This window comes from Commensalibacter sp. B14384M2, assembly GCF_016101865.1.
Taxonomy (GTDB): domain Bacteria; phylum Pseudomonadota; class Alphaproteobacteria; order Acetobacterales; family Acetobacteraceae; genus Commensalibacter; species Commensalibacter melissae.
The window spans coordinates 1-230,686 of sequence record NZ_JACFPS010000001.1 but is presented as its reverse complement, the minus strand read 5'-3'; the positions used below and the strand labels follow the sequence as shown (position 1 = coordinate 230,686).

The window sequence follows — 230,686 nt, the reverse complement described above, 5'->3', positions numbered from 1 at the left end:
AACAGGTGAATATATCGCGTCAATTGGAATCATCCCAATCGGAGCATCCTCCTGACGATTAGTAGAGGCAGGAACATAACCTTTACCCATTTCAACGGTAAATTCCATACCCAACTTTATTCCATCATCAAGTGTGCAAATCACAAGATCAGGATTCATGATTTCAATATCATGATCTGTCTGAATCTGTCCAGCTGTAACTTGGCCCGGACCTACCGCGGACAAAATCATCCGTTTTGGACCATCACTATGCATACGTATGGCCAGTTGCTTAACATTCAGGACAATATCCGTGACATCTTCCCGCACACCATTAACTGATGAAAATTCGTGAAGAACGCCATCAATACGAATAGCTGTAACAGCAGCCCCTTGAAGAGAAGATAAAAGTACTCGCCGAAGCGCATTACCGAGCGTCATGCCGAAGCCACGTTCAAGCGGCTCCGCCACCACGGTCGCCACATTTTGTGACGCCGAGCCCGGTTCGACTTCCAGCTTCTCCGGCTTAATAAGAGATTGCCAGTTTTTCTGGAGGACCAAGGTGGTGGCCTTTCAATTCAAATTATTACCAAAAAAGTAACAAAATCTTAACCTCGAAGTCAGCTTTTGTTACTTGAATATTATTTCCATTCATTATTGATTGAAAATAATATACGAACGATTAAACGCGACGACGTTTACGTGGACGACATCCGTTATGTGGCACTGGTGTGGTATCCCGGATTGAAGTAACCGTAAAACCTACCGCCTGTAAAGCACGCAGTGCGCTTTCACGTCCAGATCCCGGGCCAGACACTTCAATTTCAAGAGTTTCCATACCATGTTCACGAGCTTTACGTCCTGCATCCTCAGCAGCAACCTGTGCTGCATAAGGTGTAGATTTGCGTGAACCTTTAAATCCCTGAGCACCCGCTGAAGACCATGAAATTGCATTTCCTTGAACATCAGAGATAGTGATCATCGTATTATTAAACGTAGACAAAACATGCGCTACGCCAGAAGTAATGTTTTTGCGTTCTTTTTTTCTGAGACGCGGTGTGGCGGGTTTCGCCATGGCTTTTATTATCCTGTCCGTTTAGTTATAAAAAATTAAAACAAACCAAGGGTTAACGTGTTACTTTTTTCTTGCCAGCAATAGCAACCGCCTTACCCTTACGTGTACGAGCATTTGTGTGAGTTCTCTGGCCTCTTACAGGCAAACCACGACGATGACGCAATCCACGGTAACATCCCAAGTCCATCAAACGCTTGATATTCATTGAGATTTCACGACGAAGATCACCCTCAACCTGATACTCGCTATCAATTAACTCACGGATTTTCAGAACCTCATCGTCTGAAAGTTCGTTCACCCTACGTTCGTCAGGAATTGACAATTTATTACAAATTTCCTGCGCTTTTGTCGGCCCAATGCCGTATATATAACGCAGACCAATGGTTACCCGCTTATTCGTCGGGATGTTTACGCCGGCAATACGCGCCACGCCCAATACTCCTTAATTAGCCTTAATAATTTAGGTCTATTCTTAACAGCTAGCCACTAAAAAAGCAACAGTTACGAGATCAATAACTGTTTCATTAATAACTAACGTGTTTGAAATACTTTTAAAAGCATCAATATAACTTTCATACTAACAGAGTCAATATAGTATGATAATTTTTTCACAAAAATATAAGCTTACATTTTATTTTTTTTTAAAATTAAATCAATATCTTTTGTCACCTCATCCATATTTTTCATACCATCAATGGGATACAAACATTTTTTTTCTTTATAATATGGCAATAAGGGAGCGGTCTGTTCGCGATAGACTTTTAAACGTTCCAGAACAGTATCTTTATTATCATCAGCTCTTGAAACAAATTCCGTTGAACCGCATGCATCACAGACTCCGTCTTTTTTTGGTTTTTTAGAAAGTTTATTATAACTGGCACCACATTTTGCACAACTAAACCGGTTGGAAATTCGCTCTGCAAGTATTTCCTCATCCACTTTTAATAGTAATACAGCATCAAGCTTCAGATGTTCAGAAACAAACATTTTATCCAACGCTTTTGCTTGATCCACATTGCGAGGGAAACCATCAAGAATGAAACCGTTTTTACAATCATCCTTTTTAATTCTTTTTGCAATCATTTCAACCATCAGATCATCAGGAAACAATAACCCCTTATCCATAATATCCTTGGCTTTTTTCCCGATTTCTGACCCTGACCTCACCTCAGCCCTTAGCATATCTCCTGTGGAGATTTGCGCGATATGATATTTTTCTGACAAACGTTGAGCCTGCGTCCCTTTACCTGCCCCTGGTGGGCCCAAAAATATTAGCTTCACCGTTTTTTTCCTTTTCCAAACCTGGATTTGCGTAATAGACCCTGATATTGGTGCGCAACCAAATGGGATTGAACCTGCGTTACCGTATCTATTGTCACGGAAACTATGATTATCAAACTGGTTCCACCAAAATAGAAGGGAACATTGTAATGATTGATTAAAAATTGTGGCAATAAACAGACAACAACAAGATATAGCGCTCCAATTGTTGTTAATCGTGTCAGGATATTATCAAAATAGGTTGCTGTATTTGCACCTGGACGAATACCGGGAATAAATCCACCCTGTTTTCGTAAATTATCTGCCGTTTCTTTGGGATTAAAGGATACAGCCGCATAAAAATATGAGAAGAAAATAATCATGGCAGCATAAAAGAGCATATATAAAATATGACCCTGACCGAATTCCTGTCCTAGATATGCCAACCATCCAGGTGTCGATTCATTTGATAGAAATCCAGCTATTGTTACAGGTATCAATAAAACTGAAGACGCAAAAATAGGCGGTATGACCCCAGCGGTATTAACTTTTAATGGCATATGTGTTGAATCACCACCATACATGCGTTGCCCAACCTGCCGTTTGGGATATTGTATGACAACTCTTCTTTGCGCCTGTTCCATAAACACGATAAAGGCGATTGTAACCGCTGCCAATACAAGAAATGTAACGACAAAAAATGGAGACAAAGCGCCAGTGTAACCCAGTTGAAATAAACTTGCCAAAGCCGTTGGTAAATTGGCGACAATACCGGCAAAAATAATCAATGATATTCCATTACCGACCCCGCGTGCCGTGATTTGTTCCCCTAACCACATCAAAAACATTGTTCCACCAACCAGCGTGATGACGCAGGTTAACAGAAAAAGCATCCCCGGATTGGTAACGGCAGAACCTGCGGGACTTTTCATACTTTCCAATCCAATGGCAATTCCATAAGCCTGGAATAAAGCAATGAAAACCGTCAGGTAACGTGTATATTGATTAAGCTTTTTACGTCCTTGCTCCCCTTCCTTTTTCAAGGCTTCAAGAGATGGCATCGCAGATGACATCAACTGAATGATAATAGATGCACTAATATAGGGCATGATGTTCAGGGCAAAAATGGTCATGCGACCCAAGGCGCCACCACTGAACATGTCAAACATACCAAGAATACCGCCCTGGTGTTTAGCCAGCAATTGTGCCATTACCGTAGCATCCACTCCCGGAACCGGGATATAGGTACCTAGACGGTAAATAATTAACGCACCCAATGTAAACCAAATACGCTTTTTTAATTCAGTTGCTTTAGAAAACGCACTGACATTAATATTCGCCGCTAGTTGTTCGGCCATAGAGGCCATAATTTTTATCCTTTCAAAAAAAACAGCGTCACCGTAACGAAACGGGACGCTGTAATTTTACCTTAAAATTAGAATGTAACATAATGTTTTGATCTAAAAATTGATCAAACTTAAATTATATTACCTCTTCATTTCCTAGGCATCTGCAGAAACATCCCCAGATGACGATAAAAGTTTTAGAGAACCACCAGCTTTTTTAACCGCTTCAACAGCTGCCGCTGATGCTCTTGACACTTCCAAGTTGATGGCCTGATTTAGATTTCCATTAGCAAGCAAACAGACGCCAGAGTATTTTTTTCCCTTAAATAAACCGGCTTCACGCAATGCTTTTTCATCGATTAAAGATGATGCATTCAATTTGCCCTGCTCAATAGCGGATGAAAGGGTCCGAAGATTAATTTCCACATAATTTTTGCGAAAAATATTCTTGAACCCTCTTTTTGGCATACGACGGTAAAGTGGAAGCTGTCCACCTTCAAAGCCATTGATTGCCACACCTGAACGTGCCAACTGACCTTTCACGCCTTTACCTGATGTTTTGCCTTTACCAGAACCAATACCTCGTCCAAGACGTTTTTTACGGTATCTCGCTCCGGCATTATCACGAAGTTCATTTAGATTCATTTATCCCTCCACCTTAACGAGGTGGCGAATCTTATTGATCATTCCCTGGACAGCTGGTGTATTTTCCAACTCACGGGTTGCACCAACACGATTCAAGCCAAGACCAGTCAATGTTTGCTTTTGATCTTTCTTACGACCAATTGCAGATGCTATCTGAGTTACTTTTACCGTATTACTAGCCATTTACAGCCTCCGCATTTTGAGACGCATGACCAGAATCACGGCGACCAAGAATTTCAGACACCTTCTTTCCACGTCTTGCTGCAACAACTCTTGGACTTGCACATCTACGCAATGCATCAAAAGTTGCTTTTACCATATTATGTGGATTACGTGAACCTGTTGATTTCGCAACAACATCATTAATTCCAAGGCTTTCAAAAACCGCACGCATTGGACCGCCAGCAATAATACCAGTTCCCGAATCGGCAGATCTTAACACGACCTTACCGGCGCCATAAAAACCTTGCACATCATGATGCAATGTTCTGCCTTCTTTCATGGGAACACGTATCATTGATTTTTTAGCCTGCTCAGTTGCCTTGCGGATTGCTTCAGGCACCTCTCTGGCTTTACCTGCACCATATCCTACACGTCCACGCTGATCACCAACGACGACCAATGCAGCAAAGGCAAAGCGTCGACCACCTTTTACAACTTTAGCAACACGATTAATCGATACCAATTTGTCGATCAAATCTTCATTTTCACGTTCACGTCCACCGCGACCGCCTTCTTTCACTTCACGTGCCATTCGCGACTCCTCTTAGAACGAGAGCCCGCCCTCACGGGCAGCCTCAGCAAGCGCTTTTACACGCCCATGATAAATATAGGAGCCACGATCAAATACGACCTGTTCCAATCCTGCTGCCTTTGCACGCTCAGCAATCAACTTGCCTACGACACGAGCAGCATTAATATCAGCTCCAGTTTTAATTTGTTCTTTAGCCGCTGCATCCAAAGTTGAAGCAGCAACTAAAGTCTTACCAGCCATATCGTCAATAACTTGAGCATAAATATTTTTGCTTGAACGGAAAACCGAAAGACGTGGACGCCCGTTTCCTTTCTGACGAAGCTGATAACGCAACCGTCTGCGACGGCGCGTTTGTAATTCACGTTGCATACCCATTATTTTTTCTTGCCTTCTTTGCGACGTATAATCTCATCTTCATAACGAACACCTTTACCTTTATAAGGTTCAGGTTTTCTAAAATTACGTATATCCAGTGCGATTTGACCAACACGTTGTTTATCATTACCTTCAACAACGATTGCCGTTGGACGTGGCGTTGTAATTTTAATATCAGATGGAATTGGATAAACAACATCGTGTGAATAACCAAGATTCATAACAAGATTTGAACCTTGAACAGCGGCACGAAACCCAGTTCCCGTGATTTCCAGGGCCTTGGTATAACCTTCGGAAACACCTTTGACCATATTCGCAATTAATGCTCTGGTAGTGCCCCACATTGTTCTTGCGGCAACACCATCATCTTTTGGCTTAACAGTAACCTGATTATCTTCAATAACAGTTTCAATATGTTCAGATACAGGCAGAGACAATTCGCCTCTTTTACCTTTGACAACAATTTTACCGTCTTTCAGAGAAACTTGTACCCCTTGCGGAATCTGCACGGGATTTTTGCCTACACGTGACATTGATCCCTCCTCTTAGAATACACGACAGAGCACTTCACCACCAACATTGGCGGCACGTGCTTCAATATCAGATAAAACACCCTGAGGTGTTGACAAAATGGATACCCCAAGGCCACCATAAACACGTGGTAATTCTTTAATTTTAGAATAAACGCGACGACCTGGTTTAGATACTCTCTGAATTTCTTTAATAACAGGAGCACCTTCAGAATACTTCAATTCAATGCGAAGCTGGCTTATTCCCTTGCGAAGCTCTTCTTTCTTATATCCGCGAATATAACCTTCACGCTTTAATGCTTCCAAAACATTAACTCTCAAATTAGAAGCGGGAACCACACAAAATGAATGACGAGCTGATTGTGCATTACGTATACGGGTGAGCATATCACCCAATGGATCAGATAATGACATCTATATATCCCTTACCAGCTTGATTTAACCATACCAGGGATTTGCCCGGTAGATGCCAATTCACGCAATGCGATACGGCAAAGTTCAAATTTACGGTAATTCCCACGAGAGCGACCAGTTAGTTTACAACGCAAACGCACTCTTACTCGTGAACCATTACGAGGAAGTTTAGCCAATTTTAAAGATGCATCAAAACGATCTTCAACTGGTAAACTTCTATCCATTACAATATTTTTTAACGCAATACGTTTTGCTTTATCACGTGCGGACATACGTGCACGCTTCGCATTACGATAAATGGCTGAAGTTTTTGCCATGTTTAATTTTACCCTCCGGAACCTGTCGACTATATCGACCGTTTTCCAAAAAAAACAAATTTGCAAGGTAATGTATCACCTTGCAGCGAAAGAACAATTTCCTATCCAATAAATGGAAGGGAAAATGCTTTTAACAAAGCCTTGGCTTCATCATTGGTCTTGGCTGTGGTTACAAACACAATATCCATACCACGTACTTCGTCTACTTTATCGTAAACGATTTCAGGAAATACAATCTGTTCTTTCAAACCCATTGCAAAATTTCCACGACCATCAAATCCTTTGTTTGCTGGCAATCCTCTAAAATCTCGAACACGCGGCAAAGCGATTGTAACCAAACGATCCAGAAATTCATACATACGGTTTTTACGTAATGTAACTTTACATCCAATGGGTAAACCAGCACGAATTTTAAATCCAGCAATCGCTTTCTTAGTAAGTGTTTTAACGGCTTTTTGACCGGCAATCAAGGTCATTTCTTCCGTGGCAGCATCCAGTTTCTTTTGATCGCCCGCTGCTTCTCCAACACCCATGTTTAAAACAATTTTTTCAAGACGCGGAATCTGCATCTCGTTTTTGTAATTGAATTGTTCACGTAACTTTTTACGCAATTCATTTTTGTAAAGCGCGTAAAGGCGTGCTTCAGAGCGAACTTGACTATTTTCTGACATATCCACCTCTCTTAACCTTCGATCACTTCACCGGTGGCTTTGGCAACACGAACCTTACGACCGTCTTCCAAAACTCTAAATCCAACACGAGTAGGTTTCCCTGATTTTGGATCTACCAATTTAAGATTTGACAAGTGAATAGCCTTTTCACGCTCAACAATGCCACCAGCATCACCCATGCGGGTTGGTTTCTTATGATGTTTGGCAACCGCCACACCACGAACCACTGCCTTATTTTCAACAGGAGAAATTGACAGGACTTCACCATGCACACCTTTCTGAGGCCCTGTAATAACGATTACTTGATCGCCTTTTTTAATACGTGCAGCCATTATAAAACCTCCGGAGCTAAGGAGATAATTTTCATGAATTGACGTGCACGCAACTCCCTTACTACCGGGCCGAAAATACGTGTGCCAATTGGCTCGTTTTGTTTATTTATCAATACAGCAGCATTTTTATCAAAACGTATTGAGGTTCCATCAGGACGACGAACAGGATAGCTTGTTCTGACAATCACAGCTTGATGGACATCACCTTTTTTTACTTTGCCACGAGGAATAGCCTCTTTGACAGAAACGACGATCACGTCGCCGACCGAAGCGGTTTTCCGCTTTGAACCGCCCAGTACCTTAATGCACTGCACCTCTCTTGCACCTGAATTATCAGCCACAGTTAGGTTGGTCTCGGGATGGATCATAGTTAAGCCTCCCTTAAGCTTCTATGCTGGATACTTGCTCAGCCGCACCAAGAGGTGCACCGTTGCGAGAAATCACAGTCCATGTTTTCCTTTTTGAAATCGGAGGAGATTCAATGATACGAACCATATCTCCAATTTGACACTCATTTAATTCATCATGCGCCGCATATTTTTTCGAACGACGAATGAATTTTTTATAAAGCGGGTGCATAACGCGACGAACAACCAAAACAGAAACTGTTTTGTCCATTTTATCGCTTGTCACCCGACCGGTTAGAACGCGCCTTGGCATCGCCCATTAACTCCTCAGGACTTGCCGGCAGATGCGGCAGCACCTGCGGCGTTTTTGTTAACTTCAGTCATAATGGTCTTAATCCGTGCAATATCTCGACGGATTACCCCAATTCGACCCACACCCTCATTTTGACCAGTCGCACGTTGGAAACGTAAATTAAACTGTTCACGTCGCAAATCAATTAACAACGTCTTTAATTCGTCCACCGTTTTAGCGCGCAGATCAGCTGGCTTATTTGCCTTTGCCATTCTAGGCCTCTCCTATACGGGTTACAAATTTCGTTTTAATTGGCAGCTTCGCAGCACCGAGCGTTAACGCCTCTTTTGCAATTTCGGGACTTACACCTTCAATCTCAAATAGGATACGACCTGGTTTGATACGAGCAACCCAATATTCAGGAGACCCTTTTCCAGATCCCATACGAACTTCTGCTGGTTTACTAGAGACAGGAAGGTCTGGAAAAACTCTAATCCACACACGTCCCATACGTTTCATCGCACGTGTAATCGCACGACGAGACGCTTCAATTTGACGGGCTGTAATACGTTCTGGCTGCAGTGCTTTCAAACCATAGGTTCCAAAATTAAGCTCTGTCCCACCTTTAGCCATTCCGTGAATACGGCCTTTATGAGCTTTGCGGAATTTAGTCCGCCGCGGAGATAGCATTATTTAAAATCCTCATGCGTTGTAATAGCTTTATTAATAACTATTATGCTCCAATTAATCAATTACCTTTGTGGTGCCTGATCAGCAGCACGGCGATCCTGGGCCAATGGATCATGGGCCATGATTTCGCCCTTAAAGATCCAAACCTTTACACCACATTTCCCATAGGTTGTATGAGCTGCGGCAACACCATAATCAATATCTGCTCTTAAAGTATGCAAGGGAACACGTCCTTCACGATACCATTCGACGCGTGCAATTTCAGCACCGCCAAGACGACCACTGCAATTGATACGAATTCCCTGTGCACCTAAACGCATTGCTGACTGCACTGCTCTTTTCATCGCACGGCGAAACGCCACACGTCTTTCCAGCTGCTGAGCAATATTTTCAGCAACAAGTGTCGCATCAATTTCTGGTTTACGTATTTCAACAATATTCAATGCAACCTCTGCACCGGCCATTGATGTTAATTCTTTACGTAAGCTATCAATATCCTGACCTTTTTTACCAATAACGATTCCGGGGCGCGCCGCATAAATCGTTACACGAGGCTTTTTAGCTGGTCGTTCAATAACAACCCTGGAAACACCCGCACCTGCAAGTTTCTTGCGTAAATGGTCACGAAGTTTGAAATCTTCAAATAATAATTTGGTATAATCATTATCTGCATACCAACGACTATCCCAAGTACGATTGATACCCAAACGCAACCCAATTGGATTAACTTTTTGACCCATATTATGCTGCCTTTCCTTCAGAAGAATCGTTTTCGTCACGCTCAGCAACGACAATTTTCAAATGACTAAAGAATTTCTGAATTTGCGCTGAACGTCCACGACCCCTCGCATGAAAACGACGCATAACCATCGCTTTACCCACCTCTGCCTTGGATACAATCAAACGGTCTACATCAAGTTGATGATTGTTTTCCGCATTTGCAATCGCGCTTTCCAGAATTGTTTTAACTTCTTTAGCAATTCTTCTTTTAGAAAAGGTTAATTTTGCCAAAGCAGTGGATGCAGGTTGATTACGAATCAATCCAGCAACAAGATTTAGTTTTCGTGGACTTACACGAATATTACGTCCAATTGCCTGTGCTTCGGTTTCAGCGAGTGCACGATCATGTTTTGGTTTACTCATATCCTAGCCCCGCTTAACTTTTTTGTCTGCTGCATGACCATTGAATGTACGGGTTGGCGAAAATTCACCGAATTTATGACCCACCATATTTTCACTGACCTGCACTGGTAAAAATTTATGGCCGTTGTAAACACCAAAAACCAAACCAACAAACTGCGGCAAAATGGTGGAACGGCGTGACCAAATTTTGATCACATCGTTACGACCTGAAGCGCGTGCGGTTTCAGCTTTCTTAAGTAAATACCCGTCTACAAACGGGCCTTTCCAGACGGATCTTGCCATCTCTATTTGCCCCTTTTATTTGCCTGTCTTACGGCGACGGATAATCAAGCTGTCCGTACGCTTATTGACTCTTGTTTTATAACCTTTAGTTGGTTTACCCCATGGTGTCACAGGATGACGACCACCAGAAGTACGACCTTCACCACCACCATGAGGATGGTCAACCGGGTTCATGACAACACCACGGTTGTGTGGACGACGGCCTAACCAACGGCTACGTCCCGCCTTACCAAAATGCTGGTTCATGTTATCTGGATTGGATACGGCACCAACTGTTGCCATACATTCACCACGTACCAAACGCAATTCATTCGACTGCAGTTTGATTTGTGCATATCCAGCATCCTTACCAACCAACTGAGCGTAAGTTCCAGCTGAACGAACCAGTTTTCCGCCGGCTCCTTCTTTTAATTCAATATTGTGAATAATGGTTCCTACAGGGATAGCTGCTAAAGGCATTGCATTTCCAGGTTTAACATCTACACGCTGACCTGCGATTACAACATCTCCAACTTTTAATCTTTGAGGTGCCAGAATATAAGATAACTCACCGTCTTCATATTTGATCAACGCGATAAAAGCAGTTCGATTGGGATCATATTCTAACCGTTCAACAGTTGCAGGCATATCATATTTACGTCTTTTAAAATCGACATAACGGTATGACTGTTTATGCCCACCCCCAATAAAACGAGAGGTAATTCGACCATTATTATTACGTCCACCCGTCTTGTTCTTACCTTCGGTAAGCGTCTTGACAGGTTTACCTTTCCAAAGCTCCTTACGGTCAATTAGAACCGTGCCACGGAGACTTGGAGTAACTGGTTTAAAGTGCTTAAGTGCCATTAATTCCTACCTCACACTTATGACAACTTGGTTGTCAAATCAATTGACTGACCTTCAGCAAGTTGAACAAAAGCTTTTTTAACATCAGAACGACGCCCTAACCGACCTCGAAATCTTTTTGTCTTACCTTTTAAAATCAGCGTATTAACACCCAACACTTTCACACCGAACAAAGTTTCAATCGCAACTTTAACCTGAGACTTAGTAGCGTTTAATGCAACTTTAAACGCAATTTGATTTTTTTCAGACAAAAAGGTTGCCTTTTCAGTAATCAAGGGCGCGCGAATAATGTTAAACATCGCTTCACGAGACATTTTTTCCGCCTTTTGGCGAATTGAAAGAATATTCGTCATACCAGGCGCTCCTTTAACCCATCAACTGCTGCGCGCGTAATAGCCAAAATATCATGATTTAAAATGTCATAAACATTTGCACCAATTGTTGGAAGAATATCTACTGAAGCGATATTTCTTACTGCACGTCCAAAATTCTCATCAATATTTGCATCAATAATTAGAGTTGAATTCCAGCCCAACACTTTTAATTTTGCAGCTAATTCAGATGTTTTTGCAGTATTATTGGCTTCGTCAATAACGACCAACTTACCTTCTGCCAATTTCTGTGATAAAGCAGAAATAAGACCAAGACGTCTTACTTTCTTTGGTAAATCATACCCATGATCACGCACTACTGGACCATGAACAATGCCACCGGTACGAAACTGTGGTCCACGTAACGAACCTTGACGCGCATTACCTGTACCTTTTTGCCGATAAGGTTTTTTTGTTGTTCCAGAAATTTCACCACGCCCCTTAATCTTATGATTGCCAGAACGACGTTTGGCAAGCTGCCAATGCACAACTCTTGCCATAATATCTTGACGGGGTTCAATTCCGAAAATTTCATCTGGAAGCGTAATATTGCCAGCACTTCCATTATCGAAGGTTTTGATTTCTACATCCATAGTGTTCAACCTTCCTCAGCAACCGTTGCCAATGCTGCCGGAAATGGTGCATCAGCATGACGAGGCTTTTTGATCGCATCACGCAAGAGAACAAACCCGTTTTTCGCACCAGGGACTGCACCTTTAATCATGATCAAATTTTTCTCTACATCTACAGCAGCAACCTCAAGATTCTGCGTCGTTACACGCTCACTACCTAAATGGCCTGCCATCTTCTTATTCTTAAATGTTTTACCAGGGTCTTGTCTATTCCCTGTGGAACCATGCGAACGATGACTAATTGAAACACCATGAGTTGCTTCCAACCCCTTGAAATTCCAACGTTTCATTCCACCTGCAAATCCCTTACCTTTACTGATCCCAGTTACGTCCACCTTTTGTCCTACAACAAAATGAGCGGCAGTCAATCTTGCCCCCGCCTCAACAACAGCGTCTTCCGTAACACGAAATTCTACAAGTTTTTGTTTTGGTTCAACTTTTACCCGTGCAAAATGACCACGATTAGGCTTGCTAACATTTTTTACCTTAGCTTTACCATACCCCAATTGAAGGGCTGTGTATCCATCACGTTCATTTGTACGAGCATCAACTACTTGTACTTCATCCAAGTACAATACAGTGACTGGCACATGAGTGCCGTCCTCTTTAAATAGTCGGGTCATTCCCAACTTTTTTGCGATCAATCCTGTACGCATCGTCTGGACCTTATAGCTTAATCTCGACATCAACGCCAGCGGCGAGGTCAAGTTTCATGAGAGCGTCCACGGTCTGCGGGTTGGGCTCAACAATATCTAACAAACGCCGGTGCGTTCTGATTTCGAACTGCTCACGACTCTTCTTATCAATATGGGGTGAGCGGTTAACTGTAAACCGCTCAATGTGCGTTGGCAACGGGATTGGTCCCCTTACCTGTGCCCCCGTACGCTTCGCTGTATTTACGATTTCACGAGTGCTATTATCCAACACACGATAATCGTAAGCTTTAAGGCGAATACGGATGTTTTGGCTTTCCATTTATTTCTGCCTACAAAAACGAATCCTTTTCGGATCCAAGAACAACAAGATTCCCAGCTGCAAAAACAGCTGGGAATCCAAACTAATTAGCCGAGACTATTCGGTAATTTTGGAAACTACACCAGCCCCAACAGTACGTCCACCTTCGCGAATAGCGAATCGCAGACCTTCATCCATGGCAATAGGAGCAATCAATTCAACATCCATCGCCGCATTATCACCAGGCATCACCATTTCCACACCTTCTGGAAGATGTACAACACCAGTTACGTCAGTTGTACGGAAATAGAATTGTGGACGGTAATTGGTGAAGAATGGAGTATGACGCCCACCTTCTTCTTTTGTAAGAATATAAGCTTCCGCCTTAAATTTGTTATGTGGCTTAATGGTTCCTGGTTTAGCCAGAACTTGACCACGTTCAACATCTTCACGTTTTGTTCCACGAAGAAGCGCACCGATATTGTCACCCGCTTCACCACGGTCAAGCAACTTGCGGAACATTTCAACACCGGTAACTGTTGTTTTGGTTGTTGGATGAATACCAACAATTTCAACTTCTTCACCAACAGTGATTTCACCACGTTCCACACGTCCGGTGACAACCGTACCACGTCCAGAAATAGAGAAAACATCCTCTATTGGCATTAAGAATGGACGATCAATTGGACGTTCTGGCTGCGGGATATATTCATCAACAGCATTCATCAGGTCAAGAATACGGTTTTTACCCAATTCTGGATCACCATCTTCAAGAGCAACCAAAGCCGATCCTTTGATAATGGGAATATCATCTCCAGGAAATTCATACGAAGAAAGTAATTCACGAATTTCCATTTCAACAAGCTCAAGAAGTTCAGGGTCATCAACTTGATCACATTTATTCATGAATACAACCAATGCTGGAACACCAACCTGACGAGCCAAAAGAATATGTTCACGAGTCTGTGGCATAGGACCGTCAGCAGCTGAAACAACCAGGATAGCACCATCCATCTGTGCCGCACCTGTGATCATGTTTTTAACATAGTCAGCGTGACCAGGACAGTCAACATGAGCGTAGTGACGTTTATCTGTTTCATACTCAACGTGTGCTGTTGAAATGGTAATACCACGGGCACGTTCTTCAGGCGCCTTATCGATCATGTCATAGGCAGTAAAATCCGCACCACCTTTTTCTGCCAAAACTTTTGTTATAGCAGCTGTTAATGTTGTTTTACCATGATCAACGTGACCAATAGTTCCAATGTTACAGTGCGGTTTATTCCGCTCAAATTTAGCCTTTGCCATTGTCTCTCTCCGTTAACTCGGTTTTTACCAAGAAATTCGGTTAAAATAAATTAAGTTCAAACTTATACTTACCAGCGATAATGACTGAATGCTTTATTTGCTTCAGCCATACGATGAGTATCCTCGCGCTTTTTAACAGCCGCTCCACGATTATTGATAGCGTCATGCAATTCGTTTGACAATCTTTCTTGCATAGTATTTTCGCCACGTTTGCGGGAAGCGTCAATTAACCAGCGAATTGCTAATGCCTGACGACGGTCAGCACGAACTTCTACAGGCACCTGGTACGTTGCACCACCTACACGGCGTGAACGAACTTCAACGGCTGGCTTAACATTATCCAAAGCTTCGTGAAACAGGTTTACAGGGTCCGCTGATTCACCGCCACGGGCACGTAGAGATTCCAATGCACCATAAACGATTTTTTCAGCAATAGATTTTTTACCATCATACATCAACGCATTCATGAAACGCGTGATGACCACATCACCAAACTTAGGATCGGGAAGTATCTCACGCTTTACTGCGCGGTGTCGGCGACTCATGCCTTTTAATTCCTCTTATTTTGGACGTTTAGCACCATACAAAGAACGACGTTGACGTCGCTTTGCAATTCCTTGTGTATCCAGAACACCACGTAAAATATGATAACGCACGCCTGGCAAATCCTTAACACGTCCACCACGTATTAAGACCACACTATGTTCTTGCAAGTTATGACCTTCACCAGGAATATAACTCACCACCTCATAACCGTTTGTCAGACGTACCTTTGCAACTTTACGCAATGCTGAGTTTGGCTTTTTAGGTGTTGTTGTATAAACACGAGTACATACCCCTCGTTTTTGCGGGCATCCCTGCAAAGCAGGAACCTTATTGCGCTTGGCAGCAGGTTCGCGGCCTTTAGCGATTAATTGGTTAATGGTCGGCATTCGCCTTTCCCGATCCTTACTATTTCTAGGTCAAGCAACGCAATATTGTTACTCGACGGTCATTACAACAATTAACATTTAATTAAATAAATGCCACTAAAGTTGGCATAAAAATAAAACCATATACCTTATAAACGATGTTTTATCTAATGTGCCATAAATTTATTCAACAGATAACGATGCTTTTTAACAAGACCCTTGTTAAATTGCAAGCTATTTTTAAAACAGCTTAAAATTGAACTAGGTATCCTTGTAAAAAACATTTTATTTTTGCCAAAAGACAAAAATGACCCGTATTTTAACTTATCAAATGGGCATTTCTACCCATTTGATAAAACTGAAAACGAATAAAGTTATATACTTATACCTTATTCAGTGACCTGAGTCACGTCCTTTATTTTATTATTTTCTGATGTAACAGAAGAAAGTTCAACTTCCGCTTCATCATTCATCTTATTTACATCCAGAATTCGTTGTCTATCTCTTGAATAGGCCATGGCACGGAATCTGTTCATGACACTACCCGTTCCTGCAGGAACAAGACGTCCGACGATTACATTCTCCTTTAATCCCATCAAGGTATCAACCTTTCCCGCAGATGCTGCCTCTGTCAATACACGAGTTGTTTCCTGGAAGGAAGCCGCTGAAATAAAGGATTTGGTTTGTAACGCAGCTTTGGTGATACCCTGTAAAACTGGTGAACCCATTGCAGGACGCTCATTGGCGTTCATCCGTTTGATATTTTCTTGTTCAAATTCCAAGCGATCTACAGTTTCACCAATTAAATAAGTCGTATCACCTGGATCCGTCACCTCAATCTTCTGCAGCATTTGACGAACGATCACTTCAATATGTTTATCATTGATCTTCACGCCCTGAAGACGATAAACACTTTGAATTTCATCAATCAGATAATCTGATAAGGCTTCAATTCCAAGAACCTTTAAAATATCATGAGGAACACGAGGCCCATCAACAAGAGGATCGCCCTTACGGACAAAGTCACCTTCCTGTACAGAAATATGTTTTCCCTTAGGAATCAAATATTCTGTTTCTTCACCAGTGTCCTCATTACGTACAACGATCCGACGTTTTGCCTTATAGTCTTTTCCGAATTCAACCACACCATCATTTTCAGCAATAATCGCATGATCTTTCGGACGACGTGCCTCGAAAAGTTCAGCCACCCGTGGAAGACCCCCGGTAATATCACGCGTCTTGGAACCTTCTCTTGGAATACGAGCCAAGACATCACCGGCATTAACCTGCGCCCCATTTTCCACAGAAAGCAGGGAATCTGGAGACAAGAAGTAACGTGCGTCGTTACCGTTCCCCAACTTCATGACTTCCCCATTTGAATCCTTTAACTGCAAGCGTGGTCTCAAATCACGAGATTTACTTGTTTGCTTATAGTCAACAACAACTTTTGAAGAAAGCCCCGTGACTTCATCCATCCGTTCAACCAGTGTAATACCTTCAATCAGATCCTGATACTCAATTGTACCTGATTTTTCAGTAATAATAGGTAGGGTATATGGATCCCATTCTGCCATTTTCTGATGACGCTTGACATTCGATCCATTTTTAGCAAGCAAACGTGCACCATAGGGAATACGATAATGAGCGCGTTCAATTCCATTATCATCCAACAGGATAATTTCACAGTTTCTGGACATGACAATGTCAAATCCCTGACTGTTTTGAACAACATTCAGATTTATAATCTTGACCTTGCCATCGCGGGAGGATTCAACCATAGATTGTTCTGCACCTTTTTGTGCTGCACCGCCAATATGAAATGTACGCATTGTCAACTGAGTCCCGGGCTCACCAATTGACTGAGCAGCAATAACACCGACAGCCTCTCCTATATTAACAGGAGTTCCGCGAGCAAGATCACGACCATAACAATGAGCGCATACGCCAACCTGACTGTCACAGGTTAGAACAGAACGAATCATCACACTTTCAACATTAGCCTTTTCGATCGCCTCAACCTCGGCCTCCTCCAGAAGCGTGTTACGAGGATAAAGAATTTTACCAGTTGCTGGATCCGTTACATCTGCTGCCAATGTACGTCCAAGAATACGTTCTGCTAGTGAAGAAATAACCTCACCACCATCCATTACCGCACGAACAACCAATCCGCGTTCTGTTCCACAATCTGGCTCAACAATAATGCAATCCTGAGCAACGTCAACCAGACGACGAGTAAGATATCCAGAGTTTGCGGTTTTCAGGGCCGTATCAGCCAATCCTTTACGTGCACCATGAGTCGATGTAAAATAATCAAGAACAGAAAGACCTTCCTTGAAATTGGCAATAATAGGTTGTTCAATAATTTCACCTGACGGTTTCGCCATCAGACCACGCATACCGGCCAACTGCTTCATCTGGGCTGGGGACCCACGAGCTCCAGAATGGCTCATCATCCAGACAGAATTGATGGGTTGGCCAGGCTCTACATGTGAAATCTTTTTCATCATCGCTGCCTGAACCTCATCCGTACAACGTGACCAGGCATCAACAACCTTGTTATAACGCTCTCCTGCTGTAATCAAACCGTCCTGATATTGCTGCTCAAACTCCTTAACCTCTTCGGTTGTCTTGGCGACCAGTTCCTTTTTCGCATCAGGAATGATCATATCATCCTTACCAAAGGAAATACCAGCTTTAGCAGCGTAAGAGAATCCTAGTCCCATCATACGATCCGCAAAAATCACACATTCCTTCTGACCACAATGACGATAGACAATATCGATAATATCTGAAATTGTCTTTTTCGTTAATTGTTGATTGATCAATGAAAAATTGATTGCTGGGTGTTTTGGAAGAATCTGTGAAATCAGCATTCTACCTGCAGTTGTCACTACCTTTTGATAAACTAGCTCACCATCCGCATTCTTTGTTTGAAAACGACAACGAATTTTATCGTGAAGCTTCAAGGTTCTGGATGACAATGCATGTTCAATCTCACCGATATTCGCAAAAAGAGGTGCCCCCTTTTTAATAAGATGACCTTCAGAATCATATTCGGATTGATCTGGAGTTAATTTAAATTCAGGAATTTCCAGACTTAAATAATACAGCCCCAATACAATATCCTGAGATGGAACAATAATAGGCTTACCACTAGCAGGACTAAGAATATTATTTGTGGACATCATCAAAACACGTGCTTCGAGCTGCGCTTCCAAACTCAATGGCACATGAACCGCCATCTGATCACCGTCAAAATCTGCATTGAAGGCAGTACATACCAATGGATGCAACTGAATCGCTTTACCCTCAATCAAAACAGGCTCGAAAGCTTGAATACCCAAGCGGTGTAAAGTTGGTGCGCGGTTAAGCATGACAGGATGTTCACGAATAACCTCTTCAATAATATCCCAAACTTCTGGACGTTCTTTCTCAACCATACGCTTAGCTGCCTTAATGGTCGTCGCATGCCCATATTTTTCAAGCTTGGAATATATAAATGGCTTGAACAATTCCAATGCCATTTTTTTAGGCAAACCGCATTGATGCAATTTCAATTCAGGACCAACCACAATCACTGAACGTCCAGAATAATCCACACGTTTACCAAGCAGGTTTTGACGGAAACGTCCCTGTTTTCCTTTAAGCATATCTGCCAAGGATTTTAATGGTCGTTTATTCGCCCCTGTAATTGCCCGTCCTCTACGTCCATTATCAAACAACGCATCAACAGATTCCTGCAACATACGTTTTTCATTACGAATGATAATATCCGGTGCACGCAATTCCATTAACCGTTTCAACCGATTATTACGGTTGATGACACGACGGTACAAATCATTGAGATCTGATGTGGCAAAACGGCCTCCGTCCAATGGGACAAGCGGTCTTAATTCAGGTGGAATGACTGGTACAACACTCATGATCATCCATTCAGGACGACAACCACTTTCTGCAAAAGCTTCCACAAGTTTTAAACGTTTTACAAGTTTCTTACGTTTGACTTCAGAGGTCGTTTCTTTTAATTCGGCGCGTAATTCGACTTTTTCAACATCACAATCGATATTGACCAGAATTTTCTTAATCGCTTCCGCACCAATCCCTATTTCAATACCTTCATGCCCATATTCTTCCATGGCATCAAGATATTGATCCTCAGTCAGCAGGCTAAATTGTTTTAATGGCGATGTCCCGGGTTCTAAAACAACATAATTTTCAAAATACAAAACCCTCTCGAGATCTTTCAAAGTCATATCGATCATTAATCCGATACGACTTGGGAGAGATTTCAAAAACCAAATATGTGCAACCGGGCTTGCAAGCTCAATATGCCCCATACGTTCACGACGCACTTTGGCAAGCGTAACTTCAACACCGCATTTTTCACATACTATGCCACGGAATTTCATCCGTTTATATTTACCACAAAGACATTCATAATCCTTGATCGGACCGAAAATGCGCGCACAAAACAATCCATCCCGTTCTGGTTTAAAAGTACGATAATTGATTGTCTCTGGCTTTTTCACTTCACCATAAGACCAAGACCGTATCTGTTCAGACGAGGCCAATTGAATTTTAATCTGATCAAACGTCATTGCTTGGCCAGTCTGACCAAGAATTTTCATAAGTTCATTCATTCGCCAAAAACCTTTTGGGGGGTTGAGGTATTCATAAACTGAATACCTCATTGATAATATTTAAAAAACCTAACAATCTACTTTATTCAGCACTTTGTTCAAGTTCAACATTTAAGCCAAGGGATTTTAATTCCTTCACTAGCACATTAAAGCTTTCAGGTATACCAGCCTCAAAATCGTCCTGATCTTTAACGATCGCTTCATAAACCTTAGTACGGCCTGAAACGTCATCTGATTTAACCGTAAGCATTTCCTGCAAGGTATAGGCAGCCCCATAAGCCTCCAAGGCCCATACCTCCATTTCCCCGAAACGCTGGCCACCAAATTGGGCTTTACCACCCAATGGTTGTTGCGTCACCAATGAGTAAGGACCAATAGAACGCGCATGGATTTTATCATCAACCAGGTGATGCAACTTAAGCATGTAAATATAACCAACCGTCACTTGGCGCTCAAAAGGATCTCCCGTACGTCCATCAATCAATGTACTTTGCGCCGAAGGATTAAGCCCCGCCTCTTTCAACATGTTTTCGATATCAGGAATGCTTGCTCCATCAAACACTGGAGTCATAATCGAGACACCCTTACGAAGATCATTACAGAAATTAAGCAGTTCAGCCTCTGAAAGATTGGCTATTTTTTCATTAAACGTTTTTTCGCCATAAATCAATCTAAGGCGATCCAAAAGTTCCTGTTTCTTTTCACCAGTCTTCATATACTGATCAACAACTTGGCTGACTTGTCTACCCAGATTTGAACAGGCCCACCCCAAATGGGTTTCAAGGATCTGACCGACATTCATACGGGAAGGCACACCCAACGGATTCAACACGATATCAACAGAGGTTCCATCCTCAAGAAATGGCATGTCCTCAACTGGCACAACACGGGAAACAACACCCTTATTTCCATGACGACCGGCCATTTTATCCCCAGGCTGTAATTTTCTTTTAACGGCAATGAAAACCTTAACCATTTTCATAACACCAGGAGGAAGCTCGTCACCACGCTGGATCTTATCAACCTTGTTGTTGAAACGCGCCTGAATATTGGAAACCTCACGATCAAAGTCACGTTTTATCTGTTCAATATTAGCCATTACATCATCATCGGCAACAATGATATGACGCCATGTTCCACGGGGATGTTCGGCCAACACTTCTTCCGTTAAATCCGTTCCTGATCTAATTCCCTTGAATCCTGCCCCGGCTTTCTGATTGAGAAGATTCTCTTTCAACCTGTTATAGAACGCACGTTCTTGAATGGCCAACTCATCATCACGATCCTTGCTTAACCGTTCAATTTCAGCACGTTCAATTGCCATTGCACGTTCATCTTTATCAATACCGCGACGAGAGAAAACACGAACATCGACAACGGTCCCACTTGTTCCAGGCGGTAATTTCAGGGATGTATCACGAACATCAGAAGCCTTTTCACCAAAAATAGAACGTAAAAGCTTTTCTTCAGGTGTCATCGGGCTTTCACCCTTGGGGGTGATTTTACCCACCAAGATATCACCGGGATTTACTTCAGCACCAATATACACGATACCAGCTTCATCCAGATTGCGCAGCGCTTCCTCCCCGACATTGGGGATATCCCGAGTTATTTCTTCTTGACCCAATTTTGTGTCACGTGCCATCACCTCAAATTCTTCAATATGAATGGAAGTAAACACATCATCCCGCGCAATACGTTCTGAAATCAGTATTGAATCTTCGAAATTGTAACCATTCCATGGCATGAAGGCAACAAGAACGTTCCGGCCAAGCGCCAATTCACCAAGCTCTGTTGAAGGACCATCAGCGATAATATCGCCAGCCTTAATATGATCACCAACATAAACCAATGGACGCTGATTGATACAAGTTGACTGGTTAGAACGCGTGTATTTCCGTAAACGGTAAATATCAACACCTTGCGTTGCACCATTTTCATCCGTTGCACGGACAACAATACGAGCTCCATCAATCTGATCAACAATACCACCACGACGAGCCACAATCGTTGCTCCAGAATCTCTTGCAACTGCGGCTTCCATTCCTGTTCCAACTAATGGCGCATCTGACCGAATTAATGGAACGGCTTGACGCTGCATGTTTGATCCCATCAAGGCACGGTTTGCATCATCGTTTTCAAGGAACGGAATCAGGGCGGCGGCAACAGAAACCAATTGCTTTGGCGAAACATCACAAGCAGTAACCTCTTCTGGTTTTACCAGTTGAAAATCGCCATTTTGTCTTACAGAAACAAGATCTCCTGTCAAATGTCCATGACTGTCCTGTTTGGCATCTGCCTGTGCGACGATAAGCTTTTCCTCTTCCATGGCGGAAAGATATTTCCACCCATCTTGCAACTGACCATCCTTGACCAAACGATAAGGTGTCTCAATAAACCCGTATTTGTTTACTTTTGCATACGTTGCCAAAGAATTGATCAAACCAATATTTGGACCTTCGGGCGTTTCAATCGGACAAATACGTCCATAATGTGTCGGATGAACGTCACGAACTTCAAATCCGGCACGTTCACGGGTCAGCCCGCCCGGTCCCAAAGCGGATAAACGACGTTTATGTGTAACTTCTGACAATGGGTTCGTTTGATCCATAAATTGCGATAACTGTGATGAACCAAAAAATTCACGAACGGCGGCAACAGCCGGTTTTGCATTAATAAGGTCATGCGGCATGACTGTATCAATATCAACAGAGCTCATTCTTTCACGAATGGCACGTTCCATTCTTAACAAACCAAGACGATATTGGTTTTCCATCAATTCACCCACAGAACGTACACGACGATTTCCAAGATTATCGATATCATCGACACTTCCTTGTCCATCTTTTAATTCGCACATGATTTTGATCGTCCGCAAAATATCAATTTTACGAAGTGTACGAATAGTGTCATCCCCTTCCACACCAAGACGCATATTCATTTTTACACGTCCAACAGCAGAAAGATCATAACGATCAGCATCAAAGAATAATCCGTGAAACAACGCCTCTGCCGTTTCAGCCGTTGGAGGTTCACCAGGGCGCATGACACGATAAATATCAACCAGCGCATCATCTCTGGACGTATTTTTATCAACAATCAATGTATTTCTGATCCAGGGACCGACATTATTGTCAATCGCCAGCGTTGGTATTTCTTTTAAACCAAGCTCTTCCAGCGTATCCAGTATAGCTTCGGTAATCTCTACACCAGCCTCGGCATAAATTTCACCGGTTTCTTCATTGACCAGATCATGAGCAAAATAACGTCCAAGCAAATCTTCCCGTTTAACAAGCACGTTTTTCGTTTTTTCAGCAATCTTGCGAATAAGCCTTGCAGTCAACTTGACATTTTCTTCAGCTACAATCTCACCAGTATCCGCATCAACCAAAGGGGACAGTAATTTTAAATTGCGAAAAGCATCCTGCTCAAACGTGCGAGACCAACCATCAGCAACTTTTTTGAAAACTACTGTATTATAAAAATATGAAAGGATTTCATCATCATCCATTCCATGAACAAGAATGGAATCCACATCCCCACCCTCTTTAATTTTCGCCTCTCGCAAAGCAATCGAATTTTCACCCTCAAGAGCATACAAAAAGGTTGTAACAGGAATTTTTCTCTTTCGATCTATTCGGACGTAAATTAAATCTTTACTATCAAATTCAAAATCTAGCCAGGAACCACGATAGGGAATTATTCTTGCCGTAAACAAAAATTTGCCTGATGAATGGGTTTTCCCACCATCATGGTCAAAAAACACCCCTGGACTGCGATGCATTTGAGATACGATTACACGTTCAGTACCATTAATAATAAAGGTGCCATTTTCTGTCATCAAAGGCATATCGCCCATATAGACAGGTTGTTCCTTAATATCACGAATAGAACGAGACCCCGTATCTTCGTCAATATCCCAAACGATCAAACGAAGAACGACTTTTAATGGTGCCGCGTAAGTCAATCCCCGCTGAAGACATTCCTCAACATCATATTTAGGTTCTTCAAATTCATAATTTACAAATTCAAGACGACCATTACCTGCAAAATCGCTGATTGGAAAAATAGATCGAAAAACCTCTTCCAAACCAGTTAATGAACGATTTTCCGGCTTTACATCTCGTTGTAGAAAAGCCTCATAACTTGCCCGTTGCACATCAATTAAATTTGGCATCGGAGCAATTTCAGGAATCCGTCCAAAATTTTTACGAATGCGCTTGCGCCCAGTGAACGATTTGCTTACCGCGTTCATCGTGTATTGTGCCCTATCGCCTGCTTCCGGATAAATTTGTCACACAAACCATCTGGATAATTATAAACTCATGATCCCAATAAGGGATCACACTCTCACTAATCCCTAATATATAAAGGGAATACTATTTTACAATCGTTAAATATTTTTCCTTTTAACGACCAAGCAGGCGGAAACCCCTACTCACGAGCTCCGCCTTACCTTATTTTAAAGTCTAACAGCAGAAAGAAAATTTTCTACCGTTTGCTTCATAGCCTTATTTAATTTCGACTGAAGCGCCTTGTTCTTCAAGGGTCTTTTTAATTTTTTCAGCTTCATCCTTACTTACGCCTTCTTTAAGCGTTTTAGGAGCCCCCTCAACCAAATCCTTAGCTTCTTTCAAACCAAGACCTGTGATGGTGCGCACTTCTTTAATAACATTGATCTTCTTATCACCAGATTTAGCAAGAATTACATCGAATTCAGTTTTTTCTTCAGCTGGAGCAGCACCACCAGCAGCTGGAGCAGCGGCAACAGCAACAGGAGCAGCAGCAGAAACGCCCCATTTTTCTTCCAACATTTTAGAAAGCTCAGCAGCTTCTAATACGGTTAAAGCAGATAATTCATCAACAAGTTTAGCTAGATCAGCCATTTATATTCTTCCTATTCATATACTAATAAGTGATTTGAGATAAGTCCACTGATTATTCAGTAACTTTTTAAAGACTTAAATTTTATTAAGCCGCTTGCACATCACCTTTGTCCGCATAAGCACCAAAAACCCGTGCCAATTGACCAGCAGGAGCTTGTAATACACCAGCAATACGTGTGGCAGGTGTAGAAATAAGCCCAACCAGTTGTGCACGAAGCGCATCCAAGGATGGAAGCTCTGCAAGGGCCTTGACCTGATTCAAATCAAGTAATTGGCCACTTAACGCTCCACCAAGCACAACAAGTTTTTCATTGGTTTTGGCGAACTCGACGGCTACTTTCGCAACAGCAACTGGATCCTCTGCCCAAGCAAGAGCTGTAGGCCCAGTTAGCATTGGCGTAATGCCTTCGAATGGGGTACCTTTTGCGGCGAGGGTGACCAAGCGGTTTTTCCCAACTTTATAAGTTGCCCCAGCAGCACGCATACGACGACGCAAATCCGTAACATCAGCAACCGTTAATCCCGCATTGCGCGTAACAACGACCATTGAAGTGTTTGCGAAAACAGATGCCATGGAAGCAACAAAAGCTTGTTTTTCCGTGCGGTCCAAATCCCGTCTCCATTTTGATCAGTTAAATTTATAACTGTTCAGGTTACCATTTAGATCAATAAAATGAATTTTATTGATCCGGTTCGCCTGTCCTTAACGGAATCACTAGCATATAAATAATTTTTCAATCTATAATACCAGCCCCGTCTTCCATGCGCGGTTCTAAACCTTTAAAATTTTAAATTACGTACGGTCTTGGACAGGTTTGAGACATTTTAAAATGTCTCGACAATATTATCCCCTTATCAAAAAGGGATAATAAAACTTTTTTATTAACCAGCGTTAACGCTAGCAATATCCACTTCAATGCCAGGACCCATTGTTGAAGAAAGATAAATCTTTTTCATATAGGTACCTTTAACCCCTGTTGGGCGTGCTTTTTGCACAGTATCAACAAAAGCTCGGATATTTTCAAGAAGATTTTCAGCACTAAATGATGCCTTACCCACACCAGCATGAATGACACCGCCCTTTTCGGCACGGTATTCAACCTGACCTGATTTTGCAGCTGTTACAGCAGACTTAACATCCATTGTAACCGTTCCCAATTTGGGATTAGGCATCAAACCACGTGGACCAAGAATTTTGCCAAGACGCCCAACCAGCGCCATCATGTCAGGGGTTGCGATACAACGGTCAAAATCAACCTGACCCGCCTGCACTTTTTCCGCAAGATCTTCATCACCAACAATATCTGCGCCAGCCGCTTTAGCCTCTTCGGCTCTTTCACCCCGTGCAAAAACAGCAACACGCAAAGTTTTTCCTGTTCCATGTGGGAGTGACATTAAACCTCGAACCATCTGATCCGCATAACGAGGATCAACACCTAAATTAATGGCAATTTCAACTGTTTCGTCAAATTTAGCCTTCGCATTATCACGAATCAATGCAACAGCATCTTTCAATGCGTAAAGCTTATTTCTTTCAATTGAAGCATAAGCTGCAGCAATACGTTTATTCTTTGCCATCTCTTAAGCCTCCTCAACCTTCAAGCCCATGGAACGTGCAGATCCTATCAACATACGAACGGCACCATCAACGTCATTCGCATTCATATCTTTCATCTTTTGCTCAGCGATTTCACGCAATTGGCTGATTTTTACTGTACCAACAGTTGCACCCTTACCAATAACGGAGGCACCTTTGGAAATTTTTGCAGCTTTCAACAAAAAATAAGTATTGGGGGGTGTTTTCGTGATGAAGCTAAATGTACGATCTGCATAAGCTGTGATCACGACAGGAATAGGCATTCCTGGTTCCAGGCTTTGTGTTGCAGCATTAAACTCTTTACAAAATTGCATAATATTTAAGCCGCGCTGACCTAGGGCAGGCCCAACAGGTGGGGATGGATTCGCCTTTCCAGCTGGAATTTGCAATTTAATGTAGCCAACAATCTTTTTGGCCATATCCGGGTCTCCTTAACATTAATCTACCCAGACCGCGGTTCACACGAAAACCCAAAGAAAAATTCTTTTTTCCTTGTTGCTAAAGTAATCTCCCGCGTTCCGATAAGAGTTGATATTTTTCTTATAGTTTACAAAGTTTGTCAAGATTTTATTTAAAATCCAATAAAATATTATTCTTAAAGATTGAAAAAAAAAATTATTCTTTTAAAAATTACAATTAATCAATAATTAATATAATCTAAAGGTAATCAATTAATGAAACATCTCATGATTTTACGTTGCGGTACAAAATCCATTCACAAATCATGGATACACCTTATACAAAAAATAATGGACATCGCTTTTGTATATTATGATAATGCTGATTTTTCACAAGACAACCCTACTTACACATATAAAGTTGAAGGAACAAAATTAAGTGGGGTTCATGACTTCATCATTAATAACCCAGATATTATTAATCAATATGATTTCTTTTGGCTATTTGAAGACGATTTATATATTTCCTATCAATCAGCAAGAAAAATCGTTAATTTTATTAATAAATATCAACCTGTCTTATCTGCCCCATCTTTAACGTTAGAAAGTTTTTTTACTCACCCTATTACACTGCAACAACAAACATTACTCTTACGAGGAACAGATTTTATTGAATGTATGGCTCCCATAATGAGCAGAAAATTTTTGAAAAACACCTTAGCTCAACTAAAAGAATTCCCACTATGGGGTATTGAAAGATATTGGCAGCATCTATTATGGGAAATGCAAGAGATTGCTTTTATCTACGATCAATGGCCTATAATACATACCAGAGCCCTTGGAACAGGAAGTTTATATCAAACAGCAGAAAAATTGCACATTGATTTTTTGGCGGATGATTCTAAAGCACGCGACCTATATGGGGGAAAATTCAACCACTCCTTACCTACTATACTTTTTGGATTAACCAATCAAAGTGATCCTGAGTTTTTAATTGCTTCTCAATTAAAAAAACATATTAACTTCAATTACTATATATTTGAAGAAATCTTCGAAAACGTAGCGAATCCCATTCATAATGAGCTTCTCCATCAATCAAATCATCGTAATACTTTATTCTCACAATTTCTATCTTTTTCCACGGTTCAAAAGCTTTTATCTATTAGAAATTTTTCACCTGATGAAAGTAATATTATTGTTCGTGAGTGGGCTTATGGCAGTCAAACAGACAATGTTTGTTGGTGTAATAATATGCAATTTGACATGAAAGGCCGTGTTCATAATTATTATCATGAAAACGAATATTATTGGAAAATCATTAATGGAAATTTAAATTTAATTTCCAAAGATCAGAAAATATCCACTATATTTGATCATAAAGAAATAACTCCTGATAATAAGATAAAATTAATAGGAAAATTCAATGGCAATGAACATCAATTACATTATTTAGAAGAAAGACATTAATTTCTTATCTGATGAAATTAATATTGAATCTTTTTATTTTTTGTAGGTAGGTTTTTATCAAATCCTAGATGATTATACTGCAAAACTTTAAAAGATTCTAAATTTTTAATAGGCAAATTCTGTCTACCCCATCCCCCACCTAATGCCACCACCAAATTAACTGAAGCCTGCATTAAGCTAATTTGACTTTGAACTTCAGCCAATTGGGCGGCTAATGCGGCATTCTGGGCTGTAACAACGTCTAGATAAGTGGTTAATCCTCCTGTATATAATGACATTGCCATTCCCTGTGTCCGTAAGGCCGCTTCAGAGGCCTCCTTATTTTGTTCTAATTCCAGCCGCATCTTTTGCGTTAAGGTAAGATTATCCTCAACCTCGCGAAACGCATCCAAAACAGTGGAGCGATATTGATCCCGTGTTTGTCGGTAGACTGACCAGCCCTTTTGTAAACTTGCCCGACGTAATCCCCCCTGAAACAAGGGTAAAGTCCCCTGAATTGCCGCAGACCACATGCTGTTGGCCATATTTGCCAAGCCAAATCCCTTGTCCTGAAAACCACTTGCCGCGTTAATCGTGATATCAGGATAAAATGCAGCTTTTGATATGCCTATATGGCGATTGGCAGCGGCCATCTGTCGCTCAGCACTGGCTATATCAGGTCGACGTTGTAATAGAGATGATGGAAATTCCACTGGTATATTCGGTATATAATCATTTAGATTTGTTTTTACCGATTTTATATGAAAATCTGCGGGGAATTGATTAACCAAAACAGCGATCGCATGTTCGGTCAAATCCCGTCTGGCCTGTATCTCTGTTTGTTGTGCCTTTGTAATTGCCAATTGATTTTCGGCACGTGAAACGTCTATCCCAGCCGAAATGGCACCTGCCTGACGCATACGCGTGATATCAACCGCAGCTTCATAATATTGTATGGATTGGCTTAAAACCTCATTCTGAGCATCATACCCACGTAAAAGCATATAACTGCCTGCCAGATCCCCTTCCAGAGATAGTTTTGCAGATTCATAATCAGCAGCTTTCGCTTGAACCAGGTTTCTTTGCATCCTTATTTCATTTCTAATTTTACCCCATAAGTCTGCTTCCCATAAAACAGAAGCCTGATATTGAATATTTGTTTCTTCAATTGGAGCATGACTGGTTTTACTTCGGAATAACCGGTGATGGGATTGTTTATATCTTCCACCACCAGCTTCAAGATTTAATTGTGGGTACAAATTCGATCTAACCTCTCCAAGAACAGCGCGACTTTGCATATAGGTTTCTGCTGCCGCTTGCAAATCAGGGTTATTTTTTTCCAGATCGCTTTCCAGTTGATTTAACACAGGATCATGGAATATCTCCCACCATGCACCTTTAGGAATCTGATCCTCAGGTTGAGCAATATGAAAAGGGGCTGTTCCATGCCAATTTTCAGGCAGAACATAATGAACAGGTTTGTAATGCGGGGCTAAATCACATCCATTCAGAAAAACAAGACAAGCCATTAACAAATAACCATATGGTATATTGGCTTTATCTGTCTTCTTATTCCACATTGGATTCAGCCGCATTTTTCTTGAACGAATCATTATCATATTTTTTTGTTACAGATTCGCTATTTTGAAAATTATCGTTATATCCTGGTGTGCTATCTACAATTTTAACCTGTTGCCCATTTAATAACCCAGCTGATGGATTATTCACAATCCAATCCGTTTTTTTTATCCCTGCCAATACCTGAATTGATTTACCAAGATTATTTCCTAATTTTACCTTCTGCATCCGAACCCGATGATCATTCCCGACAACGGCAACTTGCATACCCTCACTACGAAAAATCAAAGCCTGTTCTGGAATGATCAAAATATCTGGATCTGCTGGGGTTATAAAATGAACCTGTACAAAAGTTCCGGGCCATAATATATGAGAGGCGTTTTCAACGGTCAATTCAGTTGTCACTGTACGGCTGGCCATATTAAACGCCCTTGCAGATGTCAAAAAATCCGCCTGAAAGGTTTTTCCCGGATATTGAATTGTTGTCAATTCAGCCTTTAACCCTTTTTTCAGGATTGATGCATAATCCTGCGGCACATCTACAAAAATACGGAGTTTATGAATATCAGAAACCGTAAACAACTCGGTTGCCTTACCTTGACGGCTTAAATCTCCATTATTATTCACAAAATCCCCTACATCCGTTAATCGCGATGTAACAACGCCACTAAAGGGGGACCTGATTTTTTTGAATGCCTGTAAAGCCTCATACCGGGCCACTTCATGGCCCGCTGCATCCACTTCAGCCTTTTGAACTTTAGCATTGGCGACCTGAACATCAACTTCCTGCTGAGATACCGCTCTGGTTCCTGACAAGGCCTGCCAACGTCTTGCCGTAACTGCCGCCAATTGGTAGCGTGTCTGGGCAACTTTCAAATTTGCTTTTGCAGCCTCATACTGCGCGTCCAGACCAGGAGTGTCAATTGTTGCCAGTAATTCACCCGCTTTTACAGTCGCACCATAATCCTTGTACCAATGTTGGACATATCCTGATACCTGTGCATAGATTGGCGCCTGATACCATGCCGATACATCTCCAGGCAAAGTAAGACTTCTTATCGCTGGACCTTTTTGTGGCTGGATACATTGAACAATGGGAAATGAATCTTTCCTGGCCTGTTCTGTCAGTTTGACAACATCGTGCTGTCGCTCAACAATTCCAAAAATTGCGTAAATACAAGCGCAAATTCCAATCATTAAAAAAATAGCCTTGTTTTTTTTTGAAAAGTTGGACATCCACTATTCCTTTATCCGGCCATGACGGTTATAAACCAATGCAAACACACATGGAACAAACAACAAGGTTGCAAATGTAGCCAGAGTTAGCCCCCCCATAACGGCTTTACCTAAAGGGGCATTTTGTGTGTTACTGAATGACATCGGTATCATGCCAATTATCATTGCCGAAGCCGTCATTAAAACAGGCCTGATACGACCATATCCGGCCTCAACTGCGGCTTTTACCGCATCTCCATGCTCAGCAAGCCGTTCCCGAGCGAAAGAAACAACAAGAATGGAATTAGCAGTGGCCGTTCCCATGCACATAATTGCCCCTGTCAACGCGGGAACAGACAATGCATTATGACTGATAAACAAACTCCAAGAAATCCCTGCCAGGGCACCCGGCAATGCAGTGATGATAATAAATGGATCTAGCCAGGATTGAAAATTGACAACGATAATCAGATAGACAAACAATATAGATAATGCCAATCCCCCCAGTAATTGCATATAAGCATTATACATTGTTGTAGCCTGCCCCCGAATGGCTATTGTAGAGCCACGGGGTATTGTCGCCTTTTCCCTTTTGATAACTTTTTTGATATCCCTGCTGACAGCCCCCAGATCTCGCCCTTCATTACTGGCATAAATCTCAAATACGGGCATGATATTGTAATGGGATATTTCACCACCTGATCCTGTATGATCAATACGGCTCAAGGATCCCAAAATCTGCGACTTGATTTTCTTTTCCCCTCTTTCGGAACCATTGACAGGAATGGTTTCCAGATCATTCATATTCTGTAAATCAGATTGTGGGGTTTGAATATTCACTAAATGAGACACCCCTGTCTTGATATCCAGCCAATAAGTGGGTGCGACCTGTCCGCTTCCCGATAAGGTTGCAAGAGCATTATTTGCAATATCCGCCTCAGTTAATCCTGTACTAAGAGCAAAATCACGACGGGTATTAATCATCAGGGTTGGTGTAGAAACCGTTTGTTGAACCCTTACATCCGCAATACCAGGAATACGCTTTAATTTTGCGGCAATATGTTTTGCATACTCATAGTTACCTGCCAAGTTTCGACCCACGATCTGCACATTGATCGGGGCAGGTAAACCAAAATTTAAAATTTTGGCGGTGATATCACCCGGCGTGAAGGCAAAGTCTGTTCCTGGAAATTTTTTTCTTAATCCATGTCTGAGAATCTGGCGATATGCTGCAACAGGAGATTCAGAATTCCTCAATGAGATTGTCATGTCACAATCCTGTGACCCTATTGTCGGAGTTGCAACATAAGCCTGGTTGATACTGCTAAAGGGCAAACCACAATTATTGACAATTTCATAAACTTGCCCAGGTAACAAATCACTGATTTCTGAATTGACTAGATAAGAAATTTTACCTGTTTCCTCAATTCTTGAACCCAGAGGAGCACGCATGTGTAAATCTAGTTCACCAGATTTAATTTCTGGAAAGAAATCCTGTCCGACAAAAAATAATAAACCTACAGACAAAAAAGAAAAACTTAAAAAAATTAGGATAAATTTTTTCTTAACAAAAAGAATTTTATGCAAAAAAATCCTATAGTATCTTCTGAATTTCTCAAATCCCTGATCAAAATCATGCTGGAATCGTGCGAAAAAAGTTTCTTTTTTTTTATTGACGCCATGATTTTCCACTTGTCCACGCAACAGATAATAAGCCATGGTGGGAACAAAAGTTCTGGATAAAATAAAGGATGCTATCATTGCAAAAATGATCGCTTCAGCCATGGGCATGAATAACCATCCTCCCACCCCGGTCAGTTGAAACAACGGAAACCAGACGACACAAATACAGAGCGTTGAAACAAAAGTTGGAATCACAATTTGATTGGCCGCATCCACAATTGCATCATACAAGGATTTACCCATTTCAAGATGCGTGTCAATATTCTCAATCATGACGGTGGCATCATCCACCAAAATCCCGACAGCCAGGGCCAGACCTCCCAATGTCATGACATTGATTGTCTGATGCATTGCCTCTAGACCAATCAGGGCGGATAAAATCGCCAAGGGGATGGAGGTTGCTATAATCAGGGTTGATCGCCATGAACCCAGAAACAGAATTACCACAATACTGGTCAGAAATGCAGCCGTGACCATTTCCCTTACAACATCATGAACGGAATCCTTAACAAAAACTGAGGCATCTGATAGAATGCTAACATCAACCCCTGGTGGCAGTGTCTTTTGCACTTGTGGCAATAACCTTTTGATCCCAGCCACTACCTGAAGGGTGGAAATATCCCCTGTTTTCATAACGACCATCAAAATTGCCCTGTGCCCCTTCACCAAGACAAGATTCGTTTGCGGCGGGCCACCTCGATGTACCCAGGCAACATCCCTTAAAAAAACCGTTGCATTGCCGACTTTTTTAATTGGAATATTGTTAAATTCGTCAACAGCTCTGGGACTGGCATTGGTTTGAACCATAAAATCAATGGAACCGACTTTCTGGTCTCCAGCTGGCAAGACAATATTTTGCTTGCCAAGGGCATTACCTACATCCGTTGCCGTTAACCCGTAAGCCAGTAAGCGAGCCTGATTCAAATCAACTTGAACATAATTGGAAACACCTCCATAAGGTGAGGGTAATGCCGCCCCCGCAACAGAAATCAAGGCCGGTCGTATTAGATTAGATGCCATATCATAAAGCTGGGACCCGGTAATAGTTTTGGATGAGACCTTTAACATCATGACAGGGATGGATGAAGCACTGTATTTAATGACCAGGGGGGGCGTCGTACCTTTGGGCATCTGTTTTAAAACAGTTTGGGAAACCGAGGTAATTTGTGTCTGGGCCTCTGCAATATCAGTACCGGGTTGAAAAAAAATCTTCACAATTCCACGCCCATAGTAAGAATTGCTTTCAATATGCTCAATATTATCAACCGTGGATGTCAAGGCCCGTTCATAATAGTAAACAATCCGCCCCGACATATCCTCTGGCATCAAACCTGTATAATTCCAGACAACAGCTACCACTGGAATTTTAATATCAGGAAATATATCCGTTGGTGTCCGGAATATAGCCAACACCCCAAAAACAAGAATTAAAATAGCCAGAACAACAAATGTATATGGACGCTTTAATGCCGTAATTACAATTGCATTCACCTTATTAAGATCCCATCCGTCTTTCTTTAATTAACCATATGATTTGCTCGTTCCTTGATAAAATGCTGTTAAACTATTTTAAAACATACCCATCTCTCGTTAAAATAATCTTATCCATTCTGGTTATTCAGTTTCCTTTTCCCCAATTTTTTCCAGCGATTGAATAAGTTTTTGGGTTTTACGACGGGCATCAGTGACGGAACTGGCCGTATTTTCTATATAACGGGTCAATTTTTCAAAAATCATGTCAATTTTTATCATTTCTTGTCTGGTCTTGCCCAATAAACTTGAAACAAATTCCGTCTTCTCACTCAATGCCAATGAAACATAACCGAGATGAATAGTCCGTAATAAAGGCGGCATTAAGGCGGGGGACATAATTAAAATATGATAAACTCTGCCGATTTCGTCGATAAGACCGGGAATTCGAGCGATTTCCGTATAAAGTCCATCAGTTGGAACATATAAAACAGCGAATTCAACCGTTTTTGGCGGTACAATATATTTTGAAGCGATCTTTTTCGCCTCCTGCTTGACACAACTTTCCAGAGCTTTACGGGCAGCCTGTTCCGCGCCACTATTTCCTTCTTCAATAGCTTGTATTAATCGTTCATAAGCTTCCGTTGGGAATTTAGAATCAATGGCCATTAAAGGTTTATGGGAACCTTGTGCAGGCATATGAACGGCGAATTCGACAATTTCCATGCTGTTATCCTTTAAACGCACATTCCGTTCATAGGTTCCAGTTGGTAAAATATCATCTAATATTGATTGTAGCTGCGCCTCACCCCAGCCGCCACGCGTCTTAACATTTGTAAACAATCGCTTTAAATCGCTCATCTGCGCTGTTACAGAGTTAACCTCACCCATCAATTTTTGAATCTCGGAAAACTGTTCAACCACACGCTGAAAAGATGACTGCATTTGAGTTTCAACAGCCTTGTTCAGTCTTTCCGTTACAGATTGGCGCAACTCTGTTAAATTCTGTGAACTTTGCTCTGTTAAAAGCTGCATCGCCCTTGCCTGATCCAACCGTAACGTGGATTGTTCCTTCATCAAACTTTCGTTCATGACATGCAATCGCTCAGCCAGTTGGTTTTGACCATTCTGTAAACGGTCGAACAATTCCTTCTCAATTTTATCAAGATGCTGCTGCTGACGGTCTTGATCCTGTATTCGTGCGGAAGATTCCTTCTCGATTAAAAATGTTATTCTTTTTAAAATATCCTCCTGCCGATCATTTTTTTTTATTGATTGTTTCAATATAAAAACAGCAGCCAAACCAAAGCCAATCAATACAATAATGAAAATAAAAAAATATTCCGTATAATTACTTATCATTGATCTATCGTCTCAACTTCAATTGTCTATACAATTATTAAAATAGATTTCGTAAAAAGCCCGGAGTTAGCAACATTGAAGGATATGCCTCCATATGAGGGTCTTTGAATTTTCCGTTAATGACAAAGGGAACGGCAATAAACCCCCCCCCTTTTTCTGGAACAAATAATTTTCCCACCCCCGGGACATGACTGAATAGTTTATTCACCGCATAAATCGGCACTATTGTTCCCTGCAAATCCAAAACCGCTTTATCAAGATTGATATCGCCCTTCAAAGTCGCTCCAAGTTCATCATTGAAAACACGACCATTTTTTATTTTCAGAATCCCCTTATTCAAAAAGATATTTCCTTTGAGAGCATCAATATTCAACGCATCCGCCTTTTGCCTTTTGAACCAACCATAAACAGAAAGATTACTGATCCGTTTTAAGGCGGTGGGAACATGATCAACAACAAAAGGCTCGATTTGTATCTTGCCGGTAAACGGGGCCTCAGGATCATTGTCATCAAAATTACCACTCAAAACACAATGCCCTCCTGAAATTCTATTTGATATTCCAACAATATCCAATAAATTGCCAAGATTCTGAGCATCCAGATAAAATTGTCGATTTGAATCCTTGGGAAATAATGACGCAGTTACCAAAGTTGGTTGGCGCATTCCATAAGAAAGACGCATCAACCGTAATCCATTATATTCAATATAGGCTGTCACTTCGCCCAGCTTCTTATTCTTATCATAAAAGATTTTCTTGGCCTGAAGGTTAAAGATCCAACGTCTTCCCTTAAGTCCTTTGTACTTTCCTGTAGCTGCAACAGGAATATTATAATTCTGTGATTTCTTGGAAACGGCATGTTTTTTCCTGGATGATCCCAGATAATCCTGAATAAATGGGGAAAGATCCAATGTATCTGCCTTGACAGAAATACGTACATCACCTTTTAAAGGGTTATGAAACGCTTCATCCGTCATTGGAAAATTAATGGTCGCTTTTCCTTCTGACCGTCCAGTTTTAAAATATTGAATATTTAATTGGGTTGGAATTCTATTTTCGATATTCATATTGGCATGCACCAACAAGTCACTTCCCTGAGCATGCAAGTCTTGAATACCGACCAGTTTGTTGTCATTCAATATTATCGTTCCCGAAGCCTTCGCGGGTTTTGCAATTAGCTTGTGCCAAATCGGGAGTTTCAATTCAGTTCTTGATAGATCCAAATTTAAATTGATTATCGCTTTTTTGTCGTAAAATTTTGAATAGTTTAAATCTAGAAAGGCTTGGCCCCCTATATCCTTAGCCATATCAAAACCTGTTTGTTTCAAGGTCTCTGACGTAATGGTCAAGCCAACTTTTGCTTTTTCAACAAGCGACCCAAGATGTTGATGCGTAAAATTTTGTCTATACTCAATACGCGCAGGAAAATAAGATAAAAGACCATACCCATGTAAATCAAGTTGACGGGCATTCACGTCCACCACTAAATTCCCCTGTCTCAAATCCTGTCCTAACGCTATATCTTTTAGATAGACATTTTTAATCTCATTATGTCCCTGAATATCAATCTGTTCGATTTTCACCTTTTTCTTGAGGGGGATTTCCAAATGTAAATGCGTAGACAAATCCCCGGAAGGATTTTTAAAAGGGACAGGATGACGAGATAGCAAATGCAATCGTTGTTCAGATAATAAAGTTAATAAATCTTGCAACTTACCTTTTATCAAAAGCGTTATAATACCCAAATCCCGATGATTGCTTAATCCTGTAATCCACATATTTCCAGAAGGTATATTCAACTTGCGTAATTTCGAGGTGGTTCCATTTCCTGACCTGACAATTTGATAACCTCCTCGATATTTAATCAATATCCGATCAGGATCTACAAATAACATTTGTGCATTCATTTTCTGTAAAGGTGGGATGGGCCTTAACCAGTGAACCTCCAAATCTGTTGCCTGAGCAATTCCACCCTCCAAGTGAACCAGTCTCAATTGATGCCAGCCCTCATGCCCCGTAAGCCTTGCATGAATTGAAAAATCTCGCGCTTGCCCTCTTGTAATATTGCCCGTAACCCATTCATTGGCTCCTTTGACTATGTGACGAGGCCAATATTCTTTTAATGTTGAAAAGTCTAGGAACGGACTATCCACGGAAAAATCTGCATCAACCACTTTTGGATTTAACAGTGAGGATAATTTCAACGAACCCTTGAAATGAAAAAAAGGCCCGCTTTTAGCATTTTCCAAATTTGACGGAGACCTCAATTGCAGACAAATGTCGGAAAAATCAATCTTTGCAGGATATTTGGCATCTTCACCAAAAAAAGCGCTTATACGAGCATTGAAAAAAGATGGAAAATATTCCATATTTCCAACCCTTACATTCCCCTGAGCAGAATTTATTTTAATATCTGCCATATAAGGTTGCATGAAAGCTTTATTCTGGATAGAAAAACCTATATTCGCCTCAGCTGAAATAGGCATATTAACAGATTGCAAATAACGCAATTCCGGTATCATTTCTGCAATATTAGCGGGATTGACCTGATCGATCTCCATATGCCATTGGAGCTTTCCCGTTTTTTGCAAATTAACAATATCTGATGAAGTTATGGACTGAACAGAGCTTTGACCTTTAATTTGAACCTTATGACCATTAATATCAAAATTGAAATAGACTTTTCCAATAACGGTCAATGTTTTGTCAGCATAAAAAGGATGCACATCAACATCAATCTGTCTTGATTTAATCAAATTATGATCAATGTCATCTTTAAAAGATAAAACGGTTTTCTCAATTTTGACATGATACAAACGATGAAAGTCGATATCCAGCCTGGATTGTCTCGACAAACCCAATCCTGACAAATCCAGATTAACATGATTGTCTTTATATCTTCTTAAATGTAATTGTGCACCTGACAACTTGATATACAAAGGAACAATTTTTTTATGTCGTAATGATGATGTATCCAGCGTTAATTTTGCAAAGTCCAAATGATCCCTTACCTGATTATAGACATCCAGTAACTTTAATCCTTCCAGTTCGAAAGTGACTGGTGTATTAAAGCCTTTCTTTAGAACAGGCCATTTCATAACCAACTTGTCAAACGTCAGTCTTCCAGCAGGTTTATCCTTCTCCATACCTTCTATAACCGTTAAAGGAAGCCAATATCGGGCGATAAAGGTAAGGTTGGCAGGTGCGCTTAATATGAATAATATAAAAGCTGACACCATCACGACCAGCAATACAATTACCGAACAGCCTGCCAGTAAAAATTTACGCAACCAGTTTCGTCTGTGTTTTATTTTTGAATCTTTATGAAATTCTTGCTCTTTCTTTATGGGCATTTTCATCTTAATATTTGTAAACTGAAAAAAACCAAATAACAGAAATCATGTATCATGTCTCACAAAAACCTGTCTTCTATCCCTTGGTTTGATCAGAATTGGCCAAAAGCGGCGGATCAACGTTCAGCAGACCTTTTTTCAAATGCAGTTAAAGAAGCATGGGTTAAAAATAACAAGGATCCAGTATTAATTCAGCAACCCGGTATTGTCCGCCTTATCCATGCCATTGGTGGGAACAGCCCCTTTCTTGCTGATTTGATTATAAAAAACATTCATTTCTTTGAATACCTTATATTAAATGGACCTGATAAGGCCTGCAATAAAGCCTTTACTTGCCTGCAAAATTCATCAATACAAGAATCCAGATCCAGTATCGCCAAAATATTACGGATTACCAAACAAAAAATTGCCATTGCCTGTGCAATTGCAGATATTGGAAATGTATGGACTTTAAAAAAAATAACCCACACGCTCAGTTATCTTGCAGAAATCACCCTTCATTTTGCAATCAATTATCTTTTATTACAAGCACATCAAAATAAAAAAATTACACTTTCCCACCCAGAAAATCCTCAGGAAAACTCAGGATTTATTGTTTTGGGAATGGGCAAACTTGGTGGTAGGGAACTTAATTACTCTTCTGATATTGATCTTATTATTCTTTATGATCCAGACAAATATCCGAATCATCCCGATCTTGCCACACTTTTTATCCGGATCACACGACAACTCGTATCCCTCATGGAGGATCGAGATGAAAATGGATATGTTTTTCGTGTTGATCTGAGATTACGGCCTGATCCCTCTTCTTCCCCACTCGCCGTTTCGTTACCCGCCGCCATTTCATATTATGAAAGCTTGGGACAAACCTGGGAACGAAGTGCCATGAGTAAGGCACGACCTGTCGCGGGAGATCTTGCAGGAGGACATTCTTTCCTGGAGGCTGTTCAACCCTTTATATGGCGCAGGCATCTGGATTTTGCTGTTGTCGAGGACATTTATGCCATGAAAAACAGGATTGATTGTCATAAAAATTCAGGCAAACCCAACCCGCCAATACTCTCTGAAAAAAAATTTGGACAAGATGCCCTGCACTGGTTAATCGGTCAAAATGTGAAATTAGGCTATGGTGGTATTCGTGAAATCAAATTTTTACCCCAAACCTTGCAATTGATCTGGGGAGGACGTTTTCCAAAACTGCGTACACCCCAAACAATCAAAGCCATACAGCAATTGACCAGAAAAGAGTTAATTTCCGATGAATCCGCAACAATCCTAATTAAAACCTACTATTTCCTTCGTAAAGTAGAACACCGCCTGCAAATGCAATCCGATTACCAGACCCATTCCCTTCCCAATACACAACAGGCATTTGATGCATTTTGCATTTTCATGGGATATGAATCAACAGACAAATTTGTTGAAGATTTATTCCCGCTTATGCAAAAGGTCCGACATATATTCGAGGGATTTTTCACGTCTCCGGATAATGAAGAAAATTTTATTCTTGATTTACCTAAAAATGAATTAATCAATTATCTGAATGAAAAAGGTTTCCCCGATGAAGCCGCATCTATTTTACAATCATGGAGCAATAGCGGCCCCCGTACTTTAAGAACCGCACGGGCCAGAATGATTCTAAAAAATATTTTACCTAATATTCTACAGGCTTTTGCAGAACAGAAAAACCCTCTTTTGATCCTACAGCGTTTTGACAGTTTGCTGGCACGACATCATGCGGGGATACAGCTTTTGTCCCTTTTCGAACGTAATCCCATTTTAATCGAAAAATTGGCGTCAATATTGGGTTCATCACAATTCATGGCTGATTATATTACCAATAATCCTGCAGCACTTGATGCGTTAATTCATGTCGATATATTAAAAACAAAAACAAATCTGCTGCAAAAAACGATCCATGAACATCTAAACAGCACCCAGTCTCTGGAAGAAATTCTGCCCATTCTTCATAACATTATTCAAAGCGAGGAATTCAGGCTTTCCGTTTCCTATATGGAAAACCGCCTTTCTCTAAATAAAAGTCAAATCCAGCGTACAAGAATGGCAGATATCATTTTAAACGAACTTCTGGCAAGAGTAATCAAAGATCATGAACAAAAATATGGGATTATTCCGGATGGAGGCATATGCATCATTATCTTGGGGAAAGCCGGATCATGGGAAATGACGGTGGGTTCCGATCTTGATATGATGCTGGTCTATGACCATCCACCTGAAATTGCTGCCAGTGTCGCAGAAACAGGATTGGCCAATAAAGCATTCCGTTCGTTAGCCATCAATCCTTATTATATACGATTAACACAAAGTTTTATCACTGCCTTGACCAATACAAGCTATACAGGTCCATTATATGAAATTGACATGCGTTTACGTCCATCTGGCAGCAAAGGGCCCGTTGCCGTATCCCTGAACTCATTCCAGCGATATCATGAAAAAGAAGCCTGGACATGGGAACGGATGGCTTTAACGCGGGCCAGGGTTATAGGTGGACCTAAAATCTTGCAGGACCGGATCAATAATGCCATTAACAAGGCCTTGGATTTTTCCCCCTCTGGCGTGACCAATAAAATCATTTTACAAGACGCCGTTCACATGCGCAAAAGGCTGGAAAATGATATGCCCCCCACCACACAATGGGATGTCAAATATCTTAAAGGTGGACTTATAGAAGTGGAATTTATTGCTCAAACTCTGCAATTAATCTCGCATAATAATAAAGCAAGACATCCTTGCACAAGAATAGCGTTCAGAAAATTGGCTCAAAATGGCTATCTTTCTATTGAAGAGGCAAGATATTTGATTCAAGCTGATTATTTCTGGCGAAATTTGCAAAGTCTTTTAAGATTATTCTTCGGCAAATATCCTCCCGAACATTTGGAAATGGATGCAACTCCAATCATTATTGAAATCATGACCGAAAAACTTCTGGGAAAGATTTTTCACACAAAAGATTCCTTTTCTCTGATTATGGAGAAAATACATCAAACCAGTGAACAGGTTCGTGATCTCTTTATAAAACTTCTTGGCCCTGTCACCTAATAACTATATTATTAACTTGAAAAAAATATTCAATTTTCATTATATCCATCTAGAAAAGTAAGTTACATGACCCAACTAAACGAAGGTTCCCTGGCACCCAATTTTGATCTTCCCACCCAACTTGAAAGTTCAATTTCCCTGACTGCATTAAAAGGAAAAAAATTTGTTCTTTATTTTTATCCAAAAGCCAATACATCTGGATGCACGAAAGAGGCCTGTGCTTTTGAAGAAAACCTGACCGCATTCAAAAAGCTCGATATCCCTGTTATTGGTGTATCCCGTGATCCAGTTAAAAAACTGAAGGATTTTGCCCAAAAACACAACCTCACCTTTCCATTGGCATCCGACGAAAAAGGTGAAATGACGGAAGCCTATGGCGTTTGGGTAGAAAAATCAATGTATGGTCGAAAATACATGGGTATTGAACGATCGACCTTTTTAATAGATGAAAAGGGTAGAATCCTTAAAATCTGGCATAAAGTCAAAGTTACCAACCATGTAAACGAAATTTTGAAAACTCTCGATGCATCTGATCGATAATCTTCTGTGAACCTTACGGATGTGCCGGTGCCAACATCTTCAGATCAGAAGGTATTTTATACAAACCGGCATCTTGATGTGCGTAAACAACTTTTAAGGCCACAACTAATGGAATGTTATTACGTACAACGCGTAACATAACTCCATCATTTGTATAACATACATCATTAATATTGCCCTCTGTATCTGCCACCTCCCATTCATTACAAAATTGTCCAGCAACCGTGGCCTCACCAACCTTGACATAATCTCCCCCTGCCCTTTTTCCCGCGCCCTGAATAGATGCACCCGGCGCGACAAGTTCGGTTTTTTTCTTTAACTGGGGGTTTAAAACGGTTAATCGCTGCGTGCGATAATCAGTTATCATGTATGTATCAATCCCCTGGGAATCAATTCTTTGTTTCCATTGTTCCACGGACCAGCGCATTCTCTGATGAAATGGAGGTAAACCAGGCATGGGACCAGCGATTGCATAAACCACATCAACATCCCTTTGAGGAGTAATAAAAGGATTTTGGCTGGCATCCACCTTATTCCCATTTTCCGATTTTTTAGCCTGGATAGGTGAAAGAGGCTGAGCGTTGGCATTGGGTGAAACCAAAGTGGGACTTTCCCCCTTTTGCTGGGGAAGTCTAACCTGCTGATATCCTACCGGAACTTGAAATGTGGAGGGAGACAAAGCATCAAATTGCACTGAAAGGGCTTCTGTTTTACCATCAATACCATCAATATCCGTTCCTTCCTGCCGTAATAATATGCCTTCATCAGTTACACAAACATCCGAATGTCCTTTTGTTCCTTGAACTGACCAATGATGACACAAAATACCCAATATACGATCTGTTCCCTTTTTTCTGAAATGTAGACTTTCATCCAAAAAAAGACCACCCTTGCCCGATTTACTTGGTATCACCGTATAAACTCGCGACTTATTGGAAACAACCGTTGCCGTTTGCTTAGCTGAATCAATAAGGGTGAACCCAATATTGTTGGGACCATCAATTCGAAATAGAGTTCCATTTCCAGAAAAATATATCTTGCGTTTTTGGGCCAATGATGAATTTTCCGGCTGCACGGCATAAACAACCGTTACATCTCGTTTCGGCATAAATAAAGGATGCTTTTCTTGGGCATAGGCCGGTAGGGCGGCAAAAAAAGTGGTACCAATAAGAATTGATCCCGTATAACCCTTTTTTTTATAAAAAGAAGAGCATAGCGCCCTAAAATTATACAACATCACTTTATCCTTAATATATTGACTTTACAAATACCGAATTATAGACGGAATCAATTCCGTTTCAATCCCCCTTAAACTAAACTTAATTGATATCTCGTTAACTAAAAATCTATAATGCCTTAATCTTGAATAAACTTTGCACGTCCAATTCTATTGTAATGATTAAATCATGATAACATGAACATGATCTGATCATGTCATTAAAAAAAATTATCGGAATTTATATGATTTTTACAAATATACTCAATTGTTTCCCGAGCTAACATTCCATGTTCACGTTCCAATCGACGTATAACAAAATGTAGTCTTGCCAAAGAACGATAATGATTTAAAAAGGCCATATTTAATGAGGCACCACATAATGCGCTAACAACAGGCATCATCTGCATACTCAGTTTTTGGGAAAGGCTCAATCCATATTGGTAAGAAACGTCAGCCATGAGCAAAATCATCGGACGACCACGCAACATTAATCTGGCTGAAAAAAAACCCAGCTGATTATCTTTATCTATACCCAAATTAGCAAAAGACCGTAATGCAAATACTTCTAGACAGGCGCGTTTAGTATCTTCATTTTGTAGATTCTCCCCTTCCTCTTGCGCAACATGAGCAATTTCACGCATAAGAGCAAGGGTAGTCAGACTGATATCAGGCAACATACCACCCAATCCAGTGAACCCTCCAACTGCACCTGACGTAACAACCATGGCTTTCATTATTCGATCACGCCAGACAGCTTTTGATAAATTTGAATCCGTTTTCTCTGTTTTTCTGTTCAATCCTAAAATGGCAATTTCAAAAGCGCGCTGAATGGAAACATTGGTGAATTTCTCTATTTTTTTCTGTATCCTTGGTGAAAGACTCAGTCCTCTTTCACCTAATTTTATGGCTTGTCCTACAGCTCCTCCCATAATATCGGCCAATCGCAATAACACGCCGCGTCCTGCTTCCAGCTGTTTCAGCGCAACTGTAAGATCCTGAACCTCTTGGTCATTTAAAGAATAAGGAACAATCGTCTGATTATTTTCTGTATTCATTTGTCAATACCTATTCCAATGATGATAAATTGGTTATAATTTGATATCATTAACCATAATCCCTTTTAAGGGAAATAATATGACAAAAAAGTCATCTTTTTTAGAAAAGAAAAAGTTGCCAATTGATTACTTTTAAAAATAGATTATTTTTATATATGTAAGTAAGATTTAAAAATAATGGCATATAACAAAATGAAATCTGTTTCTCATTTTCGAACCGGTCTGATTTTAACCATTTGTTTATTGACAGGCATCATTCCTATGGTTGTTCAGGCTCAAATTTCTGGTGCAGTTTCAAATAATACGAAAAACCAGGCTCCAAATCCATTACCTCCGCCCCCTTCAAGACCTGGCATGTCAGAATATAAACCTGTCAGCTATGATAATTCAATGACAACCACACAGTCAGATTCAATAACTTCTCAAAAAGGTGAGGGATTGCCAGGGTCCACTCCAAGCCAATCGCCTGTCAGACCCTATAACGGTCCTTCAGTCAATATTCCCGGGACAGGAATTCGGGCGTATTTTAACGCACCTGTACAACCTCCCTATAATGCAAGTGCATCCTATGATACATTTGCCGGGCAACCAGGAGGCAATCGCAGTGCAATTTTACAACAAAACAAAGTGCGCTAGCTAGTTAACCTGTTTCTGTTATTTTTTTTCTGGCTGACGTGGCCAACTGATCAACCCGTTCATTTTCAGGACATCCGTTATGTCCTTTTACCCAATGCCATTGAATTTGATGCCTGGCGGCGGCACTTTCCAATCGCTGCCATAAATCAGTATTCGCAACCGGTTTTTTCCGCGCTGTTTTCCAGCCGTTTTTTTTCCAGCCTTCAAACCATTCAGTAATTCCACGGCGGACATATTGACTATCCGTATACAAATCCACATGACAAGAACGGGTCAATGTCTCCAAAGCCACAGCAGCGGCAGTCAGTTCCATACGATTATTTGTCGTTTCCATTTCCCCACCACTTAACTCACGTTCAATTCCCTTGAAGCGTAATAACACTCCCCATCCGCCAGGACCTGGATTGGGACTGCACCCTCCATCTGTCCAGATTTCAACAAAACCTTTTTGAAAATTGCTTCGATCAAAATTCATATGTTTCAACTTTGTTAAGTTGATGATATCTTAGCCTGTATAAATAAGGTTGCGGATCTTTAGGAGTAACCAAAGCTGTTGAAGGCGTATAAACCAGATCATGTAGGCGCGTCAGTAAAAAGCGCAATGCCGCCCCCATTTTAAAAATGGGTAACAACAATCTTTCTTTCTCAGTCAGAATACGAACAGACTGATAACCTGCAACCAAAGCCCTTGCTCGTTTGACAAGATACTCACCCGTTTCTTTAAAACACCATGCATTTAAAGCAATTGCAAGATCATAAGCCAGGAAATCAGTACAGGCAAAATAAAAATCTATAAATCCACTTAGACGATTATCTTGAAAAAAAACATTATCAGGAAATAAATCTGCATGTATCTGACCCACTGGCAAACCCTCTTGTCGGGTAGGCCAGGATTGAATGATTTTTCTTAGAACAGGATCAATTTCCCTTATTAAATCATCATGCCCGTGATTAACCGATTTTTCAAGTAACGCATTCCAGCTGTCCGGCCCCACATGATTTTTTTTATTCCGCTTGAATTCCAGACCAACTTGATGCATCCGAGCCATCGAGACGCCCAAGGCAAAACAGTGTTCCGGCAAAATTTCCGAAACTTCTTTTCCATCCAAAAAAGTAAAAATTGCTGCCGGACGTTCATTCAGCTCAATCAGGCATTCACCCTCTTTTGTTCTGACAGGTAAGGGGCAACGGATATGATGTTGCGCAAAAAACTGCATCAAATCCATATACCATGGAAGTTCTTCTCTTTTTATACGTTTTTCATAAAGGGTAAGAATATATTTCCCCTGGGTGGTATCAAGAAGAAAATTGCTATTCTCGACCCCCTGGGCAATACCCTTTAACCGAACAAGTTGACCGACAGGATAATTTTGAAGACAAGATGATACTTGTTGTTCAGAAACATTTGTATAAACAGCCATGTATTAACTCTATGTTTCTCTATTTTATCCTAGGGGAGCTGGCAGACTGAATGTAACATGTTCCTCTTTGACAATCCGTTCTTCGATATCGAGCGTAAAATGTTTGGACAAGGCTTCAAGTATTTCTTGCACAAGGGATTCAGGTGCAGAGGCTCCTGCCGTGATCCCCAATACATTCACGCCTTCCAGATCTTTCCAATCCATGTTTTCCAGTTTCGGTATCAAAATTGCCCGTGGCGCTCCCGAACGTTCAGCAACCTCACGCAACCGTTGTGAATTGGAAGAGTTTGGGGAACCGATCACGAACATCAAATCACACTCTGCCGCAATTCTTTTTACGGCTTCCTGTCTATTTGTAGTTGCATAACATATATCCTCACGCTTTGGCCCCTCGATCTTGGGAAATCGTTGCCTTAAAATGGCAACAATTTCTGCGGTATCATCCACAGAAAGCGTAGTTTGTGTTATAAATGCCAAACGGTCTGGATTTTCAGGTTGTACAGTACGGGCTTCCTCTGCGTCCTTAATAAGGGTTACCGCACCTGGTGGCAATTGCCCCATCGTTCCAACAACTTCGGGATGACCTGCATGACCAATCATCAAGATATGACGGCTTTCTTCACCGCCATTGGCAAAATGCCGTTCCGCCTCTCTGTGAACCTTGGAAACCAAGGGACATGTAGCATCAAGATATAACAGGTTACGTCTTTGGGCTTCTAGGGGCACAGTTTTGGGAACACCATGCGCTGAAAAAACCACATGTGCATCTGCTGGAACCTCATCCAGTTCCTCCACAAAAATAGCCCCCTTTTTTTCTAAATTTTCAACAACTGTCCGATTATGAACGATTTCGTGACGAACGTATACTGGTGCCCCGTACCGTCGCAAAGCTTCTTCTACAACACGAATAGCTCGATCAACCCCTGCACAAAACCCACGAGGGCCAGCCAATAATACTTTTAACGCACGAGTTTGATTTTCTGAATTCTTTAAATGTTGGTCAGACATAATTTTTCCAAGTTATTAAAAATCTATAAACTTTATATTTGGATTTTATCAGGTAAACAAGCTGTTATTAAACATCAGAACTTAAAATTAATTATAAAGAATATATTTCACATTAAAACAATTTGTTTTATGGTATATATTTTATTATTTATTAACAACCTCTTCTCTATAACTGGCAGGAAAGCGATGATCCTTTCAAGTGTTTTGACAAAAAAGACGATAAAAACACCCCTCGCCTTTTTACCCTTCACATTTTTTCTGTGGGGATGTGCAGAAAAAGTAACATATGATTTTCCTCCTGCCTGTCCCAAAGTTAGTATTCTTCCTGCAGCATCAGATTATTTTGTTTTTGAAAATAATCAGGATAGTCTCCCTCATCTTATAACTAAAGCCAGCATCATAGAAATATCAGGCAATTGCACTGATGATCCAAAGAACGAAAAAAATAAAGAACGAAGAAAGAGAAATTTAAGCTATCAAGACTACATTGATACACAACTGAGTGTGACCCTTCAGATTCAGCGAGGACCAGCAGCCCAGACTCATTCTTTCAAAATCCCATATTTCATTGCAACCATTCATAATGGAAAAGTCGTTGATAAACAGGAAATGATTGCGGAAGTTAGTTTCCCCAATAATATTGATCAAGTGAAGCTTGAATCCAAAAAATTGATGTTCAAAGTTCCCGCCACAACTGCCCGTACCCCTGATGGATATGAACTTGCTGTTGGCTTTCAACTATCTCCAAACCAGCTTGAATATAATCGTCACCATTTTGGATCTGTTCAATATAATTCCTATTAAACTATCCATTATAATTTGCTTAAAAAATCTAATTTAAGCAAATTAACAATTGCATGAAAAATCAGGGGATCATTGTACCTGTATCGATGTACCGTTCATGCCATGACAGGGCTTCCTTAAGCAAAATAGGAGTATGAGCCATATTATTTTTTAGGGACATTTGATAATATTCCCTCAATAGAGGTCTAAAAGTGGGATGCGTACAATTTTCAATAACAAGTTTTGCTCTTTGACGCGGTGACAGTCCCCGTAAATCTGCCAATCCCTGCTCGGTTACAATAACCTGAACATCCTGATAAATATGATCCACATGAGATACCATCGGAACAATTGAGGAAATCTTTCCTCCTTTGGCCAAGGATGGAGTCATGAAAATCGATACATAGGCGTTTCTTGCATAATCCCCAGAACCACCAATTCCATTCATCATTCTTGAACCCATAATATGGGTGGAATTGACATTGCCGAAAATATCCGCTTCGATGGCGCCGTTCATGGAAATGCATCCTAACCGGCGAATAACACCGACATGATTACTGATTTCAGAAGGCCTTAAAATGATTTTGTCACGGAAAAAATCAGTGTTATCGTTAAAATACTCCGCTTTTTCAGGACTTAGAGAAAAGGATGTCGCCGAAGCAACCTTCATTTTCCCAGTTTCAAGCATATTCAACATACCGTCCTGAATCACCTCCGTAAATGCGGTCAGATTGTCAAAATCCCCTTCGCCCAAAGCCTCCATAACCGCATTGGCAACATTGCCAACCCCGGATTGTAACGGAAAAAGTTGAGGCGGCACTTTACCTCTTTTCACTTCATATCTGAAAAATTCCATTAAATGTCCAGCAATCAATTTTGCGTTTTCATCACTGGGACTAAAAGGGGCATTTCGATCTGGAGCGTTCGTTTCCACAACAGCCACCACTTTATTCAGATCAACAGTCATATATGGTTGACCTATACGATCACAAGGGGAGGACAATGGAATAATCTGATGAGGAAAAGAGGTTGAAACCTCCCATGCATCATGCATACCCTCCAGACCTGCACTTTGCCATTGATTGACTTCAAGGATAATTTTTTTTGCACTATTCAACCAAAGCTGATTGTTGGCCAGAGCCGAGGAAGCAACCAACCGACCATCTTCGCAAATACGTACGACCTCGATAATGGCGACATCCATTTCACCCAAAACACCTGTACGATATAAGGGGGCAACCTGTCCCAAATGCATATCAAGATAATCAGTATCCCCACTATTGATCCGTTTACGCATAATTGGATCAGTATTAAACGCGGAACGGTAAGAAACTCCGTTAACCTCCGCCAATGCACCGTCAAGTTCTGGTCCTGTTGACGCTCCAGTTATCAGTTTGACTTTAAATTCCTTACCTAACGCATGAGCTTCCTTAATTCTATTAGCCAAAGCCTGAGGAACTGCCTTCGGATATCCTGACCCCGTAAATCCACTTGTACCTATCAAATCACCCGCATGAATAAATTGCGCGGCCTCTTCAGCCGAGCAGACTTTTCGTTTTAATCCCTGATGTTGAATACGATTATTTTGAGACATGACTAATCCTTTAAAATCTTAACTTAAATAAAACTATATATTTTTTTTTCTTTTAATTAAGATCATAAAGTTCAATTCTTCCAACAAAAAAAAGTGAGATATTCAATAAAAAAAACATTTTTGCAATATATAGATGCAAAGTAAAAAACTTTATGGTTTATACTATAGCGATGTTTGCCACATTATCCACTCGTTTCAAAAATTTCAGAATTATCGGGGATGTCCATGGTGATATTAACGGTTTTCGACATGCTGTTGAAACAGATCACTTCATCATTCAACTGGGGGACTTGGTCGATTACGGACCGGATAGTGGTGCTGTAATGGCGTTAATGTTACAGGTTCAGGATGAAAAAAGAGGAATTTTCTTGATTGGCAATCATGACCGAAAACTGGGATTGTTTCTCAAGGGATTCAGGGTAAGAAAAGATAATATCCTGACCAGAACCCTTGATCAAATCAACCAACATCCTGATAAAAAACTAACCGATAAAATCTTGCAAGCTTTGGAAAAAGCTCCTGCCTGGTTAATTTTTAAGAATTTTATTTTTGTTCATGGCGGATTTCATACCAGAATGCTGGTTGAACCCCCGCCAGCCAATCCATTGACACCGATAAATGCCTTGTTATCCCGCACATTGTATGGGGAAACAACCAATAAAACCCTTGCAAATGGTTATCCGGTCCGCAGACTAAACTGGGTTAATCATATTCCATCAGGTTATACCCTATATTGCGGACATGATTGCAGATCCACGGACGGACGTCCCTGGATCCGCAAAGGATATGCCGGAGGGACAGCCGTTTTTATGGATACTGGAGCGGGTAAAGGCGGTCATTTATCGTGGATCGATATTCCAATTTAATTCAAATTAAAAATTATTATCCAAAATTTATGTAAAAAGGTAGATTGTATGATTAAACAACCACCACTTTCTCCAGAAAAAGCTAAACAAGAATTATTAAAGTTGCGCCAAAGCATTGATAATATTGATAATGCGTTAATTCATATTCTGGCCGAACGATTTTGTTTGACCCAAAAAGTGGGTGAATTGAAAGCAACTTATCAGTTACCCCCTTCTGATCCTCAAAGAGAATCTGAACAAATTGCACGATTGAGAGAAATGGCCAAATCCGCCCATCTGGATCCCAATTTCGCTGAAAAATTTCTTCATTTCATCATTACGGAAGTTATTCAACATCATAAAGCAATTGCCAAACAAAAAATTGATAAGAAAAATTAAATCATCTCTTATTTTTTATTTTTGGTTGTGCATGCAATTCTTTATATTAAGACTCAGCAAAACAATTTTAAATATAATTTATTTAAATGCCAAGCTCTCAGAGACGTGAAAAAACTTCTCTGTGTATTCTGGTATGGTGAAGATTGAGCATTTTTATGCATTAAATTTAAAGACATTGTTAAATCACAATAAGGTTGAATATAGTATGAAACAGTCAGACACGGAAGCTATGTCTTTCTCACCTCCTCAAGATGACGGAACCGTTACCATTACTTTTCAGGGGAAAACAGCTACATTACCAGTTCTATCAGGGGCAAGTGGAAATAGTGTCGTTGATATTCGCAGTTTGACCAAAGAATTGGGTTTATTTACCTTTGATCCTGGATTGGGCAGTACTGCCGCTTGTGAAAGTAAGATCACATTCATTGATGGTGAAAAAGGTATCCTTTTATATCGCGGGTATCCAATCGAACAGCTTGCTGCAAAATCAAGTTTCGCAGAGGTGGCATATCTTCTTTTGTACGGAGAACTTCCATCCAAAGAAGAGCACGAGGATTTTAAAGAACGGTTACTTAATCATTCTCTTCTTCATGAGCAAATTCGAAATTTCTTTAACGGCTATCGTCGCGATGCACATCCAATGGCCATGTTATGTGGAACAGTTGGTGGATTATCAGCTTTCTATCCCGAAGGCATTGACATATCTAACGAAGAAAGTCGTGATCTTTCCGCTGTTCGTCTGATTGCAAAAATGCCCACTCTTGCGGCATGGGCCTACAAATATTCCCGAGGGGAACCTTTTGTCTATCCAAGAGCGGATTATTCATATTCAGAAAATTTTATTAACATGCTGTTTGCCCGTGCGGATAGACCCTATAAGGTCAATCCAATCCTCAGCAATGCATTGGACCGTATTTTGATTTTACATGCTGATCATGAACAAAATGCCTCAACATCCACAGTACGATTGACAGGATCAACAGGATCACATCCGTTTGCCTGTGTTGCCGCAGGTATTGCCGCTCTTTGGGGACCCGCGCATGGTGGTGCAAATGAAGCGGTTTTACAAATGCTTGGAAAAATAGGCTCAAAAGAAAATATCCCTGATTTTATTGCAAAGGTGAAGGATAAAAACAGTAATGTCAGGTTAATGGGATTTGGGCATCGCGTTTACAAAAATTTCGATCCACGGGCAAAAATCATGCAACAGACCTGTTATGAAGTCCTTGAGGAATTGGGTATTAAACACGATCCATTACTGGAACTCGCTATTGAACTAGAAAAATATGCACTGAATGACGATTATTTCGTTCAACGTAAACTTTATCCAAATGTAGATTTCTACTCTGGAATCATTTTCAAGGCAATGGGAATACCCAAATCAATGTTTACCGCGTTTTTTGCTGTTGCACGCACAGTAGGATGGGTAAGTCAATGGAAAGAGGCCTTTAATGATCCATTACGAAGAATTTATCGTCCTCGTCAGCTATATACAGGCCATCAGCGTAGAGACTTAAATAAATAAACTAATTTAGATAAGAAAACTTTTCAGGTAAGGAAATTCAAATAACAATTTCCTTACCTGGTTTTTCCTCTAGTTGCAATCGCATCCAGTGGTTTTGCCATTCTGTTTTTTATCATAAATATGATAGTCAATCCATTCAGACACGAGAAGACGAGCCTCATTTACTGAAGATTCCGGATGATAAATTTGATATAAAAGAACGCAGCTCTGAAAAATTTGCATTTCCCCTACACCAACAGCTTTTAACTCTTGATAGGCAGTAATAACCGATTTTTCACACCGACGATGAATGTGGTCTAATTGAATAGCCATACTTTTTCTACTTAATACCAACGATTTACTTTGACTTTGGTAGTATATCCCAAAATCAGTATCTATTGATAGAAATATATTATTAATTTAGTTTTTATCAATTTTTTTATAAAAAAATTTAATTACTGCACTTTTTTTCTAAAAAGTATATAAGAAAACCTTATTTACCTGCTTTCTCTACTTTACGAATAAGGCAATCACTCTATGTCACAAACTCATACTTCACTTTTTAATAAAAAACAACCACGTTCACCTCGTGTAACTGAATGGGATCGTGACGCCGCTCTTATTACCGCTCGGCTTCTTTTGGAAATCCAGGCTGTAAATTTTCGTCCTGATGATCCGTATCTACTTACCGCCGGTTGGAAATCCCCTGTTTATATTGATTGTCGTAAAATTATTTTTTATCCTCGTGCCCGGGCAAAGATTATTGAATTAGGGGTTGAAAAAATTTATCGTCACGTTGGATATGAATCTTTTGATGCCGTCGTGGGTGGTGAAACAGCTGGAATTCCATTTGCTGCATGGTTCGCAGACCGAATGATGACTCCAATGGCCTATGTCCGCAAAAAACCTAAAGGATTTGGTAAAAATGCACAGATCGAAGGGGATGTACCTGAAAATATGCGTACTCTTTTGGTGGAAGACTTAACTACAGATGGTATTTCCAAGGTTGGGTTTGCCAAAGCTTTACGCAAGGCTGGTGCAATTGTTGATCATGCTTTTGTTGTTTTCTTTTATGGAGTTTTTTCAAGCGCTTATCAGACACTAAATGATATTGGTATCAGTCTGCATTCCCTTTGCACTTGGTGGGATATTTTAGAAGTCAGTTCAGAATACCCAGCCTTTTCAAATGGAGATACCTCAGAAATCAGACGTTTCCTTGAAGATCCTTGCGCATGGTCTGCCAAGCATGGCGGAGTCAGCAATGAACAGGAGGCTCTAGCTTATAAACAATCCCGTTTATAATCTTTTATACCCTATGCCTTATCGTGTTTTAGCATTCGATTCTGGTATTGGAGGTTTAGGCATCGTTCAAAACCTCCAAACACAATTGAAAACAACTGATTTACAGGTTTCAATTGACTATCTTGCCGACAACCTTGTTTTCCCTTATGGTGAGCAAGAAGATAATTTTCTGGTTGAACGAATTATCAATCTTATCGGACAGGCGATTCAGTCAATTAAACCAAACCTTGTTATCATTGCCTGTAATACCGCCAGTACTATTGCACTCGACAGGCTGAGGAAAATATATCCTTTCATTCCATTTGTTGGCTGTGTTCCACCTGTTCGATGGGCCGCCCGTGTGAGTCAAAGCAAAATAATTGGATTATTGGCAACACGTGCAACCATTGCACGACCCTATTTATGTCATTTAAAAGAACAATTTGCCTCGGATTGCAAACTTATCGCTTATGGTTCTCCTGTACTTGCAAAACTGGCAGAGAATTATTTCCGGACAAAGTCTTGCGATATACATCTAATCCAGCAAGAACTTGATAATATGTTTAATCATCCATATTCTGATCAAATGGATGCAATATGTATAGGATGTACCCATTACAGCTTTATTCTTGATCTTTTACGTCAGAACACATCCCCATCCATTCAATGGCTGGATCCCGCATCTGCTGTAGCCAAGCACACTATTGACATTTTACGGCAAGAGAAATTTTCACATACTGATAACAACGTAAATAACTGTTTTTATTCTACTGCACCATTAACTCAGGACAAACCCCTTTTAAGTCAGCTTGCCCTGATGAAATTTACACAAATCAAAACATTTATGTTGCAATAAACCAATTTTAAAAATGTCTATGCACGGTGTAATTAGCAATATTTTTCAAGATAGTATGTAGTTCACTCTCTGGAAAAACATCAAGCGCTGAACTGGCTTTATTTGCAAAAACCATAGCCTCTTTAAGGGTTTCTTCAATTACATTGTACTTTCGAATAAGGGTTAGGGCCTGTTTTAAATCCCCTTTTTCTTGCTTGCCATCCTGTATCACCCGTTGCCAAAATTCCTTTTCCACTGGAGTGGACTTTTCATAGGCAATCAAAATTGGATAGGTTATTTTACCCTCACGGAAATCATCGCCAATCGTTTTACCCAATTCTTCCTGTTTCGCTGAATAATCCAATGCATCATCAACCAGCTGAAAAGCCATTCCCAAATTTGTACCAAAAGATTCCAATGCCAATTCATGCTGTCTTGATTGATTGGCTACAATAGCTCCAACTCGACAAGAAGCCGCAAATAATGCCGCAGTCTTTCCATGAATAACTTCAAAATAGCGTGATATTGAAGTTGACAAATCATTCTGTACGGTCATTTGCAAAATTTCACCTTCAGCAATGGTTGCCGAAGCTTTTGAAATGATTCGCATAACTTCTAAGGAACCATCTTCTGTCATGATCTGAAATGCACGGGAAAAAAGAAAGTCTCCCACCAATACAGACGCTGAATTGCCAAAAACAGCATTTGCACTTTCCGTCCCCCGTCGCAACATACTTTCATCAACCACATCATCATGCAACAGGGTCGCGGTATGAAGGAATTCAATACAGGCAGCCAACCGGACATGACGTGTAATGTGATCTGCAGAATCTTTTTCGTATCCACATAATCGTGCTGAGGCCAAGGTTAGTAAAGGTCTTAAACGCTTTCCTCCTGCCACAATTAGATGTGCTGCCAATTGTGAAACTAACGGTACGGAGCTTTGCATCCGATCCATAATGACATGATTACAAGCTTGCATGTCAACAGCTAAATAATCCACTAATGCTTGTAAAGGTTCTTCTTTCCCCATCAGAACAGGCATTTTACTTTCTACCTTCTGTCTCATTGGCATATGTTGATCCAACCGACCCTATATAAAACTTATAAAAATTTATTCAAGTTGTAAAAATAAAAACAGAATTGATCATTATCATTAACATTTCATTATCGGTTACGCTAGAATACATTTTATTTGTCTAACATATTTATTTGGTTAATGATTTATGCAGTCGCTTTCTTTTACGTCACCTTATATACACCATAAATCAAAAAATACATCCAATGGAACGTTATTAGAAGGAAAGATATTTTATAAACAATTCCAAAAAGGATACAGGACAGCCCTCGAGCCCATATTGATGGCAGCCAGTATTCCAGCCAAAAAAAAACAGATAATTATTGAGGGTGGATGTGGAGCAGGTGCAGGATTGATGTGTCTTGCCTATCGTATTCCCTTGATTACTGGAATAGGTTTTGAGCAACATCCAGAGATGGTTGAACTGGCAAATGAAAATTTTCAACTTAATGCGATGTCCAATCTAAAGGCAATGCAGGTCACATTACCGAAACTTCCAAAACGTCCTTTTACATTTTTACCTAATGGTCAGGAACATGTTGATCATGTCTTCGCCAACCCTCCCTGGCATCAACATAATAGCTGTCCTTCACCAGACCCAGAAAAAAATCTTGCAAAAAAACTTCCCCGAGGCTTGCTTGCTGAATGGATTTATGCTTTAAGCCGTCCATTACGACAAGGAGGAACATTAACTCTGGCCCTTTCAGCCAGCCTGTATAGTGAAGCAAGTGCCCTTATGTATCAATATAAACTGGGATCGGTTATTCTATTTCCTTTATGGCCAAAACTAAACCGACCACCCCGAATTATACTTTTACAAGGACGAATGGGATCGACCGGAGGGAGTCAGATTGCACCAGGCCTGATACTACATAATGACAATGGAGAATTTACCAATGAAACAAATCGAATCTTGCGTCAGGGAAAAAAACTAACCTTGTTATCTTGATATAAGCGTTTATATGGGATGAATCTAAGTCAAGAAGTTTATTTTTATAAAACACTATATATCGATATTAAATTTATTTATATGACTATATATTGATAAAAGAGCATAATTAAATCATAAATCACCCAAGGAGTTAAAACTGTGGAAAAGCAAGATTCAAAACCAGCACAAACACATAATCTGATGACGTATAACCCAGTTTACAAACCCTTTCATTATCCTTGGGCCTATGATGTATGGCTGACCCAACAGAGACTACATTGGTTACCTGAAGAGGTTCCATTGGCAGAAGATGTCAAGGACTGGCATAAAAAATTGACCAAACCCGAACGGAATTTGATCACCCAAATCTTTCGATTCTTTACGCAATCAGATGTCGAGGTAAATAATGCCTATATGAAATATTACAGCCAGGTATTCAAACCTATTGAGGTTCTTATGATGCTGTCAGCATTCTCCAATATCGAGACGATTCATATCGCGGCATATAGTTATCTTCTTGATACTATTGGTATGCCGGAAGTCGAATATTCTGCTTTCCTCAAATATAAGGAAATGAAAGACAAATATGACTACATGCAGAATTTTTCAATTGATAATCCACTCGAAATTGCCAAAACAATGGCGGTTTTCGGAGCATTCACTGAAGGATTACAATTATTCTCATCCTTTGCCATCCTTATGAACTTTCCACGTTTTAATAAATTAAAAGGAATGGGGCAGATTATTTCGTGGTCAGTAAGAGATGAAACATTACATTGCCTATCCATTATCAAGCTTTTCCGTACGTTCATTCAAGAAAATCCCCATTTGTGGACGGAAAACTTTCAACAAGAGCTGATCCATATATGTAAAACTATCGTTGAACATGAATTTGCCTTTATTGACCTAGCTTTCGAAATGGGTTCCGTCGAAGGACTAACCGCACAGGATGTCAAAAATTATATTTGTTTCATTGCCAATCGCCGCTTAACACAGTTAGGTCTGGATACAATTTACGATATTGATAAAAATCCGTTACCCTGGATGGATGAAATGCTCAATGCTGTTGAACATACCAATTTCTTTGAAAATCGTGCCACCGAATATAGCCGAGCCGCCACAGAAGGAACCTGGGAAGAAGCTTTTGAAAGCATGACAGTTTAGGAATTCCCTGTTATTCCTCAGGGTCAAATAGATATTAATCCTGAGGGAATAATATTAAGAATTAAAATTCTTCATATTTTGAGGGATCCTGTCCTTTTAAACGACCATCTGGTTTTGATAATGCATCAATTTTTTGCATATCTTCTGTCGTAATATCAAAATCAAATATGTCAAGATTTTCCTTTTGCCTTTGATCTGATGTTGCTTTTGGAATGGGAACAACACCAAGCTGGACATGCCAGCGCAAAATTAGTTGTCCTACCGACTTATGATAATTTTTGGCAATTTCTTTCAGGATCGGGTGTGTCAACAGATCATTGGCACGGCCCAGTGGACTCCAGGCCTCTGTAACAATTCCCAATTTTTTATCATAGGCACGCTGTTTTGCCTGGGAGAAATATGGATGCAATTCCACTTGGTTAATACTTGGTGTCACCCCTGTTTCCTTAATAATACGATCAAGATGCTCAGGCAGGAAATTTGAAACACCTATGGATTTAATCATCCCTCTTTTTTTCGCCTCGACCAGAGCTTCCCAGGCTTCAAGATATTTTCCTGTTATCGGGTTAGGCCAATGAATCAAATATATATCATAATAATCAAGCTGTGCACGATATAAAGATTCCTCAATCGTTAACAATGCCTGATCATATTGATGACGACGTCCTGGTAATTTGGAAGTGATTCGCAACTGATCACGGGAAATTCCACATTGTCGGACCGCTTCACCAACAGCACCTTCATTTTCATAATTAAAAGCTGAATCCAACAAACGGTAACCATTATGAATGGCACTGATGATAGATTTTACCCCTTCCCTACCGTTAAGTTTGTAAGTGCCAAATCCAACAGCAGGAATATTCGTCCCATCATTTAATTTAATTTGAGGAATAGATGACATTCAATATGTGTCCTTTTTACAAAAAATATTAAAGACAAAATCAATATTTCGATTGATATCATAAATAGATGTCTGTTTAAAAAGCAATATCATCTTGTTTATAAATGAATATCACCTATATCGGCCAAAAATCTTCCTAAATCTTAAAATATTAAGGATATAGAAAGAATAAAATCCGTTTAGATCAGACTTTTGTTTGCCCAGTTAACAAAAAAGACCTTTTCTTCTAAAAAGGCCTTCAAACCAATATTATTGACAAGATAGACATTCTTCATAACTTGTCGAGGTATCAGCCTGTATCTGATCACCTCTATTTAAAATATCCTCTTTAACTGCCAAATTACTAACAGTATCTGCACGCTGGATAGAAAGAGAACGGCAATAATACAGAGATTTCATTCCTTTTTTCCATGCCTGATAATGCATCATATGTAAATCACGCTTGTGAACATTGGCTGGAACAAATAAATTAACTGATTGAGACTGACAGATAAAAGGTGAACGGTCAGCAGCATGTTCAATGATCCAACGTTGATCCAACTCAAATGCTGTTTTGTAAATATCCTTTTCATCCTGAGTCAGAAAATCAAGATGTTGAACACTCCCTTTGTTTAAAGTGATAGAAGACCAGACCGCATCAGTATCCTGGCCTTTTTCCTGCAATACCTTACGTAAATGCCTATTTCTTACGGTAAAGGAGCCTGATAAGGTTTTCTGCAAAAATACATTGGCCGTAATTGGTTCAATACCGGGACTTGCATTTCCCGCAATAATCGAAATGGAAGCCGTTGGCGCAATCGCAATCTTGTTTGAAAAGCGCTCATTAATGCCATAATCGGCGGCATCCGGACAAGGTCCACGCAAATTCGCCAGGGTAACGGATGCCTTGTCCGCTTCCTGACGTATATGCTGAAACATTTTCTTGTTCCATACTTTTGCCATAACGCTTTCAAACGGAATTTTATGAGCTTGAAGAAAAGAATGAAAACCCATTACACCCATACCAACGGAACGTTCACGTGCAGCAGCATATCTTGCACGTTCCATTTCGTCAGGAGCATGATCAATGAAATCCTGCAAAACATTATCAAGAAACAACATGACATCCTGGATAAATTGTGGGTTTCTTGACCATTGATCCCAATATTCAAGATTTAAAGAGGAAAGGCAACAAACAGCCGTCCGTTCCTTTCCTTTATGATCTATTCCTGTAGGTAACGTAATTTCAGCACAAAGATTAGAGGTTTTTACTTCCAGTCCAGCCAGTTTATGATGTTCAGGACGGGCATTATTCACCGTATCGGAAAAGACAATATAAGGCTCACCCTGTTCAATTCGTGTCGTCAGCAGCCTGATCCACAAAGAACGGGCAGAAATTTTCCTAATGACTGACTGATCTTTTGGGGAGACAAGCGCCCATTCCTCATTATTTTCAACTGCACGCATAAAAGCGTCAGAAATTAGAACACCATGATGTAGATTCAAGGCTTTACGATTGGGATCTCCACCCGTTGGTCTGCGTAATTCAATAAATTCCTCAATTTCAGGATGCCAGATAGGCAAATAAACAGCTGCTGAACCCCGTCTCAAAGATCCCTGACTAATTGCCAGGGTCAGGCTGTCCATCACCCTTATGAATGGAATGACACCTGAAGTTTTGCCATTCCGACTAACATTTTCACCAATAGAACGCAAATTTCCCCAATAAGATCCAATTCCCCCGCCACGAGAGGCAAGCCAGACATTTTCATTCCACAGTTCAACAATTCCCTTCAGGCTGTCTTCCGCTTCATTCAAAAAACAGGAAATAGGCAACCCTCTGGCCGTCCCACCATTTGACAGTACTGGAGTGGCCGGCATAAACCAATGCTGAGACATATAGTCATATAAACGCTGGGCATGTTCCGCATCATCCCCGTAGTAGGAAGCCACCCTTGCAAACAGCTCTTGGTAGCTTTCACCCTCAATAAGATAACGGTCATCAAGCGTCGCTTTACCAAAATCTGTCAATAAAGCATCACGAGAATGATCTAATTTAACCTGATAACGCCCATACAACTGTATTTTTCCTGCCAAGGCATCTGTAAAAAGAGAACCATTATCTGTTTTACCTTTTCCAGCATTGGCAACAGGCTTTTTTTCAAGCAGATCAACTGGGGTCACAACCATATCCTCGCAAAACAACAAACCTTTAAGGATTTTACATCCTTACTATACCATTATAAAATTTTAAATGTAATGGTAAATTTCTATATATAGTATATAAAAAAACATACATACCTATATGATGATATAAAATCAACATAACATTAGGCTTGACATGCAAGATTTTGATAAAAACAAAAACTTTAATTTTACAATCGAAAAAGATCAGAAATGATAACAATATGGTATAATATAGGTCAGACTTTATTGGTTTAACAATATATTTAATTTTAAAATTTTTTTTAAATATATTAGCCAGATACCTCTGTATATTTATCGAGTTTAAAAAATAGAATGGCTATACAATTATATTGTCATAAATTCCTTATATAAAAAAACAAGTCTATAACTTGTCAATGCGTAACCTGAACAATAGATAGCACCCCAATTAAACCTATGAAATAATTGAGGTGACACTTTCTCAAGATATTGATTATCTTGCAATCTTATTCCCATTCAATTGTTCCGGGTGGTTTTGATGTAATATCATAAGTTACACGATTAATGCCTTTGACTTCATTAACAATCCGCCCCGCCACTCTGGTAAGGAATTCCATATCAAAAGAATAAACATCGGCAGTCATACCATCCACACTTGTAACAGCCCGCAATGCACAAGCCTGATCATATGTTCGGCTATCCCCCATAACGCCAACCGTACGAATAGGCAACAAAACAGCAAACGCTTGCCAAATTTTGTCATATAACCCAGCCTTGCGAATTTCATCCAAATACACGGCATCAACACGACGCAACAAATCAAGCCGTTCACGCGTAATGTCCCCTAAAATTCGTATGGCAAGACCTGGTCCTGGAAATGGATGACGACCAACAATATTTTCTGGAATACCCAATTCCCGACCCAAATCCCTGACTTCATCCTTGAAAAGTTCACGTAAAGGTTCGACAAGCTTCATATTCATCCGTTCAGGCAATCCACCCACATTATGATGAGACTTAATAGTTACTGATTTTCCCGTGACACTGACGCTTTCAATAACATCCGGATAAAGGGTACCCTGAGCCAGAAAATCAGCCCCACCCAGTTTTTGCGCCTCCTGTTCAAATACCTCGATAAACAAACGGCCAATGGTTTTACGTTTAACCTCTGGATCGGTTACTCCAGTCAATTCTTTCAGAAACAAGTCAGACGCGTCTTTAGCAATCAAATGAATATTAAATTTCTCTTTGAATGTTTTAACAACCTCGTCCGCTTCATTTTGACGCAGCATGCCGTGATCGACAAAAATACAGGTTAGCTGATCTCCAATAGCTTCATGAATCAATACAGCTGCCACTGCGGAATCAACCCCACCTGATAAACCGCAGATGACTTTTTTGTCACCAACCTTTTGACGAATACGTTCAATTTCCAAATTACGAAAACCGGCCATGGTCCAATTACCCTGACACCCGGCAATATTATGCGTGAAATTCTTTAATAATGCGGCACCGTGAGGTGTATGAACAACTTCAGGATGAAACTGAACACCATAATAGTGACGATCCTCATCAGCAATCATGGCATAGGGTGCACCCTCACTAACCCCTACCACCTTGAATCCGGGGGGGATTTTTGTAACTCGATCACCATGACTCATCCATACTTGTTCACGGTTCCCCTTTGACCATACACCCTGACATAACGCACTATCCTCAAGAATTTTAACATACGCACGGCCAAATTCACGGTGGTCACCGGATTCCACCTGTCCACCCAATTGATGACACATTGCCTGTTCACCATAACAAATTCCCAATACGGGAACCTTTAATGTAAAAACTTCATTCGGAATCCTTGGGGCATCCATTTGAGTGACGCTGGAAGGGCCGCCAGATAAAATAATCCCTTTTGGTGCAAATGAACGAATCTTTTCATCATCACTCGTATAAGGCCATATTTCGCAATAAACGCCACTTTCTCTTATTCTGCGTGCAATCAACTGGGTTACCTGACTGCCAAAATCAAGAATAAGAATCTTTTCTTGATGTAAAGATTGTTCCAATTCGCTTACCTGGGTCATTTTTATCAATCACTTCCTCTTTCAGTAAAATACGTTTTCATATCACAAATAGATAAAAAAAATGTAAATTAAACAATTTATCTGAAAAAAAACTATTTCTCCTTTATATAGAAATAAATTCCTTTTCATATTTTTTCACTCTGGAGCATTCCGTGATCAAGTATCGCCTGAAATTAGTCCATCGCAAAATACGGATTATCCCTATTTTTATATTAGTGTTGACTGCTGCCTGCAGTCATTTAGCCGAAGACCACCCCACAGGAATATGGTTAGGCAAAATGGAAACACAACAGGGAATTTGTCCACATGATCGTATGGCCGCCCTGAGAATCGATAAAAAGAAAATATTGTTTTCACCTGATAATGGGGCATTGGTCTTGACAGGTATCTATCACAAAAAGGAACATCCAAGACATCTTGTCGCTATCCTCCACCGTACGGATATGGATCATAAACCCTACGATCTCATTTTTGAAGGGAAAGCCAAGGATAAAAATATAATTGGAACCTATGGAACTCCTGACTGTCGGGCGACAATTACCTTTTATCGTCCACATCATTACGGCTTATCAAACGCTATTGCACATTAAAATCACAAAAAGTTAAAAAAACACTTGCAGAGGGGAAAAAGATCGGTTAAAAGCCTAGGGCAAGACGCACCCGTAGCTCAACTGGATAGAGCACCAGACTACGAATCTGGGGGTTATGGGTTCGATTCCTGTCGGGTGCGCCACTTAAATTAGAGGTCAATTTCATAACTAGATTGAAAACCTGATTAAAAAGTTAAAATAAGCTTTATTAATATTATTTAACTACTCCTTTATACATATTAAATTATACTTTATTTATACGTTTTTTTTTGGTATAAAGATAAAAAAGTAATTTTTTTGATAGATTTCTAAATGCTTTCTAATACGTCTCTTCTTATTATAGAAGATCATCCTGAAATATGCGATCTTATTAAGTTAAGCTTTGCCAATCGAATTCCGACAATTCAACTGGCACATTCTCTTGCTGAAGCTGCTGAACTAATCAAAGAAACTTCATTTACCCTCATGATTGTCGATGTTTATTTACCTGACGGGGATCCATATCCGCTGATTCTTAAAATGTTGCAAAAAAAATGCAGGGTACTTTTGATGAGTGGAAATTTTCAAATCAACCAGCGTATTAATGATTTACCATTTCCACGTATTGAAAAACCATTCAGGATAAAGAATTTAATTAAAAAAGTGGAAGAAACCGTTTCCAACCCTTTATCAGATGAATTGATAGAACTCGCTTCCTAATTGAAATTTTCATTAGGGCAGATAAACGATTTCATGCTGGTTAGCATTTGAATAATTTAACTCTACTTTATAGATATTATAGGTTTCCGCAATTCTCTGTTTGATTCTTCTTACGACAATCCCCTGTTTTTCTGAATTTAAAAAATAAACTGAAGGTGGCATATCTTTGCGACGCTGTGTACGAATTAAATAGCCATTTTTCCCATGGTAATCAGCTAAAGCAAAATATTTCCAGCGTCTATCAACCAGAATAATTGGATGATGCACCTCATAAAATGCCAATTCTGCAGCTATGCCATATTCATCGACAATTATTGGAACTGAATCAGGAATTTGACATGAAACCACTTTAGCTAATTCAGCCCACCCCCCCAATCGTTTTAACATGAGATCATATTTTGCCGGAATTGGAAAATATGCAAAAACCGATTGAATGTAAATCAAACCAACCATTATATTCCCGAGGATACAGGCTGACTTGATAAAACGATGAAAATAAATTGCCGTTATGACAGACAGGACCGGATATAATATTCCCATCCAGTTGGCCTGTACACGATCCCCAAAGGCATGCTGAACAAATACACAAACTGGAATAATAACCCATAACCACAATAAAAAATCATTCTCCGCTTTACTCTCCCAAACAATTTTTGTCAGTTTAATCATGGCCCAACAAAAACAAACAAAAAGAATGGGAGTGGCCAATCCGATCTGGCCGATCATTAATTCAGACAAAAACTGAACCGCACGACTGGGATGCCAATCCGCTGTTCTTCCACCCTGTTTTAAAAAACTGATCCATTGATGTCTTGAATTCCAAATAATCACGGGTAAGAAAATAAGTATCGTTAAAAACAGCCCTCCCCATAATTTCCAGGATTTTAAAGAAGATCGACCCAAAACTGTCAGAATGCACCAAACTCCTAATCCCGCAATCATTAACAACGCAGTATACTTGCTGAGCAATGCGCATCCTGCAGCTATACCAATAACCAGCCACCATCCCAATTTTTGAGTGGCAATTAAACGTCCACATCCCCATATAAAAATACAAATAAAGAAAAGTAATGGAGTATCGGGGGTTATTGTTACACTACCGACGCTAATAGCGAGGGTTGTATTTAATATCACAACCGCAGTAATCGCATTTTTTTCTTTATCATGACTGGTATGACAAAAATCCAAAACACTAAAATATATAAAAACACTTCCTATCAAACCGGCAAAAGGGGCAAGAAAACGGACACCCAGAGCGGTTTTATTACCAATCCAGCATCCCAATTTTATCCACAACGCCACCATTGGTGGATGATCATAAAAACTGTAATCTAAATGATTTGACCATAACCAATAATATGCTTCATCTGGCGAAAGCGGGCTGGCGGCAGCAACCCATAAACGAATAAGTGTCACGATAGATAAACCAAACCAAAACCATAATAAACAAGGTTTTACCGTTAACTTTTTTACCCATTCAAAATCAGCTTTTACAGAACACATATCAATAACCAAAATTCATGAAATCATCTGTTTTACATATTTTAAATTATAATTCGTTATCAAGAATGATTGGATGGCCCAGTATATGAATATTTTAATTTTCGTCAGTTTTTTTGATAAATTCCTCAAAGCAGCAAAATGGATTTATCAGATTGTCATCGTTAAATTTGAATTATCTAGGATATCTTTTTAATTTTTTTTGAAGCAGCATTACAATAAATTGCATCATTATTTTTAAACCAAGTTTACTTTGTCCTGAAAAACGTTTTCGAAACTGAAAGGGAATTTCGATAACACGTATTGTAGAGGGACAGGATAATATCAAATCAAGTAATATTTTAAAACCGGTTCCTGTTAATGTCGGCATAAGATTTAAAAACAGCTTTCTTTTCAATACAAAAAAACCGCTCATTGGATCCTTTAATGGAACAGGTAAAATTTTTTGTGATAATGCAATGCCACGATCCGATAAAAATCTCCTCCAGTAATTTGCCAATCCCTGATTACTGCCACCCGATATATGACGGCTGCCAACTGCAAAATCAAAATTTCTATGAATTACAGCCTCAAGCATATCTGGCAATCGTGTCTCATCATGCTGCATATCTCCATCAATTACCGCTATATAATCAGCAGAAGAGGATAAGACACCATCAATCACTGCAGACGACAAGCCTCTTTTGTTAACTCTAAGTATTCCACGTGCCCTTATATCTTGTCTGGCAAGTTTTCTAATCTCTTCAATTGTACCATCCGGAGAATTATCATCGACATAAATAGCCTCCCATCGCCACCCTACCAAAGCCGTTTCTAAAGCTCTAAAAAGAGGAAGGACATTATTTTTTTCATTATAACACGGAACAATAATACTAACTTCCGCGCCTATCGCTTTTTCTGAAGCGGATAAATATTTCATTTTTCAATAAAAGTTTACATTTGATCATCCAGTATTTATTTGGATATATCTGGATGATCGTATTCCAATGGAACGCCATGTCGATTAAAGCTGGTATGAATAACTTGTAATGTCTGAACCCTGGCAATGTGAGGATGCGTTATCAATTCATGCGTTATTCTATTTTCATCTTCGGTATTTCGCGCAATAAAACGAATTAAGAAATCAACGCCACCACGCACCATATGACATTCCCTTACCTCGGGAATATCCGCCATTTCCTTTTCAAATTCTTTTAATATGGCCTCTTTCTGGCTATCAAGACCAACCAGCACAAATACTGATAGGCACCATCCTACAGATTTCATATCGATATCCGCATGATAACTTTGAATAACCCCCATCGTTTCCAGACGTCTTACCCGCCTTAAGCAGGGGGGAGCAGAAATACCAACTCTTTGTGCCAATTCAATATTTGTTATTCGCCCATCTTTTTGAAGCTCATCTAAAATGAGCCAGTCAATTTTATCAAGATCCGCTGCCTGATTCATAAATCGATTATCCTACCAAAACTTTCACTTTGTATAATTTAACAATTTATTCTTTAAACAATAGTTTCTTATTATACTATAGATGACTTATATATAAAAAATCTTTGTAATAATAGGACGAATAATATGGGTGAGACATTTCTTACGGATTTATTAATTATTGGGGCAGGCCCAGCGGGATACACAGCGGCAATCTATGGAGCCAGGGCAAATCTAAGTCCAACTCTCCTAACTGGATTACAGCCCGGTGGTCAGTTGACCATTACCAATGAAATCGAGAATTTCCCTGGTTTTGCTGATCCCATACAAGGCCCCTGGTTGATGGAACAGATGGCTCAACAAGCCATAAATGTTGGCGCCAAGATTATCAATGACAGCGTAACAAGGTGCTCCCTTCAACATAAACAAAAAGAAAATAATTATTTCATATTTCAAACCGATATGGGAAATACCTACAAAGCAAAAACCGTCATCATTGCTACAGGTGCCCAAGCCCGTTGGCTGGGTCTTGAGGCTGAAAAAAAACTGCAGGGATTTGGTGTTTCCGCCTGTGCAACCTGTGATGGATTTTTTTATCGTGGTAAACAGGTTGCGGTAATTGGTGGAGGAAATACCGCTGTTGAAGAAGCTCTTTATTTAACCCATCATGCAGCTCATGTTTTCCTCATTCATCGTCGCAACAGTTTACGGGCGGAAAAAATCCAACAAACACGCCTCATGAAAAATCCAAAAGTTACGATTATCTGGAATAGCGTTGTAGAGGATATTTTGGCGGAAAATAATCCTCCTTCTGTTACAGGACTTACATTAAAAAATACACTTACAAAAGAAATAAGCCAATTGCCTGTTGATGGTGTTTTTATAGCAATCGGTCACACACCAAATACAGAACTTTTCAAAAATCAAATTGATCTTGATGAGGAAGGCTATATACAAACAACACCGGGAACGACAAAAACATCTGTTCCTGGCATATTTGCCGCTGGAGATGTTCAAGACAAAATCTACCGTCAAGCGATCACCGCAGCAGGCTCAGGATGCATGGCTGCACTTGAAGCTGAACGTTTCCTTTCCGCTTCAGAAGGATGAATATCGAAAAATAGAGGTAAAATATCTGGATTTTCTGAATAGTCGTATCGTATTCATACAATACGATGATACTGATCATCCAGTCTTACAATATCACTTTCATCAAGATAAGAACCAGATTGTACTTCAATGACAATTAAAGGTATATCACCCGCATTTTTCAATCGGTGCACCATTCCCAGAGGAATGTAAACACTTTCGTTTTCATGCAGAAATATAACTTCATCTCCACGGGTTACCTCAGCAATACCGGAAACAATAACCCAATGTTCTGAACGATGATGATGTTTTTGCAGAGAAAGCTGCGCTCCAGTTTTTACAATAAGCTGTTTGACAAGAAACCGTTCTCCATGTGCCAACGTTTCATAATGCCCCCAGGGTCGATAACATTGGTTATGCCGAATAGCCTCCTGTTGTTTTACAGCATTCAATTTTTGAACAATTTTCTTAACATTTTGCGATTTGTTTCGATCAGAAACCAAAACGGCATCTTTTGTCACAATTACAACAACATTATCTATATCATTAACAGCCGCTACCATTTCTTCAGAACGAATATAGCTATTATGCGTGTTTTCTAGGAATACATTCCCTATAACCACATTCCCTGACCGATCCTTCTGGCTTACATTCCATAATCCATTCCAGCTTCCGATGTCTGACCAGACAAGATCGGCAGATACTACGACCATGGCTTTTGTTTTTTCGGCAATGGCATAATCTATTGAAAGATCAGGGACCTTTATGAAATCATCATATAATATACGCTCGAAATATAAATCTGACTGTCTATTGTCAACAGCCTTTTTAACCAAGTATAGTAATGTTGGGGTATAATGTTTCATTTCCTGCAACATCGTTTGTGCAGAAAACATGAACATGCCCGAATTCCATAAATATCCTCCCGTCTCAACCATTAGCTGAGCCTGTCGAATATCAGGTTTTTCAGTAAAAGCCTTTACGGCATAAATATTCTTGATCTTATCAATAACTGTACCTTTCTCAATATATCCATATCCTGTTTCTAAACGTGTAGGTTGAATGCCGAAAGTTACAATTTTCCCGTTTTGTGCAAAAGCGGCTGTCTCTTCTACCAATTTCACCAGTTTTGGAACATCTTGAATATATGCGTCTGCCGCCATTACCCATAAAATTGTCTGAGCATCCAGTTCATTCGCCAACAAACTTGCAGTTGCTATGGCTGGTGCTGAATTTCGTCCAACTGGTTCCAAAACAATACGGGCATTTTCAACACCAATTTCCCTCAATTGCTCTGCAATCAAGAAACGATGATCCTGATTGCAAATAACGATTGGCTCTAAAAAAATATCCCCTTTACCGCGTAAAACCGTGTCTTGAAACATGGATTTTTCAGTAATAAGGGGCCATAACTGTTTAGGGAAACTGGCACGAGACAGGGGCCATAACCGACTACCTGTGCCACCTGACAAAATAACAGGAACAATTTTCATTATGGATGTATCCTGCATTGCTGTTTCCTTATTATAATGTTTTAAAATTTTATTGCCGATTTATCCTTTCCCTTAATTCCTTCCCCGTTTTAAAAAAGGGAACATATTTTTCCTCCACAGTTACAGTTTCCCCTGTCCGAGGATTTCTTCCCGTACGGGCTTTACGATTTTTTACAAAAAAGGCACCAAAACCACGAAGCTCAACCCGATCACCCCTCGCCAGCGTTGTCTCTATTTCATCAAAAACTATTGAAACAATTTCCTCAATATATTTCAACATTAAATTAGGATGTTCAGATGCAATTTCTAATATTAGTTCAGATTTAGTCATTAACTCACTCAAATGTTATTATAGCTTATAATGATTCTTTTATGGGTGCCAAATCGCTAAAATACCACCAAAATTTTCATTTTTCTTATAAAAAATTTGATTGGCAATTGTTTTTAACGAAAAATTCATGATTGATTTGCCGTCAAGCCCAAACCAGTTTTTACTTTTATCTTTTTTTAATGTAACAACTTCAATGTCTGTTGGAAGATGATATGTTTTGACCATCCATTGTTTCGCATCCTCTTCATTACCAATCTGATCGACCAGTCCCAGTCTAACGGCTTGCTGACCACTATAAGGTCGCCCATCCCCCAATTCCTTGACACGGGCAATATCCATATGTCGTCCTTCAGCAACCATATTCGTAAACTGATCATAAAAATTGCCAATCAATCCCTGCAGCATTTTTTGACCGGCTGGAGACAAGGGTTTGACCATTGACGGCTGACCCTTTAAAGGACCTGAAACAAGCTGATCAAATGAAATACCGACCTTCTCTAGCAGCCCAGAAAAATCAGGAGATTCCATAATGACGCCAATTGATCCGGTTAAAGTAGAATTAAATGCAAAAATACGTTTTGCAGGTACTGAAATCATATAGCCTGCTGAAGCTGCCACACCTCCCATTGAAACAACAACAGGTTTGGTTTTTGAGAATTTTACCAGCGCATCATGTAACTGTTCCCCGCCGGTAACCGCCCCACCAGGACTGTTTACATAAAGGATCATTCCCTTAACAGATTTATCCTTTAAAGCAGTATTGATCAGGGTTACCTGTTTGGAAACATCATTTCCAATAACACCCTCAATTTTCAATTTCACCAAATGCGCGTCATGATTACCAAGCCTCTTCGTTATTAATTTGGCAGAACCTGCCATTATCGATAAAACAAACAGACAGACAGCAAATAAACGCCATAAAACCAATTTGCGTTTCATCTTTTGCCGTTCCATTAATAAATCATTATCCACGTAAATTCATTCTCCACTTTTTAATAAAAGCATCAAATCTATCAATCTAAAATTTATAACGATCACGAAGCAAACAGTCAAAACATTATATAAAAATTACTTAATAGGGTTCTATTTTGTCTTAAGAGGCCTCTCTTCTCCCTCTCCTTACACTGCGAATATCACTGATGGTATTTTTACGACCAAGACCGATTTCTCGAGCCAGACTGGAACGACGTTCAGCATAGTTGGGGGCAACCATTGGATAATCAGGAGGCAAATTCCAACGTTCACGGTATTGTTCAGGAGTTAAACCATAGGCACTCTGAATATGCCGTTTCAACATTTTCAATTTTTTACCATCTTCGAGACAAATGATGTAATCCGGAAATACAGACCGTTTTACAGGAACAACAGGCTGTAATTTTTCTGCCTCATGACCATTTTTTTCAATTGAGGAAAGCGTTTGATATACCTGACGAATAAGTTCAGGCAATTGTTCGGCCTCCACTGAATTATTGGATATGTGTGATGACACAATCTTGGATGTCAATTGTAATAATGATATTTTCTTGTCTTCTAATTCCATTTTATTCACCAATAATTTTTTAAATTCTAAAATAAATAAAGTATATCAAATACTTCATGTTAAAATAATTTAATGTTGAATAATACTTAGCATTATTTTTTGAAAATTAAAGAAGATAATTAATAAAATAATGTATAAATGTTAATAGTAACTTACTTATGATCAATAATTATGATATTGCTGTACAATATATTGAATAACACTATTTGCAAAAACAATGAGTAACTTTGGAATTAAAAGAATTTTAATTTTATCTTTGATAACAATATTGTTATGCACAACAAATTGTAAAAATAATACACCTCATAATTCTACTGGTCCCTATATAGGAATCAATAATGGGGTTCAACCATAATAATAAAATCTATAATATTACGAATTATAAATATTTAACCATGATAGCAGGAAAATATCATTTTTGATATTCATTTATTTATTCAAACATGGCGGAGAAAGTGGGATTCGAACCCACGGTACAATAGAATTGCACAACGGTTTTCGAGACCGCCCCATTCGACCGCTCTGGCATCTCTCCACAAACAGAAACAACCATGATTTTTTATAAAACCAACGAATATATAATCTATTCCTTCAAAGAAAACCAGATAAAATATACAAACTTAACGGAATTATGAAAAGAAATTTATTAAACAATTTGTATTTATTTAAATAGCTTATTGACTTTTTACTTTAAAAATCAATATAAACAAGACTTCACAATAAATATATTCCTGTTTTATGGGATATTGATAAAAAGAAACTAAGTTAGATTTTCTAACAAGAGTTTGAAAAATTAAAGGGTTTATTATGTTCGCAATCATCCGCACAGGTGGAAAACAATATCGCGTTACACCTAATATGGTTCTAAAAGTTGAAAAACTGGATACCGAGGCAGGTAATACAGTCACATTCACCGAAGTTTTAAGTGTCGGTAATGAAGGAAACTGCACAATCGGAACACCTGTTGTTGAAGGTGCCAGCGTTAAGGCAACAGTTGTTGCGCAAGATCGTCTTAAAAAAGTCATTATTTTCAAAAAACGTCGCCGTCAAAACAGCCGTCGTAAAAACGGACACCGTCAACCTGTAACAGTTTTACGAATCACTGAAATCAACGCTGCTTAGTTCTAGCCTAAACAGACCATATTGATATTTTTAGAATAGGAGAAAAAAATGGCCCATAAAAAAGCCGGAGGTTCATCCAGAAACGGACGCGATACCATTGGACGTCGTCTTGGCGTTAAGAAATTTGGTGGACAGCATGTTGTTGCTGGAAACATTATCGTTAGACAACGCGGTACAAAAATCAAACCAGGTCAAAATGTCGGTTTAGGTCGTGATCATACCATTTTTGCCCTTATTGATGGAAATGTACGATTTGAAAGCCGTTCAAAAGGTAATGTACATGTTTCTGTGGATGCAATCAGCAACGCTGCAGAATAGATCAAAATATACTTAAACAATTTTAAGTATTGACTATTATACGAAGGGTCGATTCAATAAGAATCGGCCCTTTTATTTTAAAGGTTTTAGAACATGAAATTTCTGGATCAAGCTAAGATCTATGTTAAATCAGGAAATGGAGGCGATGGTGCGGTCGCCTTTAGAAGAGAGAAATATATTGAATTTGGTGGTCCGGACGGAGGCGATGGCGGACGTGGTGGTGATATCATTTTTGAGGCAGTTGACAATTTAAATACTTTGATAGATTTTCGCTATACTCAACATTTCCGTGCCAAAAAGGGTCAAAATGGATCCGGAGCCAATAAAACTGGTGCAAATGCAGAAAATATCTGTATTAAAGTTCCCATAGGCACACAAATATTTGCCGAAGATAAGGAAACCTTGCTTGCAGACCTAAATCAAAAAGGGAAAAAGATAGTTCTTTGTCGGGGGGGAGATGGAGGATTTGGCAATACACGTTTTAAATCCAGCACAAACCGGGCACCCCGTCATGCTGATAAAGGTTGGCCTGGAGAAGAACGTTGGGTCTGGTTGCGATTAAAGCTTATTGCCGATGTAGGATTAGTCGGCTTACCCAACGCAGGAAAATCAACCTTTCTTTCTGTTGCATCTGCTGCCCGGCCAAAAATTGCCGATTATCCGTTTACAACCCTACATCCACAACTGGGAATGGTAAGATTGTCACCAACTGAGGAATTTGTCCTAACAGATATACCCGGTCTCATTGAGGGGGCCCATGAAGGCAATGGATTAGGTGATCGTTTCCTAGGACATGTTGAACGATGCAGTATGCTATTGCACCTTATCGATGCAACAGCTGATGATGTTGTCAACAACTGGAAAATTATTCGCAATGAATTGGAATCCTATCAAACGGAACTTGCCAATAAACGGGAAGTGATTGGACTTAATAAAACTGATCTGCTTACCCCTGAAGAAATTCTGCAAAAACAAAAAGAACTGGAACAAGCAAGTGGACATAAGGTTTTCCTTCTTTCAGGGGCTACTCATAATGGGGTGAAAGAAATTTTATTTTATTTACAGAACTACATAACAAAATATAAACAGGATATAATTTTAAAATCAAAACATTTCAGTCCTATATAATGAAAAATCTACATCTTAACCAAGCCCGCAGAATTGTCATAAAAATTGGCAGCGCCTTATTAATTGACGGAAAAAATGCTTGCGTTCGTCAATCATGGCTAGAAAGCCTGATAGAAGATATAATCCATTTACGTCAGCAAAATTGCCAGATTTTAATTGTATCTTCAGGTGCGATCGCTTTGGCACGTTACAAGTTAAAATTAAATCGATATAAGCTTCGCCTCGATGAAAAACAGGCAGCCGCCGCAATAGGTCAAATCAAACTGGCTCAGACCTGGCATGAGGCTTTCGCTGCCCATAAAATCACAACTGCACAAATTTTATTGACTCTGGATGATACGGAAACGCGGTTACAATATAGCAATGCCCGTTCAGCCATTGAAACACTTTTGAAATTAAACTGCATTCCCATCATTAACGAAAATGATACCGTTGCCACTTCCGAAATTCGTTTTGGAGATAATGACCGGTTGGCAGCAAGAGTTGCAGAAATGGTCAAAGCTGACCGGCTTATCCTTTTCTCGGATATTGACGGGTTATATACCGCAGATCCCAAAACCAATCCATCAGCCAAACATCTTGCCTCAATTCCTGAACTTACTCCACAAATTTACGCCATGGGAGGCAAGGCGCCAACTGGATATTCATCAGGTGGCATGGCAACAAAACTGGCAGCTGCAAAAATAGCCACAACTGCAGGATGTGCCATGGTAATCGCTTATGGAAAACTGCTTCATCCTCTCAAGGCTCTTCAAGAAGGAGCAAGATGTTCATGGTTTCTTCCCAATCGCAAACCTTATCCTGCCCGTAAACGCTGGATTGCTGGAAGCATCTCGATCAAAGGCACTATTTTTATTGATAATGGCGCGGAAAAAGCATTGAAAAACGGAAAATCTTTATTGCCTGCCGGTATTATCAAAGTTGAAGGCCATTTCCAACGGGGAGATATCATTAAAATTGCCAACAAGAATGGAAAAATTGTCGGAAATGGTATTTCTGCTTATGATTCTTCAGAAATCACTCAAATTATAGGTCTTCAAACTGATAAAATTAATTCCCAACTGGGATGGGACGGCCCCAATGAGGTTATCCATCATGATGATATGGTGATTATTCCCCCACTTACAGCGGCGGCCAGCGTAAAATAGGTTCTTTACGTTTTTTTAAATTAATAATCTCCTTTTTTTCATCATGAGAAGAGGGAGGGTCATATAATTCCCCCTCCCCATTTTCTACATAAATTTTCTGAGCCTGCTTATCAAAGTTATTTTCCGGTTTCTTAACCTCTACCTTACCAACATTCTCACCGGATTTATTCAGGGATGACCGCGATACATCACATGAATTCTGATTTGAAATATCAGAAGCTGCAAAACGCTTTTTCAAGGCAGGTAAGGGATAAACATAATTTTCAGGCTCATACAATTTTTTTTCTGAATTTTCTATTTTACCTGCTTTTTCTGTATCATCTCGATGATTGGCAACCACTTGTATTTTAGTTTCCGAACGAGGCCGCAAATCAGCCGTGCGCTTTAACAAAATACGTAATTGGGCCTGAATATCCTCCATTTGTTGACTTAAATAATTTAAACGTCCTTTTAGCCCAAAAACAGCAAAAGGCATAAACAAAAAACAAATTCCAAAAGTAACAGTCAATATTAAGATAACAAACTGCGCCCAAGAAGGGATCCACTCTGGAAAAGTTAAATTCATGATATTATTTCAACAATTTTATTAAATCTATATTCTACTACATACCCAATGCACGACGATAAACATCAAAAAGGGTTTCCTGTTCTTCCACTTCAGCAGGCTCCTGTTTACGTGCCCGAATTATCCTTCTGATTACAGGAACGTCAAATCCCGCCGATTTTGCCTCAGCATAAATATCTTTGATATCATTTGCCAACCCTTTTCGCTCCTCTTCCAAACGCTCGATACGTTCAACAATTGTCCGAAGACGATCAACGGCGATCCCTCCGACTTCGGGTTTATTATCAAATTCATTCATCCACTTTTCCTATTTTGATTTTTTTAAAATATATTTAAAGCTGTTTCTATTCATTACGTAACCCTGCATGCCAGGTCAATCGCCAATAGCCTCAGAATATGAAAATTTTAATCCTTTGAAAATTTAAAGAATATTTTTTCCTGTTTTGAAAACCATGTTACTATCAAAAAAAATATTACAGAGTAGATTTACAAAATATATACGATTCAAAATAATATTCAAAAATTAAACTTTATAGAATGTAGAGAGACCAAATTTATGGAACAGACACAAGCCTATGCGCCTTTTGATATTATCATTTTTGGGGCAACAGGTGACCTAACTGCAAGGAAATTATTACCCGCATTGTATTATCGTTATCTGGACAAACAAATTCCACCCCAAACTCGTATTATCGGTACAGCAAGATCACCTTTGACAGACGATGATTTTAAAAAACGCATTCGTGACGGATTGGTTGAATTTGTTCAAGAATCCTATCAAGACCCAGAAAATATTAGAAATTTTTTAAATCTTATTTCCTACGTCAGCTTAAATGGTGCAGAAGCTGATAGCAACTGGCCAGAACTGCAAGCGAAATTCGAACATAACAAGGCTAATGATATTCGCATTTTTTATTTCGCGACTGCACCAAGATTGTATGGTGATATTTGTGACAATCTTGCATTGAAAAAAATGATCACTCCGACAACCCGTATAATCCTTGAAAAACCCATTGGAACCTCGTTAAAAACTGCCGAAGAGATCAACCAGCGTGTTGGCAAGCATTTCCCTGAAAACAATATCTACCGTATTGATCATTATCTTGGCAAGGAAACTGTTCAGAATGTTATTGCCCTTCGTTTCGCCAATCCAGTTTTTGAACGGCTTTGGAATTCGGATGCCATTGACTACGTCCAGATCACCGCTGCTGAAACCGTAGGGGTGGGTAAACGGGGTGGATATTATGATGGAGCTGGCGCATTAAGGGATATGGTTCAGAACCATCTTTTACAGGTTTTATGTATGGTGGCCATGGATCCTCCCATTTCATTAAATGCCGATGACCTGAGAAATGAAAAGTTAAAAGTCCTTCGTTCTTTAAAACCCATGACGGAACAGGATATCAAGAATAATACTGTTCGCGGCCAATATACATCATGCATTTACAAAAATGAAAAAATACCCGGATATCTTGAGGATCTTGGTAAGGATCAAAGCAATACAGAAACTTTCATTACTTTAAAAGCCGAAATCAATACAGCCCGTTGGGGAGGTGTACCATTTTACCTGAGAACAGGAAAGAGGCTTGCAAAAAAGGTCAGTGAAATCATTATTCAGTTCAAACCCTCTGCCTGGAATCTTTTTGCCACGCCACCAAAAGCGAACCGCCTTGTGATTCGTATTCAACCAGACGAGGGTGTTTCATTATCCCTGCAAATCAAGGATCCACAAAAAACCTATACGAATTTACGCAGCACCTCAATCAATATCGAATTTCCTACAGCCTTTCATATCCGCTACCCCGATTCCTATGAAGGGCTTTTGATGGATGTCGTCAAAGGGGATCCCATTCTTTTCATCCGTCGTGATGAAGTCGAAGCTTCATGGCGCTGGATAGAACCCATTCTTGATGGTTGGGCAAAAAATCTAACCCCATTGACATATTATAAGGCTGGTAGCTGGGGACCACAAGAAGCTCTTGACCTATTAGATCGGGCAAATCATATTTGGCACGAAAATATGACAGAATAGTGATTGTTGATCACCATGATTTTATCAATTCAAGTCATGGTGGTTAAAAAACTGCATTTAAAGATAAAAAACTTAATCCATAAGATGGATAGATGTTAATGAATTTTTACTTATTAATAACTACCTAAAAATTATTTATAGAATGAATTCATGGTTTTTGTTTTTATCTTTTCCATTCTATTTTGATGATCTTTGCAACGACTTCATTTTGAATTAAATTAAAGTCTCAATATTGATTATCCAGTTTCATTTTTTAACTTAATTATATAATCCCATTATTTAATCAATCTGAAAAACTGATGACAAAATCCGATAGACCTGCATTTCCTCCATCAAGAAACTCTTTAAAAAAAAGGATAATACAACGCGTGATTGTTGCGCTACTCTTATCTGGCGGTATTATTTTTTGCCAAGAAATGGGTTGGTTGGATCAATTGACCGATCAGTTTGTAAGACAGAAAATCGACTGGTCTAATAATCAATCTGTAATAAAATATCTAAAACAGACCATCACAGATAAAAATCTAACAGAAATCCCTCTTAGATGCTTAATTCCCGTGATCAACAATGATGATGGATCAACAATTTTAAATGTTGAAATTCATGAAAAACACAATCAGGAATGTCTGAATACAAGAAAGAATTTTCCGACAATTTTTACCTTTCGTGTTAATAGGCGAAATGGTAATATACAAATTGATAAAAATACACCCAATCATTTTTATCCGCTTCATTAAATAATCATTATATCAACTTTCATAATGAATCAATCTTCCTCTCCCCCTACTGTACCACGTCGTAGTTTCCTAACCCTGCTTACCGCAAGTTCAGTAACGGTAGGAGGTGTGGTTTGCACATGGCCTTTTATAAACAGTTTAAACACTCAAAATACCACCATCACTCATAATTACACGGATGTTGATATTTCCTCGCTTAAAGAGGGTCAGCAAATTACCGTTATGTGGCAGGGACATGCCGTATTTATTCTTCATCGTCCAGCCAAAACACTTGCACTTTTACAAGACAAAGAACTTTTGATCCGTTTACGTGATCCAAGCAGTAAAGAGTTGCAACAACCTCCCTATACAAGAAACTGGCACCGATCAATTCAGCCAGAAATTGCGGTTTTGATTGGTGTATGCACGCATCTCGGATGTATTCCGAGCCTTAATTTGGGAAATTCACTTGGCGGATATTATAATTGTGCGTGTCATGGATCTAAATTTGATTTGGCGGGAAGAGTATATAACAATGTTCCAGCACCTTATAACCTTCCCGTTCCCCCCTATAAAATTTTAAAACCCGGAATTCTTCGTATTGGTGAAAACCCAGAAGGGGAAAATTTTAGTTTCACATCCATAATGCAGCTTTAAAATCATTTACCTGTTGGATATTTTATAAAATCATCTTGCTTTTTGCACGAAATAGCGACATCTTAACACCATCAGATAGCCAGATGATCGCTATTTACATGATCTGCATCGTAAATAGAGGAAAGTCCGGGCTCCACGGAAAAACGGTGCCAGTTAACGACTGGCGAGGGCGACCTTAGGGAAAGTGCCGCAGAAAACAAACCGCTTGCCAATTTATTTATAAATGCAAGTAAGGGTGAAAAGGCGTGGTAAAAGCACACCGCATGACTGGCAACAGGAATGGCATGGTAAACCCCACCGGGAGCAAAACCTAATAGAGGTAACAGATTTACAGTTAAATCAGGGTTTTTCCGCCCTGTTACCTGGGTTGGTTGCATGAAATACGGTGCGAATCGTATTCAAGATGAATGATCATCATTTATGTTTCATAAAAACAGAACCCGGCTTACACGCTATCTGATTTTAATTTTATCCATAAATTTCCATCAAGATGCAAAACTATAATTTTTACGGCATTTTAACGATACTTCATATACATCTCAATCATGATTTCATGAAATAAAAGTGATTTCCAACGTAATTATTTGACCTCCCATATTTACCCATGATATCCCAAAGGCTATAATGTAAAACAAAAGCAAAAATCAATATCAATTCAAATTAAATCTGGGATAGCCTGTAATGAATTTGTTCCTTGGATCACATCAAAATCGACTGGATGCCAAAGGAAGAGTATCTATTCCAGCAAATTTCCGTTTAAATTTACGCAAAGAAAAAACCACCAAGGAAGAACTTTCCTTTATTCTTCGCCCCTCTCATACTTTACCCTGTATCGAAGGATGGCCATTTGCCATTTTCAACAAACTGACCGCCGTATTGGATGATGTCAACATTCTTTCAACGGAACATAATGACCTCGCAACCCTTATTTACGCCCAGGCCTGGCCTATTGAAGTTGATCGTGAGGGAAGGATTATCCTTCCTGACATTCTAAAACAACATGCCAACCTGACCAATAAGGTCACTTTTATGGGACTTGGGACAATTTTCCAAATTTGGGAACCTGTAGCCGCACAAAAACATTATGAATCCGTGCTTAAACGAACAAAAATGGTCATTCTGCCACACGCCGCCAAGGCTAAAACTGAGCAAGCGGACCAATAATCATGGCCGACAATTATTTAGCAATTGATATCAATGGTCATTTCCCCGTCATGCTTAACGAAGTAATTGACCTTTTACAACCAAAATCCGAAGCGGTTTATATTGACGCAACCTTTGGTGGAGGTGGGTACAGCAAGGCCATTCTTTCCGCTGCCAATTGCAATGTATGGGGAATTGATCGTGATCCCGATGCCATCAGGCGAGGACAAAAAATTGTAGACGACTATCCCACGCTTCGTCTTTTACAGGGAGATTTTGCTCAACTTGAAACGCTTGCTCATGAAAATAACATCCAATCTCTGGATGGTATTGTTCTTGATCTGGGAGTTTCCTCTTTTCAGTTGGACGAGGCAGAAAGAGGTTTTTCATTCCGGTTTGATGGACCGCTGGATATGAGAATGAGTAAATCTGGAAAAACTGCGGCTGATCTCGTTAACCAGTTGTCCGAAACCGAATTGGCAGATATTCTATGGTATTATGGTGAGGAACGTTTCTCACGTCGTATCGCTCGAGCCATCATTCAGGATAGACTTGAAAAACCTTTTGAAACAACACAACAACTGGCAAACCTGATTAAAAGGGTTGTTCCGTCCAAAAAAAATGAAATTAATCCCGCAACTCGATCTTTTCAGGCGCTAAGAATTGCCGTCAATGATGAATTGACACAAATCAGGCAAGTCTTAACAAGTGCACTCTCCCTTCTTAAACCAGATGGAAAACTGATCGTTGTCTCATTTCATTCCCTGGAAGACCGTATTGTCAAAGAAATCATGAATCAGGCAACTGGCAATATTGCAAGTCCTTCAAGACATCATCCTCAATCCCTACATCAAAAATCCGAACTGATTAAGTTTGAATCCCTAACCCATAAGCCTCTTCGCCCTTCAAAACATGAAACCCTTTTAAATCCCCGTTCACGAAGTGCGAAATTACGAGCCATTAAACGTCTTTCAGGGCAGAAAACAAGGAGTATATCCTGATGATAATCCGTCCATTAACGTTATTTTGCTCAGTACTTGCCGGCCTATCTGGAATGATACTGTACACTCAAAAACATAAAACCACCGTACTGGATCATCAAATCGCCAAAATTGTGCATGATACGGAACGGCTAAAAGCCCGGACAGCAATGTTACGGACAGAATGGACTTTACTTAATCAGCCTGACCGTTTAAAAACTCTGGCCAACAACTTTCTGCCAAAATTGCACCCTTTGGCTCCCACTCAATTTGTACAAATGTCATCCTTGCTCAATGTGCTTCCTCCCATTCAAAAGGAACAGATCGAGGATAAAACACGCAAACAGCTGCTCCTTGCAGTCGCTAATAATCATGGACAAACCTTGAGCAACCCTGATGACAAGCCCGAACCTGCTATTGTTTCAAGTAATACGACCAGACAACATCATGACTCCCCAACAAAACCGAGCACTTCGGATGAAAAAAACCAATCTGCATCCTTCAATTCCCCTTCCAGAAAACCCGAAATCTACACTGTTAAAAAAACGAACAATACAATTGATTCCTCTGATAATATTTCAAACAAAAACATAAAAAAACCTCCTATCAGAACCAAACCCGTTCAAAATGTTAGGGATGATGAAGAAAATCTAGCAACCAATGATTTCCCTGATATCCCACGAATTGATAAAAAAAATATCAAAACAACAGCCTTAATCAAAAAATCCGCTCATAAACCTGCAGTTCGACCTGCATTTTCAATTGCTGACAGTTCCGAGCCGATGTCAATTGTAAAAGAAAAGAATAACAATGGCACTATCGGTAAAAAAGAAATACTCACCGTCGTATCGACCAAAGCAAAACCAAAACATGCGCCGCCGGTAAAAATCGCCCAAAACAGCAAACAAAAACAGCATTATCATTCTGAATCAGCCTTTGGGAACGACGCTGATGATTCCCTACCCGCACCTGTTCCTTTTTCTCAATGAATTCTATAAAGTTAAAATAAATGATAAATTATGGAAAAGGTTCACAAAAGGGTCAACCTTATAGACAATCTTTTGAAAAAAGAAAAAAAAATCAAAAAAAAAAAATTAATACCTATCAAATAGATAAAACCAGACTTCGCTTATTTATCACAGCATGCGGCTTCTGCGTCATTTATGGCGCGGTTATGCTAAAATTAATTTTCGCAACCATCATAACACCTTTGCCCCCTCAAAAACAGCAAATCGCTCCTCAGGTTCCCCCAATTCCAATTAGCGATCCAAAAGGAACCATTGCTGGAGATTTTTCGTTACCTCAAATCCACAGAGCCTCTATTATTGACAGAAATGGACAGATTTTGGCTATTTCTCTCCCCGTGGCACAGTTATATGCAAATCCTATCGAAATTATTGACCCTGACGATGTTGCTCAAAAACTGAAATCTATTCTTCCCAATCTTAATCTTGAAAAAACCACTCAAAGACTCTCGTCTAAAAAACAGTTTGTTTATATAGCTCGCGATATTTCTCCAAAACAGGAAATTGATATCAATAACCTTGGCATTCCAGGAATTTATTTTGAAAGTGGCGAACGCAGACATTATCCACTAGGACGATTGGCAGCCCATATTCTCGGCAGCGTGGATATTGATGATCACGGTATTGCAGGTATTGAGAAATATCTTGACCAGCGCTTGATGAACGATCATTCCTCTTTAAGATTATCCATTGATACACATGTTCAAACCGCGGTACAGGAAGAAGTGGAGGCAGCGATGCAAACTTTTCAGGCAGAAGCTGCATGCGGTATTATCATGGATGTTCATACCGGAGAAATTCTGGCAATGGTGAGTTTACCCGATTATGACGCAAATTTTTTCAATAAAGCCCCCCCAAATCAAAGATTCAATCGCGCCACAAACGGGATGTACGAACCTGGATCAACCTTTAAGCTTCAAAACGCAGCTATGGCTTTGGAGGTTGGCGGTATACATATTTGGGACCGTTTTGCAACAGCACCAGTCAGGGTGGGTCGCTTTACCATTCACGACTTGAAAACAGATCATTTTGCTCCCTATCTTTCCTTACCTGAAGTATTGGCCTATTCCTCAAACCCTGCATCTGCACACATCGCCCTTGATGTTGGGGGAGAAAAACAGCGTGCCTGGTTACAAAGAATGGGTTTTTTAGCACGCGTTCCAATTGAACTACCCGAATCAGGTCGTCCTTTGGTGCCCTCTGCCAGAAATTGGGGAATATCCACCATCATGACTGTCGCCTTTGGTCACGGTATCGCACAATCCCCTTTAGCCATTGTTCGAGGAACCGCGGCAACAGTGAATGACGGTTACCTGATCAGGCCCACTCTATTATCAAGACAGGATGAGACAATGCCTCCGGTAATTATTGATCCAACCTCATCTAGAACTGACATACCTGATGGAGAAAAAGTTATTTCCGATAAAAATTCCCTTATTCTAAGGAAAATACTTCGTTTAGATGTTACACAGGGAACGGGCAAAAACGCAGAGGTTCCAGGTTATTTTGTAGGAGGGAAAACTGGTACCAGTGAAAAAGTGGGAAAAGGTGGGGGTTATTTAAAACATGTCAATGTATCAGCCTTCACTGCTGTTTTTCCGATGAACAATCCCCGATATGCTGTCTATGTCATGCTGGATAGTCCAAAGCCAACCAAATTTACCCATGGTTGGACAACAGCCGGATGGAATGCGGCACCAACTGTATCCAAAATCATTGCACGTATTGGACCCATGCTTGGATTATTTCCAGATATAAAGAATGCCGGAAGGATAGATAATGAGTTATCCATTCCTCTACGTCCTGCAGTTCCTAAAGGAGTAAAAGCTCTCGGTCCAGGAAATGATCCGGGCGATCCTCGCCTTAATCGACAAACAAAATCCGCATTAAAAACAAAATCTAGACACAAAAATATATCATCCTCTTCCCCTTCAGAATAATCAGTTTCATTTTACCATGATTTCACTTGATACATTACGATCCTATATCAATATTCCCGATTATTTCCCCAATCATGAAATAAGGGGAATTGCACTGGATAGCAGGAAAGTGCAAAAAGATTTTCTTTTTGCCGCTTTGCCTGGAAATCAGCTTGATGGACAAGCATTCATTCAACAGGCCATTGAAAATGGAGCCAATACGATTCTCTTGCCCAATGGGTCAAACATGGATTTGCCGAGTCAGTGCGTTCCCATTTACTGTAATAATCCCCGTCAAGTGATAGCAAAAATAACTTCCTTATTTTACCCGAAGTTACCCCATCATAAAATAGCGGTTACAGGTACAAATGGTAAAACAAGCACCGTCGATTTTGCCAGACAGTTATGGGAACTGGAAAATCTGAAATCCGCTTCAATTGGCACTTTGGGCGTTCTCAATAATGCTGGCTATCATTATACAGGACCGGTATTAACCACACCTGACACTATTATTTTACATGAAATTATGCAAAATCTTTCCGAAAAACATGTAACACATGTTGCCATGGAAGCATCTTCACATGGATTGGCTCAATACCGGCTTGACAATATTGAATTAGAAGCGGCAGCTTTTACAAATCTAACCCGGGATCATCTGGATTACCATCACAGTTTTGAAGCATATTTTCAGGCAAAACAAAGATTATTTACAGATATATTACCATCAAATGCCATTGCCGCATTGAACAGTGATATGAATGCATCCGTTCTTGAAACATTATTAAATATAATAAAAAAAAGAAAACAACAATTGAGACTGGTTGGCATCAAAGGAAATTTTTTGCGTCTAAATCATGTTAAACCCTTACCCCATGGTCAGGAAATAACATATAAAACAGCTTCAGGAAACCGTGTTACAACAACCCTCTCTTTACTTGGCCGTTACCAGATAGATAATATTCTACTTTCTATGGCACTTATCGCAAAAGATTCTGAACATCTTGAATCCCTTGTTCCTCTACTTCCAAAACTAAAAGGCGTGAAAGGACGCATGGAACAGGCTGCCATCTTACCAAATGGGGCAACTGTTTATGTTGACTATGCCCATACACCTGATGCATTGACCCATCTTTTACAATCTTTGCGTCCACATGTTCATCATGAGTTATATATTATATTTGGGGCAGGTGGGAACCGAGACAAAGGCAAACGCCCTCTGATGGCTCTTGAGGCGGGGAAATATGCAGACCATGTCATTATTACGGATGATAATCCCCGGCATGAAAATCCCGCACTGATCCGTAATGAAATTAAAAAAGGTTTTCCACGGGCCGTTGAAATCGCTGGCAGAGAAGAGGCCATTGCACAAACAGTTAAAAAACTTCAACCTGGCGATATTTTAGTTATTGCTGGTAAGGGGCATGAACAAGGCCAGATTATCGGGAATACTATCCATCCTTTTGATGATGTAAAAATAGTACAGAAATATATGAGATATTTATGACATTCCTTTGGAACGAAACTGATCTTATCCAGGCCACTGGAGGTACCTTATCCATTCATCAGGCCATACATGGAACGGGTGTCTCCATTGATACCAGAACCTTGCGACCCGGGGATATCTTTATTGCCATTCCAGGTGAAAATAGCGATGGTCATGACTATATTCAACAGGCTCTTGCCAATGGAGCGTCTTGTGTCATTGTCACGCATATTCCTTCCCAATTCAACAGTCAATTACCCTTTTTAATTGTCTCGGATACGTTACATGCCCTTACAAAAATGGGGATTTATGCTAGACAGCGTTTTCATGGAAAAGCCATAGCGATCACTGGAAGTGTCGGTAAAACCACAACAAAGGAAATGCTTAAAAACGCTTTGCAGCCTTTTGGAAAAATTCATGCTGCCGAAGGTTCATATAACAACCATCTGGGCGTTCCTCTCACTTTGGCAAGACTTCCCTCTGATGCCGACTATTGTATCAGTGAAATTGGCATGAACCACAGTGGCGAAATAGCCCCCCTTGCTGCCATGGTTAAACCTGACATAGCAATTATTACTACGGTATCATCCTCCCATCTTGGATTGATGAAAACCCTGGATGCAATTGCCGAGGAAAAAAGCCAGATTATCACCGCTCTGTCAAAAAACGGCATCCTTATTCTGCCTGAAACAGTTTATGATTTCACTTTATTTGAAAAACGAGCAATGCAATATCATGTTCATCTTTACAGAACAGGTTTATCAGAAAAGGCTGATTTTCAAATCCAGTCCATAAATCTTGGTGCAGATTATTCAATCTTCAAATTTAAAACAGTTAATGAAATCTTTTCCGTCTCTCTTGCGTCTCCCGGGCAACATATCATTCATGATGCCTCCCTTGTACTCGGTGCCATATTCTCCTTGAAACTCGATTTGCAACAGGCAATTACCGCCCTGCATCAATTTACAGCTGGGTCAGGACGAGGAGAAATCTTACCTTTGATAGATAAAACAGGAATTCTTCTAGATGAAAGCTATAATGCATCAACCCTTTCAATTCAGGCCGCATTAAAAACCCTGACATTATTGAGTCCCAAACGACGTATCGCAGTTTTAGGGGATATATTCGAACTGGATGAACATAGCGAAAAGGAGCATCTCTCCTTGATTCCCAGTATTATACAGAATTCTGATCTTGTTTTTACTTGCGGCTCCTCAATGAAAATTGTATTTGATCAACTTCCCCGATCTATACAAGGGAAATGGTGTAAAAATGCAGAAGAGCTAATCCCTTTCATTCATCAGCAATTGCAAGATCGAGACACTGTTCTGGTAAAAGGAAGTCATGGAATGCATATGGAAAAAATTGTTAGGGCGTTAACTCAAAAAATGAATCAAAGGAAAAATTAATGCTATATGATCTGATTATGCATCATGGGCTGGCCTATGCCTTTTTACTTAATCTTTTTCGTTATATAACATTTCGTGCTGTTGCCGCCTGTTTCACGGCTTTTTTCCTTAGCATTTGGTTGGGTCCCTATATAATAGCCAAACTTCACCAGATTCAGCGTGAAGGTCAGCCCATTCGTGCCCTTGGCCCGGAACGGCATTTGAAAGAAAAAGCAGGAACTCCTACTATGGGAGGAATTTTAATTTTATCCACTTTATTAATTTCAACGCTTTTATGGGCTGACCTGACCAACGGATTTATCTGGATCGTACTATTTGTCACCTTTGGATTTGGCCTGATAGGTTTTTTTGATGATTATAAAAAACTGGCAAAACATAACAGTGATGGATTAAGTAAACGCACACGTTTGGGCGGGGAATTTTTAATCTCACTGGTTGCAACTTATTTTTTACAACAACTGACCCCTTCAGGAATGGCCAATGACCTAGCGCTTCCTTTTCTTAAAAATGTCCTTATTCCATTAGGCTATTTTTTCCCTCTTTTTGGGATGATTGTCATAAGTGGTTTTGGTAATGCGGTTAATTTCACGGATGGACTTGACGGGCTTGCCATTGTTCCAGTTGTTATCTCCTTTTTTGTTTTTGCGCTGATTGCCTATATTGTCGGAAATAGTGTTTTTGCCGATTATCTACAATTGCATTTTATTCCTAAAACTGGGGAGTTGGCCATATTCTGTGCTGCTGTCATAGGGGCAGGACTAGGATTTTTATGGTTTAACGCCCCTCCGGCTTCTGTTTTTATGGGGGATACAGGCTCTCTTTCATTGGGTGGCGCCATTGGATCTGTTGCCGTTGCCGTAAAACATGAGCTGGTCTTGTGTATCGTCGGCGGTTTATTTGTAATTGAAACGCTATCCGTCATTATTCAAGTCGCATGGTATAAAAAAACTAAAACAAGAATCTTTCTCATGGCACCTTTACATCACCATTTTGAAAAAAAAGGATGGGCCGAATCAAAAATTGTCATTCGTTTCTGGATTATTTCCATTATTTTAGGCATTATTGGTTTAGCAACATTGAAACTGCGTTAAAATGGATTTCTCAAAAGATTTATTCAAAAATAATCATTACGCCATTTTAGGGTTAAGTAAAAATGGCATTGCCGCTTCCCAACGTCTCTTGCAAATGGGTGCAACAATACAGGTCTGGGATGATCAACCCAAAGCTCGCCAGCAAATCCCTGAAAAGTTAAAGCCCCATCTTGCACCTTTTAAAAACCTGGAAAATTTCAATGCCTTAATTTTATCTCCTGGTATTCCGCATTTTTTACCAAAACCCCATCCTGTTGCAGAAATTGCTCGGATGAATGCAATTCCTATTTTTTCAGATGCAGAGATTTTATATCAAGCTATCAAAAAATCAGGGTCCCGAGCACGTTTCGTGGCTATAACTGGAACAAATGGTAAATCAACGACCACAGTTTTACTAAACCATATTCTAACAGAAGCTAAAATACCATCTGTAGCAGGAGGTAATCTGGGACCGGCATCCCTATCTCTTCCATATTTGGAGGACGATGGTGTTTACATTCTTGAAATGTCCTCCTATATGCTTGAGCGCTTATCCAGTTTCAAAGCAGATATTGCATGCTTGTTAAATATTACGCCAGATCATATTGAACGGCATGGAGACATGAAAGGATATGTTCAAGCCAAATATCATATTTTTGATCATCAAAATCAACAGGATATGGCAGTTATTGGAATTGAGGATGATTACTGTAAATCTATTGCGAAACGGCTTGTCCAAAATGATATTCCCGTTAAAAAAATATCTGGGAAAAAAGATATCAATGCCGATTTTTGGGTTGATCAGCATCTTCTGCAAGACAAGAAAGGCATTATTGCCGATTTAAATCAAGCAAGGCTTCTTCCAGGGCAACACAATGCACAGAATGCTGCGGCTGCAACGGCAATGGCCCTCGCTTTGGGCGTTGCACGGCAACAGATAGCGGAAAGTCTTAATTCTTTTAATGGACTTGCCCATCGACAGCGACCTGTCGCGACCATTGATTCAGTGACTTTTATCAATGATAGTAAAGCCACCAATGCAGATGCGACCTCGAAGGCACTTACCTGCTATAATAAAATCGTATGGATTGCTGGTGGATTGGCCAAGACTAAAGGAATAGACGATCTTGCACCCTATTTTTCTAAAATAAAATTCGCTTTATTGATTGGTAAAGATGCACCACTGCTAGCAAAAACCCTGGACAGATATCATGTCCATTACCAGATTGTTCACACACTTGATCAAGCAGTCCCTCTCGCTTTTGCATTTGCCAAACAACATCATATTCGTACTGTAATGCTCTCTCCTGCCTGTGCCAGCTTTGACCAGTTTGATAGCTTTGAGGAAAGAGGGAATGTGTTTATTCAACTTGTCAATCAACTAGAAACATCATTCCGTCAAACCCTAAACGATTAGGAAATTTATCATGTCCAATGTTTCCCGTCTCGATAATTCATTACTGGCACGATGGTGGCGAAATATCGATCATTGGATGTTGGGAAGTGTCGGTTTGTTGATCGGGTTTGGCTATATTTTAATGCTGGCCGCTAGCCCGGCCGTTGCACAGAGAATTGGAGCATCACGAGACATGTTTATCTTTAAACAGATCATGTTCCTGAGCATTGCAGCCCTGATTATCATGGTTACCTCAATGCTGTCTGTGGAGGGGATAAAAAGACTTGGAATTATTGGAAGTTTTATCGCCATACTGGCAACCGCCTATACCCTTGTTCATGGTATGGAAATCAAGGGGGCCCGTAGATGGATTGCCTTACCAATGATGTCTGTCCAGCCTTCTGAATTTTTAAAACCCTGCTTTGCGGTTTTAACGGCTTGGTTTTTAACTCGATGGAACAAACGATTTTATATTCCTAATCTTCTCATAACTTTTATTTTTTATGGTGTTATCCTTTTCCTTTTAAAATCTCAACCCGATATCGGCATGCTTGTCGTAATTACCGCTGTTTTGCTAACCCAGCTTTTCGTAAATGGTCTCAACCTGTTTTGGGTATTTTCTGCTTTTGGGGCCATGATTGCCGCTTTTATCGGTGCCTATACCGTTTTTCCACATGTACGTTCTCGTGTTGAACGCTTTCTTCATCCCAATGTTGGTGATCATTATCAGATTGACACCGCTCTGCGTGCGTTTGGAAATGGTGGAATGATGGGACGTGGACCGGGTGAAGGACGCGTGAAAGATCTCTTGCCCGATGCACATGCTGATTTTGTGTTTGCTGTTGCGGGTGAAGAATACGGAATGATTGTTTGCATGATTATTATTTTAATATTCTGTTTCATTGTTGTACGTTCTTTGTTAAAAATGATCAAGGAAGACAATCCTTTCATCATTTTGGCAACAACAGGCATCATTACCGGTTTTGGATTACAAGCTTTTATCAACATGGCCTCTACCCTTCACCTTATTCCAACAAAAGGCATGACCTTACCTTTCATCTCATACGGTGGTTCATCCGCCATGTCTGTTGCATTGGCCATTGGTATGGTGCTTGCTTTGACAAGACACAGGATAGAAGCCCCCAAATTTTCAAAAAATGGTTTCCAGCCATTCAGTAAGAGAAATTTAGTTCAATGAACAAACCTGCTATAGCCATTGCCGCAGGGGGAACAGGCGGTCATTTCTTCCCAGCCAAATCCCTTGCCCTACAGCTCACCAGACGAGATTATCCTGTGGTTTTTATGACGGATAAAAGGATTGAAGATCGAGAATTGCCTTCATGGCATGACATTCGTCAATTCGTTATTGATAGTGCAGGCATCAACAAAAAAACAATAATGAAAAAAATAGGTAATACCTTTTCCTTGATGAAGGGGATTATCGAGGCAAGAAAGATCCTGGTTCAGAATCACGTTTCTGCAATTGTCGGGTTTGGTGGATATCCTTCCATTCCGCCTCTTTTTGCCACACGATTATTGTCCAAAAAAAATAGACCCATCATCATTCTTCATGAAGGTAACGCGATTATTGGCAAGGCCAATGCCTTTCTTGCACCTTTCGCCACCAAAATAGCGACATCTTTTCCTGTCACGAAAGGGCTTTCCAATTCTGATAAAATAGTAGTGACCGGTCTTCCCGTGCGACCTGATATCACCTCCCTTTATCCATCCGTTTATGAACCTCCTAAAGAAACAATTCATCTATTAATCTGGGGAGGATCTTTAGGAGCAAGAATTTTTGGTGAAATTGTTCCTTACGCTTTGGGAAATCTCTCTCTATCCTTACGTAAAAAACTGCGCATCACGCAACAGGTACGTCAAGAAGATATTGAAACAATAACCCGATATTATCAGAAAAACGAAATAAAAGCAAAGCTATCACCTTTTTTAACGAACATTGGAGATCTTTTGCAAAAAGCCCACCTAGTAATTGGCCGATCAGGAGGATCATCCACGGCAGAACTTGCCCTGACTAACCGTCCAGCTATTTTAGTTCCCTATCCCCATGCCGCCAACAAAGAACAGTATTATAATGCCCAAATTCTTGAGAAAGAAGGAGCGGCATGGTTGATTAATCAACCTGATTTTACTGTTGCAAACCTAACGCAATTAATTAATGATTTGTTCAGCCATCCAGAAAAATTGCAAAAAGCTGCCTTATCCCATAAAACTGCCTATCCCAATGCGGCAAAAAATCTGGCTGATTTAATAGAGCGATCTGTTGCAAATCTATCATCCTAACTTCATTTAACAAGAGCATTTTCATGAGATCCCTTCCTCTTTCAATTGGTATCATTCATTTTGTCGGTATTGGTGGTATTGGCATGTCCGGTATTGCTGAAACTCTACATTATCTAGGCTATCATATTCAGGGTTCTGATATTGCGGAAAACGCTAATGTGGAAAGACTGCGTAAATTAGGCATTCCGATCAAAATTGGTCATAGGGCGGAAAACCTTGGAAAAGCTCAAGTTGTTGTTGTCTCTTCTGCCATTAATAAAGACAATCCAGAGGTTATAGAAGCCAGGGCTCATTTTATACCTGTTGTACAAAGAGCGGAAATGCTTGCGGAACTTATGCGGTTACGCTGGTCAATTGCTGTGGGCGGAACTCATGGAAAAACAACAACTACAAGCCTTATCGCAACATTGCTCGAATATGCCAAACTTGATCCAACAGTTATCAATGGCGGAATAATTGAAGCATACGGTACCAACACAAGAATGGGATCTGGAGACTGGATGGTTGTTGAGGCAGATGAAAGTGATGGCTCCTTTCTTCGCCTCCCCGTTGTTATAGCAGTTGTTACCAACATGGATCCAGAACATATGGATCATTGGGGAACAGTCGAGGCCATGGAAGATGCCTATCAGCAATTTGTTTCCCATATCCCCTTTTACGGTTTTGCTGTCTTATGTATTGATCATCCCAGCGTCCAAAAAATGTTACCCAGACTTTCAGACCGTCGTCTCATTACTTATGGCTTTTCCCCACAAGCTGATGTGCGGGCGGAAAAGGTTATTATGGATAAGTTAGGAACAACATTTAACGTTGTCTTTACAGATCGGCAAAAACAGATCAATCGACATCTTGGTCCGTTCCGTATTCCAATGCTCGGGCAGCATAATGTACAAAATGCCCTTGCCGCTATTGCCGTAGCCTTGGAAATGGATATCAGTGAAGACAACATTCGTTCTGCCTTTGCCGGTTTCAAGGGAGTGCAACGTCGTTTTACTCGTGTCGGGGAAGTCAACAAAATTACCATTATTGACGATTACGGACATCATCCCGTCGAAATTGCAGCGGTTTTGAAAGCTGCCAGACAGGCAACCACTCATAATGTCATTGCAGTCATTCAACCACACCGTTATTCAAGATTACAAAATTTATTTCCCGAATTCTGCTCCTGCATGAATGATGCTAGCACTGTCATTGTTGCTAATGTCTATCCAGCAGGAGAAACTCCTATTCCAGGTATCAATAAAGAAGCGCTTGTTGAAGGGTTGCGAGCGCATGGACATCAATCTGTCGTTGCATTGCCCCAACATGATCAATTGGCAGAAATGATTAATGCAATTGCCGAACCTGGAGATTTCGTTATCTGTTTGGGAGCAGGTTCCATTACAAATTGGGCCCATGCTTTGCCCGAACAATTAAAAGCCTTACAAAAAAAATGAAATAAAGGATAAAATTAATGTCTACGGGGCTTTTCACCAAAGAAGCAATTTCCGATTTATTACCCGAACTGAGGGGACGCGTAACCTACAATGCCCCGTTGAAAAACAGAAGCTGGTTTCGTGTAGGAGGTAATGCCGAAATCCTTATCAACCCCGCAGACACGGAAGATCTTGCCTATATTCTTAAAACAATGCCCTTGGAGTGGCCTTATTTTACCATAGGGGCCACCTCTAATCTTCTTATTCGTGACGGTGGGCTTCAAGGAATAAGTTTTCAATTGCGCAAGGGATTTCATGAAATTATTCCCGACCGTGAAGGACTTGTTGCAGGTGCAGCTTGTTTGGATATGACAATCGCGGAATATGCCGCCCAGCTTGGTTTAACAGGTATGGAATTCTTGAGTGGTATTCCCGGTAGTATTGGAGGGGCAGTCAAAATGAATGCAGGAGCCCATGGTTCCGATATTGCAACAATTATGGACTGGGCAGAAATACTTACTCGAAACGGAGATTTATTCCGTCTTTCCTCATCTGACCTAAAATTAAGCTATCGTCATTCTGTTTTACCACCCGATGGTATTGTCACTCGTGTAAGATTGCGGGGTAAACCCGGCAACAAAGATACCATACACAAAACAATGGGCGAAATAAAAGCTCAACGCGAAAATTCACAGCCAATTCATTCAAGAACAGGTGGTTCCACTTTTCGCAACCCCTCACCGAATATTTCCTCTTACAAGGCCTGGGAACTTATCGATATGGTTAAAGGCAGAGGACTTACCATGGGAGGGGCGAAAGTCAGTGAAAAACATTGTAATTTCTTAATCAATACAGGGGAAGCGACAGCTGGCGATCTTGAAAATTTAGGCGAGGAATTAAGAAAACGGGTTTTCAACGATTTTGGTATTGAACTTGAATGGGAAATAAAACGTATCGGAATACCTTATGCTCAAAGGGAAAATAAGTATGTCAGCTAAACGAGTAACCGTTCTGCGGGGAGGATTATCATCTGAACGAGAAGTCAGTCTGGCCAGTGGTGAGAATATAATCGAAGCATTGAATACGGCAGGCTATGAAGTAACGGATTTAATCGCCAACGATAATTTAAATGAAATTGTCAATTCACTGACCAAAAACCGTCCCGATGTTGTTTTTAATGCTCTGCATGGAAACTTTGGCGAAGATGGAGCCATTCAGGGTGTTTTGGAATGGTTGAATATACCCTACACCCATGGAAATATATGTTCCTCAGCAATCGCGATGAATAAAAAGATTACCCGTATTTTACTTCATGAAGCCGGTCTTCCGATAGCTAAAGGTAAATCTGTTCCTATCACGCTGTTGGATTCAGGGGATCCCTTTCCTGTTCCATATGTGGTAAAACCCATTCAAGAAGGATCATCTGTAGGTGTTCATATCATCCAATCAAACGATGCCAGTATCCGACAGAAACAACGTGAAAAAATCATAAAGGAATGGATCTTTGGTCAAGAGGCCCTGATTGAACAATTTATTCCAGGAAAAGAACTAACAGTCTGCGTGCTTGATGACAAAGCCCTTACCGTAACCGATATATCATCTGGAACACATATTTTTTACGATTATAACGCAAAATATCAAGCTGGACAATCAACCCATACTGTCCCCGCGGTTATACATCCGCAAGCTTTTCAGACAGCGTTAGATTATGCGCAAAAAGCTCATAAGATTCTAGGATGTGATTCTGTTTCCCGCACTGATTTTCGGTACGATAATCACAATGAAACACAAGACCAACCTGGTGATTTGTATATTCTGGAAGTAAATACACAACCCGGCATGACCAAAACTTCTCTGCTGCCAGAACAAGCCGCCTTTTGTGGGATAACCTATCCCGAACTATGTTCACATCTTGTGGAAAAAGCAAAATGTCGTACTTAAAAAGGCGACCTAATCATCAGGATGATCGTCCCTCAAAACAAAAAATAGCCTATCGCCGTTTGAAGCGAATGCTTCGTCCCTTTTTCTTTCTTCTTATCATCCTTGGGCTTTTTATCGGGGGTGGATGGGCCATTTATAAGTTCGCATCGGAACAGGAATTTTCACTTTTCAGAACAAAAACAGCCAAACTTGTTCCGATGAAACTGGCTCATATCATTATTGATGGCTGTAAACTGACCACTGAATATGAAATAAAACAGGCCCTTGGTATCAATATTGGTGATCCGATCCTTAATTTTTCCATCAAAGATGCCCAGAAACGCCTAAATGGCCTAACTTTTGTCAATTATGCCGTTATCAAACGTCAATTACCAGATACTTTAATTGTCCACATTATTGAACGCAGTCCCTTTGCCGTTTGGCAAAACCAAGGAAAATTCAAACTTATTGATAAAAAAGGAAACATTGTCAACGATCAGGGAATGAATGGAAAAGATGGACAGGCTTTTTTAAAACTTCCCTTGGTTGTCGGTATTGGTGCAAATACAACAGCTTCCGATTTGATCGACATTTTATCCGTTTATCCAGATATCAAAAATCGTATGGTGGCAGCCGTAAGAATCGGGAATAGACGCTGGAACCTAAATTTGAAGAATGGTACAATCATTTTACTTCCCGAAAATCAGGAAATTGCTGCCATTCAACGACTGATTCAATATGAAAAACAGTTCCAGTTACTGGATCGTCCCCTGAAACATATTGATTTGCGTCTTCCCGACCGCTTAATCATACTAAAAGATAAAGAACCGACACCACCCAATCCTGAAAATGATAATCCGGAACCCTCTAATGACAATGACGAAAAAACACCTTGATCAAATCTTTTCTGGTATAATGTAATTCTTGAGGAAATGGTTAAGTGCATGAAACAACTGAATTATAAAACAAGTCAAAGAAATTCCCCCAATCATGCAAAGCAAACCATCGCTATTGCCCGATCCAGGCAATTAGTAAAGAGTAATATATTTCCCCCTGACGACTTACCCGCGCAAAAACAATTTTTACCCGGTGTTTTCGGTGTATTGGATATTGGCAGTACAAAAATCACCTGTCTAATTGGACAGGGTAAATCCAACGGAAAACTAAAAGTTCTGGGATATGGATGGAGACGCTCTCATGGCGTAAAACAAGGTGGTATCATTAATCTTAAAAGTGCTGAACGTGCAATCCGTTCAGCCGTTGGACAGGCAGAAGAAGCAGCCGAGCGTCGGTTAAATAAAATTTATGTAAATCTTTCTGGCGGTAAACCTGACAGCCAGCTTTACAATATCGAATGGCCAATTGGCGGAAGAGAAATCACCAATCATGACATATACCGGTTGGTTAACGAAGGAATTTTGAGAGCCCAAGTCGAAGGTCGTGAAATTATTCATGCCTTGCCTCTAAGTTTTAATGTTGATGAGACCGCTGGAGTTGAAGATCCCAGAGGACATCAATGTGAAATACTGAGTACAACATTACATATTATCAGCACTTCCGCCACATCCCTTAAAAATCTGGCAACTGTCTTAATGCGTTCTGAATTGGAAATTGAAAGCATCATATCCACCCCTCTAGCTGCTGGACTGGCAGTAATGGCACCAGACGAAAGGGATTTAGGCGCCACTATTGTGGACATGGGTGGCGGAACAACCTCTATTGGCATTTTCGGCGACAATCAACTTCTCTACACTTCACAAATTCCGATTGGTGGATCCCATATTACCAGGGATATAGCAGGTATTCTTTCAACCTCAATTGATACAGCGGAATGGCTTAAAACTAAATATGGCAGTGCTGAGTATTCCTATAACGACGAATATCAGCAATTGCCCATTCAAATGATCGGTGACGATGATTACGAAATCATGACAAAAGTTCCGCTATCAAGAATTATTTCTATTATCAGGCCACGGATAGAAGAAACACTTGAATTGATTCGAGACCGCCTGGATAATTCAAATATTGGCAAAGCAGCAAATGGCAGGGTTGTATTAACGGGAGGAGGTTCTTTACTTGAAGGACTCGGTCCCTTAGCAGCCCGTATCCTGAACCGTCAAATCCGCTTGGGAAAACCCAACAATATTATAGGATTACCCAATGATAGTACAACCTCGGCTGCCTTTTCTACTGCTGCCGGTTTACTCTGCTGGGCGGCTGGCGAGGGAAGAACCCTTGCGGATCTCGATTTCTCGAATAAAAAAAACAATGGTTTCCTTAAAAAAATAATTGAGTTTATAAGGATACACATATAAATATTTTCTTTGTATAATAGTAACTTTCCATTGTAACCTTACACATAGTTTACGAAATATCGGTTCGAGGACATTCATGACACTCAATTTAACGATTCCACAGCCCGCTTATGAAGATTTCACCCCTCGTATTACTGTTATTGGTGTTGGTGGAGGGGGAACCAACGCTGTGGATAACATGATTTTATTGCATTTGAAAGGCGTAGAATTTGTTGTTGCCAATACAGATGCGCAACAATTGATGAACAGTCATGCTGATAATCGTATTCAATTAGGTCCCCATCTAACCCAAGGGCTGGGAGCTGGTGCAAAACCGGATATTGGTCGCGCAGCTGCAGAGGAAGCCGCTGATGAAATAGCCCGGCATCTTGACAATATTCACATGGTTTTTATCACTGCTGGGATGGGTGGTGGAACAGGAACCGGTGCCGCACCAGTCATTGCAAGAATGGCACGTGAACGTGGAATTCTGACCGTCGGAGTTGTCACTAAACCCTTTACCTTTGAAGGAATTCGCAGGGCTCGATTGGCGGAAGCTGGCATTGCCGAACTTCAACAATTTGTTGATACGCTGATCGTAATCCCAAACCAAAATCTCTTCCGTACAGCAACTGAAAATACAACATGGAAAGATGCTTTCAAAATGGCGGATGAAGTGTTGTATATGGGGGTTAAAGGGGTGACAGATCTTATGATGTCGCCTGGACTTGTCAATCTTGATTTTGCCGATATCAGAACAGTCATGGCTGAAATGGGTAAGGCTATGATGGGAACAGGAGAGGTGGAAGGTGAAAATCGGGCTATCCGTGCAGCAGAGGAAGCCATTTCCAATCCATTGCTTGAAGATACGTCTATGGCTGGGGCAAAAGGATTGTTGATTAACATTACAGGCGGTGATGATCTGACTCTGTTTGAAGTCGATCAGGCAGCCAACCGTATTCGTGAAGAAGTTGCCGAAGATGCCAATATTATTTTTGGGTCCGCCATTGATGAGAACCTGACAGGAAAAATTCGTGTATCAGTGGTAGCAACCGGCATAGACAGCCCGGTGCAATATGAAAAGCAATCTCAAACTGTACAACAAGAGCACCAGATATCTTCAAACGATACCGCACAATCAAAAGATTCAGATAACGCACAAACAGATATACCTTCTGAAAATAATCAGACACAGTTTGATACAGAAAAAAAATCGGATGAATCTTCTTTAAATGTATCATCTGAGACCAAAGCATCATTTGATCAATCGAAAGAAAAGAATCAAACAAATTTTTCTGATGATCCAATCCCTCCCTCCCCTGATTCTGTCCCAGAACGTGTGTCAAAAACATCACCACGTTCAGGTTTATTTTCAGATTCACGTCATCAGGAACCCGAAACTAACACTGCTCCCTCACGCAGTCTTTTTGGTATTGTTACCGGTGCCTTACGAGGAAGAAGCAATAATTGTTCACCTTCCTATCATCAAAAAAAGAATGAACCCTCTGTCTCTAATAATGAGGATTCCAACAAAAATGACCAGAAAAGTCAATCTTCAACTGAAGAGGCAAGCCTAGATATACCAGCTTTTCTTCGTAGAAAATCAAGATAATATTATTTATTAGAGGCTTCAAAAGTTTTGAAGCCTCTAATAAAATATTAAATGCGTAACACTATGCAATAATCTTTGACTAGTATTCCCTTACTAAAAATTATAATGAAATTCATGTGAGTTATTAAATCTTGGTAATTATTTAGAGGAGAAAACTATGAATTATCCGCAGGTTCTACCCGTTTCAAAAAAGGTAAACATCGCATATAATTCATTGCTATCTTCCAAATTTACAAATGATATAAACTTATCCTTGCAATATACCCTTGCCTCTCCTGTTAATTTCTCAGGAATGGGATTGCACACAGGCAAGTTAGTTCATGTAAAATTGATTCCAGCCCCAGTAGGAACAGGAATTGTATTTTTTAGAACAGATCTTGATGACACACCAATTCCAGCCCATTATAATAACGTTATTGATACAAGTCTTAGCACGGTTATTGCTTCTCCGAATAACCCAAATATCAGAATAGGAACGGTCGAACATATTATGTCTGCGCTGGCAGGCTATCAAATTAACAATCTTTTTATCGAATGCAATGGGCCTGAAATGCCCGTTTTGGATGGATCTGCCGCCAAATTCACCACGCTTCTACATAAGGCTGGCCGACAATCTCTTTATGCAGACAAACCCGCCATACAAATTATGAAACCTGTTCGGGTAGAGTATAACGACGCTTTTGCTGAATTTCATCCATCATCCGAAAATCAACTATCATTGTCATTAACGATTGATTTTCCAAATTCTCTAATTGGAAAACAAACCTTTGACATGGACCTAACCCCCCAGAATTTTCAAAGAGAAATAGCCTTCTGTAGAACATTCACCTTTAAAAAAGAAATAGATACACTTCATAAAATGGGTTTGGCAAAAGGGGGTAGTCTACAAAATGCCATTGTTGTTGATGACGGAAAAATTCTAAATCCGGAAGGATTATATTGTCCAAATGAATTTGTCAAACATAAAATGCTTGATGCCATAGGCGATTTATCTTTAGCAGGCCACCGACTGTATGGAAAATTTATTGGATATAAATCAGGACATAAACTAAACAATATGTTACTTCACGCCTTGATGAAACAAACAGATGCATGGCGCTTTCAATTTTCCCATAAATTATCAGGCAGGGTTTACCATAATTCCCAGGTCATTTCTCTAGACAGATATCCTCTCAGACAAGAAACATAAAAACCTCACCTGCAAAACAAAATTTAATTTTACTAAATTAAAATCTTCCTCTTTCTTTCTTCCATGTTATAAAAGAAACATTATTTTTATTTTGTGCCATTTTATAGAATAGAAAGTCGTTAAAACTGTGGATACAGTGAATCAAAAACGTTATTTTTATCCAATACGACATTTTTTCCCATTATTACTTGCGACGAGTCTTGTTGCATGTGGTGGCGGTCATAAAGATCAAAAGAAGTTGAATGATAATTCAGCAGCAACATATCAGGAAAATACTCCTGAACAACTGTACAACAACGGTATAGATGGCATCAAGATTAGGAAATACAAATTAGCTACTAAACAATTCGAGTTATTACAGGAGAATTTCCCTTATTCAGGCTATACCCCTAATGCCCAACTAATGGAAGGATATGCTTATTATCTGCAAAATAAGTATCCAGAAGCGGTAAAACAATTGGAAACCTATTTACAGCTTCATCCAAATAGCCCAGATGCACCCTATGCCTTTTATCTTCGCGCCTTATGTTATTACGAACGCATTTCAGATGTCACAAGAGATCAGCAAGGCACAATGGAAGCGCTTAGTGCCTTGAATGATGTAGTAAGCCGTTTCCCCGGAACCTCCTATGCCCGTGATGCACAGCTCAAGATTGACTTATGCCGTGACCATCTCGCCGGTAAAGAAATGCTCATCGGACGCTTTTATGAACAGCAAAAAAACTATGAAGCCGCTGTTACCCGTTATCAACGGGTTATTTTAGACTATCAAACGACCAACCATGTAGCAGAAGCATTACATCGTCTCGTTGAAGTCTCCTTAAAATTGGGACTTACAGATCAAGCCCGTAAGACAGCATCTGTATTGGGATATAACTATCCCAACAGTCACTGGTATCGCTATACATATAATGATTTAAGAAAATATCACCTTGTTTCAGAACAAACAGCCAAACCAACCAGTAAAAAACCTGGATTCTTCAAACGAATGTGGTATTCACTCACTTCTATTTTTTAATAAAACATCCCTGTTTTATATACTGAAGCCCCAATGTTAATACAACTCTCTATACGTAATGTTGTTTTAATTGAAAAGCTGGATTTAACCTTCGATCAGGGACTTACGGTTTTTACTGGAGAAACAGGGGCAGGCAAATCTATTTTACTAGATAGCCTTGCCTTAACATTAGGTGAAAGAGCAAGCTCTTCCTTGATCAGGACTGGATCAAATCAGGCTTCGGTCACAGCTTGTTTTGAAATCGAGAAAACGCATCCTGTCTATCAGCAATTACAATTACAAGGTTATGAAATTTCAGAAATAACCGATCAGCCATTGGTCATTCGTCGTACTATTTCACAGGATGGCCGTTCACGCGCCTATGTTAATGATCAGCTTATCAGTCTTAATTTTTTACGAGAAATTGGTCAACTACTTATCGAAATACAGGGACAGCACTCGCAGATTGGTCTAATGGATATGCGAAATCATCTTTCTCTTCTCGATAATTTTGGCACTCCACTAAACTTAATGAATGAAACTCGCAAAACCTATTATCAATGGACTGAAACAACAGCCAAACTTGCCGCTCTTAAAAAAAATCTTGAAGAAACATTACATGAAGAAAAATGGTTACGAGAATCAGTTGAGGAATTAAAAAATCTTTCTCCACAAGCTGAAGAGGAACAAGAGCTTGTTCATAAAAGACGATCATTACAACAAAATGAAAGACATCTGGAATTACTGGTTTCTGCTCTTAATCAGCTTGCTCCCCAGGACCGTAAAAATAACCAGCCTTCCCAAGTCTTGCTAAATGCAAGCAAAACTCTTCAACGTCTCTTATCCAATTCTGAAAATACTTCATTTTCCGAATCTAATAAATCCATTCAAGCAGCATTGGAAGCGATCACTCAAGCAGAAGAATCTTTAGCGGAAGCGGAAACAACACTTTCACAGCTTGTAAACACGATTGAAATTGATCCTCAACAAATTGATGAAATAGAGGAACGATTATTCTCCCTACGCGGCGCAAGCCGAAAATATGGCGTGACTATTGATGAATTGTCCCATCTGCTTCAAGAATTTGAAATAAAACTTAATCAACTAGATATTGGAACAACACAAATCAAGACCCTCGAAATAGAAGTTAATCAACACCGCCTTAAATTTGAGAAAGCCGCCGAAGCACTATCACAACATAGACAGAAAATTTCCAAAAAGTTGGAACAAGCTGTTACTGCCGAATTAAAACCCTTAAAACTGGAACGCGCAAAATTCCTCGTATCTTTGAAGCCACTTAACAGAGACGCATGGAATCAAAACGGTAAGGAACAAATCGAGTTTTTGATTGCAGCCAATCCCGGTGTCCCTCCTGCCCCTTTGAACAAGTCCGCTTCCGGCGGAGAACTTTCCAGACTTTTATTGGCTTTAAAAGTTGTTTTAAGCCAAAAGTCTACCTTATCAGCGCTGATTTTTGATGAAATTGATTCCGGTGTTGGTGGGGCGACCGCTTCAGCAATCGGTGAAAAATTACATCATGTCGCTCAAACTATGCAGGTATTTGCAGTCACACACAGCCCTCAGGTTGCTGCCAGTGGAGATACGCAATTTCAAATTAGCAAATTAATTAAAAATGGCGTAACCTATACCACAACAAAACGTCTAAATTCAAACGAGCGTAAAGAGGAAATCGCCCGTATGCTTGCTGGAAACCAGATTACTGACGCTGCCCGTTCCGCCGCAGATAGCTTACTAAATAAATAATAATAAAAAATTAAGTACTCAAAATTATGCAAAAATTTCAAACTGATTTTCACCAGATTCCCATATCTGATCTATCTTCCGAACAGGCTCAAAAAGAATTGTCACAACTTGCCAATTTATTAAAATCATTGGATCACGCATATTACAATCAAGACGAACCTTTGGTGGAAGATGCTACCTACGATAAATTGCGCCAAAGATATAACAAGATCGAACTCCTTTTCCCACAATTCAGACAAAAAGACAGTATTAGCCAAAAGGTTGGAATCAAACCGACGGGAGGATTACAGAAATGTAAACATCTAATACCCATGCTTTCCCTTGATAATGTATTTGATATTAGAGAATTTGAAGATTTTATAAAACGAATCCAGCGTTATCTTGATCTCAAACCCGATGAACTCGATAATCTTCATTTTGTTGCAGAACCAAAAATTGATGGATTATCCATTAACCTTACCTATAAACATGGTAAACTAATCCAAGCCAGCACACGTGGTGATGGAACGACGGGAGAGGATGTTACCGAAAATATCAAAACATTGCGGAACCTACCCTTGACACTTCCAGAAAATTATCCAGACACAATTGAAATTCGGGGAGAGGTTTACATCTCCAAGCAAGATTTTTTCAATTTAAATGAAGAACAGGAAAAAAATAACAAACGTCTTTTTGCCAATCCAAGAAATGCCGCAGCCGGCTCTCTCAGACAACTTGACCCTGAAATTACACGCTCAAGACCCCTTTCCCTATTTGTGTATGCACAGGGTTATTCTGATAAATCAATCGCGGATACACATGAACATTTTTTAGAACGCTTACAGCAATGGGGCTTCACCGTTAATCCCTTATTCAAGGTTGTTAAAAATGCCCGGGAAGCGGAAGAATTTCAACAGTCCATTATCCATCAGCGTTCCGGATTGCCCTACGATATTGATGGAGTGGTTTATAAAATCAATTCTGTCACCTTACAAAACCGATTGGGATTTATCGGACGATCCCCACGCTGGGCAACTGCATGGAAATTCCCGGCGGAACAGGCAATAACCCGCATAAAAAAAATCGAGATTCAGGTTGGACGTACGGGCGCTTTAACGCCTGTGGCCCTCCTTGAACCCGTAAATGTTGGTGGCGTAATCGTAACAAGAGCCACCCTTCATAATGAAGATGAAATAATCCGTAAGGATATCAGGGAACATGACCAGGTCATTATACAACGTGCCGGTGATGTAATTCCCCAAATATTGCGAGTTGATATATCCTGCAATTCTCAAAATCGTGCAGCGCCTTTTAAATTCCCCACACATTGCCCTGTTTGTGGAGCCATTGCAGAAAAACCAAAAAACGAAGCTGTAAGTCGTTGCACAGGTGGACTGTCTTGTAAAGCCCAGATTGAGGAACGATTAATTCATTTTTGCTCTAAGAATGCTTTCAATATTGAAGGTATGGGGGAAAAAACCGTTCTCGATTTTTTCCGTATGGATTTAATCAAGCAACCTGCGGACATCTTTCGTTTATATCAACATCAACAAACCATACTAAGACTTGAAGGCTGGGGAGAGCTTTCTTTAAAAAACCTTTTAACCGCCATTGACCAGCATAGAAGGATTTCACTGGATCATTTTATTTATTCCCTTGGAATTCGAAGGATAGGGCTTACAACAGCTAAAATTCTGGCCAGATACTATACATCATATACCAACTGGAAGGAACAAATGCTGGCCGCCCGGCAAACTGGCTCTGAAGAAAGATTGGTATTGGGTTCCATTGAGGGAGTTGGTCCTGCAATCGCGGATGAAATTGTTGCGTTCTTTACCGAAATGCATAATTTGACAACCCTGCAGGATCTTGAAAAGGAACTGACCATTCAGGATGTGCAGTATCAGCAAACAGGAAAACTTGCCGGTAAAACAATTGTTTTTACAGGAACCCTATCTTCCATGACACGTTCCGAAGCTAAAAATATTGCTGAAAGGCTGGGTGCAAAAGTAACAAGTTCCGTTTCACAAAAAACCGATTTCGTGATCGAGGGCACAGATGGTGGCAATAAAGCACGAAAAGCAAAAGAACTTGGTTTGCAATGTCTCGATGAACAAGAATGGAATGAATTGATTGGATCTGAAAAAATATAATGGTCAAACAAGGTTTATTTCAAATATCTTGGTAAAATATTCTCTTCAATATGATTTAAAATAAACCTTCCGGAAGCTTCGAAACTTTCCTCACTGTAATGCTGTTGCATATATTGACGTGCATTCGCAGCATAATACTGTGTTTTGCTTGGATTATGATAATATTCCAGAATTTGTCTAGCTAAAAGTTCTGGAGAATTTTTATCAATTAATGTTCCTATTGAATTATTCCTGAAAGCACTCCGCATCTCCCCAACATTTGTTGAAATAACCGGAATACCGACAGCCAAAGCTTCATGAACGGCAATACATAAGCCTTCATAAACAGAAGTTTGCAAATATAAATGAAGTTTTGATAAAAAATTCATGACATCATCTGAAAAACCTATCAATTCGACATTATCCACTTTTAATAAATGAATAAGGTTTTTCAAATGCTGTTCCTCTTTTCCCGATCCAGCAATGGATAATTTTATCCGTTTTCCAACCTCGGGATAATGATGGTTGATGTAAGCCATCGCCCTGATCATTAAGGGAAAATTTTTTACGGTATGTAAACGCCCAACTGAACCAATATGAAATATTCCTTTGCCATTCCATACTGAACCCATAGGTAGATTGTGTGGAATTTTAAATAAAGACCAGATTTTTATACGATCTTCAGGAACTTTCATTTTCGATTTCAAAAAATTGGCAACTCCTGTTGAGTCAGCAATCCAAAGCCGACTTAATCGCTGCATCAGAATTGTTTTGATTAATCTCAAAGAATAGCTGTTTGCACTATGTTTCCAACTGACAACCGGAATCCGGTTCCATAACCCCACCAATTGGCCGTCCACCGTCGCACGTGTCAATGACGTCCATATAACATCGGGAGGGGAACGTTTTACAATTTGGTTGAAATGAAAAGTGGATTTATATCTATTTTCATTATTTCCTGATAATAAACGGTAAGAAATATTACTTTTTTTAAATAAATCAACAGTTTCCATATTTCTCGGTATACAGCCGAACAATTCAACGGAATGCCCCAGTTTCTTGAATAAATTTATCAGATCAGGAATTACGAATTCAGCCCCACCCCCATCAAAACTGCTAACAATATAATATATCTTCATATAGATAACCGAAACAATAATTACAAAACATACTGATCTTACCAACCTTTTACAGAAGATTACGTTATTTGCCAATATCAATATAAAATATTAACAAATAAATAAATAATTATTAATTATCCTTAATAAAAACATAAAACAGGCAAGTAATAATCCAATAATATATTTAAAACTCAAATAGTTACTTTTGAATTATTGATTGTATGATACAATTATTGGGTCAAGAAAATAACAATTGGCTTATGAAACAAAAATAAAATAAGGAGCTACAAATGAGTAAAAAGGTTTTTACTACAGCTGAAGGTATTCCTGTTCCCGATAACCAGAATTCCAGAACCTCTGGACCTCGTGGTCCAATTCTATTGGATGATTTTCATCTGGTTGAGAAACTTGCTCATTTTAACCGTGAAGTTATACCCGAACGGCGTGTTCATGCCAAAGGGGCGGCCGCTCACGGAAAATTTGTAGTTACCCAAGATATAACCAGATATAGCTGTGCAAAAATATTTAGCGAAATAGGTAAAGAAACCCCGATGTTTGCACGTTTCTCACAAGTTGCAGGCGAAAGGGGATCAGCCGATACGGTAAGGGATCCACGCGGTTTTGCCTTGAAATTTTACACTGAAGATGGTAACTGGGATCTTGTCGGAAACAACACTCCCGTGTTTTTTATTCGTGACCCCCTGAAATTCCCCGATTTCATCCGTACCCAGAAAAGGGATCCTCAATCCAATCTAAAAGATCCCAATTTTCAATGGGACTTTTGGTCTTTATCTCCCGAGGCCCTGCATCAGGTCATGATCCTTTTCTCTGACCGGGGTATTCCCGCCAGCTATCGATGCATGCATGGTTATGGAAGCCACACTTTCAGTCTAATCAATAAGGATAATGTCCGCACTTGGGTAAAATGGCATTTCAGAACAGAACAGGGTGTTAAAAATCTTGATCCTAAAAAAGCTGGAGAATTAGCCGGTTCCAATCCGGATTACCTTACCGAGGATTTATTCAATGCAATCAAGGAGGGCCATTTCCCAAGATGGAAAGCCTATATACAGGTTATGTCGATTGAACAGGCAAAGAATCACAAGGATAATCCTTTCGACGTTACCAAAGTTTGGTCACAAAAAGAATTCCCATTGCATGAAGTTGGATATTTTGAATTGGATCGTAATCCAGGAAATTATTTTGCCGAGGTAGAACAGGCGGCTTTTTCCCCTGGCAACGTTGTTCCCGGCATAGGCGTTTCCCCGGACAAAATGTTGCAAGGACGTATATTTGCCTATGCTGATGCCGCACGGTACCGGGTTGGAACAAATCATCAGCTGCTGCCCATCAATGCTGCAAAAAGCCCTGTAAACAATTACCAAAGAGATGGATATATGCGTTTTGATGATAACGGAGGCGGAATGACAAACTATGAACCAAACAGCGATCCAGATGCACCAAAACAAACGAACACTCCTGAAAACTATTTCCCGGATTATACATCCGGTGAAGGGGGAAGGTACGACAACCGCGTTGACCAGGACTATTACAGTTATCCAAGGGCCTTGTTTCATTTGATGAAACCAGAACAAAAAAGTCTGTTGATCAATAATTTTGTTGAATCCTTACAAATGGTTCGAAAGGATATTCAAAAACGCGTGTTGGAACACTTCCAGAAAATTGACCCGGAACTGGAACAAAAAGTAGCGACGGGTCTAAAATGACAAAATAATTATCCGATTTTTCAAATATAGAAATTAATATTTGGTTTTTTAAAGTAATCCCTTGATTAAAACCCATAATCGGGGGATTATAATTTTGTAAAATTTACAAACATACTTAATAAAAAGAGCGCGACTCTTCCCCTTATTTACTTAGAGTAAAGACTTTAATTTTATTAAATTACTCTTATATATCTCTAAGAAACTATAATGGTGATAAAGGATATACAATATTATGAGTACTACATTCTTTCTTCCACCTGTAAATATTATTGGTAAAAACGCCTTACAAGACGCTATTTCCCACATTCAGGGACATGGTCTCAAGCATGGCCTTATCGTTACAGATTCATTTCTAAGCAAAAACGGAGTAGTCAAAAAAATTGCTGATATGCTTGATCAGCAAGGAATTAAAACAAATGTTTTTGATGGCACCCATCCCAATCCTACCGTAACAAATGTTAATGACGGATTAAAAATACTCAAAGAAAATAATTGTGATTTCGTTATTTCCCTTGGGGGTGGTTCTCCGCATGATTGTGCCAAAGGGATTGCCCTGCTTGCCACCAATGGTGGTGAAATCAAAAATTATGAGGGAATTGACAAATCCAATAAACCTCAACTTCCATTAATCGCGATCAACACAACTGCTGGAACAGCCAGTGAAATAACCCGTTTTTGCATTATCACGGATGAAACACGCCATGTTAAAATGGCTATCATTACACCTCATGTAACACCTATTTTGTCTGTCAATGATCCCGCTTTAATGGCGGGTATGCCTCCTGGACTGACTGCTGCGACAGGTATGGATGCTCTGACTCATGCAGTTGAAGCCTATGTTTCCACTGCCGCCACACCCATCACAGATGCGTGTGCCTTGAAGGCCGTAACCCTAATCGAAGAAAATCTGCGCAATGCAGTTAAAAATGGCCAGGACATGCAAGCCCGTGAGAATATGGCCTATGCAGAACTGCTCGCAGGAATGGCATTTAATAACGCATCCTTGGGATATGTCCACGCAATGGCACATCAGCTTGGTGGTTTTTATGGTTTGCCACATGGGGTTTGTAATGCAGTACTGTTGCCTCACGTTCAGGAATACAACCTCCCCAAATGTGCCGCTCGTTTAAAAGATATTGCAAAGGCAATGAATATTGATGTCAGTAGCATGAATGATGAGGAAGGCGCCAAAGCCTGTATCGCGGCTATCCGCAGCCTCTCAAAAGATATTAACATTCCTGCCAATCTGACAGAACTCAAGGTTCAGGAAAAAGATATTCCCACCTTGACTGCCAATGCGCTTAAGGATGCTTGCGCCTTGACCAATCCCCGTCAGGGAAATGCTGAAGAAGTTGTGGCAATCTTTAAATCAGCAATGTAATTAATAAATTCATAACTTAAAAAACAGGATATGGATAACCATATCCTTTTTTTATCATCTATCTAATGTAAATTACTGAAAGATATTTAAAAGTCTACACGACTTTTGAAACCAAGAAAGGCTGCATTAGGAATATTTTTTTGTGCATTTGGATGAATCTCGTATTGAAAATCAGGTTGAAACATAACTCCATCATAAATATGAATTAAATAAGTAAGCTCTACCGTTGTTTCTGCTGATTGTATTCCAGATGCTCCTGAAACAATATCCCCGATGGGAAAACCTGACATTATGTTATATCGTTGTGCCTTGCGTGCTTCCCGACTCATAATTTGATGAACAAATAGAACACCTATTCCATCCATAGGCCGTGATTTCCAAAATCCGGTATTGATAATGGCCGCCAGAAATTGATTTTGTCTTTGAAATGTTTTTGGATTACTGTGAACAAAACCAAGATATCCTATCAATCCATCCAAATCACCCGGCCCATTTCGCTGAATCATCTGATCCAATAAAACCCATTCCTCATCCCGTCCCCTTTTCCATTTCTGATCTATTCCATTAGCCGAAGTGATATGCCCCCCGTAAATGGAACGGCCCCAAACAGGATAAGGTGATGTATCATAGGCAAATCCAATTTTATAATGTCCCGTTAATTCATGTTTTCCCCATTTTGGTTGATAGATCATTTCTATAGGAAATTCCCCACCGGCATCTTCACCTGTTCTAACCACAGCGGCCCAGCCTGCCCGATGGCCAGCCCTATTGCTATAAGCCGCCCGACTTACCTGATACATGCCTACACGTATAAAATATTGAGGAGTGGCCTGAAACAGAATATTAATTCCCCATTCTGAATCCGGCCATGCTGAAAAACCTGCCGCCTGTCCACTTAAGGGTTTTGGATTACCGCAAATTCCATTATTCATGAAATAACACTGAATGGGGCTGGTTGCAAAGCTTGCCCCGACATCCATCCTTCCAAAGGACATGATCATGCGATCTTCCAAAAGATGTTTATCCAGATACAGATTTACTAGTTTTGCAACAACATTCCCACCAGCACCATATAATTCCTGCACCTGTGTTATATTTTCCCCAAGCCCTGCACTCAGATTGCTTCCATAACGACCAATGACTGTCATATGTCCAACCAGACCATTCGTGATCCAGTTATCCCCAATCAATACTTCCCAATCAATATCTATATTTGCATCCACTGCACCTGTATTGGTTGATTTCTTTTGATGATATCCTGAAATATTTCCTGCAAATTCATTTTGGTTGTCAAAATTGATATTAATGCCCCGGTTATACAACCACGAATGCAATCCCCACCAATTTCCAAGCAAATGTTCCGGTTGGGGCAAATAGGGATTTGTTCTCTCTTTCTGCATTCTTTGGATATCAATACGGTTACTTTCTGCACGACTGACAGCTGTTCTCCATCCACCACTACTACCAGCCGGAATCATGTGCCAATCCGTTAACTCATCATCATATTTTCGATTTTTTTCCAAAGAATCTGTTTGTGAATTTTGAGCATGAACAATTAAATTATTATTTTCTAATTGTATAACAATAACAATTAAAGAAAAACATAATAATTTAAATATTTTTGATAATAAAATATCTTTATTACATATTTCTTTCATGTTTTCCCATAATTTATTTATTTTTTTATTACATTTAACAATAAATAAATATTATTTATCAATATAAAATACTTGATATGTATTTTAATTTTAAATCAATGTATTTTATTTACAGCTAGTTTAATATTAATTCTTGTTTTTTTCACATTTTATATTTAGAATTTAATAATAAATATTTTAAATTTATGAATTCTAACGATAAATTTTCACTATAAGTCAAATATCATCACTAAATATGTCAAACAGAATATGTCTTTTTGCCTCTTATAATTCAACGGATGAACTTCCTCCCGACACAAAACATTTTTTAAGACAACTCTACTTATGCGGATGGAAAACACATTTAGCCCTTTCCGGGAAAGAAAAAATTTCAGAGGATATACACGATTTTTGCCAAAAACATTCAATAACACCCCATTCTCGTCCTAATCAGGGACTGGATTTTGGAGCATGGCAAGATTTAATAATAAAAAAAGTCACCGATCATGCTGATTATATCCTACTAACTAATGACAGCATTTTTGGCCCCATATATCCTCTGCAGCCTGTTTTTAAAAAAATGTTTACCAAAAACTTGGATATATGGGGGATGGTTGATAGTTTTGAAGTGAACTGGCATTTCCAATCATGGTTTCTGTGTTTTAACCATACCACATTTTTTAATCCAGCAATTCAAGACTTGTTTATGCAACCATTCAAACAAATGGACAGACAGGCCATTATCCAGCAAGGTGAATTAAAGCTGGGACGCATTTTGCAATCAAATCCGGAAATTAAATGCAAGGCAGCCTGGTCACCAACAAAAACAAGACTTTTTAGAAATAAAAAAAACGTCAATCCCATGCACCTGGATTGGTATACTATCCTGCATTCTGATAACGTCCCTTTTATTAAAAAAGAACTCATCCGTGATAATCACTTTGGAATTTTCTGGCTGGACTATTACCGTACACTTCTGAAACACAATCAATTTTTCAAATTAAACTATATTGACACCTATTTAAACGACCATATTAACCGACCGATGATCCCCCATACCGTATGGTGGAAACGGCTGAAATATCTTGCCATAACTTATGATACAAAACTTGCCTGGACATATTTCATAAAACAGGGTGTTTCTTGTTCTCCGCCACTTTAACACTGTTATAGATTTCAAATAATTCATCAGCCTGTTGTTCATAAGTCATAATATGATCCTTATATGGATTAAGATAGGCATCCAAAAAGGATGGTTGTTCCAGAAATCCTTCAATAACCTTTTTTAATTCTTCCGAACCGTCATATAATGAAATATAGGTACCATTTATACCGTCCATAACATCCTCTGACTGACCACCAGGATGGGTACACACAACCCAAACATCTCGTAGCAAAGCTTCCCTGACTGTCAGCCCATAGCTTTCTTTCCATTGGGAAGGAAAAAGCAATATATCTATTTCATTAAAGAAATCATCCTTTGAATTTTCATCATATGGTGGAATAATGATAACCTTATCCTGCCCCTTCCAGGAATCTATATCAAATGATGAATATCCAAGATTGCTTTTGCTATCTACAATCGTCAATTTCCAGTTTTCATGTTTTAATGATGTAAATACGTCAAAAATGAGATTATAGCCTTTTATTATCTCATTTCCGGCAACGAAACCAAACCTCAAGACAGAACCCGCCATACGCTTTTTACGCAATTTTCTTGGACGGGAAACTCCGTTACGATTTACTATAATTTTATCGGGATCAACATCATTCACTATATAAAGCTGACGATGTGTTTCACTTGGACTCAATAATAACGAGGCTCCTTCGAGTGATTTTTTCATCATTTTCATTCGTTCTCTTAAATAGAAAACCTGGGGTTCACATGCCTGACAAATATTCAGGTCTATTTTTTCCTGAAAACAATATTTATGATTATTTTTGACCATAAATGTACGGTCACAAAGCCACCACGTGTCATGAAGAGTAATAATATAAGGAATATCTTTCAGTTGACATGAAGCAATCAAATGCAGTCCAAGATTTTGAATTGCATGAAAATGTACAATATCTGGTTGAACAGCCTGTAAAACCATTTCAAATGGATTCACAATTTCTGTATTATTGAATTCTTCAGATGGATATGATTGCGGTGAAATCTCTACTGAATAGACCAAGGATCCATTATCACAATAACGCCTTAATCCTTTATGTTGTGAAAAAGGTCGGGAGGTAAAAATTGCTATTTCAGTATTCTCTTTTTTTTGTATCCGACGGGACATTTCCTCTGCAACCATGGTGGCACCACCGTAAGAATATGGTGCATAATAAAGATTAACCACCAAAATCTTTAATTTATCCCTGACTTGTTTATTCGGTATTCCAAAAATAGGTTCAACCTGTTTTTTTAAAATTGTATCGGGAGAATAATCCTTTAAGACATCATAATAAGCCTGTCGTCCTAAACGTTGACGTAACTGGGAGTTCCCTGCCAGTAAACATATTTTTTCCTTCCATTCAGATGTCGAATTAGCAATAAAGCCATTTTCACCATCCCGAATTATTTCTTTGAAATTTTTTCGGGGAGAACAAACAGAGACAATACCTAAAATGGATGCCTCTAAAAATTTAATATTGCTTTTGGCATCATTAAAGGCAATATCTTCCAACGGTGCTATAGCTATATCAGCATGCGCCAATAATTTCATGTATTGATCATAGGACCGAAAAGAAAAATAACAGACCTGATTTTTGAAATCCCCAAATTGATTTGGTAATTCAAGTTCCCCTATTATCCACAATCTTAATTTTTTTTCATGAATAAGTGCCGAAATAATTCCATCGGCCGCAATCAGAAAATCAGCATTATGAGTTTTAGTCCCTGATCCATAAAGAACAATTATTTCATCTTTTTTCTTAAGATCACCATCTATTTCCAATTTACGTGGATAAAGGTCTGAAGCAATTCGTAAAGTATTTTGATCCAGGGCATTTTCTATAACCTTAACTTCATGAACTCCAACCTTTCGTATATTTTGTGCCAAAGCGGATGTAGAGGCAATTGCATGATCACAAGCCAATAACGCTTTACGGAATAATCCTGATCCAAAAAGTAATAAATCCAACTCCTCTTTGGGTAAATACTTCATAAACCCGCATTGTAAATATAATTTTTTGTCAAATATTAAATCATCAACTTCCCACCAGGTTTTTAAACCCAATCGTTTAGCCTCAGAAATCTGATCCAAAACATTTTGAAAAGCAGGAACCCTATAAAAAACCACTTCTTTACAAATTTGTAAGACTGATAAAACCTCACTTTGATTTCTCCAGTCAACAATTCTACATTGCCATCCCAGTTTTTCAAAATATTCCTTTTTTTGCTGTACGCGATATTTATAGCATTGTGGTAACGTGACTTCCGCTACAATTAAAATTAGATGTGATTGATTAAACTGTTGGTTCTCAAAAAATTTGTAATGAAAAATAAAATTATTTTTTTCATTTATTATAAATTGTCTACAATTAATTTTTTTAAAAATTTTTTCAAGTATATTTACACAACGATCAATTCCAAAATAAACGATCTTTATAAACTTTTTTACTGGAATAATATTTTCCAGCCGATCTATGACTTTCCTATAATATTCTATACGAGCATGTAAATTTGAAATACGATTTTTATAATGCTGTAATTGAGCAATTTGTAAATTCAATATTCTGAAGGTTAAATGATATTCATCAATAAGCCGGTTTTTTTTTTTAATTTCAGCCTTTAGATATTCAATATCATTTTCTTTTTTATACATAAATTACAACTGGCTAGTGAAAATAATGATCATAATAACAGAAAAGCTTACTATTTATAAAATAGCAAGCTTTTCGAAAAGACCAAATATAGATCTAGTCTTTTATTTTTTTACTGGATCATTGATATAAGTAAACTGTGTTCCTTTAAGATCCTTAACTGAAACACCTTGCAGAATCAATTGATGGTTACCAAGATCAAGAACAGCATTTCCTTTATCATCCTGATGTGCATTCTGAAGAATACGATCAACATCACTTCTATTAAATCCGTAGTTGAGGAATTCAACCATATTATTTTTGGATTTGGAGAAGTCGGTAATTAATGTCTTACCACCCTGATCTGTATCTTTAGTAAAGATAAACAAGTTGTTACCTTCACCACCGGTCAATGTATTTGAGCCAACACCACCAACCAGAGTATCATTACCAGCACCACCAACACCGAGTAGTTGCGTTGTAGCACCCTTGGTTGAATCAGAGTAAATCAAGAGATTCGAAGAAGATGTCGAACCATCCAATGTCTGGTTTCCACCACCACCAGCGACAAGTAGAACTGGATTATTTGGATCATTAACATCTTTTGCTGTCAGGTGGAAGTTTAACCCATCCGCACCAAATATTTGAGTTTGTGTAGTTATATTCTGCCCACCAGTTAGGGTAACATTCGTATTGCCTGTACCATTGAAGAACTTGAAACTACCATTGATATTGAATGTGTTGTTAACACCATGAATTACATCAAAATTATCCGTAGAAGCTGTAATCGTGTTGTTTTGACCACCCAAAAATTCGTTACGGTTATGATTGTTATTATGACCATCATTAGAAGCGGCATTGAATGTAACATTACCTGCGTTACCACCAATAACGGTACTGCCACCCCCAACAGTGATAACGTTATTGCTACTTACATCATTGATAAGACTGTTGTCACCAATATTGATCAATGAATGACCGCCACGAATGGTAATTGAGTTAAAACCACCATTAGGCGCGGTAATTGTATCCTGTCCGTCCGAAGTAACCTGGTTATTACCTGTTCCCAAGGTTATCTTATTCTTGCCGGCACCCGCATTTATGACATTATTTCCTGAACCGGAGGCAATGGTATCATCTCCATCACCGGTTGCTATTTGCCATCTACCCCCCTCTTGATCGTTACCGATAAAATTGATTGGATGATCCTTGGAGCCGCCAGCAAATTGTCCACTTTCCTTGCCCGCCTTATAAGTGACTTGAGCATCAATCCCCGCCAATACACGAACGTACTGATTGGCACTCATTGCCGAATTTACCGTTACAGGTTCATTTAGGAAACTGAAGTTACTTGCATCAAATTTATCATTGGCATCAAGTTTCTGTCCGTCCTTGATTAGCGTACCAACGGTAATGAAATTAACGCCATCCTTAACGTTATAAACACCTCCGTTCCTGATAACGCCGTCAAATAAAAGATTTGATCGTGATGCTAATGGAGAAATATCATCCCCATTATAAAAATTAGCAACATCAATATCTCTGTCAGTTTTATAATAATGATTTACAATATCATCTCTAATTTGATTAGCCAGTGCTAAGGCCTGAGAACCATCTACAGTCACAGCTATAGAAGAATCTGAACCACCTGGAACCGTTATAATTGCCATCTCTACTTTACTCTAAAATATCCAAATTATTATAATTTATCAAAATTAATTCTACTTTGTTAAAAAAGTAAAATATTACTTAAAAATTGTCAAATTTATTTTTTACTTGCAACATTGTATGTTGTAACAAAACACTAATGTTAAATCAAACTTAAAAACAAATCGTTTATTCAATTTTATGATAGGATTATGACCTTAAAATCATACTTTGTATACTTCATATATACGATATTATTATAACATAATTCATATAGTTAATCAATTCCAGGCTTATATATCATGATAAAAAATCAACCTTTACAAGAAAAAGAGACGAGTTCTTTAAAAGATCTCTTAAAAAACGATAATGAGAATCTGTTTTTTCATACTCCCTTTCTAAAAAATGAAATTCATCACCATTATTCTGTTCTCGTATGGTTGATAACAAACCTAAAACCAAAAAAAATTGCAATATTTGATAATGATATTGAAAGAATCCTTCATAAAAATATATGCGAAATTATTGATAGTTTTGAACTATCCAGTCAATGTTTCAGTGAAAAACAAAAGAAAGAAAGCCCCTATTCATATCCGAACACCTTGCTACCCATCAAACCTGATATTTCCGATTACGATTGTATTTTCATCAACAGTCTGAACCAATCCCTTAAAAAAGCACCCATTATAAATTCGCTGTATGAAAAACTTCCTGAGAATACCACGATTGTTATTGATAATATCTTTAGCGATCATTCAATTGCCAAGGAAAACTCCTCAATCATTTCAGCATGGCAGACGCAATATCCCCATTTTGATTTTTATCATTATTCTGGACTGACCATTCTCTACACTGGTACAGCGGTTCCTGTTTCGTTAAAAAATCTCTTTGACCTCAGTAACTCTCCTGTTCTGGCACAACGATTCCAAAAAAAATGTGCTTTTTTTGACCAATATTGGTCGATGTATAACTCATTGGATAAAAAAAACGAAGCATCAACGCCATCTCTATTTCTGGAATCAAAAATTGAACAAAATTTATTGGGCAGAAAACTTCAATATTCTGAAAAGGAAATTGCAAATCAAACACAAAAAATCAGGGAAAAAAACAAGATATTAAAAGATTTAACCAATCAGGTTGCCAAAAATGGATGTAATAAAAAATTAATATCTATTAAAAATTTATATCCAAAAAGTATATCTGAAATAATCTATGGACAATTAAAAAGAAAAACTCCTGTATTCGTCAAAAAATATATCAAAAACAAAATAAAAATGGATATAGATGCTCCTAATTTTATAAATGTAATTAAAAGAAAATTTTATAAGGAAAATAACATTATCGGAAATTCCCCTCAAAGTTCTAATTCTTTACATTCAATGGATAGCCTGAATTACTTTGCCAGGCCTGATTACAATTCCTATAATCCCATAAGAAAAATTCTTTTTGTTGCTGGAGAACCCGATACACCGGGTGTAATTTATCGTTGTTATCGTAATGCCAAAGCTTGCATTATGGCCGGTCATGAAGCTAAGGTTTCAAACGCAGCTGATGTTAGCGTTAACGATATACAATGGGCTGATATCATCATTTTATGGCGTGTTGAGTTTAGCGGTCACATTGATGGAATTCTGAAACTAAGCAAGGAATATAATAAATTAACCGCCTTTGATGTCGACGATATTGTCTTTAAACCCCATTTTGCCCATATTGAGATCATAGATGGTATACGTACCATTGGTACAACCGAGGCAAAAACGGCCCATACATTTCACAACATGCGTCAAACCCTCATGCGTTCAGACTTTGCGATTGCAACTACAAAGGAAATGCGTGAACATATGGCGCAGGAACTTATTCCTAGACATGCCGGCCCATTAGTATATACCCTACCCAATATTTTTGATGATGAATGCGTAAAATTATCACGATTTGCCGCCCGTATTGTTCAAGCAACAAAAAATGATGATTACATCCGGATTGGCTATGCAAGCGGCACCCGAACACATCAGCGTGATTTTGCCCTTGTCATACCTGCACTCATTTCAATTTTTCAACAACGTTCCAATGTACGCCTTGTTTTATTCAGGGAACCCGTAAACCACCGTCCCATTTTGCATATGAATGAATTTCCGGAACTGAAAAATTATGAAAATTTCATCGAGTGGCGCGATACCGTACCTTTAGAAAAACTTCCCCAAGAGTTGGCAAGATTTGATATCTCAATTGCCCCATTGGAAATTGACAATGTTTTCTGCAATGCAAAAAGTGAGCTTAAATATTTTGAAGCTGCATTGGCAAATGTCTGTTCAATCGTTTCACCAACCCAACCCTTGAAACGATGCATTCAACACGGTGTTACTGGATATCTGGCATCTACCGCGAAAGAATGGGAAGAATATTTACTATCGCTTATTGACAATAAAACACTTAGAAAAGAAATGGCGCAAAATGCATATCATGCCGTTTTATGGAATTTCAGTTTGCAACGTCAATCCAAACTTTGCGATACAATGCTTTTAAGTTTGGTTAATGAAAAAGGCGCAGCACAGGCAGCGGAAACTATTATTTCACGCAAAAACTATAACCTTCGCAATTTGCCCGTCATTCCACACAGCAACATTCTTTTTGAACATGATAACTTGCGGGAATCTGAGGTAACGGTTGTCATTACTTCCTATAACTATCAGCAATATATACTGGAGGCACTCGAGTCCGTTTTTATTCAGACATTAAAGGATATTGATTTGATTATTGTTGATGATGGTTCGTCTGACGAATCAATCACCCTAATTCTTGAATGGTCAATAAATCACAAGCATCGATTCAATCGATTGCAAATCCATCAATCAGTAAATAATGTCGGTTTGGGAGGCGCACGAAATATTGGTATTGCAGCCAGTGAAACACTGTATTCCATGCAATTGGATGCGGATAACCGTTTAATGCCTGACACATGTGAAAAATTATTACAGGCCATACAGAATACGAATATTGGTTATGCCTATCCAGAAATACAGCATTTTGGCGCAGGAGAGGCCATTGGAGGGCACGTTCCCTTTAATCCCCTACGCCTCACCGTCGGAAACTATATTGACGCAATGGTTCTTATTGCCAAATGGGCCTGGACTGCAGCTGGTGGATTTTATGTAAAACGGGATGCAATGGGGTGGGAGGATTTTGATATGTGGTGCTCCCTTGCTGAAATGGGTATCAACGGAAAACAGGTAACCAATACTACTGCTGAATATAGGGCACATTTTGCATCAATGACCAATGTACTCACTGAACAAAATACCCACAAACCCAAGGTTGTTTCTCATCTTGAAAATAGACATCCTTGGCTTGACCTGGTTTATCCCGAAATTTCACCCTGGAATAAAAAACAATAATTTCTTAAACTCGTTTAATATTATTAATAAATATTTAGTAAATACATTAAATTACTTATAATATTTTAATATAAAATCACTAAAATAAAATATTACATTTTAGTGATTTTAAAACAACAAATAAAAAAAATAAAATTATTGAATAGATAAGATTTTTATTTACGCTAATATTGTTTTTAATAAATAACTATTAAGGAGCGTAATAATGGATTATCAAAATAATAATATAAATAAAAAAAGAATATGCTGGGGAAGTATTATTGCTGGTATTTTTACAGTTATGGCAGTATTTTTTCTTCTTTTTATTTTGGGAAGCAGCCTGGGTGTTTCAATGCTGTCCCCTAAATCCGATGATATTATTAATGGTGCAGGAACAACAGTTTTAATCTGGACTGTGGTTTCAATTATCCTCAGCCTTGCATGTGGTGCTTTTGTGACTGGACGCTTGGCTGGCGTAAATGGCCTCATTCATGGATTTCTTGTTTGGGCCACCTCGCTTATTTTATCCATTATTATTGGATGCATGATTTTAAGTTCCATCCTTACCATGATCGGGGGAACAATCGGAACAGTGACCTCATCTACAGGTTCCCTATTAAGCGGCATTGGTTCTGCATCCCAAAATGGTATTTCAGGAATTTTTGATCTTAGCAAAAACACTCTGAAAAATTTTGATTTTAAATCAAATGCGAATAATCAACAACTTAATCAAAATGTGATAGAGGCTTTGAAAAAAAGCGATATTCCAGCTTTACATCCAGACTATCTATCCTCACAATTTAAGGAGGTTAAAAAAGAAGCCAAAAATGCTATCAAGGAAATTAGCATCAACCCAAATAATTCCGACAAGATTCTTTCTGATTTAATAAGCCATCTCAAAACCCGTACCGAAAACATCTATCAGTCCATTGATCGTAATGATGTAGAAAAAGCTATTGCCAATAATACTAATTTAACTTCTAAAGAGGCAGAACGTTCGGTTGACAATATTATTGCCATGCATAACCAGGCAGTACAAGAAGCAAACAATAAATTGAATGATTTGCAAAACAATCTTCAGGAAGCAAAAGAACAATTAAACACATGGAAAGAACAGGCTAAAGAAAAAGCGGATATGACTGTCAAAGCCATCGCACGTCTTTCATTCTGGTCTTTTATCGCCTTGCTAGTTGGTGCACTGGTTAGTACCGCTTGTGGATTATTGGGGCAAAGAACCGTTTGCAGAAAACTAGAAAATCAAACTACTGATAATGAGCATCATAATTATAATCACTAAATAACAATATCGCTTATCTTTAAAAAATAACCAAAAAACTAGTATTTCCAAAAATACTAGTTTTTTTTCTTTTTAAACCTTTTGAACAAAATCAATCGAAAGGAACATTTTCAAGTTCTCTTAACCATATATTCGCATTTCCATCTGAAGGGGCACGCCAATCTCCCCGTGGAGAAAGACTTCCTCCTGCAAGAATCTTGGGACCATTTGGCATGGCTGATCGTTTGAATTGGCTAAAAGCAAAAAACCGTTTAATGAATATTTCCAGCCAATGCCTAATTTCACATAAATTATAATCGGTTTTTTTTGTATCAGGATAACCTACAGGCCAGCTCCCCTTACGTGAATTTGACCATATATGATAGGCCAAAAAAGCAATTTTTGAAGGTTTTAGACCATATCTTAGAAAATAATATAAATTAAAATCTTGCAATGCGTATGGTCCAATTATCGATTCAGTACTTTGAATGGATTTTGCATCTTTTGCAGGAATGAGTTCTGGCGAGATTTCAGTATTCAAGATTTCCTGCAAAACCCTGCCAGTTTCCTCTGAAAAAAATCTGGATTGAACAACCCATCGTATCAAATGTTGAATTAATGTTTTGGGTAACCCAGCATTGACATGATAATGGGACATTTGATCCCCTACGCCATAAGTACACCATCCCAGCGCCAGTTCTGATAGATCCCCGGTCCCAACAACAATACCATTATGCAAATTGGCCAGACGAAACAGATAATCTGTTCTTAATCCCGCCTGGACATTTTCAAAGGTGATATCGTATACAGGCTTATTTTCTGCATAAGGATGTCCTATATCTTTTAACATTTGTCTGGCTGTATCAGTAATATCCAAGCATTCCCAATGAATACCAAGGCTTTTCATCAATGATTCGGCATTATTTTTCGTCTCTTTGCCTGTTCCGAATGCCGGCATTGTATACCCATAAATAGACTGTCGATCCATTTCGAGATCGTCAGCAGCCTGTACAGCAACCAGCAAAGCCTGTGTCGAATCAAGTCCTCCAGAAACACCAATGATCATTCGCTGGGCTTTGCTGGCTTGAATGCGTTGTTTCAATGCTGAAACCTGAATCATGTAGGCTTCATAACAGTCCTGTTCCAACCGATGGACTTCCGAAGGGACAAAGGGAAAACGTTCCAAGGGACGTTGAAGCCCTATGGTGTCATTTGAAGGTTGCAATTTGAATGCAATCAAACGATAAGGTGAGTGTTTTGCATAGTACTGATGAAATGTTCCGCGTTGCAACCGTTCCTGACGTATCAAATCAAGATCAATATCTGCATATAGAAAATTATCGCCTTTTGGAAAACGTTCTGTTTGCGCCAGAAGTTCACCATTTTCAAAAATTGACAATTGTCCGTCCCAGGCAAGATCGGTTGTAGATTCACCATTTCCTGCAGCAGTATATAGATAAGCGCAAATTCCACGTGAGGATTGCGTTTGACACAACAAAGAACGCTGATCCGCTTTACCTACAGTTATGTTACTTGCCGAAAGATTGGCAATCACGGTGGCACCAGCCATACAGGCATAACTACTTGGGGGAATTGGTACCCACAAATCCTCACAAATCTCCGTCCCTATAAGCAAATCGGGATAATCCTCTGCTTTAAAAAGCAGATCAACACCAAAAGGAACGTTCTGTTTGTTAAAAACTATGGACTCATTGACAATCAATTGCCCATCAACAAATTGTCTGGCCTCATAAAATTCCCGGTAACCAGGTAAATAGGATTTGGGAACAATTCCCAGAATCTTACCTTTATGAATAACAACCGCACAATTATACAAAGCACCCTTAAAAACAACAGGAGCTCCAAATATGAGAACAGGCATAAGGGATTGGCTTGCATCACATATCAGTTCAATAGTTTCCTTAACAGCATTTGACAGGCTGTCCTGTAACCTGAGATCCTCAATTGAATATCCCGTCAGAGACAATTCAGGAAAAACACAAAGTGCAACGCATTCCCGATGGGCCTTTAAAGCCAGTTGAATTATTTTCTCGCTGTTCGAATAAGGATCTGCCAAACAGACTGTAAAATTGCATAATCCCACCCGGGCAAGGTTATGTTCATACAACGAGTAAAAATTTTTCAAGAAGAATCTCACATACTAAATATAATTTAAGGATCTAGAAATATATTCTACGATTATGTCTTTCTTCAACCAACCGCCAAATCAATATAGCAAATAAAAAGAGGGAATATAATCCGTTTACCATTGTCAAAGAAACTGGCAGCCAAGAAAAAGGATAAGAGGCGACATCACAGGGTTTGCCTGGACGATCCGGCATAGCGCCAAGCCGATCGGCAAGATTGTCCGTTGCGACAAGATTGGCGCTACACTCAGGTAACGGACTTGCCCACCATCCCTGTTCCACCCCAATATGTAAACAGGAAATGCCAATACTCATTAACAAAACCATAAATCCAACCCATAAAATCAAGGTCAAATATCGTGTTGGAATAAAAATACCCAAAATACCCAAAATAATCAGAAAACGATATGGCCATCTTTCCAATAAACATAAACCACAGGGAACCATATGCAAAACATGCTGTAAAAACCACGCTGCACCAATAGCGAATGCGCCTGCCAATATAAAGAAAATTGCGGTAATCGTTTTCATATAATATTTATTATAATTGGTCACGACTGATACCTAGACTGGTTTACACATGAATGATGAATGGTTAAATATGAAATAGACTTTATAAAAAAGCGAGTTTACCATATTTTTTTTAATGTTGCGATTGCAAAGACTTCTCTAACGAATTTTCAATTGATTCTGAAGATTGCTCAACAGGATGCTGTATATTTTTTTCATCTTTTTTTTGAACCTTTTGGGAATCATTCATTGAATTACCCGCACAGCCAACAACACTTATATTATATAGAGGATGCTCAAAAACAGCTATTCCAGGTTCAGATAAAAACATCCATGAGGCAAAATGAATAGATGTTAATTTTGTGTCTGTTACTTGAAGAAATGCGGCACTATCAAAAGGTGTTGAGGGAGGACGTATTACACAATTAAGAGCCTCGATTGTCAGGGTCTGGTATCGCACTGATTGTCCAACCGGTATATTTAAAATTTCAGTATGGGCTTCAAGTTTATTCAAAATTCGAACAACAGCTTCGGATTGTCTTATCCACTGTTCAGCAACATTGGGATTTTGTTTTGCTGATTTACTGGTTTCAGCCAAACTGTTTGAAATATTACCTATTCCCAGTATGACAACAGCTAAACAGCAAAAATATTTTTTCATTTTACCGGACTCCGTAATTGATCAACCATATCTTTTAGAAAATCCCGCATGAATTCCTCATCCACTCCAATCAGCAATGCGTCCTCAAATACATCCTGCATATATTGTGTTAACTCGGTTTTGTTTTCTTCCAGAATTTTTAATTTTTCTTTGCAGGTTACAGGTTTTCCATTAGATTGAGGCCAGTTTAATGAAGATGTTTGAACTTCTGCTTTCATCTTAACCAACCCTTAAATTCTTAAACTAGTCAATGTAATTCATTATTATGGAATTGATCAGCAGAATTGTCCGCCTTTTTCTTTTCATTCTTACTCATATTATCTGTAACAGAGAAAATAAATTTGCTTAAAAGCTGTTGCAAACTGATAGCCCCTTGGGTATGGGTCAGAAACTGACCAGGTTTAAGAACCGTTTCATCACCACCTGGAGAAAGATCAATATATTTTCCACCTAGCAGACTATCACTTGTAATAATTGCCGCCGTATCAACTGGTAATTTTACATCTGGCCGAACCGTAAAAGTTACAACCGCATTAAATCTTTTTGGCTCAACTTTTTCCTGAATAACTTGACCTACACTCACCCCTGCCAATTTTACGTCTGAACCGACTTCCAGCCCGTCAATCTGGCTAAACGATGCGCATAACGGATATCCCCCAACATTTTTCTGCCCATGTCCAATAATGGCCATGATAACAGCAACAACAAAAACAACCAACACTATCAAACCTGTGACAAGTTCAATTATTTGCTGTGTTTTTTGAGAGGGCATCAATACCATGAACTATCTTTTCAACTAAGCCTCAGGAACCCAGCTTTCATAATCACCCGTAGCCTTGGCTCGTTGACCACCGGCATAATCGCTCCCTTGTGGATGATAAGCCTTGGCTGTTCCGGTTAAATTGGAATGATAGGGAATTTGCCAGGGATGACGCTTTGATACCGGAACTGGTGCATCCGCCTCATAATGTAGCCAGACCCACCACTCTGGGGGAACTGCGGAGGGATCATCACCTTTTTTATAAATAACCCACCGCTCACGACGACGTTCACCTCCGCCAAGACGGTTTAGTTTGCGAGATTCATAATAGGAACGTCCATCAGAATCTTTCCCGACCAAACGTCCTTTTAAAAGTGTGTGTAAACGCGTTCCAAGTGTTGTCATAATATAATTCAAACAAAATAATTATGTAGTATCTTTATCAAATAACTTCTAACAACCATATACCTTTTTTCCATAAAAATCACAAAAAAAATTAAATTGGATTCTAATTAAAGCGAATAATCAAAAGATTACATCCTAAGATAAATAAAAAGTTGAAAACAAACTAAACCGGAATTTTATCCACAATATCCACTGAATACAGATACCTGTATAACTTTTTACCTATTTATTCAGCTTATCGACATTCCAAAAAAAATGTAAACTTGATTATTATGAACACAAGACATATTTGGAATGGCGTCAGGATGCGTAATCTGCAAGCCGCGATTGATCCCGACGCATCTCTTTATTCAGTAACCATGCCCGCTCGATGGGAGGATCAAACTGCAACAGCGATCCTACAGTTATGCTCATCCTATCAACTGGAATCCTCCTCTGTTAAAACAGATCAAATCACTGCCAACTGGTTACTGCCTCTTTGTGATCATGCGGCAAATGCAGGGATCAAAAATTGGACAGTTTCTGACTGGGAAACAATTCTGCTAAACCAACAGGCCTGTCCCAATCAACGTATTTGGCAAAATGACAACAGTCAAAAGCCTGCCTTTACCATAAATTTGGCTGCCTTTGCGTCAACTGAAACAGGATTTGACGCTCATTCTTATCGGAAAGTTCTGCAAATTGTTATCGATAGTATCCGTATTCTCTATAAGCAACAGTTCAATTTCATTAACAGTGAACTTCCCTTTCCAGATTTGCAGATTTCCCCAAAGCAAAAGCCTGTAGATTCTGAAAATGCAGAATCATATCACAATATTGCCGGAACAGTTTATCTTACCAATTTAGATGCCTGTCTTGCACAACTCGGTCTGGAATATGACAGTATCCAAGGACGGGATGTGGCTTGTTGCCTTACCTGTTTTGCAACCTTACTCTCAACTGCAGGTTGTGGATCTGATTATCTTCCCTTGTCACCAGACTGGAATGCATTACCAGAATTAACTACCCTTGCCAAAGAAATATGGAGTCTTGCCTCTGAGGAAAAAACTTTGCCTCTGCCCAGGATAGAAACCAGCTTCTCAATTCCCGGACCTGAAGATCTATTTCTAGGATCAGAAGCATGTGGACTGGCCCCCATATTTTCCCCTGTTACCGAAGACGGACATCTGGCAATAAGTACTATTGCGCGAATGGCAAAACAAAAACTAACTCCTGAAAGTGCACTGGCTGCAACCCTATCGGGAAATTTGATACTTCAACCCCCTTCTCATCAGGCGCATTGCGCAATGCATCAGGCATTGATCGGTTTTACAACTTCAATGCCCCCCCGTCCCCATCCAATGGAATATCCCCTCGCTTCAAAAACCATATTACCCCGGGGAATTCGAGAACCTCTTCCACCACGTCACAAAGGAATTACACAAAAAGCGAGTATTGCTGGACGTGGATTGTTTTTGCGTACAGGTGAATACGAGGATGGCAAGCTTGGTGAGATATCGATTACGCCTTTAAAAGAAAATGCCATGGTTAAAGGTTTGTTAGACAGCCTTGGCCAGGCTGTCAGTATTGGTTTGCAATATGGGGTTCCTTTAAAGGAATTCGTTTCCGCATTTGCCTATAGCCACTTCGGCATTGCCGGAACCGTTGAAGGGGATCCAGGAGCGATTTACGCGACCTCGTTTCTGGATTATAGCTTCCGGCTATTATCAGATGTTTATTTAAACCAGCCTTTACCTGACGCACCTAATAATTTACAGTCTGATGAGGAAAAACTCCCCATGCTGCCTTTGGATCTACCGGAGGAAGAAATGAATCAATCTCACTTTTCCCCACGGAAACATTCAAAATTCAAACTTGTAAGCTGAGAAAGGATCAAGACATGTCATCTATTGAGGAACGCATTGCCAAACTTGGAATTCAACTTCCTACCCCGACAGCCCCTGTTGCAAATTATCTTCCTGCAATCAAAACCAATAATTCCCTGATTATTTCTGGTCAACTTCCTTTTATAGACGGGAAACTTTTTACAACCGGGAAATTGGGCGCGACCATTGACCTTAAAACTGGGCAACAAGCAGCCCGCTATTGCATGATCAATATTTTGGCACAGGCCAAGGCTGCTATTGGACAGTTAAATGAAATCAGCAAATTAATCCGCTTGGGGGGGTTCATTGCCAGTATACCGGAATTTACCCAGCAGGCTGTTGTCATGAATGGAGCATCAGATCTAGCTGTAGAAATTTTTGGAGACAAAGGACGACATGCACGTTCTGCCTTTGGTGTAGCATGTTTACCAATGGATGCCTGTGTTGAGGTTGAAGCTTGGTTTGAATTGAAATAAATCTATTCTGCCAGTTGATCTATACGAGTATAATAGTTGATTATACTCTGTATATATATCTGGTATGCATTTAAATATATTATTCAGAGTTTCTTGCAAGTATCATGTTTCTGTTTTATTCTCATCAAACAGGATTGTACCTACATTTAAAATGCAATCAGCATACCGATTTACGGTTATTATCTAACTAAATATCAAAATAACTTTTTATATCTCGACATACAACTGTTTTAGATCTACAACTTGCTGAGAGATTACCTTTTTAATATCGAAACAATTCATTATTCATTTTATCAGGTGCATCTAAATTTGTAAAAAATCTATATACCCTGCCATTTGCAAGAATGACTATACGAGCTTCCGTTACTGAAAAATACCGTGAATTTGTGAGGCCTGTATTTATATTAAGATCATCGCCAATGTTTTACATACAATTAAAATTTGATTTTTTTTATCTTTTAAGATCGCAAAATCCATCTTTTCGTCCATTTTAATACCGTATCTACAATTATATTCCTGCATAACCCCAAGATGACTGAATACGTCATGCTCCAGAATCATCTGGGCAAAGGGAAGGATAAAAAAGTTTTTAGCGAGTTCTTCTGTCTGCGTTAATAAACCCTGCCACTTAATTTTATTCACATTCCATTTTTAATTTTCTCCATTTATATTATTTGAATGCAACAATTTAATAATCATAAACTATTAAATTTATCAATTTCTATACAACAAATTAATAAATGAAGAAAATTAATAACTAGCTATCTCACAAATCATCAGTCCCAATAGCCATATCATCCATCGAGCCTTCACCAATAATACCAGAATGCTCACGAATACGTTGCTCAATAACCTGACTTATCTCCGGATGCTCTCGCAAGAACTGCTTTACATTTTCCCGGCCCTGACCAATACGCTGACTGTCATAAGAAAACCATGAACCCGCTTTTTCAATAATCCCTGCTTTTACACCCAGATCTATCAATTCTCCCATCTTACTAATTCCTTCTCCATACATAATGTCGAATTCAACCTGCTTGAAAGGAGGAGCCATTTTATTTTTAACCACCTTAATTCGCGTCTGGTTTCCTGTGATTTCATCTTTTTCCTTCACCTGACCGATACGACGAATATCCATACGTACAGAAGAATAGAACTTCAATGCATTTCCGCCTGTAGTTGTTTCTGGTGATCCAAACATAACACCAATCTTTTGACGAATTTGATTGAGGAAAATCAGACAGGTATTGGAACGAGAAACAGATCCGGTCAATTTTCTTAAGGCCTGGCTCATCAAACGGGCATGTAATCCAACATGATTGTCCCCCATATCCCCTTCCAACTCTGCACGGGGAACCAATGCCGCCACACTGTCCACTACCAAGACATCAATAGCGCCAGAACGAACCAAAGTATCCGCAATTTCCAATGCCTGCTCCCCGGCATCAGGTTGAGAGATGAGCAAATTATCAATATCAACGCCGAGCTTACGCGCATAAATGGGATCAAGGGCATGTTCGGCATCCAAAAATGCACATGTACCACCCTTTTTTTGAGCCTCGGCTATAATATGCAACGCCATTGTTGTTTTCCCGGAACTTTCTGGACCATAGATTTCAACTATACGTCCACGAGGGACACCACCAATTCCTAAAGCAATATCCAGACCAATCGAGCCTGTTGAAATTGCTTCCACTTGAACGACAGACTGCTCTCCCATCTTCATGATTGAACCTTTACCAAAGGCACGTTCAATCTGAGACAAAGCTCCTTCTAATGCTTTATTCTTGTCCATTATTTTTAGAATTTCCTTATAAATAACGTGGGGACCGTAAATTCTCAAATTAACCCCAGTTAAACATTTATTGCTGCTTTTGAAGATTTTAAAAGATAAAAATACAATATTTACATTTACAATATTGGTATTTTTATCAAAATATCAATGATCCATAACAGCAATAATCATCTTAACGGCTAATTGCCAATCCCATACCGTTTGGATCTGTATAAGCATGACATTGCCTGTCATTTCCTGGCAACCCATCAGAACAATAAACGGCATTTACCCGTCCTTTTGAGCCGCTCGAATTCGGTAATGAAACATCCTTTTCCCGTTTATTTCCTTGTTTGTTCAAAAAAGAATTCATGGTCACGGCAGCCTCTTGCGCTGCATCATTCTGTCCAGAGGCAGAAACTCCTGCAATAAAACGCTGTTTATATGTTGAAATCGATCCCGTTAACAAAGGTGGCGGCAACTGGCGAGGAGACGCAGCCATGACGATACCGGTTGTTCCAGAAATACGTCCTGTACCAAATAAATTATTCATGGTTAAGGCACAAGAAACGGCTCCCCCATCACGATCAACAACTACAAAAGATGTAGATGCTGGCAATGCTGGCAAACTGCCGCTGCCCGCCTTCCCATTATCAAGCCAGTCTTGAGCTTTTTTTGTCATTCCTTCGATGGATGACTTCAAATAAGTAGAACTGTTTTCTGCACGCCATTTTGCTACTGTACCCTGGGCAACATTATCCCTATTTTGTCCATTATGCATCGCCATTGCCATACCCAGACCTCCATCTGCAGGAGGAGATAAAAAATATGTAATATTTTGTCCTTGTGTCAAAGACAAAGCTGAGGTTTGAACAGGCAGGGCATTTCTAAAGTCCTCGTTATACAGACCACCCCCAGCAATCTGGGATCCCAAGGCATAACTTCTTGCAAGAGAACCAATATAAAGATCTGCAATACCTGCACTAATCAATCGGTCATAAATAATCTTTAAACGAGGCTGATATAGAATATCCCCAGCCTTAAGAGGAAGTCCATTTGCATTTGTAAATGCTCTCTGCATGGCAGAATCTTCAAATAAGGGCTGCTGAACAGCTGCCAGATCACTCGCCAACGTGTCAGAAACGGGAGCACCATTTCCTGCCAAATTACCAACCAACCGTAAAATATCATTAATATCTGACTTGCCGTAACTTGCCTGTAATAAATATAATCCTCTTGCCATCATTGGAATCGCAGCTGGACGATCATTATTACTGGAAGGTTTTCTTCCTGCCTGAGGAAGGAAAATAATTGACTGTGCCGGCTGTCCGGGATGATACGCCAGACATGCTCCACCTCCTCCCAGCGAGGCACGGGAAGGCAAAGTTACTGTCAATGCCATACCTAGGGCCGTAGCTGCATCAGCCGCATTTCCCCCACGAATCAGGATATCCCGCGCCAACATGGCGGCTTGTGGTTCATCTGCAGCAACGCTCCCAACATATCCTGTTACACGATGATTCAAATTTGCAGATTTTGATAGTTTTTTCTCGTGATGATCCCCACCACATGCCGTTATTGAAAATGCCAAGACCAAACCACAAACAGCCTTCTTAAACAAAACTATCTTTTGCCTTGATCCGTCCCTGAATTTTTGAGTAAATTTTGTTGTCTTTGCCTCAACACGACCTTTTGAAATTTGATAACGTTTTGACACGTGGCAGCGCTCCACTTAAAAAATCAATAATACCATAATAGGGTTCGAAAGTTATATTTAACTCAAATTATCAAGCCATACTCTATCGAGATTCATTTTATATCACAACAATTACAATTCTGTATAATATTATCCATCCATATGATAAAATCCCAATTTTACCAATCGGAAAACGCTTTATGAAAAAATTATCCTTTTATCCTTTAATGACAGGTTCATTACTCTCTTGTCTTATCTCTTTCCCTGTCATTGGTCATAGTGAAGATCCAGCAGCAACTTTCTCATCCCAACAACGTAAAGAAATCATTTCCATTGTCAGACAGGCTCTAAAAGATGATCCAACCCTATTAGAAACTGGAATTCAAACCCTGATGAAAAAGAAAGAGCAACAACGCGCTTCACTTTCTACCCAGACAATAAAAGAGAAAAAAGGATTACTGTTACGTCAGCTACCCACTGACGGACTGATGGGCGATCCAAACGCAACTACAACCATTACTGAATTTTACGATCCAAATTGTGGATACTGTAAAAAAATGCTGCCTATTTTAATCGATCTGGTCAAAAAACATAAGGATGTCAAGATAATCCTAAAAGTCATTCCCATCCTTTCTGAAAACAGCAAATTGCAGTCTCAGGCCATAATTGCGGCAACTAGACAAAACAATTATGTTGCAATGATGCGTTCCTTGATGACCAGTCAGGAAGATATCAACCTTAATACAATCAAATCTATTGCACAGAAACTTAAACTGAACGCCGATCAATTGGTAATCGATATGAAAGCGGATTCCGTCACCAACGCTTTAAACGGCAACCTTCAATTAACTCATGATCTTGGTATTGAAGGTACTCCAGCCTTGATCATTAATGGTGAACATATCATTCAAGGTGCAACAAGCTATGACAATCTTGAACAAGTTATTGATAAACTTAATAAATAATATCATAGCTAAACTAAAGGCGACCCGCAAATCGCCTTTAAAATTCATTTTTTAGGTAACAAAGCTTTCAAGGCATCTACCATATCATCCATCATTTTATCCGTATGATAAGGATTGGGGGTCAATCGCAATCGTTCCGTTCCTTTGGGCACGGTTGGATAATTTATTGGTGGTGCATAAATTTTGTATTCATCCAATAAACGTTGACTTATTTTTTTGCATAACTCAGCCTCTCCAATAATTACGGGTACAATCTGGCTTTTTGTCTCGATAAAAGGAATATTGGCCTGTCTCAATTTTTCCTGAAACGTATGAATACGTTCAAACAATTTTTCACGACGCCAATTCTGCTGGCGAACCAAACGAACACTTTTTAATGCCGCTGCCACAACAGATGGGGGTAGGGAAGTCGTAAAAATAAATCCAGCCGCAGCCAATCGTAAATACTCAATAATTTCACGTTTCGCCGTTACATATCCCCCATGTACACCAAAGCCCTTTGCAAGGGTTCCTTCAATAATATCAACCTGATTCGCTACACCATCCCTTTGAGAAACACCTCCACCCTCTTTTCCATACAAACCGACAGCATGTACCTCATCTAAATAAGTTAAGGCATTATATTTGTGTGCCAATGCACAGATGGCCCCAATATCCGCAATATCGCCATCCATAGAATAGACACTTTCGAAAGCAATCAGTTTGGCAACATTTTTTGGAGCATTTGCAAGTTTATGTTCAAGATCCTGCAAATCATTATGTTTGAAAACCACACAATCAGCATTTTTAGCTCCTTTTATACCAGCAATCATAGAATTATGATTTTGCTGATCGGAAAAAGTCATCCAGTTCCCGGACATACTCGTTAGGATAGTTTGCAAACTCGCCTGGTTTGATACATAACCTGATACAAATAACAAGCCAGCCTCTTTACCATGCAAGTCTGCAAGTTCAGCCTCGAGCGCTTCATGCAAGGGATGGGTTCCGGCAATATTTCTTGTCCCACCTGCACCTGCACCATATTTTTGGATAGCCATAATGGCGGCATTCATGACTTCAGGTTCAATTCCCATACCCAGATAATCATTGGCTGACCAGGCTATAATCGGGGTCTCCTCTTTTGCATTAATCTTTCTATCATAAACAGGATAATGCATTGACTGACGACTTAATGGGGTAAAACACCGATACCGTCCCTGTTTCTCGATATCTCCAAGCGCCTCTTTGCAATAGGCATAAAAAGGATGTGAAGATATTATGGGTTCTGACACAATTTATTCTCCTATTTTAAATCCCGAGGGATTTAAATGATTCAACATGACAAAACATTGTCTGAATAACCAATCCATTACGTCCTCATATAGAACATATAAAAAATTATCCAATAACCTTATTGTATAGTGACTTGGACAACATTTTTCTTGACCCCACCATCTGCCTTGGCATTCATTTGAATTTGCTCCGCCTTTGCACCCGCTCGGATTATTTCATTTGCAATTGCCCTGCCTTCATGCGTTGCAATATTAGTCATTTGTTCCTGCTGCATTACAGGATCAGATGAAATTGGGGTGACAAAAGTAATAACAAACAAGGCATCCGCTTTTCTTGACAACGCATCCTTTACCAAATTTGTCAAAGGTTTTTCCCATTGATCCTGGGGCGTTCCCTCTACAATTTCGATCGGTGGTGCGGGCGGAGGCGGAGGAGGTAGAGGAGGCGGAGGAATATAAGGAGCAGGCCTACGTCCTGCACTCGGGTTAAAAGTCCTTTGATCAACCAGCTTACAAGAACTTAATAAAAAAAAACCACTTAATAACAAGGAAACATAACGCAAATGACTGATCATAAAATTGACTTAAAGTGCAAAGTTGGAAAAGAACGCTAACAATCTCAATTAAACCTTAATAATTGATTTTACAATATAAAGAAATCCTTTACCCTTATATTTCTATTATTCAATAATCGAATTTATTCAATTACCAGAAATAATACCGTAAACTAAGACCGCTATTGACATGAAAGTTTCATTAAAAAAATTTGATCCTACACTTGATTCATATAAAAGATTGATAATCCTGTGCAATCACAACCTCATTTAGCATATTATTAAAAAAGCTAACAAAAGATCAAATTTGTGGTAAATTATTAAGATTAATATTCACGTTATCAAAAAAACGTGATTAAATAGAGTTAAAGACGAAGAAAAGTTTTTATATTAATTTTCACAAGACGATTCGCCTTGGAAAATCTTTTTAACCTTAAAGGGAGATTTAACTATCATGGCTATTAAACTTGCAATTAACGGTTTTGGACGTATTGGTCGCTTGGTACTACGCAGCATCATTGAAACCGAACGCACTGATGCGGAAGTCGTATTGATTAACGACCTTGGCAGCCCAGAGGCCAATGCTCACCTTCTCCGTTATGATACGGTTCACGGTCGTCTTCCTGCAGATGTTAAAGTCGAAAATAATACAATGACCATTACAACACATAATGGACGTAAAATTGGCCCAATCAAAATTACAGCCGAAGCAGATCCAACAAAACTTCCATTACAAGGTGTTGATGTTGCAATGGAATGCACAGGACGTTTCACAAGCAAGGAGGCCGCAAGTGCATTGCTTCAGGCTGGTGCCCGTAAGGTTCTTGTTTCCGCCCCCGCAAAAAATGTTGATGCAACCATTGTTTACGGTGTTAACCACAAAATTATCAATGGCAACATGACTGTCATTTCCAATGCATCATGTACCACAAACTGTCTTGCTCCTATCGCAAAGGTTCTTCAGGATACAGTCGGAATTGAACGGGGCAGCATGTTGACCATCCACTCTTACACAGGTGATCAACGCACGGTTGACACATTACATAAAGATCTCCATCGTGCCCGTGCCGCTGCACAAAACATCATTCCGACAACAACTGGTGCCGCAAAAGCCGTTGCATTGGTTATTCCCGAATTAAAAGGGAAACTGGATGGAATTGCCATTCGCGTTCCAACCCCTAATGTTTCTTATGTTGCTTTGGACTTTGTTCCCACCAAAACACCCGCTTCTGTTGAAGAGTTAAATGCCTATTTCAAAAAAGCGGCCGAAGGCGAGCTAAAGGGTATTCTTGGCTATAATGATGAACCACTCGTAAGCTCCGATTTCAATCATTGCTTTAACTCCTCAACCTTTGATGCAACACAAACCGGATTTATTGACAATGGTAAATTGATCCGTGTTGCTGGCTGGTATGATAATGAATGGGGTTTCTCAACCCGTATGACTGATACAGCTGTTGCCCTTGGGAATGCAAAATAATGGTTGAACAGAAAACTTTCAAAACCCTTGATGATCTTGATTGCAAAGGTAAGAAAGTTCTCTTGCGCGGGGATCTGAATGTCCCCATGCATGATGGCAGAATTACCGATACAACGCGTCTGGATCGTTTGGTCCCCACCATCAAGGAACTGGTTAAAAAAGGTGCAAAGGTTATTTTATGCAGCCATTTTGCCCGTCCAAAAGGCAAGGTGGTTCCAGAAATGTCTTTAAAACCAGTCGGTGAAGCTTTATCCAATATCTTAAAACAGCCTGTGGCTTTTGCTGATAATTGTGTTGGTCCTGATGCCCAGAAAGCTGTCACGTCATTGAAAGACGGTGATATTCTCTTACTTGAAAACACCCGCTTTCATGCTGGTGAAGAAAAGAATGATCCAACGCTTTCTAAAGAGCTTGCTTCTTTGGCAGATGTTTATGTTGATGATGCTTTTTCAGCCTCCCATCGTGCCCATGCATCAACCGAGGGTGTTACCAAATTCCTGCCTTCATTTGCAGGTCGTCTAATGGAGGCTGAATTAAATGCATTGAATGCCGCCCTGGAACATCCTGACCGTCCAGTTGGTGCCATTATCGGCGGATCAAAGATTTCCACAAAGCTTGATTTGCTTTCCAATATGATCAATAAGGTTGATGTATTGATTATTGGTGGGGCTATGGCCAATACCTTTCTTGCCGCTCAAGACGTCAAGATTGGTAAATCCCTGCAGGAAGTCGACATGCATGAAACAGCTCGTGACATCATGGAAAAGGCAAAAGAACAAAATTGTAAAATTCTATTACCTGTAGATGTTGTTGTGGCCGCTGAATTAAAAAATAATCCAGCGACACAAACTGTTGATGTTCATGCCGTTCCCGATAACCAAATGATTTTGGATGTTGGGCCAAAAACGGTGAAATTACTGAACAAGTATCTAGCTGAGCTCAAGACCTTGGTATGGAACGGGCCTTTGGGTGCTTTTGAATTCACACCTTTTGATAAGGCAACCAATGAAGTGGCTCAAGAAGCTGCCAAATTAACCAAAGCTGGCAAGCTTAAAAGTATTGCTGGCGGCGGTGATACGGTTTCTGCCTTAAAACATGCTGGCGTTATCAATGAAATGTCTTATGTTTCAACCGCTGGTGGCGCATTTCTTGAATGGCTGGAAGGTAAAGCTCTTCCAGGTATTGTTGCCCTAACAACATTAGCTCAAGAAACAATGCCTTTATAGGTTTTTTAAAAAAACTTTTGAAACAAAAAAGGCTGATTTTTCAGTCTTTTTTGTTTTTCTACTTGAAATATGACAATCATATTCCCGATGAATTTTTTAATATCAATAGCAGTTTTATATTTTTCATAAGTATAGGTTTTATAACTATCAACATCTGTTAAACCTCTATGAAAATTATGCCATTTTAACATCACAAAAATATTTTGTTTTCCATGAATTGGAAAAAATGGAAATATAAATAATCCTAAAATAATTTTTGCGATCTTGTTAACTGAAATCTTTTTACTTAAATCTATTGACTAGCCTTGGTTAACCCTAAATAATCTGCCAAACGATTAAATGCATTTAATCTTGCCTGATAACCATTTTGGCCTCCATTAACTTTACGTGTTACGGCCTTGACTGTAGCATCTGCTGAAATTGCAAGATCATGAACATTTGCAATATCAAACCAGTAAACAAATGCTGTCTCCACAGCATATTCATAATGATTTCTATCTGCAACCAAATCAGGATTGTTTAATAAATTATTAATATCATCGGGAAATTCTTGATGATGATAATCCTGCATTCTTCTATACAGATTTTTGCCTGTTATTTGAAGAAACCCCCTGCCTCTATATCTATATCCATCGCCACTTGCTTCATCACCATTCCCCGTACGATCAGCATATACATAGTTACCTAATGCTTGTGGATGATGAGCATAATGAGAAGTTTGTGTCCACAATTTATCTCTTCGGACTCTTATTTTTTTGCATAATTTTTTTTACACATCCGTAATGCTTGGTAACCAAATTTATCGCGCATTGCACTTACACGGTAATTTAAATCTTCCGCTATTGGTTGAAATCCACTTTCAGCAGATATCTGAGATAGGAAATAAGCAATTTCCCGCTTATCTGTCATATTAAAATGATTGGCATTTCTATTAAGGTAAGGCAATGCTGTAGCGTTAACTCCATTCTTTCCTTTACCTGATGGATTTACAGCATCCAGCATACCAATCGTTATAATTTGAGGATAAACGGCATTTTTTGTTGCCTCACTTGCGGAGCCCTTTTGCTTTTCTCCTTCTTTTTGCCAGGGTTGAATAGATGACAGTTTCCTTTCAGCATGATTTATTACAAGCGAGGTTGAAGAATCTTGGGTCAGCAAACCCGTAAAATTATTCAAGTATATTGAAGTTTTTTTACCGGGTGTTATAACACCATCAGAATGTGTATAAAATTTACTCTGAAACTCAATGATTGCCTTTTTTGTAAGCGGACCACATATTCCATCAACATCGACATATGATGCCCCATGCCGTTTGAGTAACGACTGTACAATTATAACATCTTGACGGTTATTTACAGCATTACGCCCAACCGAATGACGAATGTTACGCATTTTAATTACTCATTGAATCCATTGACATTCATAATGATTTCTTTGGCACTGCCTTCACAAACTCCAAATTCTGGATGATATTCAAAATAAACATCAACCGAGCAAACATCCTCATATTGATCTTCCGCATTGACAAATGAACTTTCTATGGTTACTTCATCGCTATAAAGAGGAAAAAATGGCGCTTTATATTGCTTAAACTGATCACTTGCCCAGGAATCATTAAATCTGACTATAAACGACTTGGCCATTTGCAGTGCTGGAACATATTCGTTTCCGACGAACATCAGGGTCATTGTAATCTGCGATCTTGACCTGAAAATCTTATGACACCCCCGATAATAGCTTTCATTACTTGAAAGACGGTTTTCATCAACGATATTCATGAGTATATAGGGTGCTTTGGGGGTTGAAACTCGATTACCGCGACCTTGTATAATCGTTAATTCAGTTCCTTTAATAGGGATAGCCTTTTTTATGAATTTTCCTACCAAATTATACATTTCTTTATAACTTAAAGTGTATAATTCTGGAAATTCTCCATCTTTGGGAGCAACAACCATGACTTTGACATGTTTATTATCTTTTTTACTCATAGAATTAAGGCTTTCTTAAATTTTTTGTTTTGGAAATTAATTGGAATATTGATGCTATTGTTTTGGCATCTATTGAAAAAATTCTATTGATAAAAAACAAAAAAACGACCTACTATCAAGGTCGCTTCATCAAGCTATACTAATACTAACTTACTAAAATAATCTCAAAATCTGACAGAAAATTCAATAATGTTTGACTGTTTGTATCAATTTTTTTAGATATATTTAAGTGGCTTTTGCAAATATAAACTATCAATCCGTTATCTCTAAAACCTATCCTTTTACAGATAACACATGATATATTCCAGAACGGCGATATTTTCAAAAATTAATCTAATAAGTATATTATATTTAAAATTACCAATTAATTTGTTTATAATGAAACAATATTTTTCAATAAAGTTGATAGCATAATACCAAATTGAACGTAGATAATCTTGCAACAATCGCTATCTACACGACCAAAAACTTAAATTGGGCTTAAATCTGCACTATCATCAAATTTTGCATAAAAAATCCGCCAAAACAAATATACTAAAACACCATATCATAACTGACCTAGTTTTTTCCTATATTCAACAATAATGAGTTCATTAAGAACAGTCTGTCTAGAATATTACTGACATTGACTACATATAAAATCATCAACAGAGCAATGACTGTAGAAAATTATAAATCCAGATGGATATTGGCTCCAAATCATTTGTAAAGGTAAAAATTTATATTGATAAATGATTATAAAAATAAATGATACTATAATTAAAATAGTGGTTAGGGCTCTAAATTAAAAAATTCTTTTTTAAAAACATCTTCTACTAACATAAAAATACTGCCAACAAGAATTTGTGATAGTAAACTATAAATTCGCAATTTTGTTTTCAAATATTATGGAGCCATCAACGATATCCCTATAAAACCATTTATTATAGCAATAATCAAAGTAATAGCTCAGTTATCAACATTAACTTCTGTAGTGGAAAGTTGAACTGTATCTCCCACCAATCCCTTGGCGAATTCTTCTGCAGAAAAATCGCGAAGATCTTCCGCCTTTTCACCAACTCCTACTGCATGGATTGGCAACTTAAATTTTTCAGCCAAGGCAATGACAATACCTCCTCGTGCCGTACCATCCAATTTGGTAATGATTAATCCACTAACATCAACCATCTCCTTAAAGATACGAACCTGTTCAATTGCATTTTGACCTGTTGTGGCATCCAAAACTAATAAAACAGAATGCGGCGCCGTTTCATCAAATTTACGCATGACACGAATGATTTTGGCAAGCTCCTCCATCAGGGCACTTTTATTATGCAAACGACCTGCCGTATCAATCAACAGCAAATCTGTTTTCTCATTTTTTGCACGTTTCAGGGCTTCAAAAGCTAGACCCGCCGCATCTGCCTGCGGTTTTCCTGAAATAACCGATACACCAACCCGATCACCCCACACTTGCAATTGTTCCACTGCTGCCGCACGAAAAGTATCCCCGGCAACCATCATCACCTTAAGCCCCTGATCAGTAAAAAACTGTCCCATTTTTCCAATCGTTGTCGTTTTTCCTGTCCCGTTTACGCCAACCATCAAAACAACATGGGGTTTCAAATCAGGATTGGGCTGAAATGGTACGGCAACTGGTTTTAGAAGCTTGGAAATTTCTTCTGCAAGAGCCTGTTTTATTTCCTGATCCGTAACTTCCGAACCGAACCGGGTCTTACGAAAGGATTCAATAACATTTTCCGCTACTTCTGGCCCGAAATCAGCAGAAATTAGAATATCCTCCAATTGTTCAAGTGATTCATCATCCAATCGTCGTTTTGTAAAAACAGATGTTAAGTTGTTTCCCAATTTTTGCGTTGAACGGGAAAGCCCCTGTTTAAGACGAGAAAAAAAACCAAGCGCCATTTATATTCTTTCTACTATAATACCATCAGAATTACCCGAAATTACACGGGCTGTAATAATTTCACCGGGAGTTGCCTTCTTACCTGTTAAGGTTGCTGCGGAAAATTGTTCACTGTGACCACGATCAACCGTTTCCATCAAGATGGAAACCGTTTTATTAACAAAACATTCATGATATGAACTGGCTATTTCCGCACCCAAATTTCGCAACCGGGCCGCACGCTCTTTCCTTACGGAAACTGCAACGGCTGGCATCTGGGCCGCAGGTGTGCCCTTTCTTTCACTATAGGGAAAAACATGAAGATAGGGAATGGCAACTGTCTTTAGAAAATCGTATGTCTCCTGAAAATACGATTCATCCTCCGTCGGAAAACCTGCAATAATGTCGGCACTTAGTCCGATATCAGGGCGTATTGAACGAAGTTGTTCAACCAATGATCCAACATCTTTGGTTTGATGACGTCTCTTCATCCGTTTTAATATCATGTCGGAACCTGCCTGAAGCGACAAATGAAGATGGGGCATAAAACGAGATTCACTGGCCATTAAATCCCACAAAACCGGATCCATACCAATTGGATCAATTGATGATAATCTTAACCTTTTTAATTCCGGAACATCTTTTAGAATAGCCTTACACAGATCCCCCAACCTTCCTTTATGTTTCAGATCCCTGCCCCATGAAGCGATATCAACTCCTGTAAGAACAATCTCATTGTATTGCTGTTGGGTCAAAGCTTTTACCTGATCAACCACTCCCTTAACAGAAACAGACCTAGAAGGTCCTCGCCCAAAAGGAATAATACAAAAAGTACAACGATGATCGCATCCCTGCTGAATTTGAACAAAAGCCCTAGTCCGACCGGTAAAATCAGTTACAACCCGTCCCACGGTATTTTTCACCGTCATGATATCGGACACCTGATTTCCTTGAGATAAAGCTGCCTCTGTCCAATTTTCCCCTTTTAACTTGTCTTCATTCCCCAATATTTGCTTCACACCCGGTAATGAAGACCATTGTTCAGGATTGATTTGTGCGGCACAACCTGTGACAATAATACGTTTTTCGCTATCTTTTCGGTGTAGCCGACGAATTGCCTGTTTTGCCTGCCGTTCTGCCTCAGCTGTCACGGCACAGGTATTGACAATAACGACATTGTCAAGTTGCTCGGCATGCTGGCTCATTACCTCACTTTCATAACGGTTAAGCCTGCATCCAAAGGTAATGATCTGCGGTTTTTCCTTTTGGGTCTTTGACGTCATAAAGGGTAATGATCCAAATTAAATTGCCCGGTAAAAGAAAAATGAACAGGACCTGTCATCAATACATCATTAGAGGCTTCATCCCATTCAACAATCAAATTCCCACCATCCATTCTTACCTCGCAATAACGATCAGCCAAACCTCGCCGAACCGCATTCACAACAGAAGCACATGCACCGGAACCACAAGCCAGTGTTAACCCTGCCCCGCGTTCCCAAACACGAACCCGCATGTTTTGACGATCCAGCATCTGTACAAACCCTATATTTGCCCCTTCCGGAAACAAGGGATCTTTTTCCAGAACCTGACCGCAAAATACAGGATCGACCGTAGATAAGTCCTCAACGAAAAATGTTACATGGGGATTTCCCATAGAAACCGCTGCCGGTTCGCCGGATAATGGCAAATATAAACTATCAACATCACGTTGTAGTGGAATATCACGCCAATTCATTTTTGGCTGTCCCATATTTACTTTTACTGTAAAAGCATCAATGACCTCGGTTGGCAGTAACCCAGCGCTGGTTTGTAAGGTAAAATTCTTACGTTGAAATTTATCATGTAACCATGCCGTGACACAGCGTGAACCGTTTCCACAGGCACCGGCCTCATCACCACCAGGATTGAAAAAACGAACATAAACATCGGCTTTTTTATCTTTTGGAGCAGATAATATAATCAACTGGTCACAGCCAATCCCATAACGACGATCACATAGTTCGGCAATACGATTATTATTTAGCTGAATTCTGTTGACAGAATTATCGATAATGACAAAATCATTACCGATACCATGCATTTTACTAAAAGAAATATCCATTATTATTCTAACGTAACTATTGGTACTTAACTTGACTTAATTTATCAATGTAACACAAAAAACGCCAATTTTTTATGCCCATGACCGAATTAAACGATTTCCATCCCCATTCTTTTGATATTGCTGGTACAGAAAATGATCTTGAATATTATACACATCATAAACCTGCACCTCTTATCGACCAAGGGGGATATAAAACTATTGAAGCCTTATATCATACTCTCATACAAAAAGGCGATACCATCCTCGACCTAATGTGTGGATCAAACAGTCATATTCCCGCGAATGTTCCATACCAAGATTTAATCGGTATTGATATCGATAACAATGCCTTACAACAAAATCATCAATTAACAAAAAAAATTCTTCAGGACATTAACCGAAATTTATCCCTTCCTTTACAAGATAACAGTGTCGATTATATTTGCCTGTGCTCAGTCATTGAATATTTGCGAAATCCTTTCGCTATTCTTGAGGAATGCTATCGGATATTAAAGCCTCAAGGCAGAATAATCTTTTCTTTTTCCCCCCGATATTTAGCGACCCGCACCATTGCCTTATGGCAGGCACTTGATAACGGGGAGCGCCAGCGCCTTATCAAAATTCTTCTGAAACGATCAGGATTCAACAATTTCGATCAGGGAGAAGTGCATCCCCCCGATAATCAGCCTCTCTGGAAAAGCAGCATATATAGTGTTGTTGCCAGTAAAATTTAATTTATGCTAATCATATTGGAATGAATCTGTAATGCGTCAACCCGTTTGTTATCTTCCCCATGGGGGCGGTCCGTGTTTTTTTATGGATGATCCTTATAATATATGGACCAATATGGGTGATTTTCTACATAAATTCCCTAAAACATTACCTAAAAAACCAGATGCCATCGTTGTCATCGCGGCTCATTGGGAAAGCGATCCGATCAAAATCCACCATCATCCAAATCCATCCTTGTATTATGATTATTATGACTTTCCCGAACATACTTATCAATTACAATATCCAGCATCAGGATATCCGCTTCTTGCCGAACAAATCCATACCCTTTTAACAGAACAGCATATTCAAAGTGAATTTGAAGAAAAAAGAGGATGGGATCATAGTGTTTTTATTCCCTTAAAAGTCATGTTTCCTGATGCCGATATTCCAATTGTGGAAATATCGCTACATAATAACCTTGATCCGGCATACCATTTTAATATCGGTCGGGCCCTTTATCCGCTACGCAATAAAAATATTTTAATTATGGGAAGTGGGATGAGCTATCATAACCTGCCCTTTTTATTTTCTGGTCAAGGCACTAGAGAGGCATATGCTTTTGATAACTGGTTAACCGATGTCATTTCCCTTCCCGCTTGTGATGATCGTGATAGATTATTGATTGAATGGGAAAAAACCGCCGGCGCACATTCGGCTCATCCACGTACAGAACATCTTCTACCCTTGATGGCGGTTTCTGGCGCAGCAAGACAAGATCATGGAAAATGTATATTTAAAGATATAATTTTACATAAACCAATTTCTGCTTACCAATTTGGTTGATTATTATCAAAACAGAAAATATTCCCTTAATCATGCTTTAGTTTTTAACATATTCTACAGTATTAAATAATACTGACATTAATTTTCTTTTTTTATAAAAATTGTTTCATGATAATACAAAATAAATCCTTAAATATTTATTTTTAAGTTTGAAAAAATTTGTATTTAGAATATTTTATAAATATTGTAGATATGTTTTAACCTAATAAATATTGATAAACCGCTTTATGATATTATATCAACCTTGAATGTATCTGATAATATCCCCATTTCACTCATTCTGTTTTTACAATTTCCCACAAAACCTTCATTTATTTAACAAAATCCACTTTGTTATATAGTTGATTTTTTGTTTAGATTTATAACCTACGTTTCGGATTCCTATATGCCATTTACTCAAATTCATTCCTCCCTTGCAAAAGCTATAGAAAATAAAGGCTATACAGCCTTGACTGCTGTTCAACAGGCTGTTCTTGAACAACAGAATAATGAACAAGATTTACTTGTATCTGCTCAAACCGGTTCAGGTAAAACCGTGGCTTATGGAATTGCCATGGCAACAACATTACTTGCTAATAAAAATCAGTTTGCTGCTGCAAAATTACCGCTAGCCCTGATTATCGCTCCCACTCGCGAATTAGCGTTACAAGTTCACCAAGAATTATCCTGGCTATATACAAATACCAAGGCCAAGATTGTAACCTGTATTGGCGGAATGAATGTTCGTAAAGAAGCTTATGCACTGGAAAAAGGCTGTCATATCGTTGTGGGAACACCCGGACGACTTTGTGATCACGTACGGCATAATCATCTTGATCTATCTGGCCTGGACACAATTGTTCTTGATGAGGCAGATGAAATGTTGGACTTGGGTTTTCGTGATGAACTGGAGGAATTATTATCCGCATGTCCATCAAATCATAGAACCCTGCTTTTTTCTGCAACCATTGACAAAGATATTGAAAACCTGGCCCGACGATATCAGAAAAAAGCATTGAGAATTAATACAGTTCCCACCAATCAGCATAGAGACATTGAATATCACGCTTCTTTGATTCACCCAAAGGAGGTTGATAACGCCGTTATTAATTATTTACGTTTTATTGACAGCCCCACAGCAATGGTTTTCTGTGCCACCCGAGAACTCGTTCGTCATATGCAATCAACTTTGATTGAACGGGGCTTTTCATGTGTTGCCCTTTCTGGCGATCTTGGACAGGAAGAACGAAATCATGCCATTAAAAGTCTTCGTTCTGGTCAAATACGAGTCTGTGTTGCCACTGATGTCGCTGCCCGTGGTTTGGATCTGCCCACTCTGGATCTTGTCATTCATGCTAGCCTTCCAACCAATTCCGCCACCTTATTGCATCGTTCAGGAAGGACTGGACGTGCCGGAAGAAAAGGTCGGTGCGTGTTAATTGTTCCTTCAAATCAACGCAATCGTGCCGAACGCCTATTGGCTCACGCTAAAGTAACAGCAAGTTGGGAAAACCCGCCTGATATGATGGCCATCCGTGAAAAGGATAACCAGCGTCTTCTTTCCAATCCTGTACTTTTAAGCAGCAAGGATATTATGGAAGAAGATCAACCTTTGATTCAGCAGTTGATTGAACAGTTCAATCTTAATGAACTTGCGAATGCTGTCATTTCATTTTATCGTTCAATTATTCCTAATCCCGAGGAAATTACAAACATATCCCTGCAGAAACAGCGCTCCGCCCCTTACAATAAGGAAAATAGAAGACAAAAATCATCAGAAAAATATGCATTTACAAACGGGGTCTGGTATGAAATTCCAGTTGGTCGAAATGAAAAAGCAGATCCTAAATGGCTTATTCCAACCATTTGCAAATCTGGTAATATCCAGAAAAAAGATATTGGAAATATTCGTATTTTTGATAACGCCACAAAATTCGAGATTTCTTCGGAAAAAAAAGATATTTTTAACAAAAATATTGCAAATGACAAATCCGTAAACATTTACCAAACGTCAGCCCCGTCTATTGGGGAAGGTGATAAAAAACCGGATTACAGGCGCAAAAGAAAAAATGGGTCGGATTTAAAAAAAACAAGAACCAGAAAGAAAACCGATTTTAAATACAAAGATAAATCGGGTCCATCATCTTCATCAAGAAAACGCAAAAAATAAATAAAGGGGCTTATGCCCCTTTACCAAATTCGTGTCACAAATTAAAAATTTAATTTGAAAATGGATGTGTCAAATCATGTATATCCTGTTTTGTATTATTTTTTAAATCTTTCCATTCCTGACGTCTTTGTTCCTGACGATATTTCATTTCTCTTCTGGGTTCATTCAGACGATCCTTGAAATCCTGCTTTTGTTGATTCCAACGTTCTCTCTGATCCCTTTGATAATCCCTATAACGATCCATACGTTCCTGTGCTTCTCTTTTGGGTCCATTCAGACGATCCTTGAAATCCTGTCTTTGTTGATCCCAGCGTGCTCTCTGATCCCTTTGATAATCCCTATAACGATCCATACGTTCCTGGTTTTGCTGCATACGATCGCGAATTGCCTGATTATGCTGTGTAACACGGTTATGAAAATTATCTTCCTTTTGTTGCAAATTCTGTATTACATCCTGAGCATGAACCTGAGAGACCAAATTCCCCATCATAAATACACTTAAAAAACTTGCAGAGATAATTAAACGTTTTGACAACATTTTCTTTCCTTCTTTATGAATCTAATCATCTTAAATCAAAACAAAATTCGGGCTATATTAAGGCATTAATGTAACAATAAATATCATAAACAGCTCCTGAACTGAATGAAACGAAAGGATGAAAAGTTATTAAATACCATCAAACTGATCCATGGCCGATGTTACATGTTTATTGTCATTTCACGAAATTGACAATAAAACCGCTTCCAACCTTTGCCAATCTATCTGCCTGTATAACAATCCAAAACGCAACCAATTGGGATTATAATCAAATTTGCGTACCCAAATCCCATGAGAGGCCAAATGTTTCCATATATCATTCGCAGACCGATGATAAAATAAGCGAAATAAAAGCGTCCCACCCACAAGATTAAAGGAATGACTTTGCAAAAAAGCATCCAGACGTTTTTGTTGAATTCTCAATTTTTTTTCAGTTTCAATTTTCCACAAACCATCTTGTAAGGCCTCAGCAGCTATATGCAAGGCGGGTCCATTTACAGGCCATAAACCAAGCATATATCGTATTTTTTGAACAATTTCAGGTGAAGCCAGCAAAAATCCAACCCTTAACCCAGCCAAACCAAAAGTCTTTCCAAAAGATCGCAATACCAACAATCCTGGTGAAGGTAATAAATAAGCCATACTCTGCCCTGAAAAATCCATATAAGCTTCATCAAGGATAAGATGATTACCGGATGCACTCCATTTTTTTATCAGGGACTCTAACCTGGCTATATCAATTTTCCGACCATCTGGATTATTTGGATTACAAATAACCCCTACTACATTTTTTTGGAGGCAAAGCGTCTCAAAATCTTCAAAATTAACGACCCGTGTTACTTTTACCCCAACCTGCCACCAAGATGAAATATACTCTTCATAGGTGGGATATAAAACATAAACCTCTTTTGCATTAAGCACAGTCGGCATTAACGATATCAAGATTTGGGTACCAGGCGCAAGCGCAACACAAGATTTATTCTTGCAACCATAATAGTCTGCAGCAATCTGCCGCAAATTTTCTTCATGAGAATAAGAGGGCAATTTTTCATATAAAGATATATCTAAAGAGGAAAATGGATAGCTGTAAGGGTTAATTCCTGTTGATAAATCCAGCCATGATCCCGTAACCTCCGGAAAAAGCTTTTTCGCTTGGTCAAGGTTCCCCCCATGTTGAATATTCATATATTTATCTATATCCACTTTATTTAATTTATAGTTAAAACCATCTAAATTATGAAAATATCAATAAATCCACATGGCAGATTATGACAATTTAAATGATAAAGATTTTAAACATATTTTACAGAAAACGTAATATTGAAATCATGATTATTGCGCTCATGATTGACATGATATGGGGCGATCCAGAGAAAATTTATAAAAAAATTCCGCATCCGATATGTTATGTTGGAAAATTAATTCACTTTCTGGAACTTAAGCTTAATAAAAAAAATAAAAATGCAAATATTCAAAAAAGAAATGGTTTCATCACTTTATTTTTTAACTTTCTAGTCCCGGGATTAATAGCCCATCTTTTCCAAAAATTTGTATTTGCCTTTTTTCGTCCGTCTTTAGCAACTTTTTTATCAGGGATTTTTGGCAGTATTTTCATTGCACATCGCTCACTTTACGAACATGTTCACGCAGTTAGGGAAAAAATTGATCAAAATGATCTGGCAGGTGCTCGTATTGCGTTGAGTCACATTGTTGGAAGAAAAACAGATAATCTCAATATGTCGGAAATCTGTTGTGCAACCATTGAAAGTTTAGCTGAAAATTTTTCGGATGGTGTAATCTCTCCCGTTTTTTGGGGATATATTGGGGGATTACCCGGGCTACTTGTTTTTAAATCAATTAATACTGCAGATAGCATGATCGGGCATTTAACAGAGCAATATCGGAATTTCGGCTACGCTTCAGCCAAAATGGATGATTACATGAACCTTGTTCCAGCACGACTATCCGCCCTTCTGATTTTACTTACAAATCCTAAAAAATTATTCCATAATCTAAAACCCGTTTGTAAAGATGCGCGAAAACACAATTCACCCAACGCTGGATGGCCAGAAGCAGCCATGGCTTACACTCTTAATATTCAGTTATTATGCCCACGCCACTATAAAGACCATATTGTTGAATCCCCACGAATAGGTCGAGAACGTAGTCAATTATATTCCGAGGATATTTGTAAAGCCTGTAAAATTTATTATTATGCAAGTTTTATAAAATTAATTATTTTAATAGCATTATACAAAATAATGACGTATTTTAAATAAATAATAAAGGATTTTATATTGCTAAATTATAATTACATATGATATAAATGCTCAGGTTTTTTAGAAAAAATAATTATATTAATATTTTATATTTATTAAATCGATAAAACCCTACTTGCAGAGATTATTATAATCTCTCAAACCACCTAGCTACTTAACTTTATACTTAACCTTCTCAAAATATTTGAGGAGGTTCTTTTTATATGATAATAGTTATAACAACGAAATTAAATTGTCAACTAAAATATTATCATTTATGAAATTCGCCCAATTATTCATCACCGAATCAAGCTGTTGTTCATACAATATTCCATCTCCTGATGAACCGAAATATGACAATAAATAATCCCTTACTTCATCACAATGAAAAATTCCGTGAAGATAGGTTCCAATCACTTGCCCATTGTCAGAAATGGCTCCCTCAGCCCGAGAATCATCCAAATAGGCAAAAGGCTTGTAAGTGCCATGATGTTTTGTCTGCCCTACATGCATTTCATAGCCTTCGCAGTCAATATCTTTTAAAGCCAAATGACCTGTAACCGCCTCTAATTTTTTTTCTGAAGACAGAATCGTATCACTTTTAAAAAAACCCAACCCCTTTATCCGATCATTACTCGATTTTTCAATGCCTAAAGGATCGAGAATCTGTTGTCCCAACATTTGATAGCCGCCACAAATTCCAAAAACATATCCCCCTCTCCTGACATGCGCCTTTATATCGATATCCCAACCAGTTTGATATAGAGCATTCAAATCTGAAATAGTATTTTTCGATCCGGGAATAATTATCACTTTGGTAAAAGCCGGAACAACTGATCCCGGAGAAATAAATTCAAGCAGAATATGCGGCTCATTTTTCAGAGGATCAAAATCATCAAAATTTGCAATATTTGGCAACAATAAAACAGAAATATGCAACTTGCCATATTGATATGATGATTTATCTGCTTTTAAGTCTGCAGCATCCTCAGCAGGCAATTTTCTCAATTCATCAAAAAAAGGCAACAAACCGCAATTTTTCCATCCTGTCTTATGGCTTATCCACTCCATTGTTTCCGTAAATAGGGAGGGATCCCCACGCATTTTGTTTACGATAAACCCTTTAACCAATTTTAAATCATTTGACGGTAAAATTTTATGCGTTCCAATCAAGCTGGCAATAACACCACCACGATCAATATCACCAATTAATATAACAGGTGCTTTCACAGCCTGCGCAAACCCCATATTGGCAATATCGTTTTTCCGTAAATTTATTTCAGAGGCGGATCCAGCCCCCTCGATTAATATGATATCTGCTTTCCGTTTTAATAAATTAAAGCTTTCCGTAACATAATCCAATAATTGCGGCTTAATTTCCTGATATTCCCTTGCCGATGCCTGCCCCCATATTTTGCCCTGAACAACTATCTGTGACCCTTGAACATTATGCGGCTTAAGCAAAACCGGATTCATATGAACAACAGGATCAACCCTACAAGCAAAAGCTTGCAAAGCCTGTGCCCGTCCAATCTCACCCCCGTCTACCGTTACCGCCGCATTGTTCGACATATTCTGTGGTTTAAAAGGTAAAACATTATATCCTTTATTTGTCAGGGCCCTTGCAATTCCAGCAACCAGAACCGATTTTCCCACGCTTGAACCTGTTCCCTGAAACATCAGGATCTTAGCCATTAGTACTCTATCCCTTTTTGTGCCTTGATACCAGCATTGAATGGATGTTTGATTAATTTCATTTCTGTAACCATATCTGCTGCATCAATAAGCTTTTGGGGAGCATTGCGACCTGTTATAACAACATGCTGCATTTTGGGGCGCTGTTGTAAATCCCTTATAATCTGGTCAGGGTCAAGATAATTGTAACATAGGGCTATATTCAATTCATCCAAGACAACCAGCGATATATCTTCACGGTTCAAATAGTCCAACGCCAACGACCAGGCCGCCTGACAGGATTCAATATCCTTTTGTTTATCTTGGGTGTTCCAGGTAAAACCTTTACCTAAAGTATGCCATTCAAGCAAATCAGGAAAAAATTCAACCATTCTTTGCTCACCCGTTTTCCACTCAGGTGCTTTGATAAATTGAATAACAACACTTTTAAATCCATAACTCAAATGACGAAACAAAAGACCGAAAGCAGCCGTTGACTTGCCTTTTCCCGTTCCGGTATGCACCATCAACAGCCCTTTTTCTTCTGTCTTGGAGGCAACAATGATTTTTTGCAATTGTTGCCTTTTTTGCATTTTTCGTTTGTGATGAAGCGCATCATCATTCATATCAATTTTCCTGTTTCAACTAAATTTTAATATTCAGGGGACATCCGGCAACAACCATCGTAAATTTATGAGCAATGGCTACCATTTTCTGATGTAAAATTCCCGCTTCGTTGATAAATTTTCTCGCTAACGCATTATCTGGAACAATACCCTGTCCAACCTCATTACTGACAATTATGATATTTCCATGAAATGTCGTTAATGCGGAAAGAAATTTATCAGTCTCCTCTTTTATATTTCGGTTATCCATTAATAGATTGGTCAACCATAAGGTTAGGCAATCGACCAGAATTGAATGAACATTATTCGTATTTATAATATCTGCAAGATTGATGGATTCCTCTATGGTTTGCCATCCCTGCCCTCTTCTTTTCTGATGAACGGCAATTTTTTCCTGCATTTCATGATCCATGCAACGCGCCGTTGCAAGATAAATCCACGGTGCCGGATGAAACATAACCTGATTTTCGGCAAATCTGCTTTTCCCCGATTTCACCCCACCCAATACAAAATGAATCATTTTTCCATTACTTTTTATAAATATACCTTTCTTCTAAAAAGATATACCATATTCGTGCACATATCACCTGCTTAAAACCCTTGTAAAAAGGAAAAACTATGAAACCTCAAATTCTCCAATTAGTACCTGTCTGCAAAAAATTCCAGGAACAAATCAATACTCGCTTCACCAATCATATTAGCCTTAATAAATTGCCTGATTCTCCTGAAATTCTCAAAAAAATCGAGGCTGTAATTACAAATGGTGTTGTTGGTGCTCCATCAGATATGCTGGATCAACTTCCCAATCTAAAACTCGTGACAGTCCATGGGGTGGGATATGACAATGTTGACTTGCAGAAATTAAAAGAACGTCAAATCAAACTAAGTATTGCTACAAATGCACCAACTCAGGACGTGGCAGACATGGCAATCGCATTATTATTGGATGTATCCCGTCAAATAACCCTGCGTGACCAATATATACGCAAAAATGAATGGGAAAAAGGAAACTATCCTTATCAAGGAAGTTCCATTTCAAATAAGAAAATAGGAATCATGGGAATGGGTCATATTGGTCAGGCCATTGCCCAACGTTTACATGCATTTGATAATGAAATTGCCTACACAGCAAGACATCAACGTCCTGGAGTAAAATGGAAATATATTCCCTCCTTGATCGAATTGGCCAAGATATCAGATATCCTAATAATTGCCGCCAGCGGCGGTCCCTCATCCAGACACGCTGTTAATCGCGAAATCCTTGAGGCACTTGGTGAAAGAGGGTTCGTCGTTAATATCGGGCGCGGCAGTATCATTGATGAAAATGCATTGATAGACTGCCTGAAAAACAAAAAAATAGCTGGAGCCGGACTGGATGTTTTTGAACATGAACCTCATGTTCCAGAAACCTTACGTTTGTTAAAAAATGTTATCATGACCCCTCATTCAGCAGGCGCGACTTATGAAACCTCAAAGCGTATCGGTGCAAAAATCCTAAATTCCCTGGAATGTTTTTTTAAAGGTGAAAACCTCCCTGATGAAGTACATTTTTAAAAATCAATTTTTCAAAAATTAAAGAAATACAAAAACATGTAACTCAACTCTATCTAATGTTCACTCTTTCCTGACCCTGTTCTTTAGTGGATCAGGAAATATATCCCTCTTCCCATAATTGTTTTCAAGTTAGCATTTAGGTTTGGCTAGACATTTTCTGCAAATAAATATTTTTTTCAACACTTCCATACCTTTTCACTCAACTTCTCTTGGACATATCCATCCACTCAATCACCAATTCCACCTCTGTTCGATTATTTTCGATTAAGCGGGCATTCGGTTCATCCGTTTGTTCAACCCAGGTCTTTGCCTCTTTAGGCGTACGACCGAAATAGCAATGCCGATTGATTAAACGCTGCTGCCGTTCCTGTTGAGGTGCCATAACAAACCATTTCTCGTCAAACAGTTCAGCCAGATTTTGCCAGTCCCCTTGTGTCAAACATAAATAATTACCCTCGGTAATGATCAACTCTGTTTCAGGAAAAACGGGAATGGAACCGGCAATTGCCTCTTCAATGGTTCGATCAAATTCCGGGGCATAAATGACTTCATCATGCTTTTGATTTCTCAGTCTCTGAAGTAAGGCAAGATAGCCTTTCACATCAAATGTATCCGGTGCCCCTTTACGTTCTTTACGACCCAATCTTTCCAATTCTTTATTTGCCAAATGAAAACCGTCCATCGGAACAAGAACCGAGCAGTCTGGTAAGGCTTGCTGCAAAAGACGGGCAACCGTTGACTTTCCCGATCCTGGAGCACCTGCGATGGCCAAAATTTTACGCATTCCCTCTGCACAAAGCGCCTTTGCCCTTTCTATATAAGAAACAGGCAAGATTAAGTCTTCCAATGGTGTCTCACTTTTATACTGCATTTCAACCTATTCTATCAAAACAAGGAATCTCATAATATTCAATAATATATCGTGACGTTGTATTTCAACAAACGTCTCTTGCCTTGGTTTTGTAAAAATCGTAAATTCAATCTTTCACAACAATTTATGTAATTTCCGATTAAAGGTTTTTTATGCAACCCTCTCGCATCCCGGCAACCATTATTTCAGGTTTTCTTGGTTCAGGAAAAACAACCCTATTGCGTTCAATCATGAAAAAAAACGTCAATAAGCGAATAGCCATTATAGTTAACGAATTCGGCTCTCTGGGTATTGATGGTGAGATCCTAAAAAAATGTGCTGTTCCAGGATGTGAGGAGGAAAATATTGTTGAACTGGCAAATGGATGTATCTGCTGCACAGTTGCGGATGAATTTCTGCCAACAATGGAGTCATTATTAAACCGTCCGTCTCCACCTCAACACATCATTATAGAGACATCCGGGCTGGCATTACCAAAACCTTTGATCAAGGCGTTTAACTGGCCTGATATCAAAACCAAAATGACTGTTGATGGTGTGGTTATTGTTGTGGATTCCCCCGCTGTTATTGCTGGACGTTTCGCGGATGACCCAGAAAAAATCGCTCAACAACGTCAGGCTGATCCATCACTCGATCATGACAATCCCCTGCAGGAAGTTTTTGAAGATCAGCTTAATTCCGCAGATCTTGTCCTTCTCAATAAGGTGGATCTCATCACCTCAGAACAGCTTGGGTATCTAACTGATGAAATTAAAAAACAAATTCCAAAAGCCGTGAAAATTCTGCCTCTTTCACACGGAAAAATCGAGCCAGAAGTGATCCTGGGTATTCACGCCGGGGCTGAAAATGATTTACAGACACGTCCCTCTCATCATGATGGTGTGGATGAAGATCATGAACATGATGACTTTACAAGTTTTGTTGTCGATATTCCTCCAGTCTCGAGTCCAAAAGCCTTGGAAAACAAACTCCTTCAACTCACAAACCTGCACGATATACTACGCATTAAGGGTTATATCCAGGTTATCGATAAACCGATGCGCCTTGAAATACACGGGGTTGGGGAACGCTTTAGTTATCATTTTGACCGTCCATGGTATCAAGATGAACATCCTCAAGGAAAATTAATCATCATTGGACAGAAAAGCATCAATCAAAAGGCCATTCAGGCAGCCTTGGAAACACAAATTTAATAATGCATATCCTGGTTCGAGAAATTACAAGTCTGGATGAACAGGCACCGGCTGAAGATTTGCAACATGAACCGGCCGATATTGTCTTTCTGTCCTTTTCCGATAATGACCTGAATGTGATGGCGAATTGCATAGCGCAGCAACCTGAAAATTCTCCATCAATACAGCTAGTTTCTCTTAACCGTCTTCGTCATCCAATGTCTGTCGACCTCTATCTGGATCAGACAATCAGCGAGTCCAAATTCATAATTTTAAGATTATTAGGAGGAATTGAGGCATGGCGCTATGGTACGGAAGAAATCCACAATTTATGTCAGTCCCGTCACATTCCCCTGGCCATTATTTCTGGTGAAAATTATGAAAATCCCCATCTTGATAATCTTTCCACTATTCCCAGCAACCTGTTAAATCAATTCAAGGAGCTGTTCCTGGCTGGTGGAAGAGAAAATTACAGTCACATCCTAAATCTTGCCGCCCATCATCTTGACCATAAAATAGGGCAATCAATTACCCCACACATTTTACCGATGGTTGGGGAATATCCCTTACCTTATCCATTTCATGCCCATCAAAATCTAGCGGTAATATTGTTTTACCGCTCTCATTTGCTGGCCAACAATATCGAACCTATTCTTTCCCTCGCACAATCCTTATTCAGAAAAGGCATAAATATCAAGGCTGTTTATCTGACCTCTCTAAAAGACCCAGAAATTTCCCATTGGATTGGACAATATCTCTACCAAAATCACCCAACAATAATTTTAAACGCCACATATTTTTCTATACAGCAAGATTATAATCATTCCCTTTTTAGAACATTTAATGTGCCAGTCCTGCAAATTCTTCAGCCTAGTAACAGTAAACATTTATGGAAAAAAAGTTTTCGTGGCCTATCCCAAACCGATCTTGCCATCCAGGTTGTTTTACCTGAACTTGACGGTAAAATCTCGACAACTGCCATAGGATTTAAAAAAGAGAAAAATAACCAAACACGGTATGAACCTTATCAAAAAGGAATAGATCTCGTTACAAACCGTGTTAACGGATGGGTTAATTTAAGAAAAAAAAACAATCATGACAAGAAAATTGCTATTATCCTTTCAAATTACCCGGGTGTCAGCGGACAAGAAGGGCATGCCGTCGGTTTGGACAGCTTTGCCAGTCTTGAACATATTTTACAATGGTTGAAAAAGAATGGATATCAAACAGGATCCGTAATTCCCGACTGTAAAAATTTAATCCAGATTTTATGTCAGTCAGGTACCAGGGCCACTTTATCCCTGACTGATTATAAACAATATTTTTCCACACTTTCGACGACATTCAGAGAAAGAGTTTTGGCATACTGGCCAGAATTTGAAAAAGATGAAACGCTGCAAAAAGAAAATTTTACCATACGATATATTCAATTAGGCCATATCATCTGCGCGATCCAGCCTGAAAGAGCTGATTCAAAAAATCATAAAAACACTTATCATGATCCAGATATTCCACCATGCCATGGTTATATCGCTTTCTATTTATGGTTACGCCATCATGAATCCATTGATGCCATCATTCATCTGGGAACACATGGTACACTGGAATGGCTACCAAGCAAGGCAACCGCAATTTCCGATCATTGTTCCCCTGCTGTGTTGCTAGGGGGCTTACCCGTCATCTATCCCTTTATTGTTAACAATCCAGGTGAGGCAGCCTGCGCAAAAAGACGTCTCGGTGCTGTTACCATCGGACACTTAACGCCTCCTGTCAATAAGACAATCCTTAGCGGCGATGCCGCAGAACTAGAACGGTTAATCGATGATTATGCTGAAGCTGATGGTTTGGACCATCGACGCAGCAAACTTCTTCTCGGGACTATTCTGGATAAAGCAGAATCCTGCGGTTTATTGGCTGAAACAGGCATCAACCGCAAGGAAAGCGGAGATGAGGTCGCCCTGAACCATCTGGATGCCTATTTATGTGATGTCAAGGATTTGCAAATACGGGAAGGGTTACATATTTTTGGTAAACCTCCAATTCAATTCCAGCATCTTCTAGAAACAATAAAACATTATGCCCCCGATAAAATATCAGAGATTGAATCAAATCTTTACCAATGTGCCGAGCATGAAAAACAATCTCTCCTAAACGCTTTGAATGGAGAATTTATTCAGCCTGGCCCTGCTGGGGCACCCACAAGAGGAAAACTGGATGTTCTCCCAACCGGACGTAATCTGTATACGGTTGATCCACGTGGTATTCCCACTCGTACTGCCTATCTTCTGGCAAAAAAGATGGCAGGACAGCTTTTGCTGAAATTTATACAGGAAAATGGTGATCACCTGCGACATATTGTTATTGATTTATGGGGAAGCACCAATCTTAGAACAGGCGGTGAGGACCTGGCTCTGGCTTATATTCTCATGGGGGTTAAACCCATCTGGGATACAAGTTCAAATCGTGTTACTTCAATTGAAATCATCCCATTGGCAAAGTTGAACCGACCGCGCGTCGACGTAACACTCCGCATTTCAGGGTTTTTCCGTGATGCGTTTGAAGATCAGATCACATTGTTTGATCAAACGGTTAAAACCCTTGCCCAACGTGCCGAAGATAAAGATTGGAATTACTTGGCATATCTTTTTCAAAATACCCCTTTCGGAAGCCATCATTCCCGGCTTAACCGTATTTATGGTACAGCCCAACGTACATATGGAACGGGCATAGAATACGCCTTGAATACTGGAAATTGGCGGGAACAAGCGGAACTTGGCGAAAGATGGCTGGAAAATTCAGCTTATAGTTATGGAAACGGGCAAGATGGCATTTACGATAGACAAGGGCTTTCAGAACGTTTAAAAACAACACAGGCTTTTTTTCACAGTCAAGACCATGCCGAAATTGATCTTCTGGATAGCGCTGATTACGCTGCCCATGAAGGTGGTTTTGCGGCAGCTGCAAAACTCTTTGACAATACACCCAACTTATATCACGGTGACACTTCAAAAGCAGAAAATCCAAAAATCCGTTTATTGGTTGAGGAAGTCAACCGTATAGTGCGTGGACGTGTTGCCAATCCCATGTGGATAAAGGCAATGATGAATCACTCCTATCGTGGAGCCGCGGAAATAGCCCGTTCTGTCGATGCACTTTTCAGTTTTTCAGCAACGCTTTCCCATTGTTTTGATCAACAGTTTGAACTCGTCTTTGCAGCAACGCTTGGAAATGATACTGTTAACCGATTTTTACAAAATTCCAATCCAGCGGCGAAAAAATCCATTCAAAATCGTTTCAATGAATCCCTTAAACGTGGCTTGTGGCATCCAAAATCAAACAGCGTTTTCATGAAGCTGGAAGAAAGCGATGAATAATATACGTCGGGGATGGTGTCCATCGCTTTATCATCCTATGGAGACAGGAGATGGATGGTTATGTCGAGTTAAGCCTCCTTTTGCAAAATTAACCAGTCGACAGGCACGTTTTATTGCAAGATCAGCATCTGATTTGGGAAATGGCTTTATTAATTTATCGCAAAAGGCCAATCTGCAACTACGGGGGTTTACCCGGGAACATATCCAACAATTCATACCTTTAGCCAAAAATGAGAATCTATGCAGTCCCGATGCATTGGAAGAAGGTAAACGCAATATTCTTATTTCACCCTTGGCCGGTATCGACCCTTCTTGCCACCAAGATACCATACGTTATGCCCAGTATATACAACATGAAATCATTGAAAATGAGACCGTAAAATTTCTGACTGGCAAATTTAGTTTCGTTATTGACGGGGGCGGGTTATTCCCCTTAACCCGTCATCATGCCGATATTAATCTACGTATCCATCATGACCAATGGATTTTGCAATTAGGTCATGCGAAACAGGTAATACCCTGTAACTTGGATAATTGTGCCAAACTGCTTAAACAGATTTTGCAATTTTGCAATAAACACAATTATTTCCGCCTGCTTCATCAAGACTATGCTGATCAATTTATAAGGGAAAATTCATGTTCCAAACAATCCTATACCTATCCAACTTCAATTGAAAAACTTTCGATTGGTCAATTTCCACATGGTTATCATCTCGGCATTCCCTTTGGATTGCTCCATAGTCAAGATTTAAGTCTACTGGCAGACATCTCTGATCAATATGGAAATTCCACCCTGCAGCTCACCCCCGATCGGACAATTATCCTGCCCTATTGTTCAAACGCAGCTCATACCCATTTGAAATCATTTATTACCGATAAACAGGATCCTCGTTTAAATATCATCTTATGTCCAGGTAAACCCTATTGTCTTCAGGGAATGCAACCCGTGATGAAAGATGTTAAAAAACTTATGCGCTTCTGGCATTCCAAACTACAGACACTGCATATATCTGGCTGTGCAAAAGGATGCGCATCTCCCCTGAAAAATCCTTTAACCCTGTGTGCAACCCCCAAGGGATATAATTTTATTTTACACGGCAGGGCAAATGATGAAAGCCTTTACAAAAATCTAGACTTGGAAGAAATCAGCGCTAAACTCATTACATATTCTGAAATGAAATAGGAAAAACATTCATGCCTCTTTATGACTATATCCATGATGGCAAGATTATTTATCAAAATTCCTTCGCAACCATTCGCAAAGAAGCTGACCTATCTAATTTTACAGAAGATGAAGCCAGAATTGCCGTCAGGGTTATCCATGCATGTGGACGGATCGAAATAACAAAAAATATCGTATTCAGTCCCGATTTTATTGAAAAAAGTGAACAGGCCCTGTTCATGGGTTCCATGATTTTTTGTGATTCAGAAATGGTTGCGCATGGAATTACTCGACGTAGACTGCCCGCCAATAATAAAATTATTTGCACCCTGAACCATCCCGATACAGTCAAGATTGCACAAGATATAAAAAACACGCGTTCCGCTGCTGCCATCCATTTATGGGGGGACACCCTGAAACAGGCGGTTGTGGTCATTGGTAATGCACCAACAGCCTTGTTTCATTTGATCAATTTATTAGACCAGAAGAAAATCCCCCAGCCTGCAGCAATTATCGGCGTCCCTGTAGGTTTTGTGGGTGCGGCTGAATCAAAACTGGCATTGCAAGAATGGGGAAAAATTCCATATATGGTCATAACGGGCAGACAGGGTGGAAGCGCCATGGGTGTTGCCGCATTGAACGCTTTGGCCCAAAAACAGGAAATATAAAATGAAAGGCACATTATTTATATTGGGTATGGGACCGGGCGATCCTGAATTGGTGACAAAAAAAGCCGGACGCATTCTAAATTCCCTTTCTTTTATCGCTTATTTTTGTAAAAAAGGTGAAATGGGTCATGCACGTCAAATTGCCACACCATTCCTTATCCATGAATTAACAGAATTACGTTTTGAATACCCCTTGACTACAGAAATCCCTCATTATGCTCCTGAATATAAAGAAACGTTAGAAACATTTTATGATCACTGTGCCTCTAAGATTCAAAAAAAACTCGATGAAGGACAAGATATAGGATTGTTATGTGAAGGCGATCCATTATTGTATGGATCTGCAATTTATATATTGGAAAGATTACAAGAACAATATACCATAGAGACCATTCCAGGCGTTATGGCAATGAATGGTTGCTGGAGCCGATTACATTTACCGATTGTTCGCAATGATCAAACCTTAACCATTTTGTCCGCGACTTTACCCCTCGACAAACTTTTGGTAAAATTGAACCAGTGTGAATCCATCGTCATCATGAAAATTGGCCGCAATCTTGCAAAGGTTAAAGCCGCTTTAAAGCAGACCCATTTGCTTGAACAAGCAACCTATATTGAACGTGGCACCCAAAACCAGGAACGTATCTTGCCATTATCACAAATGCAGGATGAAAAAGCGCCCTATTTTTCACTGATCCTTATCGCCGGTAAGGAGAATTGAGATGACGGGACATCTATACATCATAGGCCTTGGTCCTGGAGATCCTGATTTACTGACGATTGAAGCATCAAAAATTTTGCCAACCTTAACAGACCTGATTGGCTATGGTCCTTACCTTGATCGCATCCCTGATAGACCATCTTTACGAAAACATAAATCAGATAATCGCGAAGAACTCGATCGTGCCGAACATGCGTTAACACTTGCCGGAAAAGGCTATAAGGTTGGGGTTGTCTCTTCAGGAGATGCCGGCGTTTTTGCCATGGCCAGTGCTATTTTTGAAACCATTGATCATGGAAAACCAATATGGAAAGAGATTGAAATAACTGTCTTACCAGGAATTTCCGCCATGTTTGCGGCTGCTGCAAGACTAGGGGCGCCTTTAGGTCATGATTTTTGCGCCATTTCCCTTTCCGATAACCTGAAACCTTGGAAACTTATTCTGCACCGTTTAAAGCTTGCGGCTCAGGCTGATTTTGTCATAGCCCTTTATAATGCCGTTTCCAAAGCGAGACCATGGCAACTTGATAAAGCTTTTGAATTATTGAAGGAAATTTTACCTCCCTATATTCCAGTGGCTTTTTGTCAGGCAATTTCCCGAAAAAACGAACATATTCACCTAACCACCCTGGGCGATGCCAAAGGCTCCATGGGAAATATGCAAACCCTGGTCTTGATTGGCAACCGTTATAGTCAATTAATTCCCCAGTCACGGGAAAATATACGTCCCTGGTTCTACACACCTCGTTCGATTATAACCGAATTTATCCCTGAAGATGACTCATCAACCATTGATAAGCCTTATCCGTAGTTGAAACAGAAGGAAGTTGAGGCATAACAGGTCTTTGAATCATGATCACAGGAATTGACAATTTTCTTGCCGCATCAATTTTCGCATAAACAGTCTGACCACCGGAGTTTTTCGTAACAATACATTCAATATGGTATTGTTTTAAAAAATCATATTCGCTTTGCACATCAAAAGGCCCTCTAGCAGTAATGACCTCGGCATGACTTGGCAAAACCGTATCATCAGGCTTATCAACACTTCTTATCCAATAATGATGCTGGATAATATTCTCTTTAAATAATAATATATCTTTACGACCGATAGTTAAAAATACCCTTAACGTTCTATGACCCAAAATTTTTACAGCTTCAGGAATTGAATTTACCTCATACCAATGATCACCATCCCGCTTCTGCCATGCCGGACGTTGCAAATTCAAAAAGGGAATTCCGCAAATCTTCGCTGCCTTCCAGGCATTATTAGTCATCTGTAGGGCAAAAGGATGTGTTGCATCAATCAGGAAATCTATTTGATTATTCTTTAACCACATTATCAATCCGGTGACACCACCAAACCCACCCACACGTGATATCACATTTCTGGGTAATACAGGATTTTTTGTCACACCCGCTAGAGAAAAAATAACTTCTATGGAATCATTATTTTGCAGACAGTGTACTAATTGGGAAGCCTCACTTGTGCCACCTAAAAGCAAAATCTTTTTTCTTTTTTGTCCCACTAAAGATACCTATAAAAATTTGTCATTACATAAATAGATTACATGATTTTTTCAATTACCCCAGCTATAATTCATTTCCGTTACCTGATAGAATTAATAAGTGATTTTTGTAAATAATATGACTTACCCTTTTCTTAGCATTATTGGTATTGGCGAAGATGGTATCAACTCCCTTTCCGATCAGGCTCGTAGATGTCTAAAAAACGCATCTTACGTTTTCGGTGGTAAGCGTCATTTGAGACTGGCAAACACCCTTATTCAAGGTCAAACAGAAATATGGTCGTCGCCCATTCAAGAATCCATAAACAAAATCAATAACCTTAAACCTGAATCAGTTGCAATTCTTGCGTCAGGTGACCCGTTCTGGTATGGGATTGGTCCTTTAGCCGTACAATCCTTGGCTATCAATGATTGGCAAAGTTTTCCTACCCTTTCATCCTATAGCCTTGCCTGCAACCGGTTAGGTTGGTCAGGACAAACCATTGAGACAATCTCCTTATGTGGTCGCTCATTGGAAACCTTGCGCCCAGCCTTAATACCAGGTCGTAGAACACTTATTTTATCCGAAAATGAATCAACACCTCATAACGTCAAGGCATATCTGGAAAAATGGCAAATCCCATATAAATTATTTTATATTCTTGAAGCACTTGGTGGACCGCGGGAACGGATACGTTCTTTTTTATTAAAAGAATCCCTGCCCGGAACAATTGACCCTTTAAACATGATTGCCCTTGAATTAGACCGGTTTGAAGGGCTTCCCTATTGCCATGGACGAAAAGATTCCTATTTTCGACATGATGGTCAATTAACAAAGCAATATATCCGCACGGCAACTTTATCAGCATTGCAACCTTTTCCTGGCGCTTTGTTATGGGATATTGGCACGGGATCCGGTTCCATTGCCATCGAATGGATGTTAACCCATCCCGGCTGTAAAGCCATTGCCATTGAATCACGTCATGATCGGGCTGTAAGAGCAAGGGAAAACGCATATAGTCTGGGTGTCCCATCCCTGAAAATCATTGAAGGCAAGGCCCCTGAAGCTTTAGATAAACTGCCACGTCCTGATGCCGTTTTTATCGGAGGTGGATTAACAGCACCTGATCTTTTAAAAACTGTATGGAGAAACCTTCATCCTTATGGACGGCTGGTTATTAATTCCGTAACGACCGAAAGCGATCAAATCCTTTTTCAGACTCAACAACAATTGGGCGGAACAATCAGCCGCCTTCAAATCCAGCATTATGAATCTTTAGGGAATTACCATGGTTTCAGACCCGACCGCACCATTACCCAATATTGCGTCACGCGCCTCCCCTGACACTTTATTAATTGGTCTAGGCAGTCAAAAAAAAACAAATGCCAAACATATATATTGTACACTGCAAGAAATTAAACGAAACTATCGGGCTTCTATTTATTTAATTGCTGCGCCTGCTTTTAAACAAAAAGATAGCACTTATCTAATCCTGCAACATCATTATAAACTACCCATTCAATTCATTGCATTGGACACGCTCAAAAATCTTCAGTCCCAATGTCAATCTTATTCAAACAGAATTTATGAACTAACCGGTTTTGGTGCTGTTTCAGAAGCCTGTCTTTTAGCCATTATGCACAAAAAAGATCATTTACTGATACGAAAGATGATTTATAAAGGAATTACCTTATCTTTAGCCTATAAAGGATCCTCAACACCATGACCGTCCATTTTATCGGGGCAGGCCCAGGGGCTGCTGACCTTATAACATTACGTGGGAAAAAGCTTTTGGAACAATGTCCAGTATGTCTTTACGCCGGATCTATTATTCCTAAAGATATTCTGAAATTTTGCTCTTTTGATACACAATTAATTGATTCGGCCCCACTAAATTTGGATCAGATTGAAGCTGAATTTGTAAAGGCAAATCAAGTGGGAAAAGATGTTGCCCGTTTACATTCAGGGGATCTCTCTGTTTATAGTGCTGTTGCCGAACAAATGCGCCGACTTGAAAAACACGCCATTCCCTATACACTTACACCCGGTGTACCCGCTTTTGCAGCCGCTGCTGCAATCATAAAAAAAGAATTGACTATTCCAACAATAGCACAATCCATTGTTTTAACACGCATTTCTGGACGTGCATCAGTAATGCCAGAAAAAGAAAAATTGGAAACCTATGCACAAACTGGCACTACACTGATTATTCATCTCGCCATTCATCGCATTGAAGAAATTGTTCAGCGTTTGGTTCCTTTTTATGGAGAAAATTGTCCAATCGTCATCGCTGCGCATGTAAGCTGGCCAAATGAAAAAATTATACAGGGAACATTAGCCACTATTTTAAAAAAAATAAACGCCAATCCAATCCAACGTACTGCGTTAATTATGGTTGGTCCTGCTATGGGTAGTAAAAACCATATGGAAAGTGCCCTATATAATGTTAACTATCAACGTCGTTTTAAAAATCAATAATATTTATTCTATTCAATAAATATTAAAACCTTTTTCGATCATTTTTCAGTCCTTTGATTTTTATCACGTGTAATTATAAAAAAACAATTCATTCAGAATGAAACCATTTTTTAAAACATATCACTTACCATTACCAACATTAATTCCAGTTATTGTGAACAGTAAATGCATTAAAAAAAATTTTAACAAACCTATTTTCATACAAAAAGTAATTTGTGACAAGAAATTGCAAGATTTAACCCAGCAATCTGGATTCATATTACCCCTGAAATCGTATTCAGGAACTAAAAAAATCATAATAATAAAATATTTAATATTATCTCAAACTAACAATATATTTCGTTGAATCACATTCCCATACAATACTTTACGAAAAATTGAGTTAAACACCTTCGATCCTAAAACACTTAATCAAAATGCATAACATAAACAAGACACGACTAATAACCTTAACACATGTCAAAATTATTTTAATTCATTATTAAAGATTATTAAATTTAATTTCTTAATTTTTAAAAAATTACAAAATTAATATTAAAACGGTTCTATCTCTCCTAAATAAAGATACAGATTTCCTTCAAAAAAAAGAATACCTTAATGATGGCAATTATATTTGGCAAATTTATGATAAAAACCATTTATATGGGGTTAAAAGAATTAATAGAAATATTTGTGATCCTGTCAGGAAGTTTATTTCTAATTTGTAATTAGATTACAATCTATCATTAAATCAACAGTGAATTTGTTTATGATCATTAATTATTTTTTTTGATATAACTTTTATTTAATATCAATTAAGGTTAATGTATCGAAATATAAATCTTCATATATGTTCAAAATATTAAATTTTCATAAGATTTCTACATCAGTTTAACAATTAAAGACATTAAAAATAATGATGCAAAAAATATGGTTTCCTTCTAAAGTTTTTGACTTAGGAAAAGAAAATACAATTGATACACTTCATATCAAAAACTTTAATAACAATGATATCAGTATACCTTTATTTTCAATATTCTTATCTAACAATAACCAGGATTGGGTATGTTATTATACACAACCCAGTCATCATTGGGATAATCCAACCGAATTTGATATTCATTTAAGTAAAAAGATTCAAGCACAGTATATTAAATTTCAATTAAATTCTAAAGGCAATTTAGATAAATTGGAAATAACACTGGACAATAACCACATCGACAATAATGAAGAAATAATAAATATCTCCTCTTTTATAGAAAAAACAAAAAAAGAGGCAGCTAATAGCAGGGTAGTTATTAGTACATTATTCAATGAATCTGATGATTATTTAATGTTATATATTAATAACTTTCTTTTTTTTACACCAGAAAATGTTATTTTAATATTAAATTTTCCACATAATAGACCCATTCCTAAGGCTGCTTTAACAATTAGTGACCGTATTATCATCATTAATGGAGGGTTTAAAAGACACAAATGGGGAAATACTCTATTATTAGGACATCTTGAAACGTTGGATTACGCAAAAAATAATCTTGTTTTTGACTACTTTTGTACAATGGCTTCAAATAGTCTTTTTGTAAGGCACCTTACAATATCCTCCATACTAAATCAATTGAATCAAAAAGCTTTAACTCCAATTGCCTCACAAAGATCTTACGATTATGATGTTGATCTTGACGCTGAAATCACTACTAATCATGGAACTTGGATGTGGCATCACTATAAATCTCTTCCCCAATTAAAAGAACATATCATTAATGAAATCGGACTTACCCGTATTTCAGCAACCCAAATCGAGGGATTATTTGCTCATAAAAAGGATTGGTTTTTAATTCTTGAAAAAGTTGAAGAGATAAAAAACTTGGCACCTTTTTTATCCTCTCATTTTTTCGTTGCACTTGAAGAAGTCATTCCTATTTCCATTTTCAACCAGTTCGGCTCTGGATATTATACTCATATCTGTTTTATGTTATGGACAAAACCTAACTATTTAATAGAAATCAAGGAAATTTTATCTATAGGATCACAATTACCAGATCATATTTCATCCATTAAATGGTTTCCGAGAGATTGTTATGCATCAACAACCTTGGCTGTTTGTACATCATGGGGAAGACAATTAATTGGACTAGAAAAAAAAGAAAGATTGCCTAACAAATTACAAGCTTCAATCATCCTTAATGATTTTTTGCAAGCCATTAAATCCAGAATACAGACATTGCCACTGACTGAAAAATGGAAACCGGATAAAAAAAAATTGGCTTTAGATTTTCACTGGAATTATAATAATTATCCAGTGGAACGACAAAGATTTTATTTAGATATAGGTCAGTCCTTCACAGATTCAGAAGATCCAGAAACAGGTCCTGCACACTTATTTTTTGAAAATACAAATCACCTTGTTGATTTATCCCTTTTTCTCATCGAGAAAAAAAATACCTGTAATATTTTACGCTATTTTTGTCTCTCCTTTGATGCCCAGAAAAAAACTTTGGTTTCTAATATTTCCGAATTGGAGGGATATTTGTATTTATCATCACAGCAAAAGAATAAATCAATAAAAATCTCAATCGATAAAAATAAGATGAATAACTATCATCATTATCAAAAATTATTTGAACGTTTTGTAGAACATACAAATATTGAAGGGCCTCATAATTATTTTGTAAGAAATTGGGATTTAAAGGAAGAAAATGAAAATAAAATAGATTACTATTTTCTTAATTGCCAATGTATTGGTACCCCAATTATTTCAAACAATTTAATTGAAGTTGAAATATCAATTTTTTAACATTTATATATAATTTTATACATATTAATAATGAATTGAATATTTATATGAAACGTTTGGTTTTCGACCTTGATGATACCTTAACAATTAATACTTCGGGTGTTTCTTATGCTGACAAACTCCCGAATCTACCAGTTATTCAAAAATTAAGGGAATACAAGAAACAAGGATTTGAAATTATTATTCAAACAGCCAGAAATATGTATACTTATAACGGTGATATTGGAAAGATTAATGCCAATACTTTACCAATTATCATTGAATGGTTAAAAAAACATGAAATTCCATATGATGAAATTTATGTAGGAAAACCATGGTGTGGAAAAGAGGGATTTTATATTGATGATCGTGCCATACGACCGTCTGAATTCATTTCAATGTCTTTCGATGAAATTACAAAATTAATTGAAACAAAAAAATGACTTCATCTTGCGTAAATATTATCACTTCTGCTGCATATGTGAATCAAGAACTGGCAGCCGAATTTGGTTTAATTCCCCCTTCCTTTCTACCTTTGGGAACGGGAAGATTATTTGAAATACAGGTTAAAAATTTTAGAAAAAACTTAATTGAAAATTCACCGATCTACCTGACTTTGCCTGATAGCTTTATTGTTACTCCCTATGATCAACATACTTTAAAAGAAAAAGGTGTAGTAATCGTTTCTGTCCCGGATGACATGTCTCTAGGAAATTCCCTAGTATATACGATTAATGTCATCAATGCATACAATTCAAACATACGTATTTTACACGGTGATACAATTCTTGATGATACTCCTCAAGAAATGGATATTATTGCAAGTTATCCTGATGGTGACGATTATTCTTGGGCAGTAATCAATCAAGCTGATAATAAATATATTAAAAATCTTGAAACCATCAAATCAACCAAAGATGAAAATAATTACCGTCCAGTAGCTTGTGGCTATTTTTCTTTCTCAAAGGGGAATGAACTGATCAAGTCCTTATGTCAAGCACGTGGAAATTTTATTGAGGGAATAAACTTATATAACAAACATCAGCCCTTAAAAATAAAAGCTATTAAAAACTGGTATGACTTTGGACATATTCAGACTTATTTTCAATCAAGACGTTTGGTTACAACTGCAAGGGCCTTTAATTCACTCCAAATTACCTCAAATACAGTTAAAAAAATTTCTTCTGATTCTTTTAAGATGCTTGCTGAAGCAGAGTGGTTGGAATCAACTCCACCAAATCTAAAACCCTTCACCGCTCGTCTTTTCGAATACGGACAAGATAATGACAAAACATTCTATTCCACTGAATATCAATACACACCAACGCTAGCTGAATTATTCGTATTTTCAGATATTGGAAAAGCTACATGGAACAAAATTCTGGCCTCTTGTACTGATTTCCTGAATTTATGCGCAAAACAAAAAGGTAAAAAAAAGCGGGACGATTACACTGCACATTTAGTAGGTAACAAAACCTTTGAACGTTTGAAACTCTTTTCAAATCAAACAGGTTTTAATATCATGCATGACCTCGTTTTCAATGGTAATAAATATCCATCATTATTAACTATTGCAAATAATTTGTCAGATTTTATTACAAAAAATCCTGAAGAATTATGTACAATCATGCATGGCGATTTTTGTTTCAGTAACATTTTATATAATTCACGCAATCGTCGCATTACAGTGATTGATCCAAGAGGATATGTATTTCCCCATATAAAGGAAAATTATGGTGATTTACGTTATGATATGGCCAAGCTATCCCATTCAATTAACGGGTTATATGACTTTATCATAACAGGACGCTATAATCTTATTAACAATAATCAATACGATTTCGAACTAACATTTGATTTATCATCTTCCCATAAATGGCTACAGACATATTTTAATAAAATAAATATTGCAAATATTACGGTTTCAAGCAAAGAAATCCAAGCTATGACCATAGCATTATTTTTATCGATGTTACCTTTACATGCTGATCGCCCTGATCGACAAAAAGCATTTATTGCAAATGCCTTACGTTTATATTCGATATTTGAAAGAAAAGATTAATGATAGTTATTCCAATGGCGGGACTGTCCAGCCGTTTTTCAAAAGCTGGATATACGCAACCTAAATACATGTTGCCTTTAAATGGAAAAACAGTTTTTGCCCATTCAGTTGAAAGTTTCAAAGCATATTTCCAAGATACTCCATTTCTGTTCATTGCCCGTTCAATTATGAATACGGAAAATTTTATACAAACTGAAATTGACAAGCTTGGTATCAAAAAAGCAAATATAGTCATTCTAGATCATCCTACCGCTGGACAGGCAGAAACTGTAGAATATGGAATTCACAAAGCCGGTCTTGAAAATAACATGGCGCTGACAATATTCAATATTGATACCTTTAGAAGGGATTTTCATTTTCCCAAACAAGAATGGTTTAAACGTTCTGACGGATATCTAGAAGTATTTAAGGGTGATGGTGAAAACTGGTCTTACGTGGAACCAGATTCTGAAAGTCAAGAGCCTATCGCGCTAAGAACCGCAGAAAAAAAACCAATATCCGATTTATGTTGTAACGGTCTTTATCACTTCAAGAAATCTGGAGATTTCCTATATGCTCTTCAACAAGAAAGAAAAACGCCTTCTACATCCGAATTATATATAGCGCCCTTATATAATTATTTAATTCAAAATAATAAAAAAATTCACTATAAACTTGTTAATAAAGATTGCATAACATTCTGTGGGATTCCCGCGGAATATGAAGCTTTATGCAAAAACTCTTAGCTTTGATATAAAACTGGACTATGTCCAGTTAACCAATCATCTCTTGAATTGATAAACCTTTCTCCAAAATTTTTCTGTCATGATTTTTGGAACCTCTTGTCTATATTCTCTTTTTAATTTTTTGAATCTGGCAGCAAATTGAATCATCAATTTCAAACCTAAAAACAATTCGGAAAAAAATTTTTTTTTATTATATATCGCTACATAACCTTTATTATATTCACTTGAATAATATAATATATTCCTCTCTAAAAATATTTCATATGGAAAATGTTTTATTTCCTTTTTACTCAGAATAAGTCTGTCTCTAATAAAAAAATCAGGAAGAAAAAAACCATTGAAGGTCATAATAATAATGATTTTTTTCAATATGGGAAAACGAACTTGCCTGATACTTGGTTTTAGTTGATCTATATCAACATCATCCATTTTCTCTTCCGACAATACATTCGAAATGGCAGGATATATATCTGTTAAGGATAAATAGCGTGTCCAGAATTCTGGACCTCGCATAACATGTTGCAAAGCAATGCTAGTAGCTCGGGCAGAAGCATAACGATAGGTTAAAATGGAAATAAATATCCAACGTATATAACGCCAGACATAAATCCATAAAGAACAATCTGAATATATCAAAGCCAAAGCAAAATTGGCCCTTACGCTTAAATATCGGGGTAAGGGGCCATCCTTGTAACGGAAATCCTCTCCAAAAACACATATGCCATTCACAGTAATGATATTGAAATGATTCATTAATCCGAAAAGCATATCATCTCCCTTAACAAAAAAAGGAAATGGAAAATAATTTACATCTTCAATCTTAAAGGCAAAATGCCACCAGGCACCATATTCAATTTTCTTTTTATCTAAATCAGTCGCTATAATAGTTTCAAATTTCGATATATCAAGACCACAATATAGCTGTATCAAGCTTAAGGGCTTATACTGGGCACCCTTCTCATGAATGATTGTCGATTCTTTTTCATATAACATGGTTCCAGCTATTGCCAATCGCTCCACGACTGAATATTGCAATAATCTGAAAGTCTTGATTATAGATTCAATTTCACAACTGGCATCATCATCCATAAAAAGACAATGTGTATAATGACGATCTTTCAAATACAGTAATCCGCGTGTAAATCCCCCGGATCCTCCATAATTGAGATTAGAAATAACAATCGCCTCCCCTGCCTCTTCTGAAGAAACATCTCGAGAATTATCTACAATAATAAGATCAATGTTGTTTTTAAAAGATTCATTAGATAAAAGCTGCGTTTCTATCCGCCGAATGGCAGGGATCAGATATTTTTTACGATTATAGTGCGTAATAACTATTCCTAATTTTATATAGTTAACAGGATCTGTTTTGGTGCAAAAAGAACCACCCTGTATGAAACATTCGCCCTTTGTATCTATTGTAAAATGAAGAATGCCTTGTTTTTTCAATAAAAATGAGCAATCAATGCAAAAACAATCTTGATCTTTATTTAAATAAACTTGTTTTTCAATAACACGCTTTGATGAAGAAGGCTGGGAATTTTTGTCTGTCAGCCAGAACCTCAATACAAATTCACCTTTTCCCTGTAACTGAAAATGAAGATCTTTGAGTTGGCAATATTTACGCCATGTATTTAAGGAAAAATAATTGAAATATGTTCCAAAAGAAATTCTGCTATTTTTTTCAAGAATAATTCCATCATTTTCCGATAACGGTTGTATACCGCCTTTTTGAATATCAAAATATAATTTTTCTGAAATATCTGATAAATGATTATTAAAAAGCAGATTTTGAAGAACATGCATATAAAACCAGACCCGCTTTCATTTAATGATTGATCTAAACACTTACCTTATTTTAGCAATATTTTCTAATAAAATATGGTAATCTAATAATTAATCAGAAATCCAATATTTGATATTATTAATACATTATGCAAACGCCCTCCCAAGACAATTACCCTTACGATCAACCATCAGAATTTCGATTTTAAAAGTCACGGGATCAAGTGTTTCTTTTACAACTGCCCGTGCCTTTTCTGCAATAAAATCAGCCAGGGGCAACCGTTTTACATGACAATTCCTGAAAACCTCCAGGGCAGTATTAGCCAGCCTGACTTTCTCAACAAAACTATCCTCCGCCCCCAATTCCGCAACCCATTCTGCCAATTGTGCAAAATCTACCTGTGAACGACCAGAATGAAGATCCAGATGACCTTGTGCCAATTTTGTAAATTTGGCAACACCTCCTGCCAAGGTTAGCCATTGAACTGGATGTGTTTTTAGATATTTCAGAACTCCCCCGACAAAATCACCCATTTCAATAAAGGCTGATTCGGGCAGTGTATAGATTTTTTTGGCCGTTTCTTCAGATACATTCCCGACAGAGGCAATCAGATGCGTCAAATTTGCAGCCCGTGCCACATCTATCCCGCGATGAATGCTCGCGATCCATGCTGCGCAAGAAAACGGTACAACAATGCCTGTTGTTCCTAAAATCGATAATCCACCCATAATACCCAATTTTGGATTCATCGTTTTTTTTGCAAGCTCCTCTCCATTTACAACGCTTATTTCCACCTCTACATCAGGGGAAAAAGATACCTCGTTTAATGCATACCGAATCATTTGACGAGGTACTGGATTGATTGCAGGCTGACCAACAGGTAATTGTAATCCCGGTTTAGTAATTGTCCCCACACCTTTTCCTGCCTTGAAAACAATTCCACGATCAATGGACAAGATTGTTATTCTTACACGGATTTCCGCTCCGTGGGTAACATCAGGATCATCCCCCGCATCTTTGATAACCGAGGCAATGGCACAGTGCCGATCCAGAATTTTGTGGTTAAAAATCCTAAATGAAACTCTTTTCCCCTGTGGAAGAGTAATTGTAACACGATCCGAAAAAAAACCACGTTTTAAAGCCAAATAAGCCGCTTTTGCAGCTGCTGTCGCACAAGCCCCCGTTGTCCAACCATATTTTAATTTTTTGACATGTTCCAATATTCCTCCTTTTCGCGAAATAGTAATTTTTTTAATTTAATTCTAAATCAGGGAAAATTGATCTATGATTGCTATTCTTCAAATGGCTTGTATTTTACAGGTTATTTCAATCATCAATAAACTTTTTTTCATTCAAGTTCAAATATTTATATGAACAATCAACCGCATTCTATCAAAGCATTTATGATCGCCGCTCCCAAATCGGCAAGTGGAAAAACAACCATCACCCTAGGATTATTAACTGCTTTACGCCGTAAAAACATACATGTTCGTGCGGCAAAATCAGGACCAGATTATATCGATCCCGCCTTTCACGCCATCGCGACGCAAAACACATCCTTTAATTTAGATAGCTGGGCCATGCCTTTTCCTTTACTTGACCATTTATTTAATGCCTCAACAAAAAACGCAGAATTATTCATCATTGAATCCTCAATGGGTTTTTTGGACGGCATCGAAAATGAAGAAGGCAAAAGAGGATGTGGAGCCGATCTGGCAATACGCTACAAGATTCCAATCATATTGGTTCTGGATATTACTGGTCAGGCGCAATCGGCCGCTGCTATTGCCTATGGTTTCGCCAATATAAACCCGAAATTCAAGATTCTCGGTGTAATTTTAAATAATGTGGCATCCCCCCGTCATTATCAAAATACCAAAGCTGCCTTTGACCGGATTAATATTCCGATATTGGGCAGTGTTCCCCGTAATTCAAAACTTCATTTACCGACAAGACATCTGGGATTAATTCAAGCCGAAGAACATGAGGATCTAGATAATCACCTTGATTTTCTGGCTGATTTTATTGAAGAAAATATAGATCTGGATAAATTATTGTCATATATTCCTCAGCTTTCCATCCCATCAGACAATTCAATCATTGCCCTACCACCCCTTGGTCAAAGAATAGCAATCGCAAGAGATCTCGCTTTCAGTTTCATTTATCCCCATATTCTTGATGGATGGCATCGGCAGGGAGCATCCATCCATTTTTTTTCTCCACTGCAAGATGAGGCACCATCAGAAAAATGTGATAGTTGCTGGCTACCAGGAGGATATCCAGAGCTATATGCTGAAAAAATTGCCAATGCCAATCAGTTTTTACAGGGTTTACAAAACTTTGCCCAAACTAAAACTGTGCATGGTGAATGCGGGGGATATATGGTTATGGGGAAAAGCCTCATTGACAAAAACGGGCAAGCACATAGAATGAGTGGGCTGCTCAGCCATAGCTGCAGTTATGCAAAACCTAAAATTCATTTAGGATATCGTATAGCGAGGTTACCTAACCAAAACGGGGATCTTACAATATATGGCCATGAATTTCATTACGCAACCCTTTCAGATCCAGGATCTGACCAGCCATATGCCTTACTGAGCGATGGAACAGACAATTATCTTGGCCCGGAAGGTGGAAGACGTAATAAAGTTACAGGCTGTTTTTTCCATAGTATTGCATTAAAATCATGAAACACTTTAAGTCTATTACCGAATTAAGAAAATTGTGTCTTGTACTGCCCGAAAAGGATAAAAAAGCTGAACAGGCCACTTTTATCCGCCAGAATAACCTTTTAAAACCTCCTGGCAGTTTAGGAGAACTTGAAAATCTGGTTGCATGGCTAGCATCCTGGCAAAAAAAAGAAATGCCCAGCCTCGATAAGGTATGTATCATGATTTTTGCTGGAAACCACGGCATTACCGACGAAAGTGTCACACCCTACAGTGCTGTCGTTACGGAATTGATGGTCACCCAGATCGAACAGGGACATGCAGCCATTAACCAGCTGGCAAAAACTGCGGGAGCAGAACTGCGTATTATCCCTCTAAATCATTTTGAGAAAACCAAAAACTTCTGTCATGAAGCGGCCATGTCAGAACATGATTTCCTTAAGGCAGTCGAGACGGGATATAATGCCGTAACACCCAATATCAATCTGCTTTGTTTAGGGGAAGTTGGAATTGGCAATACAACAATAGCTGCCGCTTTGAGTGCCGCCCTGTTTGGTGGAAATGGCGCCCAATGGGTCAGCAAAGGCACAAGTCAATCGCCTGAATATATCCAGAACAAACAACGTGTTGTTGATAAGGCTCTAGCCAAACATCAGGATATTCTCGATGACCCACTTGAAATTTGCCGACACTTTGGTGGATATGAAGAAGCGGCTTTGTTGGGGGCCACTTTGGCTGCTCGTTATCTCAATATTCCGGTATTATTAGATGGTTTTGTTTGCACCAGCGCTGTTGCTGCATTGCAAAAGCTAAACCCGTCAGGTCTTGATCATGCAAAAATCAGCCATCTTTCTGCAGAAAAAGGGCATTTGTTATTGGCCGGAAACCTGAACCAATATCCTTTGATAGCCTTTAATATGCGATTGGGAGAAGGCAGCGGATGCGCAATAACCATTCCAATTCTTCAAGGTGCCCTAGCCTGTTATAAAGGTATGTCCACCTATGATGAGGCCGGATTACCTTCTCCTAAATGATTTTTCTTTTCGTAAGGAAAGTCATAACTGATTTTTTCAGTAGTCTTTCCTTTTTTTCACGATTACCAATTCATTATATTTATAATGATTTTCATTTCTTTTCATTTGCCAGATCCATATGGATTTGGCCATTTATTTCCGCTTTTATCGGTGGGCTTGAAGGATGTTTTATTTATACCCTTTCTTTCACCACTCTATCTTCGTCAATTATCGCCTTTTCAGCATTAGGATTTCATCTATTGCTAACCGGCTGTTTACACGAGGATGGATTGGCAGATTGTGCAGATGGATTTGGTGGTGGACATAATATTGATCAAAAATTGACCATTATGAAAGATAGCCGTTTAGGCACATACGGGGTTCTAACATTATTAATTGTACTCGGAATACAGATCACCTCCGTGATCTCTTTAATGACACTTCATCAGAAAATTATTCCGCTTTTAACAGCCATTGCGGTTTTATCCAGATCATCCATGTTGATCCCCGTTTTTATCCTTTCCCCTGTTCAATCAAAAAGTATGGCCAGTCAGCTTGATCATATTCCATTTATTTCCAGTTTCATTCATTTCACCGTAACGATAAGCATATGTCTCTATCTCTTAAACTGGAAATTTACAATCTTGTATCTTTTGGTTTCCTTTATAACCGGTTTTTTATTCAGCTTGATTATCAACAACCATATTAAAGGATATAACGGGGATTGCCTGGGCGCTGTTCAGGTATTATCCACAACCGCTTTACTCGTTACAAGCAATTTGTTGTTTATCTAAAGCATGTTTTGAAAAAGTAAATAATTCAATTCGACCAAAATCTGGTAATAGACCTAACAGTTCAATTGATTTTTCTAACGCAATCTGCCTTAAAAGCCGTAAAGGGCCACCATGTGAGACAATCAAAATATTTTGACCCTTTTTTTTAATTTCATGCCAAATTTCAATAACCCTAGCAAGAAGTAACCGACCTGTTTCCCCTTCCGGAATCTGCCAATCCCAAGGATTTTCTGCCCAGGCATCAATAAATTCCTTGGGGATTTCATCCCATTTTTTTCCTTCCCATAAACCGAAATTCAATTCAATCAAGCGCCTATCTTCCTGATATGGAATCTGATATTGCAATGCAATGGCACGGGCCAACTTGAGACAACGTGACAAAGGGGAAGTATAAATCTGATCAATTGCAAACCCTTCTGGAATCGAAACATATTGTTCCCATCCATTTCGTAAAGGTATATCTGAATGCCCGTAACACATGCCAGCAGGAATCTGAACAGGTGGATGACGCATTAAACCAATCTGGAAATGATCATTTATGCTCATAATAATGAATCAACCTGTCCTTTCATTCATCAAAATCATTAAGATCCTGTTGAAAATTTTTTTTCTGTTCTTCTCTGCTCCAACGCCCCAATATCACATCCCATAACGCACAGATTATGGAATACATTACCAGTAAAACAATACAGGTTGATAAGAAAATAATTGCTGCCGCCATATTCTTTTCCTTTCTTACCAACCTGCCATCAGAAAATTTAATAAAAAAATTAATGTATTCTATTCTTTAAACTATAATCCAGATTGTCATAAAATCCGACCGTTTGTAAACTATACGTTTTTTTTACATGAAATAGAATTCTTAATTTTCAAACCACATTGTTATTATGGTAAATTTTCCTTAATATATGGCGGGAGACAAAAAGATGCCATATGAACATCTGGAGACCAGTACCGTGTCAATCCTTCAAGTTTTGCCACCTTTGCTCGTTGCTTAATTATATCAACTGTTTGATTGGTTTGATTTTCTTTTTTTCCTGCAATCCCTAGCGTCATAAATCCACCCACATAGGTTGGAACCGCAGCGACATAAGCCGATACATATGAAAAGAATTTTTTACGACGCAAACTGGTTTCCCGCAATTCCTCGGCTTGCATAAACGGAACACCACATTGATTCACAATCAGGCCGTCTCCAGTTAAAATTCTGGCTGCATTTCGATAAAAATCATCCGTAAATAAAACTTCACCAACACCAATTGGATCAGTACTATCCACAATTATAACATCAAAACTTTCCTTTGGCGCATCGGCAACATACTGGATACCATCCCCAATAATCACTTCTGCACGTGGATCATTCCAGCAATCTTTTGAAATTTCAGGCAGAAATTCCTTGGACAGAGCGATAACATCCCCATCAATCTCCACCATAACCGCCTTTTCAACTGTTTGATGCTGTAAAACCCGACGTAAGACTCCTCCATCTCCAGCACCAATAATCAGAACACGCTTTGCATTGCCATGTGTCAACAAGGGAACATGAACAAGCATTTCCTGATATACAAATTCATCTTTTTCAGTAATCTGGGTCACGCCATCTAGGAATAAAACCTTGCCATATTCTTCATTTTCAATAATGCGTATATCCTGAAATAAAGATTTTTTATGCACGATTTCCCTATCAGCACGGAAGCTCTGTTTCCAGGCCGGATACAACGTTTCATCAACCCATTTAAAAGACATTAAATTCTGCTTTCACCTTTATTGAATGACAAAAAAAACTGGACAATATTCTTTTGTCCAGTGTTTGTTACTGCTATAGAAATATCGTTTTTCTATAAATTTTCTTTCCCACGCCTCTGTTCGTCCAGTACAATTCTTTCAGGTTTAAAGAAATGTTGTAAAACAGGAATGGCAAGATATGGATCACAAGAACCACACATGAAAATGTCCAGAGCAGCAAAATTCCGTTCTGGCCAGGTATGAATGGAAATATGGCTTTCCGCCAAAACAACAACACCAGAAACCCCACCATTCGGTGAAAAATGATGAAAATGACTGTGTAATATCGTGGCCCCAGCTACAACAGCAGCTTCACACAAGATGCGATCAATCTCTTCTGGATTATCCAGATTGGTTGCATCCCACAAATCAACAAGAAGATGCGTTCCTGCAAAACGCATACCATCTTTAACAATAAAATAATCTTTACGATCTTCCATATTTTCTGAAAAATCAATTGAAACCTGGTTATTTCTCGGAGTTTCCGAGACCATCCCCAGTTGAGCAAGTCCGTTCATCACGTACCCCTAAACCAGTAGACGGCCTGTTGGGCAATATGCCCCCTTGGGCCAAAGAATAAAGTGAAACTAGAACATACATAAACTTCAATCAGAAACGAACCCTGTTCTAGTAATCAAACAGAATTTGTCCTAATCAATAATATATCATATATTCCGCGAAATAACGACCACCGTTATATTTAGGTTAGTATATGACCCCTTCACTGACGAATCTCAAGTTTTTTTTTATATTTTTTCAAAAAAATATTTTTTTTACATTTTTAGACTCAAAATCTTGTTTTTATTAATTTACCCACTATTTTTTAAAATTTATTTTTTTTACTTGGCGAAATAGTTACTCGCTATTATAAAGCTCTAATAAAAGTAATTTAGGCTACTTTATTATTCCATATCTATAGCAGGTGCATAATGAATACGTTACCGCTTGATAAAAACTATCGCCCTTCTGAAGATGAGGAATTCATGAATCCTCGTCAGCTTGCATATTTTAAAAAGAAATTGGAAGATTGGCGGGATTCTCTTTTGCAAAATTCAACTGAGGCCCTTAATCATCTCTCAGAAGACAAAAATGTTGATATTGATCTCAATGACCGGGCCAGTTCTGAAACAGACCGCGCAATTGAGCTGCGTACTCATGACCGGGCCAGAAAACTGCTTGCAAAAATCAATAACGCACTTCAGAAAATTGAAGATGGTTCTTATGGCTATTGTGAGGTAACAGGAGAACCCATCAGTTTGAAGCGGCTAGAGGCCCGCCCCATCGCCACTCTTTCCATTGAAGCTCAAGAACAGCATGAGAGAAAGGAACGCGTTTATCGTGATGACCAACCAATTGACTAAACCATGACTTATTTTCCATTTCAATTAAATGAATGGAAAATAAATTTCATATATTATCCAATAATCGTACACTTCCCAGTTTTACCGCTGCAATAAGACGTGCATTATCATTCCACTTGGTTATTTTCTGTAGAGAATTTCCATCAACCGCACAAAAATAATCCACTTTAAACTCTTTTTTTTCCAATGCCTCTATTGCGTTTGATAAAATAAATGAAATATTACCTCCACTTTTTAACTTTAAATAAGCCTCTTGTAATATTTTATACAAAAACGGTGCTCGCGAACGCTCTTCACTCGTAAGAAAACGATTCCTGGATGATTTTGCAAGACCATCTTTTTCACGCACGATTGGCACATTCACCAAAGTAACAGGTAAAAGCAAATCCTTTACCATTCTATGAATCACCTGAATTTGTTGCCAATCCTTTTCCCCAAAGCAGGCAAATTTAGGTCTGACTAAAGAAAACAATCGATAAACAACGGTTGCAACGCCTGAAAAATGACCTTTACGCAATGCTCCTTCCCATTGTAAAGCTGGTCCACCTATCTCAATACGCGTGTCAAAACCTCTTGGATAGATATCCTCGACTTTTGGAAACCACACTATATCGACCTGATTTTGTTCAAGCAAATGAACATCCTCTTTTTCAAGTTTAGGATATCGAAGAAAATCCTCTTTCTGATCAAATTGTAAAGGATTGACAAAAACACTTACAATGCAATGTTTGGCTATTTTCTTGGCTTTCTTTACCAAAGCAAGATGACCCTCATGTAAAGCTCCCATCGTTGGAACAAAGGATACATCAATCATGTCCAAATGCCCTCTCTCCCTTAAAAACTCGTTCAAATCATGGGTAATAATCATATCTTCCCCTATTTCCCTGGTATATTTATGTAATACGTTTTTTAATAATAATTTTAAAATTCATGACAGTTTAGTCAGGATACCAACGATTCCTTTCCTTATCGTAAAATGAAGATGTTTTAAAGCCACAGTTTGTTTTGAATAACATTATTTACGAAAGAAAAATCATTTCAAAAAGACTAATTATCAGAGATAATATATTCATTTCTTAATCTTTTTAACATTCAAGATGATTTATTAAAATGATCCGTAAAATTATCTCGGTTTTTTTCCTTACGTTTCTTGTCGCCTGTGGTGGACCACCAAATAACCCCCGTATAACACCAACTCAACAAACAGCATCATCGCAAAAACCGGTCGGATATTATTATAATGACCGTGTTCCAGATTTTGCAGTTAGAAATTATGAACCTTTTTCCCGCCAGGAAGTAGTAGCGTTAACCTTACGCGAATGGCGCGTATTTAACCAACCCATTGCCGATGAAGACCCCCTTCAGCGTCCTGAACCAACAAGTCCGGATGTAAAGGCTGAACGTTCATCTGGTTTATGGCAACGGGTGGGTGAATATTGGTGGATCGGTATGGATCCCGGCATGAAAGAAGGAAGTTATACTGGAAAACATAATAGTAATGGAACCGTTTTCAACTTTATCAACGATGGAAATTATGCCTGGTCCGCGGCTTTTATCTCTTATATCATGAGAATTGCAGGTGCAAATGACCGTTTCCCCTATTCACCCAATCATTCAACATATATCAATGCAGCCGCTTCTGGAACATCTCCTGTCTTAAGGGGGCATGATCCAGCCACTTATGCACCAAAACTGGGTGACATGATTTGTACCGCCAGAGGTAAAAGCCGGAACACTATCCGTTTTAATACACTTCCCACAACATACGGATTTCCTGCACATTGCGGTATTGTCGTTATGACAAACCAGAACATGCAACCTTTTGGCAAGGAAATCAGTATTATTGGCGGCAACGTAAATGATTCCGTTGCATTGACCCATGTACCTGTTGACACTCAGGGCATGATATCCAATGCAAATGGTGCAAGCTATGACTATCGTTATCCCTGGTGTATTGTCATTGAAATCGTATATGATGCAGAGGCAAGCCCTTCTACAAATATGTGAAAATTATTTAAGATTTTTTCGTGAAAGGTAAATTATCTACTAGCCAACCAGCAATTGTCCCCCTTACTCCATTGACATTTGCTGGCCCTTCAAAACCTTCTTTTATATTATAAACATTTTTATAGCCTTCATCTTTTGCCAAGATTGCAGCGATTCGACTTCGTCCTCCCATAAGACATAGGAATAATAAAGGCCGATCTAATTGCGTTACAATTTTTTTCAACTCCCGTATAAAATTCACATTTCTATTTCCCATCCTGTCTTGTAGGCTAATCTTGATAACTTCCTTACCTAGAGATGATAACTCTGGATAGCCGACCTGTTCCCACTCCTCCGGCGTTCTGACATCAATTAACAGAGCCTGCCCATCCTTTTTTAACAAATCCCAAGCCTCTTTAGGCTTTATTTCTGGTATCATGATAATCTATCCTTTACTTTAATTTAATTGATTTTCACTATAAAATGGTTTCCAAAAGAAAAAACATCATTACTCAAAGTTTTGTTAATAAATAATATTTGCCTTTAATTACGTTATCTATATCTGACCAGATTTTAACTTTTCTTGTTTTTGATATCTTATGGAACAAACTATACATCTTTTAATAATTGATGATGATCACGAAATTGTAGATCTGCTCTCTCAATTCTTGCAAAAACATCATTTCAAGGTTTCCTATGCATATAATGGGGAGCAAGTGCGCCAAGTTTGGAAAAACAATCATTTTGACCTTGTGATTCTCGACCTTATGCTACCTCAGGAAAGTGGTTTCGAGATAGCCCATTGGTTAAGAAAAAAAGCTGATATTCCTATCATTATGTTAACCGCTATGGGAGACGAAGCAGATCGGATTATCGGACTAGAACTAGGTGCCGACGATTATATGGCAAAACCTTTCAACCCAAGAGAATTACTGGCCCGTATCCATGCCGTTTTACATCGTTCACAACGTAAACAATTCGTTCACGACCCCTACATACAGAAAATCATCCAGTTTGGAGGCTGGAAGGTCAATTTACTTCACAGACAGCTACTGAATCCTCAAAATGTTGAGGTTTCCCTGACAAGCAAGGAATATGACCTGTTAATTGCTTTAATCGAACATGCCCCAGAAATTGTTACCCGGGAAACTTTATCCGAAATTCTATATGGGCATCAGCTTCCTTCCACCGATCGTACAATTGACGTTACATTAAGCCGATTGCGTCGGAAACTGCAAGATGACAGCCGCCAGCCAAAAATAATTAAAACCGTTCACAGAGGAGGCTATTTGTTGGCCCTACCCATTCACTATGTCACAACATAAACCAAGAAAGTGGCATTTATGGCCCTATTCTCTAGCAGCTCGTACAGCCTTGATCTTAATCATTGGGATGGGTTTGATCGAGGCATGTGGCTTGTTAATCAATACTTTGGATCGGCTAGATTTCAATCGCCTCACCCAAGAACAGGAAGCTGTAAATCGCGCAACAGCTATTTATCGTGATATTTCGGAAGTCGATAGCAAGGATCGGTCCGATGAGATTAATGATCTAGATCCAATACATGGATTTACCATTTTTCTTTCAAACGAACCCAATCTTAAAAATGTCAATCTCCCTTCCCCTAAATTGGAACAAACTGTTTCCCACCTTCTTACAACAATCTTGTTCCCACCCGAATTACGTCCAACCAAAATTATTGCCACCTCTGATCCAGACAAACATAAAAATGCAATCGCATTTCAGTTACCAGATGATAAACAATGGTTAAACATCATATATGAATTAACCACACCAAACCCTTTCAAATCAGCAACGTTTCCGATCAGCTTTTTTATCATGGCAACAGCAACAAGCCTGCTTACTTTGTGGAGTGTTCGACGATTAATTGCCCCTGTCAGTACATTAGCCGCAGCAGCGGGAAGGCTGGGACAAGATGTCAATGCCACTCCTCTTGTTGAATCTGGACCAGAAGAAGTTGCCCAAGCCGCACGGGCATTTAACGATATGGCACGGCGTATAAATCGTTTTGTAAATGATCGTACACAACTTCTTTTGGCAATTGGTCATGATCTGCGCACACCGATTACACGATTGAAATTAAGATCTGAATTTATCAATGATAAACATTTACAAAAAAAATTTATCTCAGATCTTGATGAACTTGAAAAAATGATTGATGCGACCCTGGCATTCGGACGTGACAATACGCATCATGAACCTGTTATCAATCTTGATTTAACAAGCCTGATTGAAACCCTTATCCATGAATTACAGGAAACCCATCCGGATAAAATTGATCAAATCCGTCTTCACCATCCCTTATCCAATTATACAATCAAGGCTCGTCCGATCAAACTAAAAAGAGCCCTACAAAACCTAATGAATAATGCGCTTAATTATGGAGGGAATGTTACTGTATCGCTAACCTCAAAACCTCCCTTCCCATCACTTTATAACCAGAAAGACAAACATATCTTCATATTGATCGAAGATGATGGACCCGGATTGGAACAGGAAAATCTTGAATATGTTTTTGAACCCTTTGTCCGTATGGAAACAAGCCGCAACCGTTCTACAGGAGGGACTGGGCTGGGACTTTCAATCGCAAGAAATATTATTCGCGGACAAGGTGGAGATATTACTTTACATAATCGTATTCCTCATGGATTATGTGCAGTCGTTATGCTTATAGAATAACTTTCCCGAAACGAATTTCGTTACATTAACCTCAATCTATACAAATATAAAACATTTATTTATTTTATGCTCAAACATCTTTATGCACGCGCCTTACAACTCGCCGCAAGTCAGTACGCGATATTCTGGCTTATGCTAACCGCGTTTTCCGAGGCAAGCTTTTTCCCAATACCGCCGGATATTCTCCTTTGTCCAATGATTCTCGCTAAACGATGCAAAGCATGGCTATATGCAACAGTTACAACTTTAAGTAGTGTTGTCGGAGGGTTATTGGGATGGATAATAGGTGCTTTTTTACTTCATTATCTTGCAATGCCCATCATTCATTTCTATCACGCAGAACAGCAACTCATCAATTTGCAGGATAAATTCAATACATATGGCGTATGGATTATTCTAATCAAAGGATTAACACCGATCCCCTATAAATTCATCACCATTACTGCCGGTGCGGCACATTTTGCCCTGATACCCTTCCTGCTCGCAAGTTTAATTACCCGAGGCTCCCGTTTTTTCCTGGAAGCTGTTCTACTTTATTTTTTTGGGTCATCTATTCAGGATTTTATTGAAAAGCGATTAATATGGGTAACCAGTTTTATCTGCTTATTGCTTATATCGGGTATCATCGCTTTTAAATATATCTAACTATAACATTTATTTCTTGATTTTCAGACCTTTTTGTAATGCCTTGACATATTCCTTAACTTGTTGGTCAGATAAAACAAACCCAAGTGGACCAAACCCTGGATGTTGAAAAGCAAGCAAAGTTTCTGCTTTTTCAATATTCTTCTGAATTGCCCATTTGGTTTGATATGCAGGTTTGATCTGCGCCCCGGTTATTTCAGCTATTTTTTGACCTTCTGCCATCATCCATCGAATAGATCCCAAAGCTTGGATAAGATTGTCCAGTTCCAGCTGATTTAATTCTAATTGACCGGTTACGCCACTATCAGGTGAAAAAGTTAAAATTGTTTTTTTACGGTCTTCCGTAATCCGTATATTCACATCAATAGCCATTTGTAACCCTCTTTATCCCTCTAAAATATTTTATATCTATAAAATTTAAATTAATGAATAGCTTTCCCCCCCCATATCCACCAAGAATATTTTGAGGATAAAATCTCCGCCGCTTTTTGTGCTTGCTCAACCGTTTCAAATAATCCAAAACAAGTTGCACCCGATCCACTCATTCGTGCCAAGCGACAGTGGGGTAACATCCTAATTTCTTCCAAAACTTTTTCAATTTTAGAATTTAGTAAAATAGCAGGCTCCTGTAAATTATTATCATAGGTCGTTATATCATGAATAAATGAATTAACATTATCGAAACTATTTTTCAAATTAACTTTGTCAAAAAAAGAAGATTGACGCTTCTTAAACACTTCCGCCGTTGACACCCCTTCTCCATGATTCACTAAAATCATGCCAAAAGAGGGAATTTCTATATCCCTTGAAATGACTTCACCAATTCCCTGCATGCGTTGTGTGACCGGATTAAGACAAACGGGAACATCTGCCCCCAATTGTAATGCAATCTTCTGTAATAAATCATTGTCAATTACAAGATTCCAATAACGCATCAATAACCGTAAAGTAGCCGCTGCATCTGAAGATCCACCACCAATTCCTGAAGCGACAGGAAGATTTTTAATCAGTTGGATTTTAACAGGCTTTAAAGGTTGTTTTGTACATGCTGCAAGTTTATAGGCTGCTTTAACAATCAGGTTATCATCCTGATTTTCCTGAGATAACTGCGATACAAATTGCCCCGTTATTTCAAGCTCGACAAGTCTGTCCTCTTTACTACCTGAAACTGGAAACAGGATCAATTCATCCCCTACATCAGGAAAAACAACCAGACTATCCAGAATATGATATCCATCAGGACGTTTGTCCGTCACATGCAAAAAAAGGTTTATTTTGGCGTACGCTTTTTCTATAAACATTGAATCTTTTTTCAAATAGTGAAATTACCTAGTGGTGAGAGGACAAGAATTTATTTTTTTTGGCTTTTTGTAATGCATTCAATATTAAATTTCTATTTTCAGGATTTGGATTGCAAGTCAAGGCTACATTCCATTGATTAATCGCCTCTTGATAGCGTCCAACCTTCCAATAGGCAACCCCTAGATGGTAATTTAATTCAGGATCCTGTGGAATGGTCTCGGCAGCCAGCTCCAACTGTTGTATGGCTAAAGCTGTTTGATTATTCAAAACCATAATCCAGCCTAAACTATCACGGATTGCCCCTTCATCCGGTGCAATATCAATGGCTTTCTGTAGCATTATCTGGGCTTTCTGCAAGTTTTTATGTCTTAGTGCCCATGAATAACCCAGATAATTCAATAAAATTGGCTCATTTGGTGCCAATTTTAATGCCATTTGTAGATCCTGTTCAGCTTTTAGCCATTGTTTTTGTTTTTCATAAGCAACCCCTCTTATGAAAAACATTGTCCAATCATATTTAGTTTTGTTTTTCTTTAACTGAATGACTTTACTATAGATTTGAATGGTTTTTGGATAATTTTTCTGATCAAAATAAATATCACCCAACGTTTGCCATAAACTAATTTCTTGTGGGTAATCCTTTAACAATTCTTCCAAGGATTTTTCCGCCCGAGAATAATGTTTTAATAATGCATCATAACGGGCAAGTTGTAACTGTATATTGGTCTTTAACGGATCATCCGGATTAATGGGAAATAAGATTTTACGGGCCTGTTCAGCGTGTTTTTGTTCCGCAAGAATGCCCGATAACATAATTTTGGCTTCAGAAAGATTTGGATTGAGCTGTAAAGCAAACCGTAAAAATATCTGTTCAGTATGAAGGGCAACCTTATACGAAATTTTAGCCTCCCTGTCATTTTCATCAACAGTCTGATTGGCCAAATCCTGCTGAATCAGGGAGGCCATTGCCAAGTATACCTGAGCAACCGCCCCTTGAGCATCATGCACTGGAAATTGAGAAAGATTGCGACGTAAATTATTTTTTGAAATGGATAAAAAAGGCAAAATATCAGTCAAATTATCGACCATTGCCTCCGCTTTTCCAGCTCGATGATGCTGATAAAGCCAATTTCCATAAGCTCGCATTAACAGCAAATCCGCCCCGGGAAAAACCCGGTAGGCTTTTTCAAATAAAATGCCAGCTTTTTTATCATGATGTGATAAAGTTTCCGCAACGCCATAATGAATTAGAAAAACTCCACTAATAGGCGTATTAATTCCTTTTTCAAACAGAGCATTTGCCTGATCAATCTGACCAGCACCATATAGGCACCATGCTTGCAACAATAAAAACGTCATCTGACCCAATGGATCACTAGGAGGAGAAGTAAAATATTTTAATGCCTCTTTCCAGTTTCCCTTAACAATTGCATCATTTCTTAATACCAGAGCGGAAATTGGATCTTTATCTTCTTGTTTTGCCAAATTTACTGCGGCTGGATTGCCGGCGATCACACTATAGTAAAATGCCCTTTCACGTGCATCCGTGTTTTTTAGATCATGATTAAACACATTATTATAAAATTTTGCAGCGGTCACATTATCATCGGTCTGCGCCGCATAATAGGCAGACAGATAATCCCCGTACCCGCCCCTTTGATGCACCAAGGGAATAACAGGCTCTGGATTCTTTACAATTACGGACGCTTTAGATGTCGAGCTCATCCCAGCAATTAGAGAAAAAGATAAAAGCATGGTGCGTAGAAAGCGTGGGCATTGCATAATCACTATCTTCTCAATAAACTGAAATCTTAGTATATAAGGTTTCGTTAACCATCATTATATTCATCGTAATCTAAAATGTATGACCATTTATCATTGTTACAGCTATATTCTGAATGGGGTATAGATGAAAATTTAACTTCAGTAAGTATCAACCATTTAGAAAATAGAAAACCTATTCCTACTCTTCCTTTACCTAAAAAACAATCTGTTTCAACGAAAATTATAACAAAAACAAATCGACACTCCGCTTTTCAAACCAATAGTTTACAAGAAATAAACCAGGCTATCTTAAAGTTCAAAGACTGTTCGCTTAAAAACACAGCCATGAATACAATACTTTCTGTTGGAGATCCAAAATCCCATATTTATATTATCGGGGATGTTCCCGATGCCGATGAAGATCGTAGCGGAAGGGTTTTCGCAGATACGGGAAATTTCTGGCTTGAACAGATGCTTGATAACATCGATATTTCTCTTGATGCTTGTTTTCGTATTCCGCTTGTTCCATGGCGCCCCCCAGGTGGACGACAAATATCAACGAATGAATTAGAACTTTGCCTACCTTTTTTATATAAATTACTAATCCTGTATCAACCCAGATATATCCTGACAATTGGACAATTACCTGCTAAGACCTTACTAAAAACCCCGGTCAATTTTAACCAGCTAAAAAATCAATGGCATTCATTCACATACTCTGGAATTCCTAACCCCATCCAACTTTTTCCATTACACCATCTTTCCCAAATTAACATAAATGCCAAGATCCGCCAGGTAACCTGGAAAAATCTTCTTTACATTCGTGCCACCATAGATAAAAACACTTGATTGAAACATTATATATATTTCAGCGATAATATTTAATTACCTAAAATAAATAACTCTTGAATTACATGACACTCTTTCCTAATTAATATGTATTATGCAAGGGACAAACATTCTTTCCCCTTTGGCTGTCCGGGCTTTATTGGCAAGCGCAGCCTTGTTTGCAGGCGTATCAACTGTATCTATACGGGCAACTACGCCAAAACAGTTAGATCAGCGTGAAGAAACAATCATTACACAAGCTAGAAATATTATTCGAAATGGTAATGGTCGTGTCAGCTTTCCTCGTCCGTTAAATTCAATGGATGAACAGCGTATTCGCTATATATTTGATCTACAACGCAAAGGGGATTTCACAACGGCTCAATCTGAAACAATTCAGATTTCAGACAATTTGTTGCTCGGCGATATTCTTGCCGAGCGTTACCTAAACCCACATTTTTTACCAAATACAGGGCAATTAAAGTTATGGCTGAAAAATTTTGCATCTTATCCTGATTCACCTGATATTCAAAAACGTCTGAACAATCTTGGCGCTATTAAAGTATCAATTCCCGTCAATCAGAATCTACCTATTGATAACAACAATAATGTCATGGCTTATTTGCAAAGCCTTGATCATCTTAATTTCGAAACCAATTCCTTCAAAAGAAATCCTTTGTTGGATCAAACTGTTCGTGAACGCAGCGCATCAGGTTGGCAGGGAGCGAAAAGTGCCTTGCAGCTTATTCAACAGACACGCGGAATGAATAATCTATATGCCGCACAATTACAGGCAGAAATAGCTCAACAGCTCTTTGCAATGAATTATTCAGATCATGCCTATCAACTGGCTAAAAATGCGTTTAAATCATCTAATTACCGCGTTGGTTTGGCTGGATATGTCGCTGGATTAATTGCCTGGAAAAATAATGATATTGATCAATCCTTGAAATTTTTTGCACAGGCTTCAAAGGCAGATATTATCACTACCAATATTAGAGCAGGTACTTATTTCTGGGCTGCACGTTCATGTCTAAGAAAGGAAAATAAACAGGAATATATTATCTGGTTGCGCAGATCGGCTTCGTTTGTGCATACCTTTTATGGTATTTTGGCCAACCAGATTCTAAAAGAAAACGATCATGATACTTCAACAGAGAAGACTGATTTTCATCCTTTACTAAATTTCCTTAAATTTTCTTCTACAACACTTTCTCAAGTGGATATCAACACTATTGAAGCCACTGCTGAGGGAAAAAGGTTTTTTGCCTTACTACAAGTGGACGAAAAAAAACGGGCTGAGATTATTTTAAAACAGATATGGATGAAAAATAGAAAGAATCTTGCCCTTTTGCATTCCATTCAATTGATTGCAAAAACCATAGGCGCAAACGATTTATCTAAACAGCTTGTTGAGATAATTGCACAAAATGAAAATCTTCTCGACCACAATAAAAGCTTACCCTTACCCAATTTACATCCAAGGAATGGCTACAGAATCAATCCGGCCCTTATCTATGCGTTGATCCGTTTAGAATCAAATTTCAATAGCAAGGCTGTTTCGAATACAGGGGCACGTGGCCTAATGCAAATCATGCCTATGACAGCAAAATATATTGCAAAACAAAAAAATAACGTATCGATTCATCGTTTGGATGAACTGCAAAATTCCGCTTTAAATTTGGAAATCGGTCAATTATACCTTATCCATTTATCAGGACTTTATAACAAGAAAAGCTATGATATGCTTCCAAAAGGGGGAAGCCTTATTCATATGCTGGCCAGTTATAATGCCGGACCTGTAATAACATCAAAATGGTTGAATTCAGCTGAGAATAATCAAGATCCATTACTATTCATGGAAACAATTCCCATCAAGGAAACAAAAAACTATTTGCATAAAGCACTGACTTTTCTTTGGATCTATTCTGATAAGCTTGATTTACCTTCTCCTTCCTTAAAGGCTTTGGCTCAAAACAAATGGCCTAAATTTACAAATGAAGTAAAATTGGCCCAAGCCATTACATTACATTAAAAAAAAGCCCTTTTCTTAAAAAAAGAAAAGGGCTTTTTAAATACCTACTAGTTTTTTGCCACAGGTTGTCGGCTTGCCTTTACACGAGTAACCCGACGATTTTCCATCTCCAAAACCTCAAAAAGCCAACCTGAAAAAACAACCTTGTCACCTGTAACCGGGACTCTTCGTAAAAGTGCCAAAATCAATCCGGCGACCGTATGATAACTTCCTTCCGCAGGTAAATCTCCTAAATCCAGCTGATCCCTGACTTCATCGACCTGGGTCGTCCCTTCCAGTAAATATTCATTATTTATCCCTGACTCAAGACGGGGGGCATCCAGAGACTGATTGATTTCACCTACAATTATTTTAAAAATATCCGAAACCGTTACAATTCCCTCAAATGAGCCATATTCGTCAAGAACCAGTAATATTCCTAATAAATCACCCCGCAATCGTTCCAGAGCGTCCAAGGCAGACATACTATCCGGAACAACAAGAGGACGCTGTAAACAGGCATTAATTGACAAGCTGTTTTTATGTAAAAGCTGGCTGAACAAATCATTAACCAAAACCACACCAACAGGATTATCAATTCCATTCTCACAAACAACCAATCGTGTATGTGAAATATTGTACAAAGCCTGTTTCAATTTGTCCCCTGAAATAGAACGATCAATCCATATAATTTCATTCCTTGGACGCATAACAGCCCTGACAGGTCGGTCAGCCAGTCGTAGCAAACGTTCAATCATATCCCGTTCTTCAACTTCCAGCACACCAACCTTGGCACCCTCGGCAATGTAGGCCCTTAATTCCTCTTCTGTTACAGAGACAGAAACTTTATTATGTCTTCTTAATAATTTCAAAACGCATTCAGAGGATTTACTGAGGACCCAAACTGCAGGAGAGGCAATCTTTGATATAATTATAAATAGCCAGGACAGGCGGACAGCAATGACCTCAGGCTCTAGTAACGCCAGCTGCTTTGGAACCAGTTCCCCAAAAATTAGCATAAAAAAAGTAATAACCAAAACAACGATAAGAATCGACAAGTCATCTGCCCAGATTTTGATTAACGAAAATTGTTCAAGCCAATGCCTTAGACAATTTTCAATACGGGATCCCCCAAAGGCTCCCTCAAATATTGAAACAAGCGTAATACCAACCTGAATAGTGGGTAAAAAACTTTGTGGTTTATCAATTAATCGTAAAGCCCCTTCAACACCCTTCACCCCTTGATGTTGCATCGCAACCAGCCGGGCTTTTCGGCTTGATATTAAAGCAAGTTCGCCCATAGCGAAAATACCATTCAAAAAAATCAAGCATAAAATAACAATAATTGAAACAAGCATTTACTTAAATCCAATAAATGTAATCATAATAAAAAACAGAAATTACAAAAATAATCTAACAAAATTGTTACTAATAAAAAATAATAAATCTGTTATACTCATTTTTACTTTGAGTATGATTTAACATTTTTATTTTTATTTCTGTAATAAATTTGTTCCTTACACAACTATTAAAAAAGGCAAGCTTGAAAAACTAAGCTTGCCTTTCCTTTTATTCCACAAAAGATACCAATGTATAATCAGGCTTCCTGAACGGCCACCTTTTTAACACGACGAACTGCTGTCCGTTTTTTAACTGAATCCTTAGGCAGTTTCTTCATTAATTCCGCCACCTGTTCATTATAATCGTATTTTGCCTGTCTCTGTTGTGACAAATCTATTTCGGGTGCCATCACACCTTCGACCTTAGGCCCTGTTAAAGCAACCTGAGCAATATGCCATGGACGTTTGATCGCATCCTTAACAGCGGTAGCTTCATATCCAGAATGAACCATGCAATTGGCGCATTTTTCGTAATTGCCCGTACCGTACTGATCCCATTGAGTTTCATTCATCAATGCTTCAAACGTCGGTGCATAACCTTCTCCCAACAGATAGCATGGACGTTGCCATCCAAAAACTGTTCTTAAAGGCTTACCCCAAGGAGTACAGTGATATTGCTCATTTCCAGCCAGAAAATTCAGGAATAATGGAGATTGCGTGAAACGCCATTTATGTCCCTTTCCCAATCTGAAAATTTCACGAAATAATTTTTTGGTATTTTGACGGTTCAGGAAATGTTCTTGATCTGGCGCCCTTTCATAGGCATAGCCAGGAGCAGTCATAATACCATCAACCCCCAACTCCATAACACTGTCAAAAAATGCCGCTACACGGTATGGATCGGCATTATCAAACAGGGTGCAGTTGATTGAAACCCTGAACCCTTTAGACTTGGCAAGTTTTATTGCTGAAACGGCACGATCGTAAACACCCTGCTGACAGACAGAAGCGTCATGCATGGACTTGTCACCATCCAAATGAATATCCCATGAAAAGAATGGAGATGGTTTATAATCGTCAATCTTTTTTTCAAGCAACAATCCATTGGTACACAGATATACATACCGTTTACGAGCGATCAATCCCTCAATAATCTGTGGCATTTCCTTATGCAACAAGGGTTCACCCCCTGCAACTGCCACGACAGGGGCACCACATTCAGCATCAGCATCCAAACATTCCTGCACACTCAATCGCTGATTCAATATCTCAGCAGGATAATCAATCTTTCCGCAACCAGAACAGGCCAAGTTACAACGTAATAAAGGCTCCAACATCAAAACGAGTGGATATTTTTCACGTCTTTTTAGATGTTGTTTAACAACGTAGCTACCGACTCGTACTGCCTGCATCAGAGGAACAGCCATTTATCTAAGCTCCCAAACCGGTTTAACCGATATTAACATATAATAAATGCGTCATTCATAAGATAAATGACCCTTAACAACAAGAAAAAAATATTATTAGTAAAGAACGTACTTTACGACAAAAACATTTTATTTTAAATTTCAAAAGCCTTGCCGTCTCTCTTTTTCCTTCTTTAAAGTAACAATTTACTTTATAGATGTGTTCCTCAAGCAACAAATTTAATATCTCGTTTGAAAAAAAAGATAGAATCAGCCATAAAAGCTTAATAAAAAAGTGTAATATATTGTTCGCTTTTTATCCTTTTTTATTCATGAAAGATGATAGATTTTACATAACGTGTATTTGAATATCATCTAAACTCGAGTATAAGCTAAAAAACTTAACATTATATATTAAGCTATTATGTAACAGTTACGGACGAAATATAACATGGATGAACAAACCGAAACGCCTAAGAACAAAGAAAATCTTATGGAAAATGAATCGGCTAATCATTTAAAATCCATTCCTACTTATGGACGTTTCCCTTTATTAGACCGCGTTCATACCCCAACAGATCTCAAAAACCTTTCCATTGAACAGCTAGAACAGTTAGCCAAGGAATTACGTGCCGAAACAATAGATGTCGTTTCCACAACAGGTGGACATTTAGGGGCCTCTTTGGGTGTGGTTGAACTTACTGTTGCATTACATGCTGTTTTTGATACACCAAATGACTCACTAATATGGGATGTTGGTCATCAGGCTTATCCCCACAAAATATTAACTGGTCGTCGTGAATTTATTCGTACATTACGTCAACCTGGAGGATTATCAGGCTTTACAAAACGTTCAGAAAGTATATACGACCCTTTCGGAGCCGCCCATTCCTCAACCTCGATCTCGGCAGGATTGGGTATAGCTGTTGCAAACCATTTTAAGGCCAAAAAAGATCCAGCATATGATGAACGCAGTGTCATAGCGGTAATCGGTGACGGATCCATTTCAGCTGGTATGGCCTATGAGGCCATGAATAATGCTGCAGTTGCTGGGCCAGGTGCAGAACGATTAATTGTCATCCTGAACGATAATGAAATGTCCATTGCCCCACCTGTCGGTTCAATGTCCGTTTATCTATCGCAGCTTCTCTCGTCACGTCATTTCTTGGGGCTAAGAGATCTTGCCGCCAGAGTTGCCAGCAAATTACCCGAGAGTCTTGAAAAAAAGGCAAAACGGGCCGAAGAATATGCCCGTGCTTTAATGACGGGCGGGACATTGTTTGAGGAACTAGGTTTCTATTATGTGGGGCCAATTGATGGACATAATTTACAACAACTGGTTCCTGTCTTAAGAAATCTGCGCGATGCCGAACATATCGGTCCAGTACTTTTACATGTCGTAACCCAAAAGGGACATGGATATAAACCAGCTGAATCTTCAGGCGATAAATATCATGCTGTCTCCAAATTCAATGTCATAACAGGAAAACAGAATAAAGGACCGCCCGGACCACCATCGTATACCTCGGTTTTCAGTAATGAACTACTGAAATGCGCTGAAAAAGATGACAAAATTATTGCCATAACCGCTGCGATGCCATCTGGTACAGGATTAGACAAATTTGAACAGAAATTTCCTGAACGTTATTTTGACGTCGGCATTGCTGAACAACATGCGGTTACATTTGCCGCAGGTCTGGCAACCGAGGGATTAAGACCTTTCTGTGCTATATATTCCTCTTTTCTGCAACGTGCTTATGATCAAGTCATGCATGATGTTGTCCTGCAGAATTTACCTGTTCGTTTCGCCATTGATCGCGCTGGACTGGTTGGGGCTGATGGGGCAACCCACGCTGGTACCTTTGATATTGCATATTTGGGGTGTCTACCCAATATTGTTATCATGTCCCCCAGCAATGAAGTTGAATTAGCTCATATGACAGCAACCGCCGCAGCTTTTGATGAAGGTCCAATCGCCTTCAGATATCCGCGTGGCCCTGGTATTGGTCTTTCTTTACCGGCAGAAAGTCAAATTCTTCCAATTGGTAAAGGAAAAATCATTCAGGAAATGGGAGAGCAGACCGGTGATGAAAGGGGGGGAATTGCCATCTTGTCTTTCGGAGCTCGTTTGGCAGAATGTTTAAAAGCTGCCGAAACCCTTAAACAATATGGATTGCCCCCTACAATTGTCGACGCTCGTTTTGCTAAGCCTCTTGACAAAGGATTAATTGATCAGCTGACTAGAAACCATAAGGTTCTTATCACTATTGAGGAGGGATCAACAGGCGGATTTGGAGCATTTGTCATGCAACATCTTGCCCAGAACGGTCTTTTAGATCATGTAAGGTTCAGGCCAATGGTTCTACCTGATTATTTCATTAACCATAATACCCAAACCGCGCAATATATTGAGGCAGGTTTAGATGCTCCATCTATTGTCAAAACCGCTTTAAAAGCTTTAGATGTACCTTTGGAAATTTAAATATAAAAAGTTTAGGTAGATTCAACTATGAAATTTCATCGTTATATCCTGTTATGCAGTGTTACAGCCTTTATAGGCTTTAATTCTCCAATCGCAATTCATGCAAATGATACTGCCGTCCGTCCTGTTTCTGTAACCGGATCTGATACAGAAAATTCCATTAAAACACCTGTTGTCAATCTGTATCGCATCCTAAGCCAACTTCAACAGTCCAAGCAAACCCCTGCTGAAAAAGGCATGACCGCCCTTAGAAAAGTTTTAAATGATTCCTATGATTTCTCTTCAATTTTAAGCAGTACGGTTGGCTATCGTTACGATTCATATTCCGAAGCTGAAAAAGAGCAGCTTTTGCAAGCTTTCACTAATTATACAGTTGCACGGTATTATTCCAGTTTTGCCAAAGAAAAAGGTACGGGATTTAAAATTTTACCAAATGTTAAAAATGCAACGACAAACGATGATAAAATTATTAAAACCAGGGTTGGGGACGCAAGTGATATGGGATCAGCAACAGAAATCAACTATCTGTTGCGTAAAACCCCACAAGGATGGAAAATTGTCGATGTGTTGCTGAATGGTCATATCAGTCAAATCGCCATTCAACATGGTGACTTTAGTTCGACCTTGGCAAAAGGTGGCAGTCAAGGATTGATTGAAATGTTAAACAAGAAAACACAATCCTTCATGTCAAAAAACAACTCCTAATCTAACAGTCTATATGTTTTGGTCCTTACAAACGAAAATTAAATTAACACGAATTTTATCCATTTGTACATTACTGGGGTGCATTCAATCTGGAATCAGCTGTCTGCTTATCTATTTCTTTAAAAAAAAAATCAAAAAACAAAAAAAATATACAGCCCCCTCTTCCCTTCCCCCAGTAACAATCTTAAAGCCTTTGGCTAATACAGAACCCCTCCTTTATGAGGCTTTACAAAGTTTCTGCGAACAGGATTATCCAGATTTTCAATTAATTTTTGGCGTTCAAGATAGAAAAGACCCTGCAATTGAAATTGTTCATCATCTACAGAATCAATATCCCAATCGCGATATTAAACTGGTTATCAATCCAGAGATTCACGGGGTAAACCGCAAAGTATCAAATTTAATAAACATGTTTGCCTACGCAATCCATGACTGTCTGCTTATTTCAGATTCCGATATTCACACACCGCATCAGAATTATTTAAGAGAAACCATTCCCTTATTGGATAATGACAATATTGGACTGATAACCTCTTTATATAGTGGATTACCTTATGAATCCTCTATTGTCCAAATGCTGGCCAGTGCTCATATCAATTATAACTTTATGCCGGGCGTGATACTTTCACGCTATCTGGGCCGTCAGGATTGTTTTGGTGCCTGTGTTGCAATCAAACGGTCCATACTTATGAAAATTGGCGGATTAAAAGCTTTGTTACCCTATATTGCAGACGATGCAAAACTTGGAGAGCTTATCAGAAAACAAAATTTAGAGGTTGTTCTTTCACCTTCCATCGTTAAGACAACTGTTTCTGAAAATACTTTTCAAGCTTTATATAAACATGAGTTGCGCTGGAATCGTACCGTTTTTACGGTGGAACCCCTTGGTTTTACATGCTCTTTCATCCAGCTTCCCCTATTCTGGATTTCTCTTGCTGTTTTACTAAACCCTCTGAAAAAAAAATCATGGATTAATTTTTTAAGCTGCTGGATTTTTCAATCTATTTGTTGTTTAGTAATCAATAAAAAGATTAAACTTGACCTTAAGTTAATTCCTTTCCTGTTACCCTTAAGGGACTGGATCTCGGCTTCTATTATGATGAGAAGTATTTTCAAAGAAGATATTGAATGGCGTGGACAAAAAATGACTTTTAAAAAAAACCAAGGTTCCAATAGTTAAACGATAGTGATAGATAATTGAACCAATTAAGTATTTTTAAACAACCATAATAAAATAGAAAAAATCAAAGGATTAGTTCCATCATGATGAAGACTCTGTTTCTACAACCTCCCTCCTTTGAAGGTTTTGATGGAGGTGCAGGTTCCCGCTACCAAGCCAAGCGCGAAATTAAATCATTCTGGTATCCAACTTGGTTGGCCCAACCGGCAGCCCTTATCCCGAACAGTCGCCTGATTGATGCGCCCCCTGCAAGAATGACGATGGAACCCATTCTTGCTGATGTGAAAAACCGTGATCTGGTGATCATGCATACTTCTACCCCATCCTTTTCATCGGATGTCAAGGTTGCAAAAATGCTCAAGGATGCAAATCCTTCCCTCAAAATTGGCATGGTCGGTGCAAAGGTTGCTGTTCAACCCCAGGAAAGTCTCGAAAAAAGCGATGTTATTGATTTTGTAGCCCGGAATGAATTTGACTTTACATTGAAAGAAGTCGCAGAAGGTCGCGATTTCAAAGATATTGACGGCATATCCTGGCGGGATGCAAATAGCAAAATTGTTCATAATAAAAACAGGGCAATAATTGAAAATATGGATTCCTTGCCTTTTGTTACCGAGGTTTACAAAAGGGATCTTCATATTGAAGATTATTTCATTGGATATTTAAAACATCCATATCTTTCCCTATATACTGGCCGTGGATGCAAATCACGCTGCACGTTCTGCCTGTGGCCACAAACAGTAGGTGGACATCGTTATCGTACACGAAGTCCAGAACATGTCGCGGCAGAAATTCGTTTGGCTCAACAATATTTTCCACAAGTTAAAGAATTTTTCTTTGATGATGATACATTTACAGATGATCTTCCTCGTGCGGAGGCAATCGCTCGTGAATTGGGAAAATTAGGGGTGACCTGGTCCTGTAACGCCAAGGCGAATGTTCCCCGTAGCACCTTGAAAGTGTTAAAGGATAATGGGTTGCGCCTATTGCTGGTTGGTTATGAAAGCGGAAATCAGCAAATCCTGCATAACATTAAAAAGGGAATGCGAATCGAGGTTGCACGTGAATTCACAAAAAACTGTCATGAACTTGGAATTAAAATCCACGGCACCTTTATTCTCGGTTTACCAGGAGAGACCAAGGAAACAATCCAGGAAACAATCAAATTCGCCACTGAAATCAACCCTCATACTTTACAGGTTTCCCTAGCCGCTCCATATCCAGGAACATTTCTGCATCAGCAGGCACTTGAAAATGGATGGCTGGATGAAAATAATGCGGAATTGATTGATGAACATGGCGTTCAGATCGCCCCTTTGCATTATCCTCATTTATCTCATACGGAAATTTTTGATAGCGTTGAAACATTTTATAAGAAATTTTACTTTCGCGCTCCCAAAATAGCATCTATTGTAGGAGAGATGATCACCAGCCCACAAATGATGAAACGTCGCTTACGTGAAGGCGTCGAATTTTTCCAATTTCTACGAGATCGCCATACATCATAATAAACGATAAAGAAATTTTGTGACAAGAAAAATTCTTATTTCAGCAGATGATTTCGGTTTATCTGTCGAGGTCAATGAGGCAATTGAAATTGCACATCGCCAAGGAGTCCTGAGTACTGCGAATCTTATGATTGCAGGCGATGCAGCTGAGGATGCAATCATAAGAGCCAAAAGAATGCCAAATTTGCAGGTTGGATTGCATGTTGTTGTCATTGAGGGAAAATCGATTTTGCCAAAAAGTGAAATTCCACTTCTTGTCGATGAAAATCGTCTTTTCCCCTCACAACAACTTAAAATGGGAATCAACTACTTTTTCAATCAACACATCCGTAGACAACTGGAAAAGGAAATCAGGGCTCAATTTGAAACCTTTAGAAAAACAGGACTGGCTCTTGATCATATCGATGTGCATAAACATATGCATCTTCACCCAACCATTGCTCAGCTTATTATAAAAATCAGTCATGATTATCGGTTGCAACGAATAAGACTTCCCAAAGAACCCGTTAAGATTCTCAGATCCATTGATCAGACAACCAATCTAAATAATACAAATAACTTGCTGGTTTATTATTGGTGCAAACTTCTTGAAGAACAGATCAAAAAAGCCGGGATGAAATATTTTGATTGGTGCTTTGGCTTATCCTGGTGTGGGCATATGACATTTGACCGTATCCAGAAATTAATCCCGTCCCTACCACAAGGTAATTCTGAATTGTTTTTCCATCCTGCAACCACAAAAACGGGATTATATAATCAACTTATGCCTCAATATGAACCTGAAAAGGAGCTGGAGACCCTCTGTCACCCAGACTTCCCCAAGCTGCTTCAGGAACATGGCATTCATCCAATTACTTGGAAAAACATTTAAAATATCTCAACGGATAGCTGTTTCAATCCAGCCTTTCAATTTTTCCTTTGGTAAGGCTCCTACCTTGGTTGATAAAGGCTGTCCATCTTTGAACAAGATAAGGGTTGGAATTCCCCTAACTCCATAATTTGTTGGCACCTCAGGGTTTTCCTCGACATTAACCTTGGCAACAACTAATTTACCCTGCATTTCCTTTGCTAATTCTTCCAAAACTGGAGAAATCATTTTGCAAGGTCCGCACCATTCCGCCCAAAAATCAACCAGGACGATTTGATCGGATTTCAATACATCCTGTTCAAAACTTTGATCTGTTACTTTTTTAGTAAATTCGCTCATTTCTACCTCACAACTTTTAAAATAATCTTCATATCTACTAAATAGATGACTGTCCTTGATGTCAAATATTATTAAGATTGTCTATATCTGTGCCGGCAAATATTTTTCAAGTAAAACAATGGGCAATTTCATTATTTTTAGAGCATCTGTCCAAATCAGTAACGGTTCAATTTGATGATATGGATAAATTTCCTTTAATAAGATCCAATAAGATGCCATCTGCCTTAAATAAATTTTGGATACCATTTCAACAGTATCCGGCACTTTTTGACCGGATTTAAAATCACATAGTAAAATTTTATCCGATAAAATACGCATACGATCAATCTGACCCGTAATGACAAGATCATTGACAATACCTGTTACAGGTTGTTCAACCAAACTATCAGAATCAAACAATTTTTGTAATTCTGGATTATTAATCAACTGGATAACTTGATGAACAATTTTATCCAATTCCTGACCGGATAGTTTAACATTTTCTCGCTTGAACCATTGATATGCCAAGTCATAACGCTTTTCACAAGGGTAATTTGGCAAATATTGTAATAAGGCATGAATGACTCGACCACGATAAAAAGGATCTTTTTTCTTTCTTGTTTTAACCGGTGATATTTTAGAAGGAACCTCACCAAATATTATCCCGTCTGGTCGACTTGGAATATAATGGGGTAATATGACATTTTCATCAGGTAACGCAACAGCCTTTCCTTTTTGTTGCAACCATTTGGGCAAAATTATTGATTTGCTGGATTGATTTCCAAAATCATCCGGTGAACAATTCGTATTGTATGAAAGGGAATTACTTTTATTTTCTATAAAATGATGTGTTCCTTCCCAAATTTCTTGGAAAAAACAGGCCTGCAAATCAGGCAACTGCTTCATCGCCTTTTCACAATAATCATACCAAGTGTTTTCAGTTTTTTTATTTTTGGATTTTTGCCAGCCACAAACCAATAACCATTCACTTGCACGCGTTAAAGCAACATAAAGCAGACGATTGCTTTCTTCGGTATCCAATTGCAATTTAAATGACCTATATTCTTTACTTTCCCTAATATCGCAATTTTTATTTGGAACATATAAAGGGATTTTGATATTCTTTTCCGCATCCTCTTTCCAAACCAGAACCTGATCAGATTGAAATCCGCCCTGTTTAGATGCGGGATTCACGGTATCAGGTAAAATGACTAAACGCCCCTGCAGTCCTTTCGCACCATGTACCGTCATAATCCTAACCATATCAAGGTCTGCTTCCGCCTCGTTTTTTATGGTACGTTCGGATTGTTTCAACCAATATAAAAAACCCTGTAAAGATGGGATATGATTATCTTCATATTGCATTGCCTGGAAAAGTAATTCATCAATCGCCTCAAGTGCCTCTTCCCCCAAACGGGCAAGAAATCTTTCCCGTCCACGATATTCTCCCAAAATCTCAACCAACAAGGCATAGGGCGTAACATAATCCACTCTGGCAAACAATTTTGAGAGCATTAACCATGCCTCCTGCCAGTCTTTCCTTTCCAAATGCCGAATAAACAAGGCATTCCACAAAGTCTGGCCTTTTATTCTTGATCCGGCAAGCTCCATAAGACTTTCTTCATCCAAACCCCCCAAAGGTGATTTTAAGACACATGCCAAGGTCAAATCATCCTGCGGCAATAAAAGCACCTCACAAAGTACCAATAGATCCTGTACGGCTATTTGATCAAGCAATTGTGTTTTAACCAGATTGACCAATGGAATATTTTTCATTTTCAGAGCCCGGATCAAGGCCCGTGAAAAATCAGATCGTTTCCGGATTAAAATAAGAATATCACCTGCCCTGATGGGACGCCCACCATAAGGTGGTACCCTGCCGATCTGTCCCTTAATCCAATCGGCAAGACATTCAGCCAAAACCATGTCAGGTGTTGAATGATACTGATTTTTCCTCAATGGTTTCCATAAGGTTTCCAAATCCTCCTTTTCCATATCATCCATCATCGCTAATGGCCATATATCAACCCGCCCGGGAGCAGATATCTTCGCCGAACGATGCAGGCGAAACTGATCCATTGATAAATTATCCCAGACGCCTGTTAATCCATTTTCAGGCAAAAAGACCTGATCTACGAAATCAAGAATAATCTGACTGGAACGAAAGGAAACCCGTAATTGGGGATCCGCCCATAATTCACCTGCCTCTTTTACCTTTTTTGATATTTTTTCACGAAAATTAAAAAATTCCTGTGGCTTTGCCCCCTGAAAAGAATAGATGGATTGTTTGTAATCTCCAACGGCAAAAATCGTTCTGGAATGATGCGAAACAGGATCCTTACCCAATCCCACAAAAAATTCAGACGAAATATTATCTGCAATCCGCCATTGTTCAGCCGAATTATCCTGTACTTCATCCAACAAAATATGTTCCAAACCGCCATCGAGCTTGAACAAAACCCAAGCGGCACCAGGATTATCAAGCAAATCCAAAGTGTAATTAATCAAATCACTGTAATGCAAAACCCCTTGGGCACGTTTAATATCTTGATAATGTTGCCAAATTAATGAAAAGACATTCAAAAGAGCCCCTGTATATTCATAAATGTCATAGCGATTGATTGTTTCAGCAATCTGATAAATATAGTCAGCCTGTTCATTCAACAAAACTGCAATCGCGTTATTTTCCCCCTTATTGACAGTAAAATTTTTAACTTGACCATTTTTTTTAAGCAAGGTCTCCTGCATTATATTCCATTGGACAATTCGTTGATCGCTCGAAAGATCAAACCATCGAATACAGGATTCTATTGCCGCTCTAGATTTTTTATTTTTAATATCCCGATTCAGTTCCAGACATTTTCTAATGTCCTTTTCTGCTGGCCAGATTTCACATACACGAGCTAAATAATCCTGTTTATTGGAAAAATCCAGCTTTAAACATGACCGTAAATAAGCGGAAAATTGTCGCTGTTGAATCAAACGTAAAACTGGCTGTAAATATTGCTGATTTTGTTGTAGTTCCTGTAAAAGCTCCAAAAAATGATTATTATTGATTAATGGGCTTAAGACCTGAATATCATGATCAGAAATTTCATCAATTTTTTCGTTAAAAGCCCTTTTGAAGGTTAATAAATTATCACCCTCCTCAATAACCTTGAACTGAGGAATAATTCTGGCCTCCAAAGGGAAACGCTGCAGGATAGATTGACAAAATGCATGATTGGTTTCAATCCGCATACCCCCTGGTAAATCCAAAATTTCTGCAAACAATGCCCGAGCCGCTTTGCGCATCTTATCGCACGGCTTGATTTGTAAATCGAGCAAAGCCCTATCCAGTTCTTGATTCGTATAGCCAACCCATTCACTTAATTTTTTTTGCAACCGAATTGCCATTTCGGCAGCCGCGGATTTGGAATAGGTTAAACATTGGATCCGCTGCGGTTGTATACCGGGATGAATTTTACCCTTTTTATCAGTCGAGGGCATCATTAACCGTAATAAACGATCAACAAGAAGTTTTGTCTTACCGCTTCCTGCAGATGCGGATACAAAAACTGAATAATGCGGATTAGAGGCATCTCTTTGTTGCCTGTTCGCTTCTTCAACAGGATCTGAAAAAGAAAACTGCCGCTGCATCATGATCCCCCAGTTCCCAGTCCCCATTCAAGAAAACGAGCCAAATGCTTATAATCTCCAAAAACAGGCAGGGTTTGTACATATTCTTTTATTAAATGAGGACGTGGACAAGATAAATAAGGCTGTTCCTGGTCACAATAGGCAATAATCAACTTTTGAAGAACTTGCCAGTATCTTTCGCTTAAATTTGTGGCATCCCCTTCTTTTTGAATATTATCTATATGGATTTCCTTACCTTCCTCTATTCCCCCCTTTAACTCCCAATATGTAAATTTAGAAATTTCATGTTCAGCCAGACTTTTATCAAACCCGCCATAATAAGCCATTGCCGCTTCCAAGGGTAACTGCGGAAACAATCCGTTCTTCACATTTATACACGCAGGGGTAACACCTGTTTTGTAATCATATATTTCTACAGTTCCATCCGTGTTTAGCTGTATTCGATCCGCAACACCCCGTAAAGTGAAGTCAATTCCTGCGGTCAACTGAAAATAATGATGGCCTTCTTTTTCAAGATAAAACTGAGGAAGCATTCGACTATTACGACGTGACTTTTCCTGTTGGTAAACCCAATGGGCAATTTTTAATAACCGTGCATGCCACCATTTTTTATAAGAAATTAAGATATCCTGACGTTTATCCAGTGCATCCAAAAGAGTCTGCTCTATTCCGCTTAGCGTCCATTGTTTGCTATAATTTTCATAAACATTCTTTAACCCTTCATGAACTATCAACCCAAAAATACTGGTTGATCGATCTTCCTCCAAACCAACAATTTTTCTTAAATTAAGTATTTTTTTCGCATAAATCTCATAAGGATCCTTTATCCATCGCTCAACATCAGTTATGGAAATGGATTTTGGACGCAATGCCGGCAAAGGTTTCGGAGAAGGACATTCCATTGGGGTTGGAGATCCATCTGGTTGATCAAGATATTTTGTCCACATCAAAGCCGGATGCTGCTGAATTACACTCTTGCGCCCCTTCAACCACGCCTTAAGACGGACAATCCAACGCGATTGCACAACTGGCGCATTTTCCTGTCTTAACGGTGAAGACAAAATCACTTCTGGTATCGAACAACACAAAGCCATAAAAGCATAGGCTGTACGACCTATTTCAATATCCGGCAATCCCATCCCCATTTTTTCACGCATCGGGCGGCTTAACCAAGAACCAGAATCAATGGAGGGTGGCCATACCCCTTCGGATAATCCCCCTAAAATTACCATATCAACATTCTGCAACCGTGCTTCAAGCAATCCCCAGATATATACCCTTGGATGAAGCTGTCTAACCTCTCTCCCTTGTAGGGCACGGCGCGTATGAACAATTAATCCTTGAAACGATGCCCTGAAAATACTGGCAAATTCAGATAAAGTAACCACCTTTATATATTCAGTTTCAACAATAAGATCTCTTAAATGCTCGGCAAGTGCATTTCCCTCTTCAGCCTTCCATAAAATATCCTCTCCATTCTGTTCTTGATTAGAGGCAAGCTGTTCCGCAGCTCTTGCCAAATACGTCACCCATTCGCCAACCGTATATTTTGTAGTTTTTCCCAACAGAGTTTGCACATTCTGTTTCAATCGATCCAGCAAGCTGACCAATTCAGATGAGTTGGAAAAAAAATATGCGATATCGGTTCTTAGGGTATCCTTATCCAACAGCTTAATTTCTTCGATTTTCCGCTTCAATGCCGCTTGAATGACTGATAAACCAGAGGCTGCAAATTGTCTTAGAATAAAGATCTCCAGTAAACGGCTATAATCACGGCATAAACTGGCAGGCAATCCACAACAAGCAAATGGATGTTTAAGTAAGGATAATAAAGATAAAGGGGTAAAATCCTCGACACAAGCTTGTAAAATCAAATTTAAAAAGACTGCGCCGGCCGTTTTATAAAGTGGTTCACCAGCACTATCATCCGCGATAACCCCCCACCGTCCCAATTCCAGAGAAACACGCATTGCCAAATTACGATCAGGTGTAACAAGTGCAATTCTTTTCTGTGGAATTTCCAGGGCATCTCGAATCATTAACGCAATGGCTATTGCCTCTTGCTGCTGATTGAGCGGTTCAATTAAAAAACATTGATCCAAATGTACAGGACGCCGGTTTATTAACCAGCTTTCCAAACGGTCAGCAGGTAATAAAATTTGCTGAAATGCTGATACACGCTCCTTACAAATTGGTTGAACACATGTATGATCCCAGTATTGAAAATCAGAACGCTTAATACCTAATGCCGAAAACATTTTGACAAGTTCGGCATAGGGATGCGTGATAGGCAAAGCATTCCAGCTTTCCTCTGACAAATCCTCCTGTAACCCGGAAACAATCAAACGTCCGCGTGGCAATTGAACAACCGTGGACAGAAATTCAACAATAACGGGCCTTGCATCTGCAAATCCGACCACCCAAACTGGATCCTGGCATCCAGAATTCCGCCAACTTTTAGCCTGGGCTTTTAAAAGAGCTATTACCCTTTCTACGGGATTCATCAATTGATTATCCTGTAACCATTGAGGCCATATCTCGGTTATAATTGATAGAAATTTTAGAATATTTTGCCAGTGCTGTGCATATTCATCCTCAACCGCTTTTGATAAAGCCGTCTTTAAATCACATCCAATCCATTCCGCCTCATCCATTAAATCAGCCAGGGATTTAGCCAAGTTCCAAGCTTCACCAGCCTGAATTTGATTACCAAGCTCATGATTCATTTGTATAATTAACGATGTCAGAATTGATAATCTTTTTACAGGATGAACTGCGGGAAAAAGTGTCAGTTCCTCTTTGCTATTAAAAGATAATCCTGCCTCATCTATAGTGCCAATGGAAATAATTTTGGGTAAAAGCAGCGGTTTCCCTTTATTAACTTTAATAAAACTATTAATTAACGCTTTTACGGTTCTCTGATTGGGAACAATAACCATTCCACACGGGTAACCCCCTTGAGAATGCATCTCCTCCATCCATTTTTGAGCAATCGTATCCAAAAATACTGCATTAAAGGGGATCGTGATATATTTAGACATTTTCAAATAATCATGAAGGTCATTTTATTATTCAAGCAAGTTTAGCCGTTCATCCCAGCCTGAAAGGACAACACGACGCCCGGAATCAGAATGTAGGGAAAAATCAATATGCAAAGCCCCGTCAGGAACAAAATCCTGCAAACGCTCTGGCCATTCGACCAAGACAACACCCTCCATTGCATCATCCCAATCCAACTCGATTAAATCCTGTTCATTTTCCAACCGCCACAAATCATAGTGATATAAATGAAATTTTGGGCTTTCATAATGTTGTACCAAGGTAAAAGAAGGACTGGGAACTTCCATTTCAGAATCTTCACAAATAGATCGCAAGAATGACCGAACAAAAACAGTTTTACCAATACCCAAAGGACCTGATAATAAAATGGCGTCACCTGTCTGTATTAAACGGGAAATTTTTACAGCCAAATCATTTGTTGCTTGCAAATTTGGTAAATCATACATTTTTATAATCATGATTACATAAAACTTAACTGGTAATAAAACGATTTAATAATAACTTACAGAAAGTTAACATTTCTAGATTACAGATATGTCTTGATAATAAATATATTCAATAAAATTCATTTTATAACAATTTTTTTTCAAACTATTATTTTATGCTTATTTTAATATGTAAACTCTTTGCAATCATCCTTATAATTCTATTTTTTTCTTATATTAAAGGTCAATATAATGATTGGAACCTCTATCACGACTGATATTGCCATAATTGGTACAGGTCCGGCCGGCTTATTTGCCGCTTTTGAATGCAGTATGCTAAAAATGAAGTCTATCTTGATTGACACACTGGATACAGTGGGGGGACAGTGTTCAGCCCTATATCCAGAAAAACCAATTTATGATATTCCCGCTCATCCAAGTATTACCGCACAATCTCTTATTGATTCTCTAGAAAAACAAATTGAACCTTTTGATATTCCACGCCTTTTATCAAACAAGGTTGTAGAAATGGAAGGTCAGAAAGGAAATTTCACTTTAAAAACCGATAAAAACAATATCATTCATGCCAAAGGCATAATCATTGCCATTGGTGCAGGGTCTTTCGGTCCGAATCGTCCACCGTTGGAAAATATAGAAGCTTATGAACAAGCCAAAACCGTTCATTATTACATCCGAAAAAGTGATTCATTTATAGACAAAAATATTGTCATTGCCGGTGGAGGGGATTCAGCGGTTGACTGGGCACTGACCTTAAAAGATAAGGCCAAATCCATCACCTTGATTCATAGAAGAGACCGTTTCCGGGCTTCACCGGAAAGTCTTGCACGTCTTGAAACGGCGATTTCAGAAAAAAAAATCAATAAACTTGTCCCCTACCAGCTTCATAAGCTGCATGGAAAACAAGGCGTTCTAGAATCAGTTGATATTATTTCACTAGACAAACAGATTAGATCTCTTCCAGCCGATCATTTACTGGCCTTTTTTGGCCTGACCACTGATCTTGGCCCTTTACAATCCTGGGATATTGACATTATTCAAGGAAGAATTCCGGTAACTCCATCGACCTGTGAAACAAGTCTGGAAGGAACATTTGCCATCGGAGATATCGCTTTTTATCCAGGAAAATTAAAACTTATATTACAAGGATTCAGCGAGGCCTCTATGGCTGCTTATGCGTTATATAATATTGTTAATCCAGAAACACCACTGCATTTTGAACACTCAACAACACACGGAATTCCAGTAAAACCATAGATCCCAGTTTCCAAGGTCTTTATAATGATGCAACCCTATATTTCCATAAACCCTGATCTTTTTACCAAAAATGCGGGGGCAACTTTATCGATTGATTTAAGTGCGATTATAAAAAATTATGATTTGCTCAATAACAAAACAAAAATGGCACGATGTGGGGCTGTCGTCAAGGCAAATGCTTATGGACTGGGAATGTTACCGGTAGCAAGGGCATTACAAAAAACAGAATGCAAGAATTTTTTTGTTGCTTATCTAGATGAAGGAATTGCACTTAGATCAATATTGGGAAATGAATACGCAATCTATGTCCTGAACGGTTTTTATCCATATGATGCCAAAACATTTATCAATTACAATCTGACCCCAGTTCTAAATGACCTGAAACAGGTAAAGTTATGGATACAAATATGTAAAGATGCCAATTTTAATTATCCTGCCGCCTTGCAATTTGATACAGGCATGTCTCGTTTCGGTCTTGACATAAACGATTTAAGAATCATCCAGAATGAATCTATATCAACTTTCATTCCTACCCTGACCATCAGCCATCTAGCCTGTGCCGATGATCCAAATCATTCATTAAATCTTATTCAATTGCAACGGTTTAAGGCTTTTATCCATCACTTTCCTTCCGTACCGGCCAGTTTATCCGCTTCAAGTGGTATTTTTCTAGGTGAAAATTGGCATTTCGATCTAACACGTCCAGGAGCGGCATTATATGGGATCAACCCTGTTCCTGGACACAAGAATCCCATGTATCCTGTTGTGACATTACGAAGTAAAATCTTACAATTAAGGGAAATTCCCAAAGGGGCCACTGTCGGTTATGGTGCAACGTTCACGGCAGACAAAGCGTTAAAACTGGCTATCGTTTCAACGGGCTATGCAGATGGTTTTTTTCGATCACTCAGCAATAAAATCTGCGTCAAACATATTGATCACCCTGATATTCCCTTGCCCGTAATTGGGCGAATTTCGATGGATTGTTTATGTATCAATATATCACCCCTTGCCAACAAAAAAGTTATGATTGACGATGAAATAGAAATTATTGGCCTCAACTGTCCAATTGAAACAATAGCCAACGCAGCAGATACAATTGGTTACGAAATTCTTACGGCCTTGGGAAACCGTTATCGGCGTATTTACAATTAAATAAAAAAGACAGGGTGGTACGATACAACCCTGTCTTGAACAACTAATTAAACGGAATAATTAGTTAGCAGCTGGAGCTGCTGCGTCTGTTGCTGGAGCTTCAGAAGCTGCCGCTTTTTTAGCATGGTGTGCTTTTTTACCATGATGCGCTTTTTTACCGTGATGCGCTCTTTTACCATGATGAGTAGCTGGAGCTGCTGCGTCTGTTGCTGGAGCTTCAGAAGCTGCCGCTGCTGGAGCAGATGCTGGTGCTTGAGCCGCTGGTGCAACAGCGGCAGGAGCAGGAGATGCTGGTGCAGCTTCTTGAGCGAAAGCTGGAGCTGCAAAACCTAATACAGCTGCTGTTGATAGAGCGAAAGAAAGACGACGAGCTAATAATTTCATTTTATTCCCAATCAAAATTATCAATTAAAATCGTATCGAAAATCTATATCCGATATGTGAAAAAGTTAGCATAACCTGATGGGTTTGTCTTACATTATAATTGCATTATTTTTGCTATTTTTTACAATTATGCCTTAATTTGGTCTTATTTCATTTCTTAAAAGAAAACAGAAAATCAGCAATCCTTGCAATCGTGTTAATTATAAAATGACCTGTTTTAAAATCAAGTTACAAATTGTTACATACAGGATCATATCCTATTATAATCCTGTATAAATTTATGTATAATCAGCTTTCAGCTCTTTGTCTGACGTGACGTTTCCGCTCATGTGGATCAAGATATAATTTGCGAAGACGAATGGCTGACGGTGTAACTTCCACCAATTCATCATCCTCAATATAAGCAATAGCCTGTTCCAATGACATTTTTCTTGCCGGAGTCAATAAAAGTGCCTCATCTTTACCCGCAGCACGCATATTGGTTAATTTTTTTTCTTTGATTGGATTAACATCCAGATCATTTTCACGAGAATGTTCACCAATAATCATTCCGACATAAACCTTGTCAGAAGGTTCTACAAACAAAACCCCTCGATCCTGTAAAGAGAAAAGGGAATATTGAACGGCAACACCATTTTCGGCAGAAATCAACGAACCATTACGACGCCCAGCAATGGGTCCAGCCCAGGGACCATAACCTGAAAAAAGCCGGTTCATGATCCCGGTTCCCCGTGTATCCGTCAAGAACTCGCTATGATATCCAATCAAACCCCGGGAAGGAATTGAGAAAGTCAATCTCACTTTTCCGCCACCAGATGGATTCATATCCTGCATTATACCTTTTCGGAGGGACATTTTTTCAACAACAACCCCAGAATAAGGTTCATCAACATCAATAAGAACCTCTTCATAGGGTTCTTCTTTCTCACTTGTTTCCTCGTTAATGCGGGTTAGAACTTTTGGACGGCCAATAGTCAGTTCAAATCCTTCCCGACGCATCGTTTCAATCAAAACACCGAGTTGTAGCTCTCCACGTCCAGCCACTTCAAAAGCATCATTTTCAGCACTATCCGTAACACGAATAGCAACATTACCCTCAACCTCGCGATACAGGCGTTCACGGATTTGACGAGAGGTCACCTTTTTTCCTTCACGTCCACCCAAAGGACCGTCATTAATGCGAAAGGTCATAGATAGGGTTGGAGGATCAATCGGGGTAGCATGTAAGGGTTCCGTTATTTCTGGAGAAGCAATGGTTTCTGAAACCGTTGTATTGGATAAACCTGCCACAGCCACGATATCACCAGCCTGGACCTCCTCAACAGGAACACGTTCCAGACCTCTGAAGGCTAGCAATTTTGTTAGACGGCCTGTCTCAATAATTTTACCATCATGTTGCAAAACACGAACAGGCATATTTACCCTTGCTGTTCCCTGTTCTACCCGTCCGGTTAATATACGTCCAAGAAAATTGTCATATTCAAGGATAGAAGCAACCATTGCAAAAGGCGCATCAAGGTTAACCGTTGGTGCAGGAACATGTTTGACGATAAGATCAAACAGCGCACTTAAATCCTCTTTATGGTTTTCAATTGTATAATCAGCCCATCCCTGACGCCCTGACGCATAAAGCATTGGAAAATCCAGCTGCTCATCATTGGCACCCATCGCTGCAAACAGGTCAAAAATTTCATTATGCACTTCATCCGCACGAGAATCTGAACGGTCAACCTTGTTCACCACAACAATGGGGCGCAAACCACGATTCAAAGCTTTTCCAACTACGAATTTAGTTTGTGGCAAAGCTCCCTCGGCTGCATCAACCAAGACAACCGCCCCATCAACCATTGATAAGATACGTTCAACCTCCCCCCCAAAATCCGCATGACCTGGGGTGTCAATAATATTAATTCTTACATTATTCCATACAACAGAGGTACATTTGGCAAGAATCGTAATCCCTCGTTCACGTTCCAAATCATTACTATCCATTGCACGTTCAACCACATGCTGATTTTCACGAAAAGTTCCGGACTGCTGTAATAACTGATCAACCAACGTTGTCTTGCCATGGTCAACATGTGCAATGATGGCAATATTTCGGATCTCCATGATGTTTTTCATTCTCCAACAATACAAAATATGTATGTTTCGCATTATCTACAAAACATACATATTATTCTTCTTCTCAATAGTTACGTAAATTAATAACAAAAGTTATTTTTATCAAAAAAGCCAAAAATTAGAAATTCATGACTTCTTTCAATTCCGGTAATGGTCTGGCACCCACATGGGAAATAACTTCCGCAGCCACAACACTTCCCAGACGACCACATTCGGCATAAGTCCTGTCAGTAGTCCAGCCAGCCAAAAATCCAGCGACATAAGCATCACCTGCCCCTGTCGTATCCACAACAACCGTTGGAACACTGGCAACCTCTATCCGCTCTGAATTGGCAAGAATAACACTGCCCTTTTCACCACAGGTTATAACAGCGATTGGAATATCCTGCGAAGCATTTTGAATGGCTTTTTCCAAATCTTCCGTTTCGTATAGTGCACAAATTTCAAATTGGTTTGCGAAAACCATATCCACGTGATTTGATACAAAATCCTTAAACTGTACCAGATGTCGCTTTACACAAAAAGGATCAGACAAACTCAACGCGATTTTCCTTCCTGCTTTGTGCGAAATATCTGCAGCCTGATAGAATGCCTTTTGTGCAAGTTCACCATCAAATAAATATCCCTCCAATAAAGTTATTTTGGCATGACTTATGACATCTTCATCAACATCATCTGGTGTAAATTGAGTGCAAGCCCCCAAATAAGTATTCATGGTTCTTTGTCCATCGGGCGTTACAAAAATAATTGACCGAGCTGTATATAGATTTGGATGCAGGGATGATTTTAAAGGGGTCGATGGAAAATAAACACCACCCTGCTGAATATCTTCTGCAAAGCGTTTTCCGACGGTGTCATCCGCAACTTTTCCCAAATAAGCCGTTTTTGCCCCCATCAGGGCCGCAACAAAACAGGTATTTGCCACTGATCCCCCACTCATTTGTTTTTCCGGCTTTATCAGGCTTTTCAAGGCCTTGACCCGTTTTGCATCAATCAAACTCATACTTCCGGGTATCATTTCCTGTTTTTCGAGAAAATCATCATTAACTCGTGTCAATATATCAACAATGGCATTCCCTATTCCTGCAATATCAAATTCAACATCATCCTCTTTCTTCCGACCAAGTAAATTTTTAAAACCACGCATAAAAAACTATTTCCTTTCCATATAATTATAAAAATTATATTCACTAATCTTAAATGATGTTATTTCTTTTTCTTGCCAGCATACTTAAAAAGTAATTAATATATTTAAAACATTTACTAATTTTTCAAAAATCTTCAATCTGTTTTGACTAAATGTCTTTTTTCCCTAGCAGGTCTGTTATACTTTGCTTTACAAACTATACAAGAAGCCATTATTAAACAACAAAAATAACCCGTAACCCAACGTTACCCGATTTTACTTTGTTCTTTAAACGAAAGTCTTATCTTACAATGAATAATCTAACCCCTATTCTTGAAAAAAAACTTATTAACCGAAATACGCTTTTAAACAATACAGAACATACATATTCAAATGACGCATCCCTAAATCGCAGGGCTCTTGTCGTTGGTCAGGGTATACACATACAAGGTACGTTTAATGACGTTGAAACACTCATAGTTGAAGGAACGATTGAAACCTCCTCAATCAAGTTGAAAAAACTTGTCATTCAGCAATCTGGAGTTTTCCGTGGAACTGTTGAATCCCAGGATATTGAAATAACCGGGATACTGGAAGGCAATATTACCGCTCAAGGAAATCTTACAGTCACTGCAAGTGGCAAGCTCCTTGGCAAGGCGAAATGCCGACGCCTTAAAGTTGAAGATGGTGGACAAATCACCGGACAGGTTGAAATGATTACCACGGACAAACTGAAACAAACGTCAGCTGTCGATTATAGCAACGATAAAGAGGAAGTGGTGACAGAAGAAGTTAAATCTTCAGCAACTTAGTCGAAATAATAAACAAATATTTATGTAACCATATCTTCTCTCATCAAAATTCAATTTTATGAGAAAAGATAGATTTATTAGGCAACGTTATTCTTACGATCTTTCAATTTTACATAGGCGATCTGAACATGTTCCAAACAATAGGGTTTACCCGGAACGATCGGCGCCTTGCAAAAATGAAAGTCTTTTTCGCCTGGATCACCTATCGGCCAACAGCATTCTGAATTTGATTTTCGATAAGAAGGCAGCTCTTTTGGTGATATAAATTCAAGCTTTTTAGGTTTTTTAGTCCTAACCTCAAGCTTCTCTTTAACTGATTCGTCTTTGACAGCATTAATCTCTTTTGATTCTATAACAGTCTGTGTAACGGTTTTATTTTTTTTAGACTCATCCTTTTTTGATATAGCATTTTTTTGAGATTTTGTTTCACCCACTTTATCTTTTGTTACACTCGCCTTGCGAATCGGGGAAGGTCTTCCCTCAAGTCCCAATCGATGCGCTTTACCAACAACAGCGTTTTTCGTTACATTAAGCTGTCTGCCAATTTCCGCTGTTGAAAGACCTTGTGCCCATAATTCCCGTAGGCGGGCAACGATTTCATCAGTCCATTCCATACATTTTCACCTTAATTACATCACTTTATAAATAACAAATAATTTTTTAAAAACAAAATTCAAACTTTTACAAATTTTAATGTTTTATCTTGAACGGATATCATGAGTTTCCCTTCACATAGATCAATGGCATCTTTTCCAAAAACCTCATGACGCCAACCTGTAAATATTTCCAAATCTCGATAACCCAGAGCTATTTTTTCAATATCCTTACTACTGGCAACCAGCTTAGGGGCCACTTTATAAATTTCACATTTGGCCAATAACATTACCTTTAACAACGAAACCAGAGCTTCTGATGGTTTTTCTACAGGATTTTTATAGATAAAAGGGGTTGGCAATGATTCAGAATCAATCTCTTTCGTTTTTTTTATAATTTCTAAGACAGATTGACCATCTTGGCCGTTGGCAAAATCTCTATTAATACCTCTTATTTTTTCCAAGGTTTTTACAGTATCGGGTAAAGCCACGGCAATAGCAATAAGACTTTCATCCCTAATGAAATGATGCCTTGGGATATTCACCTTTTGAGCTTTCTCTTCACGCCATTGTATTAAATAAGATAAACAGGCCAATGATCGACCATTACGAATTTTTGCCCCTAATTTTTTACAGATTTTTTCAATAGGAGGTAAATAAAAATCTGGATTGGACAAAAGTTCCATTTCAGAAGCAACCCAACTTAAGCGATTATCCAATCGTAATTTTTCATATAAAATTGGAAAAGCACTCCACAGATAGGTTACATCTGCAACTGCATAATCCTGTTGTGCTTTTGTTAAGGGACGCATTGACCAGTCACTAAACCGATAGGATTTATCAACCTTATGGTTCAGTAACGATTCAATCAATGAATCATAACCGATTTGATTTCCAAACCCTGCAACCATTGCAGCAATCTGCGTATCAAATATCGATACAGGCAAAAAGCCAAATAAATGCAAAAAAATTTCCAAATCCTGCTGAGCGGCGTGAAAAACCTTAACAATCTTTGGTTCAAGCAATAGAGGGGTTAATAAGGATAAATCAATTGTCTTGGAAAGAGCATCAACCAAATAAACCTGATGACTACCTGCAATTTGAATTAAACATAATTCCGGCCAATAAGTCGATTCTCTTACAAACTCAGTGTCCATTGTTACATAGTTTTCTACCAACAATGAATCAACCATTTGTCTCAGAGAATGACTGTCTGATATTAATTGAGGTGCAGGAAATTCCTTAAATGATTTCATAAACAATTAAATTAGTTACACTGAAAATCGTTATAAATAATATGATTTTCAAGGTAATTTAAATTTCCTCCAATTTCCTATTTCTGTGTTTTTACAAAATAACTCTGCATGATTATAAGCACGATTTATAAAATAATTTGACATTAATCTCAAAGTATCAATAGACAAAAAAGATTAATTTAACAAAATTGTATCCATGAACAATTCCAAAACACTCGTTGATAAGAGACCTGATCCAGTACGCTTCCTCTATATTGGCAAATGCTTTTGTTTCAGTCAGATTTTTTATTTTATTTTCCATTTTTGATACGATCAAACCATTTTCAATATAGGAATCATTTCCCTGAACATATAATAAAAAACAATCAAATTCCTGATAGACAAAAATATTATCCAGACTTGCATAACAATCAATTTCAACATCAATATATTTGCAATAGATAACAGAAACGAAAAATGTCTGATTGCATTACTGGATAAATACAGCAACCCTGAAATAAATTAGCAAATTCAAAAAGATAATATTGTTTTATAAAATCATAAGATTGATCAAAATCAAAAAAAAGTAACCACGTAATCGTTATTGCATTTTGTTTATTTTTTGAACAGATTCCCCCATGTTGGCTTGCAAATGATAATCGCGCCAAAAAATATAATCTTTTTTCCACAGGCAATTTTGATCTGCCTGAACGCCATTCTGATCATCAACTATATTAAAATATTGGGCTTTCAAATATTTTGGCAATTCCGGCATTGGCGTGTAACAATATTTTAAATTTTGCCGCCTGTTTTTCTTCCTCTGTAAACATCTTGTTTTTTCTATCCTATTGTAATACCAACGTCACTAAATCCTGTTTCCGTTTTCATAGAATATGATTAAAGTAAATCCAATATAAACTTAATCGATATTATGAATTCAAAAATGTTATATTCAACCTTACAGTAAAAGGTAAAACAATGAATGATACCAAAGAACTTAAAAACTACCTGACCCAGCTTGGGGCAAATACCTCTTTACCTCAATCTCCATCCGAAGCAAAACTTGAAAAAGTGCCTGCCCCTTATCCTGAATATGATTATACTATTCGTTTTACCGCACCAGAATTCACATCATTATGCCCAATTACCGGACAGCCAGATTTTGCTCATCTTGTAATCGACTATATTCCAGATAAATGGATTGTCGAAAGCAAATCACTAAAATTATATTTGGCAAGTTTTAGAAACCATGGAGCTTTTCATGAAGCTTGTACAGTTGAAATCGCAACCACACTGACAAAATTACTTGACCCAATATGGTTACGAATTGGTGGATATTGGTATCCAAGAGGGGGAATGCCTATAGATGTTTTTTGGCAAACCAGCACACCTCCCGAAAATGTATGGATTCCTTCACAAGATGTTCCTGCCTATCGTGGCAGATAATATCTTTCATTACTAAAGGGTTTGGTTATGTTTATCTGAAACAGCCAAATCAATAATAGCATTGGCTCCCTGCATTCTGTCAATCAACTCACGTTGCTTATCAGTATCATTGGTACCTGAAACCCTATTATACTCTTCCTGCAATTTTGCCAAACGCTTGATCCCTTCCTCTTCAGAAAGTTCATTCAATTTTCTGACTTGTTTGGCAAGAACAGTACAACAACTTTCTTGCATTTCGGCAAACCCGTCTTCAACAAACAGACGATGGATAACCTTATTGTCCTGATAAAGATCAATCACTCCAGCACGAAGAAGAAAAATCATGGGGACATGACCTTCCATTGCGGCAATATCCCCCTCTAAAGCAGGTAAAACAGCCATATCCACTGTCTGAGAAAGAACAACTTTCTCGGGACTAATAATTTCAAGTTTGATTGACATTATTATTTTCCTTTATGGCTTTTAACCGTTTATTTTTCTTCTTGTTTCATTTTTTCGGCTTTTGCAACTGCCTCTTCAATAGTGCCTACCATATAAAAAGCAGCTTCTGGCAAATCATCATGTTTTCCATCGACAATTTCTTTAAAGGAACGAACTGTATCCTTTACTGCCACCAATTTACCTGGCATTCCGGTAAAGATTTCAGCAACATGAAAAGGCTGGGACAGGAAACGTTGAATACGTCGTGCCCGTGCAACAATCTTTTTGTCTTCTTCAGAAAGCTCATCCATACCAAGAATTGCAATAATATCCTGTAAAGATTTATAGTTTTGCAGAATTTCCTGTACCCGTCGCGCAACCTCATAGTGTTCTTCACCAACGATACGGGGATCCAAGGAACGTGAAGTTGAATCCAGAGGATCTACAGCAGGATAAATACCCAATTCAGCAATTGAGCGGTTTAAAACTGTTGTCGCATCCAAGTGAGCAAATGTTGTTGCTGGCGCGGGATCCGTCAAGTCATCCGCAGGCACGTAGATAGCCTGAACAGAAGTGATAGAACCTTTTTGCGTAGAGGTAATGCGTTCTTGCAATGCACCCATTTCAGTTGCCAATGTCGGTTGATACCCCACGGCGGAAGGAATACGACCCAGCAGGGCAGACACTTCAGAACCAGCCTGGGTAAAACGGAAAATATTATCAACAAAGAATAATACGTCCTGTCCAGCTTCATCACGGAAATATTCTGCAACCGTCAGACCGGATAACGCCACACGCGCACGGGCTCCGGGTGGCTCATTCATCTGGCCATAAACAAGAGCAACTTTTGAGCCGTCAGTTTTACCCTCATTAATCTTGATAACACCCGCATCAATCATTTCATGATACAGGTCATTTCCTTCACGGGTTCGTTCACCAACACCAGCAAAAACTGAAACACCACCGTGACCCATCGCAATATTATTGATCAATTCCTGAATCAAAACGGTTTTACCAACACCGGCACCCCCGAACAGACCAATTTTACCACCCCGTAAATAAGGGCAAAGAAGGTCAACAACCTTGATACCGGTTTGCAGGATTTCAGTTGTTACACCCTGTTCCTCGAATGAAGGGGCCTGGCGATGGATTGGCATTCGCTTGGCAGAATGAACAGGGCCCATTTCATCAATAGGTTCACCAATAACATTCAAAATACGACCGAGTGTTTCAGGCCCGACAGGAACGGAAATCTGGCTACCCGTATTAATCACTTCCATTCCACGAACCATACCATCTGTTGAATCCATGGCGATACAGCGCACCTGGTTATCACCGATTTCCTGTGCAACTTCCAATACAAGCGTACGATCCCCGACCTTACATGTTAACGCATTTAAAATATAAGGAAGCTCCCCTGTAAACTGCACATCAACAACAGCACCCTTGATTTCTGTAACTTTTCCCACAGAATTACTTTTAGATGCCTGATTTTCTTGATTCCCCGCTTCTGAATCACCCATTGTTGCATTACTTTCATTAATTGCTGTATCCGACATAATAAGGTCAGCTCCTAGCAGTATAGTATAATTTATAATAACAATCAGGCAGCATTCGCACCCGATATAACTTCAGTAAGTTCATTAGTAATATTGGCCTGACGCGTCCGATTATAATATAAACTCAACTTATCAATAGCCTTTCCGGCATTGCGTGTCGCACTGTCCATTGCAGTCATTCGAGCACCCTGTTCACCAGCATTTGTTTCAAGCATTGCCGCAAAAATCTGAACTCTCAAATTTTCCGGAAGCAAACGATGCAATACATCTTCCGCCTCAGGCTCAAACAGATAATCTGCCTGATCTCGCAATCCTGAACTGTTTTTTTGATCAGCACCGTCTTTACGGTCCGTATCCTTTACGGCAAGCTCCAATGGAATAAGCTGCAACTCCGTTGGTGTTTGAACCATCACATTTTTAAATTTATTGTAAATGACAGTACAAACATCAAATCGCTGTTCTTCTAATAAAGACTCGATATAGGCAGCGATCTGGTCTGCGGACTGATATTCAACGTTACCCAAACGATAATCGACATGTTCAGGTCCGATGATAAGATTGGGAAACTCACTACGGCAATATACATACGTTTTCAAGCCAACAGGAAAAATCTTAACAATCTTTCCCTGTTCTTGTAGACGTTTGACCATATTGCGTAATGTACGATTTATATTACTGTTAAATCCACCTGCCAAACCCCGATCACTGCTCATTGGAACAATAAGATGAACCTTGTCTTTACCAGTACCTGTTAACAATGCAGGCAAACCAGGACGACCATCCAAAGACTGCTTCAAACTAACCAGAATACGCTGCATCGCCATAGCGAAAGGCTGAGCCTGACGAGAACGTCGCTCAGCACGATGCATTTTGGCTGCCGCAACCATTTTCATAGCACTCGTTATTTTTTTGGTCGATTTGACACTATTTATACGAGCACGCAATTCTTTTAAAGAAGCCATTCACAAAGTTCCCTAAGCCTGTTTGAATTGTGCAACAAAATTTTTCAGGAATGCTGCCAATTTTTCTTCCAATTCCTTAGTGATCTGGCGTGCATCACGAATTCCATTAAGAATTTCGATACCGGTAGAACGCATGGATTCAATATATTGATGCTCAAATTCCTGAATCTTGTTTACTGGAATTTCATCAGTGTAACCACGGGTACCCGCATATAAAACAACGACCTCTTCTTCCATGGTATAGGGAGAATTTTGGGGCTGTTTTAACAATTCTGTTAATCTTGAGCCACGTTCAAGCAACTTACGGGTCGATGCATCAAGATCGGAAGCAAATTGAGAAAACGCTTCCATTTCACGATATTGGGCAAGCTCCAGCTTAATACTGCCGGCAACCTGTTTCATTGCTTTGCTTTGTGCCGCTGATCCAACACGGGAAACTGAAGTCCCCACATTAACCGCAGGACGAATACCACGATAAAATAATTCTGTTTCCAAGAAAACCTGACCATCTGTAATGGAAATAACATTGGTAGGAATATATGCAGAAACATCACCAGCCTGTGTCTCAATAACAGGCAAGGCAGTTAATGAACCTGCACCACGTTCATCGGACATTTTTGCAGAACGTTCCAAGAGACGAGAATGCAAATAGAATACATCGCCAGGATAAGCCTCACGTCCAGGAGGACGACGCAATAAAAGGGACATTTGACGATAAGCTACGGCCTGTTTTGACAGATCATCATAACTAATCAATGCATGCATACCATTGTCACGAAAATATTCACCCATTGCCGTGGCGGCATAAGGTGCAATATATTGCATTGGCGCAGCATCTGAAGCGGTTGCGGCCACCACAATGCAGTAATCCATTACACCCTGTTCCTCCAACGTGCGAACAACCTGTGCAACAGTGGAGCGTTTTTGACCGATAGCCACATATATACAATAAAGAGTCTGCTTAGGATCCTTTAAAGCATTCATGGTTTTTTGGGCAATCATCGTATCAACCAAGATTGTTGATTTGCCAGTTTGACGGTCACCGATGATTAATTCACGCTGTCCACGCCCGATTGGAACCAGAGCATCAATAGCCTTGATCCCGGTCAACATTGATTCACATACGGATTGACGCGGAATAATTCCGGGAGCCTTAACATCTGCCAAACGACGTTCGACATCTTTCAAGGGCCCCTTTCCATCAATCGGATTTCCCAATCCGTCAACAACACGACCCAACAATCCCTTACCAACAGGCACATCCACAACCCGATTTGTACGAGTAACGTTGTCCCCTTCACGAACTTGACTGTCGTCACCAAAAATAACAACACCAACATGGTCGATTGACAGATTTAAAACCATCCCGGTCAAATTGCTGTTGACAAAAGAAACCAATTCCCCCGCCATAACGTTTTGCAGGCCATAAACCAATGCAATACCGTCACCAACAGACAGAACAATTCCTGTTTCCTCAATGTCAGATTCTTTATCAAAGGACGCAATTTGTTTTTTAAGGATGTCCGAAATTTCTGCGGGACGGATTTCCATCACGCGGCTCCCTTCATAACATTGTATAGGCGATTAAGACGTGATTGAAGACTAGCATCATAGAGCTTTGACCCAATACGTACGATAATTCCACCTAGTATCTTTGAATCAATACGCTCTTGAATATCTACTTTATTGTACCCTGCTTGGGAAAAACGATCCTTTAATTGGGCACGTTGCATATCCGTTAAAGGAGAAGCTGTAATGACTTCAGCAGCAGTAATGCCACGACGAAGATTAACCAAAGCAAAAAATGCCATTAAAAAAGATTTTAAATCAGCAAGCCTTCGATTATTTGCAACCACACCTACAAAATTCTGCAAAATCTGACTGAATCCACAATGATTCATCAACTCAGCCATTATTGCTTTGCTTTGTACAGTATCCAAAGAAGGGTTATTTAAAACATTTCTCAATGTTTCATTTTCAGAAATAATTTTTAACAAACCCTCGGCCTCTGCAATCACCTCATTTAAAGCATGCTGTTCCTCAGCAAATTCATATAACGCGGTAGCATATCGCCCCTTAAGATTATTTGCCGTAAAGGCGGAAGCTGCAAGCGCAGCATGTGTTGCATCGGTATTCACTTCGCTTGTTCTCTCATCGTTCACTAAAATGCAATTGAAACTTTACCCGCTTCATTTTACCTCTTCAGCAAAGGTTTTACAGTCCAAAATGATATTATTAAAAGCCTATATTTTAAAGTAAATCAATAATAAAAACAAAAATATTTTTCAAAAATAAATTTGTCTCAAGTCATACAGAATGATTGTTATACCGACAATCATTCAAACGATCAATTCGATTTAATATAATTTTTAGTAAAAAATATTTTTATTTAAGGAAAAATAACAATTATTGGATATCAATATTGGTGCGTCGACAAAGATATAAGTAAATCACTTTCTTACCCATTATTGGCAGTCTATGCAATGCCGACGAATAAAAGCCTGTTCCGATAGACATTATTGTCTCAGCCAGTTTGGACACAGGGCAGCACGATAAAATTACAACTGATCTTGACCCGCTCAATCCCGACTGATCGGATAATGCATCCAAATTGGCAGAACATGCGCGTTTCGATAAATACTCCGATAAGCTTTTCATAGGGCCTGAACGGGATAAGAGAAACAAATCGTAATGCGGGAACATTCTACCTAAACACTGCCGCAATCTTTAATCGTCACAGGCACTAGATGGCGATTACTGCTAAAAAAAATAGTTATCAGCTATTATTAAACCTCTGTATTTAACACGCCATACTACGAGAATATAAGATAATACTCAAATTGCTATTCGGTTTTATCTGCTATCACGATAATCACCGTGTCATCATAACCAGTGTGAAAATAATAAGTCCGATAATACAAATCTGGCTATATTTATAATAAAAACATTTTCTATGCTATATTATTTTCCATATATTCATATGTTGGCATTAAAAATCCCCGCACAATTAATTAAGCCCGTTGAATTTTTATCTAATGAACTAAATAAAAATAACAACTACCAAACGGTCAGGATCAAATTTTTCATCATCTGGATAAAACCACGTCCTTCTTCACCTATTCATTCACTTTCATCAAGTTTAACGTTGTTAAGAACACCTCACAATTGTTCACTATACTCAAGTCAACTGTATATAAATCATGACGCTCAACACTTGATGTGCCAAGGTCATCTCACCACAGATTGAAATCTGCTTTATTGCTCTGAAACTTGATTTTACGAATTATTATTAGCACATGTACCAGTATATCTCGGCGAAAAAGGCGCCAACTCACTGTTAGGAAATGAACAATTAAATCAGCTGCTGCATCAGAAAACATCACACGCCAGTCTATCTCACGCCTCGATATTAATTAATACGCCATCTCAATTCTTCTTCAGCTGGTATAGACCAATTAATTTTGCATATCCATAGCCTTTGCCTTTTATCCGAACTAATCGTCATTAATCCCCGCAGCCGAAAAGAAACTATCGCAAAACGAAATTCAGAAAAGAATTTAGTTATTTATCTAATACGACACCTCAAAAAATGTTATTAGAAATGCGTATGCGCAAAGCGCATCTAATGCTGCAATCAAAGGATCAGGTTCGCAAACCGCCTGGAACGTATGATATTGAACCTCCAAAAAAATTCTAGCATCGTATCCAGCTATTTCCTGACTATGAATAATATTAATTTTTATAGCTCTGATTCCATATCATTATTGCATTATACAATATAATACCAAAAATAAATATGCAGAATGGATTCATTTTCAGTTCAAATTAAACTCATTTGAGCATAAGTTTTTAACGCTGATTTTATTTTGAATGCCCAGATAATGAGCATGACAGTAAAATAGATATAATCAATTATCGTCTCAGTATCACTCACAGCCAGCTTATGTCTATCAACAACCATCCAGAAGCCGGTAACAATTGTCAGTCGCAGAGAAAAATCTTCGAAAATGATTCATTTTACATTTCCCAACCAATTTTAGATGTGAGCATATCATGAGGCGGTTGAACGCAGCTAAATTCAGTGAAATTCTGGAAATTCGAAAGTGGAGCGGGCGAAGGGAATCGAACCCTCCTCGGTAGCTTGGAAGGCTACTGCATTACCACTATGCTACGCCCGCTTGATAATGCTCGATTGAGTCTGAAAAAACTTTTAATGATTTTTCTTCCCAAATCAAGCTTTTTTTTATCATTTTTATAAAAAATAATTTTTATTCATTTTTTACTTGACTTTCTGTCCATTCCATTGCTTTTTCTTGTATCAATAGATATGATGGTTCTGATCCATTCATATCAAATTTTTTGCAGGGGTGTAGCTCAATTGGCTAGAGTGCCGGTCTCCAAAACCGGAGGTTGCGGGTTCGAGACCCTCCACCCCTGCCAAATTAAATATGAATGACAAACATTCATTTTGTTTTCAACCCATCCTGATATATTATAATAATTTAACATAGTATTTTAGGATCATTTTATGTAGGGAAGGTATTTCGTGCCGGTCAATCCCACGAAATTTCTAAATGAGGTTCGTGCTGAAGCCAAAAAGGTAACTTGGCCTTCACGTCGTACAACATTAATCACAACCGCCGCTGTTCTGGCAATGGCTGCGGGTGCTTCTGCATTCTTTTTCATCGTGGACCAGGCTATCGGCTTTGGAATACGGATTTTATTTGGCCTAGGAGGGTAAACCAGTTATGGCAAAACGGTGGTACGTCATTCATGTCTATTCTGGTTTTGAAAAAAAGGTTGTTCAACAGATTAAAGAACAGATTGAACAAAAAGGTTTAACTGACCAAGTGGAAGAAATCCTTGTCCCTTCAGAAGAAGTCATAGAGGTTAAACGTGGCCAGAAAGTCCAAACAGAACGTAAATTCTTCCCCGGTTATGTTCTGGTCAAAATGGAGATGACTGATGAGGCATGGCATTTAATCAAGGATACCCCCAAGGTTACGGGTTTTCTTGGAAACAGAATGCATCCATCCCCAATTTCCAATGCAGAGGCCGAATATATCATTAATCAAGCCAAAGAAGGTGCAAATAGTCCGCGTCCTTCTGTAGACTTTGAGGTTGGCGAGCAAATTCGTGTTTCCGACGGGCCATTCACTTCATTTAATGGTGTTATTGAAGAAATAGATACTGAAAAAGGTCGACTAAAAGTCAGTGTTTCCATTTTTGGACGTTCTACACCTGTTGATCTGGAATATAATCAGGTGGAAAAACTTTAGTCCCTTAAATACTGGATGCAAAACAATATAAAACAGCTTTTCGTTTCCCATTATCATTTTTTGCATCCTTACCGACTTATCCAAATATTCAGAACCATTTTTACTAAATTCTGATTTCTTCATAAAACTTAAACAAGATCCATTGAGACAAAATCTCTTTTTTTTATAATAGTGATTGATCAATAAGCCTAATAAAACAAATCTTATATCCAAAAAAAATTCTATAATAAGCTTCATTTTCATATTTCTTAATAAATTTCACCCTCCACTCTTGAAGAATAAATAAAGCTCCTATATAAAACAAAAACCACGCCGACATAGCTCAGGGGTAGAGCAACTGATTCGTAATCAGTAGGCCCTCGGTTCAATTCCGAGTGTCGGCACCATAAACTTAATTAAATCATTTTTTAAATATAATTTAACGTGATCCGACTTGACTTAATAATCTGACGTTATAGTAAATAATAATATAAAGCTAAATCCGCTTAAAAACACATCATATATATTTTGTTTTTTAATGTCATAAAACAAAAAATTGTTTTATTTAATTCAATAAAGTTATTATAAGTTCTAAAAAATTAATTTTCATCTATGAACAATAAGCAATTCCTGCTTTTTCAGCCTTTTTTTGCAGATCAGGGGCATTTTTCAAATTCAAGGGTTGTAATATATGATTCTTTGTCTTTTGACAAAAATTGGCCGCCATATGAAATGAAGGATGATCAGGGGAAGATAATTCTTTACGCAGGCAGCCAACATCACTTTCCAAGGGTAAACGCCCCATTTCTGGATTACAGGCATTAAGCAGTAATCCAGTAAATAAAATTAAAATCGATTTATAGTTTATCACTGTATTCAACCCTGAAATCTTTAATAAAATTTTTGATTATAATGAGAATAGCTATTATCGTTAATTTATTCTTTTTACAGTGACAAGCAATATAGTTTTTTAAAAAGTTACGTTGGTTTTCAAACCAACAATCGTTGCATCTTTATAGGCCTTCGTCGCGGCAACATGATGAAAATATTCAAATACTGGCATAATCATGATTCCACGATAGGCAGCAAAACCATAATTAGCTTCAAATAAAATTGAATCTCCCTGAACTCCAGGAGCGCCATTCAATAGAGCGAAAACTCCATTACCATTTAATGGTGCTCCATGTGCCACTTGAAATTGCTGTGCATGCCGAAGAGTATGAGGGATCGTATAATATGTAAACATCACCCCAATTTGATCATAGGCTCTGTCTTTCCAAAATCCACGATCCAAAAACCCGAAATTGTAAAAGTCCTTAAATGTTGATGTTGTCGTAGAATCATGCCCATAATTTGCCAAAACAAATAGTCCATGATCATCAATTGCATCATGACGATAAATCATTTGGTAGGATTGAATCCAGAATTGGGTACGGTAATCTTTTTTATTGTTATTTAAAACTTGTGAAGACCAGGTTTGAAAATGACTGCTATCTATACCTGCACCAATATGAATGCTACCCACTAAATGATGTTTTCCGATATCAGGATTATAACCAAATTCAACAGGAACGAAAGCACCAGTTGTTCCCTTGGTTCCCCAATAAAATCCAGTTGCTCCTCCTTGTGGCCAAGGTGTACTTTGATATGCACCCACTTCAAAATAACTATTAGGTGTCATATTAACAAGAATTCTTCCCCCCCAAACTGCACCAGGCCAATCTGAAAATCCCTGTTGAGATTGAGTACTTCTTGGATGGCCACAAGTTGAAAGAATCATAAATTGACATGCCATGGGACTATGGGCAAAATCATCTCCTACACTCATACGACCGACTTTAATATCGACCCGACCATTCCATAATTTTTGTTCACCATAAACATCATAAATATGAAATAAGCGAGAATAGCCACCCCCGTATACTTCCTGGGCCTGAATCTGCGTATCCCCAACATAATCAGCACTGGCATTACGACCTGAACGATTCATAACAATCATATGAGTTGAAAAGCCCTTTAAGCCGGCAATTTTTTCCCAATCCATATCAACTGAAAATGTTATTTGTTGTGTAAAATCAGCACCGTTTCTCCGTCCACCATGAACCACACCAGCTGTTTCTGTCACCCAGTTTAATCCAAGCTGAATACCATATTTATCAAGATAGTCATTTATCGGTTTAGAAAAAATACTTTTTGTTGGATCAAGACTGGACGGGTTTACTTCACGTGTATTGAATTTATTCATCTCACCAAGTGCAACATTCCGATTCGTCTCTGGTACTGAAGCATCATCAATATTTTGAGGAGGTTTACCATTATTGGAAAGATCAAGCGCCATTAATTTGTTAATTGGCATAAGCAAAATCATTACGTTTAAACCCAATATAATATACTTTTTCAGGAAATTTATAGGACTATAAAAAGCAATTAGACTATCCATAACTTAACCTTTCCTCATAAAGTACATTCAATCAGAGGATATATTTTCTCTAAATTGAAAATTTCAATATTAGTTAATCATTAGATTAATATATTAAAATATAAATTTATTGTTACCTTAGATAAAAAATGAAAAATTGGTTAAAATCTTTAAATTTGTGTATTTTATAATACACTTCATTTTGAATTATTTACTAAATACAAAAAATGATATTAAATATTTTTTTTTAAATTTTTAATAAACAAAATATTTTTGATATAAAAACAGAAAAAATACAGAACTAAATATTTTACCTATATTTTGTTTCCAGTATTAATTATTCTATAAAAAATTTTTATATTTATTAAGTTATGATATTTATTAGGTTTTTTTACGTTATATGAGAGGTGGGCATGCGATATTCACAAGTGGTTTATTCATTTTTTGCATGAGGGGATGGGAGGGACTTGGCACTGGATTTCATGTTGGTTTTGCAGGTTAGTGTTTGCAACAATTCATGATATTTTCAAGTGATACGCCGGCCTCGGAATAAAGACTGCCCGGTGGCCATATTGTTTGCCAAGATTGCCATACAGGACGCATTTTTCCACGGTTTCATGTATAAAAGACTTTTTTTGCTTTCAAAGGCAACAGACCACATGGGTTCATCCACTGGCCTGCAAAAGCAGGATCGGCAACAAGGATGATGCGCCAACACGGGATCGACAGGATATTGTCCGTGATGATATAGCAATTTTGAGTGGAAGTTATTGGGAGCGGGGAGAGGATTTGAACCTCTGACCTTCAGGTTATGAGCCTGACGA

The 230,686-nt window shown here is 38.9% G+C and carries 211 protein-coding genes, 5 tRNA genes and 1 other RNA gene (1 of these 217 cut by a window edge); 95 read left to right on the top strand and 122 right to left on the bottom strand.

From position 1 onward, the window contains the following. The 35 genes from H3R33_RS01085 to rplK all read right to left on the bottom strand — a co-directional run. A protein-coding gene (locus tag H3R33_RS01085; protein WP_198184554.1) for a DNA-directed RNA polymerase subunit alpha crosses the window boundary here: on the bottom strand, positions 1-540 show its 5' portion. The gene continues 480 nt to the left of window position 1, outside the view; 540 of the gene's 1,020 nt are visible here — the first part of the coding sequence; it begins with the start codon at positions 538-540; its stop codon lies off the left edge, out of view. Positions 541-661: 121 nt separating this feature from the next. Further along, positions 662-1,054, bottom strand: coding sequence for a 30S ribosomal protein S11 (gene rpsK, locus H3R33_RS01080; protein WP_110438383.1), 393 nt, complete (start codon positions 1,052-1,054; stop codon positions 662-664). 52 nt (positions 1,055-1,106) lie between these two features. Next, positions 1,107-1,484 (bottom strand): 30S ribosomal protein S13, encoded by a 378-nt coding sequence (gene rpsM / locus H3R33_RS01075; RefSeq protein WP_110438384.1) that lies wholly within the window; start codon positions 1,482-1,484, stop codon positions 1,107-1,109. 194 nt (positions 1,485-1,678) lie between these two features. Then, a complete protein-coding gene (locus H3R33_RS01070; protein ID WP_198184553.1) occupies positions 1,679-2,335 on the bottom strand; it encodes an adenylate kinase in 657 nt (218 codons plus the stop codon). Continuing rightward, positions 2,332-3,681 (bottom strand): preprotein translocase subunit SecY, encoded by a 1,350-nt coding sequence (gene secY / locus H3R33_RS01065; RefSeq protein ID WP_198184552.1) that lies wholly within the window; start codon positions 3,679-3,681, stop codon positions 2,332-2,334. Before secY ends, H3R33_RS01070 begins: the two co-directional genes overlap by 4 nt. 135 nt (positions 3,682-3,816) lie before the next feature. Next, positions 3,817-4,305 (bottom strand): 50S ribosomal protein L15, encoded by a 489-nt coding sequence (gene rplO, locus H3R33_RS01060; RefSeq protein ID WP_110438387.1) that lies wholly within the window; start codon positions 4,303-4,305, stop codon positions 3,817-3,819. Next, complete coding sequence (rpmD, locus tag H3R33_RS01055) at positions 4,306-4,488, bottom strand: 50S ribosomal protein L30 (RefSeq protein ID WP_122123900.1); 183 nt, start codon at positions 4,486-4,488, stop codon at positions 4,306-4,308. Continuing rightward, positions 4,481-5,059, bottom strand: a complete 579-nt coding sequence (gene rpsE / locus H3R33_RS01050; protein ID WP_110438389.1) for a 30S ribosomal protein S5 — start codon at positions 5,057-5,059, stop codon at positions 4,481-4,483. Before rpsE ends, rpmD begins: the two co-directional genes overlap by 8 nt. 12 nt (positions 5,060-5,071) lie before the next feature. Next, on the bottom strand, positions 5,072-5,434 hold the full coding sequence (rplR, locus tag H3R33_RS01045) for a 50S ribosomal protein L18 (RefSeq protein WP_110438390.1): 363 nt from the start codon (positions 5,432-5,434) through the stop codon (positions 5,072-5,074). After that, positions 5,434-5,967, bottom strand: coding sequence for a 50S ribosomal protein L6 (gene rplF, locus H3R33_RS01040; protein WP_110438391.1), 534 nt, complete (start codon positions 5,965-5,967; stop codon positions 5,434-5,436). The genes rplR and rplF overlap by 1 nt, the downstream gene beginning before the upstream one ends. 12 nt (positions 5,968-5,979) lie before the next feature. Continuing rightward, complete coding sequence (rpsH, locus tag H3R33_RS01035) at positions 5,980-6,378, bottom strand: 30S ribosomal protein S8 (RefSeq protein ID WP_110438392.1); 399 nt, start codon at positions 6,376-6,378, stop codon at positions 5,980-5,982. An 11-nt stretch (positions 6,379-6,389) separates the two neighbouring features. After that, positions 6,390-6,695 (bottom strand): 30S ribosomal protein S14, encoded by a 306-nt coding sequence (gene rpsN / locus H3R33_RS01030; protein WP_110438393.1) that lies wholly within the window; start codon positions 6,693-6,695, stop codon positions 6,390-6,392. Between the two features lie 101 nt (positions 6,696-6,796). Beyond that, positions 6,797-7,366: a 50S ribosomal protein L5 gene (gene rplE / locus H3R33_RS01025; protein WP_155567188.1), complete on the bottom strand. Its 570-nt coding sequence runs from the start codon at positions 7,364-7,366 to the stop codon at positions 6,797-6,799. A gap of 11 nt (positions 7,367-7,377) precedes the next feature. Continuing rightward, positions 7,378-7,698: a 50S ribosomal protein L24 gene (gene rplX / locus H3R33_RS01020; protein ID WP_198184551.1), complete on the bottom strand. Its 321-nt coding sequence runs from the start codon at positions 7,696-7,698 to the stop codon at positions 7,378-7,380. Continuing rightward, positions 7,698-8,066, bottom strand: a complete 369-nt coding sequence (gene rplN / locus H3R33_RS01015) for a 50S ribosomal protein L14 (RefSeq protein WP_110438396.1) — start codon at positions 8,064-8,066, stop codon at positions 7,698-7,700. Before rplN ends, rplX begins: the two co-directional genes overlap by 1 nt. 13 nt (positions 8,067-8,079) lie before the next feature. Then, positions 8,080-8,358 (bottom strand): 30S ribosomal protein S17, encoded by a 279-nt coding sequence (gene rpsQ / locus H3R33_RS01010; protein ID WP_110438397.1) that lies wholly within the window; start codon positions 8,356-8,358, stop codon positions 8,080-8,082. A gap of 14 nt (positions 8,359-8,372) precedes the next feature. Continuing rightward, entirely contained in the window at positions 8,373-8,609 is a 237-nt protein-coding gene (gene rpmC / locus H3R33_RS01005) for a 50S ribosomal protein L29 (RefSeq protein ID WP_110438398.1), read from the bottom strand. Between the two features lies 1 nt (position 8,610). After that, entirely contained in the window at positions 8,611-9,027 is a 417-nt protein-coding gene (rplP, locus tag H3R33_RS01000; protein ID WP_110438399.1) for a 50S ribosomal protein L16, read from the bottom strand. 62 nt (positions 9,028-9,089) lie between these two features. Continuing rightward, positions 9,090-9,767: a 30S ribosomal protein S3 gene (gene rpsC, locus H3R33_RS00995; RefSeq protein WP_110438400.1), complete on the bottom strand. Its 678-nt coding sequence runs from the start codon at positions 9,765-9,767 to the stop codon at positions 9,090-9,092. 1 nt (position 9,768) lies between these two features. Then, positions 9,769-10,170 carry a 50S ribosomal protein L22 gene (rplV, locus tag H3R33_RS00990; RefSeq protein ID WP_110438401.1) on the bottom strand — a complete coding sequence of 134 codons (402 nt, stop codon included), beginning with the start codon at positions 10,168-10,170 and terminating at the stop codon, positions 9,769-9,771. 3 nt (positions 10,171-10,173) lie between these two features. Further along, complete coding sequence (rpsS, locus tag H3R33_RS00985; protein WP_110438402.1) at positions 10,174-10,452, bottom strand: 30S ribosomal protein S19; 279 nt, start codon at positions 10,450-10,452, stop codon at positions 10,174-10,176. 15 nt (positions 10,453-10,467) lie between these two features. Further along, positions 10,468-11,298 (bottom strand): 50S ribosomal protein L2, encoded by an 831-nt coding sequence (gene rplB, locus H3R33_RS00980; RefSeq protein ID WP_155568372.1) that lies wholly within the window; start codon positions 11,296-11,298, stop codon positions 10,468-10,470. 17 nt (positions 11,299-11,315) lie between these two features. Further along, positions 11,316-11,612, bottom strand: a complete 297-nt coding sequence (locus H3R33_RS00975; RefSeq protein ID WP_198184701.1) for a 50S ribosomal protein L23 — start codon at positions 11,610-11,612, stop codon at positions 11,316-11,318. A gap of 35 nt (positions 11,613-11,647) precedes the next feature. Beyond that, positions 11,648-12,262 carry a 50S ribosomal protein L4 gene (gene rplD, locus H3R33_RS00970; RefSeq protein WP_198184550.1) on the bottom strand — a complete coding sequence of 205 codons (615 nt, stop codon included), beginning with the start codon at positions 12,260-12,262 and terminating at the stop codon, positions 11,648-11,650. 5 nt (positions 12,263-12,267) lie between these two features. Continuing rightward, positions 12,268-12,957: a 50S ribosomal protein L3 gene (gene rplC, locus H3R33_RS00965; RefSeq protein ID WP_198184700.1), complete on the bottom strand. Its 690-nt coding sequence runs from the start codon at positions 12,955-12,957 to the stop codon at positions 12,268-12,270. 10 nt (positions 12,958-12,967) lie between these two features. Further along, positions 12,968-13,276 (bottom strand): 30S ribosomal protein S10, encoded by a 309-nt coding sequence (gene rpsJ, locus H3R33_RS00960; RefSeq protein WP_110438407.1) that lies wholly within the window; start codon positions 13,274-13,276, stop codon positions 12,968-12,970. Positions 13,277-13,372: 96 nt separating this feature from the next. Next, a complete protein-coding gene (tuf, locus tag H3R33_RS00955) occupies positions 13,373-14,563 on the bottom strand; it encodes an elongation factor Tu (protein ID WP_110438408.1) in 1,191 nt (396 codons plus the stop codon). 68 nt (positions 14,564-14,631) lie between these two features. After that, positions 14,632-15,108 (bottom strand): 30S ribosomal protein S7, encoded by a 477-nt coding sequence (gene rpsG / locus H3R33_RS00950; RefSeq protein WP_122123905.1) that lies wholly within the window; start codon positions 15,106-15,108, stop codon positions 14,632-14,634. Positions 15,109-15,123: 15 nt separating this feature from the next. Then, positions 15,124-15,495 (bottom strand): 30S ribosomal protein S12, encoded by a 372-nt coding sequence (gene rpsL, locus H3R33_RS00945; protein WP_003621118.1) that lies wholly within the window; start codon positions 15,493-15,495, stop codon positions 15,124-15,126. A 368-nt stretch (positions 15,496-15,863) separates the two neighbouring features. Continuing rightward, positions 15,864-20,114: a DNA-directed RNA polymerase subunit beta' gene (gene rpoC, locus H3R33_RS00940; RefSeq protein ID WP_232342097.1), complete on the bottom strand. Its 4,251-nt coding sequence runs from the start codon at positions 20,112-20,114 to the stop codon at positions 15,864-15,866. A gap of 82 nt (positions 20,115-20,196) precedes the next feature. Continuing rightward, positions 20,197-24,369 (bottom strand): DNA-directed RNA polymerase subunit beta, encoded by a 4,173-nt coding sequence (rpoB, locus tag H3R33_RS00935; RefSeq protein WP_198184549.1) that lies wholly within the window; start codon positions 24,367-24,369, stop codon positions 20,197-20,199. A 256-nt stretch (positions 24,370-24,625) separates the two neighbouring features. Beyond that, the gene (gene rplL, locus H3R33_RS00930; RefSeq protein ID WP_122123908.1) at positions 24,626-25,000 is read right to left on the bottom strand and encodes a 50S ribosomal protein L7/L12; all 375 of its coding nucleotides are present in this window, start codon (positions 24,998-25,000) and stop codon (positions 24,626-24,628) included. An 85-nt stretch (positions 25,001-25,085) separates the two neighbouring features. Further along, complete coding sequence (gene rplJ, locus H3R33_RS00925) at positions 25,086-25,610, bottom strand: 50S ribosomal protein L10 (RefSeq protein WP_110438413.1); 525 nt, start codon at positions 25,608-25,610, stop codon at positions 25,086-25,088. A gap of 272 nt (positions 25,611-25,882) precedes the next feature. Continuing rightward, a complete protein-coding gene (rplA, locus tag H3R33_RS00920; RefSeq protein WP_110438414.1) occupies positions 25,883-26,578 on the bottom strand; it encodes a 50S ribosomal protein L1 in 696 nt (231 codons plus the stop codon). A 3-nt stretch (positions 26,579-26,581) separates the two neighbouring features. Next, entirely contained in the window at positions 26,582-27,016 is a 435-nt protein-coding gene (gene rplK / locus H3R33_RS00915) for a 50S ribosomal protein L11 (protein ID WP_110438415.1), read from the bottom strand. A 255-nt stretch (positions 27,017-27,271) separates the two neighbouring features. Here rplK and H3R33_RS00910 point away from each other — a divergent pair, with 255 nt between their 5' ends. Then, complete coding sequence (locus H3R33_RS00910) at positions 27,272-28,462, top strand: hypothetical protein (RefSeq protein ID WP_155565793.1); 1,191 nt, start codon at positions 27,272-27,274, stop codon at positions 28,460-28,462. Positions 28,463-28,479: 17 nt separating this feature from the next. Here H3R33_RS00910 and H3R33_RS00905 read toward each other — a convergent pair whose 3' ends face one another. The 5 genes from H3R33_RS00905 to H3R33_RS00885 all read right to left on the bottom strand — a co-directional run bounded on the left by H3R33_RS00905 (position 28,480) and on the right by H3R33_RS00885 (position 39,101). Next, positions 28,480-30,021 (bottom strand): efflux transporter outer membrane subunit, encoded by a 1,542-nt coding sequence (locus H3R33_RS00905; protein WP_198184548.1) that lies wholly within the window; start codon positions 30,019-30,021, stop codon positions 28,480-28,482. Next, positions 30,011-31,255 carry an efflux RND transporter periplasmic adaptor subunit gene (locus tag H3R33_RS00900; protein ID WP_198184547.1) on the bottom strand — a complete coding sequence of 415 codons (1,245 nt, stop codon included), beginning with the start codon at positions 31,253-31,255 and terminating at the stop codon, positions 30,011-30,013. Before H3R33_RS00900 ends, H3R33_RS00905 begins: the two co-directional genes overlap by 11 nt. A gap of 3 nt (positions 31,256-31,258) precedes the next feature. Continuing rightward, the gene (locus tag H3R33_RS00895; protein ID WP_198184546.1) at positions 31,259-34,408 is read right to left on the bottom strand and encodes an efflux RND transporter permease subunit; all 3,150 of its coding nucleotides are present in this window, start codon (positions 34,406-34,408) and stop codon (positions 31,259-31,261) included. A gap of 123 nt (positions 34,409-34,531) precedes the next feature. Continuing rightward, entirely contained in the window at positions 34,532-35,749 is a 1,218-nt protein-coding gene (locus H3R33_RS00890; protein ID WP_198184545.1) for a DNA recombination protein RmuC, read from the bottom strand. A gap of 37 nt (positions 35,750-35,786) precedes the next feature. Next, positions 35,787-39,101, bottom strand: a complete 3,315-nt coding sequence (locus tag H3R33_RS00885; RefSeq protein WP_198184544.1) for an AsmA-like C-terminal region-containing protein — start codon at positions 39,099-39,101, stop codon at positions 35,787-35,789. 54 nt (positions 39,102-39,155) lie between these two features. On the opposite strand from H3R33_RS00885, the gene H3R33_RS00880 reads away from it, so the two are divergent. Both H3R33_RS00880 and bcp read left to right on the top strand, forming a co-directional pair. Continuing rightward, positions 39,156-42,161, top strand: coding sequence for a bifunctional [glutamine synthetase] adenylyltransferase/[glutamine synthetase]-adenylyl-L-tyrosine phosphorylase (locus tag H3R33_RS00880; protein ID WP_198198854.1), 3,006 nt, complete (start codon positions 39,156-39,158; stop codon positions 42,159-42,161). A 66-nt stretch (positions 42,162-42,227) separates the two neighbouring features. Then, the gene (gene bcp / locus H3R33_RS00875) at positions 42,228-42,701 is read left to right on the top strand and encodes a thioredoxin-dependent thiol peroxidase (protein WP_155568380.1); all 474 of its coding nucleotides are present in this window, start codon (positions 42,228-42,230) and stop codon (positions 42,699-42,701) included. A 13-nt stretch (positions 42,702-42,714) separates the two neighbouring features. Here bcp and H3R33_RS00870 read toward each other — a convergent pair whose 3' ends face one another. After that, the gene (locus H3R33_RS00870; RefSeq protein WP_198184542.1) at positions 42,715-43,938 is read right to left on the bottom strand and encodes a DUF4412 domain-containing protein; all 1,224 of its coding nucleotides are present in this window, start codon (positions 43,936-43,938) and stop codon (positions 42,715-42,717) included. A 200-nt stretch (positions 43,939-44,138) separates the two neighbouring features. Beyond that, a complete protein-coding gene (locus tag H3R33_RS00865; protein ID WP_198184541.1) occupies positions 44,139-44,975 on the bottom strand; it encodes an EcsC family protein in 837 nt (278 codons plus the stop codon). Positions 44,976-45,167: 192 nt separating this feature from the next. On the opposite strand from H3R33_RS00865, the gene H3R33_RS00860 reads away from it, so the two are divergent. Continuing rightward, positions 45,168-45,611: a hypothetical protein gene (locus H3R33_RS00860; RefSeq protein WP_155568383.1), complete on the top strand. Its 444-nt coding sequence runs from the start codon at positions 45,168-45,170 to the stop codon at positions 45,609-45,611. A gap of 4 nt (positions 45,612-45,615) precedes the next feature. Here H3R33_RS00860 and rnhA read toward each other — a convergent pair whose 3' ends face one another. From rnhA to ispH, 3 genes are read right to left on the bottom strand one after another with little or no spacing between them, the layout of a single operon-like run. Beyond that, positions 45,616-46,086: a ribonuclease HI gene (gene rnhA, locus H3R33_RS00855; RefSeq protein ID WP_198184540.1), complete on the bottom strand. Its 471-nt coding sequence runs from the start codon at positions 46,084-46,086 to the stop codon at positions 45,616-45,618. Beyond that, positions 46,076-47,032 carry a homoserine kinase gene (locus tag H3R33_RS00850; protein WP_198184539.1) on the bottom strand — a complete coding sequence of 319 codons (957 nt, stop codon included), beginning with the start codon at positions 47,030-47,032 and terminating at the stop codon, positions 46,076-46,078. The genes rnhA and H3R33_RS00850 overlap by 11 nt, the downstream gene beginning before the upstream one ends. Positions 47,033-47,056: 24 nt before the next feature. Continuing rightward, positions 47,057-48,040 (bottom strand): 4-hydroxy-3-methylbut-2-enyl diphosphate reductase, encoded by a 984-nt coding sequence (ispH, locus tag H3R33_RS00845; protein WP_110438429.1) that lies wholly within the window; start codon positions 48,038-48,040, stop codon positions 47,057-47,059. A gap of 186 nt (positions 48,041-48,226) precedes the next feature. Here ispH and H3R33_RS00840 point away from each other — a divergent pair, with 186 nt between their 5' ends. Then, positions 48,227-48,844, top strand: coding sequence for a hypothetical protein (locus H3R33_RS00840; protein WP_198184538.1), 618 nt, complete (start codon positions 48,227-48,229; stop codon positions 48,842-48,844). Between the two features lie 61 nt (positions 48,845-48,905). Here the strand turns inward: H3R33_RS00840 and H3R33_RS00835 are convergent, their stop codons facing one another. Next, positions 48,906-50,417, bottom strand: a complete 1,512-nt coding sequence (locus H3R33_RS00835; protein ID WP_198184537.1) for an acetyl-CoA hydrolase/transferase family protein — start codon at positions 50,415-50,417, stop codon at positions 48,906-48,908. Between the two features lie 152 nt (positions 50,418-50,569). Between H3R33_RS00835 and H3R33_RS00830 the strand changes: the two genes are divergently transcribed. From H3R33_RS00830 to gltA, 3 genes are all read left to right on the top strand, one after another. After that, on the top strand, positions 50,570-51,283 hold the full coding sequence (locus tag H3R33_RS00830; protein WP_196424162.1) for a metallophosphoesterase: 714 nt from the start codon (positions 50,570-50,572) through the stop codon (positions 51,281-51,283). Positions 51,284-51,331: 48 nt separating this feature from the next. Beyond that, entirely contained in the window at positions 51,332-51,661 is a 330-nt protein-coding gene (locus H3R33_RS00825) for a chorismate mutase (RefSeq protein ID WP_155567206.1), read from the top strand. 205 nt (positions 51,662-51,866) lie between these two features. Then, complete coding sequence (gltA, locus tag H3R33_RS00820; protein ID WP_230873447.1) at positions 51,867-53,186, top strand: citrate synthase; 1,320 nt, start codon at positions 51,867-51,869, stop codon at positions 53,184-53,186. 69 nt (positions 53,187-53,255) lie between these two features. Here the strand turns inward: gltA and H3R33_RS00815 are convergent, their stop codons facing one another. After that, positions 53,256-53,498, bottom strand: coding sequence for a hypothetical protein (locus H3R33_RS00815; RefSeq protein ID WP_110438434.1), 243 nt, complete (start codon positions 53,496-53,498; stop codon positions 53,256-53,258). Between the two features lie 204 nt (positions 53,499-53,702). On the opposite strand from H3R33_RS00815, the gene H3R33_RS00810 reads away from it, so the two are divergent. Next, complete coding sequence (locus H3R33_RS00810; RefSeq protein WP_110438435.1) at positions 53,703-54,467, top strand: orotate phosphoribosyltransferase; 765 nt, start codon at positions 53,703-53,705, stop codon at positions 54,465-54,467. A gap of 13 nt (positions 54,468-54,480) precedes the next feature. Next, positions 54,481-55,302, top strand: a complete 822-nt coding sequence (gene murI / locus H3R33_RS00805) for a glutamate racemase (RefSeq protein WP_198184536.1) — start codon at positions 54,481-54,483, stop codon at positions 55,300-55,302. Positions 55,303-55,309: 7 nt separating this feature from the next. On the opposite strand, the gene H3R33_RS00800 is transcribed toward murI, so the two are convergent. Next, positions 55,310-56,350, bottom strand: coding sequence for a polyprenyl synthetase family protein (locus H3R33_RS00800; RefSeq protein WP_232342096.1), 1,041 nt, complete (start codon positions 56,348-56,350; stop codon positions 55,310-55,312). Between the two features lie 157 nt (positions 56,351-56,507). On the opposite strand from H3R33_RS00800, the gene H3R33_RS00795 reads away from it, so the two are divergent. Both H3R33_RS00795 and H3R33_RS00790 read left to right on the top strand, forming a co-directional pair. Then, positions 56,508-57,308 carry a tRNA1(Val) (adenine(37)-N6)-methyltransferase gene (locus tag H3R33_RS00795; protein WP_122123931.1) on the top strand — a complete coding sequence of 267 codons (801 nt, stop codon included), beginning with the start codon at positions 56,508-56,510 and terminating at the stop codon, positions 57,306-57,308. Positions 57,309-57,491: 183 nt separating this feature from the next. Next, complete coding sequence (locus H3R33_RS00790) at positions 57,492-58,454, top strand: ribonucleotide-diphosphate reductase subunit beta (protein ID WP_198184698.1); 963 nt, start codon at positions 57,492-57,494, stop codon at positions 58,452-58,454. Between the two features lie 61 nt (positions 58,455-58,515). Here the strand turns inward: H3R33_RS00790 and H3R33_RS00785 are convergent, their stop codons facing one another. The 3 genes from H3R33_RS00785 to guaA all read right to left on the bottom strand — a co-directional run bounded on the left by H3R33_RS00785 (position 58,516) and on the right by guaA (position 63,584). Then, positions 58,516-59,355 carry an aldo/keto reductase gene (locus H3R33_RS00785; RefSeq protein ID WP_155567207.1) on the bottom strand — a complete coding sequence of 280 codons (840 nt, stop codon included), beginning with the start codon at positions 59,353-59,355 and terminating at the stop codon, positions 58,516-58,518. 249 nt (positions 59,356-59,604) lie between these two features. Next, positions 59,605-61,524, bottom strand: coding sequence for a ribonucleoside-diphosphate reductase subunit alpha (locus H3R33_RS00780; RefSeq protein WP_198184535.1), 1,920 nt, complete (start codon positions 61,522-61,524; stop codon positions 59,605-59,607). Positions 61,525-62,006: 482 nt separating this feature from the next. Then, complete coding sequence (gene guaA / locus H3R33_RS00775; RefSeq protein WP_110438440.1) at positions 62,007-63,584, bottom strand: glutamine-hydrolyzing GMP synthase; 1,578 nt, start codon at positions 63,582-63,584, stop codon at positions 62,007-62,009. A 152-nt stretch (positions 63,585-63,736) separates the two neighbouring features. On the opposite strand from guaA, the gene H3R33_RS00770 reads away from it, so the two are divergent. From H3R33_RS00770 to H3R33_RS00760, 3 genes are all read left to right on the top strand, one after another. Continuing rightward, a complete protein-coding gene (locus H3R33_RS00770; protein WP_198184534.1) occupies positions 63,737-64,174 on the top strand; it encodes a hypothetical protein in 438 nt (145 codons plus the stop codon). A 66-nt stretch (positions 64,175-64,240) separates the two neighbouring features. Continuing rightward, positions 64,241-64,317 (top strand) — tRNA-Arg (locus tag H3R33_RS00765). Positions 64,318-64,486: 169 nt separating this feature from the next. Then, entirely contained in the window at positions 64,487-64,873 is a 387-nt protein-coding gene (locus H3R33_RS00760) for a response regulator (protein ID WP_155572154.1), read from the top strand. A gap of 12 nt (positions 64,874-64,885) precedes the next feature. Here the strand turns inward: H3R33_RS00760 and H3R33_RS00755 are convergent, their stop codons facing one another. The 3 genes from H3R33_RS00755 to H3R33_RS00745 form a co-directional block, all read right to left on the bottom strand. Then, positions 64,886-66,376 carry a glycosyltransferase family 39 protein gene (locus H3R33_RS00755; RefSeq protein ID WP_198184533.1) on the bottom strand — a complete coding sequence of 497 codons (1,491 nt, stop codon included), beginning with the start codon at positions 66,374-66,376 and terminating at the stop codon, positions 64,886-64,888. Positions 66,377-66,548: 172 nt separating this feature from the next. Further along, entirely contained in the window at positions 66,549-67,292 is a 744-nt protein-coding gene (locus H3R33_RS00750) for a polyprenol monophosphomannose synthase (RefSeq protein ID WP_198184532.1), read from the bottom strand. Between the two features lie 35 nt (positions 67,293-67,327). Next, a complete protein-coding gene (locus tag H3R33_RS00745; protein WP_110438445.1) occupies positions 67,328-67,822 on the bottom strand; it encodes an Lrp/AsnC family transcriptional regulator in 495 nt (164 codons plus the stop codon). Between the two features lie 126 nt (positions 67,823-67,948). On the opposite strand from H3R33_RS00745, the gene trxB reads away from it, so the two are divergent. Then, the gene (gene trxB, locus H3R33_RS00740; RefSeq protein ID WP_198184531.1) at positions 67,949-68,911 is read left to right on the top strand and encodes a thioredoxin-disulfide reductase; all 963 of its coding nucleotides are present in this window, start codon (positions 67,949-67,951) and stop codon (positions 68,909-68,911) included. A 53-nt stretch (positions 68,912-68,964) separates the two neighbouring features. On the opposite strand, the gene H3R33_RS00735 is transcribed toward trxB, so the two are convergent. The 5 genes from H3R33_RS00735 to H3R33_RS00715 form a co-directional block, all read right to left on the bottom strand. Then, positions 68,965-70,401, bottom strand: coding sequence for a mannose-1-phosphate guanylyltransferase/mannose-6-phosphate isomerase (locus tag H3R33_RS00735; RefSeq protein ID WP_198184530.1), 1,437 nt, complete (start codon positions 70,399-70,401; stop codon positions 68,965-68,967). Positions 70,402-70,432: 31 nt separating this feature from the next. Continuing rightward, entirely contained in the window at positions 70,433-70,714 is a 282-nt protein-coding gene (locus tag H3R33_RS00730; protein ID WP_198184529.1) for an integration host factor subunit beta, read from the bottom strand. Positions 70,715-70,753: 39 nt separating this feature from the next. Next, positions 70,754-71,653 (bottom strand): signal peptide peptidase SppA, encoded by a 900-nt coding sequence (gene sppA, locus H3R33_RS00725; RefSeq protein WP_232351035.1) that lies wholly within the window; start codon positions 71,651-71,653, stop codon positions 70,754-70,756. Positions 71,654-71,807: 154 nt separating this feature from the next. Continuing rightward, complete coding sequence (locus tag H3R33_RS00720) at positions 71,808-72,254, bottom strand: MucR family transcriptional regulator (protein ID WP_155565820.1); 447 nt, start codon at positions 72,252-72,254, stop codon at positions 71,808-71,810. 444 nt (positions 72,255-72,698) lie between these two features. Next, positions 72,699-72,789 (bottom strand) — tRNA-Ser (locus tag H3R33_RS00715). Positions 72,790-73,061: 272 nt separating this feature from the next. Between H3R33_RS00715 and rplU the strand changes: the two genes are divergently transcribed. The 4 genes from rplU (at position 73,062) to proB (ending at position 75,970) form a co-directional block, all read left to right on the top strand. Continuing rightward, positions 73,062-73,376 carry a 50S ribosomal protein L21 gene (rplU, locus tag H3R33_RS00710; protein WP_110438450.1) on the top strand — a complete coding sequence of 105 codons (315 nt, stop codon included), beginning with the start codon at positions 73,062-73,064 and terminating at the stop codon, positions 73,374-73,376. A 48-nt stretch (positions 73,377-73,424) separates the two neighbouring features. Then, positions 73,425-73,694, top strand: coding sequence for a 50S ribosomal protein L27 (gene rpmA / locus H3R33_RS00705; RefSeq protein ID WP_110438451.1), 270 nt, complete (start codon positions 73,425-73,427; stop codon positions 73,692-73,694). Between the two features lie 93 nt (positions 73,695-73,787). Continuing rightward, complete coding sequence (gene obgE / locus H3R33_RS00700) at positions 73,788-74,822, top strand: GTPase ObgE (protein ID WP_110438452.1); 1,035 nt, start codon at positions 73,788-73,790, stop codon at positions 74,820-74,822. Then, on the top strand, positions 74,822-75,970 hold the full coding sequence (gene proB / locus H3R33_RS00695; protein ID WP_198184528.1) for a glutamate 5-kinase: 1,149 nt from the start codon (positions 74,822-74,824) through the stop codon (positions 75,968-75,970). Before obgE ends, proB begins: the two co-directional genes overlap by 1 nt. On the opposite strand, the gene H3R33_RS00690 is transcribed toward proB, so the two are convergent. After that, complete coding sequence (locus H3R33_RS00690; RefSeq protein WP_198184527.1) at positions 75,945-76,535, bottom strand: hypothetical protein; 591 nt, start codon at positions 76,533-76,535, stop codon at positions 75,945-75,947. The genes proB and H3R33_RS00690 overlap by 26 nt on opposite strands. A gap of 37 nt (positions 76,536-76,572) precedes the next feature. Further along, a complete protein-coding gene (locus H3R33_RS00685; protein ID WP_110438455.1) occupies positions 76,573-76,833 on the bottom strand; it encodes a DUF2312 domain-containing protein in 261 nt (86 codons plus the stop codon). 258 nt (positions 76,834-77,091) lie between these two features. On the opposite strand from H3R33_RS00685, the gene zwf reads away from it, so the two are divergent. The 24 genes from zwf to ligA all read left to right on the top strand — a co-directional run bounded on the left by zwf (position 77,092) and on the right by ligA (position 105,989). Beyond that, positions 77,092-78,567, top strand: a complete 1,476-nt coding sequence (zwf, locus tag H3R33_RS00680; protein WP_198184526.1) for a glucose-6-phosphate dehydrogenase — start codon at positions 77,092-77,094, stop codon at positions 78,565-78,567. Between the two features lie 299 nt (positions 78,568-78,866). Further along, a complete protein-coding gene (locus tag H3R33_RS00675; RefSeq protein WP_198184525.1) occupies positions 78,867-79,304 on the top strand; it encodes a hypothetical protein in 438 nt (145 codons plus the stop codon). 24 nt (positions 79,305-79,328) lie between these two features. Continuing rightward, positions 79,329-79,940, top strand: a complete 612-nt coding sequence (gene petA / locus H3R33_RS00670; protein ID WP_110438458.1) for a ubiquinol-cytochrome c reductase iron-sulfur subunit — start codon at positions 79,329-79,331, stop codon at positions 79,938-79,940. Positions 79,941-80,011: 71 nt separating this feature from the next. Beyond that, positions 80,012-80,404: RNase P RNA component class A (gene rnpB, locus H3R33_RS00665), an RNA gene on the top strand. Positions 80,405-80,621: 217 nt separating this feature from the next. Then, positions 80,622-81,104 (top strand): division/cell wall cluster transcriptional repressor MraZ, encoded by a 483-nt coding sequence (gene mraZ, locus H3R33_RS00660; RefSeq protein ID WP_122123948.1) that lies wholly within the window; start codon positions 80,622-80,624, stop codon positions 81,102-81,104. 2 nt (positions 81,105-81,106) lie between these two features. Continuing rightward, positions 81,107-82,084, top strand: a complete 978-nt coding sequence (rsmH, locus tag H3R33_RS00655; RefSeq protein WP_198184524.1) for a 16S rRNA (cytosine(1402)-N(4))-methyltransferase RsmH — start codon at positions 81,107-81,109, stop codon at positions 82,082-82,084. Then, entirely contained in the window at positions 82,084-83,052 is a 969-nt protein-coding gene (locus H3R33_RS00650; RefSeq protein WP_198184523.1) for a hypothetical protein, read from the top strand. The genes rsmH and H3R33_RS00650 overlap by 1 nt, the downstream gene beginning before the upstream one ends. 20 nt (positions 83,053-83,072) lie before the next feature. Next, positions 83,073-85,028 (top strand): penicillin-binding protein 2, encoded by a 1,956-nt coding sequence (locus H3R33_RS00645; RefSeq protein WP_198184522.1) that lies wholly within the window; start codon positions 83,073-83,075, stop codon positions 85,026-85,028. 16 nt (positions 85,029-85,044) lie between these two features. Further along, positions 85,045-86,511 (top strand): UDP-N-acetylmuramoyl-L-alanyl-D-glutamate--2,6-diaminopimelate ligase, encoded by a 1,467-nt coding sequence (locus tag H3R33_RS00640; RefSeq protein WP_198184521.1) that lies wholly within the window; start codon positions 85,045-85,047, stop codon positions 86,509-86,511. Beyond that, positions 86,508-87,899 carry a UDP-N-acetylmuramoyl-tripeptide--D-alanyl-D-alanine ligase gene (gene murF / locus H3R33_RS00635; RefSeq protein WP_198184520.1) on the top strand — a complete coding sequence of 464 codons (1,392 nt, stop codon included), beginning with the start codon at positions 86,508-86,510 and terminating at the stop codon, positions 87,897-87,899. The genes H3R33_RS00640 and murF overlap by 4 nt, the downstream gene beginning before the upstream one ends. Next, the gene (mraY, locus tag H3R33_RS00630) at positions 87,899-88,990 is read left to right on the top strand and encodes a phospho-N-acetylmuramoyl-pentapeptide-transferase (protein WP_110438465.1); all 1,092 of its coding nucleotides are present in this window, start codon (positions 87,899-87,901) and stop codon (positions 88,988-88,990) included. The genes murF and mraY overlap by 1 nt, the downstream gene beginning before the upstream one ends. A 1-nt stretch (position 88,991) precedes the next feature. Continuing rightward, a complete protein-coding gene (murD, locus tag H3R33_RS00625; protein ID WP_198184519.1) occupies positions 88,992-90,386 on the top strand; it encodes a UDP-N-acetylmuramoyl-L-alanine--D-glutamate ligase in 1,395 nt (464 codons plus the stop codon). A 10-nt stretch (positions 90,387-90,396) separates the two neighbouring features. After that, positions 90,397-91,563 (top strand): FtsW/RodA/SpoVE family cell cycle protein, encoded by a 1,167-nt coding sequence (locus H3R33_RS00620; RefSeq protein ID WP_155565831.1) that lies wholly within the window; start codon positions 90,397-90,399, stop codon positions 91,561-91,563. Then, on the top strand, positions 91,560-92,666 hold the full coding sequence (murG, locus tag H3R33_RS00615) for an undecaprenyldiphospho-muramoylpentapeptide beta-N-acetylglucosaminyltransferase (protein ID WP_198184518.1): 1,107 nt from the start codon (positions 91,560-91,562) through the stop codon (positions 92,664-92,666). Before H3R33_RS00620 ends, murG begins: the two co-directional genes overlap by 4 nt. Positions 92,667-92,689: 23 nt before the next feature. Next, positions 92,690-94,102, top strand: a complete 1,413-nt coding sequence (gene murC / locus H3R33_RS00610) for a UDP-N-acetylmuramate--L-alanine ligase (protein ID WP_198184517.1) — start codon at positions 92,690-92,692, stop codon at positions 94,100-94,102. Between the two features lie 17 nt (positions 94,103-94,119). Beyond that, a complete protein-coding gene (gene murB / locus H3R33_RS00605; RefSeq protein WP_198184516.1) occupies positions 94,120-95,079 on the top strand; it encodes a UDP-N-acetylmuramate dehydrogenase in 960 nt (319 codons plus the stop codon). After that, complete coding sequence (locus tag H3R33_RS00600) at positions 95,069-96,022, top strand: D-alanine--D-alanine ligase (RefSeq protein WP_198184515.1); 954 nt, start codon at positions 95,069-95,071, stop codon at positions 96,020-96,022. The genes murB and H3R33_RS00600 overlap by 11 nt, the downstream gene beginning before the upstream one ends. After that, complete coding sequence (locus H3R33_RS00595; protein WP_198184514.1) at positions 96,010-96,897, top strand: cell division protein FtsQ/DivIB; 888 nt, start codon at positions 96,010-96,012, stop codon at positions 96,895-96,897. The genes H3R33_RS00600 and H3R33_RS00595 overlap by 13 nt, the downstream gene beginning before the upstream one ends. 48 nt (positions 96,898-96,945) lie before the next feature. After that, a complete protein-coding gene (gene ftsA, locus H3R33_RS00590; protein WP_198184513.1) occupies positions 96,946-98,316 on the top strand; it encodes a cell division protein FtsA in 1,371 nt (456 codons plus the stop codon). Positions 98,317-98,392: 76 nt separating this feature from the next. Next, on the top strand, positions 98,393-99,907 hold the full coding sequence (gene ftsZ, locus H3R33_RS00585) for a cell division protein FtsZ (RefSeq protein WP_198184512.1): 1,515 nt from the start codon (positions 98,393-98,395) through the stop codon (positions 99,905-99,907). A gap of 157 nt (positions 99,908-100,064) precedes the next feature. Beyond that, positions 100,065-101,096 carry a UDP-3-O-acyl-N-acetylglucosamine deacetylase gene (lpxC, locus tag H3R33_RS00580; protein WP_198184511.1) on the top strand — a complete coding sequence of 344 codons (1,032 nt, stop codon included), beginning with the start codon at positions 100,065-100,067 and terminating at the stop codon, positions 101,094-101,096. A gap of 127 nt (positions 101,097-101,223) precedes the next feature. Further along, complete coding sequence (locus H3R33_RS00575; protein ID WP_110438476.1) at positions 101,224-102,114, top strand: outer membrane protein assembly factor BamD; 891 nt, start codon at positions 101,224-101,226, stop codon at positions 102,112-102,114. 33 nt (positions 102,115-102,147) lie between these two features. Then, positions 102,148-103,857 (top strand): DNA repair protein RecN, encoded by a 1,710-nt coding sequence (recN, locus tag H3R33_RS00570; protein WP_198184510.1) that lies wholly within the window; start codon positions 102,148-102,150, stop codon positions 103,855-103,857. Positions 103,858-103,883: 26 nt separating this feature from the next. After that, entirely contained in the window at positions 103,884-105,989 is a 2,106-nt protein-coding gene (gene ligA / locus H3R33_RS00565; protein WP_198184509.1) for an NAD-dependent DNA ligase LigA, read from the top strand. Between the two features lie 14 nt (positions 105,990-106,003). Here ligA and H3R33_RS00560 read toward each other — a convergent pair whose 3' ends face one another. Then, positions 106,004-107,107 (bottom strand): glycosyltransferase family 4 protein, encoded by a 1,104-nt coding sequence (locus H3R33_RS00560; protein WP_155568419.1) that lies wholly within the window; start codon positions 107,105-107,107, stop codon positions 106,004-106,006. A 272-nt stretch (positions 107,108-107,379) separates the two neighbouring features. On the opposite strand from H3R33_RS00560, the gene H3R33_RS00555 reads away from it, so the two are divergent. Further along, positions 107,380-108,816 carry a catalase gene (locus H3R33_RS00555; RefSeq protein ID WP_155568420.1) on the top strand — a complete coding sequence of 479 codons (1,437 nt, stop codon included), beginning with the start codon at positions 107,380-107,382 and terminating at the stop codon, positions 108,814-108,816. Positions 108,817-109,048: 232 nt separating this feature from the next. Next, entirely contained in the window at positions 109,049-110,197 is a 1,149-nt protein-coding gene (gene yiaY / locus H3R33_RS00550) for an L-threonine dehydrogenase (protein WP_232342095.1), read from the top strand. Between the two features lie 86 nt (positions 110,198-110,283). On the opposite strand, the gene H3R33_RS00545 is transcribed toward yiaY, so the two are convergent. Beyond that, positions 110,284-111,720 (bottom strand): carbohydrate porin, encoded by a 1,437-nt coding sequence (locus tag H3R33_RS00545; protein ID WP_198184508.1) that lies wholly within the window; start codon positions 111,718-111,720, stop codon positions 110,284-110,286. A 370-nt stretch (positions 111,721-112,090) separates the two neighbouring features. Between H3R33_RS00545 and H3R33_RS00540 the strand changes: the two genes are divergently transcribed. Beyond that, positions 112,091-112,996, top strand: a complete 906-nt coding sequence (locus tag H3R33_RS00540) for a rhamnan synthesis F family protein (protein ID WP_198184507.1) — start codon at positions 112,091-112,093, stop codon at positions 112,994-112,996. On the opposite strand, the gene H3R33_RS00535 is transcribed toward H3R33_RS00540, so the two are convergent. Beyond that, on the bottom strand, positions 112,959-115,643 hold the full coding sequence (locus tag H3R33_RS00535) for a glycosyltransferase (protein ID WP_198184506.1): 2,685 nt from the start codon (positions 115,641-115,643) through the stop codon (positions 112,959-112,961). The two genes, H3R33_RS00540 and H3R33_RS00535, sit on opposite strands and share 38 nt — an antisense overlap. A 102-nt stretch (positions 115,644-115,745) precedes the next feature. Next, positions 115,746-117,290, bottom strand: coding sequence for a hypothetical protein (locus H3R33_RS00530; protein WP_198184505.1), 1,545 nt, complete (start codon positions 117,288-117,290; stop codon positions 115,746-115,748). A 279-nt stretch (positions 117,291-117,569) separates the two neighbouring features. Between H3R33_RS00530 and H3R33_RS00525 the strand changes: the two genes are divergently transcribed. Together H3R33_RS00525 and H3R33_RS00520 are read left to right on the top strand one after the other, a co-directional pair. Next, positions 117,570-120,659 carry a glycosyltransferase gene (locus H3R33_RS00525; RefSeq protein WP_198184504.1) on the top strand — a complete coding sequence of 1,030 codons (3,090 nt, stop codon included), beginning with the start codon at positions 117,570-117,572 and terminating at the stop codon, positions 120,657-120,659. 205 nt (positions 120,660-120,864) lie between these two features. Then, positions 120,865-121,935: a TIGR04086 family membrane protein gene (locus H3R33_RS00520; RefSeq protein WP_122123974.1), complete on the top strand. Its 1,071-nt coding sequence runs from the start codon at positions 120,865-120,867 to the stop codon at positions 121,933-121,935. Positions 121,936-122,026: 91 nt separating this feature from the next. Here the strand turns inward: H3R33_RS00520 and H3R33_RS00515 are convergent, their stop codons facing one another. The 6 genes from H3R33_RS00515 to H3R33_RS00490 all read right to left on the bottom strand — a co-directional run bounded on the left by H3R33_RS00515 (position 122,027) and on the right by H3R33_RS00490 (position 126,397). Further along, complete coding sequence (locus H3R33_RS00515) at positions 122,027-124,060, bottom strand: NAD(+) synthase (protein ID WP_198184503.1); 2,034 nt, start codon at positions 124,058-124,060, stop codon at positions 122,027-122,029. Positions 124,061-124,094: 34 nt separating this feature from the next. Continuing rightward, the gene (locus H3R33_RS00510; RefSeq protein WP_347401044.1) at positions 124,095-124,616 is read right to left on the bottom strand and encodes a disulfide bond formation protein B; all 522 of its coding nucleotides are present in this window, start codon (positions 124,614-124,616) and stop codon (positions 124,095-124,097) included. A gap of 88 nt (positions 124,617-124,704) precedes the next feature. Next, the gene (locus H3R33_RS00505) at positions 124,705-125,232 is read right to left on the bottom strand and encodes a DUF2155 domain-containing protein (protein WP_155565850.1); all 528 of its coding nucleotides are present in this window, start codon (positions 125,230-125,232) and stop codon (positions 124,705-124,707) included. Next, positions 125,229-125,450: a hypothetical protein gene (locus H3R33_RS00500; RefSeq protein ID WP_198184502.1), complete on the bottom strand. Its 222-nt coding sequence runs from the start codon at positions 125,448-125,450 to the stop codon at positions 125,229-125,231. The genes H3R33_RS00505 and H3R33_RS00500 overlap by 4 nt, the downstream gene beginning before the upstream one ends. 29 nt (positions 125,451-125,479) lie before the next feature. Next, positions 125,480-126,004, bottom strand: a complete 525-nt coding sequence (mlaD, locus tag H3R33_RS00495; protein WP_232342094.1) for an outer membrane lipid asymmetry maintenance protein MlaD — start codon at positions 126,002-126,004, stop codon at positions 125,480-125,482. A 24-nt stretch (positions 126,005-126,028) separates the two neighbouring features. Continuing rightward, on the bottom strand, positions 126,029-126,397 hold the full coding sequence (locus H3R33_RS00490; protein WP_155565853.1) for an NADH-ubiquinone oxidoreductase subunit NDUFA12 family protein: 369 nt from the start codon (positions 126,395-126,397) through the stop codon (positions 126,029-126,031). A 305-nt stretch (positions 126,398-126,702) separates the two neighbouring features. Between H3R33_RS00490 and H3R33_RS00485 the strand changes: the two genes are divergently transcribed. Then, positions 126,703-128,262, top strand: coding sequence for a vitamin B12-dependent ribonucleotide reductase (locus H3R33_RS00485; RefSeq protein WP_198184500.1), 1,560 nt, complete (start codon positions 126,703-126,705; stop codon positions 128,260-128,262). Positions 128,263-128,276: 14 nt separating this feature from the next. Next, entirely contained in the window at positions 128,277-128,738 is a 462-nt protein-coding gene (locus H3R33_RS00480) for a RidA family protein (RefSeq protein ID WP_198184499.1), read from the top strand. A gap of 399 nt (positions 128,739-129,137) precedes the next feature. On the opposite strand, the gene H3R33_RS00475 is transcribed toward H3R33_RS00480, so the two are convergent. The 3 genes from H3R33_RS00475 to H3R33_RS00465 all read right to left on the bottom strand — a co-directional run bounded on the left by H3R33_RS00475 (position 129,138) and on the right by H3R33_RS00465 (position 132,229). Next, positions 129,138-129,380 (bottom strand): hypothetical protein, encoded by a 243-nt coding sequence (locus tag H3R33_RS00475; RefSeq protein WP_198184498.1) that lies wholly within the window; start codon positions 129,378-129,380, stop codon positions 129,138-129,140. A gap of 124 nt (positions 129,381-129,504) precedes the next feature. Then, complete coding sequence (gene recA, locus H3R33_RS00470; RefSeq protein ID WP_110438496.1) at positions 129,505-130,533, bottom strand: recombinase RecA; 1,029 nt, start codon at positions 130,531-130,533, stop codon at positions 129,505-129,507. Between the two features lie 172 nt (positions 130,534-130,705). Continuing rightward, positions 130,706-132,229 carry a gamma-glutamyltransferase gene (locus H3R33_RS00465; protein ID WP_347401045.1) on the bottom strand — a complete coding sequence of 508 codons (1,524 nt, stop codon included), beginning with the start codon at positions 132,227-132,229 and terminating at the stop codon, positions 130,706-130,708. 179 nt (positions 132,230-132,408) lie between these two features. Here H3R33_RS00465 and H3R33_RS00460 point away from each other — a divergent pair, with 179 nt between their 5' ends. Then, the gene (locus H3R33_RS00460) at positions 132,409-133,173 is read left to right on the top strand and encodes a DsbA family protein (protein ID WP_198184497.1); all 765 of its coding nucleotides are present in this window, start codon (positions 132,409-132,411) and stop codon (positions 133,171-133,173) included. A 44-nt stretch (positions 133,174-133,217) separates the two neighbouring features. On the opposite strand, the gene hemA is transcribed toward H3R33_RS00460, so the two are convergent. Together hemA and H3R33_RS00450 are read right to left on the bottom strand one after the other, a co-directional pair. Beyond that, the gene (gene hemA, locus H3R33_RS00455) at positions 133,218-134,444 is read right to left on the bottom strand and encodes a 5-aminolevulinate synthase (RefSeq protein ID WP_347401046.1); all 1,227 of its coding nucleotides are present in this window, start codon (positions 134,442-134,444) and stop codon (positions 133,218-133,220) included. 119 nt (positions 134,445-134,563) lie between these two features. After that, positions 134,564-135,019: a hypothetical protein gene (locus H3R33_RS00450; protein WP_198198851.1), complete on the bottom strand. Its 456-nt coding sequence runs from the start codon at positions 135,017-135,019 to the stop codon at positions 134,564-134,566. A gap of 433 nt (positions 135,020-135,452) precedes the next feature. Here H3R33_RS00450 and gap point away from each other — a divergent pair, with 433 nt between their 5' ends. Both gap and H3R33_RS00440 read left to right on the top strand, forming a co-directional pair. Continuing rightward, on the top strand, positions 135,453-136,478 hold the full coding sequence (gene gap / locus H3R33_RS00445) for a type I glyceraldehyde-3-phosphate dehydrogenase (protein WP_155568432.1): 1,026 nt from the start codon (positions 135,453-135,455) through the stop codon (positions 136,476-136,478). Further along, complete coding sequence (locus H3R33_RS00440; RefSeq protein ID WP_198184495.1) at positions 136,478-137,704, top strand: phosphoglycerate kinase; 1,227 nt, start codon at positions 136,478-136,480, stop codon at positions 137,702-137,704. The genes gap and H3R33_RS00440 overlap by 1 nt, the downstream gene beginning before the upstream one ends. A gap of 292 nt (positions 137,705-137,996) precedes the next feature. Here H3R33_RS00440 and H3R33_RS00435 read toward each other — a convergent pair whose 3' ends face one another. The 6 genes from H3R33_RS00435 to dapF all read right to left on the bottom strand — a co-directional run bounded on the left by H3R33_RS00435 (position 137,997) and on the right by dapF (position 143,681). Next, positions 137,997-138,434 carry a hypothetical protein gene (locus H3R33_RS00435; protein ID WP_198184494.1) on the bottom strand — a complete coding sequence of 146 codons (438 nt, stop codon included), beginning with the start codon at positions 138,432-138,434 and terminating at the stop codon, positions 137,997-137,999. 17 nt (positions 138,435-138,451) lie between these two features. Further along, the gene (locus tag H3R33_RS00430) at positions 138,452-139,096 is read right to left on the bottom strand and encodes a peptidoglycan-binding protein (protein ID WP_198184493.1); all 645 of its coding nucleotides are present in this window, start codon (positions 139,094-139,096) and stop codon (positions 138,452-138,454) included. 5 nt (positions 139,097-139,101) lie between these two features. Then, entirely contained in the window at positions 139,102-139,692 is a 591-nt protein-coding gene (locus tag H3R33_RS00425; protein ID WP_198184492.1) for an LIC_12616 family protein, read from the bottom strand. 948 nt (positions 139,693-140,640) lie between these two features. Next, positions 140,641-141,597: a signal recognition particle-docking protein FtsY gene (gene ftsY / locus H3R33_RS00420; protein ID WP_198184491.1), complete on the bottom strand. Its 957-nt coding sequence runs from the start codon at positions 141,595-141,597 to the stop codon at positions 140,641-140,643. Then, positions 141,598-142,860 (bottom strand): tRNA (N(6)-L-threonylcarbamoyladenosine(37)-C(2))-methylthiotransferase MtaB, encoded by a 1,263-nt coding sequence (mtaB, locus tag H3R33_RS00415; protein WP_198184490.1) that lies wholly within the window; start codon positions 142,858-142,860, stop codon positions 141,598-141,600. Continuing rightward, positions 142,857-143,681: a diaminopimelate epimerase gene (gene dapF, locus H3R33_RS00410; RefSeq protein ID WP_110438507.1), complete on the bottom strand. Its 825-nt coding sequence runs from the start codon at positions 143,679-143,681 to the stop codon at positions 142,857-142,859. The genes mtaB and dapF overlap by 4 nt, the downstream gene beginning before the upstream one ends. An 80-nt stretch (positions 143,682-143,761) precedes the next feature. Here dapF and H3R33_RS00405 point away from each other — a divergent pair, with 80 nt between their 5' ends. From H3R33_RS00405 to H3R33_RS00395, 3 genes are all read left to right on the top strand, one after another. Next, the gene (locus H3R33_RS00405) at positions 143,762-144,397 is read left to right on the top strand and encodes a class I SAM-dependent methyltransferase (protein WP_198184489.1); all 636 of its coding nucleotides are present in this window, start codon (positions 143,762-143,764) and stop codon (positions 144,395-144,397) included. A 31-nt stretch (positions 144,398-144,428) separates the two neighbouring features. Continuing rightward, positions 144,429-145,220, top strand: coding sequence for a class III extradiol ring-cleavage dioxygenase (locus H3R33_RS00400; protein ID WP_110438508.1), 792 nt, complete (start codon positions 144,429-144,431; stop codon positions 145,218-145,220). A gap of 385 nt (positions 145,221-145,605) precedes the next feature. Continuing rightward, the gene (locus H3R33_RS00395; RefSeq protein ID WP_198184488.1) at positions 145,606-147,369 is read left to right on the top strand and encodes a DEAD/DEAH box helicase; all 1,764 of its coding nucleotides are present in this window, start codon (positions 145,606-145,608) and stop codon (positions 147,367-147,369) included. A gap of 49 nt (positions 147,370-147,418) precedes the next feature. On the opposite strand, the gene H3R33_RS00390 is transcribed toward H3R33_RS00395, so the two are convergent. Continuing rightward, complete coding sequence (locus tag H3R33_RS00390) at positions 147,419-147,907, bottom strand: hypothetical protein (RefSeq protein WP_198184487.1); 489 nt, start codon at positions 147,905-147,907, stop codon at positions 147,419-147,421. 180 nt (positions 147,908-148,087) lie between these two features. Next, a complete protein-coding gene (gene cobD / locus H3R33_RS00385; RefSeq protein ID WP_198184486.1) occupies positions 148,088-149,092 on the bottom strand; it encodes a threonine-phosphate decarboxylase CobD in 1,005 nt (334 codons plus the stop codon). A 95-nt stretch (positions 149,093-149,187) separates the two neighbouring features. On the opposite strand from cobD, the gene cbiB reads away from it, so the two are divergent. Continuing rightward, positions 149,188-150,186, top strand: a complete 999-nt coding sequence (cbiB, locus tag H3R33_RS00380; protein ID WP_198184485.1) for an adenosylcobinamide-phosphate synthase CbiB — start codon at positions 149,188-149,190, stop codon at positions 150,184-150,186. A gap of 213 nt (positions 150,187-150,399) precedes the next feature. Here the strand turns inward: cbiB and H3R33_RS00375 are convergent, their stop codons facing one another. From H3R33_RS00375 to cobU, 3 genes are read right to left on the bottom strand one after another with little or no spacing between them, the layout of a single operon-like run. Continuing rightward, positions 150,400-151,860 (bottom strand): cobyric acid synthase, encoded by a 1,461-nt coding sequence (locus H3R33_RS00375; protein WP_232342093.1) that lies wholly within the window; start codon positions 151,858-151,860, stop codon positions 150,400-150,402. Next, complete coding sequence (cobO, locus tag H3R33_RS00370) at positions 151,860-152,465, bottom strand: cob(I)yrinic acid a,c-diamide adenosyltransferase (protein ID WP_198198849.1); 606 nt, start codon at positions 152,463-152,465, stop codon at positions 151,860-151,862. Before cobO ends, H3R33_RS00375 begins: the two co-directional genes overlap by 1 nt. 19 nt (positions 152,466-152,484) lie before the next feature. Continuing rightward, positions 152,485-152,985, bottom strand: a complete 501-nt coding sequence (cobU, locus tag H3R33_RS00365) for a bifunctional adenosylcobinamide kinase/adenosylcobinamide-phosphate guanylyltransferase (protein WP_198184484.1) — start codon at positions 152,983-152,985, stop codon at positions 152,485-152,487. A 98-nt stretch (positions 152,986-153,083) separates the two neighbouring features. Between cobU and H3R33_RS00360 the strand changes: the two genes are divergently transcribed. Beyond that, positions 153,084-154,019, top strand: a complete 936-nt coding sequence (locus H3R33_RS00360; protein ID WP_122123998.1) for a 2-hydroxyacid dehydrogenase — start codon at positions 153,084-153,086, stop codon at positions 154,017-154,019. Between the two features lie 199 nt (positions 154,020-154,218). On the opposite strand, the gene H3R33_RS00355 is transcribed toward H3R33_RS00360, so the two are convergent. Then, positions 154,219-154,890: a nucleoside/nucleotide kinase family protein gene (locus H3R33_RS00355; protein ID WP_198184483.1), complete on the bottom strand. Its 672-nt coding sequence runs from the start codon at positions 154,888-154,890 to the stop codon at positions 154,219-154,221. A gap of 152 nt (positions 154,891-155,042) precedes the next feature. On the opposite strand from H3R33_RS00355, the gene cobW reads away from it, so the two are divergent. Genes cobW through cobJ form a run of 6 tightly spaced genes read left to right on the top strand, consistent with a single transcriptional unit; the run spans position 155,043 to position 162,798 of the window. Then, positions 155,043-156,083, top strand: a complete 1,041-nt coding sequence (gene cobW, locus H3R33_RS00350; protein ID WP_198184482.1) for a cobalamin biosynthesis protein CobW — start codon at positions 155,043-155,045, stop codon at positions 156,081-156,083. Between the two features lie 2 nt (positions 156,084-156,085). Continuing rightward, a complete protein-coding gene (gene cobN, locus H3R33_RS00345) occupies positions 156,086-159,436 on the top strand; it encodes a cobaltochelatase subunit CobN (RefSeq protein WP_198184481.1) in 3,351 nt (1,116 codons plus the stop codon). Continuing rightward, positions 159,429-160,619, top strand: coding sequence for a hypothetical protein (locus tag H3R33_RS00340; protein WP_198184480.1), 1,191 nt, complete (start codon positions 159,429-159,431; stop codon positions 160,617-160,619). Before cobN ends, H3R33_RS00340 begins: the two co-directional genes overlap by 8 nt. Positions 160,620-160,630: 11 nt before the next feature. Beyond that, entirely contained in the window at positions 160,631-161,266 is a 636-nt protein-coding gene (locus tag H3R33_RS00335; protein WP_155569578.1) for a precorrin-8X methylmutase, read from the top strand. Position 161,267: 1 nt separating this feature from the next. Then, positions 161,268-161,987, top strand: coding sequence for a precorrin-2 C(20)-methyltransferase (gene cobI, locus H3R33_RS00330; protein WP_198184479.1), 720 nt, complete (start codon positions 161,268-161,270; stop codon positions 161,985-161,987). A gap of 1 nt (position 161,988) precedes the next feature. Then, positions 161,989-162,798 (top strand): precorrin-3B C(17)-methyltransferase, encoded by an 810-nt coding sequence (gene cobJ, locus H3R33_RS00325; protein ID WP_110438523.1) that lies wholly within the window; start codon positions 161,989-161,991, stop codon positions 162,796-162,798. Here the strand turns inward: cobJ and H3R33_RS00320 are convergent. Further along, the gene (locus H3R33_RS00320) at positions 162,752-163,516 is read right to left on the bottom strand and encodes a cobalt-precorrin-6A reductase (protein WP_110438524.1); all 765 of its coding nucleotides are present in this window, start codon (positions 163,514-163,516) and stop codon (positions 162,752-162,754) included. The genes cobJ and H3R33_RS00320 overlap by 47 nt on opposite strands. Before the next feature lie 118 nt (positions 163,517-163,634). On the opposite strand from H3R33_RS00320, the gene cbiE reads away from it, so the two are divergent. From cbiE to H3R33_RS00285, 7 genes are all read left to right on the top strand, one after another. Next, positions 163,635-164,840: a precorrin-6y C5,15-methyltransferase (decarboxylating) subunit CbiE gene (cbiE, locus tag H3R33_RS00315; RefSeq protein WP_198184478.1), complete on the top strand. Its 1,206-nt coding sequence runs from the start codon at positions 163,635-163,637 to the stop codon at positions 164,838-164,840. After that, positions 164,785-165,222, top strand: coding sequence for a cobalamin biosynthesis protein (locus H3R33_RS00310; RefSeq protein WP_122124006.1), 438 nt, complete (start codon positions 164,785-164,787; stop codon positions 165,220-165,222). The genes cbiE and H3R33_RS00310 overlap by 56 nt, the downstream gene beginning before the upstream one ends. Beyond that, positions 165,219-165,974: a precorrin-4 C(11)-methyltransferase gene (gene cobM, locus H3R33_RS00305; RefSeq protein WP_198184477.1), complete on the top strand. Its 756-nt coding sequence runs from the start codon at positions 165,219-165,221 to the stop codon at positions 165,972-165,974. Before H3R33_RS00310 ends, cobM begins: the two co-directional genes overlap by 4 nt. Before the next feature lie 895 nt (positions 165,975-166,869). Beyond that, positions 166,870-168,750 (top strand): discoidin domain-containing protein, encoded by a 1,881-nt coding sequence (locus H3R33_RS00300; protein ID WP_198184476.1) that lies wholly within the window; start codon positions 166,870-166,872, stop codon positions 168,748-168,750. 47 nt (positions 168,751-168,797) lie between these two features. Continuing rightward, the gene (locus tag H3R33_RS00295; protein ID WP_122124011.1) at positions 168,798-169,172 is read left to right on the top strand and encodes an HAD-IIIC family phosphatase; all 375 of its coding nucleotides are present in this window, start codon (positions 168,798-168,800) and stop codon (positions 169,170-169,172) included. After that, positions 169,169-170,791, top strand: coding sequence for a capsular biosynthesis protein (locus H3R33_RS00290; RefSeq protein WP_198184475.1), 1,623 nt, complete (start codon positions 169,169-169,171; stop codon positions 170,789-170,791). Before H3R33_RS00295 ends, H3R33_RS00290 begins: the two co-directional genes overlap by 4 nt. Next, complete coding sequence (locus H3R33_RS00285) at positions 170,791-171,516, top strand: glycosyltransferase family 2 protein (protein ID WP_155572243.1); 726 nt, start codon at positions 170,791-170,793, stop codon at positions 171,514-171,516. The genes H3R33_RS00290 and H3R33_RS00285 overlap by 1 nt, the downstream gene beginning before the upstream one ends. Positions 171,517-171,552: 36 nt before the next feature. On the opposite strand, the gene H3R33_RS00280 is transcribed toward H3R33_RS00285, so the two are convergent. Beyond that, entirely contained in the window at positions 171,553-173,322 is a 1,770-nt protein-coding gene (locus H3R33_RS00280; protein ID WP_198184474.1) for a glycosyltransferase family 2 protein, read from the bottom strand. A 126-nt stretch (positions 173,323-173,448) separates the two neighbouring features. After that, the gene (locus H3R33_RS00275; RefSeq protein WP_198184692.1) at positions 173,449-174,525 is read right to left on the bottom strand and encodes a cobalt-precorrin-5B (C(1))-methyltransferase; all 1,077 of its coding nucleotides are present in this window, start codon (positions 174,523-174,525) and stop codon (positions 173,449-173,451) included. A gap of 147 nt (positions 174,526-174,672) precedes the next feature. Between H3R33_RS00275 and H3R33_RS00270 the strand changes: the two genes are divergently transcribed. The 3 genes from H3R33_RS00270 to cobS are packed head-to-tail and all read left to right on the top strand — an operon-like array spanning position 174,673 to position 177,778. Then, the gene (locus H3R33_RS00270; protein WP_232342091.1) at positions 174,673-175,992 is read left to right on the top strand and encodes a cobyrinate a,c-diamide synthase; all 1,320 of its coding nucleotides are present in this window, start codon (positions 174,673-174,675) and stop codon (positions 175,990-175,992) included. Further along, on the top strand, positions 175,989-177,005 hold the full coding sequence (locus tag H3R33_RS00265; protein WP_198184473.1) for a nicotinate-nucleotide--dimethylbenzimidazole phosphoribosyltransferase: 1,017 nt from the start codon (positions 175,989-175,991) through the stop codon (positions 177,003-177,005). Before H3R33_RS00270 ends, H3R33_RS00265 begins: the two co-directional genes overlap by 4 nt. Next, on the top strand, positions 177,002-177,778 hold the full coding sequence (gene cobS / locus H3R33_RS00260) for an adenosylcobinamide-GDP ribazoletransferase (protein WP_198184472.1): 777 nt from the start codon (positions 177,002-177,004) through the stop codon (positions 177,776-177,778). The genes H3R33_RS00265 and cobS overlap by 4 nt, the downstream gene beginning before the upstream one ends. Here the strand turns inward: cobS and H3R33_RS00255 are convergent. From H3R33_RS00255 to speD, 4 genes are all read right to left on the bottom strand, one after another. Further along, entirely contained in the window at positions 177,746-178,324 is a 579-nt protein-coding gene (locus H3R33_RS00255) for a histidine phosphatase family protein (protein ID WP_198184471.1), read from the bottom strand. The genes cobS and H3R33_RS00255 overlap by 33 nt on opposite strands. 22 nt (positions 178,325-178,346) lie before the next feature. Further along, on the bottom strand, positions 178,347-178,499 hold the full coding sequence (locus tag H3R33_RS00250; protein WP_155565898.1) for a hypothetical protein: 153 nt from the start codon (positions 178,497-178,499) through the stop codon (positions 178,347-178,349). A 164-nt stretch (positions 178,500-178,663) separates the two neighbouring features. Next, a complete protein-coding gene (gene speE / locus H3R33_RS00245; RefSeq protein ID WP_122124020.1) occupies positions 178,664-179,524 on the bottom strand; it encodes a polyamine aminopropyltransferase in 861 nt (286 codons plus the stop codon). 92 nt (positions 179,525-179,616) lie between these two features. After that, entirely contained in the window at positions 179,617-180,081 is a 465-nt protein-coding gene (gene speD, locus H3R33_RS00240; protein ID WP_110438541.1) for an adenosylmethionine decarboxylase, read from the bottom strand. Between the two features lie 411 nt (positions 180,082-180,492). Between speD and dksA the strand changes: the two genes are divergently transcribed. Next, positions 180,493-180,924 carry an RNA polymerase-binding protein DksA gene (gene dksA / locus H3R33_RS00235; RefSeq protein WP_110438542.1) on the top strand — a complete coding sequence of 144 codons (432 nt, stop codon included), beginning with the start codon at positions 180,493-180,495 and terminating at the stop codon, positions 180,922-180,924. A 46-nt stretch (positions 180,925-180,970) separates the two neighbouring features. Here the strand turns inward: dksA and panC are convergent, their stop codons facing one another. Next, complete coding sequence (panC, locus tag H3R33_RS00230) at positions 180,971-181,792, bottom strand: pantoate--beta-alanine ligase (RefSeq protein WP_198184470.1); 822 nt, start codon at positions 181,790-181,792, stop codon at positions 180,971-180,973. Between the two features lie 242 nt (positions 181,793-182,034). Between panC and H3R33_RS00225 the strand changes: the two genes are divergently transcribed. Next, complete coding sequence (locus tag H3R33_RS00225; protein WP_155568467.1) at positions 182,035-182,931, top strand: DUF2272 domain-containing protein; 897 nt, start codon at positions 182,035-182,037, stop codon at positions 182,929-182,931. A gap of 7 nt (positions 182,932-182,938) precedes the next feature. Here H3R33_RS00225 and H3R33_RS00220 read toward each other — a convergent pair whose 3' ends face one another. After that, positions 182,939-183,349 (bottom strand): rhodanese-like domain-containing protein, encoded by a 411-nt coding sequence (locus H3R33_RS00220; RefSeq protein WP_198184469.1) that lies wholly within the window; start codon positions 183,347-183,349, stop codon positions 182,939-182,941. A gap of 160 nt (positions 183,350-183,509) precedes the next feature. Here H3R33_RS00220 and H3R33_RS00215 point away from each other — a divergent pair, with 160 nt between their 5' ends. The 3 genes from H3R33_RS00215 to H3R33_RS00205 all read left to right on the top strand — a co-directional run bounded on the left by H3R33_RS00215 (position 183,510) and on the right by H3R33_RS00205 (position 186,255). Continuing rightward, positions 183,510-184,235, top strand: coding sequence for a response regulator (locus H3R33_RS00215; protein WP_198184468.1), 726 nt, complete (start codon positions 183,510-183,512; stop codon positions 184,233-184,235). Continuing rightward, positions 184,222-185,610, top strand: coding sequence for an ATP-binding protein (locus tag H3R33_RS00210; protein ID WP_198184467.1), 1,389 nt, complete (start codon positions 184,222-184,224; stop codon positions 185,608-185,610). The genes H3R33_RS00215 and H3R33_RS00210 overlap by 14 nt, the downstream gene beginning before the upstream one ends. A gap of 66 nt (positions 185,611-185,676) precedes the next feature. Then, positions 185,677-186,255, top strand: coding sequence for a YqaA family protein (locus tag H3R33_RS00205; protein WP_110438548.1), 579 nt, complete (start codon positions 185,677-185,679; stop codon positions 186,253-186,255). Between the two features lie 9 nt (positions 186,256-186,264). On the opposite strand, the gene H3R33_RS00200 is transcribed toward H3R33_RS00205, so the two are convergent. From H3R33_RS00200 to H3R33_RS00190, 3 genes are read right to left on the bottom strand one after another with little or no spacing between them, the layout of a single operon-like run. Continuing rightward, positions 186,265-186,627, bottom strand: a complete 363-nt coding sequence (locus H3R33_RS00200; protein WP_198184466.1) for a hypothetical protein — start codon at positions 186,625-186,627, stop codon at positions 186,265-186,267. Positions 186,628-186,677: 50 nt separating this feature from the next. After that, a complete protein-coding gene (locus H3R33_RS00195; RefSeq protein WP_198184465.1) occupies positions 186,678-187,556 on the bottom strand; it encodes a 4-(cytidine 5'-diphospho)-2-C-methyl-D-erythritol kinase in 879 nt (292 codons plus the stop codon). Between the two features lie 28 nt (positions 187,557-187,584). After that, positions 187,585-189,339 (bottom strand): lipopolysaccharide assembly protein LapB, encoded by a 1,755-nt coding sequence (locus H3R33_RS00190; protein ID WP_198184464.1) that lies wholly within the window; start codon positions 189,337-189,339, stop codon positions 187,585-187,587. 78 nt (positions 189,340-189,417) lie between these two features. Between H3R33_RS00190 and H3R33_RS00185 the strand changes: the two genes are divergently transcribed. Together H3R33_RS00185 and H3R33_RS00180 are read left to right on the top strand one after the other, a co-directional pair. Beyond that, positions 189,418-190,170 (top strand): uracil-DNA glycosylase, encoded by a 753-nt coding sequence (locus tag H3R33_RS00185; protein ID WP_122124028.1) that lies wholly within the window; start codon positions 189,418-189,420, stop codon positions 190,168-190,170. A 94-nt stretch (positions 190,171-190,264) separates the two neighbouring features. Then, positions 190,265-192,184: a lytic transglycosylase domain-containing protein gene (locus H3R33_RS00180; protein WP_198184463.1), complete on the top strand. Its 1,920-nt coding sequence runs from the start codon at positions 190,265-190,267 to the stop codon at positions 192,182-192,184. Between the two features lie 47 nt (positions 192,185-192,231). On the opposite strand, the gene H3R33_RS00175 is transcribed toward H3R33_RS00180, so the two are convergent. After that, a complete protein-coding gene (locus tag H3R33_RS00175; RefSeq protein ID WP_198184462.1) occupies positions 192,232-193,521 on the bottom strand; it encodes a hemolysin family protein in 1,290 nt (429 codons plus the stop codon). Positions 193,522-193,760: 239 nt separating this feature from the next. Further along, positions 193,761-194,930 carry an adenosyl-hopene transferase HpnH gene (gene hpnH / locus H3R33_RS00170; RefSeq protein WP_155565910.1) on the bottom strand — a complete coding sequence of 390 codons (1,170 nt, stop codon included), beginning with the start codon at positions 194,928-194,930 and terminating at the stop codon, positions 193,761-193,763. Positions 194,931-195,402: 472 nt separating this feature from the next. Between hpnH and dxs the strand changes: the two genes are divergently transcribed. The 5 genes from dxs (at position 195,403) to hpnK (ending at position 201,655) form a co-directional block, all read left to right on the top strand. After that, on the top strand, positions 195,403-197,391 hold the full coding sequence (dxs, locus tag H3R33_RS00165; protein ID WP_232342109.1) for a 1-deoxy-D-xylulose-5-phosphate synthase: 1,989 nt from the start codon (positions 195,403-195,405) through the stop codon (positions 197,389-197,391). Positions 197,392-197,418: 27 nt separating this feature from the next. Next, positions 197,419-198,096: an ABC transporter substrate-binding protein gene (locus H3R33_RS00160; protein WP_198184460.1), complete on the top strand. Its 678-nt coding sequence runs from the start codon at positions 197,419-197,421 to the stop codon at positions 198,094-198,096. Between the two features lie 13 nt (positions 198,097-198,109). Further along, a complete protein-coding gene (gene hpnI / locus H3R33_RS00155; RefSeq protein WP_198184459.1) occupies positions 198,110-199,276 on the top strand; it encodes a bacteriohopanetetrol glucosamine biosynthesis glycosyltransferase HpnI in 1,167 nt (388 codons plus the stop codon). An 83-nt stretch (positions 199,277-199,359) separates the two neighbouring features. After that, complete coding sequence (gene hpnJ / locus H3R33_RS00150) at positions 199,360-200,784, top strand: hopanoid biosynthesis associated radical SAM protein HpnJ (RefSeq protein ID WP_198184458.1); 1,425 nt, start codon at positions 199,360-199,362, stop codon at positions 200,782-200,784. 19 nt (positions 200,785-200,803) lie between these two features. Next, positions 200,804-201,655, top strand: coding sequence for a hopanoid biosynthesis-associated protein HpnK (gene hpnK / locus H3R33_RS00145; protein ID WP_198184457.1), 852 nt, complete (start codon positions 200,804-200,806; stop codon positions 201,653-201,655). A gap of 6 nt (positions 201,656-201,661) precedes the next feature. On the opposite strand, the gene trxA is transcribed toward hpnK, so the two are convergent. From trxA to tsaE, 4 genes are all read right to left on the bottom strand, one after another. Next, the gene (gene trxA, locus H3R33_RS00140; protein ID WP_155580846.1) at positions 201,662-201,991 is read right to left on the bottom strand and encodes a thioredoxin TrxA; all 330 of its coding nucleotides are present in this window, start codon (positions 201,989-201,991) and stop codon (positions 201,662-201,664) included. Between the two features lie 81 nt (positions 201,992-202,072). Beyond that, positions 202,073-205,636: a double-strand break repair helicase AddA gene (addA, locus tag H3R33_RS00135; protein ID WP_198184456.1), complete on the bottom strand. Its 3,564-nt coding sequence runs from the start codon at positions 205,634-205,636 to the stop codon at positions 202,073-202,075. Beyond that, positions 205,609-208,650: a double-strand break repair protein AddB gene (gene addB / locus H3R33_RS00130; RefSeq protein ID WP_198184455.1), complete on the bottom strand. Its 3,042-nt coding sequence runs from the start codon at positions 208,648-208,650 to the stop codon at positions 205,609-205,611. Before addB ends, addA begins: the two co-directional genes overlap by 28 nt. A gap of 27 nt (positions 208,651-208,677) precedes the next feature. Next, positions 208,678-209,115 (bottom strand): tRNA (adenosine(37)-N6)-threonylcarbamoyltransferase complex ATPase subunit type 1 TsaE, encoded by a 438-nt coding sequence (gene tsaE, locus H3R33_RS00125; RefSeq protein ID WP_232342090.1) that lies wholly within the window; start codon positions 209,113-209,115, stop codon positions 208,678-208,680. Between the two features lie 231 nt (positions 209,116-209,346). Between tsaE and H3R33_RS00120 the strand changes: the two genes are divergently transcribed. Then, entirely contained in the window at positions 209,347-210,369 is a 1,023-nt protein-coding gene (locus tag H3R33_RS00120; protein ID WP_110438564.1) for an NAD(P)/FAD-dependent oxidoreductase, read from the top strand. A 24-nt stretch (positions 210,370-210,393) separates the two neighbouring features. Beyond that, positions 210,394-211,524, top strand: coding sequence for an alanine racemase (alr, locus tag H3R33_RS00115; protein WP_198184453.1), 1,131 nt, complete (start codon positions 210,394-210,396; stop codon positions 211,522-211,524). Positions 211,525-211,584: 60 nt separating this feature from the next. On the opposite strand, the gene H3R33_RS00110 is transcribed toward alr, so the two are convergent. The 3 genes from H3R33_RS00110 to H3R33_RS00100 form a co-directional block, all read right to left on the bottom strand. Continuing rightward, on the bottom strand, positions 211,585-211,908 hold the full coding sequence (locus tag H3R33_RS00110) for a hypothetical protein (RefSeq protein ID WP_122124040.1): 324 nt from the start codon (positions 211,906-211,908) through the stop codon (positions 211,585-211,587). A gap of 288 nt (positions 211,909-212,196) precedes the next feature. Then, positions 212,197-214,020 carry a translational GTPase TypA gene (gene typA, locus H3R33_RS00105; RefSeq protein WP_122124041.1) on the bottom strand — a complete coding sequence of 608 codons (1,824 nt, stop codon included), beginning with the start codon at positions 214,018-214,020 and terminating at the stop codon, positions 212,197-212,199. 130 nt (positions 214,021-214,150) lie between these two features. Further along, a complete protein-coding gene (locus H3R33_RS00100) occupies positions 214,151-215,179 on the bottom strand; it encodes an adenosine kinase (RefSeq protein WP_122124042.1) in 1,029 nt (342 codons plus the stop codon). A gap of 290 nt (positions 215,180-215,469) precedes the next feature. Between H3R33_RS00100 and H3R33_RS00095 the strand changes: the two genes are divergently transcribed. After that, a complete protein-coding gene (locus H3R33_RS00095) occupies positions 215,470-215,970 on the top strand; it encodes a polymer-forming cytoskeletal protein (RefSeq protein ID WP_110438569.1) in 501 nt (166 codons plus the stop codon). 77 nt (positions 215,971-216,047) lie between these two features. On the opposite strand, the gene H3R33_RS00090 is transcribed toward H3R33_RS00095, so the two are convergent. From H3R33_RS00090 to H3R33_RS00080, 3 genes are all read right to left on the bottom strand, one after another. Beyond that, positions 216,048-216,584 (bottom strand): GcrA family cell cycle regulator, encoded by a 537-nt coding sequence (locus H3R33_RS00090; RefSeq protein ID WP_110438570.1) that lies wholly within the window; start codon positions 216,582-216,584, stop codon positions 216,048-216,050. A gap of 59 nt (positions 216,585-216,643) precedes the next feature. Further along, positions 216,644-217,819 carry a ribonuclease D gene (gene rnd / locus H3R33_RS00085; protein ID WP_198184452.1) on the bottom strand — a complete coding sequence of 392 codons (1,176 nt, stop codon included), beginning with the start codon at positions 217,817-217,819 and terminating at the stop codon, positions 216,644-216,646. A gap of 580 nt (positions 217,820-218,399) precedes the next feature. Beyond that, on the bottom strand, positions 218,400-218,573 hold the full coding sequence (locus H3R33_RS00080; RefSeq protein WP_198184451.1) for a hypothetical protein: 174 nt from the start codon (positions 218,571-218,573) through the stop codon (positions 218,400-218,402). 203 nt (positions 218,574-218,776) lie between these two features. On the opposite strand from H3R33_RS00080, the gene queF reads away from it, so the two are divergent. Continuing rightward, entirely contained in the window at positions 218,777-219,244 is a 468-nt protein-coding gene (gene queF / locus H3R33_RS00075; protein WP_110438573.1) for a preQ(1) synthase, read from the top strand. Between the two features lie 12 nt (positions 219,245-219,256). Here queF and atpC read toward each other — a convergent pair whose 3' ends face one another. The 7 genes from atpC to H3R33_RS00040 form a co-directional block, all read right to left on the bottom strand. Beyond that, positions 219,257-219,685: an ATP synthase F1 subunit epsilon gene (atpC, locus tag H3R33_RS00070; RefSeq protein ID WP_110438574.1), complete on the bottom strand. Its 429-nt coding sequence runs from the start codon at positions 219,683-219,685 to the stop codon at positions 219,257-219,259. Positions 219,686-219,714: 29 nt separating this feature from the next. After that, positions 219,715-221,187 (bottom strand): F0F1 ATP synthase subunit beta, encoded by a 1,473-nt coding sequence (gene atpD / locus H3R33_RS00065; protein ID WP_110438630.1) that lies wholly within the window; start codon positions 221,185-221,187, stop codon positions 219,715-219,717. An 80-nt stretch (positions 221,188-221,267) separates the two neighbouring features. Then, positions 221,268-222,185 carry a F0F1 ATP synthase subunit gamma gene (locus H3R33_RS00060; RefSeq protein WP_122124048.1) on the bottom strand — a complete coding sequence of 306 codons (918 nt, stop codon included), beginning with the start codon at positions 222,183-222,185 and terminating at the stop codon, positions 221,268-221,270. Between the two features lie 12 nt (positions 222,186-222,197). Beyond that, on the bottom strand, positions 222,198-223,736 hold the full coding sequence (gene atpA, locus H3R33_RS00055; protein WP_122124049.1) for a F0F1 ATP synthase subunit alpha: 1,539 nt from the start codon (positions 223,734-223,736) through the stop codon (positions 222,198-222,200). Beyond that, the gene (atpH, locus tag H3R33_RS00050; RefSeq protein ID WP_122124050.1) at positions 223,736-224,323 is read right to left on the bottom strand and encodes an ATP synthase F1 subunit delta; all 588 of its coding nucleotides are present in this window, start codon (positions 224,321-224,323) and stop codon (positions 223,736-223,738) included. Before atpH ends, atpA begins: the two co-directional genes overlap by 1 nt. 268 nt (positions 224,324-224,591) lie before the next feature. After that, positions 224,592-224,843, bottom strand: a complete 252-nt coding sequence (locus H3R33_RS00045) for a hypothetical protein (protein ID WP_198184450.1) — start codon at positions 224,841-224,843, stop codon at positions 224,592-224,594. A gap of 1,446 nt (positions 224,844-226,289) precedes the next feature. After that, positions 226,290-226,363, bottom strand: a tRNA-Gly gene (locus tag H3R33_RS00040). 185 nt (positions 226,364-226,548) lie between these two features. Here H3R33_RS00040 and H3R33_RS00035 point away from each other — a divergent pair. The 4 genes from H3R33_RS00035 to H3R33_RS00020 all read left to right on the top strand — a co-directional run bounded on the left by H3R33_RS00035 (position 226,549) and on the right by H3R33_RS00020 (position 227,850). Then, positions 226,549-226,625: transfer RNA gene (locus H3R33_RS00035), tRNA-Trp, on the top strand. Positions 226,626-226,731: 106 nt separating this feature from the next. Beyond that, positions 226,732-226,926, top strand: a complete 195-nt coding sequence (gene secE / locus H3R33_RS00030; protein WP_198184449.1) for a preprotein translocase subunit SecE — start codon at positions 226,732-226,734, stop codon at positions 226,924-226,926. A gap of 7 nt (positions 226,927-226,933) precedes the next feature. Continuing rightward, entirely contained in the window at positions 226,934-227,464 is a 531-nt protein-coding gene (nusG, locus tag H3R33_RS00025) for a transcription termination/antitermination protein NusG (RefSeq protein WP_110438580.1), read from the top strand. A gap of 311 nt (positions 227,465-227,775) precedes the next feature. After that, positions 227,776-227,850, top strand: a tRNA-Thr gene (locus tag H3R33_RS00020). 203 nt (positions 227,851-228,053) lie between these two features. Here H3R33_RS00020 and H3R33_RS00015 read toward each other — a convergent pair. The 3 genes from H3R33_RS00015 to H3R33_RS00005 all read right to left on the bottom strand — a co-directional run. After that, entirely contained in the window at positions 228,054-228,314 is a 261-nt protein-coding gene (locus tag H3R33_RS00015; protein WP_198184448.1) for a hypothetical protein, read from the bottom strand. 99 nt (positions 228,315-228,413) lie between these two features. Further along, positions 228,414-229,811 carry a carbohydrate porin gene (locus H3R33_RS00010; RefSeq protein WP_230873450.1) on the bottom strand — a complete coding sequence of 466 codons (1,398 nt, stop codon included), beginning with the start codon at positions 229,809-229,811 and terminating at the stop codon, positions 228,414-228,416. A 577-nt stretch (positions 229,812-230,388) separates the two neighbouring features. Next, the coding region (locus H3R33_RS00005; protein ID WP_198184447.1) for a hypothetical protein at positions 230,389-230,686 on the bottom strand (298 nt) is incomplete at its 5' end.

What these genes read in the sequence shown, in the direction of transcription:
- rplF (WP_110438391.1), bottom strand. Translation starts at nt 5,967, where the DNA reads ATGTCACGTGTAGGCAAAAATCCCGTGCAGATTCCGCAAGGGGTACAA.
- rpsC (WP_110438400.1), bottom strand. Translation starts at nt 9,767, where the DNA reads ATGGGTCAAAAAGTTAATCCAATTGGGTTGCGTTTGGGTATCAATCGT.
- H3R33_RS00060 (WP_122124048.1), bottom strand. Translation starts at nt 222,185, where the DNA reads ATGGCTTCTTTAAAAGAATTGCGTGCTCGTATAAATAGTGTCAAATCG.
- H3R33_RS00690 (WP_198184527.1), bottom strand. Translation starts at nt 76,535, where the DNA reads ATGAATTTAACTTTTCCAGAGTGGATCCCTTCTTGGGCGCAGTTTGTT.
- queF (WP_110438573.1), top strand. Translation starts at nt 218,777, where the DNA reads ATGAATGATACCAAAGAACTTAAAAACTACCTGACCCAGCTTGGGGCA.
- cobO (WP_198198849.1), bottom strand. Translation starts at nt 152,465, where the DNA reads ATGAATGATGATGCGCTTCATCACAAACGAAAAATGCAAAAAAGGCAA.
- rplB (WP_155568372.1), bottom strand. Translation starts at nt 11,298, where the DNA reads ATGGCACTTAAGCACTTTAAACCAGTTACTCCAAGTCTCCGTGGCACG.
- rpsK (WP_110438383.1), bottom strand. Translation starts at nt 1,054, where the DNA reads ATGGCGAAACCCGCCACACCGCGTCTCAGAAAAAAAGAACGCAAAAAC.
- H3R33_RS00480 (WP_198184499.1), top strand. Translation starts at nt 128,277, where the DNA reads ATGTCATCTATTGAGGAACGCATTGCCAAACTTGGAATTCAACTTCCT.
- H3R33_RS00310 (WP_122124006.1), top strand. Translation starts at nt 164,785, where the DNA reads ATGGTTTCAGACCCGACCGCACCATTACCCAATATTGCGTCACGCGCC.
- H3R33_RS00850 (WP_198184539.1), bottom strand. Translation starts at nt 47,032, where the DNA reads ATGGCTGTTTATACAAATGTTTCTGAACAACAAGTATCATCTTGTCTT.
- guaA (WP_110438440.1), bottom strand. Translation starts at nt 63,584, where the DNA reads ATGACCCAGGTAAGCGAATTGGAACAATCTTTACATCAAGAAAAGATT.
- H3R33_RS00745 (WP_110438445.1), bottom strand. Translation starts at nt 67,822, where the DNA reads ATGAATCAGGCAGCGGATCTTGATAAAATTGACTGGCTCATTTTAGAT.
- H3R33_RS00760 (WP_155572154.1), top strand. Translation starts at nt 64,487, where the DNA reads ATGCTTTCTAATACGTCTCTTCTTATTATAGAAGATCATCCTGAAATA.
- recN (WP_198184510.1), top strand. Translation starts at nt 102,148, where the DNA reads ATGTTAATACAACTCTCTATACGTAATGTTGTTTTAATTGAAAAGCTG.
- dxs (WP_232342109.1), top strand. Translation starts at nt 195,403, where the DNA reads ATGGAAAATGAATCGGCTAATCATTTAAAATCCATTCCTACTTATGGA.
- cobD (WP_198184486.1), bottom strand. Translation starts at nt 149,092, where the DNA reads ATGAATATTCAACATGGGGGGAACCTTGACCAAGCGAAAAAGCTTTTT.
- rpsN (WP_110438393.1), bottom strand. Translation starts at nt 6,695, where the DNA reads ATGGCAAAAACTTCAGCCATTTATCGTAATGCGAAGCGTGCACGTATG.
- rpoC (WP_232342097.1), bottom strand. Translation starts at nt 20,114, where the DNA reads ATGAATGAACTTATGAAAATTCTTGGTCAGACTGGCCAAGCAATGACG.
- H3R33_RS00220 (WP_198184469.1), bottom strand. Translation starts at nt 183,349, where the DNA reads ATGATACCAGAAATAAAGCCTAAAGAGGCTTGGGATTTGTTAAAAAAG.
- cobU (WP_198184484.1), bottom strand. Translation starts at nt 152,985, where the DNA reads ATGATTCATTTTGTATTGGGTGGGGTGAAATCGGGGAAAAGCAGATTT.
- rpsG (WP_122123905.1), bottom strand. Translation starts at nt 15,108, where the DNA reads ATGAGTCGCCGACACCGCGCAGTAAAGCGTGAGATACTTCCCGATCCT.
- sppA (WP_232351035.1), bottom strand. Translation starts at nt 71,653, where the DNA reads ATGAAACGCAAATTGGTTTTATGGCGTTTATTTGCTGTCTGTCTGTTT.
- rplE (WP_155567188.1), bottom strand. Translation starts at nt 7,366, where the DNA reads ATGTCAGAAAATAGTCAAGTTCGCTCTGAAGCACGCCTTTACGCGCTT.
- H3R33_RS00730 (WP_198184529.1), bottom strand. Translation starts at nt 70,714, where the DNA reads ATGACTAAATCTGAACTAATATTAGAAATTGCATCTGAACATCCTAAT.
- rplX (WP_198184551.1), bottom strand. Translation starts at nt 7,698, where the DNA reads ATGGCTGCACGTATTAAAAAAGGCGATCAAGTAATCGTTATTACAGGG.
- H3R33_RS00750 (WP_198184532.1), bottom strand. Translation starts at nt 67,292, where the DNA reads ATGAAATATTTATCCGCTTCAGAAAAAGCGATAGGCGCGGAAGTTAGT.
- H3R33_RS00195 (WP_198184465.1), bottom strand. Translation starts at nt 187,556, where the DNA reads ATGTTTATAGAAAAAGCGTACGCCAAAATAAACCTTTTTTTGCATGTG.
- H3R33_RS00810 (WP_110438435.1), top strand. Translation starts at nt 53,703, where the DNA reads ATGTCACAAACTCATACTTCACTTTTTAATAAAAAACAACCACGTTCA.
- H3R33_RS00795 (WP_122123931.1), top strand. Translation starts at nt 56,508, where the DNA reads ATGCAGTCGCTTTCTTTTACGTCACCTTATATACACCATAAATCAAAA.
- ftsY (WP_198184491.1), bottom strand. Translation starts at nt 141,597, where the DNA reads ATGGCGCTTGGTTTTTTTTCTCGTCTTAAACAGGGGCTTTCCCGTTCA.
- proB (WP_198184528.1), top strand. Translation starts at nt 74,822, where the DNA reads ATGAAAAATCTACATCTTAACCAAGCCCGCAGAATTGTCATAAAAATT.
- cbiE (WP_198184478.1), top strand. Translation starts at nt 163,635, where the DNA reads ATGACTTACCCTTTTCTTAGCATTATTGGTATTGGCGAAGATGGTATC.
- H3R33_RS00285 (WP_155572243.1), top strand. Translation starts at nt 170,791, where the DNA reads ATGATAGTTATTCCAATGGCGGGACTGTCCAGCCGTTTTTCAAAAGCT.
- cobM (WP_198184477.1), top strand. Translation starts at nt 165,219, where the DNA reads ATGACCGTCCATTTTATCGGGGCAGGCCCAGGGGCTGCTGACCTTATA.
- H3R33_RS00600 (WP_198184515.1), top strand. Translation starts at nt 95,069, where the DNA reads ATGTCAGCTAAACGAGTAACCGTTCTGCGGGGAGGATTATCATCTGAA.
- H3R33_RS00200 (WP_198184466.1), bottom strand. Translation starts at nt 186,627, where the DNA reads ATGGCTATTGATGTGAATATACGGATTACGGAAGACCGTAAAAAAACA.
- H3R33_RS00645 (WP_198184522.1), top strand. Translation starts at nt 83,073, where the DNA reads ATGATAAATTATGGAAAAGGTTCACAAAAGGGTCAACCTTATAGACAA.
- rplD (WP_198184550.1), bottom strand. Translation starts at nt 12,262, where the DNA reads ATGGATGTAGAAATCAAAACCTTCGATAATGGAAGTGCTGGCAATATT.
- mtaB (WP_198184490.1), bottom strand. Translation starts at nt 142,860, where the DNA reads ATGACGTCAAAGACCCAAAAGGAAAAACCGCAGATCATTACCTTTGGA.
- ispH (WP_110438429.1), bottom strand. Translation starts at nt 48,040, where the DNA reads ATGTCTGACCAACATTTAAAGAATTCAGAAAATCAAACTCGTGCGTTA.
- rpmD (WP_122123900.1), bottom strand. Translation starts at nt 4,488, where the DNA reads ATGGCTAGTAATACGGTAAAAGTAACTCAGATAGCATCTGCAATTGGT.
- H3R33_RS00225 (WP_155568467.1), top strand. Translation starts at nt 182,035, where the DNA reads ATGATCCGTAAAATTATCTCGGTTTTTTTCCTTACGTTTCTTGTCGCC.
- dksA (WP_110438542.1), top strand. Translation starts at nt 180,493, where the DNA reads ATGAATACGTTACCGCTTGATAAAAACTATCGCCCTTCTGAAGATGAG.
- bcp (WP_155568380.1), top strand. Translation starts at nt 42,228, where the DNA reads ATGACCCAACTAAACGAAGGTTCCCTGGCACCCAATTTTGATCTTCCC.
- H3R33_RS00280 (WP_198184474.1), bottom strand. Translation starts at nt 173,322, where the DNA reads ATGCATGTTCTTCAAAATCTGCTTTTTAATAATCATTTATCAGATATT.
- H3R33_RS00785 (WP_155567207.1), bottom strand. Translation starts at nt 59,355, where the DNA reads ATGTCATCTATTCCTCAAATTAAATTAAATGATGGGACGAATATTCCT.
- rplK (WP_110438415.1), bottom strand. Translation starts at nt 27,016, where the DNA reads ATGGCCAAAAAGATTGTTGGCTACATTAAATTGCAAATTCCAGCTGGA.
- rpsJ (WP_110438407.1), bottom strand. Translation starts at nt 13,276, where the DNA reads ATGGAAAGCCAAAACATCCGTATTCGCCTTAAAGCTTACGATTATCGT.
- speE (WP_122124020.1), bottom strand. Translation starts at nt 179,524, where the DNA reads ATGTCTTTTAAATGGGTTGATGAAACGTTGTATCCGGCCTGGAAACAG.
- H3R33_RS00450 (WP_198198851.1), bottom strand. Translation starts at nt 135,019, where the DNA reads ATGATCAGTCATTTGCGTTATGTTTCCTTGTTATTAAGTGGTTTTTTT.
- H3R33_RS00300 (WP_198184476.1), top strand. Translation starts at nt 166,870, where the DNA reads ATGATGCAAAAAATATGGTTTCCTTCTAAAGTTTTTGACTTAGGAAAA.
- H3R33_RS00560 (WP_155568419.1), bottom strand. Translation starts at nt 107,107, where the DNA reads ATGAAGATATATTATATTGTTAGCAGTTTTGATGGGGGTGGGGCTGAA.
- typA (WP_122124041.1), bottom strand. Translation starts at nt 214,020, where the DNA reads ATGGAGATCCGAAATATTGCCATCATTGCACATGTTGACCATGGCAAG.
- cobW (WP_198184482.1), top strand. Translation starts at nt 155,043, where the DNA reads ATGCAACCCTCTCGCATCCCGGCAACCATTATTTCAGGTTTTCTTGGT.
- H3R33_RS00825 (WP_155567206.1), top strand. Translation starts at nt 51,332, where the DNA reads ATGATTAAACAACCACCACTTTCTCCAGAAAAAGCTAAACAAGAATTA.
- H3R33_RS00520 (WP_122123974.1), top strand. Translation starts at nt 120,865, where the DNA reads ATGGATTATCAAAATAATAATATAAATAAAAAAAGAATATGCTGGGGA.
- murG (WP_198184518.1), top strand. Translation starts at nt 91,560, where the DNA reads ATGAACAAACCTGCTATAGCCATTGCCGCAGGGGGAACAGGCGGTCAT.
- addB (WP_198184455.1), bottom strand. Translation starts at nt 208,650, where the DNA reads ATGTCTAAATATATCACGATCCCCTTTAATGCAGTATTTTTGGATACG.
- lpxC (WP_198184511.1), top strand. Translation starts at nt 100,065, where the DNA reads ATGAATTATCCGCAGGTTCTACCCGTTTCAAAAAAGGTAAACATCGCA.
- H3R33_RS00265 (WP_198184473.1), top strand. Translation starts at nt 175,989, where the DNA reads ATGAAACACTTTAAGTCTATTACCGAATTAAGAAAATTGTGTCTTGTA.
- rpsS (WP_110438402.1), bottom strand. Translation starts at nt 10,452, where the DNA reads ATGGCAAGATCCGTCTGGAAAGGCCCGTTTGTAGACGGGTATTTACTT.
- H3R33_RS00405 (WP_198184489.1), top strand. Translation starts at nt 143,762, where the DNA reads ATGACCGAATTAAACGATTTCCATCCCCATTCTTTTGATATTGCTGGT.
- zwf (WP_198184526.1), top strand. Translation starts at nt 77,092, where the DNA reads ATGGAACAGACACAAGCCTATGCGCCTTTTGATATTATCATTTTTGGG.
- murC (WP_198184517.1), top strand. Translation starts at nt 92,690, where the DNA reads ATGAGATCCCTTCCTCTTTCAATTGGTATCATTCATTTTGTCGGTATT.
- H3R33_RS00975 (WP_198184701.1), bottom strand. Translation starts at nt 11,612, where the DNA reads ATGTCTCGTGAAGCGATGTTTAACATTATTCGCGCGCCCTTGATTACT.
- petA (WP_110438458.1), top strand. Translation starts at nt 79,329, where the DNA reads ATGAATCAATCTTCCTCTCCCCCTACTGTACCACGTCGTAGTTTCCTA.
- H3R33_RS00440 (WP_198184495.1), top strand. Translation starts at nt 136,478, where the DNA reads ATGGTTGAACAGAAAACTTTCAAAACCCTTGATGATCTTGATTGCAAA.
- cbiB (WP_198184485.1), top strand. Translation starts at nt 149,188, where the DNA reads ATGATAAAGATTTTAAACATATTTTACAGAAAACGTAATATTGAAATC.
- ligA (WP_198184509.1), top strand. Translation starts at nt 103,884, where the DNA reads ATGCAAAAATTTCAAACTGATTTTCACCAGATTCCCATATCTGATCTA.
- obgE (WP_110438452.1), top strand. Translation starts at nt 73,788, where the DNA reads ATGAAATTTCTGGATCAAGCTAAGATCTATGTTAAATCAGGAAATGGA.
- H3R33_RS00270 (WP_232342091.1), top strand. Translation starts at nt 174,673, where the DNA reads ATGAACAATCAACCGCATTCTATCAAAGCATTTATGATCGCCGCTCCC.
- H3R33_RS00870 (WP_198184542.1), bottom strand. Translation starts at nt 43,938, where the DNA reads ATGTTGTATAATTTTAGGGCGCTATGCTCTTCTTTTTATAAAAAAAAG.
- rpmC (WP_110438398.1), bottom strand. Translation starts at nt 8,609, where the DNA reads ATGGCAAAGGCAAATAAGCCAGCTGATCTGCGCGCTAAAACGGTGGAC.
- H3R33_RS00490 (WP_155565853.1), bottom strand. Translation starts at nt 126,397, where the DNA reads ATGACAACACTTGGAACGCGTTTACACACACTTTTAAAAGGACGTTTG.
- H3R33_RS00885 (WP_198184544.1), bottom strand. Translation starts at nt 39,101, where the DNA reads ATGCCCATAAAGAAAGAGCAAGAATTTCATAAAGATTCAAAAATAAAA.
- H3R33_RS00640 (WP_198184521.1), top strand. Translation starts at nt 85,045, where the DNA reads ATGATTTCACTTGATACATTACGATCCTATATCAATATTCCCGATTAT.
- trxB (WP_198184531.1), top strand. Translation starts at nt 67,949, where the DNA reads ATGGGTGAGACATTTCTTACGGATTTATTAATTATTGGGGCAGGCCCA.
- H3R33_RS00780 (WP_198184535.1), bottom strand. Translation starts at nt 61,524, where the DNA reads ATGGTTGTGACCCCAGTTGATCTGCTTGAAAAAAAGCCTGTTGCCAAT.
- H3R33_RS00720 (WP_155565820.1), bottom strand. Translation starts at nt 72,254, where the DNA reads ATGGAATTAGAAGACAAGAAAATATCATTATTACAATTGACATCCAAG.
- H3R33_RS00180 (WP_198184463.1), top strand. Translation starts at nt 190,265, where the DNA reads ATGCAAGGGACAAACATTCTTTCCCCTTTGGCTGTCCGGGCTTTATTG.
- nusG (WP_110438580.1), top strand. Translation starts at nt 226,934, where the DNA reads ATGGCAAAACGGTGGTACGTCATTCATGTCTATTCTGGTTTTGAAAAA.
- H3R33_RS00395 (WP_198184488.1), top strand. Translation starts at nt 145,606, where the DNA reads ATGCCATTTACTCAAATTCATTCCTCCCTTGCAAAAGCTATAGAAAAT.
- rplC (WP_198184700.1), bottom strand. Translation starts at nt 12,957, where the DNA reads ATGCGTACAGGATTGATCGCAAAAAAGTTGGGAATGACCCGACTATTT.
- speD (WP_110438541.1), bottom strand. Translation starts at nt 180,081, where the DNA reads ATGAACGGACTTGCTCAACTGGGGATGGTCTCGGAAACTCCGAGAAAT.
- rpoB (WP_198184549.1), bottom strand. Translation starts at nt 24,369, where the DNA reads ATGAACGCGGTAAGCAAATCGTTCACTGGGCGCAAGCGCATTCGTAAA.
- H3R33_RS00815 (WP_110438434.1), bottom strand. Translation starts at nt 53,498, where the DNA reads ATGGCTATTCAATTAGACCACATTCATCGTCGGTGTGAAAAATCGGTT.
- rplR (WP_110438390.1), bottom strand. Translation starts at nt 5,434, where the DNA reads ATGGGTATGCAACGTGAATTACAAACGCGCCGTCGCAGACGGTTGCGT.
- H3R33_RS00505 (WP_155565850.1), bottom strand. Translation starts at nt 125,232, where the DNA reads ATGAAAAAATATTTTTGCTGTTTAGCTGTTGTCATACTGGGAATAGGT.
- rplL (WP_122123908.1), bottom strand. Translation starts at nt 25,000, where the DNA reads ATGGCTGATCTAGCTAAACTTGTTGATGAATTATCTGCTTTAACCGTA.
- rplU (WP_110438450.1), top strand. Translation starts at nt 73,062, where the DNA reads ATGTTCGCAATCATCCGCACAGGTGGAAAACAATATCGCGTTACACCT.
- H3R33_RS00250 (WP_155565898.1), bottom strand. Translation starts at nt 178,499, where the DNA reads ATGGCGGCAGCAATTATTTTCTTATCAACCTGTATTGTTTTACTGGTA.
- H3R33_RS00210 (WP_198184467.1), top strand. Translation starts at nt 184,222, where the DNA reads ATGTCACAACATAAACCAAGAAAGTGGCATTTATGGCCCTATTCTCTA.
- H3R33_RS00880 (WP_198198854.1), top strand. Translation starts at nt 39,156, where the DNA reads ATGTCTCACAAAAACCTGTCTTCTATCCCTTGGTTTGATCAGAATTGG.
- H3R33_RS00175 (WP_198184462.1), bottom strand. Translation starts at nt 193,521, where the DNA reads ATGCTTGTTTCAATTATTGTTATTTTATGCTTGATTTTTTTGAATGGT.
- gltA (WP_230873447.1), top strand. Translation starts at nt 51,867, where the DNA reads ATGAAACAGTCAGACACGGAAGCTATGTCTTTCTCACCTCCTCAAGAT.
- rpmA (WP_110438451.1), top strand. Translation starts at nt 73,425, where the DNA reads ATGGCCCATAAAAAAGCCGGAGGTTCATCCAGAAACGGACGCGATACC.
- H3R33_RS00865 (WP_198184541.1), bottom strand. Translation starts at nt 44,975, where the DNA reads ATGAATACAGAAAATAATCAGACGATTGTTCCTTATTCTTTAAATGAC.
- H3R33_RS00120 (WP_110438564.1), top strand. Translation starts at nt 209,347, where the DNA reads ATGATTGGAACCTCTATCACGACTGATATTGCCATAATTGGTACAGGT.
- H3R33_RS00095 (WP_110438569.1), top strand. Translation starts at nt 215,470, where the DNA reads ATGAATAATCTAACCCCTATTCTTGAAAAAAAACTTATTAACCGAAAT.
- hpnI (WP_198184459.1), top strand. Translation starts at nt 198,110, where the DNA reads ATGTTTTGGTCCTTACAAACGAAAATTAAATTAACACGAATTTTATCC.
- H3R33_RS00430 (WP_198184493.1), bottom strand. Translation starts at nt 139,096, where the DNA reads ATGCGTAACATTCGTCATTCGGTTGGGCGTAATGCTGTAAATAACCGT.
- hpnJ (WP_198184458.1), top strand. Translation starts at nt 199,360, where the DNA reads ATGATGAAGACTCTGTTTCTACAACCTCCCTCCTTTGAAGGTTTTGAT.
- H3R33_RS00735 (WP_198184530.1), bottom strand. Translation starts at nt 70,401, where the DNA reads ATGCAGGATACATCCATAATGAAAATTGTTCCTGTTATTTTGTCAGGT.
- cobS (WP_198184472.1), top strand. Translation starts at nt 177,002, where the DNA reads ATGATTTTTCTTTTCGTAAGGAAAGTCATAACTGATTTTTTCAGTAGT.
- H3R33_RS00905 (WP_198184548.1), bottom strand. Translation starts at nt 30,021, where the DNA reads ATGTGGAATAAGAAGACAGATAAAGCCAATATACCATATGGTTATTTG.
- ftsZ (WP_198184512.1), top strand. Translation starts at nt 98,393, where the DNA reads ATGACACTCAATTTAACGATTCCACAGCCCGCTTATGAAGATTTCACC.
- H3R33_RS00500 (WP_198184502.1), bottom strand. Translation starts at nt 125,450, where the DNA reads ATGAAAGCAGAAGTTCAAACATCTTCATTAAACTGGCCTCAATCTAAT.
- yiaY (WP_232342095.1), top strand. Translation starts at nt 109,049, where the DNA reads ATGAGTACTACATTCTTTCTTCCACCTGTAAATATTATTGGTAAAAAC.
- dapF (WP_110438507.1), bottom strand. Translation starts at nt 143,681, where the DNA reads ATGGATATTTCTTTTAGTAAAATGCATGGTATCGGTAATGATTTTGTC.
- H3R33_RS00540 (WP_198184507.1), top strand. Translation starts at nt 112,091, where the DNA reads ATGTCAAACAGAATATGTCTTTTTGCCTCTTATAATTCAACGGATGAA.
- H3R33_RS00650 (WP_198184523.1), top strand. Translation starts at nt 82,084, where the DNA reads ATGATAATCCGTCCATTAACGTTATTTTGCTCAGTACTTGCCGGCCTA.
- cobN (WP_198184481.1), top strand. Translation starts at nt 156,086, where the DNA reads ATGCATATCCTGGTTCGAGAAATTACAAGTCTGGATGAACAGGCACCG.
- trxA (WP_155580846.1), bottom strand. Translation starts at nt 201,991, where the DNA reads ATGAGCGAATTTACTAAAAAAGTAACAGATCAAAGTTTTGAACAGGAT.
- H3R33_RS00620 (WP_155565831.1), top strand. Translation starts at nt 90,397, where the DNA reads ATGTCCAATGTTTCCCGTCTCGATAATTCATTACTGGCACGATGGTGG.
- H3R33_RS00890 (WP_198184545.1), bottom strand. Translation starts at nt 35,749, where the DNA reads ATGATAAGTAATTATACGGAATATTTTTTTATTTTCATTATTGTATTG.
- rnd (WP_198184452.1), bottom strand. Translation starts at nt 217,819, where the DNA reads ATGAAATCATTTAAGGAATTTCCTGCACCTCAATTAATATCAGACAGT.
- H3R33_RS00160 (WP_198184460.1), top strand. Translation starts at nt 197,419, where the DNA reads ATGAAATTTCATCGTTATATCCTGTTATGCAGTGTTACAGCCTTTATA.
- H3R33_RS00185 (WP_122124028.1), top strand. Translation starts at nt 189,418, where the DNA reads ATGTATGACCATTTATCATTGTTACAGCTATATTCTGAATGGGGTATA.
- rplV (WP_110438401.1), bottom strand. Translation starts at nt 10,170, where the DNA reads ATGAGTAAACCAAAACATGATCGTGCACTCGCTGAAACCGAAGCACAG.
- murD (WP_198184519.1), top strand. Translation starts at nt 88,992, where the DNA reads ATGGATTTCTCAAAAGATTTATTCAAAAATAATCATTACGCCATTTTA.
- H3R33_RS00100 (WP_122124042.1), bottom strand. Translation starts at nt 215,179, where the DNA reads ATGCGTGGTTTTAAAAATTTACTTGGTCGGAAGAAAGAGGATGATGTT.
- murB (WP_198184516.1), top strand. Translation starts at nt 94,120, where the DNA reads ATGTCTACGGGGCTTTTCACCAAAGAAGCAATTTCCGATTTATTACCC.
- H3R33_RS00255 (WP_198184471.1), bottom strand. Translation starts at nt 178,324, where the DNA reads ATGAGCATAAATGATCATTTCCAGATTGGTTTAATGCGTCATCCACCT.
- mraZ (WP_122123948.1), top strand. Translation starts at nt 80,622, where the DNA reads ATGAATTTGTTCCTTGGATCACATCAAAATCGACTGGATGCCAAAGGA.
- H3R33_RS00190 (WP_198184464.1), bottom strand. Translation starts at nt 189,339, where the DNA reads ATGCAATGCCCACGCTTTCTACGCACCATGCTTTTATCTTTTTCTCTA.
- H3R33_RS00485 (WP_198184500.1), top strand. Translation starts at nt 126,703, where the DNA reads ATGCGTAATCTGCAAGCCGCGATTGATCCCGACGCATCTCTTTATTCA.
- H3R33_RS00535 (WP_198184506.1), bottom strand. Translation starts at nt 115,643, where the DNA reads ATGTATAAAAAAGAAAATGATATTGAATATCTAAAGGCTGAAATTAAA.
- alr (WP_198184453.1), top strand. Translation starts at nt 210,394, where the DNA reads ATGATGCAACCCTATATTTCCATAAACCCTGATCTTTTTACCAAAAAT.
- addA (WP_198184456.1), bottom strand. Translation starts at nt 205,636, where the DNA reads ATGGGGACTGGGAACTGGGGGATCATGATGCAGCGGCAGTTTTCTTTT.
- rpsH (WP_110438392.1), bottom strand. Translation starts at nt 6,378, where the DNA reads ATGTCATTATCTGATCCATTGGGTGATATGCTCACCCGTATACGTAAT.
- H3R33_RS00360 (WP_122123998.1), top strand. Translation starts at nt 153,084, where the DNA reads ATGAAACCTCAAATTCTCCAATTAGTACCTGTCTGCAAAAAATTCCAG.
- rplO (WP_110438387.1), bottom strand. Translation starts at nt 4,305, where the DNA reads ATGAATCTAAATGAACTTCGTGATAATGCCGGAGCGAGATACCGTAAA.
- atpA (WP_122124049.1), bottom strand. Translation starts at nt 223,736, where the DNA reads ATGGAAATCCGTCCCGCAGAAATTTCGGACATCCTTAAAAAACAAATT.
- atpD (WP_110438630.1), bottom strand. Translation starts at nt 221,187, where the DNA reads ATGGGTGATTCAGAAGCGGGGAATCAAGAAAATCAGGCATCTAAAAGT.
- H3R33_RS00080 (WP_198184451.1), bottom strand. Translation starts at nt 218,573, where the DNA reads ATGCCGGAATTGCCAAAATATTTGAAAGCCCAATATTTTAATATAGTT.
- H3R33_RS00355 (WP_198184483.1), bottom strand. Translation starts at nt 154,890, where the DNA reads ATGCAGTATAAAAGTGAGACACCATTGGAAGACTTAATCTTGCCTGTT.
- mlaD (WP_232342094.1), bottom strand. Translation starts at nt 126,004, where the DNA reads ATGCCCTCTCAAAAAACACAGCAAATAATTGAACTTGTCACAGGTTTG.
- H3R33_RS00595 (WP_198184514.1), top strand. Translation starts at nt 96,010, where the DNA reads ATGTCGTACTTAAAAAGGCGACCTAATCATCAGGATGATCGTCCCTCA.
- H3R33_RS00900 (WP_198184547.1), bottom strand. Translation starts at nt 31,255, where the DNA reads ATGTCCAACTTTTCAAAAAAAAACAAGGCTATTTTTTTAATGATTGGA.
- H3R33_RS00205 (WP_110438548.1), top strand. Translation starts at nt 185,677, where the DNA reads ATGCTCAAACATCTTTATGCACGCGCCTTACAACTCGCCGCAAGTCAG.
- recA (WP_110438496.1), bottom strand. Translation starts at nt 130,533, where the DNA reads ATGGACAAGAATAAAGCATTAGAAGGAGCTTTGTCTCAGATTGAACGT.
- panC (WP_198184470.1), bottom strand. Translation starts at nt 181,792, where the DNA reads ATGATTATTACCCATGATTTGAACGAGTTTTTAAGGGAGAGAGGGCAT.
- rpsL (WP_003621118.1), bottom strand. Translation starts at nt 15,495, where the DNA reads ATGCCGACCATTAACCAATTAATCGCTAAAGGCCGCGAACCTGCTGCC.
- H3R33_RS00525 (WP_198184504.1), top strand. Translation starts at nt 117,570, where the DNA reads ATGATAAAAAATCAACCTTTACAAGAAAAAGAGACGAGTTCTTTAAAA.
- H3R33_RS00290 (WP_198184475.1), top strand. Translation starts at nt 169,169, where the DNA reads ATGACTTCATCTTGCGTAAATATTATCACTTCTGCTGCATATGTGAAT.
- mraY (WP_110438465.1), top strand. Translation starts at nt 87,899, where the DNA reads ATGCTATATGATCTGATTATGCATCATGGGCTGGCCTATGCCTTTTTA.
- H3R33_RS00840 (WP_198184538.1), top strand. Translation starts at nt 48,227, where the DNA reads ATGATCCTTTCAAGTGTTTTGACAAAAAAGACGATAAAAACACCCCTC.
- hpnH (WP_155565910.1), bottom strand. Translation starts at nt 194,930, where the DNA reads ATGGCTGTTCCTCTGATGCAGGCAGTACGAGTCGGTAGCTACGTTGTT.
- H3R33_RS00830 (WP_196424162.1), top strand. Translation starts at nt 50,570, where the DNA reads ATGGTTTATACTATAGCGATGTTTGCCACATTATCCACTCGTTTCAAA.
- H3R33_RS00910 (WP_155565793.1), top strand. Translation starts at nt 27,272, where the DNA reads ATGAAACATCTCATGATTTTACGTTGCGGTACAAAATCCATTCACAAA.
- H3R33_RS00375 (WP_232342093.1), bottom strand. Translation starts at nt 151,860, where the DNA reads ATGGCTAAGATCCTGATGTTTCAGGGAACAGGTTCAAGCGTGGGAAAA.
- H3R33_RS00555 (WP_155568420.1), top strand. Translation starts at nt 107,380, where the DNA reads ATGAGTAAAAAGGTTTTTACTACAGCTGAAGGTATTCCTGTTCCCGAT.
- tsaE (WP_232342090.1), bottom strand. Translation starts at nt 209,115, where the DNA reads ATGTATGATTTACCAAATTTGCAAGCAACAAATGATTTGGCTGTAAAA.
- cobI (WP_198184479.1), top strand. Translation starts at nt 161,268, where the DNA reads ATGAAAGGCACATTATTTATATTGGGTATGGGACCGGGCGATCCTGAA.
- secY (WP_198184552.1), bottom strand. Translation starts at nt 3,681, where the DNA reads ATGGCCTCTATGGCCGAACAACTAGCGGCGAATATTAATGTCAGTGCG.
- rplA (WP_110438414.1), bottom strand. Translation starts at nt 26,578, where the DNA reads ATGGCAAAGAATAAACGTATTGCTGCAGCTTATGCTTCAATTGAAAGA.
- H3R33_RS00390 (WP_198184487.1), bottom strand. Translation starts at nt 147,907, where the DNA reads ATGTTGTCAAAACGTTTAATTATCTCTGCAAGTTTTTTAAGTGTATTT.
- H3R33_RS00045 (WP_198184450.1), bottom strand. Translation starts at nt 224,843, where the DNA reads ATGAAAAGCTTATCGGAGTATTTATCGAAACGCGCATGTTCTGCCAAT.
- H3R33_RS00110 (WP_122124040.1), bottom strand. Translation starts at nt 211,908, where the DNA reads ATGAAATTATTAGCTCGTCGTCTTTCTTTCGCTCTATCAACAGCAGCT.
- H3R33_RS00400 (WP_110438508.1), top strand. Translation starts at nt 144,429, where the DNA reads ATGCGTCAACCCGTTTGTTATCTTCCCCATGGGGGCGGTCCGTGTTTT.
- H3R33_RS00685 (WP_110438455.1), bottom strand. Translation starts at nt 76,833, where the DNA reads ATGAATGAATTTGATAATAAACCCGAAGTCGGAGGGATCGCCGTTGAT.
- murI (WP_198184536.1), top strand. Translation starts at nt 54,481, where the DNA reads ATGCCTTATCGTGTTTTAGCATTCGATTCTGGTATTGGAGGTTTAGGC.
- H3R33_RS00530 (WP_198184505.1), bottom strand. Translation starts at nt 117,290, where the DNA reads ATGGCAATTATAACGGTTCCAGGTGGTTCAGATTCTTCTATAGCTGTG.
- rpsQ (WP_110438397.1), bottom strand. Translation starts at nt 8,358, where the DNA reads ATGCCAAGGCGCGTTCTAACCGGTCGGGTGACAAGCGATAAAATGGAC.
- H3R33_RS00790 (WP_198184698.1), top strand. Translation starts at nt 57,492, where the DNA reads ATGACGTATAACCCAGTTTACAAACCCTTTCATTATCCTTGGGCCTAT.
- H3R33_RS00835 (WP_198184537.1), bottom strand. Translation starts at nt 50,417, where the DNA reads ATGTCTCAAAATAATCGTATTCAACATCAGGGATTAAAACGAAAAGTC.
- cobJ (WP_110438523.1), top strand. Translation starts at nt 161,989, where the DNA reads ATGACGGGACATCTATACATCATAGGCCTTGGTCCTGGAGATCCTGAT.
- H3R33_RS00425 (WP_198184492.1), bottom strand. Translation starts at nt 139,692, where the DNA reads ATGAGTAAAAAAGATAATAAACATGTCAAAGTCATGGTTGTTGCTCCC.
- rsmH (WP_198184524.1), top strand. Translation starts at nt 81,107, where the DNA reads ATGGCCGACAATTATTTAGCAATTGATATCAATGGTCATTTCCCCGTC.
- H3R33_RS00460 (WP_198184497.1), top strand. Translation starts at nt 132,409, where the DNA reads ATGAAAAAATTATCCTTTTATCCTTTAATGACAGGTTCATTACTCTCT.
- rnhA (WP_198184540.1), bottom strand. Translation starts at nt 46,086, where the DNA reads ATGAATTTTGATCGAAGCAATTTTCAAAAAGGTTTTGTTGAAATCTGG.
- murF (WP_198184520.1), top strand. Translation starts at nt 86,508, where the DNA reads ATGACATTCCTTTGGAACGAAACTGATCTTATCCAGGCCACTGGAGGT.
- ftsA (WP_198184513.1), top strand. Translation starts at nt 96,946, where the DNA reads ATGAAACAACTGAATTATAAAACAAGTCAAAGAAATTCCCCCAATCAT.
- rplP (WP_110438399.1), bottom strand. Translation starts at nt 9,027, where the DNA reads ATGCTATCTCCGCGGCGGACTAAATTCCGCAAAGCTCATAAAGGCCGT.
- H3R33_RS00675 (WP_198184525.1), top strand. Translation starts at nt 78,867, where the DNA reads ATGACAAAATCCGATAGACCTGCATTTCCTCCATCAAGAAACTCTTTA.
- gap (WP_155568432.1), top strand. Translation starts at nt 135,453, where the DNA reads ATGGCTATTAAACTTGCAATTAACGGTTTTGGACGTATTGGTCGCTTG.
- H3R33_RS00860 (WP_155568383.1), top strand. Translation starts at nt 45,168, where the DNA reads ATGAAATCTGTTTCTCATTTTCGAACCGGTCTGATTTTAACCATTTGT.
- H3R33_RS00340 (WP_198184480.1), top strand. Translation starts at nt 159,429, where the DNA reads ATGAATAATATACGTCGGGGATGGTGTCCATCGCTTTATCATCCTATG.
- H3R33_RS00215 (WP_198184468.1), top strand. Translation starts at nt 183,510, where the DNA reads ATGGAACAAACTATACATCTTTTAATAATTGATGATGATCACGAAATT.
- H3R33_RS00335 (WP_155569578.1), top strand. Translation starts at nt 160,631, where the DNA reads ATGCCTCTTTATGACTATATCCATGATGGCAAGATTATTTATCAAAAT.
- H3R33_RS00090 (WP_110438570.1), bottom strand. Translation starts at nt 216,584, where the DNA reads ATGGAATGGACTGATGAAATCGTTGCCCGCCTACGGGAATTATGGGCA.
- tuf (WP_110438408.1), bottom strand. Translation starts at nt 14,563, where the DNA reads ATGGCAAAGGCTAAATTTGAGCGGAATAAACCGCACTGTAACATTGGA.
- rpsE (WP_110438389.1), bottom strand. Translation starts at nt 5,059, where the DNA reads ATGGCACGTGAAGTGAAAGAAGGCGGTCGCGGTGGACGTGAACGTGAA.
- H3R33_RS00755 (WP_198184533.1), bottom strand. Translation starts at nt 66,376, where the DNA reads ATGTGTTCTGTAAAAGCTGATTTTGAATGGGTAAAAAAGTTAACGGTA.
- H3R33_RS00010 (WP_230873450.1), bottom strand. Translation starts at nt 229,811, where the DNA reads ATGATTTTGCTTATGCCAATTAACAAATTAATGGCGCTTGATCTTTCC.
- H3R33_RS00295 (WP_122124011.1), top strand. Translation starts at nt 168,798, where the DNA reads ATGAAACGTTTGGTTTTCGACCTTGATGATACCTTAACAATTAATACT.
- rplN (WP_110438396.1), bottom strand. Translation starts at nt 8,066, where the DNA reads ATGATCCATCCCGAGACCAACCTAACTGTGGCTGATAATTCAGGTGCA.
- atpC (WP_110438574.1), bottom strand. Translation starts at nt 219,685, where the DNA reads ATGTCAATCAAACTTGAAATTATTAGTCCCGAGAAAGTTGTTCTTTCT.
- H3R33_RS00800 (WP_232342096.1), bottom strand. Translation starts at nt 56,350, where the DNA reads ATGAGACAGAAGGTAGAAAGTAAAATGCCTGTTCTGATGGGGAAAGAA.